The organism is Klebsiella sp. Q11, assembly GCF_964241505.1.
Classification (GTDB): Bacteria; Pseudomonadota; Gammaproteobacteria; order Enterobacterales; family Enterobacteriaceae; genus Klebsiella; species Klebsiella michiganensis.
The window spans coordinates 1-170,712 of record NZ_CAXSXW010000014.1 but is presented as its reverse complement, the minus strand read 5'-3'; the positions used below and the strand labels follow the sequence as shown (position 1 = coordinate 170,712).

The following is a 170,712-nucleotide window of genomic DNA, read 5'->3' as shown; positions in this document are numbered from 1 at the left end:
GGAGCGGGAAACGAGACTCGAACTCGCGACCCCGACCTTGGCAAGGTCGTGCTCTACCAACTGAGCTATTCCCGCATACTTCTGGCCATATTTCTATGGCGTCGTGATTTGCATTTCTGCTTCGTCACGGGAGGCGCATTATACGAGAATTCGATTTACCTGCAACCCCCCTGAGCGCAATTTTTTTCGTTTTTGGTTTAAGTGACCACTTTATCACCACACACCGGCCTGAATTGTCTAAATAACCAGCAAATGCGGCAAAATCACTTTTTCCGGGCCCGCTAAAGGCGCAAAATCGCTCAAGTTTATAGGCGGATATCGCCCGCTGACGGTCAACAACGATGACAACCAGGGAAATAAAATGAAAAAAGCGCTTACCGTCCTGCTGCTGGCCACGCTTGCCACAGGAACAGCATCGGCAACAACGCTACATTTTGGGACAACGACGGCCAATCCGCCGTATGAAACCGTCAATGGTAAAAATCAGCCCACGGGTTTTGATATCGACCTGGCCAACGCGCTGTGCAGGCAGATGCAGGTCGAATGCAAATTCACTCCCCAGGGGTTCGATACCCTCATCCCGGCGCTGCGCTTTAAGAAATTCGACGCCGTGATTGCCGGTATCGAAGTGATTCCGATGCGAGAAAAGCAGGTTGCGTTCAGCCATCCCTATCGTCAGGCGCTGTCCGGCGTAGTTGTCACCGCGAAAGACGCCGCCCACACCTTTGCCGATCTGAAGGATAAAAAAATCGGCGTCGTGAAAGGCACCCTTCATCAGCACTATCTGCGGGACAAACAAAAAGCCGTGCATGCGGTGCCTTACGACAGCGACGAAAGCGCCCTGAGCGCGCTGAAAGAAGGCGTGATTAGCGGCGTGATGGGCGATCAGGAGACGTTAACGAAATGGCTCCAGGATAACCCCGACTACGCCATGATGGACGAACGCGCCACGGATCCCGGCTACTACGGTAAGCAGTACGCCATTGCGGTACGTAAAGACGATCCGGAGCTGCTGAATAACATCAATGCCGCTCTGGATGTCGTAAAAGCCTCGCCGGAGTTCCAGGCCATGGAACAGAAGTGGTTTAAATAGTCGGGGGTATGACCGGGGCGTGTTGGCCCCGGCACGGGCGTTAAAGCTTAATAAAGTGTTCGCGATAGTAGGCCAGTTCCGCGACCGATTCGCGAATATCGTCCATCGCCTGATGGGTTCCTTGTTTCTTAAAGCCGTCGAGAATTTCCGGCTTCCAGCGACGAGCCAGCTCTTTCAGCGTGCTGACGTCCAGATAACGGTAGTGGAAATACGCTTCCAGCTCAGGCATATATTTAAACAAGAAGCGGCGATCCTGGCCGATGCTATTGCCGCAGATCGGCGACTTCCCCGCCGGTACCCACTTTTTGAGGAATTCGATAGTCGCCAGTTCGGCTTCACGATCGCCCTGAGTACTCGCCTTCACCCGCTCCACCAGCCCGCTGCCGGTATGGGTACGCACGTTCCACTCGTCCATCAGCGCCAGCTGCGCGTCTGACTGGTGCACCGCAATGGTCGGCCCTTCCGCCAGAATGTTCAGATTCGCGTCGGTCACCAGGGTGGCGATTTCGATGATGCGATCGCGCTCCGGATCCAGCCCCGTCATTTCAAGATCGATCCAAATCAGGTTGTTTTCATCTGCACTCATGTTATTTTCCACCCTTCTTACGTCACTATATTCATCTAAAATAGCGTGTATCATAGAGGTTTTGCCCGTACAGGGCGACCAGGAGCCAGTTCGATTGAGTAAAAATAAACTCTCCAAAGGCCAACAGCGCCGCGTGAAGGCCAACCACCAGCGCCGCCTGAAAACGACTTCGGAGAAGGCCGATTTTGATGACAACCTTTTCGGTGAGAAATCCGAAGGGACCGTCATTAGCCGCTTTGGCATGCATGCCGATGTCGAATCCGCCGACGGTAGCGTCCACCGTTGCAACATACGCCGCACTATCCGTTCGCTGGTCACCGGCGATCGCGTGGTCTGGCGGCCTGGCAAAAGCGAAGCTGACGGCGTCAACGTCAAGGGCATCGTCGAGGCCGTCCATGAACGGACCTCCGTACTGACGCGTCCGGATTTCTACGACGGCGTCAAACCCATCGCCGCCAATATCAATCAGATTGTCATTGTTTCCGCGATCTTGCCTGAGCTTTCTCCGAATATTATCGACCGCTACCTCGTGGCCTGCGAAACGCTGAACGTTGAGCCGCTGATCGTGCTCAATAAGATCGACCTGCTGGATCAGGCGAGCATGGACTTCGTCAACGAGCAAATGGACATCTATCGCCATATTGGTTACCGCGTACTGATGGTCTCCAGCCGCACGCAGGATGGCCTGAAGCCGCTTGAAGAGGCGCTCACCGATCGTATCAGTATCTTTGCCGGGCAGTCAGGGGTAGGCAAATCCAGCCTGCTGAACGCGCTGCTGGGCCTGCATGATGACCAAATCCTCACCAATGACGTTTCGGATGTCTCCGGACTGGGGCAGCACACCACCACGGCCGCGCGCCTGTACCACTTCCCGCACGGCGGCGATGTGATTGACTCGCCGGGCGTACGCGAGTTCGGCCTGTGGCATCTCGACGCGGAACAAATCACCCACGGCTTTGTCGAATTCCATGATTATTTAGGCCGCTGCAAATACCGCGACTGCAAACACGACAATGACCCGGGCTGCGCCATTCGCGAAGCGGTGGAGAAAGGCGAAATCGCCGAAAGCCGGTTTGAAAACTACCATCGCATTCTGGAAAGCATGGCGCAGGTACAGGTAAAAACGCGTAAAAGCTTTTCATCAACCGATGACTGACATTTAAGCTGAGCATCGTTAGAATCGTCCCCCTTTTTTCAGGCTCCGCTGCTCCGCGGGGCCAGGAACGACAAATAATGGCCTGGAGGCTACCTTGTTAAACGATCTTAAACTTTCACTGCAATACATTCTGCCTAAACTGTGGCTCACCCGCCTCGCAGGCTGGGGTGCACGCAAACGAGCAGGCTGGCTGACAAAACTGGTCATCGATCTGTTCGTGAAATATTACAAGGTCGATATGAAAGAGGCGCAAAAGCCTGACACCGCCAGCTACCGTACCTTTAACGACTTCTTCGTTCGCCCGCTGCGCGACGACGTCCGCCCGTTAAACACCGACCCGAACGTGCTGGTAATGCCCGCCGACGGCGTCATCAGCCAACTGGGCGCCATTGAAGACGACAAAATTTTGCAGGCTAAAGGCCATAACTACAGCCTGGAAGCGCTGCTGGCCGGTAACTACCAGATGGCTGACCTGTTCCGTAACGGCAGCTTCGTCACCACCTATCTTTCGCCGCGCGATTACCACCGCGTGCATATGCCGTGCAACGGTATTCTGCGCGAAATGATCTACGTGCCGGGGGATCTGTTTTCCGTAAACCATCTGACCGCTCAAAACGTGCCGAATCTTTTTGCCCGCAACGAGCGCGTCATCTGCCTGTTCGATACTGAGTTTGGCCCTATGGTGCAAATCCTCGTCGGCGCTACCATCGTCGGCAGCATCGAAACCGTGTGGTCCGGTACCGTCACGCCGCCGCGCGAAGGCATCATTAAGCGCTGGACCTGGCCTGCTGGCGATAGCGAAGGCTCCGTCGCCCTGCTGAAAGGCCAGGAGATGGGCCGCTTTAAGCTGGGCTCCACGGTGATTAACCTGTTTGCTCCGGGCCAGGTGAAGCTGGTTGAGCAGTTACAAAGCCTGTCGGTGACCAAAATAGGCCAGCCGCTGGCGATCGCGCCTGAAGCCGCGGCGCCGGTAGAGCCCGCGCCGCTGGCGGAAGAAGAAGTCCGCGCTGAACACGCAGCCAGCCCGCTGGTTGACGATAAACAAGACGAAGGTTAATTCCTGAAAAAAGGTTACGCCGTGCGCCTGATATACACTTTCCTGTTGGCCTGGTGCCTCAGTTTTGGGGCGTACGCAGCGACAGCCCCGGATGCTAAACAGATAGCCCAGGAGCTGGAACAGGCGAAGGCGGCAAAGCCCGCCCAGCCTGAAACCGTTGAAGTCCTGCAATCTGCCCTGAACGCCCTTGAGGAGCGAAATGCTTCCCTTGAACGCGCCCGTCAGTACCAGGACGTTATCGATAACTTCCCCAAACTGTCGCAAAACCTGCGCGCGCAGCTCAACAATCTCAGCGATGAGCCGCGCCAGGTCTCCACTACCCTCTCCTCCGATGCCCTGAACCAGGAGATTCTCCAGGTCAGCAGCCAGCTGCTGGAAGCCAGTCGTAAAGCTCAGCAGGAGCAGGATCGCGCCCGCGACATCGCCGACTCCCTCAACCAGCTGCCGCAGCAGCAGAGCGATGCCCGCCGCCAGCTGAATGAGGTTGAACGCCGGGTCGGCGCGCAAAGCAGCAATACCCCGCTGGCACAGGCGCAAAATCTTGGTCTGCAGGCGGAGTCCGCGCGGCTGAAAGCGCTGGTCGATGAGCTGGATCTGGCGCAGCTTTCCGCCAATAACCGCCAGGAACTTTCGCGGTTGCGCTCCGAGCTGGCGCAGAAAGAGAGCGAACAGCTCGACGCCTGGCTACAGGCGCTGAGAAATCAGCTCAATAACCAACGGCAGCGCGAGGCGGAAAAAGCGCTGGAAAGCACCGAACTGCTGGCGGAAAACAGCGAAAACCTGCCGCCGGATATCGTGGCGCAGTTTAAAGTTAACCGCGAGCTGTCGCAGGCGCTCAACCAGCAGGCGCAGCGGATGGATTTGATCGCCTCGCAGCAGCGCCAGGCGACCAATCAGACCCTCCAGGTGCGTCAGGCGTTAAACACCCTGCGCGAGCAGTCCCAGTGGCTGGGCTCTTCCAATCTGCTTGGTGAAGCCCTGCGCGCGCAGGTGGCTCGACTGCCGGAAATCCCGCGGCCGCAGCAGCTGGATACCGAAATGGCGCAGCTGCGCGTGCAGCGTTTACGCTATGAAGATCAGCTCGGCAAACAGCCGCAGCTAAGACAAATTCGTCAGGCCAACGGTGAACCGCTCACCGCGGAACAGAACCGTATTCTGCAGGCCCAGATGCGCACGCAGACCGAGCTGCTCAACTCCCTGCTGCGCGGCGGCGATACGCTTATGCTCGAACTGACCAAGCTGAAGGTCGCCAACGGTCAGCTAGAGGATGCGCTTAAAGAGATCAACGAAGCGACCCACCGCTATCTGTTCTGGACCTCGGACGTCAGCCCAATCGGCTTCTCATGGCCGCTGGAGATCGTTCAGGATCTCCGCCGCCTGATCTCGCTCGATACCATGAGCCAGCTCGGTAAGGCCAGCATGATGATGCTGACCAGCAAAGAGACCCTGCTGCCGCTCTTCGTCGCGCTCATTCTGGTGGGGTTCAGTATTAGCTCACGCCGCCATTTCACCAGCTTCCTTGAGCGCTCCAGCGCGCGCGTCGGTAAGGTTACGCAGGATCACTTCTGGCTCACCCTGCGCACGGTGTTCTGGTCCATACTGGTGGCCTCGCCGCTGCCGGTGCTGTGGATGACGCTGGGCTATGGCCTGCAGGCCGCCTGGCCTTTCCCGCTGGCCGTGGCGATTGGCGATAGCGTCACCGCCACGGTACCGCTGCTGTGGGTCGTGATGATTTGCGCCACGTTCGCCCGCCCTAACGGCCTGTTTATCGCCCACTTTGGCTGGCCGCGCAGCCGCGTCAGCAAAGCGATGCGCTACTACCTGATGAGCATCGGGCTGATCGTGCCGCTGATTATGGCGCTGATTACTTTCGATAACCTCAACGATCGCGAGTTCTCCGCCTCGCTGGGCCGCCTCTGCTTTATGCTGATTTGCGGCGCGCTGGCGATGGTGACCCTGAGCCTGAAACGCGCCGGCATTCCGCTGTATCTCGACAAAGAAGGCAGCGGCGACAATATGCTGAACCGGCTGCTGTGGAATATGCTGCTCGGCGCGCCGCTGATAGCGATGCTGGCGGCGGCGATCGGCTATCTCGCCACGTCGCAGGCGCTGCTCGCCAGGCTTGAAACCTCGGTCGCCATCTGGTTCCTGCTGCTGGTGGTTTATCACATCATACGCCGCTGGATGCTGATCCAGCGGCGCCGCCTGGCGTTCGATCGCGCGAAGCACCGTCGGGCGGAGATCCTCGCCCAGCGCGCCCGCGGCGAAGAGGAAGTCCAGCATACCAGCAGCCCGGAAGGTTCGATGGAAGCTGAGGTCAGCGAGGTCGATCTTGATGCCATCAGTACCCAGTCGTTGCGTCTGGTGCGCTCCCTGCTGATGCTGATCGCGCTGGTGTCGGTTATCGTGCTGTGGTCAGAAATCCACTCCGCGTTTGGCTTCCTGGAGAATATCTCGCTGTGGGACGTCACCTCCACGGTACAGGGCGTTGAGAGCCTGGAGCCGATTACCCTCGGCGCGGTGCTGATAGCCATCCTGGTGCTGATTATTACTACCCAGCTGGTGCGCAACCTACCCGCGCTGCTGGAGCTGGCCATCCTCCAGCATCTGGAACTGACGCCGGGCACCGGCTACGCCATCACCACCATCACTAAGTATCTGCTGATGCTGATCGGCGGTCTGGTCGGCTTCTCGATGATTGGGATTGAGTGGTCCAAGCTGCAGTGGCTTATTGCCGCGCTCGGTGTGGGTCTCGGTTTTGGCCTGCAGGAGATCTTCGCCAACTTTATCTCGGGCCTGATTATCCTGTTTGAGAAACCGATCCGCATTGGCGATACGGTCACCATTCGCGATCTCACCGGCAGCGTGACGCGAATTAATACCCGCGCCACCACCATCAGCGACTGGGACCGTAAAGAGATTATCGTACCGAACAAGGCGTTCATCACCGAACAGTTCATCAACTGGTCGCTGTCGGATTCCGTGACCCGCGTGGTGCTAACGGTGCCTGCTCCGGTAGATGCCGATACCGAAGAGGTGGCGCAGATCCTGTTAAATGCCGCGCACCGCTGTTCATTGGTTATCGATACCCCGGCGCCGGAAGCGTTCCTCGTTGATCTGCAGCAGGGGATCCAGATTTTCGAGCTGCGTATCTACGCCGCCGAAATGGGTCACCGGATGCCGCTGCGCCACGAGATGCACCAGCTGATTCTGGCCGGATTCCGCGAGCACGGTATCGATATGCCGTTCCCGCCGTTCCAGATGCGCCTGGAGAGCATCGATGGCAGAAAAAGCAGCAGGGCGCTGACCTCGGCAGGGAAAACCAGCCGCACGCCCGGCAGCCTGTAAGAACGGCCTTGCCTGAACGCAGGCAAGGCCAGCGTTTTAGCTCTCCTCGACCATCAGCTGCACCGCCGTACGCCGGCGGTAATTCTCATAGATCCCCAGCGCCAGCAGCGAAAAGAAAGCCGGTCCGCCGACCATCCACAGCGCGCTGCTCCAGTCACCCGCTTCCATCACCGGCTCAATCACGGTAAAGATATTGGCAAATGCCACCACCAGTACCACAACGGCGGTCGCCAGCAGCGTCGAGCCGCGGTGTTTAAAAATCACAAAGGGGCGATCGAGATCCTGCTTCGCCTTAAAAAAAGGAAATGCCAGCGTTAAAAACAGATACGGCAGCGTCATAGAGACATTCGCCATCAGCGTCAGTTTGTTATAAAACGCCGACGCGGTATCGCCCCCAAAGGAAACCAGCAGAATAAACACGCTCACCAGCAGGCACTGCCACCACATGGCGTTCGCCGGCATACCGTTAGCGTTAATTCGCGTCATTGCTGAAGGCCAGAGCGCTTTTGGCGTGCCCTGAATAATCGCCTTTAACGGCGAGTAGCTCAGGGTAAAGAAAGCGCCGGTATAAGCGAGGAACATGGCGAGTCCGGTGATTCTGGCAAACCATAATCCGCTCAGGGCGGCGACGGCGGGCGGCAGATGCATCGCATTAGCCAGGGTGGCGCCAAGGCGGGTCATCAGCACGTAGGTGATATTACCGAGGTTCGTGGAAGGGTTGCTCAATACCTGCTGCCAGTTGGCACTCACGCCCCACAGAACAATCGCCAGCGAATAGCCAACAGAAATGACGACCGCCGCGATAACAATACCTTTGGCAAAATTCTTTTCCGGCTGCTCGGTTTTATCCACCAGACCGCCAACCGCTTCGATTCCGCCGTAGGCAAAGATGGCAAAAACCACGAACGATAGCATCGCCAGACCGGACTGATAGCCTGGATTAGGCGAGGCCGTGAAATCCAATGGTTGGGCAAAATGGCCGCCGTTGAGCAGTAAAATCACCAGGTTCACCAGCAGCAGGACCAGGTTAAGGCCCATGACCGCGATCCCGCCGACGGCGGTAATTTTGGCGATTTTGTGCATGCCTTTTACCGCGACAAAGGTCACCAGCAGCATCCAGCACGCGGCAAGAATACCGACCGTTTGCGTGGAAGTCAGTCCGGCCAGCGCCCAGGATTGCGTTTTATCCGCGCCGAATAAGAATGTGGAAAACGGCACCCAAATTTTAGCCGCCGTGCTGACCATCCAGACCACATAGGATGAAAACCACATAAAGGCCCCCATAAACGCAAAGCGCGGGCCGACGCTATGATTCATCCATGAATAGATCCCGCCCTCCTCCTTACGATAGGCCGCCCCCATCTCCGCCATCATTAGCGCAAACGGGATAAAGAAAAACAGAGCGGAGAAGAGATAAAACGGCATCGCGCTGTAGCCCATCAGGTAGAACGCAGAGGGGCTGTTTGCAAAACCAAATACCGAGGTGAAGATCATTAATATCAGCCCAATCAGGCTCATCTTCTTTATTTGCTGGTGCATAAATCTATCCAAACGCGGTATCGCGGCAGAGGATGCCGGATAGCCAAAAAAAATGAGCGCGGATAGTAGCAAAAACCCAAACGGTTCTTGTGGGTATTAGGGCTAAAAGGCGGGCTTCCCTTCCATCATCGAAAGGGAAGCTGAGAGAGGATCAGGCGCGGTCGACGGTGAAAGAGAGAACCTCACCGATGCTTTCTGCCCCCAGGGCCAGCATCACGACGCGGTCAACGCCCAGCGCCACGCCGGAACAATCCGGCAGCCCGGCTTCGAGAGCGGCCAGCAGATGACGATCGATTGGCTGCTGCGGCAGGCCGCGAGCGGCGCGCTTGCGGTTATCCTGTTCAAAACGCTGCTGCTGTTCGCGCGCGTCGGTCAGCTCATGAAAACCGTTCGCCAGCTCAATGCCTTTGTAATAGACCTCAAAACGTTCCGCCACGCGGTGATCTTCGGTGCTGATTTGCGCCAGCGACGCCTGACTTGCCGGGAAGTGATAAATAAACGTCGGACGATCTTTACCGATGTGCGGCTCGACGCCCATGGTAAAAAGTAGCTGAAGCAGCGTATCCCGGTCCTCTTCCGTATCGGCAATATTGCTCAGATCCAGCTTCGCCGCCGCTTCGCGCAGCTGCGTTTTATCCGCCGACAGCGGATCGATTTCCAGATGACGCTGGAAGGCTTGCTGATAGGAGAGGCTTTCGGCTGGCTGGCAGTCGAGGACCTGCTGGAGCAGATCGTCCACTTCATTGATCAGCCGGTACATGTCATAGCACGGACGATACCACTCCAGCATGGTGAATTCCGGGTTATGGTGGCGCCCCATCTCTTCATTGCGGAAGCTACGGCACAGCTGAAAGACCGGGCCGCAGCCGGCCGCCAGCAGGCGCTTCATGTGATACTCCGGGCTGGTCATCAGGTACAGGTTCAGCCCCTGAGAATGACCAGGACCGACGAAACGCGTCTCAAACGGGACCATATGAATATCCGTCACCGTCGCCTGACTCATGCAGGGCGTCTCCACCTCCAGCACGCCGCGGTCGGTAAAGAAACGGCGAATTTCCGCCATGACCGCTGCACGTTTTAATAGATTTGGAATGGATGCGCTCGGCTGCCAGGTTGCCGTTTCGCTCATGGTACGTTCTCCGATTTGAAACAAGGGCACGAAGTCTACTCGTAACTGGCGGATGAAACAAATTTTGTGCGAATACGTAAACGCGTTACATACACTTAATTTATTGATAACCCAAAAACATAAAGCAATGAGATAAACAACCGCACAGAACGATAAAAAAATCGAACACGTCAATTTTCCCTCATAACCCTACGGCTATACTCCTTACCTATAAAGGAGCAGTGATACGTTTTCGCCAGCCCGGCGGCGAAATAAACAAAAACTGGAGGAATGTCGTGCAAACTTTTCAAGCCGATCTTGCCGTAATAGGCGCAGGCGGAGCAGGTCTTCGCGCCGCAATAGCCGCCGCGCAAGCTAATCCAAATGCAAAAATCGCTCTAATTTCAAAAGTCTATCCTATGCGCAGCCATACCGTTGCTGCTGAAGGGGGTTCCGCTGCCGTCGCGCAGGATCATGATAGCTTCGAGTACCATTTTCACGACACCGTTGCCGGCGGCGACTGGCTATGTGAGCAGGACGTCGTTGACTACTTCGTTCATCACTGCCCGACGGAAATGACCCAGCTCGAACAGTGGGGATGCCCGTGGAGCCGCCGCCCGGACGGCAGCGTCAACGTCCGGCGATTCGGCGGCATGAAGATCGAACGAACCTGGTTCGCTGCCGATAAAACCGGCTTTCATATGCTGCACACCCTGTTCCAGACCTCGCTTCAATTCCCGCAAATCCAACGCTTCGACGAACATTTTGTTCTGGATATTCTGGTCGATGATGGGCAGGCTCGCGGTCTGGTCGCGATGAATATGATGGAAGGTACGCTGGTGCAGATCCGCGCCAACGCGGTAGTTCTGGCTACCGGCGGCGCTGGACGCGTGTATCGCTACAATACCAACGGCGGTATCGTCACCGGCGACGGGATGGGTATGGCGCTCAGCCACGGCGTACCGCTGCGCGATATGGAGTTCGTGCAGTATCACCCCACCGGCCTGCCGGGCTCCGGTATTCTGATGACGGAAGGCTGCCGCGGCGAAGGCGGTATTCTGGTCAACAAGAACGGCTACCGCTACCTGCAGGATTACGGCATGGGTCCGGAAACCCCGCTGGGCGAACCGAAAAATAAATATATGGAGCTGGGTCCGCGCGATAAAGTCTCCCAGGCTTTCTGGCACGAATGGCGCAAGGGCAACACGATCCCTACGCCGCGAGGCGATGTGGTCTATCTCGATCTGCGCCATTTGGGTGAGAAAAAGCTGCTTGAACGTCTGCCGTTTATCTGTGAACTCTCGAAAGCCTACGTTGGCGTCGATCCGGTAAAAGAGCCGATTCCGGTGCGTCCAACCGCACACTACACCATGGGCGGGATCGAAACCGACCAGCAGTGTGAAACCCGTATCAAAGGGCTGTTTGCCGTTGGCGAGTGTTCTTCTGTGGGTCTGCACGGCGCCAACCGCCTTGGCTCCAACTCCCTGGCGGAGCTGGTGGTCTTTGGTCGTCTGGCCGGTGAGCAGGCCATGCAGCGCGCAACCGAAGCGGGCGAAGCCAATAGCGCCGCGCTGGACGCGCAGGTCGTCGATATCGAGAAGCGCCTGAAAGATCTGGTTAATCAGGAAGGTAACGAGAACTGGGCGAAGATTCGCGACGAAATGGGTCTGTCGATGGAAGAAGGCTGCGGCATCTACCGTACGCCGGAGCTCATGCAGAAAACGGTCGATAAGCTCGCCGAGCTGCAGGAGCGCTTCAAGCGCGTGCGGATCACCGACACGTCCAGCGTGTTCAATACCGACCTGCTGTACACCATCGAACTGGGTCATGGTCTGAACGTCGCCGAATGTATGGCGCATTCCGCCCTCGCGCGTAAAGAGTCCCGCGGCGCGCATCAGCGCCTGGATGAAGGCTGCACCGAGCGCGACGACGTCAACTTCCTCAAGCATACCCTCGCCTTCCGCGATGCCGATGGTCACACCAGTCTGGAGTACAGTGATGTGAAAATCACCACTCTGCCGCCGGCAAAACGCGTGTACGGTGCGGAAGCGGAAGCAGCCGAGAAGAAGGAGACGACGAATGGCTGAGATGAAAAACATGAAAGTCGAAGTGGTGCGCTACAACCCGGAAGTGGACATCGCACCGCACAGTGCTTTCTATGAAGTTCCCTATGATGAGCAAACCTCGCTGCTTGATGCGCTGGGCTATATCAAAGACAACCTCGCACCGGACCTCAGCTACCGCTGGTCCTGCCGCATGGCGATTTGCGGTTCCTGCGGCATGATGGTGAACAAGGTGCCAAAACTGGCCTGCAAAACCTTCCTGCGCGAATACACCAAAGGCATTAAAGTCGAGGCGCTGGCTAACTTCCCGATTGAGCGCGATCTGGTGGTCGATATGACCCACTTTATTGAAAGCCTGGAAGCGATTAAGCCGTACATCATTGGCAACCCGCGCACGCCCGATCAGGGGCCTAACACCCAGACCCCGGCGCAAATGGCCAAGTACCACCAGTTCTCCGGCTGCATTAACTGCGGCCTGTGCTACGCGGCCTGCCCGCAGTTTGGTCTTAATCCGGAGTTTATCGGCCCGGCGGCGATCACCCTCGCCCATCGCTATAACGAAGACAGCCGCGACCACGGTAAAAAGGAACGTATGGCGCAGCTTAACGGCCAGAATGGCGTCTGGACATGTACTTTCGTGGGCTACTGCTCCGAAGTCTGCCCGAAACACGTCGACCCGGCGGCCGCGATCCAGCAGGGCAAGGTAGAAAGCTCGAAAGACTTTCTTATCGCCACCCTGAAACCACGCTAAGGAGTGCAGTATGACGACTAAACGCAAACCCTACGTGCGGCCGATGCCGTCCACCTGGTGGAAAAAGCTGCCGTTTTATCGCTTCTATATGCTGCGTGAGGGAACAGCGGTACCCACGGTCTGGTTCAGCATCGTGCTGATTTACGGATTGTTCGCACTGAAGCACGGCGCGGAGAGCTGGGCCGGGTATATCGGTTTTCTGCAAAATCCGATTGTCGTGATCCTGAACCTGATCACGCTTGCAGCCGCGCTGCTGCATACTAAAACCTGGTTTGAGCTGGCACCGAAAGCTGCCAATATTATCCTTAAAGGCGAGAAAATGGGGCCAGAGCCGGTTATTAAGGGGCTTTGGATCGTCACTGCGGTCGTCACCGTGGTGATCCTGTTTGTCGCGCTGTTCTGGTAAGGAGGCTGGAATGATTAATTCCAAACCAAAACGTTCTGATGAACCGGTATTCTGGGGGCTGTTTGGCGCTGGCGGCATGTGGGGAGCGATTGTCGCCCCCGTCATCGTGCTGCTGGTGGGTATTATGCTGCCGCTCGGACTGGCGCCCGCGGACGCCTTCAGCTACGAACGCGTGCTGGCTTTCGCCCATAGCTTTATTGGCCGCGCATTCATTTTCCTGATGATTGTGCTGCCGCTATGGTGTGGACTTCACCGTATTCACCATGCGATGCATGATTTGAAAATTCACGTACCCAACGGTAAGTGGGTCTTCTACGGCCTTGCGGCGATTCTGACCGTCGTCACTCTGGTCGGCATATTGTTCATCTAAAGCGCTCGCCGGAGGCCGCTTTTACCTCCTCGGCTATAAGCCCGGTAGCATTATGTTACCGGGCTCGCTTCTCAAGAAAATTCTGCCGCATTTTTCCTGCCTGAATCTACACTTAGCTTAAAACTGGCAAGGAAAACATTATGCGTCTGCTACCCGTTATTGCGGTTGTTGCCGCTTCATTTCTGCTTGTAGCCTGCAGCGCGCCGACGCCACCTCCTGGCGTAACCGTGGTCAGTCCGTTCAACCCTCAACGCTATCTTGGCACCTGGTATGAGATTGCCCGCTTCGATCACCCTTTTGAGAGCGGTTTAGAAAAAGTTACCGCAACCTATAGCCTGCGCGACGATGGCGGGCTGGACGTGGTCAATAAGGGATACAACCCCGACCGGGGGATGTGGCAGAACACCGACGGCGTGGCTTACTTTACCGGGGAGCCCACGCGAGCCGCGCTGAAAGTGTCGTTTTTCGGCCCCTTCTATGGCGGCTATAACGTGATTGCGCTGGACAAGGATTATCGCTACGCGCTGGTTTGCGGACCTGATCGGGATTATCTCTGGCTACTGGCGCGCGCGCCGAAAATCCCGCCAGAAGTGAAGCAGCAGATGCTGGATATCGCTACCCGGCAGGGATTCGACGTTAGTAAACTGCTGTGGGTCAATCAGCAGTATTAATGCGCGCTCATTTTCAGGCCAATGATACCAATCACAATACACGCCAGGCTGGCAATGCGCATCGGGCTGGCGGATTCGCCTAGCAGGATAATCCCCGTCACGGCTGCGCCGACCGCGCCAATTCCGGTCCAAACGGCGTAAGCCGTCCCCACGGGTAGCGTTTTCATCGCCCATGACAGCAGCGCCATGCTGATGACCATGGCGGCAATCGTTATCACGCTTGGCACCAGGCGGCTAAACCCATGGGTATATTTCAGGCCGACAGCCCAGACGACTTCCAGCAGACCCGCGATAAACAGAATAAACCAGGACATATGGCTCCTTTGATGGGGCCGTCCCCAGATGTGAAACGCTTACAGGCCGTCCCGTAAGGTAGATGATATTCCACAGGAATTATACACGACGTGGCAAGGGTGAGGAAGAACGGTACGACCAACGGCCGTACCGCCATGGTCTATTGCTGAGCTTTGGTCGCGGCGCCCGAAATCGCGCTGCCGCCTTCTGAAATATCCTGACCTACACCGCGCGTGGTGTTACATGCGGTCAGTACAGAGGAAAGTGCCAAAACCGTAAAGAACGCTGCAATCGCTTTTTTTACCATAATGTCATCCTTATTAACCAGTTTTAGTTATCGTGCTCTATAAGCATAGACAAACTGGTCCAGGATGAGGGAAGCGAGACGATTTTTAAGAGAAAAAGAAGTGAAGAAAGTGAATCAGATAGAGCGTGAGTATATGAATAAGAATTGCCTGATGAAATAAGATTAGCTGACCGCGTGAGAAATAGCATGACCCAGGCTCTGGATATCCTCGCCCACGCCGCGAGCCGTATTGCACCCGGCAAGCAGAGAACCGCTCAGCAATAACAGTAGCAACAGTTTCAGTGTAGGGCTCATCTTCCTTGCCTGCGATGTCAACCTGTAGAGGCGCAGCATGGCGCTGCGCCAACTCTTTCGCCGCCTGAATTACTTCACGCGGGAGACGTATTCGCCAGAGCGAGTGTCGACTTTGATGACTTCGCCAATCTGTACGAACAGAGGAACTTTAACCACTGCGCCAGTGGACAGCGTTGCAGGCTTGCCGCCGGTACCCGCGGTATCGCCTTTCAGGCCTGGATCGGTTTCAACGATTTCCAGCTCAACAAAGTTTGGCGGGGTGACGGAAATAGGCTGACCGTTCCACAGGGTCACGATGCATTCAGCCTGATCCAGCAGCCACTTAGCGTTATCGCCAACGGCTTTAGCATCAGCGGCCAGCTGTTCAAAGGTAGAGTTGTTCATAAAGTGCCAGAACTCACCGTCGTTATACAGGTAAGTCAGGTTCATATCGACAACGTCCGCACCTTCAGCAGAATCGGTAGACTTGAAGGTTTTCTCAACGCGAGTACCGGTCAACAGGCGGCGCAGCTTAACGCGCGCGAAAGCCTGGCCTTTGCCGGGTTTAACGAATTCACTGGCTTCAACGGCATAAGGTTCGCCGTCCATCATGATTTTAAGACCGGCACGAAAATCGTTGCTATAGTAAGTCGCCATAAGGCCCTCTGAAATTTTGTTAATTGGTAGCTAAGCCACAAAATGGCGCATATTGTAACCCTAAATACCCCATCCAGAGAAGATTGGTTAACGCAACTTGCCGATGTTGTGACCAGTCCTGATGAACTGCTGCATCTTTTAAATGTAGACGCTGATGCGAATCTATTGGCAGGGCGTGATGCTAAACGCCTGTTCGCACTGCGTGTTCCGCGGGCTTTTATTGCCCGTATGGAGCCAGGTAATCCCAACGATCCTCTTCTACGTCAGGTACTTACCTCCCAGGAAGAGTTTATTAATGCCCCGGGATTCTCTACCGATCCGCTGGAAGAGCAGCATAGCGTTGTGCCCGGTCTGCTGCATAAATACAGCAACCGTGCGCTACTGCTGGTGAAAGGCGGCTGCGCGGTAAATTGTCGTTATTGCTTCCGTCGTCACTTCCCCTATGCTGAAAACCAGGGCAATAAGCGTAACTGGCAGCAGGCCCTGGAGTACATTTCGGCACATCCCCAGCTGGATGAGATCATTTTTTCCGGTGGCGATCCGCTTATGGCCAAGGATCATGAACTCGACTGGCTATTGACGCAGCTGGAATCTATTCCGCACATCAAGCGCCTGCGTATTCACAGCCGGCTGCCCATTGTGATTCCTGCGCGTATTACTGATACGCTGGTTGCACGTATTGCTGCATCATCGTTACAGGTACTGCTGGTGAACCACGTTAACCACGCCAACGAGATTGATGCGGCGTTTCGTGCGTCCATGAAAAAACTGCGTATGGCTGGCGTGACCTTATTGAATCAAAGCGTCCTGCTGCGCGGCGTAAATGATAACGCTAACACGCTTGCCGACCTGAGCAACGCGCTATTCGACGCCGGCGTCATGCCTTATTATCTGCACGTGTTAGACAAAGTGCAGGGAGCGGCGCATTTTATGGTCAGTGACGAAGAGGCCAGAGCGATCGTGCGCGAATTGCTGACGCTGGTGTCCGGCTATTTAGTACCAAAACTTGCGCGGGAAATCGGCGGGGAACCCAGCAAGACGCCCCTCGACTTGGGGTTAAAGCAGCAATAGTCAATCCGTCTGCCGGGCATGGCCAGGCAGACTGCCTATTTGCTATTACTCACTGGTATATAAATACTACTGCTTAATCATTTGCGTAAAACCAGTCGTTATCATTTCTGAAAGAAAGTAAAAGCAAATATAAAAGCAAGCTGTAAACCCATTCATTAAAGCTACAAGAAAAGAGAAAGAATGTTTGCTGCGGTCATAACCAATAGCAGGGGTAAAATCCACTTGGGTAATTTGAACTCTGTTGCTTTATTGTCATTGAAACTTTTTTGCGCATCTTCCTGAATGGCTAAATGATGAATCATATTGTTCTCAACCGGAGGCGAGGATGTGCTCGCGGTGATCTGCACATTTTCAGGGTTTTCTGGCTCTTTTTCGTCTGTTCGGAAGAATGACGCGATATTTGATCCTGCGGCGAGAACAAATCCCCGCTGTCTTACTGTGACAATAATATCTTGCGACAATCCTGCTTTCAGTAATGATTTTCTTAGTAAAGAAATGTTCTGATAGAACGTATTCTGCGAAACAACAATCCCTCTATTTTTCCACACTATATCCAGAAACTCCTCCCTGGATATAATCTTCCCGTTGCTTTCGAGTAAAAGTTGCAGGCAGCGGGCCGTAGGCACGTTGAGAGTCACGCTGTCCCCATTCTCTCCTACAGGCTGCAGCTCATTCATATTTACATTAAAAATAACTTCATTATTAATGATATATTCATTGAATATCATAATCCCAATCCTCTCTCACCACTCCATATGAAACAAAGATGAATTAAATTCAAATTCACCTTTAGCAAACACAACACATCCCTTTTAGCCTGCCAGATTAGATAATTTCAAGGATAAATTCCCGCTCCTCCCAGAGCAAAGATAATATTATCATGATATTTGAACCAAAGGGAAGACTGATTTACAACTATACGTTCCAGACATGTTCATTATTATCTACGAAATCTGCTTGTGAATTTGAAACATTCAATAAACAAGCTTTAAATTCAAGCAGAATTCACATGCATTTTATGTACCCTGCACTTAGATTTGTTACCGCTCCGGCACAATACGCGCTGTTTTGTACAATAGCGACAGCAGGAGAAAGATAACGATAGCGCTCAGGTATACATAGAGGAATGCTAGTTATTACATATCATACTAATTAACATCCTCGCCCGGCGCTATTCAGGACTTTAGTATCTATAAATGGATTAAATAAATGAAAAAAACAATTGTAGCTGTAATGGTCGCTGCTTCTGCGGTTTTGAGTGCCCAGGCTTTTGCGGCAGGGAACAGTTCCTCTCTGACTATTCTGGGTAACGTTACCGACACCGGCGAATCCTGTAACGTAACGCCTTCCGCGGTGATTTCAGGCGGTTCTTTAACGCTGGACGATGTAAAAGCATCCGTACTGGAGGCTCTGGCAGTCAACGCACCCTATATGTCTACCGCAAAAGATATTGAGTACAAAATTGAAGACTGCCAGAAAGGCGCTAAAGACTTCAGTGGCAATATCAACGTCACCGTAACAGGCGACTATATCAGCGGCCAGGATAACGTACTGACCAACACCGCGGCCAACCCGGCGACTAACGCTGCGGTTACCGTGGTTAATACCGATGGAACCCGCGTAAGCTTCACCGGTACTACGCCTAAGGTTATTGCATATACCGCAGGTACGCCTTCTTATCTGCGCTATAAAGCCGCATACGTTAAAACCGCAAATGGCGTTACCGATGGTGCAGTTAAGGGTGTAGCAACCTTTACTATTAGCTACTAATAAGCATGCCGGGGTTTACCTGAGGTAAACCCCATTCTTATATTCAGGGAATGAATTATGCTGAAGTCATTATTAAGGCTAACTACACTTTCTTTTATTACCATCAGCTTCGTAGCCCACAGCGGAGTCGTGGTGGATTCAACCCGTCATCTTTATAAAGAAGGCGCGCGAGAAATCAGCGCAAACATTGAAAATAAAGATGATACGCCTTATCTCATTAAATCCTGGGTAGAAGCACCTGAAGGAACGAAAGACAGCCTTTTTATGGTGACGCCTCCGCTTTTCCGTCTGGAGGGTAAACAAACGAATACGGTGCGTATTTTCCCTAATGCGTATATATCCAAAGCCCCGCAGGATCGTGAAACCGTTTACTTCTTTAACGTTATGTCTATCCCGCCAACCAGCGATAGTGAAGCCGATAAAAACAAGCTGCAGCTCGCCGTTCGCCACAGAATGCGCCTCATCTATCGCCCTCGCACCATTCAGGATATGAATATTACTACGGAGGCAAAAAATCTGCAGTGGCGTAAGTCCGGTAATAAAATAACGCTAAAAAACCCGACGCCGTTCTTCATTTATTTTAAATCAATAATAATAAACGGCAGGGATATTACCAGTACAGTTAATAATATTGATGCTTTTTCCAGCAAGGAATTCACGTTACCTGCAGGTGTTAATGGTTCAGAGATCGAGTGGAGAGTTTCTACCGATAATGGGGGTTCAGGTCCAGTTAACACCACATCGATTTAAATTTTTTTCATTGGCCAGGGTGAAAAGTATGTCTATTTCAATAAAAAAAATGGGCGGGGCGCTATCCGGAACCTACCACACATTTTTCGTTCTCGTTCCGGCGCTCGCTCTCGGTTTAAGCGCTAATGCCCTGGCACGGGATTTTTTTGATCCCGCTTTTATAAAGTCAGTAAATCAGGGCGATCCATCCTCAATACCGGACCTATCCCTTTACTCAACCCGGGATGCACAGGCGCCAGGGGTGTATCGCATTGACGTTATTTTAAATAACAGTCTGCAAGAAACGGCCGATATTCGCTTTATTGACAAAAAAGATCCGGCGACTGATGCCTTAAAACTCGCTCCATGCTTAAGCATTGCTAAATTAGCCAGCTATGGTTTACGTTCAGACGCATTTCCAACATTAAAAGAGGATGCTAACGGCTGTGCTGATACGAGCGTCATTCCGGATTTCACCACCGATTTTAACTTTAATACTCAACAGCTGCTGATATCCATACCGCAGGCAGCCCTGTCGACGATAGCTCAGGGATTTGTTTCTCCCGATGAGTTTGATGATGGTATTAACGCCTTGCTGACCAACTATCAGTTTAGTTCAGGCAAAGACTATGAAGCGGACAATGAGTATTACAATCTTAACCTACAATCCGGCCTGAACGTTGGGCCGTGGCGCCTGCGTAACCTCAGTACCTGGAATAAATCAGCAGGCACCAAGAGTGACTGGGATTCCGTCTATCTCTATGCGCAGCGAAGCATTGTGTCGTTGAAAAGCACCTTAGTCATGGGTGAGAGCACCTCTCTCTCCAGCATTTTTGACAGCGTGCCCTTCACGGGGATTCAGCTGGCAACCGATACGGACATGATTCCTGAAAGCCTGCGCGGCTTCGCGCCTGTTGTTCGTGGTATTGCCAAGACCAACGCTCGCATCGTCATTAAACAGAATGGCTATCAAATCTACCAGGCCTTTGTCGCTCCGGGCGCTTTCGAAATCACCGATCTCTACTCAACCGGCGGCAACGGTGACCTTTACGTCACCGTCGAGGAGTCCGACGGTTCCCGACAGAACTTCGTCGTGCCTTACGCCTCTCTGCCGTTAATGCTTAGAGAAGGCCAGATGGAGTATGAGATCACGAGCGGTAAATATCGCCCATATGACGGCAATATAGATGAAAAGCCGTTTACGCAGGCTACGATCGGCTACGGAGTCTTAAGCAACACCACTTTCTATACCGGTTTGCAGGCGGCATCCAACTATCAGGCGCTCGCTTTCGGGGCCGGGCAAAACCTTGGCGATATTGGCGCGGTTTCCGCAGACGTCACGACAGCCTGGTCTAGTAAGAAAGATGAAGATAAAACGTCCGGCCAATCCTGGCGTATCCGCTATGGTAAAAATATTCTTGAGACCGGCACCAATATTACCGTAGCCGGCTACCGCTATTCGACCTCCGGGTACAATACGCTAAGCGATGTGATGAACACCTATAGCAACAGATACGGCGGCTATACTCCACGCTCTTTGCGTAACAGAACCAATATTACCGTGAGCCAAAGCCTGGGAGCCGGGTTAGGTAGCCTTTCTGTATCCGGTATATTCGAGGATTACTGGGACAGCAAGCGCCACAATAACTCGCTGAACATTGGTTACAACGGCGGGTTCCGTCGCTTTAACTATTATGCTGGCTATAGCTATAGCCGCTACAGCTGGGGAAATAGTGGCGCCAGCCGTTATGTAGAGGATGACCATGTTGTTTCATTTAATATCTCCATACCTTTAAGCGAGTGGTTGCCTAATGCTTATGCGACCTACAACGTCACCAACAGCAGCCCGGGCTCGACCGATCAGTATGTTTCTCTGAGCGGGGTGGCGCTGGAAAATCATAACCTCGACTGGAACGTACAGCAGGGCTACAGCAATCGGGAGGATGCCAGCGGCGGCGTCTACGGCAACTATCGTGGTTCAACGGGTTCGGTTAACGCCGGCTACAGTTATGCCAAACATAGCCAGTTGATTAACTATGGTCTGAGCGGCGGCGTATTAATGCATGCCGACGGTATTACCTTAGGTCAGGAAATGTCTGAGACCGCCGTACTGGTTAAAGCGCCCGGGCTGAAAAATGTACGCCTGGAAAACGACGCGACTATCGAAACGGACTCCCGCGGCTACGCGATTATTCCGTACGTTACGCCATACCATCGGACCAACGTAACCTTAGATAGCACGACTCTGGGTAATAATATGGAATTGCCAAATACGACGCAAAAAGTGGTGCCTACCCGTGCGGCCGTGGTACGGGCGAACTTCGCGGGTAACATTGGCCGCCGCGCATTCCTTATCCTTAAGAGAGCATCAGGTGAAAACGTGCCGTATGGCGCAACGGTAACGTCAACCACCGATAAAAATGCCCAGGCCAGCATCGTGTCTGATGGCGGGATGGTCTACATGTCCGGTCTAAAAGATAACGGTGAAGTCTATGCCCAGTGGGGCTCAAAGACTGACCAGCGGTGTAAAGCGGCCTATAGTCTGGCTACGGAAATCGAAGGCATCGCGCAGACGACAGCGGTTTGCCACCAACAGGGAAAGTAATACTATGAAAAGCCTTTTTTTTATTATTAGTTTACTCAGCATAAGCTTACAGGCGGTGGCTACCTGCTCATATAGTAAAACGGGTGGCGGTGCGATTACCGTTAGTTTTAACGGCTCTGTCGTCGCGGATTCCACATTACCTGACGGTAGCATATTAGCGTCGGCAAGGCGTGGAAGTGTAAATCCCAAAACATTTTCCTCATGTGGCTCCAGCGATGTTTATGTCGTTAGAACCTCACCTGCCGTGAGCCCATCCAGCATTTCGAAAATTGATGGGAAAGTCGTTTATGAAACGGGGATTCCGGGTATTGGGTTTCAGATTTCCGATATCACTTTACCATCAGTTAACTATTTTTCTCCTGCAGAAATAGACCAGCCAGACGTAGCCAGCAATCGCTATTTTTCTAAGCCTTCTGGCCAGGTCATGGTCTGGTTAGTGAAAACCGGCCCCATAACGAAGCAAAAGGGAAATAAAACGGCGGTTTATTTTATGGCTGGACCGCCAAATCAGACCAGTACGGGCTCATCGAATACGGCTGAATTATTCAGAATCAATGTGGATTTGACCAATATTAGTTTTAAGGAAACGACCTGCGAAATCTCGCCGCGCAATGGGAGTATCGTAAAGCTATCAACCATTGATATTTCAGATTTAAATTCCGTAGCTGTCGGTAGTGCCGCAGGCAAGTCCAAAAATATCACCCTCGATATTAATTGCCCGGACTCAGAAATCAATAAAAAATATGTTTACTGGTTTAGCCCTATATCTGTAGCATCAACGAGCGTAAATGGACTATTACTAAATTCATTACCAGACGGCGCTCAAAACATAGGTATTATTCTTAAGAAAAATGGTTCTGCGATAAAATTTAACGATCTGAGTGCCTACCCCTTCGTCAGTACTAAGAGCCAGGATTTAACGCTCACTGCTGACTATTTTAAAATCGCTAAAAATGTCTCTGCAGGCATCACTGGGGAGATAAAAACAGATTTAGAGGTCATCCTGCAGGAGGAATAATTTCCCTGTAAGCAAGAGTATAAGCATATACCAGCAAGTTTTACATAGACTTAATGATGAATAAAAGCAAAAACGTTATACATCCACAATTATTCGAGTGGTGAGTGAGAGAATACCTGGCAGTTTACTGCATTAAGTGGCCAGGCTGAGCGCGCTCAGCCAACGCTCAGGCAGCCTGAAGTGTGGCGATTAAAATGCCTGTCGTTATCAATCCGTTCTCTCACACACAATCACACCATCAATATTAATTCACTAAAGCTGATACATGAACCGTTAAAAATTCACTAATCAATCATCAACACAGATATTGAAAAATAACAGGCACATATTAGAATCAGCCTCGAAATACCACCTTGCGCATTCGTGTATTTCGTTTTCTAAAAAATGTCAAAATAAATTTTGGCTTCTTGTTGTTTTCTTAAAGCACTCATACATTAAAGGAATACATAATGAAACAACTCACTGTATTTGAAATGGAAGAGATTTCTGGTGGCTACTCCTGGGATTTTTCATCGATTACTGGCGCCTTAACCAGTATTGTTTTTAATAGCGCTGAAGCTATCGGAGCATCCATTTTAGGCGCCACAGCTGGCGCACTTGCCGGTTCTGCTATGGGCGGCATCTTCGGCGGTAACGGTGGCGGCATTTTAGGTATCGGGTCAATTGGCCAGGCGGTGGGGATGATTTACGGTCTGTGTGTTGGCGGCGTTGGTGGCGCTATTGCTGGTGCCATGGTTGGCTGGGATATCACTCTCGATAAATGTATCGAGATGTTTGATGGATTTGTTGATGGTACGCTAGCCTACTGGTAAGAAAATTTTCAGACCATAACTTTATGAAGGCTCTAACGAGCCTTCTTTTATCTCACTTCTCTATCTCAAAGCTGATAACAATGTTAAAAAATATCTATCGCAAGGAAGCGATTGAGTACAAAAAAATTCACTGGAAAGGGAAAGCATTATTGTTAGCAGGTATTCCGGCATGGTTGGTTACCTTGTTAGCATCACTTTTTCTTATTGCTCTTGTATTATCTCTCATATTTTTTACCTTCACTCAGCGCATTGATGTGCGTGGCGAAGTCATTACGCTCCCCCACTCCGTGAACGTCTTCGCACCACAGCAAGGTTTTGTTGTTAATCAGCACGTAAAAGTGGGTGATATCGTTAATAAAGGCCAAACGCTTTATGAGCTTGACGTTTCGCGTAATACCATCAATGGGAATGTTAGCGCAGCCCAAATTGAAGTGATTAATGAAAAAATCGCCAATGCGGAAGATATTATAAGCAAACTGACGCGAAATAAAGCTGAAACATTAGCCGCCCTTGATAAACAGCTTAAAACCACCAGCGCGTCATTAGCAGAAACAAACCGCATGCTGGCGACGACTCAGGTAGGCTTAAACAAAATGCATACCAACTTATCCAGCTATGATAAATACCTCAAGGATGGTCTGATCACTAAAGACCAGTATAACTATCAGCATTCTTTATATTTTCAACAGCAAAGCGCCTATCAATCTCTGGTTACCCAAAAAATGCAGCTGGAATCTCAGCTCACGCAAACCAATAGCGATAAAATAACCAAGGCAGCAGACTTTGATAATCAGATTTCCAGCCAGCACAATCAAATTAATGATTACAAAAATCAGCTGGTAGAATCCAACGCGAACGGTAATCTCATTATTAAAGCAACAACCAATGGAAAGGTTGAGTCGCTGGCCGTGACCAAGGGGCAGATGGTTGAGAACGGCAGCAGCCTCGCACAGATCAAACCCACAGGGGATATTGAGTATTACCTCATTTTATGGTTACCCAATAATACTATCCCTTATGTGAAGCCAGGCGACACCATTAATATTCGCTATGATGCTTTCCCTGCGGATAAATTTGGGCAATTTCCAGGAAAGGTTATTTCTATCTCCTCGGTTCCAGCATCACGCCAGGAGATGGCTGAATATACCAACGTTAATAGCGGCACTAGCCAGCAGGAGCTTGCGCTCTATAAAGCCATTATAAAAATTAAAGACAAGACTTTTAACTACAACGGAAAAACGCTCACGCTCTCTAACGGCCTGAAGGCTCAGGCGGTAGTTTTTCTTGAAGAACGTCCGCTTTATATGTGGATGTTTACCCCTTTCTATAAGATGACGCAAAGCGTGAGTGGCCCGATCGATGCATAAAGAACTGTTTAAAACGATTACCGATAAGCTAAATTTTTCGCTCCGCCACAAAACGCCGGTGATATTACAGTCGGAGGCTGCCGAATGCGGTATCGCCTGTCTGGCGATGGTTTGCGGCTTTTACGGGCTCAATATCGACCTGTTCAACTTCCGCCATCGCTACGGCAGTCCTTCTCAGGGCGTTACGCTCATGTCGTTGAGCAAAACGGCGGAACATGCCGGGTTGAAAAGCCGCGCGCTATCCCTCGACCTGGATGAAATCAAGCAGCTAAAGCTGCCCTGCGTCATCCACTGGGGTTTGAATCATTACGTGGTGCTCACTAAAGTGCGTAAAAGCAGCTTTATTGTTCACGACCCGGCGCTGGGTAAACGGGTTATTGGCATCCAGGAAATGTCCAATAACTTTACCGGCGTTGCGCTGGAGCTATGGCCGGACCAAACCTTTCAGCAGGAAAAGGCGAAATCTCGTCTACGCCTGCTGGACCTGATGCGTAATATTGTTGGTCTGAAATCCGTTCTGCTCAAGATCTTTGCCTTTTCGGTAGTGGTTGAGGCTATCGGTCTGTTGTTACCCATCGGCACGCAGCTGGTAACCGACCACGTTATCATGGCGCACGATCAGAGCCTGCTTTCGGTTATCTGTATTGGTCTGGTCTTCTTCACGCTCTTCCGTACATTTATTAGTATGCTGCGGGCCTGGATTTCATTAACGTTAAATACGCTGACCAATATTCAGTGGAAGACAACGCTGTTCGATCATCTGGCGAGCCTGCCGTTATCCTTTTTTGAGAAGCGCCATCTGGGCGATATTCAGTCTCGTTTCTCCTCGCTGGATACTATTCGCTCAACCTTCACCAATAGCATTGTTACCGGCATTATCGATTCGATTATGACCGTTGGCCTGCTGATTATGCTAACGCTTTATGGCGGCTGGCTGGTTTGGGTCGTGGTGGGCTTTACTTTATGCTACGTCATCATGCGTTTTGCGACCTACAGCTTCTACCGCCGCGTTGCCGAAGAGCAGGTTATCAAGGGCGCTCGTTCCAGCTCGCACTTTATGGAGTCGCTCTATGGTATTTCAACCATTAAGGCGTTGAACTTAAAAGAACGCCGTTCGCAGCACTGGTTAAATATCAATATCGACGCCTGTAATGCCGGCATCAAACAGACTCGGTTCGATATGATGTTTGGCGGTATTAATACCTTTATTACTTCTATCGACCAGGTCGCGGTTCTCTGGCTGGGGGCAATTATGGTTATTGATAACAATATGACCCTTGGCATGTTTATGGCCTTTAATGCCTATCGCGGTCAGTTCTCGCAGCGCGCCTCAAGCTTGATCGATCTGATTATGCAGCTGCGTATGCTGTCGTTACATAATGAGCGTCTTTCAGAGATCGTCTTTAGCGAGCCGGAAAAAGAACTGCCTTCACGACGCGTTTTTGCAGAAAATACCGGCGTTAAATTGGAAGTGAAGAATCTCAGCTACCAGTACGATCCGTTCTCGCAGCCTATTTTTTCTAATTTAAATATTACCGTTGAACCGGGCGAATCCGTCGCGCTGGTCGGCCCTTCCGGCGTCGGTAAGACCACGCTACTGAAAGTCATGTGCGGCCTGCTGTCCCCAACCAGCGGCGATGTGATAGCGGATAACCTCGATATTCAGAAAATCGGCATTAACAACTTCCGTCATGGAACGGCCTGCGTTCTGCAGGAAGACAGACTCTTCTCGGGTTCACTGATCGATAATATCAGCGGCTTTGAAGATAACGCCGATATGGACTTTATCGTTGAATGCGCACGCAGATGTAATATCCATGATGAAATCATGAAAATGCCGATGGGGTACGAAACCATTGTCGGCGAGCTCGGTTTAGGCATCTCTGGCGGGCAAAAACAGCGGCTCTTAATCGCTCGCGCCCTCTATCGAAAACCCAGCATTCTGTTTATGGATGAAGCTACCAGTCATCTCGATCTTAAAAATGAGTCGGTGATTAACCAGTCTATCTCTGGGCTAAGCATTACCCGAATCATCGTCGCCCATCGGCCATCCACCATTGCCTCGGCCGATCGCATTATTGATTTATCACAGCTACGCACGCTGGCACCAGCATAATCCTCAGGAAAAGGAGATCCGAATGCAAGACACGTTTATTGGTTTTAATACCGCATCAATTAAATATGAAGACAAATTTTTAGCATTAATGCTCAAAGTAAAGCTGAGTAACCAACTTTGCCAGTCTTACTATCTTCAGGCCCAGACGCTTACCGACCTCCTGTTAGTTTTACAACACAGGATGGCCATCGTATTACAGCGCTTAAACGCTGAAGGTGAAAGTTATAAGAGTGAGCTGGTTGCTTTTAATGAGCAGCTCATAGAAAACACCCCGGTTATAGATATGCCGGAAGTCCAGCAGCCCAATTCGGAAAGGCGAGTCATATCGATTACGTTAAAACCAGGAGATACCTGGTCAACGCTCATTCTGGTGCTGCAAAACGAGCAAATTGCTACGCTGCGCATTGACGATATGCAGGTTGAAGCGCTGCTGGTTGGCATTCAGCAATCCCTTAAAAACGCCGGTGATAACGAACTGATTAAAAATTTAACGTCATCACTGGAAAGCCTGATGCTATATGCCCTGGATTTAACGAATAGCAAGAATGTTGATTATCAGCAGTACATCCAGGATGAATGGAAACTCAATTTGTTTTCCCATTATCTGGGCGTACTGTACTGCTGTGATACGGAGGCAGGACGAAAAATCATCTCCGGCGCGGTGATTAAAACCAACGCCGCCCATCCGTCAGAGCAGGAGAATAGCGTTGTGATGCGCTTAATTGAGAAGAGCCCAAAACTGAAAGAAGTGCACGCAAAGCATCAGCCCTGCCAGATTTTTAGCCAAATTATTCCTTCTCAGCCGGGAAGAATGCTGTCGCTGGAGGAGTGCCTGCGGCCTTTACATGCGTTCTACATGGCGACACAGGCGAAAATCAACGCGCGCTAAAAAATATGCCAGGTGCCTCTATTGGCTCAAGAGAGGCACCTGTTAAATCAATTCGGGCACTTATAAACCTGGCCGTTCATTTGGCTATCGGTCGGGACAAAGCTGGACAACAGATTCTGCGTCGGGCTGCTGACGCCGTAAATCACGTTGCCTCCCATTTCTGCCGCATGGTTACGCAGAGCGTTTGCCGCACCGCGCATAGAGCCGCCTTCATCACCATTCTGCCCGGACAGCCAGTTGCTCTGCGTACCGGTCGCAGTGCCCAACAGCTGGCATTCGGAACCCGGTTTATCCTCAACAAAGCGTACGTTCTGGCCACCAGAGGTCAATTCGTTGCTGGAGCTGCAACCTGCTAACAACAATGCTGCGCCGACAATCCCTGCTAAATATTTTACCTGCATGTTATTCCCCACGATCAATGAGCTGGACGCACTGGCCCGGATGTACAACCTTATACTAAAAAGACGACAAAAAGAAAAACCCCCGAGCATTTCTGCCCGAGGGTTCTTTATTTCTAAGGGGTATAGCGCACGATTACATCATGCCGCCCATACCGCCCATGCCACCCATACCGCCAGCAGCACCTAAATCAGGCGCGTCGCTTTTCGGCAGGTCAGTGACCATGCACTCGGTGGTGATCATCAGACCAGCAACGGATGCTGCGTACTGCAGAGCAGAACGCGTCACTTTGGTTGGGTCCAGGATACCGAAGTCGATCATGTTGCCATATTCTTCAGTTGCGGCGTTGTAACCGTAGTTACCTTCACCGGCTTTCACCTTGTTCGCAACAACAGACGGCTCTTCACCGGCGTTGGATACGATCTGACGCAGCGGAGCTTCCATTGCGCGCAGCGCAACTTTGATACCGACGTTCTGATCTTCGTTCTGAGCGGTCAGGCCAGCCAGTTTAGCGGCAACGCGAACCAGCGCTACGCCACCACCGGCAACCACGCCTTCTTCAACCGCAGCACGGGTCGCGTGCAGGGCATCGTCAACGCGTGCTTTCTTCTCTTTCATTTCAACTTCGGTCGCTGCGCCAACTTTGATTACCGCAACGCCGCCTGCCAGTTTCGCAACGCGCTCCTGCAGTTTTTCACGGTCGTAGTCAGAAGTCGCTTCTTCGATCTGCTTACGGATCTGAGTAACGCGGCCCTGAATCGCAGCTTCTTCACCCACGCCATCGATGATGGTGGTGGTGTCTTTGTTGATAACAACGCGTTTCGCCTGACCCAGGTCTTCCAGAGTCGCTTTTTCCAGCTCCATACCGATCTCTTCAGAGATAACGGTACCGCCGGTCAGGGTTGCGATGTCCTGCAGCATAGCTTTACGACGGTCGCCGAAGCCCGGAGCTTTAACCGCAGCCACTTTAACGATGCCGCGCATGGTGTTCACCACCAGGGTCGCCAGCGCTTCGCCTTCAACGTCTTCAGCGATGATAACCAGCGGTTTGCCAGCTTTCGCTACGGCTTCCAGAACCGGCAGCATTTCGCGGATGTTGGAGATTTTTTTGTCGGCCAGCAGGATGAACGGGCTTTCCAGCTCAACAGCACCGGTTTCCGGCTTGTTGATGAAGTACGGGGACAGGTAGCCGCGGTCAAACTGCATACCTTCAACCACGTCCAGTTCGTCTTCCAGACCGGTACCGTCCTCAACGGTGATCACGCCTTCTTTACCGACTTTGTCCATCGCTTCCGCGATCAGTTTACCTACGGTTTCGTCGGAGTTAGCGGAGATGGTACCTACCTGAGCAATGGCTTTAGAGTCAGAGCACGGTACGGACAGCGCTTTCAGTTCTTCAACGGCGGCAACGACAGCTTTGTCGATACCACGTTTCAGGTCCATCGGGTTCATACCCGCAGCAACGGCTTTCAGGCCTTCAGCGATGATCGCCTGAGCCAGTACGGTTGCGGTGGTGGTACCGTCGCCTGCAGCGTCGTTCGCTTTAGAGGCAACTTCTTTCACCATCTGCGCGCCCATGTTTTCAAACTTGTCTTCCAGCTCGATTTCACGCGCTACGGAAACGCCGTCTTTAGTGATGGTCGGCGCACCGAAGGATTTGTCCAGAACCACATTACGGCCTTTCGGGCCCAGGGTTACTTTAACTGCGTCTGCCAGTACGTTTACGCCGCGCAGCATTTTCACACGAGCGTCGTTACCGAATTTTACGTCTTTAGCTGCCATTTTATCTTTCCCTTAAATTCGTATGTTCAGTGTCGTTCGCGGATTACGCTTCAACAATTGCCAGAATGTCGCTTTCGGACATGATCAACACTTCTTCATTGTCGATCTTCTCGGACTTCACGCCATAGCCATCGTTGAAAATGACGATGTCACCAACTTTAACGTCCAGAGGCTGCACGGTTCCGTTTTCCAGGATGCGGCCCTTACCGACAGCGATGATTTCGCCACGAGTTGATTTTGCTGCCGCAGAACCGGTCAGAACGATGCCGCCAGCAGACTTCGTTTCAACTTCTTTACGTTTGACGATCACACGATCATGTAACGGACGAATACTCATTTTGATAGCTCTCCTTTGAGAAAGTCATTATCAGTTATGGATGACGCCGGTCCGCACACGGTTTTCCGGCTAGTGCCCTGAGAGATGGGGATGGGGTTTTACCGCTTCAAGGGGAAAAGTAAAAAAAAATTTGTCCTCGTGCTCGGACGCACATAAATTTGCCGTCCTCGCCCGACGTCATAAGCAAAAGCGATTGTGATACCATCCTTTTTTTGCCGGGCGCAAGGTTGAATCATGAGTGGTTTAAAACAGGAGTTAGGGCTGGCTCAAGGCGTGGGATTACTCTCCACGTCATTACTGGGAACCGGGGTCTTCGCCGTTCCGGCACTGGCCGCGCTGGTGGCCGGCGATAACAGCCTCTGGGCCTGGCCGGCGCTGATTTTACTGGTGTTTCCCATCGCTATCGTCTTTGCGACGCTGGGTCGCCACTTTCCCAGCGCCGGCGGCGTGGCGCATTTTGTGAATATGGCCTTTGGCCCGCGTCTGGCGCGCGTCACCGGCTGGCTCTTTTTATCGGTGATCCCGGTGGGATTACCCGCGGCCCTGCACATCGCCACCGGCTTTGGTCAGGCGCTTTTTGGCTGGCACGACAGCCAGCTGCTGCTGGCCGAGCTGGGAACGCTGGCGATTATCTGGTGGGTCGGTTCCCGCGGAGCCAGCTCCAGCGCCAATCTACAAACGCTGGTTGCCGTGCTGATTGTCGCCCTGATCGTCGCCATCTGGTGGCGCGGCGCGATCAATCCCGCGCAGATCCCCTTCCCGGCGCCCGCTGAAATCGATAGTTCGCAGCTTTTCTCCGCGCTTTCAGTGATGTTCTGGTGCTTTGTCGGGCTGGAGGCTTTTGCACACCTGGCCTCTGAGTTTAAGCAGCCGGAACGCGATTTCCCCCGCGCGCTGATGATTGGCTTATTACTGGCGGGTTCCGTCTACTGGGCCTGTACCGTGCTGGTCCTGCATTTTCATGCCTTTGGCGAGGAGATGGCCGCCGCCGCGTCGCTGCCCAATATCGTGGTGCGCCTGTTTGGCGTGCAGGCGCTGTGGATTGCGTGCGTTATCGGCTATCTCGCCTGCTTCGCCAGCCTCAATATCTATATTCAGAGTTTTGCTCGCCTGGTCTGGTCGCAGGCGCAGTACAAGCCCGAGAGCTATCTGGCCCGGCTGTCGCCGCGACAGATTCCGCGCAACGCGCTGAACGCGGTGCTCGGCTGCTGCGTCATTAGCGCGTTATGCATTTATGCGCTCAATATCAATCTTGATGCGCTGATCGTCTACGCCAACGGCATTTTTATTATGATCTATCTGCTGTGCATGCTGGCGGGATGCCGTTTGCTTGAGGGACGTTATCGCGCGTTAGCGGCGTTTGGCAGCCTGCTGTGCCTGCTGCTGCTGGCGATGGTGGGCTGGAAGAGCCTTTACGCGTTTATCATGCTGGCGGTACTGTGGCTGTTTTTACCGAAGCGCAGGCTGGCGGAGGGGTATTCCAGGCCGGAGTAACCGGCCCGGGCAATGCATGTTAGTCGCGGCGATCGTCTTTATGATCGAGACGGTCGCGTTCGTCGTCTTTACGCTGGTATTCGCCTTCAAAGGTATCGCCGCCGCCCGTTCCGGCGCTAAACCCGCCGCCAGGCATTCGGCTAAAGCGCAGATGCGGCATCAGTTTTAAGGTCAGATGCTTCTGTACCGGAGGTAACAGCAGCAGCAGCCCCAGGAAATCGGTAAAGAACCCCGGCAGAAGCAACAGCAAACCGGCGATAATCAGCGACACGCTTTTGATCATCTCTGCGGCCGGGCTCTCCCCCGCCGCCATCTTCTGCTGCATCAGCATGAGGTTTTTAAAGCCCTGGTTTTTCACCAGCGATATCCCCACCACCGAGCTGAAGATCACCAGAATCAGCGTCAGCAGAACGCCAAGCACATGAGCGACCTGGATAAAGATCGAGATTTCAATGTAAACGTATAAAAAAACGGCAATTAACGGAATCCAACGCACCGGCGTCTCCTTCATTAACAGACGCCAGCATCGGCGCCCGTAGTCATAGATGTGCTATTCGCATCAGCAAGATGTTGGGCCAAAACGTCACTTTTCAATCGTAAAAAAAGCTTATTTTTTTCAAAATTAGAAAACCGGTGACTCATTTCACAGATTAATAATTCTTATAAGATTCACTACATAATAAGTGATCAGGGCGGCTGATATTCGCTATCATCAGCATATGATCGTGGGCACCGGGCCGATTAAGGAAATAATCTGCGGCCAGAAAATGCGCTAGATCCCATTAATTCTGCGTATTTGGTGAATTCATAGGCAGCTTGAAAGAGAAGGTTCACATGTTAAACAACATTCGTATCGAAGAAGACCTGTTGGGTACAAGGGAAGTTCCAGCTGACGCTTACTACGGCGTCCATACTCTGAGAGCGATTGAAAACTTCTACATCAGCAACAACAAAATCAGCGATATCCCTGAATTTGTCCGCGGAATGGTGATGGTGAAGAAGGCCGCTGCGCAGGCTAACAAAGAGCTGCAAACTATCCCCAAAAGCGTCGCCAATGCCATTATCGCCGCCTGCGATGAGGTCCTGAATAACGGTAAATGCATGGACCAGTTCCCGGTCGATGTGTTCCAGGGCGGCGCGGGCACTTCCGTTAACATGAACACCAACGAAGTACTGGCGAACATCGGCCTTGAGCTGATGGGCCATCAGAAAGGCGAATATCAGTATCTCAACCCGAACGACCACGTTAACAAATGCCAGTCCACCAACGATGCCTACCCGACCGGTTTCCGCATCGCGGTCTACGCCTCCATCCTCAAACTGATCGATGCGATTAATCAGCTGGGCGAAGGCTTCCAGCAGAAGGCCGTGGAGTTCCAGGACATTCTGAAAATGGGCCGTACTCAGCTACAGGATGCGGTACCGATGACCCTCGGTCAGGAGTTCCACGCGTTTAATGTTCTGCTTAACGAAGAGACCAAATGCATTCTGCGCACCGCGGAACTGCTGCTGGAAGTGAACCTTGGCGCGACCGCTATCGGCACCCGTCTGAACACCCCGGATGGCTATCAGCAGCTGGCGGTACAAAAACTGGCGGAAGTCAGCAACCTGCCGGTTGTCCCCGCGGAAGATCTGATCGAAGCGACCTCCGACTGCGGCGCCTACGTGATGGTCCACAGCTCTCTGAAGCGTCTGGCGGTAAAACTGTCCAAAATCTGTAACGACCTGCGCCTGCTCTCTTCCGGCCCGCGCGCTGGCCTGAACGAAATCAACCTGCCTGAACTGCAGGCGGGCTCTTCCATCATGCCCGCCAAGGTTAATCCGGTGGTCCCGGAAGTGGTCAACCAGGTATGCTTCAAAGTAATCGGTAACGACACCACCGTCACCATGGCTTCCGAAGCGGGCCAGCTGCAGCTGAACGTGATGGAACCGGTGATTGGCCAGGCGATGTTTGAATCTATCCATATTCTGACCAACGCCTGCTACAACCTGCTGGAAAAATGCGTCAGCGGCATCACCGCCAACAAAGCGGTATGTGAAAGCTACGTCTACAACTCTATTGGCATCGTCACCTACCTCAACCCGTATATCGGCCACCACAATGGCGATATCGTCGGCAAAATCTGCGCTGAAACGGGCAAAAGCGTCCGGGATGTGGTGCTTGAACGCGGCCTGCTGACCGCGGCGGAGCTGGACGATATCTTCTCTGCGCAAAACCTGATGCATCCGGCCTATAAAGCGAAACGTTATACCGATGAAAGCGAACAGTAGGTTTTCCGATTAAACTAACCAAGGGCATGTCAGCAATGACATGCCCTTTTTGTTCTTATTGATTTACTAAATTACAACAACCCAATATCAACTTGTTAATAAAACAAGGAAGGCAAATATGTTTGGTGCAGAACTCGTTATTGTCCTGCTGGCGATTTATCTGGGAGCCAGGCTCGGGGGAATCGGCATCGGTTTCGCCGGTGGCCTGGGCGTCCTCGTCCTGACCCTCGTGTTTCAAATTAAACCTGGCGCGATCCCCTTCGACGTCATCGAAATCATTATGGCGGTTATCGCCGCTATCGCCGCCATGCAGGTCGCCGGAGGGATGGATTACCTGGTCAGCCTTGCCGAACGTATGCTCCGGCGTCATCCCAAATACATCACCTTTCTCGCGCCGCTGGTCACCTGGTTTATGACCGTGCTTGCCGGAACCGGGCATACGGCGTTCTCAACCTTACCGGTTATCACCGAAGTGGCAAAAGAGCAGGGCATCCGCCCCTCACGCCCGCTCTCCATTGCGGTGGTCGCTTCGCAGATTGCCATTACCGCCTCGCCGATTTCCGCAGCGGTGGTCTTCTTTGCCGGTATTCTCGAGCCCCTGGGCGTCAGCTACCTGACGCTACTGGCGATCTGTATTCCGGTTACCCTGATTGCCGTCATGCTTACCGCCATCGTCTGTAACTTCCTCGGCTGTGAGCTGAAAGACGACCCGATTTATCAGGAGCGGCTGGCAAAAGGGGAAGTCAAACTGCGCGGCAGCCAGGTTTTTGAACTGAAGCCGCACGCCAGACGCTCGGTATTACTGTTTCTGATCGGTATCGTCGCGGTGATGTTCTACGCCACCGCCATCAGCGATACCGTAGGGCTGATCCAGGATCCTGTCCTGCCGCGTAACGAAGCGATTGTGGTGTTTATGCTGACTATCGCGACGCTGATAAGCATCACCTGCAAAATCGACACCGGTGAAGTGCTCAACGCCAGCACCTTTAAATCCGGCATGAGCGCCTGCGTCTGCGTTCTCGGCGTCGCATGGCTGGGGGATACTTTCGTCAAAGCCCACATCAGCGATATCCAGACCGTGGCGGGCGACCTGCTGCACAACTACCCGTGGCTGCTGGCGGTGGTGCTGTTCTTCGCCGCGACCCTGCTATATTCCCAGGCCGCGACCACTAAGGCGCTGATGCCCGCCGCGCTGATGCTGGGCGTGAGCCCGCTTACCGCCATCGCCTCATTTGCCGCCGTCTCCGCCCTTTTCGTTCTGCCGACCTACCCCACCCTGCTGGCGGCGGTCGAAATGGATGACACCGGCTCCACCCGCATCGGTAAATATGTCTTTAACCACGCCTTCCTGATCCCCGGCGTCATCGCCATTACGCTATGCGTGATCCTCGGGTTTATTTTCGGCGGCATCATGCTGTAAATCTCTTCAAATTCGGGCCAGATCCTGGCCCGTTTCGTTAATCCTCCCTATCTTGCATGCTATAGTGCCTCTTTTCGCTGATACGAGGTTCACGATGACGATGCCTGATGCTGTTGTTGTACTCTGTACCGCGCCGGATGAAGCGACCGCCCAGGACCTGGCGGCCAAAGCGCTGGCGGAAAAACTCGCCGCCTGCGCCACTCTCCTGCCGGGAGCGACATCGCTCTACTACTGGGAAGGAAAACTGGAGCAGGAGTATGAAGTGCAAATGCTGCTGAAAACCGACCTTGCCCATCAGCAGGCGCTGCTGGACTGCCTGAAGTCCCATCACCCGTATCAAACCCCTGAACTTCTGGTTCTGCCCGTTATTCACGGAGACAACGATTACCTCTCATGGCTCAACGCATCATTACGCTGATCCTGCTGCTTTGCAGCACATCGGCCATTGCCGGCCTGTTCGACGCCCCTGGCCGCTCGAACTTTGTTCCTGCTGACCAGGCTTTTGCCTTCGATTTTCAGCAGAATCAACACGATCTTAATCTGACCTGGCAAATCAAGGATGGTTACTATCTTTACCGTAAACAGATAAAGCTGACGTCCGCCGATGCGGCGTTTACCGACCCCTCGCTGCCTGCAGGCGAATGGCATGAGGACGAGTTTTACGGTAAAAGCGAAATTTACCGCCAGCGCCTGACCGTGCCGGTCACTCTGACTCACGCCGCCGCCGGCGCGACTCTTACCGTGACTTATCAGGGATGCGCGGATGCCGGTTTCTGCTATCCGCCGGAAACCAAAATCGTGCCGCTCGGCAACGCGCTCGCGCGCTCCGGCAGCGATACCGCCGTCGGACAACCCGGGCTGACCCCGCCTCTGCCGCTGGAAACGCGCCCGGCGCTGCCGGTAGAGTCGCCGTCTGACCTTCCGCCCCCCGCTGTGGACAATAAAGATGCCGCTCTCCCCTTTAGCGCGCTGTGGGCGCTCTTGATTGGTATCGGCATCGCGTTTACCCCCTGCGTGCTGCCGATGTATCCGCTGATTTCCGGCATCGTGCTGGGCGGTCAAAAACGCCTCTCCACCGCCCGCGCGCTGCTGCTGGCCTTTATCTACGTCCAGGGTATGGCCCTGACCTACACCGCCCTGGGGCTGGTCGTTGCCGCTGCGGGCCTGCAGTTCCAGGCGGCGCTGCAGCACCCTTATGTGCTGATCGGCCTGTCGGTGCTGTTTATCCTGCTGGCGCTGTCGATGTTTGGTCTGTTTACGCTCCAGCTGCCTTCGTCGCTGCAAACGCGCCTGACGCTGATGAGCAATAAACGCCAGGGCGGTTCACCCGGCGGCGTATTCGCCATGGGGGCGATTGCCGGATTAATCTGCTCGCCCTGTACCACCGCGCCGCTGAGCGCCATTCTGCTCTATATCGCCCAGAGCGGTAATCTGTGGCTGGGCGGCGGTACCCTGTACCTCTACGCGCTCGGTATGGGGCTGCCGCTGATCCTGGTGACCGTATTCGGTAACCGTCTGCTGCCGAAAAGCGGCCCGTGGATGGCCCACGTCAAAACCGCCTTTGGCTTTGTGATCCTGGCGCTACCGGTATTTTTACTCGAGCGTGTCGTGGGCGAACCGTGGGGCCTGCGGCTTTGGTCGCTGCTTGGCGTCGCCTTTTTTAGCTGGGCGTTTATTACCTCGCTGGGCGGCACGCGCCCCTGGCTGCGTATTGTGCAAATAGCGATGCTCGGCGCCGCGCTGGTCAGCGCCCGTCCGCTGCAGGACTGGGCTTTCGATGCGCCGGTCGCGCAACGGCAGTCCCATCTCCAGTTTACCCGTATCCATAGCGTCGATGAGCTCAATCAGGCGCTGGCGCAGGCGAAAGGCAAACCGGTGATGCTCGACCTGTACGCCGACTGGTGCGTGGCCTGCAAAGAGTTCGAGAAATACACCTTTACCTCACCTGAGGTGCAACAGGCCCTGAAAGAGACCGTTCTGCTGCAGGTTGATGTCACCAAAAATAGCGCGCAGGACGCGGCGCTGCTGAAGCACCTCCAGGTGCTCGGCTTGCCCACCATTCTGTTTTTCAATGAACAGGGCGAGGAGCAGCCCGCGCAGCGCGTCACCGGCTTTATGGATGCCGCGGCATTCAGCGCCCATTTGCGCGATCGACAACCGTGAGCGACACTGTAGGAGGAATAATGGAGGAAAAGACCGTGCAACGTGAAGATGTCCTGGGTGAAGCCATCCAAATCCTCGAAATCGAGGGTATCGCTAACACCACGCTGGAAATGGTCGCCGAGCGCGTGGCTTACCCGCTCAATGACCTCAAACGTTTCTGGCCTGACCAGGAAGCGCTGCTGTACGACGCGCTTCGCTATCTCAGTCATCAGGTCGATGCCTGGCGCCGCCAGCTTTTACTGGACGAGTCGCTCAGCGCGGAGCAGAAGCTGCTGGCCCGCTACGCCGCGCTGACCACCTGCGTAAGCAACCATCGTTATCCCGGCTGCCTGTTTATTGCCGCCTGTACTTTTTATCCGGACCCTCAGCATCCGATCCATCAGCTGGCCGAGCAGCAAAAGCAGGCTTCGCTGGCCTATACCCATGAACTGCTTAGCCAGCTCGAAGTTGACGATCCGGCAATGGTCGCAAAGCAGATGGAGCTGATCGTTGAAGGCTGCCTGAGCCGACTGCTGATCAAGCGCAGCCAGACGGATGTCGATACCGCGCGTCGCCTGGCAGAAGACATATTGCGTTTTGCCCAGTGCCGTATGGGCGGCGCCCTGACCTGATTCCGATATCTTAACCAATTCATCGCGCATATAATCCCCTCCTCATCGATATGCTGACAGGGTTTGATATGCGCTCTCTTCTTTGGGTTGCCATCATGGGGCTGTGTTCAACACCGCTCCTGGCAGCTTCTCCGCAAGGCTTTTCTTTCGCGCACAAAGACTGGGAGCTCGCCTGCGACAACACCGGGACCTGCCGAGCCGCCGGCTATGGCGCCACCATGGGCGAAATCAGCGTTCTGCTGACCCGCAATGCGGGCGCGGCGCAGCACGTCATCGCTGTGGCGACTTTCGCGCAAACCGAACGCGATATCCCCCCTGACGCAACGGTAAATCTGTTCATTGACGATCGGGATAACGGTCCACTTGAGGCCGCCGACGAGAGCCACTTTCGCTTTGATGACACCCAAACGGCGGCCCTGATTCAGGCCCTGGAGCACAACGGCAAAATTGAGCTTGCCCTTAACGGCGAGCGTAAGACGCTCTCCGACGCGGGCAGCAGCGCCGTATTCCTGAAAATGGATGAGTTTCAGCAGCGCCTGGGCACTGCCGATGCGCTGTTACGCCAGGGCGACGCCGGTGATGACAATATTTTATCAGCCGCGCCCGCGCCGGAAATTATCGCCGCACCGGTCATCCACAATGCCGCCACCGTAGCGCTGACGGCAAAGCAGCGGCAGAAACTCCGTCCCCAGCTCGTTCCTCTGCTAAATAGCCATTGCGACGACTGGCAAAACGCAGATATCCCGGCATCTGAGCGCCAGATCACCGCAACGCCGTTGGATAAAAGCCACACGCTGATTCAGGCGCTGTGCTGGCGCGCTGCCTACAACGACGGCTATGCAACGTGGGTGGTTGACAAGGCGTTTATGACCCAGCCTCAGCTGGTCACCACCGACGCCTCCAGCTATGCCGACGGCGTGCTCACCTTTTTCAATAAAGGCCGCGGTATCGCCGACTGCATCAGCGGTGAAGAGCGCGTCTGGGATGGCAAAACGTTTGTCCAGAGCCTGAAATACACCACCGGCGATTGCCGGGAGATCGCCCCCGGCGGCGCGTGGATGCTGCCCACCTTTGTGAGCCAGGTTATCCCGAAGCAGCAGAAAGATGCCGATAACAACGCGCTGAAAGCGCTGTATAACGCCGTATTAAAGGAGCAGAAGGCCAATCCTGAACTGGATCTGAATAATATCGCCGAGCAGTTCCCCCTCAGTGGGAACGTCAGCCATTTTACGCTGACCTACGCGGACGACTCTCTGGTATCGACAACGAAGCCGTCCGCCGATATCAGCGATGATGAGTGGCAGGCGTTTCTCCAGTCCGATATCAGCGCCGACTCCGAAAACGGTAAAGTCAGCTTTACGCTGGTCGACCTCGACGGAGACGGTAAACGCGATTTAATTATCGACAGCTACGTTGGCGGCACCGGACTCTTTAGCTATACCGGGATACTAAAACGCAGCGACGACGCTTTTGCTGCGGTCAACAGCGATGATAGCGGCAATGGCGATGATTTTGACGCAGGCGTTCCGGGCGCGCTCTATTCCCTCAACGGCCGCGGCGCCAACCAGTGGAGTCACTGGGTGCGCATTAACGGCCAGGTTTACGCGCTCTGGTACAACGGCCAGTTTGGCGAAGACAATCTCTATCTGTTGCGCCCGTTTGGCCCCTCAGGCAGTACGCCGGCAGTGACAATCCGCTATCGCTACACCCTTAACGACATTCGCTCGCCGGAAAAAGACCAGCCTCTGACGCCCGCGCTGAATGAGCGGGAAAAGTCAGACCTGCTGAAGTCGCTGGAAGTGATGCAGAGCAACCTGCTCAAGGATAAGCCGCAGAGCGACAATGACGCGCCAATTTGCCCTATTCCTCCGGGCACATCATCCGACGACGCGGAAAACTACTACAGCGGGGTAGCGTCGAACTATATCTATGAAACCGTGGCATATATCCCGGTCTGGCTGAACGATAAATGTTTTATCGGCACCATCTTTAGCCACCACGGCGCCTATCGTCACGGCGTCGATGCGGAAATCACGATCAGCTCGCCGCGCGATGACGAAGACATTGTTGGCGACTACGCGATCTCCGGATTACGCCGCGCTATCTCGGTGACCAGCGGCTGGAAAATCCGTGAAGGCGACAACGGGATGATGTAATTTTCAGCAAAAAAGCGTCTTCAGGTGCAGAATTGCCGCAAACTTAAGCAACCGGTAGATAAATCGAGAAATTTGATTGACGCCGCGTACGGATTACGGTTTAATGCGCCCCGTTGCCCGGATAGCTCAGTCGGTAGAGCAGGGGATTGAAAATCCCCGTGTCCTTGGTTCGATTCCGAGTCCGGGCACCACTATTCAGAGAACCCAGCCTATGGCTGGGTTTTTGCTTTTCTGCGGCCGGACTCTCCATCGAACTGCGTTTGCCGAAGTTAGGCCCCTCACAACGTTAAATTCCGTAAGGCGTGTCGGCCCGCTTAGGGACGTACCAGACGATGTAGCAAAGCCGGAATTCCGCGATTACGGCAAATGAGGAGCAAACCTCGTTGGAGATTGTCGTCGTAGGGAACTGCCTGCGGTTCCACTCCCATAGATGCCAAACCAAAAGCAGCCCGATCGCGAGATAAGCGAACGTTGGTATCCGGGTGAGCTGAGTGCGTCGAACAATTAAACTTCATTAAAACTCTTTTTTGCGGAGCCCTTTCGAGCTCCGCGGACGCTGCTATTTCAACAGGGATTTAACTTTTCTGCCCACCCGACGAACCAGACTTCTGCCTCTGTTGGCGCCCTGAACATGAATGGCTTCATAAAGGGCATTAAAGCGGTCATGGGCCCAGCCATCTCTTTGCTGGGAAATAAGACCATCAATCTTATGATTTAAAAGCTGCAGTTCATTACTGACAGAGTGGCCGCCATTGATGCTACGCAGTCGGCTCACCTCGCTCTCAAGCTCATGAATTTTTTCGAGGTAAGCAGGAATCAACCCCATCGCATAATTATATTTCACATTTTCATCCATAAATGGACGGAAACTACGATAGTTATTTTTGCTCTTATTTCCGCTTAACAACATTCCGGAGTTTGCTACTCTGTACCAAAACAGCGGTTCAGGAACGAGCTGCAATTTATAGCCTTGTAAGGAGACTTTCGCAAAAAACTCCCAATCTTCATGGCCTAAACCATAATCTTCAGTAAAGCCACCGATATTGTCGAAAGCTTCTTTGCGAATAAGGGCATTAGCATCGCCAAAGCAGTTGCTAAAGCTGGCGATATTTAAATCCGGGCCTAACGGCAGCCAGCAGTGCGTCATTTTACGGAACGGAGAAGGGAACTCTTCACCAAAAATAAGATCGCTTGGGGTGGTTAACACATCGGCCCCGGAGTTTAATGCTGCCGTGACAAATGTCTCAACCTCAAAAGGTTTAGCGACATTATCATCGTCCATAAACATCAGATATTCACCGGAGGCGTGTCGCGCAGCCAAATTTCGCGCTGCGCCCAGGTAGTTATTAGAACTACGGATGATTTTCCAGCCTCGAGCGTTAAAATCGTTCTCGATAAGGTTCAAATAACGATGAGATTCTTCTTTTGTACTTCCATCATCAACTAAAATGACTTCAATATTTTGATACGTCTGCGTTTTAATTGAGGCAAGTGCCTGCTGGAGCAAATGGTGGCGATCGAAATGAGTGATACACACGCTAACTAACGGGCGATTCAATTCATCTATTTTTTTGAAGACGCTGTTATCTTTTCGCTCAATAGCGGCAAACCACGCTGCCTGGATATTTTCCTGTGACTCAACCAGCCCAGGCTTGATATTTATATTCTTTAAGCGATAGTGGATTTTACCGTACAAATCAACCGGCGTTGGGGTAAACAGAACCTCAGCATGATGCTCTTGCGGAATCAGTTCTGGAATTCCTCCGACGTTTGAGGCGAGGAAGTTAACGTTATTAACCAAGCACTCATAAACTGTATACGGAGAGTTTTCAACGAGCGATGGGATGATGACTAATACATTTTTTCTTTTTATATATTCATTAGCATTAGTACGATCGTAATCGCTGATGATATTGACTGCCAGACCCAGATTTTTGGTCTGGTTCATGATATAGGTAAAGGAATCAATTTTACCCAGCGTGACATTCTTCCCGAGGAAGGTCACGCCAGAGATCGTCTCTTTGTCTTCGTCAGAGAGCTTTCTTAATGCGCGCAGGAAGATATCGAGCCCTTTACGGGTTTCAAGTCGGCCGAAAAATACAAGCTCAACGCCTGAAGCAGGTGTTTCATTTGTTTTAACTGCAACATCACTTCTCGTCTCAAACCCTTGAAATGGCTCGCAATTTAAAATGACGTGGCGTTCTTCAGGAACATTCCAGTGTTTACTCAACATCCAGTCAATTAAATACTGAGAAGGACTAACGACTTCATCAGCCATCTCAACAACCATTTTCTCCATATAATAGAGTTCAAGATGATTCTGATCATATGGGAGCTGGTAATTACCTTCATCAGCCCATAATGTTGAGCTATGAGTATTGACAATGAATTTTGTATTTTCAAAATCAGTGCCATTCTTTTTACTTAATAAAGCGTAATACAGATCTGCCTGCCACTCACAAGAAATAATAGTGTCGTAGACATTATTTTCTTTCAGCCAGAGTAAAATTGAGTAACTTTTTCTTCTAAAATAAGGCGCATCAATATTAATCTCTTTTACCAGACCGGTACTTAGAAGATTAATACCAAAGGTGCTATAAATACGTGACCAATCGCTAAAAGTTGATGCAGAAGACTCCGAATAGTCACCACATGTATACAATACATCGACATCATAACCCTTTTTTGCCAAAGTAGTGGCAAGGGCAGTGAAAGCAGTACCAATGCCGCCGTTACGGACAGGCCCCTCTATGTCCGGCGTCATTATAAGAACTTTTTTCATTGTGATCTTTCCTTAGTAACCTAGACTTTTCTATAATAATGAGTGAGTTGAAGTAATATTAAGATAGCAATCAATAGCTTCTGTTAAACAGGATAAAAAATGACCAGTGCAGAGTTAAAATTTGATTTATTTCTAAAATCCTATCATCCATCTCATCGATTTGTCTATAAGGCAAACCCCGGTAACGCGGGTGATGGCGTGATTGCATCGGCAACGTACGACTTTTTCGAACGAAATGCGCTTACCTATGTTCCTTACAGGGCCGATGAGCGCTACAGCGCTGATACTGATATTTTAATTTTTGGTGGCGGAGGAAACCTCATAGAAGGACTGTACGCTGAGGGCCGCGATTTTATTCAAAGTAATATTCACAAATTTCACAAAACGATCATTATGCCTTCGACCATCAGAGGGTATAGCGATTTATTCACTAATAATATAGATAAGTTAGTTGTCTTTTGCCGAGAAAATACCACTTTCGATTATATAAAATCTCTCAGCTATGAGCCAAATAAGAACGTATTCATTGCTGATGACATGGCATTTTATCTCGATCTTAGCCAGTACCTGTCTCTTAAACCTGCCTATAAACAACAGGCAAACTGTTTCAGAACAGATTCAGAGTCTCTGACAGGAGAACATAAAGAAAACAATCATGATATTTCGCTCACGTGGAATGGCGACTATTGGGATAATGAATTTCTGGCACGAAACTCTACCCGCTGCATGATCAATTTTCTTGAAGAGTATAAAGTTGTAAATACCGATAGACTTCACGTGGCAATTTTAGCCTCCCTGCTGGGAAAAGAAGTCAATTTCTACCCTAACTCATACTACAAGAATGAAGCCGTTTATAATTACTCGCTGTTAAATCATTACCCAAAAACGTGCTTTATTACTACCAGCTAAAAAATGCAGCGTATATTAATACGCTGCAAAAAAATTCACATAACCTTTACAGCATTATCAATTATTGCCTGCCAGCCTTCACGCGAGTATTCATTTGCCCGGCTATAGTCGGCAAATCTATCGATTGCGCCAATAAAAAGATTATCAGTCACTTTCTTGATTTCACCTGGAGCTGAACTTTCCACGTTACTTTTCACGTAAAGTATTTTACTGTTACCGTGCTTCTTAAACTATTTTGCTAAAGCGAATACTATATCATCAAGATTATTGCCATTGCTTTTTACGACAAAAATTTTATTGTCATCAACAAGGCTTTTCTTAAATTTGCTTATCAGGTAATTAATCTTCTCTACTTCTTTTTTATAAATAAGATCATTTTCCTGTTCAGAATAACGCCAGGCCCAGCCATCATTTTTATTATCGCTATACATTTCAGTATGAAAACAAATATCATATTGTTGATCAAGCACCATATCCTGCCAGGATGGGGTCAGGTTTTCATAGACATACAAACCAGCAAAATCAGATTCTATTAGTTTTAGAAGAGCATGATAGTTTTTTATTAAAGTCCAACGAAACAAGCTGCCTTCATCATAACCTGACTCTCTGAGAAAGAAAGCAAACTCACAATTATCACCGAGACTTTCGAAACGCTGTAATTTATTCATCATTGTTTTCCAGAAGGGGAACCGAAGGATTATACAATAAGGTACCTCTGGCTAACACCAAAAATGTCGTCAGATGCCGTCCGCGCAGGGCAACATAACGCGGTGAAAACATGGCATATCAGCATGACGCCCCCTCGTGAGATTATCGCGCGTTCTGTCCCGATATGACGCATATAAACCATTGATAATATATTTTTTTCAGGCCGGGCCCGGATAAAGCCGCCCGGCGGAAACCCAGGCTCGGGAGCGAAGCGAGCCTCAGGCAAACATCTTTCTTCCCAGCTGGCGACCCGCCTCCAGATGCGCCTCCGCCGTTTTCAGGTCCGGCAACAGCAGCATCTGCGAACTGGCTACCGTCGCCCCGCAGTAATCAAAAATCCCGTGGACAATCTGCGCATTAAAAGCATCGGTAAACCCGTGCTTGTCATACGTTTGTTGACTCGCTGCGCCTAATGCCACCAGATGCACCCGCAGGCGGCCCAGCTTCTTCACAACATCGCCGTCGGCGGTCTCCTCATAGGCCCAGCCGTTTGAAAACACGCGGTCAACCCAGCCCTTTAACAGCCCAGGCATCGACCACCAGTAAACGGGAAAAACCAGCACCAGCGCGTCGGCGTTATCAATTCTGGCCTGCTCGGCCATCACGTCGGGCGGCGTGTCGCCGGTTTGCAGAAATGCGGCGATATCCGGCTCGGCAAATACCGGGTTAAAGCCTTCCTGCGTTAAATCCGCTATGTCAGCCGTATGCTGCGGGCCGGATTCGGCAATTCCTTGCGCAATCGCCGTCGCTACGCTGTGAGTCAGAGACGTCTTGAGAGGATGAGAAACCACGATTAATGCATGCATGACGGATACCCCAGTTGCGCTATAACGATATTGGACGTAGTCTTATATACCAACAGTAACCTACCATTAGTAAGTTACCTTTAGTATATTAATATGTCAACGGGAGAATGTTTCCATGTCTGAACCACTCGTACGTCAGCGTTTAACGCGAGAAGAGCGGCGCAAGCAGCTGATTGATGTCGCCTGGCATATTATTCGGCAAGAAGGGACCGATGCTCTGACGTTGGGTTATCTGGCGACGCAGGCGGGCGTGACTAAACCCGTGGTTTACGATCACTTTGACAGCCGTTCAGGGCTTTTCGCGACGCTTTATCGCGAATACGACCAACGCCAGACGGCGCGAATGGATGAGATACTGCGCAATACCGAACCGAATGCGGAGAAGCTGGCCTCGGCGATCGCCAACGCCTATATCGAGTGCGTGCTGCTTCAGGGGCGCGAGATGCCCAGCGTCATGGCCGCGCTGGCCGGGACGCCAGAGCTGGAGAAGATCAAACAAGAGTGCATCGCCACCTTTACCGGAAAATGTCGGGACTATTTTTCGCCGCTTTGCGAGAGTGAGAATCTCAGCGAGGCGGCCATTCTCGCCATGCTCGGCTCCGCCGACGGGCTATCGGCCGCGGTAGTGAACGGCGTCATCACGGAGCAGCAGGCTAAAGATGAACTCTGTCAGGTCATTATGTCGATGCTGCAGCGCTGCTGTCATCGCTAAATCGCGCCCGCCGTCCGGCGGACGCGTTGATTATCAGCCGCCCGCTTTCTTGATCGCCGCATCCAGCGAGGCTTTATCCGCCAGCCCCGGGAATACGGTGATCGTCGCTTCCGTGGCGCCGGTAGTCGGCATCACGATAACGCCCGGCGTCCCGCTCAGGCCAATTTCCTGCGCCAGCTGATTGGTGCTTTCCAGTACCGGCTCAACGTCCGCCGCTTTCTTCGCGTCGAAATTCACTTTCTTCGCCTGCTGCTGGATGTCGGCAGCCGTCAGCTTGCCTTCGTTATGTCCGGTGGAATAGATCCCGTTATGGTAGGTCAGATAAGCCTCAGCGCCCTTCTGCTGATAAATCTGCAGGCCGGTTTTGGCCGCTTCAAGCGAGGTTTCCCAACGGCTGCCAAAGATCGGCCACTCTTTAAAGGCAAAGCGGGTCTGCGGGTTCTCTTTAATCACCTGCTCCATTACCGGCGCCAGACGACTGCAGTAAACGCACTGATAATCAAAGAATTCAATGACCGTGACTTTGCCCTCTTTCGGGCCGTAGGTTGGCGTATTTTTATCCTGGGTCAGCGCGGCCGCATTCTTCAGTACCGCCTGGGTCGCGGCGCTGGCCTGCTGCTGTTGCTGAATTTGCTGTAGCTTCTGGCTGGCCTGCAGCAGCACTTCCGGATGCGCGACTAAGTAATCCGCGGCGATTTTGCCAATACGGGCCTCTTGTTCAGGCGTAAAAGTCGGCGCATCAGCAGCGGTCGCCATAAGCGGAAACAGGGTAGCGCCGATAAAGGCAAATGTGAGTAAATTCTTATGGCCGGGCATGTAGTTAGTCCTTGCGATAGGTGAACGGCAGATGTATTTCTACGAACAAAATATCATCCTTTGCCTGCGAATCATTGCCGGACCATGCAATGATTGGTAACGATATTTTTCAATCACTCGCTGCGCGCGCTCTCTCGGTAAGGTGGCCAGAGTGCCCTAACGAGAGTACGCTTCGCCCCTGCGTTTTTCCGTAGGTTCTCTTTTTTGGTTCGATGAGTTGGGTATGAATGCGTTTTTCAGTCAGTGGGACGTGGCGGTTATTCTGCTGCAAATTATTGCTATCGATCTGTTATTGGGTGGCGACAACGCGGTGGTGATCGCGATGGCCTGCCGTAAACTGCCGCCTCAGCAGCGTACCAAAGCGATTATCATCGGCACCGTCGGCGCAATAGCGGCGCGCGTGCTGCTGCTGGCCATCGCGATCTATTTACTCTCATTGCCGTGGCTTAAAGTGGTCGGCGCGCTGATGCTACTGTGGATTGGCATCAAGCTGGTGACCAATCAGGAAGAAGAGAATGATGTCAGCAGCTCCAGCAGCCTGTGGCGTACCGCGGTCACCATTACCGTTGCCGATGTCATTATGTCGCTGGATAACGTGCTGGCGGTGGCCGCCGCCGGAAAAGGCCATCTGCTGCTGGTCGCGCTGGGCGTATTGATCAGCATTCCGATTATCGTCCTCGGCAGCAAGCTGGTGCTGGCTATCCTCAACCGCTTCCCGTCCGTGGTGATGCTGGGCGGGGCGCTCATCGGCTGGATAGCCGGTTCCATGATGGTGACCGATGTGACCATCGTTCATCTGTTCCCCAACGCGCCCGCCGCGCTCCCCGTGATGGGCGGAGCCATTGGCGCCGCCCTTGTGCTGCTGGAAGGGTTGCGCAGAAACCGCCGGCGCTCCAGCGAATAGCTGGCGTTCACGCTTGGCCGCCGTCAATCCCGACGGCGTCAAGTTTGCGCCATTTTTCCCCCACATCCGCCCTCATTTGCCCTACGCTTAGTAAAGACACCTGATCCAGGGATCTGTAACCATAATATTGCGCATAAATGAGATAAAACCATGGAATTAAAGGATTATTATGCCATTTTAGGGGTTCAGCCAACGGACGATCTGAAAACCATTAAGACCGCCTATCGCCGTCTGGCACGTAAATACCACCCCGATGTCAGCAAAGAAAACGATGCCGAAGCCAAATTCAAAGATCTCGCCGAAGCCTGGGAAGTGCTTAAAGATGACCAGCGCCGCGCCGAATACGACCAGCTCTGGCAGCACCGTAACGATCCGCAGTTTGGCCGTCAGCAGCAGCATTCCCACGAGCAGAGCTATAGCCAGCAGGACTTCGACGACATCTTCTCCTCCATGTTTGGCCAGCAGGCGCACCATAGCCGCCGCCAGCACGGCGTCCGCGGTCATGACTTAGAGATAGAAGTCGCGGTATTCCTTGAGGAGACCCTGGCCGAGCAGACGCGCACCATCAGCTATAAGCTGCCGGTTTATAACGTCTTTGGCATGGTCGAAAGCGAAACGCCGAAAACCCTGAACGTGAAAATTCCCGCGGGCGTCGTCGACGGCCAGCGGATCCGCCTGAAAGGCCAGGGCACCCCTGGCGAAAATGGCGGCCCTAACGGCGACCTGTGGCTGGTGATTCATATCGCCCCGCATCCGCTGTTTGATATCGTCGGACACAACCTTGAAATCGTCCTGCCGCTGGCGCCGTGGGAAGCAGCGGTAGGCACCAGGGTCACTATCCCGACGCTGAAAGAGAGCATCCTGCTGACCATTCCGCCGGGCAGCCAGGCCGGTCAGCGGCTGCGGGTGAAGGGCAAAGGGCTGACCAGCAAAACCACCACCGGCGACCTGTATGCGGTGATCAAAATCGTCATGCCGCCAAAACCAGATGAGAAGAGCCGTGAGCTCTGGCAGCAGCTGGCGGATGCACAATCCAGCTTCGAGCCGCGTAAGACATGGGGGAAAGCCTGATGGCTAAGATAACAGTGACGTTCACGATTACCGAGTTTTGTCTCCACACCGGCCTTTCCGAAGAGGAGCTTAACGAGATTGTTGGCCTCGGCATGATCGAGCCGCGCCAGCCGCAGCGGGAAAACTGGCTGTTTGACGATAGCGCGGTGACCATCGTTCACCGCGCCGTACGCCTGCGCAAAGAGCTGGAGCTGGACTGGCCGGGCATTGCTGTGGCCTTAACGCTGCTGGACGAGAACGCGCGCCTGAGCCGCGAAAATCAAATTCTGCAGCAGCGGCTGGCGCGCTTTCTGACCCATAGCTAAGCCGTAGCCCGCTCTCTTCCTGTGGCACCGCCCGGTCCTTACCGGGCCTGGGCGGTCCGCGAATGACCTCAAGCCCGTAGCCGCTCAGGACATAAAAAATGCCGCCGGGGAAGCCCGCGGCGGCATGAATTACTGGCAAAACGATTTAGTCGTTGATGCGCGGATGCTGCTGCACCAGACGAGAACGTTTTTCCTGCAGGTCGGCGATTTCCTGATCGATATCTTCGATTTTATGTTCGATGTTATCGTAGTGCTCGCCGAGAATTTCTTTCGCTTCCTGAATATCCGAAGCCGCTGGCGTCGCCCCTTTCAGCGGACGATTGGCGGTCTCTTTCATCGACAGGCCGGTAATCAGACCAATCAACGCCACCACCATCAGATAGTAAGCCGGCATCATCAGGTTCTGCGTGCTTTCCACCAGCCACGCCGCCAGAGTCGGCGTCAGACCGGCAATCAGCACCGAGATGTTAAAGGCGCTGGCCAGGGCGCTAAAGCGGATGTGGGTCGGGAACATCGCCGGCAGCGACGAGGCCATCACCCCGATAAAGCAGTTCAGCACCACCGCCAGCAACAGCAGACCGGCGAAAATCAGGCCAAGGACGTTACTGTTAATCATGATAAAGGCCGGAATCGACAGCCCGAACAGCGCCACGCTACCAATCAGGATGAACGGACGACGGCCAAAACGGTCGCTGAGCATACCGATAACCGGCTGAACGAACAGCATCCCGACCATGATGGCGATGATGATCAGCACCCCGTGGTCTTCAGAATAGTGCAGGTTATGCGACAGGTAGCTCGGCATGTAGGTCAGCAACATGTAGTAGGTCACGTTGGTGGAAATCACCAGACCGATACAGGTTAGCAGGCTACGCCAGTGTTTGGTCGCAATCTCTTTGAAAGAGACTTTCGGCCCATCCTGCAGGCCCTCGCGGTCGCCCTGCTCCATTTTATCAACGTGCTGCTGGAACGCCGGCGTCTCTTCCAGCGCATGACGCAGATAAAGACCGATAATCCCTAACGGCAGCGCCAGGAAGAACGGAATACGCCAGCCCCAGTCGAGGAAGTTCTCTTCACCCACCACGCTGGAAATCAGCACGACTACGCCCGCGCCCATGACAAAACCGGCTATCGAACCGAAGTCCAGCCAGCTGCCCATAAAGCCGCGTTTACGGTCAGGCGAGTACTCTGCAACAAAGATAGAGGCACCGGTATATTCGCCGCCCACCGAGAAGCCCTGCGCCATTTTACACAGCAGCAGCAGGATCGGCGCCCAGATACCAATCGTGGCATACGACGGAATAAGGCCGATACAGAATGTACTTATCGACATGATAACGATGGTTATCGCCAGAATCTTTTGTCGACCGTATTTATCGCCCAGCATCCCGAAGAACAGGCCGCCTAATGGACGAATTAAGAAGGGAACCGAGAAAGTACCGAGCGCGGCAATCATCTGCACGCTGGGGTTGGCATCGGGGAAAAAGACCTTACCAAGCGCATATGCAACAAAACCATATACCCCAAAATCGAACCATTCCATCGCGTTACCCAGCGACGCTGCGGTAATCGCTTTCTTCAGTTTGCTATCATCAATGATGGTCACATCCCGAAGCGTGATGGGTTTTACTTTTTTCCTTTTAAGCATAATTATCCTCTTTTGCTCTCGCCTTGAGCGCACGAATCTCCGCCGAATGACAAGGTCATTCGCGTCATGCGTTGGGAGCGGCGAATTGCTGTGCTCCACATTTCAAGCGTAGCAGGTTTGCCTGCACTGTCTGCTGACAGTCCGTACAACCGAACCTGTTGACGCCTGCTCTGGCCATAATGAAATAAGCGGTACCGCTAATAAGTGTAGTGAATTTGCGTTCTCGCCTTTTTACCCTAACAGCGTTTAAATTTGGGATCAACTTCACAAAAATTTACCTACCCTTAAACAGAGTCATCCAAAAGCAATAAGTTCAATGAATATTGGAACTTAGCGATACATTTCCGGAAATATCCTGCGCTTTTTATGAAAATAAGCCCGCCAGGCCTCACGATATATATCCTCTTTCTCCGCTGCGATAAGTCATAAAAAAGGCCCGACAAAAGTGCGGGATTGCGCTATAATCAGCATTACTTTCGGCTATCAGCCGCCATTTAAAGGACCAACGTCCTGTTTTACCCAGTAATCGCGAGGAACGTCATGCAACTGCCACACTGCCCAAAATGCCATTCTGAATACACTTATGAAGACGGCGGCATGTTTATCTGCCCGGAATGCGCCCACGAATGGAACAATGCCGAGCCTGCGGACGATAACGACGCGCTGGTGGTCAAAGACGCCAACGGTAATTTACTCGCCGACGGCGACAGCGTCACCGTGGTAAAAGATCTGAAGGTTAAAGGCAGCTCTTCGATGCTAAAAATCGGCACTAAAGTGAAGAATATCCGCCTGGTTGAAGGCGATCATAATATTGACTGTAAAATAGATGGTTTTGGCCCGATGAAGCTAAAATCCGAATTTGTTAAAAAGAACTGATTTTATTCCCCCGACGCCCGTTGTCGGGGGGAAATATATTTTCCCGTGGCCTCCCGGAATCCCTCGCTGCCGCCTGGCTTAATTCTGCAATCCCCTTCTACGCTTAATGGAATATTCGTTACCTGAGGTAATGGTTATGCCCTTAAGTCCCTATATCGCTTTTAGCGGCAACTGCGCTGCCGCCATCGCTTTCTACCAGCAGGCGCTGGGCGCGGAGCTCATCCACAAAATCACCTGGGGTGAAATGCCGCAGAATACGCAGGACGCCGAAGATGGCTGCCCTTCCGGCCAGCATCTGGCTGCCGACGGTATCGCGCACGCCAGCCTGCGCATTGCCGATAGTATCCTGATGCTCAGCGACAGCCCCTCCAGCAACATGGAGCGCTACGCCGGATTTACCGTCGTGCTGGACTCGCAGGATGTTATTGAGGGTAAACGCTGGTTTGACGGCCTCGCCGACGGCGGGCAGATTGAGATGGCCTGGCAGGAAACCTTCTGGGCGCACGGCTTCGGTAAAGTTATCGACCGCTTTGGCGTCCCGTGGATGGTCAACGTGGTGAAAGAGCCTTAACGCTGGCCTTTTCCCCTCACCCTGTGCTCCCCCCGAAAGGGAGAGAGGGCGGAGTGAGGGCATCTGTGCATTCACTCCCCCTTACCCTGTCATTCCACCGGCATCAACTCTTCATCCCCCGGTCATCATGAGTTAACCGAAATGTAACAAAAAACCGTCAGGATCGGCCCACGCTCAGAGGGAAATACTTCCTTGTCCTTAGTGAGGCTCGATTGACATGTACTTATCCAGACATCCGACCAGTTATCCAACGCGATATCAGGAAATTGCCGCCAAACTGGAGCAAGAGCTTCGCCATCATTACCGCTGCGGCGACTATCTGCCCGCCGAGCAGCAGCTGGCGTCCCGCTTTGAGGTTAACCGCCACACCCTGCGCCGGGCCATCGATCAGCTCGTCGAACGCGGCTGGGTCCAGCGCCGTCAGGGCGTCGGCGTGCTGGTGCTGATGCGCCCGATAGATTATCCGCTCAACGCCCAGGCCCGCTTTAGCCAGAATCTTCTCGAACAGGGCAGCCACCCGACCAGCGAGAAGCTGCTGTCGGTGGTGCGTCCGGCCAGCAGCCACGTTGCCGAGGCGTTTGCTATCAGTGAAGGCGATAACGTCATTCACCTGCGCACCCTGCGCCGCGTGAACGGCGTCGCCCTGTGTCTGATCGACCACTACTTTACCGACCTGCAGCTGTGGCCGGTTCTACAAACCTTTACCCACGGCTCTCTCCATGACCTGCTGCGCGATCGGCTTGATATCGAACTGACCCGCGTGCGCACCAAAATCAGCGCCCGCCGCGCGCAGGCCAAAGAGAGCAATATTCTCGGCATTCCCAACATGGCGCCGCTGCTGTGCGTGCGCACCCTGAATCATCGCCAGGGCGAGCAGAGCGCGACGGAGTACTCCGTCAGCCTGACCCGCGCCGACATGATTGAATTCACCATGGAGCACTGAATGCACTTTGATACCGCAACCCGCCAGCGCTGGATGTCCGTGCTGGCCCACAGTGAACCACAAGAACTGGCGGCGCGGATGCAGACGCTGCAGCTCGCGCCGCAGTATGAGCTGATTCGCGCCCCGGAGACCGGGCTGGTGCAGCTGCAGGCGCGTATGGGCGGCATCGGCGACCGATTCTTCGCCGGAGACGCCACCTTAACCCGCGCCGCCATTCGCCTGGCCGACGGCACCCTCGGCTATAGCTGGATTCTGGGCCGCGACCGCACGCACGCTGAACGCTGCGCGGCCATTGATGCCCTGATGCAGTCACCACACCATTTTCACACCCTGATGGAAACCCTGATAACCCCGCTGGAAGAACAACGCAGCGCGCGCATTGAAGCCCGACGCGCCGAAGTCAACGCCAGCCGGGTCGACTTCTTTACTCTGGTTCGCGGAGATAACGCATGACATTACAACCCGCCTTTACCCTGGCTGTGCAGGATGCCCAGCACAGTTTCCGCCGCCTGCTGAAGGCGATGAGCGAGCCGGGAGTGATTGTCTCCCTGCAGCAGCTTCAGCACGGCTGGCAGCCGCTGAACGTCGCCTCCACCAGCCTGCTGCTGACGCTGGTGGATCACGACACGCCGGTCTGGCTCGCTCCCGCGCTGCATAACGATCTTGTCGGCCAGAATCTGCGCTTTCATACCGGCGCGCCGCTGGTTGAGCAGCCGCAGCAGGCGACCTTCGCCGTCGCCAGCGACAGCATCAGCGCCGAGCAGCTGAACGTGCTTTCCGCCGGTACCGTCGTCGCCCCGGAAACCGGCGTCACGCTGGTGGTTCAGCTTGCCAGCCTGAGCGGCGGCCGGATGCTGCGGCTGACCGGCGCGGGGATCGCCGAAGAGCGAATGATCGCCCCGCAGCTGCCGGAATGCATTATTGAAGAATTGACCGAGCGTCCGCATCCGTTCCCGCTGGGAATCGATCTGATCCTCACCTGCGGCGAACGCCTGCTGGCGATTCCGCGCACCACCCATGTCGAGGTCTGCTAATGTACGTAGCCGTCAAAGGCGGCGAGAAGGCGATCGTCGCCGCTCACGCCCTACAGGAACAGAAACGCCGAGGCGAGGGACGGCTTCCTGAAATCAGCGTTGATCAGATTAGCCAACAGCTTAATCTGGCGGTGGACCGGGTCATGACCGAAGGCGGCATCGCCGACCGGGAGCTGGCGGCGCTGGCGCTGAAGCAGGCCAGCGGCGACAGCGTCGAAGCGATTTTTCTGCTGCGCGCTTATCGCACCACCCTGCAAAGGCTGGCGGTCAGCGAGCCTGTCGACACCGCCGGTATGCGCCTTGAGCGCCGTATCTCGGCGGTCTATAAAGATATCCCCGGCGGCCAGATGCTCGGCCCGACCTACGATTACACCCACCGTCTGCTCGATTTTACCCTGCTGGCCAACGGCGAAACGCCGCCGCTGGCGACCGATAGCGCACCGCAGGAAGCGACGCCGCACGTCTTTAATCTGCTCGTCCAGCAGGGGCTGGCGAAGGCGGAGCGGGATACCGACGCGCAGCCCGACGATATCACCCGCCATCCGCCGGTTTATCCCTGTTCGCGCTCTTCGCGCCTGCAGCAGCTGGTGCGCGGCGACGAGGGCTACCTGCTGGCGCTGGCCTACTCCACCCAACGCGGCTACGGACGCAACCATCCGTTTGCCGGTGAAATTCGCAGCGGCTACGTCGCGGTGGAGATCGCACCCGAAGAGCTGGGCTTCACCGTCACTATCGGCGAACTGCTGATGACCGAATGCGAGATGGTCAACGGCTTTGTCGACCCTCAGGATGAACCGCCGCACTTTACCCGCGGCTACGGCCTGACGTTCGGCATGAGCGAGCGCAAAGCGATGGCGATGGCGCTGGTTGACCGCGCGCTCCAGGCGCCGGAGTACGGCGAAGAGGTGGCGGGCCCTGCCCAGGATGAAGAGTTTGTGCTGGCCCATGCCGATAACGTCGAGGCCGCCGGTTTCGTTTCACACCTTAAACTTCCCCACTATGTCGATTTCCAGGCCGAACTGGCGCTGCTTAAACGCCTGCAACGGGAGAATCAACGTGGCTAACGCACTGACCGGCTATAACTTTGCTTATCTCGACGAGCAAACCAAACGCATGATCCGCCGCGCCATCCTGAAAGCGGTGGCCATCCCCGGCTACCAGGTGCCCTTCGGCGGTCGCGAGATGCCGATGCCCTACGGCTGGGGAACCGGCGGTATCCAGCTTACCGCCAGCATCATCGGGGAAAATGACGTCCTGAAGGTGATCGATCAGGGCGCCGACGACACCACCAACGCGGTATCGATTCGTCAGTTTTTCAAACGCGTGACCGGCGTCGCGACCACCGAGCGCACCGAAGACGCCACGCTGATCCAGACCCGCCACCGGATCCCGGAAACGCCGCTGACTGACGATCAGATCCTGATCTTCCAGGTGCCGATCCCGGAGCCGCTGCGCTTTATCGAGCCGCGCGAAACCGAAACCCGCACCATGCACGCGCTGGAGGAGTACGGCGTGATGCAGGTGAAGCTGTACGAAGATATTGCCCGCTTCGGCCATATCGCCACCACCTACGCCTACCCGGTGAAGGTCAACGGCCGCTACGTGATGGATCCGTCGCCGATTCCAAAATTCGATAATCCGAAGATGCATATGATGCCTGCGCTACAGCTGTTCGGCGCCGGACGCGAAAAACGCATCTACGCGGTACCGCCGTATACCCCGGTTGAGAACCTCGATTTCGACGATCATCCGTTTACCGTTCAGGAGTGGGTTGAACCCTGCGCCATCTGCGGATCTCGCCATAGCTATCTTGATGAAGTGGTGCTCGATGACAGCGGCAAACGGATGTTTGTCTGCTCCGATACCGATTATTGCCGCCAACAGAGCGAGGAGCAGAAAAAATGAGTCATCCGTTACTGACGGTGAACAACCTGACCCACCTCTACGCGCCGGGCAAAGGCTTCAGCGACGTCTCGTTTGAGCTGTGGCCGGGGGAGGTGCTGGGTATCGTCGGCGAATCCGGCTCCGGAAAAACCACGCTGCTGAAAGCGATCTCCGCCCGCCTGGCCCCTCAGCAGGGAGAAGTGCTGTATCAACAGCGCTCGCTATATGCCATGAGCGAAGCGGATCGCCGCCGCCTGCTGCGCACCGAATGGGGCGTGGTGCATCAGCATCCGATGGACGGCCTGCGCCGCCAGGTCTCGGCCGGCGGCAATATCGGTGAACGCCTGATGGCCACCGGGTCCCGTCACTACGGCAATATTCGCGCCACCGCCGGACAGTGGCTGCAGGAGGTGGAGATCCCGCCTTCGCGCATTGACGACCTGCCCACCACCTTTTCCGGCGGGATGCAGCAGCGCCTGCAAATCGCCCGCAATCTGGTGACGCAGCCGAGGCTGGTGTTTATGGATGAGCCCACCGGCGGGCTGGACGTATCGGTGCAGGCGCGCCTGCTCGATCTGCTGCGCGGCCTGGTCGTCGAGCTGAACCTGGCGGTGGTGATTGTGACCCACGACCTCGGCGTCGCCCGCCTGCTGGCTAACCGTCTGCTGGTGATGAAGCAGGGCCAGGTAGTCGAAAGCGGCTTAACCGACCGGGTGCTCGACGATCCCCATCACCCCTATACCCAGCTGCTGGTGTCGTCGGTGTTGCAGAACTGAGTGAATGTCCACTCCCCGGTGGCGCTGCGCTTACCGGGGCTACGGATCCCGGGCCGTCTGCAAGCCGGTAGCCCGGACAGGCGCAACGCGCCGCCTCCGGGACTCCCCGGTCGCGCTTCGTGAGTTAATGCATCAGGTAGCCCGGATAAGGCGTTCACGCCGCGATCCGGGGAAATTCAGGCACGATGAGGCTAAAAATGAACGCCATCCGCGTTGAAAACATCCATAAAACCTTTGTTCTGCACCAGCAGCACGGCGTCCGTCTGCCGGTACTCGCCGACGCCTCGCTGACCGTGAATGCCGGTGAATGCGTGGTGCTGCACGGCCATTCCGGCAGCGGAAAATCGACCCTGCTGCGTTCGCTGTACGCCAACTATCTCCCCGATAGCGGCCACATTCATATTCGCCACGGCGATGAATGGGTGGACCTGGTCACCGCCACGCCGCGTAAAGTGCTGGAAGTGCGCAAAACCACCATTGGCTGGGTCAGCCAGTTTCTGCGGGTGATCCCGCGCATTTCCGCCCTCGACGTGGTGATGCAGCCGCTGCTCGAACTGGGCATCCCGCGCGAAGAGAGCGCCGCGAAAGCCGCCCGCCTGCTAACGCGGCTGAACGTACCCGAACGCCTGTGGCACCTCGCCCCCTCGACCTTTTCCGGCGGCGAACAGCAGCGGGTTAACATCGCCCGCGGCTTCGCGGTCGACTACCCGATTTTGCTTCTCGACGAACCCACCGCCTCGCTGGACGGCAAAAATAGCGCCGCGGTGGTGGAACTGATCCATGAAGCCAAAGCCCGCGGCGCGGCGATCGTCGGTATTTTTCACGACGAGGCCACGCGCAACCAGGTCGCCGACCGTCTGCACCCGATGGGAATTTCAGCATGATTATCAATAACGTAAAGCTGGTCCTCGAAGACGAGGTGATTAACGGCTCGCTGGAAGTGCAGGACGGCAGAATTTCGGCCTTTGCCGAAAGCCAGAGCCGACTGGCGGAGACCATTGATGGAGAGGGCGGCTGGCTGCTGCCGGGGCTTATCGAGCTGCATACCGACAACCTGGACAAGTTTTTCACCCCGCGACCGAAAGTGGACTGGCCCGCCCACTCGGCGATGAGCAGCCACGACGCGCTGATGGTCGCCAGCGGCATCACCACCGTTCTGGATGCCGTGGCTATTGGCGATGTGCGCGACGGCGGCGATCGCCTGGAAAATCTCGAAAAAATGATCAACGCCGTGGAAGAGACGCAGAAGCGCGGCCTCAACCGCGCTGAACATCGGCTGCATCTGCGCTGCGAACTGCCGCATCATACCACCCTGCCGCTGTTTGAGAAGCTGGTTGGCCGCGAGCCGGTGAGCATGGTCTCCCTGATGGATCACTCCCCTGGCCAGCGCCAGTATGCCGACCGCAGCAAATACCGCGACTACTATCAGGGCAAATATCACCTGACCAACGAAGAGATGGACAAATTCGAAGAGGAGCAGATGGCGCTGGCGGCGGCCTGGTCTCAGCCTAACCGGCAGCGCATCGCCGCCATCTGTCGCGAACGGAATATCGCGCTGGCCAGCCACGATGACGCCACCTGCGAACATGTGCTCGAATCGCGCCAGCTTGGCAGCGTCATCGCCGAATTTCCTACCACGATCGCCGCAGCACAGGCGTCGCGCCAGCACGGGATGAACGTTCTGATGGGCGCGCCGAATATCGTACGCGGCGGCTCGCACTCGGGGAACGTCGCCGCCCACCATCTGGCGGCCAGCGGCCTGCTGGACATTCTCTCCTCCGACTATTATCCCGCCAGCCTGCTGGATGCCGCTTTTCGCATCGCCGACGACGAGGGCAACGCCTTTACCCTCGCGCAGGCCATTCGTCTGGTGAGCAAAAACCCGGCCCAGGCGCTGGGGCTGCACGACCGCGGGGCGATTGCCGAAGATAAGCGGGCGGACCTGGTGCTGGCGCGCCGTCACGGCGAGCATATCCATATTGATCACGTCTGGCGGCAAGGCAAGAGGGTCTTCTGATGACAGGGAAACTGATTTGGCTGGTCGGCCCCTCCGGCTCCGGCAAAGACAGTCTGCTGGCGGCGCTGCGCCAGCGGGAGCATCCGCAGCTGCTGGTGGCGCACCGCTACATTACCCGTCCGCACAACGCGGGCTGTGAAAACCATATCGCCCTCAGCGAACATGAGTTTTTTACCCGCGCCGAACAGCATCTGTTTGCTCTTAGCTGGTATGCTAACAACAATTACTATGGCATTGGCATCGAGATTGACCTGTGGCTGCACGCCGGGTTCGACGTGGTCGCTAACGGTTCACGCGCCCATCTGCCGCAGGCGCAGGCGCGCTATGCCGACGCGCTGCTGCCCATCTGTCTGCAGGTTTCTCCGGCGGTGCTGCGACAGCGCCTGGAGCAGCGCGGACGGGAGAACGAGACGGAAATCGCCCAGCGCCTGGCGCGCGCGGCGCGCTATACGCCGAACGAGTGTCTGACGCTGAATAACGATGGCCGACTTAGCCAGTCGGTGGATGCCCTGGTTTCGCTGATTCGTATTCACGGCAACCGGCGCGAACAGCAGACTGCCTGAACGCGAGGAGAAGAGATGAGCCTGACTATCCGCTTAACCGGCACCGGCGGCGCGCAGCTGGTACCGGTTTTCGGCTGCGACTGCCCCGCCTGCCGCCGCGCCCGCGTCGACGAAGCGCATCGTCGCCGTCCCTGTAGCGCGGTTGTCAAATTCAACAACGCGGTGACCCTGCTCGATGCCGGGCTACCGGATCTGATGACGCAGTGGCCCGCCGGCAGCTTTCAGCAGTTTCTGCTCACCCATTATCATATGGATCACGTTCAAGGCCTGTTCCCGCTGCGCTGGGGCGTGGGCGAACCTATTGCGGTATACGGCCCCCCGGATGAACAGGGCTGCGATGATCTGTTTAAGCATCCGGGCCTGCTGGATTTCAGCCATACCGTCGAACCCTTTGTAAGATTTGAACTTCAGGGATTGCGCGTTACGCCGCTGCCGCTGAACCACTCAAGGCTCACGTTTGGCTATCTGCTGGAGTCGGCACACAGCCGGGTCGCCTGGCTATCCGATACCGCCGCGCTGCCGGAGAAAACGCTGAAGTTCCTGCTGAATAACCAGCCGCAGCTTATCATTATCGACTGTAGCCACGAGCCGCGCCCGCAGCCGCCGCGCAACCACTGCGACCTGAACACCGTGCGGGCCATTAACCAGGTCATCGGCTGCCCGCGGGTGATCCTCACCCATATCAGCCACCGCTTCGATGCGTGGATGATGGAGAATGCTCTACCGGCGGGATTTGAAGCGGGATTTGACGGCATGGAGATAGCGCTGGATTAAGCGGGCGCGGCGAAAGCCGCGGGTCGTGCCGTATCAATAATCATCATCCAGCCTGCGCTGGTCGCTTTCCAGCTGACGGCGGTCCCGATCAAGCTGGCGCTGGCGCTCGTCAAGTTCGCGTCGGCGATCCTCAAGCTGCCGCCGCCGATCGTCATACTGCCGCTGGCGATCGGCGCTCTGCTGGCGGCTGTCCTGATAGCGCCCATCATCATAGTCATCATCGTCAGACCGGCTATCGCCCGGATGATAAGCATCATTAATGGCCTGCTGAATATTGCCGATCGCGTCGTCAATCATATCGGCGTGCGCCAGCTGGCCGGCGAGGGACAAGGTGCAGATAAGCAAAGCGGTAGAGTAACGTTTCATAAAGCCAGTCTCATCGGGGGGCTGGCTCTACGTTAATCAAGGGCTATCGCCGGGAGTAGCGGAGGAATCTCAAATCCGCTGCTGTTCAATCGCGCCGATGGCGTCCACTCGCCCCTGATGTCGCCCGCCCTCAAATTCGGCAGCCAGCCAGGCATCGACGATCATTTTCGCCAGTTCAAGGCCTATCACCCGCGCGCCAAAGGCCAGAATATTGGTGTCGTTATGCTGTCGTGAAAGCTGCGCCGAGTAGGGCTCGCTGCACACCACCGCACGAATACCCGGGTGCTTATTGGCGGCGATAGAGATGCCGACGCCGGTGCCGCAGATCAGGATCCCGCCGTCGACCTCGCCGGCGGCAACGGCCTGAGCGACGGCGCTGGCATAGCGCGGATAGTCGGTACGTTCCGTGGACCATGCGCCTTTATCTACGACGTCAATGCCGCGCTGGCGCAGATGCGCAAGAATATCGTCTTTCAGGATTATCCCGACGTGATCGCAGCCAAATGCAATCCTTTTCATACTTAGCCTCGCCTGTTGTTAACTTTACAAGGATGACTGGCGTTGTGATTTAAACGCCTAAAAATGCCCCAGGAAACGCTGAAAACAGCATCATCAGGCTCCTTTCTACACGGAAAAATTTTACAAATCAAGACGAAAGCGATATTTAACCTGATTTTCACCTTGCAAAAAAAGAAGTGAAATAAAACAATAATACACTGATTTATAATGAATTTTTAAGAAATTAAGATAAAATCAACATTAACAAAACTTCACGATAAACATAACTTTATAAAAAATATAATTTTGTGAAGTTGGTGGTATCTTTTTTGTTTCGCCTGTGGTGATATAGTGTCGTCTTCATTTTATGGACAATGAGAAAGCGATGAGTCAGACAGAATCCAGTTCGCTCCCTAACGGCATCGGCCTTGCCCCCTGGCTTCGCATGAAGCAGGAAGGGATGACCGAAAACGAGAGCCGTATCGTCGAATGGTTGCTTACCCCCGGCAATCTCAGCGATGCGCCGGCAATCAAGGACGTCGCGGAAGCGCTGTCGGTATCAGAAGCCATGATCGTTAAGGTTTCTAAGCTGCTGGGGTTTAGCGGTTTTCGTAACCTGCGCAGCGCGCTGGAGGCCTACTTTTCGCAGTCTGAACAGGTGTTACCGACCGAACTCTCCTTTGATGATGCGCCGCAGGATGTGGTGAATAAGGTATTCAACATCACCCTGCGCACCATTATGGAAGGCCAGTCGATCGTGAACGTTGACGAAATTCACCGCGCGGCGCGCTTTTTTGCCCAGGCCAACCAGCGCGACCTGTACGGCGCGGGCGGCTCCAACGCCATCTGCGCCGACGTGCAGCATAAGTTTTTACGCATCGGCGTGCGCTGCCAGGCCTACCCGGACGCGCATATCATGATGATGTCCGCCTCGCTGCTGAAGGAAGGCGATGTCGTGCTGGTGGTCTCGCACTCCGGGCGCACCAGCGATATCAAATCAGCGGTGGAGCTGGCGAAAAAGAACGGGGCGAAAATTATCTGTATCACCCATAGCTATCATTCGCCGATTGCCAAGTTAGCTGATTTTATTATTTGTTCGCCAGCACCAGAGACGCCTTTATTAGGGCGTAACGCCTCAGCGCGTATATTACAACTCACATTATTAGATGCGTTTTTTGTTTCCGTTGCACAGCTCAACATTGAGCAAGCGAATTTAAATATGCAAAAAACTGGCGCGATTGTTAATTTCTTTTCACCCGGCGCGCTTAAATAAAAAACCGATCCCACACTGGTGGGATCAATATAACTGTATCCTACACTGAGAATACTGCCATGAATAAATATCTGAAACTTTTCAGCGGCACGCTCATGGGCGTAATGTTATCCACCAGCGCCTTTGCCGCCGCCGATTATGCTGTGGTATTAAAAACCTTATCCAATCCATTTTGGGTGGATATGAAAAAGGGTATTGAGGACGAAGCCAAAACGCTGGGCGTAAGCGTCGATATTTTTGCCTCGCCTTCCGAAGGGGATTTTCAGTCGCAGCTGCAGCTGTTTGAAGACCTGAGCAACAAAAACTACAAAGGTATCGCCTTTGCGCCGCTCTCCTCGGTAAACCTGGTCATGCCGGTAGCCAAAGCGTGGAAAAAGGGCATCTTTCTGGTCAACCTCGATGAAAAAATCGATATGGATAACCTGAAGAAAGCCGGCGGCAACGTCGAGGCTTTCGTCACCACCGATAACGTGGCGGTGGGGGCAAAAGGCGCGGAATTTATCATCGACAAACTGGGCGCGGAAGGCGGCGAAGTCGCTATTATCGAAGGCAAAGCCGGTAACGCCTCCGGCGAAGCTCGCCGCAGCGGCGCCACCGACGCATTCAAAAAAGCGAGCCAGATCAAGCTGGTGGCCAGCCAGCCTGCCGACTGGGACCGCATCAAAGCGCTGGACGTCGCCACGAACGTGCTGCAGCGTAACCCGAACGTTAAAGCGATTTACTGCGCCAACGACACCATGGCAATGGGCGTCGCCCAGGCCGTCGCGAACGCCGGCAAAACCGGCAAGGTGCTGGTGGTGGGTACCGACGGTATTCCGGAAGCGCGCAAAATGGTCGAAGCCGGGCAAATGACCGCCACTATCGCGCAGAACCCAGCGGATATTGGCGCTACGGGTCTTAAGCTGATGGTCGACGCCGAGAAGAGCGGCAAAGTCATCCCGCTGGATAAAGCCCCGCAGTTTACGCTGGTGGATTCCATTCTGGTGACGAAATAGGTCTGTGCATCCCCTCTTTCTTTGGGAGAGGGGAAATCACGCAGCGGTAATAAAGGAAATTTTCTATGCTCACGCCATATATTTCAATGGCGGGGATCGGCAAATCCTTTGGCCCGGTTCACGCATTAAAATCGGTTGATTTAACTATTTACCCCCATGAAATACATGCGTTACTAGGGGAAAACGGTGCCGGTAAATCAACGCTGATGAAAGTATTGTCGGGAATACATGAACCGACCAAAGGCACCATTACGATTAATAACGTTAACTACCACAAGCTTGACCATAAATTAGCGGCCCAGCTCGGCATTGGTATTATTTACCAGGAGCTCAGCGTCATTGATGAATTAACGGTGCTGGAGAATTTATATATTGGCCGCCATCTGACGAAAAAAGTCTGCGGCGTCAACGTTATCGACTGGAAGGAAATGCGCGTACGGGCGGCGATGATGCTGCTGCGCGTCGGGCTGAAGATCGATTTAGACGAAAAGGTGGCGAATCTCTCCATCAGCCACAAGCAGATGCTGGAGATCGCCAAGACGCTGATGCTCGACGCTAAAGTGCTGATCATGGATGAACCGACCTCCTCGCTGACCAATAAAGAGGTGGACTATCTGTTCCTGATCATGAACCAGCTGCGTAAAGAGGGCGCCGCCATTGTTTATATCTCGCACAAGCTGGCGGAAATACGCCGCATCTGCGACCGCTACACGGTGATGAAAGACGGCAGCAGCGTCTGCAGCGGGAAGGTCAGCGAAGTGAATAACGACGACATCGTACGCCTGATGGTCGGCCGCGAGCTGCAAAACCGCTTCAACGCCATGAAAGAGAGCACCGGCAACATCGCCCGCGAGACGGTGTTCGAAGTGAAAAACGTCACCAGCCATGACAAGAAAAAGGTACGCGATATCTCATTTAGCGTGAATCGCGGCGAAATTCTCGGTTTTGCCGGGCTGGTCGGCTCCGGGCGCACCGAGCTGATGGACTGCCTGTTTGGAGTCGATAAGCGTAGCAGCGGTGAAATATACCTCAACGGCAACGCGATCTCGCCCCGCTCGCCGCTCGACGCCTTAAAGAAAGGCATGGGGTATATCACCGAAAGCCGCCGGGAAAACGGCTTTTTCCCCAATTTTTCCATCGCCCAGAATATGGCGGTCAGCCAGAGCCTGAAGCGCGGCGGCTACAAAGGGGCCATGGGGCTGTTCCGCGAAGGCGACGAACGCAGAACGGCGGAGGAGCAGCGCAAGCTGCTGGCGCTGAAGTGCCATTCGGTCGATCAAAACATCACCGAGCTCTCCGGCGGCAACCAGCAGAAGGTGCTGATTTCCAAATGGCTATGCTGCAACCCCGAAGTGATCATTTTTGACGAGCCGACGCGCGGTATCGACGTGGGCGCAAAAGCCGAAATTTATAAAGTGATGCGCCAGCTGGCCGATGACGGAAAAGTCATCCTGATGGTGTCGTCCGAACTACCTGAAATTATCGCCGTCTGCGACCGCATTGCCGTGTTCTGCGAAGGGCGACTGACGCAAATCCTGACCAATCGCGACGACATGAGCGAAGAGGAGATTATGGCATGGGCACTACCACAAGAGTGAAAGGCGAGATGGGCGAGAAAAAACCGTTTAACTTCGCGCTGTTCTGGGATAAATACGGCACCTTTTTTATTCTCGCCATCATCGTCGCCATCTTCGGCACCCTGTCGTCAGAGTACTTCCTGACGACCAACAATATTACGCAGATCTTCGTCCAGAGCTCGGTCACCGTCCTGATCGGCATGGGCGAGTTCTTCGCGATCCTCGTCGCCGGGATCGACCTGTCGGTCGGGGCGATCCTCGCGCTCTCCGGGATGGTCACCGCGAAGCTGATGCTGGCGGGCGTCGACCCGTTCCTCGCGGCGCTGATTGGCGGCGTGCTGGTCGGCGGCGCGCTGGGGGCCATCAACGGCTGCCTGGTCAACTGGACCGGCCTGCATCCGTTCATTATTACCCTCGGCACCAACGCCATCTTCCGCGGTATTACGCTGGTGATCTCTGATGCCAATTCGGTGTACGGATTTTCGTTTGATTTCGTTAACTTTTTCGCCGCCACGCCGCTGGGCATTCCGGTTCCGGTGATCTTCTCGCTGATTGTGGCGGTGATCCTGTGGTTCCTGACCACCCGTATGCGCGTGGGCCGCAACATCTACGCGCTGGGCGGTAACAAGCACTCCGCTTTCTACTCCGGCATCGACGTCAAGTTCCATATGCTGCTGGTTTTCATCATTTCCGGCGTTTGCGCCGGGCTGGCGGGCGTGGTCTCCACCGCCCGCCTCGGGGCGGCGGAACCGCTGGCCGGCATGGGCTTTGAAACCTACGCCATCGCCAGCGCCATCATTGGCGGCACCAGCTTCTTCGGCGGTAAAGGACGCATCTTCTCGGTGGTCATCGGCGGCCTGATTATCGGCACTATCAACAACGGACTGAACATCCTGCAAGTACAAACCTACTACCAGCTGGTGGTAATGGGCGGATTAATCATCGCGGCTGTCGCCCTCGACCGTCTTATCAGTAAGTAAGGAATTTATCATGAAAATTGCTCCCTCTTTAATGTGTATGGATCTGCTGAAATTCAAAGAACAGATCGAGTTTATCGACCAGCACGCAGACTATTTTCACATCGACATTATGGACGGTCATTTTGTACCAAACCTGACCCTGTCGCCTTTTTTCGTCAGCCAGGTCAAAAAGCTGGCCAGCAAACCGCTGGACTGCCATCTGATGGTCACCCGCCCGCAGGACTACATTAGCCAGCTGGCGCAGGCGGGGGCGGATTTTATCACCCTGCATCCGGAAACGATTAACGGCCAGGCCTTCCGCCTGATCGAAGAGATCCGTCGCCACGGCATGAAGGTCGGACTGATCCTTAACCCGGAAACCCCGGTTGAGACCATGAAGTACTACATCCATAAAGCCGACAAAATCACGGTGATGACCGTCGATCCGGGCTTCGCCGGGCAGCCGTTTATCCCGGAGATGCTGGAAAAAATCGCCGAACTGAAAGCCTGGCGCGAGCGAGAGGGGCTGAGCTACGAGATCGAAATCGACGGCTCCTGCAATAAAGCCACCTATCAAAAACTGATGGCGGCGGGCGCGGACGTCTTTATCGTCGGCACATCAGGCCTCTTCAATCACGCCGATAAGATAGAAGACGCGTGGCAGATCATGGCAGAGCAGATCCTGACGGCAAAACGCGAGGTACTGCCTCATGCAAAAACAGCGTAACGTCGTCGCGGGGGTGGATATGGGCGCGACCCATATCCGGCTTTGCCTGCAAACGGCGCAGGGCGAAGCGCTGCACTGCGAAAAGCGGCGCACCGCCGACGTGATTAGCGCCGACGGCCTGGTCAACGGTATTAAAAACCTGCTGCTGCAGCAGCTGACCCAGCACGACGCCCACTGCAGCGGGCTGGTGATGGGGTTTCCGGCGCTGGTGGCAAAAGACAAACGGACGATTATCTCAACGCCCAATCTGCCGCTGGCCGCCGACGACCTGTATAACCTGGCCGAGCGGCTGGAAGCGGCGCTGGGCTGCCCGGTGGAGTTTTCCCGCGATGTGAATCTGCAGCTCTCTTTTGATGTGCAGCAGAACGGCCTGCAGGAGCAGGAGGTGCTGGCGGCCTATCTTGGCACCGGTATGGGCTTCGCGGTCTGGCTGAACGGCGGGCCGTGGACCGGCGCCCACGGCGTGGCGGGCGAGCTGGGGCATATTCCGCAGGGCGATGACGCCCTCACCTGCGCCTGCGGCAACCCCGCCTGTCTGGAAACCGTCTGCTCCGGGATTGCGCTAAAGCGCTGGTATGAACAGCAGCCGCGCGCCTATGAACTGGGCGAGCTGTTCGTTCACGCCGCGCGGGAGCCGTTTGTGCAGCAGCTGCTAAACCACGCCGCCCGCGCCATCGCCACCAGCATCAACCTGTTCGACCCCGATGCGGTGATCCTCGGCGGCGGCGTGATGGATATGCCCGCCTTCCCGCGTGACGCCGTCATCGCCAGGGTCAAAACCTACGTCCGCCGTCCGCTGCCGTATCAGGCCGTACGCTTTATCGCCGCCTCCTCTTCCGCGTTTAACGGCGCTCAGGGCGCGGCGGCGCTGGCGAGAAGCCGGTTTTTAAGCTAGCCGAGGTAACGCCAATAGCCTGGACCTGCCTCTTCCCACATCCCCGGCGGCGGTGCTGCGCGCCTGGCCGGGCTACCCGACCGCGTCACAGGCGCCGCGTCGACACGTCAAAACTGACGATAGCCTGTTTTTCGTCAGCATTTCGCCCAAAAAAACGACGTATCATCAGTCAATACCCACAGTGAAAACATGGCATAGAAGATGCATAGTGACGGCGCGATAGCGCGTATGCGCCAATTGATTAACTGGAGCAAGACCGATGAAAAAAGTCGTCACGGTTTGCCCGTATTGCGCATCAGGTTGCAAAATCAACCTGGTGGTCGATAACGGCAAAATCGTTCGGGCGGAGGCGGCACAGGGGAAAACCAACCAGGGAACCCTGTGTCTGAAAGGCTATTATGGCTGGGACTTCATTAACGATACCCAGATCCTTACCCCGCGCCTGAAAACCCCGATGATCCGTCGCCAGCGCGGCGGCAAACTGGAATCCGTCTCCTGGGATGAGGCGCTCGATTACGTCGCCACTCGCCTCAGCGCCATTAAAGAGAAGTATGGCCCGGACGCGATTCAGACTACCGGTTCGTCCCGCGGGACGGGTAACGAAACCAACTATGTGATGCAAAAATTCGCGCGCGCCGTTATTGGTACCAATAACGTCGACTGCTGCGCTCGCGTCTGACACGGCCCATCGGTTGCAGGTCTGCACCAATCGGTCGGTAACGGCGCTATGAGTAATGCCATCACCGAGATCGACAACACCGATCTCGTGTTTATCTTCGGGTATAACCCGGCAGATTCACACCCTATTGTGGCGAATCACGTGATTAACGCCAAACGCAATGGGGCGAAAATCATCGTCTGCGATCCGCGTAAAATCGAAACCGCGCGCATCGCCGATATGCACATTGCGCTGAAGAACGGCTCGAATATCGCGCTGCTCAACGCTATCGGGCACGTGATCATCGAAGAGGATCTCTACGATAAATCCTTCGTCGCCAGCCGTTCCGAAGGCTTCGAAGAGTATCGCAAAATCGTCGAAGGCTATACGCCGGAGTCGGTGGAAGAGATTACCGGCGTGAGTGCCCAGGAGATCCGCGCCTGCGCCCGCATGTACGCCAGCGCGAAATCCGCCGCCATCCTGTGGGGCATGGGCGTCACCCAGTTCTACCAGGGCGTGGAGACCGTACGTTCGCTGACCAGCCTGGCGATCCTCACCGGCAACCTCGGCAAGCCGAGCGTCGGCGTCAACCCGGTGCGCGGCCAGAACAACGTTCAGGGCGCCTGCGACATGGGCGCGCTGCCGGATACCTATCCGGGCTATCAGTACGTTAAATTCCCGGAAAACCGCGAGAAGTTCGCCAGAGCCTGGGGCGTCGACAGCCTGCCGGCGCACACCGGCTACCGCATCAGCGAGCTGCCGCACCGCGCGGCGCATGGCGAAGTGCGGGCGGCATACATCATGGGGGAAGATCCGCTCCAGACCGACGCCGAGCTGTCCGCCGTGCGTAAGGCTTTCGACGATCTGGAACTGGTTATCGTCCAGGATATTTTCATGACCAAAACCGCCTCAGCGGCCGACGTTATCCTGCCCTCCACCTCGTGGGGCGAGCACGAAGGCGTTTATACCGCAGCGGACCGCGGCTTCCAGCGCTTCTTTAAAGCGGTAGAGCCGAAGTGGGACCTGAAAACCGACTGGCAGATCATCAGCGAAATCGCCACCCGGATGGGCTACAAGATGCACTACAACAACACTCAGGAAATCTGGGACGAGTTGCGTCATCTGTGCCCGGATTTCTACGGCGCCACCTACGAGAAAATGGGCGAGCTGGGCTACGTCATGTGGCCGTGCCGCGATGAGTCCGACGCCGACCAGGGGACCTCTTATCTGTTTAAAGAGAAGTTCGATACCCCAAACGGTCTGGCGCAGTTCTTCACCTGCGACTGGGTCGCGCCGATTGACAAACTCACCGACGAATACCCGATGGTGCTGTCGACGGTGCGCGAAGTCGGCCACTACTCGTGCCGTTCGATGACCGGCAACTGTGCGGCGCTGGCCGCGCTGGCGGATGAACCGGGCTATGCGCAGATCAATACCGCCGATGCCGAACGTCTGGGCATTGAGGATGAGGCGCTGGTGTGGGTGAACTCGCGTAAGGGCCGTATTATCACCCGCGCGCAGGTCAGCGATCGTCCAAATAAAGGGGCGGTCTATATGACCTACCAGTGGTGGATTGGCGCCTGTAACGAGCTGGTTTCCGAGAACCTGAGCCCGATAACCAAAACGCCGGAGTATAAGTACTGCGCCGTCAACGTTGAGCCGATTGCCGACCAGCGGGCCGCCGAGCAGTACGTGATTGACGAGTACAATAAGCTGAAAACCCGCCTGCGCGAAAGCGCGATGGGCTAATCAGGCCGCCTCCCCGGAGGCGGTGCTTCGCACCTGTCCGGGCTACATAATCCGTAGCCCGGGCAAGGCGCGTCAGCGCCGCCCCCGGGGAAACAGACGGCACGATTATTCGGATAAACCATGAGTATCCCCCACTCGTTCCCGTCGTTTTCTTCTCCTTCACCTGCCTTTATACTGCTCGCTATGTCCTCTACCGATAATAAAAAATGAAATACCTCTATTTACTGCTGGTGATGGCAAGCGTCGCCGCAGGCGCCATGGAACCCGGCAGCCAGTACAAACCGCTGGCCGAAGCGGGCGACCCGCGCGCGCAGTACTACCTGGCCGACACTTACGTCAGCTTCGGCGATTTTCCGCAGGCTGAATACTGGGCGCAGAAAGCGGCAGACAAGGGCGACGGCGATGCGCTGGCGCTGCTGGCTCAGCTCAAAATCCGCAATCCGCAGCAGGCCGACTACCGCCAGGCGAAAGCGCTGGCGGAAAAATCGGTGCAGACCGGCAGCAGGGCGGGAGAAATTGCCCTCGCCCGGGTGCTGGTGAACCAGCAGGCCGGTACGCCGAACTATCCGCACGCCATCTCCCTGTTACAGCATGCCGCCCAGGATCCGGAAAGCGATTCAGCCGTCGACGCCCAGATGCTGCTGGGGCTTATCTACGCCAGCGGCGTTCATCCCCCGGAAGATGACGTAAAGGCGACGCAGTATTTTAAAGAGAGCTCTGCCCTCTCCCGCACCGGCTACGCTGAATACTGGGCCGGGATGCTTTTCCAGCAGGGAGAAAAAGGCTTTATCGAACCCAACAAGCAGAAAGCGCTACACTGGCTCAACGTCAGCTGTCAGGAGGGGTTTGATACCGGCTGTGAAGAGTTCGACAGGATCAGTAAAAGATAAGAAAAAGCCCGGTGCGATGTCACCGGGCTTTCTGTTTTATTGCGCCGTTTTATCAAATTTTCCCAGCACTTCACGCTCGTACGCCAGCGCTTTTTTGCGGTCAAACTTGTGTTCCCATTTGGCGATAACCAGCACCGCCAGCGCGTTGCCCACCACGTTCAGCGCGGTACGCGCCATATCGAGGATACGGTCAACGCCGGCGATAAACGCCAGACCTTCCAGCGGAATGCCCACGCTGCCCAGCGTCGCCAGCAGCACCACGAAGGAGACGCCCGGTACGCCGGCAATCCCTTTCGACGTCACCATCAGCGTCAGCACAAGGGTAATTTCCTGCCAGATGGAGAGGTCGATACCGTACAGCTGGGCAATAAAGATCGCCGCAATGCTCTGATACAGCGTTGAGCCATCGAGGTTAAAGGAGTAGCCGGTCGGCACCACGAAGCTGGTGATTGACGCCGGCGCGCCATAGGCTTCCATCTTCTCAATAATCCGCGGCAGCACGCTCTCGGAGCTGGCGGTAGAGTAGGCCAGAATCAGCTCATCCTTCAGAATGCGGATCAGGGTCCAGATGCTCAGCCCGCACACCCGCGCCACGATGCCTAATACCACCAGCGCGAAGAACAGAATGGCGAAATAAACCAGAATCACCAGCTTAGCCAGCGGCCACAGCGAGGCGAAGCCGAAGGTCGCCACGGTCACCGAAATCAGCGCGAACACGCCCACCGGCGCATAGCGCATGACCATGTGCGTCACTTTGAACATGGTTTCAGAAATAGAGCGGAACACCGTCACCAGCGGTTCGCGGTGGGTGGCGGGCAGCGAGGAGAGGCCCAGACCAAACAGCACCGAGAAGAAGATGATCGGCAGCATGTCGCCTTTCGCCATCGAGGCCACAATATTAGTCGGGACCAGCGAGAGGATCGTGCCCATCAGGCCATGCGCGTGGCTCTGCACTTCCGCCGTGGTGTTTTGATATTTCGAAATATCCACCGCCGCCAGCTGCGACATATCGATTCCGCTCCCCGGCTGGAAGACGTTAGCCAGGGTAATCCCCAGCACGATCGCCACCGTGGTGATCACTTCAAAATAGATAATGGTCTTCGCGCCGATACGGCCCAGCTGCTTCGCATCGCCCACGCCCGCAATACCGACCACCAGGGTCGAGATGACGATCGGTACGACGATCATTTTAATCAGATGGATAAAGATATCGCCCGCCGGGGTCAGCAGGTTTGAGATTAACCAGTCACGGCTTTCGGCATGGTAATGCAGGTAACTGCCCAGAAGTATGCCCAGCACCAGAGCCAGCAAAATTTGCCAGGCCAGGCTGACTTTTGTTTTTTTCTTCACTACAGACTTCCTCGATGAAAAGCGCCATTCCGGGAGGTAATGGCACCCACTGAAAGGGGTATGAATTGTGTTGCGTTGCTTTATAGGGTTATTTAACGCGCAATATCAGTATCATTTGCACGGCATGCTGCGCAAGTCTTTAAGAACAGCGGTTTACTCTGGTTTTATGCATAAACCCGCTAATATCCCCACCTTATGTTGCATAAGTATTTGTTATAAAAAATATTTAATATATTCATTTTCTATAAATCCACCTCAGAAATTATTTCACATCAAAGTTTCATTTGATTGCTTTTCATTCAATTTAATTATTGCGTGATCTGCCCCCCAAATAGCAAACAAAGCCGCCAAAGCCCCTGCTATTAACGTTTATTTGACATATATTTAACAACCTACAGGAGAAAAAAAGCCATGAGCCAAATACATAAACACTCTATTCCCGCTAATATTGCGGAACGTTGCCTGATTAACCCGGAACAGTACCAGGCGCAGTATCAGCAGTCCGTCACCGAACCTGACGCCTTCTGGGGCGAGCAGGGCAAAATCCTTGACTGGATAAAACCCTATACGCGCGTGAAAAATACCTCGTTCGCGCCGGGCAATATTTCCATTAAGTGGTATGAAGACGGTACGCTGAACCTCGCCGCTAACTGCCTCGATCGCCATCTGGCGGAGCGCGGCGACCAGACGGCCATCATCTGGGAAGGCGACGATGCCAGCCAGAGCAAAAACATCACTTATCGCGAGCTCCATCGCGATGTCTGCCGCTTTGCCAACGTCCTGCTCGATCTGGGCATTAAAAAGGGCGATGTCGTGGCTATCTATATGCCGATGGTGCCGGAAGCGGCGGTGGCCATGCTGGCCTGCGCGCGCATCGGCGCTATCCATTCGGTCATTTTCGGCGGCTTCTCGCCGGAGGCGGTCGCCGGCCGTATCATCGATTCCAACTCTCGCCTGGTGATCACCTCGGATGAAGGGCTGCGCGCCGGCCGCGCGATCCCGCTGAAGAAGAACGTCGACGACGCGCTAAAAAATCCGAACGTGAAGAGCATCGAAAACGTGGTGGTGTTCAAACGTACCGGCGGCAAAATCGACTGGCAGGAAGGCCGCGACCTGTGGTGGAGCGATCTGATCGAGAAAGCCAGCGCGGAACACCAGCCCGAAGAGATGAACGCCGAAGATCCGCTGTTTATCCTTTATACCTCCGGTTCGACCGGTAAGCCAAAAGGCGTGCTGCACACCACCGGCGGCTACCTGGTCTATGCGGCGTCAACCTTTAAATACGTGTTCGACTATCATCCGGGCGACATCTACTGGTGCACCGCCGACGTCGGTTGGGTCACCGGCCATAGCTACCTGCTCTACGGCCCGCTGGCCTGCGGCGCGACGACGCTGATGTTCGAAGGCGTACCGAACTGGCCGACCCCGGCGCGTATGTGCCAGGTGGTCGATAAGCATCAGGTCAACATTCTTTATACCGCCCCTACGGCGATCCGCGCGCTGATGGCGGAGGGCGATAAGGCCATCGAAGGCACCGACCGCTCTTCCCTGCGCATTCTCGGCTCCGTCGGCGAACCGATTAACCCGGAAGCCTGGGAGTGGTACTGGAAGAAGATCGGCAACGAGAAGTGCCCGGTGATGGACACCTGGTGGCAGACCGAAACCGGCGGCTTTATGATCACCCCGCTGCCCGGCGCCATCGAGCTGAAGGCCGGTTCCGCCACGCGTCCCTTCTTCGGCGTCCAGCCGGTGCTGGTGGATAACGAAGGCGCGCCGCTGGAAGGCGCGACCGAGGGGAACCTGGCGATCGCCGACTCCTGGCCGGGCCAGGCGCGCACGCTGTTTGGCGACCACGAACGCTTCGAACAGACCTACTTCTCCACCTTTAAAAATATGTACTTCAGCGGCGACGGCGCGCGCCGTGACGAAGATGGCTACTACTGGATCACCGGCCGCGTCGATGACGTGCTGAACGTTTCCGGCCACCGTCTGGGTACCGCCGAAATTGAATCGGCGCTGGTGTCGCATCCGAAAATCGCCGAAGCGGCGGTGGTCGGCATTCCGCATAACATCAAAGGCCAGGCCATCTACGCCTACGTGACCCTCAACCATGGCGAAGAGCCGACCCCGGAGCTGTACGCCGAGGTACGCAACTGGGTACGTAAAGAGATTGGCCCGCTGGCGACGCCGGACGTGCTGCACTGGACCGATTCGTTACCGAAAACCCGTTCGGGCAAAATCATGCGCCGCATTCTGCGCAAAATTGCCGCGGGCGATACCAGTAACCTCGGCGATACCTCAACGCTTGCCGATCCTGGCGTGGTGGAAAAACTGCTCGAAGAGAAGCAGGCCATCGCTATGCCATCGTAAACCAACGATCCCCTACACCCTCTCCCCACCAGGGGAGAGGATATAATTACGACTCCCCAAGGATTTCAGGTAGCAGGAAAGCGGTAAACAGGCTGATTCCCGACAGTTAACTGCCGGGCGGATGAGTGTTGCCGACGACCGGCGCGTGAATGACGAAAGGGAACCTCTGGAGACGCTACGATGAACGAACAGATTTGTCAGCGGATAGAAAATAGTGCGCATTTTAAGGAGCTTGTTGCAGCCCGGCAAAGGTTTGCCGCCATCCTGTCACTGATTATGCTGGTGATTTATGTGGGCTTTATTCTGCTTATCGCCTTCGCCCCCGGCTGGCTGGGCACGCCGCTGCATGCGGGAACCAGCGTCACCCGGGGTATTCCGATTGGTATCGGCGTGATCGTTATCTCTTTCGTCTTAACCGGAATATACGTCTGGCGGGCAAATGGTGAATTTGATCGGCTGACGAAAAGCATTCTCAGCGAGGTTAAAGCATCATGAAGAAAGTCCTGACGGCGCTCGCCGCCACGCTCCCGTTGACCGTCAATGCCGCGGATGCCCTCACCGGCGCGGTACAGCGCCAGCCGACCAACTGGCAGGCGATTATCATGTTCCTGATTTTCGTCGCCCTGACGCTCTATATCACCTGGTGGGCCTCAAAACGCGTACGTTCGCGCAGCGATTACTACACCGCGGGCGGCAATATCACCGGTTTCCAGAACGGGCTGGCGATTGCCGGCGATTTTATGTCGGCGGCCTCGTTCCTCGGCATTTCCGCGCTGGTTTACACCTCCGGCTACGATGGGCTGATCTACTCGCTCGGTTTCCTCGTCGGCTGGCCGATTATTCTGTTTCTTATCGCCGAACGCCTGCGTAACCTCGGGCGCTACACGTTTGCCGACGTAGCGTCCTATCGTCTTAAGCAGGGGCCGATCCGCACCCTCTCCGCCTGCGGTTCGCTGGTGGTGGTGGCGCTCTATTTGATAGCCCAGATGGTCGGCGCGGGTAAGCTTATCCAGCTGCTGTTCGGCCTCAACTACCACATTGCGGTGGTGCTGGTCGGCGTGCTGATGGTGCTTTACGTCCTCTTTGGCGGCATGCTCGCCACCACATGGGTGCAGATTATCAAAGCGGTCCTGCTGCTGTTCGGCGCCAGCTTTATGGCCTTTATGGTGATGAAGCACGTCGGCTTCAGCTTCAATAATCTGTTCACCGAAGCGATGGCGGTCCACCCGAAAGGCTCGGCGATTATGAGCCCCGGCGGACTGGTGAAAGACCCGATATCGGCGCTATCGCTCGGCCTCGGACTGATGTTCGGCACCGCGGGTCTGCCGCATATTCTGATGCGCTTCTTCACCGTGAGCGACGCCAAAGAAGCGCGTAAGAGCGTATTCTACGCCACCGGCTTTATGGGCTACTTCTATATTCTGACCTTTATCATCGGCTTCGGCGCCATCATGCTGGTGGGGGCGAATCCGGCGTTCAAAGACGCGGCCGGTCAGCTTATCGGCGGTAACAATATGGCGGCGGTGCATCTGGCGGACGCGGTCGGCGGTAACCTGTTCCTCGGCTTTATCTCCGCCGTGGCCTTCGCCACTATTCTGGCGGTGGTCGCTGGCTTGACGCTGGCTGGCGCGTCGGCGGTCTCTCACGACCTGTATGCGAACGTGTTCCGTAAAGGGGCGACCGAGCGTCAGGAGCTGAAGGTGTCGAAGATTACCGTGCTGATCCTTGGCGTGGTGGCGATTCTGCTGGGCATCCTGTTCGAGAATCAGAACATCGCCTTTATGGTCGGTCTGGCGTTCTCCATCGCCGCCAGCTGTAACTTCCCGATTATCCTGCTGTCGATGTACTGGTCGAAGCTGACCACCCGCGGGGCGATGATTGGCGGCTGGCTGGGTCTGCTGACCGCGGTGATTCTGATGATCCTCGGCCCGACCATCTGGGTGCAGATCCTCGGTCACGAAAAGGCGATTTTCCCGTATGAATATCCGGCGCTGTTCTCAATCGCCGTGGCCTTTATCGGTATCTGGTTCTTCTCCGCCACCGATAGCTCAGCGGAAGGCGCGCGCGAGCGCGAGCTGTTCCGCGCCCAGTTTATCCGTTCGCAGACCGGTATCGGCATCGAGAAAGGCCAGGCGCATTAATGACTGCCCGTTCCCCGGCCATCTGGCCGGGGTATTGTTGATGCATTAGTTGTAGATAAAAGTCAGCGTTCCGCTCGCATTGGCTTCACCCGGAGTCACTTCGGATCCGTATTTGTAATAGTTCGCAGTAAACGTCAACGAATTCGTTGCCGCCGCCCCGCCTGGATTATCAGGTTCGGTGAATATCGAATAGCTAGCCTCCGCTTCAGGATTTGTTATCGTGGTTCTTTTCGAATCGGCAAATACCTGGTAAGTAGCGTTATTCACGGCTAGTGGTATGCCATCAATACTCAGTTGCACCCCAACGCCGGTCGCTACGTTTTCACCAGGTGTTAACGCAATTACGGAATGATCGGGATTATCACCTTCCGCTTCTGCCGCCGTAACGCGTATCGCCACGTTGGTACCTGGCTCACAGGTTAGGGTAAACGTTTGCTGAACTGAACCGACTTTGTTAGAAAAACTAAACTCACTTGTTTTAACTGAACCCATTTGGAAATTAAGTGCGGCCGTGCTGGCGGTACATCCCATGGGAACGAGCTGAATATTAGTTGTTCCACTGATATGCAACTGAGAAATAACCAATTCGCCGTTACTGTCTTTAATTGCAACGGTTGATACCGGATCGGTAAAGCTTAGAGAACGATTAGTGTCAATGTTACCCCCTGTAGCAACAAGCTGTAGCTGATATACGGGAGAATAATTCGTGCTGGTATTGAAAGCAACAAAACCCGGTATTCCGAGAGGAAAATCAGCATCACCTATATGATGTTCACTGTTATCGACCTTAAATGACGTTGATTCACCATCATATTCCCCCGTAGTATTTAACCATACTTTAACTCTGATACCAATGCCCGGCACCGAGGTTGCATAAATGTTATTACCGATAAGCGTAGTCGCTATTCCAGATGACCAGGTAAAACGGGCATGTAAATCACCTGCACAGTTGAGAACATTGGTTTTTTGGTGATATATTTTCCCGGAGTCATAAATAACGGTTCCAGAAGTGTAGCTTCCAGCGCTAAGCAATATTTTGGCTGGTAAATTACTGATGGACACGTCACCATAATTTAAGCCGTAGAGACAGGCCCACACATAGCCCGGAGAAATCAAAAAGAGAACAAGTAAAAAATATTTCTTCATATATACTCCGAAAAAACGCATCATTTATATGACACATTGAAAACAACCGTCCAGACGATAGTTCTCGCCGTTATTCGTCCATTTGGCGTAGCCATCCTGGCGATCATGTTAAAAATATATTCAGAATCCTCGGTGAAAAAATAAATATAGCTGTCGTTTAACACCAGGATGTACTGGGCCACCGCACTCAGCAGTTGTAGTCTAAATTATCTAATCCGGCGTATTACTCTTTTTTCCCCCGGCCAGCTGGTCGGGGAATATTTTATTGGTAGGTAAAGGTTATCGTTCCGCTCGCATTCGCGGTGCCTGGCGTCACGTTAGATCCGGTTTTGTAATAGTTCGCGGTAAACGTCAGGACGTTCGATGCCGCCGCCCCGCCGGGATTATCAGGATCGGTGAATATTGTATAGCTGGCCTCCGAGCCGGGGTTGGTCACAGTCGTTCTTTTCGATTCTGAAAATACCCTGTAGATTGCATTATTCACGATTAATGGTGTGTTATAAAGATTCAGCTGTACTCCAACGCCGGTCGCTACGTTTTCGCCGGACGTTAACGCAATAACGGTATGATCGGAATTATCACCTTCCGCTTCTGGCGCCGTAACGCGCATCGCCACGAATGTTCCCGGCTCACAGGTTAGGGTCAGCGTTTGCTGAGCTGAGCCAGCTTTGTTAGAAAGATTAAACTCACTTGTTTTCACTGAGCCCATTTGGAAATTCAGCGCGGTCGAATCAACCGAACACCCCATCGGGGTCAGCTGGATTTTTGTCGAGCCCGTCACGTGCAGCTGGGAAATAGCCATCGTTCCGTCAAGATCCAGAATAGAAACCGTGGAAATCGGATCGGCCAGCGTCAGCGTGCTGTTACTGGCAATAGCTCCCCCCGTTGCCACAAGCTGGACCTGGTACGTTGGCGCATAATATGTGCTCGCCTTGTCATCAAAAAGTCCATTAGGTTTTCCCAGATACAAGTCTGCATCACCGATATGGTGAACGCTGTAGTCAGCATTAAAATCATTGTTATCACCACCATATTCACCCGTGATATTGAGCCAGAATTTGACGCGAATACCGATACCCTGCACGGAGGTCGAGTAGATGTTATCCCCCACTAAGGTGCCCGCATTCCCCGAGCTCCATCCGAACAGTGCATATAACCAACCCCGACAATCCGTAATGGAGGTGGTTGGATGCGTTATCTGTCCTGAATCATAAAGGATGGTTCCCGCCGAGTAGCTACCGGCATTAACCAGTACCTGCGCGGGTAAATTAGTCAAAGCGATATCGCCCGAGTTTGCACCCGTTTGGCATGCCCAACTGTAAGTCGGTAATAAACAGGCCAGCAGTAATAAAATAAACGTCTTCATAGTTCTTCCCTGGCGAAAATAGATCATTTATAGGCAACGTTGAACGTGACCGTATAGGAGACACTGCCCACCGTCGCCCGACCATTCGGCGTATACATTCTGGCGATCATATTAAAAACATGTTCAGAAGCCTCATCGAAAAGATAGGTATAGCTGTCGTTTGGCCCCAGGCTTTTCCGATCCCCCGCGCTTAAAAGCTGTAGCCCCACGTCCTTGGCACCGTAAATTTGCTCATTCTCATAAATACTGGGATAGGTACTGTTAAATGAATTACCGCTAAATGTTAGCGTCACGGAAACCGTACCCGTTGAGCAATTATCAAAGGCAATGGAAACAGCCTTATCATCGCTGCTTGCGCCCGGTTGACCGGTAAGGCTTTGGTAAGAAACGATTCCCAGATTGATAGCGCTGGAAGGTTTAACCGAAACCTCGCATACGGGCTCTTCAATCTTACCGGTGACATTGAAATTAACCGTACTATTGGCGTCATAAGCCCAGGCTGGCTTTATGAATATCGATGCAAGTCCAATACCGATAAGCAATAAGCCATGTGACTTCGTTAATATCCCGCCATTATTTACCCTCATCGTTTTCATCCTCAACTTATGCATTAAGGTAATTGCAAAATTATTTATCATCGGCAATCCGCTGCATAAAAAACGATATCATCAACCGATTTATTGGCTGATAAATCATAATTAACATTGCATTGGCTATTTTGGCTATCGCCCCACTTCACAAATAGCCGGCCTTTTGCAGGTAGCCCGGTCAGATAGGCCTGTCCGGAATCACCCACGATAGCGCTGCGTTTTTCTTGATGTTGCCGGCTTTCATCATCTAATGTAATAACGGCGCCAAAAGGGATTTCTTTATTATTAAAACGCAGAGTCATCATCGCCTTATAGCCAATCCAGGTATCGTATTTAACTTTTACAATCGCATTACGCGTCGGGACCACCGTTTTGGCAATATTATCGATTTCAGCTCCCGAGACCTGCTGTTCATCAAGAGAGAGATTATTTTCATGGTAGGGTCGTACAAAAGGTACCACAGCGTATCCGGCAGAATCGGTCATCACGTTAGTCTGCCCGCGCACCGCAATATTGCTGACGCCAGGCGCTTCAACCAGCGCAACGCTTTCGCCCAGATAGCGTGACAGCGTTATTCCACTGGAATGGGCGAGCATGCCACCGCGTAGCGAGTAATTATAATGGGCGCTATAGCTGTCATACCCGTATCCCGCGGTGACTTCACCTTTTGAACCCTGATAGTTGAGATTGACGTTGCCGGAAGTCCTTTTAGCGCTGGCATTGTAACCCTCCTGCATATTCCAGTTCAGAGAACGGTCCGCAAAAGCCGAACCGCTTAAACCCAGGCTATGGGTCGTGTCGCCCATCCGGCTGCTGTTCATATTGTAGCTGGCCGAGATATCCGCACCAAAAGGCACGCTCACCGTGAGTGAAATAAGGTTATCGCTGGTCTGAGAACTATCGCTATTCTGGCCTGAACTCTGGACATTTCGGCTATAGGAGTAGTTAACGAAATAGGAAATGCGGCCAAAGGTATTGCTGTAGCTCACGCCCAGCGACTCCATGCGTGAATTATCCCAATAAGATTCACTGACCAATGAGAGGGAGAGTGAACCATACCCTGAGAGAGACTGAGAGGCCGAAGCGTCAAAACGATCTTTAGTCCGCCCCGTTGAGGAACAGCACCCGCTATGCGCATTCGACCTATCAATAAAATTTTGCAGAGAATAATAGCCATGGGTTGAATAACGATACCCGGCAACGGAGAAGTTGGTTCCCGTCTGCGGAATATCTTTACTAAAGCGCACGCGATAAGATTGCCCTTCGCTGGATGACGTGCGATCCGACGTTGGCGTCTCTTTTATATCCGCCCGGGACTGGGATGCATCAAAGGAGAGCGCGCCGATCGTGCCAAGGTTGAGTCCGGCGCCCAGCAGAAAATTACTGTATTTGTTCTCCAGCTGCTGAAAACCGCTATACAGCGTGACGTTGCTCGATGCCCCCCAGGCAATGTTAGATTGCAGGAAATTATATTCTTTGCCACCGGAACTCCCCGATCGCGTTTTACCGCTGCTCAGGGCGTAATCTATCTGGCCCTCGCGCTGCAAAATCGCCAGCGAAGCAAAAGGCACCACAAAGCTCTGTTCACTGCCATCGGACTCTTTCACCGTCACATTCAGATCGCCCGCGCTCCCGGTTGGGTAAAGATCGTTTATCTCAAACGCGCCAGGGGGGACCGTTGTTTTATAAATGCTGTAGCCGTTCTGATAAACCGTCACGTCGGCGGTGGTGCGGGCGATGCCTTTAATGACCGGCGCAAAGCCGTTCAAGCTATCCGGCAGCATCTCTTTATCTGAGTTCAGCTGTAGCCCGGTGAAGCTAACACTGTCGAACACGCTTGATGACGTATAGGTCTGGCCCAGGATCATCTGGCCTTTCAGGGCATGGATATCACGTGAAATATAGCTGTAGACCGAGTCCCACTGGTTGCCGTCATCATTATGGTTGAGGGTACTGTAGTTCCGTAAACGCCACGGTCCGACGTTCAAACCCGGCTGCAGGCTCACAAACTGGCTGGACGTCGCTTCGCCGCCGTGCCGCGGATCGGTCTTTTGCCCGGAGAGACTATAGTTGAGCAGCCCTGCGTTAATGCCCTGTTGCCATCGGCTTTCAGGGACATATCCCCGCGGATGATGCATCATCGCGACCTGAGGCACGTTAAAATCAACGCGCTGTTGCGAAAGTAATACCGAGGTTCCCCAACCGGGGATTGCGGACAGTCTGGCACAGCGGGAACCCGCAACCGTGAGCTCGGGGTAATTTTCCGTTTTGACTGACCACGCTTTCAGCTGCGCGACGCTGATGCAGGGTGATGAAGCGTCACGATCTTCATTCTGTTGCGTGAAGCTGACTAATTCAGAAGCAATAAATTCATTGTTGATATAAACATCAAGGTTGTATTCACCCGGTGGGACAGTTTCCTGGGAAATATAGCTCAGGTCGACAGAGGTTGCTCCGGTTTCATTAACCTCCAGCAGATGAGGATTGAAATACTCACCGGCGATAGCGGGTAACGGAATGGGAGCAAAGCAGGAAATAATGGCAACGTAGCCACTCTTTAACAGGAATGTAAAATTCTGCCCAACGTTATTGAATGATGGCGGTGTATTTTGGTCCTGACATTCCATAATCATTGATCACGCTCCATGTGATTTTCTTTTTCCCTGGTGAAGATGCGTTCGCTACCGGTATTTTTATTGTTGAAAAAGGCGCAACAAACCATGCTTCAGGAACTGACTTACCATTAACCGCAATATCAGAAAAGTTCATATATAATGGCGAGGGGTTTTTAACTTTAATATCTCTGCCCTCAGCAGACCACTGCAGTTTTTCGGCAAACTTTTCCGGTATGGCATTTTTTAATGCCGCTGGTCGAAAAATAAGTTTAATCCGCGAGTTAATGGCAAACTGCACCATGTTTTTGTCCGGCGCGCTATCCATAGCGGGAATACCTTTAATATTCAGCCAAAACATCGATTCTCGCTCTTCGGGCAGCGGTTTACCTGAGCGGAGGATTCGGACAAACCCTTGTTCGCCGGCCTTCAGGCGAAACAGCGGCGGGGTTGTGATAAAAGAATCTTTTGCTGGTGATGCCTCATCCACAATCGCGATCCAGGACTGTACGATATTTGTCACGTTATCCTTGTTTTGCACAGAGACCGTCGCCGCCTTTTGAGTACCGTCGAATATCACTCGCGTGCCCCCGACCACCACGCTTGCCTGTGCGGCAGATATGCAGGAAAAAAAACAGATAAAGTAAGCTAATTTTTTCATGATAGAGTCCATGAAGGGAAAGCGGAACGCTTTCCCTTTTGTCGGTTTATATGACGCTAAATTAATAGTAGGTAACGTTGTAAGTTACGGTTGTCTGCACCGCGCCTTTGGTGGGAGCGTTCGCGCCAGATTTCGCCAGTTTGACGGTAAAAGGAATGGTTGCGGTGCCGGAGGTAATATCGACGTCCGCACCTTCCGTATTGTTCTTAAGCAGGGCACCCTTGTTGTCAAAAATCGCCACCGCAACGCCGGTAGCGGGTGAGTCTGTCGCCTGGTTCCTGAAGTAATCGCTATTCGTCGTGTCCGCTTCGCCACCAAACGTCACTCTGGCCACATTGGTACCGCCGTCTGTGGTCTTAGGGCATCCGGTTAACGTGAAAGAAAAACTCTTCGCCGCACCGTAGTTATTGGTATCCAGATCGGCTACCGACGAGGTCCCCATCTCAATTGACGAAACGCCATTATCGATAGTGGCTGTACAGGTAGTGTCTGAGACCTTACCCTTAAAAGTAATGGTATTTGCGGCCTGAGACAGATTAACCAGAGCGCAGCCGGCAGATAAGGCTAATATTTTGGCAAGAGTTTTGGTACTGAAGTTCATTGGTATTCCCCTTTTTATTAAGATTAACAATCAATCCATCAATTGTTTTATGGCGTCTATTAGAGAATGAAGCCAGACATCAGCTAAAACTATAAGCCGATAATGTGCATGGGGAGTGAGTAACCTGCATTTAATATTACTAACCTATAAATACAAGAGCTTTAGTTCCACATGAATCCATTCAATAATAAAAGCTCACGTCAATAAGGTATCTAAAATCGAGACTATTCTCAATAACCATATGTGAATCATCTCAAATGAATAATAACTTTGAACCAATCAATACAAAATATATATTATAAATAACCAAATAAAATCATAGCGTTAAACATTAAACTTATTCATAAAAAATATCATTTCACATATTCACATTCTTCATTAATATCAAAAAAACCTCAAATTGAAACATTTAATTACAATTTAAGAGGGGGACAAATAAGGATAAAACCTATGATATCATCGGATTATCTTACAAATACGAATATTTAATTAACCGTTCATCTCGATAAGATGAAATGACTATTCATATGAGTATAAATAGTCGTGAGATATGGAAAAGTACCTTAGCGAGTATGCGTTGATTAATTAAAAAGGGGTTCAGAACATGGCCCATCTCACCAGCGGCGCGGCCAGCACCATCACCACTCCGGATAGCATCATCACCAGGCTGGCGACCACGCCCTCCTGAGGGCCAAGCTCGTAGGATCGCGCGGTACCGGCGCCGTGCGATGCGGCACCCAATCCGGCCCCTTTCGCCATGCCTTCGCGAATAGAAAGACGCAGAAACAGTACATCCCCTACCGCCATCCCGAATACCCCGGTGACCACGACAAACAGAGCGACTAAATCTGGCTGGCCGCCCAGCGGTTTGGCTGCCGCCAGCGCAAAGGGGGTGGTAACGGAGCGTACCGCCAGGCTGCGCTGGATCTCATCAGGCAAGGTAAATAATCGCGCCAGCCACACCGAACTGGTCACCGCGACAACCGACGCGGTAGTGACACCAGCCGTCAGCGACATCCAGTGGCGCTTAATAATCGCCAGGTTGTCGTATACCGGCACGGCAAAGGCGATCGTCGCCGGGCCCAGCAGCCACAGCAGCCAGTGGGTCTCCCCCATATAGCGTTGATAAGAGATATGGCCGAATACCAGCATCATGACCAACAGGATCGGGGTGAAAACCAGCGGCATCAGCGGCAGTTTATGGAAGCGGCGATAAAGCCGCTTGTTGGCAAAATAGAGTCCCAGCGTGACAAGAAGGCACAGGAGGCTCAGCTGAAAATCACTCATGTTTCATCCTGCTGACTTCATAGCGATACACTTTATCAACCACCCATGCCGTGGCGCTCAACACCATCGTAGTGCTCAAGCCAATCACCAGAAAGATACGCCAGCCATCGACCATCAGCAGCTGCGCGTAGTTGACGACCGCCACCACCGCCGGTACGAAAAACAGCAGCATCTCCGCCAGCAGCCAGCGGGCTCCGGCGCGTACCCAGTTTAAAGGAATGACCCGGCAGACGATCAGCGCCAGCATCATCAGCATGCCGACCAGATTCGCCGGAAGGGGCAGGTGCAACCAGTTAACTAAATATTCAGCGCAGACGAACAGTCCGGCGTAGATCAGGACCTGAACCGGTACCTGAAGGCGTTGCATAACGAAGGGCGTCACGCGAGCTGGCGCAAAGGCCATGAGCGGTATTCCTGAAAAAGAAGACAGGCGTGCAGTATAGAGAGCCGCCCGGCGCGGCAGAAATGAATTAAAATCATCACAGGTATAGTCTCAGGGAATAATTATGGATATCCGAACGCTGCGTTATTTTGTCGAAGTGGTTCGCCAGCAAAGCTTTACCCGCGCGGCGGAGAAACTGTTCGTCACGCAGCCCACCATCAGCAAGATGCTTAAAAACCTTGAAGATGAGCTGAACTGCACGCTGCTGATCCGCGACGGTCGCCGGCTGCTGCTGACTGATACCGGACGCGTGGTTTTCGAGCGCGGGCAGGCCATCCTTGGCGAATTTCACCAGCTGGAGTCGGAGCTGAGCGATATTAATCATCTGCACAAAGGCGTACTGCGTCTCGGGATCCCGCCGATGGTCGGCATGCTGATGGCCGAGCCGATTAGCCGCTTTCGCCAGCGCTATGCGGGTATCGAGTTGAAAATCTCCGAGTTTGGCGGATTGACCGTGCAGCAGGCGGTCAGCAACGGCGAACTGGATTTAGCCATGACGGCGCTGCCAGTTGATGAGGCCAGCGGTCTGACGACGCTATCTCTGTTCAGCCATCCGCTCTGCGTACTAACGCCGAGAGCGGCACAATGGGAGGGCCTCAGCTCATTGTCGCCGCAGGCGCTCGCCGCGCATCCGCTGGTGATTTACAACGAGGATTTCGCCCTCAGCCAGCAGCTGATGCGGCTGTTTGCTCAGCATGACGTTAAGCCGCGCATCGCCGTGCGCAGCGGGCAGTGGGATTTTCTGGCCGCCATGGTCCAGGCGGGGATTGGCATCGCAATTTTGCCGGAGCCGATTTGCCAGCGCCTCGACCCGCAGAGCTTTTGCTGGATGCCGTTGCAGAGCGATCTGCGCTGGGAGCTGGGGATGATTTGGCGGGAAGGCGTTTATCTGTCGCACAGCGCGCGAGCGTGGCTGGAGTGCAGTAAGGCGTTCTGGCTGAAGTAAGTCCCCGGGTCGCGGCGTCAACGCCTGACCCGGGGAACAGGTACGGCGTTACCGATCTTCGATAAGCAGCGCTTCCAGCAGATCGAGGTCGTGCAGCAGCTTCTGCAGCGTCTCGTTGCTGATCTGCCGGGTGGCGCGCAGATGGTACAGCTCACCGCGTTCGGAACGCAGCGCCGCCAGGCGGAACCGGCGTTCGAGGCTCTCCTCCAGCATCGACGTTTCAACATCGTTGCGGCCATCGACGCGACGACGCAGGTTACCAATCACCCGCGAGCTGACCTCGGTCAGCAACTGATTATCAATATTCTCTTTGGTATCCGCAGCCAGACGCTCTTCCATTTTCTGAATCGCGACAATCGCCACATCCGCCGTAGCGGCCCGCGCCAGACGCTCCTCTTTGCGCTGCTGGACATGGTCGGTCGACTCGATATGGCGCAGCAGAATCGGTAGCACAATCACGCCGACGAACAGTGAGAACAGAATCACCCCGGCGGCGAGGAACACCAGCTCATAGCGCGCCGGGAAGACGTTGCCGTCCGGTAGCAGCAGAGGAATCGACAGTACACCGGCAAGGGTAATCGCCCCGCGAACGCCGGCGACGGAGGAGATCAGCAGCTCGCGCGTGGTCCAGGAGCCGAACTCCATCGGTTTCTTTTTCAGGAAACGCTGGCTCAGTTTGCGCATCGTCCACAGCCAGCCAAAACGCACCAGCATCAGGGCGGCATAAATCAGGATGATATCGGTAAACAGCATCCAGGTTTCGACGTTGGGATCCGCTTCTGCGGCCACCAGCGAGCTGGAAAGAATGTCCGGCAGCTGCAGGCCCAACAGCAGGAAGACCATGCCGTTAAACACGAACTCCAGCATCGCCCAGGTGCTGTTGGCGCGCAGGCGCATCGCCAGCGGCGCGCTGCGCATCACCCCGGAACGCGTAATGGTCATCCCCGCGGCGACCGCCGCCAGGATCCCGGAAAAGCCGATATGCTCCGCGATCAGATAAGAGGCGAACGGCAGCAGGAACAGCAGCACAATTTGCGTTGCCGGTTCATCGCCGCCCCAGCGGCTGAGGAAACGCATCGAGCGCCCGTACAGCCAGCTGACCACAAAGCCCGCGAGAATACCGCCGACCGCCACCTTGAAGAACTCCACCGTCGCGCCGCCGACGGTAAAGACCATGGTGCCCATCGCCACCGCAACGGCGAACTTCAGGGAGACCAGACCGGAGGCATCGTTCATCAGCGCTTCGCCCTGCAAAATGCCCATTATTTTTTTCGGAATGCGCCCTTCGCCGACAATTCCCGACAGCGCCACGGCATCCGTTGGCGACAGAACCGCCGCCAGAGCAAAAGCCGGAATCAGCGGAATACCCGGCACGATCCAGTAGATGAGGTAGCCAATACCGACCACCGTCACCACCACCAGCGCCAGCGCCAGGCCGAAAATTTCTCGTCCATGCTCAATGAACTCACGGGTTGGCGTCTTCCAGCCATCGGCAAAAAGCAGCGGCGGAATGAACAGAACCAGAAAGAGTTCGGGGTCGAATTCAACGTGCAATCCGAAGGTAGGCCAGGCCAACAGCGCGCCGATGGCAATTTGGATTAAGGGGAGTGGGACCTGAAAGGGCAGTACGCGTGTAACCACCCCGGAGAGAGAGACCACGAGGGTCATGATGAGTATGGTAAAGAATATTTCCATGTGTTCCCTGTTTGCTGCGTGTCTTTTTTTTACATCTGAGGCGTCATGTCTCGGCATAATACGCTACTCAGATTAACGCAAAAGGAAACAGGATGTGGCTTAAAAATTAAACGGGCGGCCAAAGCCGCCCGTTGTTAGCAGGAAAAGTTAAATCGCCCAACCGCCGGCGTAGAAGATAACCAGCGCCGCGGCGATGATCACCGTACCCAGGTTTAGCTTACGCCATTCGCCGGACACCAGACGGCCGATCACCAGCGACGCAAAGCCGATCATGATGCCGGTCACGATGTTGCAGGTCAGCACGATAAAGACCGCTGTAATCAGGCCCGCCATCGCGTCGACGAAATCGTTGAAATCGATTTTCGCCACGTTGCTCAGCATCAGCAGGCCGACGTACATCAGCGCCGGCGCGGTGGCATAAGCCGGCACCAGATACGAGAGCGGAGAGAGGAACAGGATCAGCAGGAACAGCACGCCGACGGTCACTGCCGTCAGACCGGTTTTGCCGCCCGCCGCCGTACCGGCAGCGGATTCGATATACACCGCCGCCGGCGCCGCCCCGACCAGGCCGGAGAAGACGCTGCTCAGGGAGTCGGTGGTCAGCGCTTTGCCGCCGTTAATAATCTGCCCGTCTTTATCCAGCAGGTTCGCCTGGCCGGCCACCGCGCGGATGGTTCCGGTGGCGTCAAACACCGCGGTCATCACCAGCGCAAGCACGCTTGGCAGCACCACCGGGTTCAGCGCGCCCACGATATCCAGGCTACCGATCAGCGAGTTGCCTTTATCGTCGCTCAGCGACGGCATGGCGAAGATACCGGAGAAGTGAACGTTAGGATCGAAGATCAGGCCGATAATTGAGATGCCGATAATCGTCAGCAGGATACCGCCCGGCACTTTCAGTTTTTCGAGGCCGATAATCACCGCCAGCCCGACCAGCGACATAATCACCGGGAAGCTATCAAAATTACCCAGCGCCACCGGCAGACCATCCAGCGGATTTTTGATAACCAGGCCCACGCCGTTGGCGGCAATCAGCAGCAGGAACAGACCGATACCAATCCCCGTACCGTGCGCCACGCCCTGCGGCAGGTTACGCAGGATCCAGCTACGAATGCCGGTCGCGGAGATCACGGTGAACAGGACACCCATCAGGAACACCGCGCCCAGCGCGACCGGAATGCTGATCTGTTGACCCAGTACCAGGCTAAAGGCGGTAAACGCGGTCAGCGAGATGGCGCAGCCAATCGCCAGCGGCAGGTTCGCCCACAGCCCCATCACCAGCGAGCCGACGCCGGCAACCAGACAGGTGGAAACAAATACCGCAGCCGGTGGAAAACCCGCTTTGCCGAGCATACCCGGCACCACGATGACGGAGTAAACCATCGCCAGGAAGGTGGTAAGACCGGCAACGATTTCCTGACGCACGGTGCTGCCGCGAGCAGAAATTTTAAACCAGGCGTCCAATGAACCGCCGGTACGCGCTGAAGGCGTAGACATAGAAAACTTCCCCTGAGAATTTTTATCGTTCGTCCGAATGCGTGGTGGACCATCCACTGCCAGCTAAACGCGATCTCCTTGTGCTACATCGCAGCGCCAGGGGCCGCGAAAAAGCAAACGTTTAACTCCGCGCATACAGTACGGTGTGAAGAATGACTTTGCTCCCCTCTGCCAGCAGAGGAAATGATGAGCAAAATAAAAAGGCAAACGATTATCCAGCCTTTAGACGGGCCTTTTCAACTGAAGTTTGTCGTATTTCGCTAAATTTCGCTTATGACGTTCAGGAAATAACCAGCCGATGCGCAAACGTTATCGTCCATGCGCAATCCGGTAACATTTTTGTATTGCGCTGATAGCAATTTTCCCCGGTCATCGGCTTTAGTAATAGTTTATTCGCCGGGTAAGGTGAACGGCCCCCCGCGCTCAACCGCTTTTTGCCAGGCCGGGCGCTGCTCCACGCGCTGAACCCACTGCGTCAGATGGGGTAAATTCTCCACGCCGCCGCGCGCCAGCAGCGCCATCGCGGGAAAGCTCATCTGAATATCGGCCATACTCAGCTCAGCGCCGGCAAACCAGCGCTGGCGGGAAAGGTGCGCTTCAATAAAGCGGGCATGGGTGTCCACCTGGCGGTTAAGCCAGGCCTTCTGTACCCCCTTGCCCAACGCATTACCCAGCGTGCGCATACCAAACGGCACCGGCGGTTTGCCCAGGCTGGCAAACACCAGCTTCATCAGCAGCAGGGGCATCAGCGACCCCTCGGCGTAGTGCAGCCAAAAGCGATATTGCAGCTTATCTTCCACCGACTCAGGTTTTAAGCGCCGGGCGCTATCATAGGTTTCCTGTAAATATTCCAGAATGGCGCCGGACTCCGCCAGAATGTGGCCGTTATCCTCAACCACCGGCGATTTACCCAGCGGATGAACGCTTTTTAATTCCGCCGGTGCGAGCATATCCTTGCCACGCTGATAAGAGACAACCTGATAAGGCAGCTGCAGCTCTTCCAGCGCCCATAACACGCGCTGCGATCGTGACTGATTGAGATGATGTACCGTTAACATGGGCCTCTCCCGCTGTTTGTTCAAATTAACTATAGGAACAGGCGGCGGATGCCGGGAATTTTTCGGCAAACTGAAGAGGCAAATTCAGAGAAAAGAGCCACACTTAAATTGTCGGCGCAAACCGGAACCTCCATCAAAGATTGCGCAATACTGAGGTGAGCCGACGTCGGGGGAAACCCTCCTGCGTACCAGCGGGATAGTGCGAAAGACCAAGACCGGAAAACAACTAAAGCGCCCTGTTGTGGCGCTTTAGTTTTTTAGTCATCCTCCAGCAATCGCGCGCCGGTCCCCTCTTCACCCAGCTTATCGCCCGGATTGCGTAACGGGCAGTCGCGACGCGACAGACAGCCGCAGCCGATACAGCCATCGAGCTGATCGCGCAGCGCGGTCAGGGTATGAATGCGCCGGTCCAGCTCCTCCCGCCACTGGGACGACAGCATCTTCCACTCTTTGGCGCTGAGGTTATGCCCTTCCGGCAGTACGCCGAACGCGTCGCCGATGGTCGCCAGCGGAATACCAATGCGTTGCGCAATCTTAATGATCGCCACCGCGCGCAGGACGTCGCGCCGGTAGCGCCGCTGATTGCCCGCGTTGCGCTGGCTGTGGATCAGCCCTTTACTTTCATAAAAGTGCAGCGCGGAGACGGCCACGCCGGTTCGTTTTGCCACTTCGCCGGGCGTCAGCAGCATTTTGATGCGGGGTGATTTCTTTTCCATAAAGCGCTTTACCTCAAGTTAACTTGAGGAATTATACTCGCCCGCAGACAAAACGACGAATCGAGAATTGAGAGAGGCCGCTTTATGTCCCATCAGGATATTATCCAAACGCTTATTGAATGGATTGATGAACATATCGATCAACCACTTAACATTGATATAGTCGCCAGAAAATCGGGATACTCGAAATGGTATCTGCAGCGGATGTTCCGCGCCGTGATGCATCAAACGCTGGGCGATTACATTCGCCAGCGCCGCCTGCTGCTCGCCGCGGAAGCGCTAAGAACCACCCAGCGCCCTATTTTTGATATCGCGATGGATCTCGGCTACGTGTCGCAGCAAACCTTCTCGCGGGTGTTCCGTCGCGAATTTGACCGAACGCCGACCGCCTATCGCCATCAAATTTCTGCCTGATAGTGCGGCTGATAGGGGCTGAGGCAGGTGCGCTCATTCGCCAGCCACAGCATGAACTCCTGCGGTGGCATCGCTTTCGCAAAGTGCCACCCCTGACAGTACTGCACGCCGCGTTGCTGGAGCCAGGCTACCTGCTCTGCCGTTTCGACGCCTTCAGCCACGATTTTTAAATGCAGGCTGTTTGCCATCTGGATAATATGCTCGGCAATCAGGTGGCTGGTGGTATTGCTCGTCAGCATGTCGACAAAAGATTTATCAATCTTCAGAACGTCGACGTTGAGCGCATGAAGATTGTGCAGGTTGGAGTAGCCGGTGCCGAAATCATCGATGGCGATTTCATATCCCGCATCGCGGAACGCCTGGATCACCGGCGTCGTTTTCGCCACGTCGATAAACCCGCGTTCGGTCACTTCGATTTTGATTTGTTCCGCCTTGACCGCGTAGCGCTGGATCTTCTCGTTGATGTGCTCAATCAAGCGTGCGGAATGGAAATCGGAAGCGGAGAGGTTAATCGCCACGTACAGATGCGGCTGCCGCGCCAGAAACTCGCCCAGGTCGGAAAATACCTCATCGATGACATAGTCGGTGACCTGGGCGATCATCCCTTCATTTTCCGCCATCGGAATGAACTCCGCCGGACTCATCACCGGCCCATCAAAGCCTGGCCAGCGCAATAATGCTTCGGTACCGACGCAGCGGTTATTTTTAATATCGATAACCGGTTGATAGTGAAGGCACAGCTGACGACGGTTTAACGCGCGCTGCAGCATCTTCCGCGGAGAGTGGTACTGCTGACGGGTGCGCGACCACACCAGCAGGAGCAATACGCTGCAAATCAGCCCCAGCGGTAGCGTCAGGGTCACCTGATTATAAAAATTCTGATAATAGCTGACGCGCGAAGTGGACATAATGACGGCTATCGGGCGAACGGTGGAATGGGCGATGGTATAAACGCGGCCATCCTGGTGAAATAAAGACGCTTCAGCGCGAATCAGGCGATGCAGCTCATCGGGGTCGGCATTCTTGCTGACGGAAAAAAACTGGTGGGTTTTGGTATCAAAAACGCCCCAGGCGAGGTCGCGGTCGCTGGTGATCAACGCGCTGTATGAGAGCGGATTAACCACCACCACATAGTTGCCGCGCTGCATATAGTTCATCGCATAGCCAGGGTAGAAAGGGGTCTCGCGGTAGTAGTAAATCGCGACATCCGGCTTTTTGGTATAGGTTGCGGCCGGAATTTGCCACCCCGTCTGGCGGCGAACCGAAGTGGAGCAGAAGAAATGGGTGCCGTTGGCGTAGATTAAATCGTCGATATAGAGCAGGCCGCGAACAATACCGAGCAAATATTGCTGATGCTGTGGTGAACATATCGCTCCCTGATACAAGCGGGCTTTATCGCGCGCTTCGTCGGCTTCACGAATCACCATCTCCGTTTTTTGCAGCGCCAGTCGAGAAAACAGCCTCAGCTGATCGGCGGTTTCCGCTTTGGCGCGAATTTGCGCAAACCACAACGCCAGCAGCACCGGCAGCAGAATGACCAGCACGATGCCAAATATTCTCAACGCCTTATGCGGCGCGCTATGATTCATTTCCGCTTTTTATCCATGCGATACGCCTTAATCAAGGTGAACAGCCCCGATAACTCTGCTTACTGTGATATGAACGGAGCATCTCAGCAACCCACGCTTTGACGTAAAAACCTCATGACGATGAATTATGAATAATACTGGCTTATAGGACCACTGGAGAAACATTCTCAACATAATGAGATTAGCCCCACTATGTCATTCGGTTTATCCGTATAATTAGCCAGAATAAGTAATAAAATCCGCAGAACATAAACCTTATTAAAAAACCAAAACCGCCGATAATCCCTTATAATCAGCCTTCACATTGCAAGAAAGCCCCGCGCCCTCCTTATTAACCCTGCTATTTACATGGCTAATAAGCGCAAGAAAACACCATTTTTGGCTGGTGAATAAAAGAACAAGTGTGATATAGTTCACATTAGCTGATGAAACAAAAACGTTGTTTCATTACGATCTTGTTTGCCTGAAGATAGCCAGAGCGCCGTTCCATCGTCAGTCTCATCCGGTTGTCAAAGGCTCCCAAATTTCGTTGAGGATAGGTTGATGGCTTCCATTACTACCAGTGTCGTGCTTTTGCGCTGGCCACTCGTGAGCGCAGTGCTGATGTTTCTGGCCAGCTCGTTGAACATTCAGCTACGTAAAAGCGATTATGCCGGTTTAGCGGTGATTTGTAGCTGTATGGGCCTGGCCGCAGCCTGCTGGTTCGCCACCGGTCTGTTAGGCATTACGCTGCTGGACGTGGCGAAAATCTGGGGCAATATCAAGGACGTGATGATTGAAGTCATGAGCCAGACTCCGCCAGAATGGCCGATGATGATGACCTGATGTCGGCCCACCTTATCCGGGCGCCGATGTCGCTGACCGGACCACCAGACGGCGGTGAACCGGTTGCCCGGACAGGTGCACAGCACCGCCACCCGCGATTTCCCCCTCTGCGACAGCCTAACCCCATCACCGATATACACCGCAGCGATGACACCATTATGGTCTGGTTATAACGCTTCCGCTGGCCGACGGACGACTGCCCAATAGCCCGCGTGGAAAGTTGTTCGGGCAGCGTTTTATTGCGCAGTGCGCCTGGTAAGAACAGGCGTTTGCCGTCGTGGCGGTAGATTGATACGGACAAGAAGGCCGCTCCCGCAGTTTCTCCCACTGGGCTTCATCGTATCGCGTGATGTTATAAACCTTTACCGCATGATATTGCTCGTTAATTAACACGCTGGACGAGTAGAGCTTCATCGACTCTCCCGGCAGTAATAAAATGTCGGCTTCATACCAAAGAATAAACTTTAAAAACCGCAGGCTGGAAATCGAAGAAAAAGCCACGCCGGAATACGGGCAGACAAGCGTATTATGAATAGTCCATTTCATTTTTTATCCTTGCTGGCATTGCTGATAAATGACTCTATATAGTGATAGCATCCATGATAGCTAACCGCAAGGTTATCGATTAATAATGTGATATCAGACAATACTCAATACCACCCGTACTCAATAAGGCTTACCTTAAATATAGCATTCTAATAATGAATGGTTAACCATAATAGCCAGAAGCGCGCCCCGCAGGAATATACATAAATAAGAATATACTGACAATTAATTACAGGCTACCCACAGCGGTAGCCTGCGGTACTATTTTTAGCATTTACCACAAAGAACCGAGCTCTCCTTCAAATAATAAGCAGCAGGATTACCAGGTTTTACCAATATTAAACTGGAACTGCTCGGCTTTATCACCATCGTATTTTTTAAAGGGTTCGGCCCAGGAGAACACCAGCGGGCCCAGTGGCGACATCCACTGCACCGCAATCCCGGCAGACATCCGGATATGTGACGGATCGCCATAGTCCGGGATCCCGGCCGCCAGCGTCTGGCCGGTATTTTGCCAGGAGGTGCTCCATACCGTACCGGCGTCGAGGAATAGCGACGTTCGCAGGCTGTCGGCATATTTGTCATTCACAAACGGCGTCGGCACAATAAACTCGCTGTTCAGCACCGCCATCGCGTTACCGCCAACCGCATCGGATGATGAGTCCAGCGGACAGGTGCTGTAGCTGCTTTCAGAACCATTACAACGATAATAAGCCGCTTTTGGGCCAATCGTATTCGACGAAAAACCGCGAACCGACGACGATCCGCCGGCATAAAAGTTATCGTAAAACGGCACCGATTTGCCGTTCAGCCCATCGGCATAGCCCGCGCGCAGGTGCTCCATCCATACCCAGCTTTTGCTCTCGGCCAGCGGCATATATTGGGTGGTATCGAAAGTCACTTTGTAATAGCTGTTATCCGAACCGGGTACGGTAACCTTGGCGGTCAGGCTGCTTTTATTCCCAGCCCGCGGGAAGAAACCGCGATCGAGGTTGTTATAGCTCCAGCCAACGCTGGCAAAATAGTCATTGGCGCTATAGGTCGCACCGCTGTCGCCGTCTTTGGTGACGACGTCAGGATAGATGCCCCGTGAGTTAAGATAGCTCCAGGTGGTGAGCTCCGGCTCCATATTGGTCAGGCGGTTATGGACATAGTCCAGGCCAAGGTTGAGGGCGTTATTCTCGCTAATCGGGAATCCCAGCGTACTGCCAACGCCGTAGCTTTGCTGGTTGTAGCTCCCGGAATCGGCATCCGAGGCGTCGTAGCTGTTGTAGAAAATTTTGCCGCCGAGGCTGACGCCATCCACGGTGAAGTAAGGGTTCGTCGCTCCCAGCTCAATATAGGACTGGTAGCTGTTGCGCGTGCCGTTGAAGCTGACGCTATTGCCGGTCCCCAGCCAGTTATCCTGAGTGACGCCGAGCTGGTAGCTCACGCCGCTGTCGGTACCAAAGCCCAGACCAACGTTAAAGGAGCCGGTATTGCGCTCCTTCACCTTATAGACCACGTCCACCTGATCCTGGCTACCGCTTACCGGAACGATCTGCTTGTCGACGGTTTCAAAAAATCCGGTACGATCCAGCCGCGTTTTTCCCTGCTCGACCTTCTCATCATTCAGCCACGCGCCTTCCATCTGGCGCATTTCGCGACGCAGCACCGCATCGCGGGAAGTATCGTTACCCTCAAAGCGAATCTGACGAACCGAATAACGGCGTCCGGCATTGACGTTAATATGCAAAACGACGCTTTTTTTCGTCTCATCAATATCCGGCGCGGTATTAACCTGCGGCCAGGCATAGCCGTATTTTCCCAGCAGCGTCTTAATGCTGTTCTCAGCCGCCGTGATTTCCGCGCCGCTGTACCATTTCCCCGCTAAAGGCTTCACCAGCGCTTCAATTTCCTGGTTATGCTGCGCCATGTCGCCGGTCACGACCGTACTGGCCACGTTATAACGATCGCCTTCGGTAAGATTGATCGTGATATACAGCGATTTTTTATCCGGGGTAATACTGACCTGACTGGAGTTAATGGTAAAACGCGCGTAGCCGCGATCGAGATAATAACTACGGATGGTCTCAAGATCCGCCGCCATCTTTTGCTTTTGGTATTTCTTATCGCCAATCACGTTCCACCACGGAACGCTGTCGCGAAGCTGCAGCTGGTCCAGCAATGTTTCTGCGCTAAAGGCCTGGTTGCCAATAATATTAATTTGCGCAATTTTTGCCGATACCCCCTCCTGAAAGACAAAGGTTAAATCAACGCGATTACGCGGTAGCGGCGTGACGACAGCATGGACCTGAGCGCTATATTTCCCGACGCTGTAAGAGAAATCCTGGAGCCCCTTTTCTATTTCCGTGAGCGCATTGCGATCCAGCGCGCTGCCTTCTTCAATACCGCTGGCGGCCAGATTCTCCTTGAGGGCATCATCCTTAACGGATTTATTCCCGGAAAAGCTGATTTTAGCGATGGTTGGCCGCTCTGTGACCTGCACCACCAGCGTGCTGCCATCGCGCAGGATCTGCACGTTCTCAAAGTTGCCGCTGGCGTACAGGGCGCGGACCGAATCACTGATATCCTCGTTAGAAACCTCTTCTCCCGTATGAACAGGCATGCTCAGTAGCGCAGCGCCAACGGTAACGCGCTGTAGCCCTTCGAAACGAATGTCATCTACCGTATAGGCGGTTGATGCGTAAAGCGTTAAAGGGGAAATCAATAGACCGGCGATGAGACTCGTTTTTTTTAGCATGGAGGTGTCGTCTAAAAGATATTTGGCAATAGCAGATACCTGCTGGGAATAATGCAGTTCATTGCGCCAGACAAATTCTGACGCCGTTTTAAATAACCTGAACGAGGCGCAGAATTGCACGCAATTATGACGAGAAAATGGAGAAAAAGTGGATATATGAGAATGGTGAAAAAATTATTTTTTAATGGAACTTTCCTTCTCCCACCCAGTCAGATAAGCATTTCCTGACAACATTAAAATTCAACATCTTTTGTTTTTTAATTAAAAAAACAAAAAGCCCCCTTTCTCATTGGTTGACAGGGGGAAAAAGATCTTGTTAGGAATGATGCTCTCTGGGATAAACCAGGAACAGCCACAAACTAACCTATAACCCCGTAGATAAAATGAAGAGATAGTGAATAAATTATGCAGCCAGATTGCCATTATAATGAAATGAGTAGATATCATGCCACGAAATGAAATTCAGCGTTCAGTGCTTAGCGAGCTGGTGCAATGGATAAAAAACAATCTTGAAAAGAGGCTAACCATGCGGGCGCTGAGCCTCTTTTCCGGCTATTCTGAATGGCATCTTTTTCGCCTGTTTCGTCACTATTTTAATATGTCGCCAATGGCCTATATTCGCCAACAGCGGATGCAATTAGCCCTTGATTTATTAAAGGTTAAACCGGCTTTTCGCATCGTTGATATTTGTATTATGGCGGGCTATGAAGATATCAGCGCCTTTAACCGTACCTTTAAAAGATACTATGCGATTACGCCTGGCCAGTTTCGCAAAATCCTGTGTATCTCCGGATAGGGGATCCCCCTCCTCCGCATTGCTGCGGTTGGGAATGGAAGGGGGAAGAGGAACACAACGTTAGAATGGAAATGGCAGGATGCCACCGTTAATCGTTTCCGGGATCAAGCAGACCCGATCAACAGGAAACAGTGTAAACTGCTAAGTTGAGTTAATTGTGTAGAAGCCGTGGAGATTTTGTCATCATTTATATCTCCGGCCTTTTTCCCGGACATAAAAAATAAAAAGCCGGAATAGTTCACTATCCCGGCGGGTGTTTGAGTAGATAATCAGAAGTGCGTATTCACGCTGACATAAAACGTCCGACCCGATTCATTATAGGTCTCCGCGCCCGCGCCATACAGATAGGCGCCGGTCGTCGAATTCCCCGTCGTCTGCGCGTTACCGGCGCGGTAGTGGCGAATATCGAACAGGTTATCAACGCCGCTGGTTAGGCTCAGGTTTTTATTCACATCCCAGGTCGCGCTGAGCCCGACGATGCTGTAAGGACTCACTTCATTCAGCTCGCTGCCGGATACCGCCTCGCCCTTATAGTTGAAGCGCTTAGGTTTTTGCCGGCCATACCAGGTGAAAGTACTCTGCAGCGAAAGATCGTCGCGTACCTGCCAGCTGACGGTCGAATTAAGGGTGAACTGCGGGATCACCGACAGGCGATCGCCGGTGGTCTTGTTCTTACTCTGCAGCATCCACGTCAGGTTGTTGCTCCAGTTGACCGTTTCGCTTACCGGCAGGTTTAATGAGCCTTCCAGCCCTTCAACCAGCGCCTTCGGTACGTTTTCCCATTGATAAATATTGGTCGTGCCGTTGCTGGCCGTTCCCACCGCCGAGTAGCCCGATTCAATCTTGTTATGATAGTCGTTACGGAACCAGGTCAGCCCCGCCTGATAGCCGTTGTGCTTATACTCAAGGCCAATCTCTTTATTAACGCTGGTTTCCGCCTTCAGATCGCTATTCCCCATCAGGTAACAGGCTGAACTGCTGGCATAGCAGCCCTGGCCGTTGCTGTAGAGAATATAGTTCGGGTTGAGCTGATAAAGGTTTGGCGCTTTATAGGCGCGGGCGATGCCCAGCTTCAGCGTCCAGTCATCCGACAGCCCCTGCGAGAGGTTCAGCGATGGGCTCCAGTTATTGCCAACGATGCTGTGATGGTCGAAGCGCAGAGCTGGTGTCAGCATGGTGCTCTCGGTCAGCGCGATATTATCTTCGGTAAACAGCGAGAAAATCTCGGCGCTGGAATAGGGGCTACGCCCGGTTGCCGACATACCGTCAATGGAGCCATAAGAGAGCGACTGGGTGGTCGATACGCCATCTTTCATCCGCTGCTGGTTCCACTCGGTACCCAGCGTCAGATTCTGCTCGAATCCCAGGGTAAACGGAATATTCACCTCGCTGTGCAGCAGCACATCCGACAGGTCGATATCGGAGAATTCGCTGCTGGAGAAGATCCCCTCCGTTCCCCCCGCCAGACCCTCGTTCATACGCGAGTTACGGGTGTGCTCATACTGCGCGTAAGTATTGCTGGTCACGCCGTTATCCCAGCCGCCGGTCCACGTGACGCCATAAGTCTGACGATAGAGGCGGTTGGTCTCTTTACCGTACATACTTTTCACCAGCGTGCTGGTATTGGTATTCTGGGTATCGCCTGCATACAGGTTGCCCTGGCGGCTGTAGCCGGTTTCAAACTCCAGCGCCTGCATCGGCGCAAATTCCCAGCGCAGCTTACCGTGGATATCTTTATTCACTACGCCTTCGCGTCCAGCCGGATACGATCCCGCATAGCTACCGGTTCGCGCCGCTTCGTGACCGGAATTAATATCCTGGGCATCGGCCTGCGTTTTGCTCAGATTTCCCCATAAATTAAAGCTGACCTCATCCGATAGCGGGCCATTGAGGCTGAAGTTTGTCCGCTTCGTCGCGCCCTCTTTACGGTGCTGGGGGGCGTTCATATAGGTATTCCAGGATCCATGCCATTCGCTGGTGGCCGGTTTGGTGACGATATTTACCACCCCGCCCATCGCGCCATTACCGTAGCGGGCCGCCGCAGGGCCGCGAATCACGTCGATATGGTCGATCATTTCCGCCGGTACCCAGCTGGTATCCCCGCGCGTATCGCGGTCGCCGCGCCAGCCATAGCGCACGGAATTACGGCTGGTCACCGGTTTACCATCCACCAGAATCAGCGTGTTCTCCGGCCCCATGCCGCGAATATCGACCTGGCGGTTATTACCGCGCTGGCCGCTGGTGGAGTTGCCGGTGAGGTTGACGCCGGGCTGGGTACGAATCAGCTCGGAGACATCGCGCGCGGGCGGATGTTTACGGATCTCCTCAGCGGTGATGGTCGATACGCCGGGCGCTTGCAGCGTCTGCGCCGCCGCGGTGACCACCATGGTTTCGTCATCATTTGCCGTAGCCGTTTCTGATTTCTTCGTATCGTCTGGCGTGTTGCTGTCAGCGGCCTGCGCCGGCAGCATCCCGCCCCAGATGGCCATCGGGATCAGCACGGCCAGCGAGTAGTGTGAATCGTATTTCATGGAATATGCCCTGTTTTTCTTTTTAGCCGTCGGGGCACGCCCTCTTCATCCGCCAGATAAACACCGGTCATGTCTTCCATGCCTGGCGTAACATCTCTTTTTTTGGCGTAGTCAGGCCCTCCCGTTTAAATAGGGATAGCAATAAATAATGAGCGACCAAAATAGATTTATTACTCTGGCAAAAATGAAGAAATAAACGCACCGCGCTATTCTTTGATAGCATTCGCCGAACAGCAGTAATAGGAGTATTGTGCCACACAACGTTATTAGAAATGAGATTTATTATCAAGTGGATAATTATGCATCACAGCAATAATTTTAAATAACCCAATAAAAACAAAAAGATGAAATAATTACTTGCGCTTATTCCTAATTTGCACTTTAAATAATTAAAATATATCCACACTAAAAAAACACAATCTAAGCATATTCTCTCCACAATTACCGATATCCATTTCTTTATTATTCCACTATAAATACTGAGCCTGTTAATTAATAAAATAGTTGATTAACCGACCGACATTCTCGATCGCCGGGCATGCTAACGCCCAGAAATTGACTAAAATAAGAAAATCCCCCTGCGGAGCACCGCGCCATGAATACGTCGTCGTTCTATCGATACCTTGTCGGCGGACTTGCATGCCTTGCCGCCCTGCTATGCTTCACATCCGTTTACGCCGCCACAGAGAATAAACTGTCAGAGCCCGAGGAGCGCGAGGCCCTTGAAGTCAACGTTGACGATATGCTGCAGCCATGGAAGGGAGATTTACCGGGTATGCTCGACCGGCGAACCATTCGCGTATTAACCACCTTCAGCAAAACCTTTTTCTTTATTAACAAAGGGACGCAGCGCGGCGCCACTCACGATATTTTTATGGAGTTTGAGCGAAGCCTCAATCAAAGCCTGACGAAGGAGAAAAAGCTCAAACATCGTCATCTTAAGGTCCGTATCATCTTTGTTCCGGTTGCCCGCGACCAGCTCATCAGCGCGCTTAACGCCGGTAAGGGGGATATTATCGCCGCTAACCTGACGATTACCCCCGCTCGCCAGCAGGAGATGACCTTTACCGCGCCAATCTACTCTCACGTTCAGGAGCTGCTTCTTTCCGGCCCCGGCTCGCCCAAAGTGGAAAATCTGCAGCAGCTTTCCGGTAAAACGGTCTTTGTGCGTACCTCATCGAGCTATTACGAGAGCCTGGTCGCGCTCAACGCGCGCTTTGCCCAGCAATCGCTGCCCCCCATCACCATCGAACCGGCGCCCGAAGCGCTGGAGGATGAAGATCTGATAGAGATGCTTAACGCGGGCCTGATTCCATTGACCGTCGTTGACCGCCACAAGGCTCTGTTCTGGAAACAGGTTTTCCCCAACGTTCAGGTTCATCAGAACATCATTCTGCGCAACGAAGGCAATATCGGCTGGGCGGTACGCAACAATAGCCCGCAGCTGCTGGCCTTGCTTAATGAATTCATCAACAAGAATCGTCAGGGCAGCAAGTTGGGTAATACGATTCTGCTGCGCTACCTGAAGGATGCCAGGTACGTTAAAAACGCGGCGGCGCAAAAAGAGCGGCGTAAATTTCTGACCATGGTGGAGATCTTCCGCAAATATGGCGATCGCTACGATGTTGACTGGCTGCTGATGGCCGCGCAGGGCTATCAGGAGTCGCGGCTAAATCAGTCGGTGCGTAGCCACGTCGGCGCAATTGGCGTTATGCAGGTGATGCCGAGCACCGGCAAGGAGCTGAAGGTCGGCGATATTAAGCAGCTCGACCCTAATATTCATGCCGGGGTGAAATATATGCGCTGGATGATAGACCGCTACTATGGCGATGAACCGATGACCCAGCTTGATAAGGCGCTGTTCTCATTCGCTTCTTATAACGCGGGCCCCGCGCGCATCGCCCGGCTGCGGGCGGATACCAAAAAGCGCGGTTTTGATCCGAACGTCTGGTTTGGCAACGTGGAGTATCTGGCCGCCGAGAAGATCGGCTCCGAGACCGTAAGCTATGTCAGCAATATCTATAAGTATTACATCGCTTACCGGCTGATCGTGGATGAAATGGCGCGTAAGCAGCAGGCGACGACGGCCGCCAAAAATCAGGTCGTGCCGACAGTGGGGATGCCAGCCGCACCTGCCGCACCTGCCACACCTGCCACACCTGCCACGCAGTGAAATAGCGCAGATGGCCTGGGTGACAAAATAGAAAAAGCCCCGAACAGGGGCTTTTTCAGAGATGACTTTACGACGCTAACGCTTCGTTAGAACGGAATATCGTCATCAAAGTCCATCGGCGGCTCATTGGAAGGGGCTGCCGGCGCCTGCTGCTGCGGACGAGACTGCGCGCCGCCGCTGAACTGGTTTCCGCCCTGCGGCTGCTGAGGCTGGCCCCAACCGCCCTGCTGCTGACCACCGCCTGCCGGGGCGCCCGCGCCCTGCTGACGACCGCCGAGCATTTGCATCGTGCCGCCAACGTTAACGACAACCTCGGTAGTGTATTTTTCCTGACCGGATTGGTCAGTCCATTTACGGGTACGCAGCTGGCCTTCAATATAGACCTGAGAACCTTTACGCAGATACTCGCCGGCCACTTCCGCCAGTTTGCCGAACAGCACAACACGGTGCCATTCGGTCTGCTCTTTCATCTCACCGGTCGCTTTATCACGCCAGGATTCGGAAGTAGCCAGCGTAATGTTGGCAACTGCGCCACCACTCGGCATGTAGCGTACTTCCGGGTCCTGGCCCAGATTACCGACGAGAATCACCTTGTTTACGCCTCTGCTGGCCATGTTTGTGTCTCCTGAATGCGTTTCTTAATAGTGTAAACGCGCGAGTGTACCATTTCCAGGTGCTATGTTGATAGCTGGGAAGTAGGTTCCAGATAACTCTCGCGGTGCGACATTTTTACACATCCCACCGGAAAATGCATTCCAATACTGTATATTCAAACAGGTTAAATTGTGTCATAATTAGCCGTTTCTGCCGTTTGTCCTTCTAACAAACCAGGCAATCCGCGTATCTACCGGGAAAGGTGAATGGATAAGATCGAAGTTCGGGGCGCCCGCACCCACAATCTCAAAAATATCAACCTCGTCATCCCGCGCGACAAACTCATTGTCGTCACCGGGCTTTCGGGTTCAGGCAAATCCTCACTGGCTTTCGACACGTTGTATGCCGAAGGGCAGCGTCGCTACGTTGAGTCGCTCTCCGCCTACGCGCGGCAGTTCCTGTCGCTGATGGAGAAGCCCGACGTCGACCATATTGAAGGGCTGTCGCCGGCGATTTCCATTGAACAGAAATCAACGTCCCACAACCCCCGTTCAACGGTAGGCACCATTACCGAAATTCACGACTACCTGCGTCTGCTGTACGCGCGCGTCGGCGAGCCGCGCTGCCCGGATCACGACGTTCCGCTGGCGGCGCAAACCGTGAGCCAGATGGTCGATAACGTGCTCTCCCAGCCAGAAGGCCAGCGCCTGATGCTGCTGGCGCCGATCATTAAAGAGCGCAAAGGCGAGCATAACAAAACGCTGGAAAATCTCGCCGGGCAGGGCTACATCCGCGCGAGGATCGACGGCGAGGTCTGCGATCTCTCCGATCCGCCGAAGCTGGAGCTGCAGAAGAAACATACCATTGAAGTGGTGATTGACCGCTTTAAGGTGCGCGACGATCTCAGCACGCGCCTGGCCGAGTCTTTTGAAACCGCGCTGGAGCTGTCGGGCGGCACCGCCATCGTCGCCAATATGGACGATCCGAAAGCCGAAGAGCTGCTGTTTTCCGCCAACTTCGCCTGCCCGATTTGCGGCTACAGCATGCGCGAACTGGAACCGCGCCTGTTCTCCTTCAACAACCCGGCTGGCGCTTGCCCGACCTGTGATGGTCTCGGCGTCCAGCAGTATTTCGATCCGGAACGCGTCATTCAGAACCCAGAGCTGTCGCTGGCTGGCGGGGCGATTCGCGGCTGGGATCGGCGCAATTTTTACTACTTCCAGATGCTGAAGTCGCTGGCGGAACATTATGAATTCGATGTGGAAGCGCCCTGGGGCACGCTGAATAGCAGCGTACAAAAAGTGGTTCTGTACGGCTCAGGCAAAGAGAATATTGAATTCAAATATATGAACGATCGCGGCGATACCTCGGTGCGCCGCCATCCGTTCGAAGGCGTGCTGCACAACATGGAGCGCCGTTATAAAGAAACGGAATCCAGCGCAGTACGTGAAGAGTTAGCGAAATTCATCAGCAACCGTCCCTGCACCAGCTGTGAAGGGACCCGCCTGAAGCGCGAAGCGCGGCACGTGTTTGTGGAGAATACCCCGCTGCCGACCATCTCGGATATGAGCATCGGCCACGCGATGGACTTCTTCAACAACCTGAAGCTCTCCGGCCAGCGTGCGCAAATTGCTGAAAAAGTACTGAAAGAGATTGGCGATCGCCTGAAATTCCTCGTCAACGTCGGTCTGAACTACCTGACGCTCTCCCGTTCGGCGGAAACCCTCTCCGGCGGCGAAGCGCAGCGTATCCGCCTCGCCAGCCAGATCGGCGCAGGCCTGGTCGGCGTCATGTACGTACTGGATGAGCCCTCTATCGGCCTGCACCAGCGCGATAACGAACGCCTGCTGGGCACGCTGATCCACCTGCGAAACCTCGGCAACACCGTGATTGTCGTTGAGCACGATGAAGACGCCATTCGCGCCGCCGACCACGTTATCGATATCGGTCCGGGGGCTGGGGTACACGGCGGTCAGGTCGTGGCTGAAGGCAAGCTGGAAGATATTATGGCGGTGCCGGAATCGCTGACCGGCCAGTTCATGAGCGGCAAGCGTAAAATCGAAGTGCCGAAACAGCGCGTACCCGCCAATCCGGAGAAAGTGCTGAAGCTGTCCGGCGCGCGCGGCAACAACCTGAAAGACGTAACGCTGACGCTGCCGGTGGGTCTCTTCACCTGTATCACCGGCGTTTCCGGGTCGGGTAAATCCACGCTGATCAACGACACGCTGTTCCCGATTGCCCAGCGTCAGCTCAACGGCGCCACCATCGCGGAACCGGCACCTTACCGCGACGTGCAGGGGCTGGAACATTTCGACAAAGTGATCGATATCGACCAGAGCCCCATCGGCCGTACGCCGCGTTCTAACCCCGCAACCTACACCGGCGTCTTTACGCCGGTCCGTGAACTGTTTGCCGGCGTACCTGAATCACGTTCGCGTGGCTACACGCCCGGCCGCTTCAGTTTTAACGTGCGCGGCGGCCGCTGTGAAGCCTGCCAGGGCGATGGCGTGATCAAAGTCGAGATGCACTTCCTGCCGGATATCTACGTACCGTGCGACCAGTGCAAAGGCAAACGCTATAACCGCGAAACGCTGGAGATTAAGTACAAAGGCAAAACGATTCATGAAGTGCTGGATATGACCATTGAAGAAGCGCGTGAGTTCTTCGATGCGGTTCCGGCGCTGGCGCGTAAGCTGCAAACGCTGATGGACGTCGGTCTGACCTATATTCGCCTTGGTCAGTCGGCTACCACGCTCTCCGGCGGCGAGGCCCAGCGCGTCAAGCTGGCGCGCGAGCTGTCCAAACGCGGTACCGGGCAAACGCTGTATATCCTTGATGAACCGACCACCGGTCTGCACTTTGCCGATATTCAGCAGCTGCTGGAGGTTCTGCACCAGCTGCGCGACCAGGGGAATACCATCGTGGTGATTGAGCACAACCTGGATGTCATCAAGACGGCTGACTGGATCGTTGACCTTGGGCCGGAAGGCGGAAGCGGCGGCGGAGAGATCCTCGTTTCCGGTACGCCGGAAACGGTCGCCGAGTGCGAGGCCTCCTATACGGCTCGCTTCCTCAAGCCCATGCTGAAATAATCTCATCTGCCTCTTCCCGTCCCGGGAAGAGGCCTCATTTCCTCTCATTTTCTCCCGCTGATATTTTGTGATTTGCGGCCGGACGGCATCTGTTATCAGATAGCACCACCGCCAAAAATTGCAGGATGCATCATGTACTTAAAACACGGACTTTATCGATTTTCGCTCGTCGCGGCGTTATTCGCGCTGACCGCCTGCAGCTGGATAGACGGCTACAGCAGCGCGGCTCATCAGCAGCTGCTGATGCTGGAACAGCTTCATCTGCAGTTCATCAGCGACGCGGCGGCAGCGCCACTCGACCAACGCTTGCTCAGTTACGAGGATCGCCAGATTCGCCCGCTATTCAGCCTGGCGTTAAGCGATAGCGATGCGCTACGGCAGAGTAATCTTCACGTGCTGGAGAAAAATTATCAGCGGCTGTACCGGCGCGTCGTCCCCCAGGAGAGAGCGCTGACGCCTTTCGAGGCCGGAATTCTGGCGCAACAGACGGAAAAACTTTACCAGCAGGCCATCAACGGCGAACAACAGCGTTCAGGGAGATAAGCATGTCCACCATAGAAGAGTTAAGCGCCCAGCTGGCCGGCGCCGGCGTGAATACGGCAGAGTGGTTGCAGCTTATGCACGCGATTGTAAATGATGAAGACAGCGACATTCGCGACGCCGGGATGCTCACGCTTCAGGCGTTACAGGAGAAAGCTCGCGGCTGGTTAAGTCAGGACGACCTCATTCTGCTCCTGCAAGGGCAGCGCGATATTGCCAGCATTCGCGCCAACAACGAACAGATCGCCATGCAGGCGCATCTGCAGTCCACGCTGCTTCGTCTGTTTGATGTGACCCTGCTGGCGCTGCTGGGCAGAATTTAGCGCTATGGCAACAGCTTACGCTTAGCCTCGGAAAGCGAATCAAGCGCCTGCTGGTAGGAAGCATCCACCAGATAATAAATTTGCGAATCAGGCAGGGAGCCGTCAAGAAACACCGTACTCCAGTGGGCTTTATTGAGATGTTTGCTGGGGCGAACATCGCGATGCTGCTGCCTCAACAGTTCCGCAAGCTCAGGGCTGGTCTTTAACGATACCGCTGGCCGGTTGTCCTCAACCTCTTTTACCATCGCAAACAGGACGTCCGCCGCTTTGATCTGCGTCGCTTTCCAGTCGCTATGTACGCTTTGTTCGGCGCCCGGCTTTGCCATGCAGTACTGCAATAAATCCGAAATTGTCATTTTTATTCCCCCATCAGCGTCGCGATGATATGGCGCGATCCGCCATGAATACGATGCTCCCCGAGCCAGATCCCCTGCCAGGTCCCCAGCCTGACGCTGCCATCCCGTACGGGCAGCATCAGCGATACGCCCAGCATCGACGACTTAATGTGCGAGGGCATGTCATCAGGACCTTCATAATCGTGTTCATACGGTGCGTTCTCCGGTACGGCGTGCAGAAAATGCTGCTCCATATCGAAGCGAACGGTCGGATCGCAGTTTTCGTTTAGCGTCAGGGAAGCAGATGTATGCTGGAGCAGCAAATGCAGCAGGCCAGTTTTCACCCGCGATATTTCGCGGATTTGCCCGAGAATTTCATCAGTGACCAGATGGAAGCCCCGTACTTTCGGGCCTAACGTCAGGGTTTGCTGATGCCACATAAACCACTCCTTTTACTAATGAACCTTCCTAAGTGTGCAGCAATAAGCGAAAAGGTAAAACCTTTGGCACGCTATTTTGCACAAAAAAACGGCAGCGTGCCGGCTGCCGTTTTAGCGATTGATGATTAAGCCGGCGGGCAGCTTAATATTCTGAATTCACAATGACCTCTTCACCCTGAGCGCCCGCCATCGGCAGCGGCTTATAGGAAGAGTTTGAGGCCCGCAAGATACGGATCCCACGAGCACCCACCTCGCGGGCAGCGGAGATATCGTTATCCGAATCGCCGTAGAAAACTTTGATGCCTTTCTCCTGCAGCCACTGCGTTTTGGTGTTCTGGCCAGGTTTATCGCCGGCAAAAATAACCGGGTTCATATTCGCCGCCGGGATGAGAAAATCATCCTGCAGGGTTTTTGATACCGTTTCGGTTTTGGTCTGGCTACGGCCGGTAACGAAATAGATGCTATCGCCGCGCTTTACGTGCATCGCAATCAGCTGGCGCGCCACCTCTTTCGGCATGCTGAATTCATCCCAGCCGTTGTTCATTTTTTCCCAGAACTCCGGATTTTTCAGGTAATCATCGCTGCCGGGGGAATAGGTTTTCTGCCCGCGCCAGAAGCCCGGGCTGGAGAACAGGACGGTATCATCAATATCAAAACCGACGGCCATCGGCTGGCGTCCCAGCAGGCTATTTTCAATCTGGGCGACGGAAACCCAATGGATCGGCGCCTGTTCGGCGAGTTTCGCCATATTGGTGCCCGTCCACAGCGGCTGCGGTGTGGAGGCGCGAGCAACGACGGAGCTATTTAGCGTGAACAGTAAGCAGACGGCCCCAAAGGCCAGGGTGATCTTGCGCATATTTTTCCCTAAATAATCGAATCGTTATAATTTTCAATAATGTGTACGCTTATTAATGCACCCAGACCTTACCCCCCGCGAAGGCGGATAGGAAGGTTTTTCTGCTCTGATGTCATATAAAAAGAGAATGATCACACTTCGGAAAGCGAATTGCCCGCGTCATGATTTGGCGCGGGCAAAAGGTCAGGAAGAACTTATATTACCGCAGCAAACGCCTGCGCTACGCGGCGCACGTTTCCTGCATTCAGCCCCGCGACGCACATGCGGCCGCTGGCAATCAGGTAGACGCCAAACTCATCGCGCAGGCGGTCAACCTGGGCCGCGCTGAAACCGGTATAGCTAAACATGCCGCGCTGCTTGAGCAGATAGTCAAAATCACCGCCCGGAACCGTCTCTTTCAGCACATCAACCAGCTCCTGACGCATGGCCAGAATACGGGTGCGCATCCCTTCCACTTCCGCCAGCCATGAGGCTTTCAGCGCGCTGTCGCCCAACACCGCCGCAACCACCTGCGCGCCAAAGTTCGGCGGGCTGGAGTAGTTGCGACGTACGGTCGCTTTTAATTGCCCCAGTACGCGCCCCGCGGTTTCAGTATCTTCACAGACGATCGACAGCCCGCCAACGCGCTCACCGTACAGGGAGAAGATTTTCGAGAACGAGTTGCTGACCAGCATAGGCATCCCGGCGTTCGCTATAGCGCGGATAGCGTAGGCATCCTCTTCCATGCCGGCGCCAAAGCCCTGATAGGCGATGTCGAGGAAAGGAATCAAATTACGCGCTTTCAGCACCTCAACCACTTGATCCCACTGAGCGTTGGTAAGATCGGCTCCCGTTGGGTTATGGCAGCAGGGATGCAGCAGCACGATATCGCGTTCCGGTAGCGTATTGAGTTTTTCAAGGAAAGCCGCGAAACGCACGCCATTGGTTTTATCATCAAACCAAGGGTAAGTACTTACTTCGAATCCAGCCCCTTCAAATATAGCGATGTGGTTTTCCCACGTCGGGTCGCTGACCCATACGCGCGAGCCCGGGAAGTAGCGTTTCAGGAAGTCAGCGCCGACTTTCAGGGCTCCGGAGCCGCCCAGCGTCTGAATAGAGGCCACGCGATGCTGCGCCAGTACCGAATGATCGCCCCCGAACAGCAGCGACGCAATCGCGTGGCGATAGGTGTTCAGCCCTTCCATCGGTAAATAGATTGAGGCGCCGTGCGGCTGGGCGTTAAGACGTGCTTCCGCTTCGGCAACCGCCTTCAGCTGCGGAATGATGCCGTCTTCGTTGTAATAAAGACCGATGCTGAGATTTACTTTGTCACTACGCGGATCGTCTTTAAAACGCTCCATCAGGGAGAGAATGGGGTCGCCAGCGTAGGCGTCAACTTTCTGAAACACGCGATGTTTCTCCAGGTTTACATGGGCTCGTTATAACACAATAAACTGGATGTGAAAGAAGGTCGAGGGGATGTTGGCGGATAAAACAGAACGGGCTGGATTTGACGCAACAACGTGAACGCCCATCCCGGATGGCGGCTTAAACCGCCTTATCCGGGCTACCGGCCCGTAGCCGGTAGCGGCCCCGTAGCCCCGGTAAGGCGTCAGCCGCCACCGGGGGAAAGCGCGCTGGCTGACATTAATCCACGTACTTCATGGATACCCGTGAAGTCAGGCGCGTAATAAGTTCGTAAGCACTTACTTTTGTAATTTCGGCAATCCGCTCGACGGGGAGGCCTTCGCCCCACAGCACGACCGCGTCGCCAGCGTGGTCCTGTGCTTCAGGCCCGAGATCGACGCAAATCATATCCATCGCTACGCGTCCGACAATCGGCACTTCACGGCCGTTAACCAGTACCGGCGTGCCTGACGGCGCGGCGCGCGGATAGCCGTCACCGTAGCCCATCGCCACAACGCCTAAACGCGTATCACGCTCGCTGACCCAGGTTCCGCCGTAGCCCACCGGCTCGCCGGCTTTATGCTCGCGGACCGCGATCAGGCTGGAGGTCAGAGACATCACCGGCTGGCAGCCAAAATCCGCGCCGGTGGATCCACCGTCGAGCGGCGATACGCCGTAGAGAATAATCCCCGGACGCGCCCAGTCGAAGTGCGACTGCGGCCATAGCAATATACCGCCGGATGCGGCGATTGAGCGCAGCCCCGGTTTCCCTTCCGTGAAGGTGGTAAAGATATCCAGCTGACGTTCGGTCGCGCCGCACTCAGGCTCATCCGCACGGGCAAAATGGCTCACGATATTGACCGGCTGGCGGACGTTTTTACACTGGCTCAGGCGCTGATAAAAGGCTTCGGCCTGTTCGGGCAGAACGCCTAATCGATGCATCCCGGTGTCCAGCTTCATCCATACGGTTACCGGCTCGGGTAAATCCGCTTCCTCCAGCGCAGCCAGCTGCTCCGGGCTGTGTACCGCCGTGTGCAGGCGCTGGGCGGAGATCACCGGCAGGTCGGCGGCCTCAAAGAATCCCTCCAGCAGCAAGATCGGCTGGGGGATACCGCCCGCGCGCAGGCGCAGGGCTTCTTCAAGACGGGCGACGCCAAAAGCATCGGCGTCCGGGAGCGTTCGCGCGGTCTCAAGAAGACCGTGTCCGTAGGCGTTCGCTTTCACCACCGCAACCAGTTTGCTGGCGGGCGCCAGTTCACGCAGACGTTGCAGGTTGTGTCGCAGAGCGCGGCGGTTAATGACTACAGTTGCCGCTTGCATTTGAATTCCTTAATAAAAGAATCTCCTAAATCCTTCGTGTTGCAGGAAGGCGACAAGCCTGAGAATCCCCGGGAGCTTAGTAAACTAAGTGACCGGGGTGAACAGGCGTAGTCAACGCATCTGCGGCATGAAGGATGACGGAGATTTATTCGTCGTCGTATTGTGGCCCAGCATAATTATCAAAACGCGACCACTGACCGTTAAACGTCAGGCGCACCGTCCCGATAGGGCCGTTACGCTGTTTACCAATAATAATTTCAGCGATACCTTTTAAATCACTGTTTTCGTGATAAACCTCATCACGGTAGATAAACATGATTAAGTCGGCGTCCTGCTCGATGGAGCCGGACTCACGCAGGTCGGAGTTGACCGGGCGCTTATCCGCGCGCTGTTCCAGCGAGCGGTTAAGCTGCGACAGCGCCACCACCGGCACCTGTAGCTCCTTCGCCAGCGCCTTGAGCGAGCGGGAAATTTCGGCGATTTCCAGCGTACGGTTATCGGAGAGCGACGGCACGCGCATCAGCTGCAGGTAGTCGATCATAATAAGACCGATGCCGCCGTGCTCGCGGGCGATACGCCGCGCGCGGGAGCGCACTTCGGTTGGCGTCAGGCCGGAGGAGTCATCAATATAGATGTTACGTTTTTCCAGCAGAATTCCCATGGTGCCGGAAATGCGCGCCCAGTCTTCATCATCCAGCTGGCCGGTACGAATGCGGGTCTGGTCAACGCGCGACAGCGAGGCCAGAGAACGCATCATAATCTGCTCCGAGGGCATCTCGAGACTGAAGATGAGTACCGGCTTATCCTGCAGCATCGCCGCGTTTTCCACGAGGTTCATCGCAAAAGTCGTCTTACCCATTGACGGACGCGCGGCGACGATAATCAGGTCCGACGGCTGAAGACCGGCGGTTTTTTTATTGAGATCGTCATAGCCGGTATTCACCCCGGTGACGCCGTCATGCGGCTGCTGGAAGAGCTGTTCAATACGCGCCACGGTAGCGTCGAGCACGTCGGCGATATTCTTCGGCCCCTCGTCTTTATTTGCGCGGCTTTCGGCAATTTTAAACACCCGGGATTCGGCGAGGTCGAGCAGATCTTCGCTGGTGCGGCCCTGGGGATCGAAACCGGCCTCGGCGATTTCATTCGCCACGGAGATCATTTCGCGTACCACCGCACGTTCGCGGACGATATCGGCATAAGCGCTGATGTTCGCCGCACTTGGCGTATTTTTCGATAATTCCGCCAGGTAGGCGAAGCCGCCGACGCTGTCCAGCTGCCCCTGACGCTCCAGCGATTCGGCGAGCGTAATCAGGTCAATCGGGCTGCCCGATTCCTGCAGGCGCGCCATTTCGGTGAAAATATGGCGATGCGGACGGGTATAAAAATCTTCCGAAACAACCCGCTCGGCAACATCGTCCCAGCGTTCGTTATCCAGCATTAAACCGCCCAACACCGACTGTTCCGCTTCAATCGAGTGCGGCGGGACCTTCAACCCATCGAGCTGATAATCACGCTCGCGGGGTTCAGTCTGTGGTTTGTTGAAGGGTTTATTTCCTGCCATAGTGAATGGAGTTACCGAGATAGTGAATGGGTCGAAAGATTACCACATTTCTGGAGGAAGCATGGCAACACGAATTGAATTTCACCAGCACGGAGGGCCTGATGTTCTGCAAGCGCTGGAGTTCACGCCGAAAGATCCCGCAGAGCACGAAATTCAGGTAGAGAATAAGGCCATCGGCATCAACTACATTGATACCTATATCCGCAGCGGCCTCTACCCGCCCCCGTCATTGCCGAGCGGTCTGGGTACCGAAGCCGCTGGCGTAGTAAGCAAAGTCGGCAGCGGCGTGAAACATATCAAAGCCGGCGATCGGGTGGTCTACGCGCAATCGGCGCTGGGAGCCTATAGCACCGTCCACAACGTGCCCGCGGATAAGGCCGCCATTTTGCCGGACGCGATCTCTTTCGAGCAGGCGGCGGCCTCATTCCTGAAAGGGCTCACGGTCTATTACCTGCTGCGGAAAACCTACGAGATCAAAGCGGGCGAGCCGTTCTTATTTCATGCGGCGGCCGGCGGCGTCGGGCTCATCGCCTGTCAGTGGGCCAAAGCGCTGGGCGCGAAGCTGATCGGTACCGTCGGCAGCGCGCAAAAAGCTGAACGCGCCAAACAGGCCGGCGCCTGGCAGATCATTAACTATCGCGAAGAGAATATCGTCGAGCGCCTGAAAGAGATCACCGACGGTAAGAAAGTCCACGTGGTTTATGATTCCGTCGGGAAAGATACCTGGGAAGCCTCCCTTGACTGCCTGCAGCGTCGGGGGCTGATGGTGAGCTTCGGCAACTCCTCCGGCCCGGTGACCGGCGTCAATCTCGGGATCCTCAATCAAAAAGGTTCGCTGTACGTCACCCGCCCTTCTCTGCAGGGCTATATCACCACGCGTGAAGAGCTGACGGAAGCCAGCAACGAGCTGTTTTCGCTGATCGCCAGCGGCGTGATAAAAGTGGATGTCGCGGAGAGCCAAAAATATGCGTTAACCGACGCCAGACGCGCACATGAGGTGCTGGAAAGCCGGGCGACGCAGGGTTCAAGTTTGCTCTTGCCGTAATGGCCGGAGCACTAAAGTTTAGGGCTTCCACATGGGAAGCCCTTACTTTTTTTGTTCGGCTGTATGTAGGGTACAGCACGATGAATTCGTTAACCCGCTAATAGTGACAGATTTAATAAGCAAAGCCTACGCTGTTTTATGCAAAAATCTTCAGGTTGTGACATACCGCTCAATACCTTAGTAGCGCCAGCGGTTATTAGCGCGATAACGGTTGTCGGTTGGTGATTTTATCGCCCGAATCACCCAAACCACAACAACGGCCAGCAGCAGCCACGGCAGCAGTTTAATCATTAACGCAAACAGACCGCCGACAAACATCAGCGCGGTCGCGACGACAATCGCGGCAATAATACCCAGCAGTGAAATGCCGGTGACCAATAACATGACAAAAAAGCCAATAACGAATAAGAGTTCCAGCATCGTCTTTCCCCTAAAGAAATGTAATCTACCTTACCGGATATTACAAAAATCGTGCCAAATATAACCCATTGAATAATAACAAAAACGCCCGGCACGATACGTGCAGGGCGTGGTGAATTTGACCAGTTTTTAGTGAAAAACTAACGCTTGTCGGCAACCAGTTTCAGCGCCTGTTCCAGCACGTTGATGTCCGCCCCGGCTTTATGCGCATTTTCGCTCAGATAGCGACGCCACTGGCGCGCCCCGGGGATCCCCTGAAACAGCCCGAGCATATGGCGCGTTACGTGCCCCAGATAAGTACCGTTGCTAAGCTCGCGTTCGATATAGGGATACATCGCCCGGACCACGGAAACCGGGTCAGCATCGACGCCTTCCACGCCGAAAATTTCCCGATCCACCGACGCCAGAATGCCTGGATTCTGATAGGCCTCACGGCCCACCATCACGCCGTCCATATGCGCAAGATGTTGTTTTGCTTCTTCCAGCGACTTAATGCCGCCGTTAATCGCCATCGTCAGATGCGGAAAATCACGCTTCAGCTGGTAAACGCGCGGATAGTCAAGCGGCGGGATCTCGCGGTTCTCTTTAGGGCTCAGCCCCGAAAGCCACGCTTTGCGCGCGTGGATAATAAACATCTCGCACTCGCCTTTCCCGGATACCGTTTCGATAAAATCACACAGAAACCCGTAGCTGTCCTGGTCGTCAATGCCGATACGGGTTTTCACCGTGACCGGGATCGACACGACGTCGCGCATGGCTTTAATACAGTCTGCCACCAGCTGCGCGTTCCCCATCAGGCAGGCGCCGAACATACCGTTCTGCACGCGATCGGACGGGCAGCCAACGTTCAGGTTAATTTCATCGTAGCCGCGCGCCTGCGCCAGCTTCGCGCAGTGTGCCAGCGCAGCCGGATCGCTGCCGCCGAGCTGCAGGGCGACCGGATGCTCTTCTTCGCTGTAGGCCAGATAGTCGCCCTTGCCGTGAATAATCGCACCGGTGGTCACCATTTCGGTGTACAGCAGCGTGTGGCGCGACAGCTGACGCAGAAAATAACGGCAGTGTCTGTCGGTCCAGTCGAGCATCGGCGCGATGGAAAAACGGTGAGCGGCGAAAGCAGTAGGCGTTGAATCTGACATCATGGCGAATAAATAAGCATCCGGGTAAAAAGGGGCGCTACTATAGCACAAAGATAAACCACTGACGCATAGCGTCAGCGCTCACCTTTTTTATCCCGCAATAAACGCTATATTTTCCGTGGCTTCCCGTCGTGAGGGCCAAAAAACTGCGGCGGATGGTCAACCCAGCGATCCTGTCGCGTGGCGGCATAGCCGGGGTTAAGCGGGTAGTAGATGCGATTAAATTTCTTATTTGCCTCGCCAACGACTAACAGGCGAACCTCCTGCTCGGTGTTATTGAGGAAGGTGTGGCAAATGCCGGTTCCGGCAGGAAAGCCGACGCTATCCCCCGGCTCCAGCTTCCAGAGATAGCCGTTAATCCACACTTCCGGATAGCCTTCCAGCACGTAGATAAACTCTTCTTCGTCGCTCTCCGCATGCGGATAAGAGGTTCGGCGTCCGGGCGGTAGACGCTCATGGTGGATCCCCAGGCGATTCAGCCGCAGGCCCCGCGCCAGCGGCGCGCCGATGGAGAAAAGCTCAGTACTGTCGGGATAGGTGGAATCATCCACGCCTTCCAGTTCACGCCAGTGTCGAATGCAGTCAGGTCGTTTCATCGTTTTCTCCCGAAAATGAGATGCATCAGGTATAGCATAAGGTGGCAAGGTTGAGCGACCCCAGGAGCGCAGCTGGGACGAATTGGCGCAGCCAGCGCGCAGGTAACGTGAAGTGTGACGGGTATAGCCCGCCGGGTCTCGGCGTTTTACCGGTATCGTGATAAAGTAACAGTTTCAGATTCACGCAACCAGAGGACGCTCATGGATAAGACCACTTCGCAACAAATGTTAGCGCATGCTGAAAAGCTGTGCGCGCAGCGTGGCGTGCGCCTGACCCCGCAGCGCCTTGAAGTATTGCGTTTGATGAGCCTGCAGCAAGGGGCAATCAGCGCCTACGACCTGCTCGATCTCCTTCGTGAAAAAGAGCCTCAGGCGAAACCGCCGACGGTGTACCGGGCGCTGGAGTTTTTACTCGAGCAAGGGTTCGTGCATAAGGTGGAGTCCACCAATAGCTACGTGCTGTGTCACCTTTTCGATCAGCCGACCCACAGCTCGGCGATGTTTATCTGCGACCGCTGCGGCGGCGTCAAAGAAGAGTGTGCGGAAGGCGTCGAAGATATTATGCATACGCTGGCGGCAAGAATGGGATTCGCCCTGCGCCACAACGTCATTGAGGCTCACGGCCTGTGCGCCGCCTGCGTCGAGGTTGAATCCTGCAGTACGCCGGGCCACTGCCACCACGACCATACCATCCAGATCAAAAAGAAAGCCCGCTGAGGCGTTAGCCGCAGCGGGAATCAAGGGTGTATACCCGTCATACTTCAAGTTGCATGTGCGTTGGCTTTCCTCGCTCACCCCAGTCACTTACTGGAGTAAGCTCCTGGGGATTCTCTGCGTTGCCGCCTTCCTGCAACTCGAATTATTTAGGGTATAAATCGTTAGAGCAGGCAATAGTAAGGGGTTAAAACACGGCGTTTTCGCTACCAGCGATAGTCGTTTTTGGTTTCCCAGTCGGTCACTTCTTTCTCTGCCTGGTCTTTGGCGTAACCGTAGCGTTCCTGAATTCTGCCCACCAGCTGGTCGCGTTTGCCTTCAATGACGGTCATGTCATCGTCGGTCAGCTTGCCCCATTTTTCTTTCGCTTTACCTTTGAACTGTTTCCAGTTACCGCCGATTTCGTCTTTATTCATCATGCATTCCTCATCGTTCGGTTATCGTTCGGTGAATGAACAGCCCGCTGTGTGCCGGACATGACTTAACTATAGATGAGTATTCTGAGTAAGATTTATTATTCGGAATCTTTAACCATCAGATGCACCAAATGCATTACGAAAACCAGGTTCCGCGCTGCCAGTGGCGCCGCCAGATAACCGCCAGAGAAACGCCGCGCAGAGCGAGAAAGACCGTCAGCGCCAGCCACAGTCCGTGGTTGCCGAGCGTCGGTACCGTCAGCAGCGTCAGGGCAAACCCCGCCGCCGCTACCGCCATGCTGTTGCGCATCTCCGCCCCCCGCGTCGCGCCGATAAACATGCCGTCCAGCAGGTAGCACCAGACGCCAATGACCGGCAGGATCATCTGCCAGACCAGATAGCGGTCGGCCAGCTGCTGCAGCGAAGGCAGCGAGGTCAGCAAAGCGATAATCTGCTCACCGGCAAGACCGTAAATCAGCGCAAACGCCAGCGCTACCATCCCTGACTGGCGGCAGGCCGCGTGCCAGACGGCAAGCAGCTGGCTGTCGTCGCGCGCGCCGTAGGCCTGCCCGGAGTGCGCCTCAACGGCGTAGGCAAAACCGTCCAGCGCATAGGCGGTAAAGGTCAGCATCGTCATGAGGACCGCATTGACCGCGACGATATCAGCGCCAAGGCGGGCGCCAAATACCGTCACCGCCCCGAAGCAGAGCTGTAGAAGCAGCGAGCGCAGCATGATGTCGCGATTCAGCGCCAGCAGGCGGCGTATATCGCCGCGCCAGGCGTTTTTCAGCATCGACAGGGAAACGCCGCGCAGCGCCAGCACGCGTCTCGCCATCAGCAGGCCAATAAAGAAAGTGACGTATTCTGCGGTGACCGTCGCCAGCGCCGCCCCCTGCACGTTCATATGCAGGCCCATCACCAGCCATAAATCGAGCACGATGTTGAGGACGTTGCCGACCACCAGCAGGATCACCGGCGCTCTGGCGTACTGCACGCCCAGCAGCCAGCCCAGCAGGACCAGATTCGCCAGCGATGCCGGCGCGCTTAGCCAGCGGAGCTCCAGGAAGCGTCTGGCCTGTTCGAGCACGGCTTCGCTACCGCCGACGATATGCAGCGCCAGGTCGATTAACGGCATCCGCAAGAGCACAATCGCCGCCCCGGCGGCCAGCGCCAGGCCCAGAGGCTGTACCAGCGCACGCGCCAGCCGCTGCGGATCTTTTGCACCAAACGCCTGCGCCGTCAGTCCGGTGGTACTCATTCGCAGGAACAACAGCAGCATAAAGAGGAAGCTGGTCGCCGTTGCGCCAACCGCCACGCCCCCCAGATAAACCGGGCTGTCGAGATGGCCAATAACGGCGGTATCCACCAGCCCCAGCAGCGGAACGGTGATATTGGAGAAGATCATGGGCAGCGCTAAGCGCCACAGGGCTTTGTCGGCGGCGTTAAAAAGCATGGAGAAAGAGCCCAAATGAGGAAAAACGGCGCAGCATCATGCATCAGGTGATGATGCCGCGAGGTGAAGAGATTACTGCCAGTTGCCGTTGCGGATAACGCCGACGGCCAGGCCTTCAATAGTGAAGCTTTGCTCGCGAAGGTCCACCACGATCGGCGAAAATTCGCTGTTTTCCGGCAGCAGTTCAACGACGTTACCCTGCTTTTTCAGTCGCTTCACGGTAACTTCTTCGTCGATGCGCGCCACAACCACCTGGCCATTGCGCACATCCTGCGTTTTATGGACGGCCAGCAGGTCGCCATCAAGAATACCGATGTCTTTCATCGACATCCCGCTAACGCGCAGCAGAAAATCGGCATTCGGCTTAAACATAGCCGGATCGACCTGATAGTGACCTTCGATATGCTGCTGAGCCAGCAGCGGCTCACCCGCCGCGACGCGGCCAATAAGCGGCAGACCCGTTTCTTCTTCCGTCAGCAGACGAATACCGCGTGAGGCGCCGGAAACGATCTCGATTGCGCCTTTACGCGCCAGCGCTTTCAGGTGTTCTTCCGCCGCGTTTGGGGAACGGAACCCCAAGCGCTGAGCAATCTCCGCACGCGTCGGCGGCATGCCCGTCTGGCTGATATGATCCCGAATGAGATCAAACACCTCTTGCTGCCTGGTCGTTAACGCTTTCATTCCGCCCCCTGGGTGTATATACAGTTATGCTGTGAGTATATACAGCTAACGGTGATTTTGGAACCACATTTCACACAAAAATCAGGAGTTTCTTTCCGTTTTGCGAGCCGCTACGCCAGGCGTTAGCGGTAGTTTGCCCATAAAAGCGTTCCCCACGCGATCAGCGCGATGATAATCGCCAGCAATACCGCCGCCGATCCCATGTCTTTCGCTCGCCCCGACAGCTCGTGATGTTCAGGGCCAATACGGTCAACAACCGCCTCAATCGCGCTATTGATAATTTCAACTATCATCACTAGCAGGACCGAGCTAATCAACAGCACCCGGGTGATGGCATCGACGTCTAACCAGCAGGCGATCGCCACGGCAACAACGGCCGCGATGCCTTCCTGACGAAAGGCGGCCTCGTTGACCCACGCCGCCCGGAATCCTTTCCAGGAATACCCTGCCGCTTTAATAATTCGGGTTAACCCAGTGGTATTATTGGCCATCAAACAAACCTTTTTATGTAAATGACGTCAATGAGTGTACGCGTTTGCCGCGTTACAACGGAAATTTTGCGCACTTTCTGTTATTCTTGCGGCGCATTTGCATGATTAACCAGAGGCTTCACATCGTCTATGTCTGGCTGGCAACGAATTTACTATAAATTACTGAATTTACCATTAAGGGCGCTGGTAAAAAGCAAGTCGATTCCGGCACAACCTGCTCAGGAATTAGGCCTGGATACCTCGCGTCCCATTATGTATGTCCTGCCCTACAATTCGAAGGCGGACCTGCTGACGCTGCGCGCGCAATGTCTGGAACATGAGTTACCGGACCCGCTGGAGCCGCTCGAGATCGACGGCGGCCTGCTTCCGCGCTACGTATTTATCCACGGCGGACCGCGCGTGTTTACCTATTACACGCCGAAAGAAGAGTCTATCAAGCTCTTTCACGACTATCTGGATTTGCACCGCAACCATCCCGATCTTGACGTGCAGATGGTGCCGGTTTCGGTGATGTTCGGTCGCGCGCCGGGGCGTGAAAAAGGCGAGGTGAACCCGCCGCTGCGCATGCTCAACGGCATTCAGAAATTCTTCGCCGTTCTGTGGCTGGGCCGCGACAGCTTTGTCCGTTTCTCGCCTTCGGTCTCGCTGCGTAAGATGGCGGACGAACACGGTACCGATAAAACCATCGCCCAGAAGCTGGCCCGCGTGGCGCGCATGCACTTCGCCCGTCAGCGTCTGGCGGCGGTCGGCCCGCGCCTGCCCGCGCGCCAGGATCTGTTTAATAAACTGCTGGCGTCGAAAGCCATTGCCCGTGCGGTAGAAGACGAAGCCCGCAGCAAGAAAATTTCTCATGAAAAGGCGCAGCAAAACGCTATCGCCCTGATGGAAGAGATCGCCGCGAACTTCTCCTATGAGATGATTCGCCTGACCGATCGCGTGCTGGGCTTTACCTGGAACCGGCTGTATCAGGGCATTAACGTGCATAACGCCGAGCGCGTGCGCCAGCTGGCGCATGAAGGCCACGAGATCGTTTATGTCCCGTGCCACCGCAGCCATATGGACTATCTGCTGCTCTCTTACGTCATTTATCATCAGGGCCTGGTGCCGCCGCATATCGCCGCCGGTATCAACCTGAACTTCTGGCCCGCCGGTCCGATCTTCCGTCGCGGCGGCGCGTTCTTTATTCGCCGCACGTTCAAGGGCAATAAGCTTTACTCAACCGTATTCCGCGAATATCTCGGCGAGCTGTTCAGCCGCGGCTATTCGGTGGAGTATTTCGTTGAAGGCGGGCGTTCGCGTACCGGACGCCTGCTGGATCCGAAAACCGGCACCCTGTCGATGACCATTCAGGCGATGCTGCGCGGCGGTAATCGCCCCATCACCCTGGTGCCGATTTACATCGGCTACGAGCACGTGATGGAGGTCGGTACCTACGCCAAAGAGCTACGCGGTGCGACGAAAGAGAAAGAGAGCCTGCCGCAGATGCTGCGCGGCTTGAGCAAGCTGCGAAATCTCGGCCAGGGCTACGTTAACTTCGGCGAACCCCTGCCGCTGATGGCCTATCTGAACCAGCATGTGCCGGACTGGCGCGAGTCTATCGACCCTATCGAAGCGGTTCGCCCTTCCTGGCTGACCCCGACGGTGAATAATATCGCCTCGGATCTGATGGTGCGCATCAATAATGCCGGCGCGGCTAACGCCATGAACCTGTGCTGTACCGCGCTGCTGGCATCGCGTCAGCGTTCACTGACCCGCGAGCAGCTCACCGAGCAGCTGGAGTGCTATCTCGCCCTGCTGCGCAATGTGCCATATTCAGCGGATGCGACCACGCCTGCGGCTTCGGCCAGCGAGCTGATTGACCACGCGCTGCAGATGAACAAGTTCGAAGTCGAGAAAGATACCATTGGCGATATCATCATTCTGCCGCGCGAGCAGGCCGTGCTGATGACCTACTACCGCAACAACATCGCCCATATGCTGGTGATGCCGTCGCTGTTAGCCGCCATCGTCACTCAGCATCGTCGTATTACCCGCGCCGAAATCCTGCGTCACGTCGAGATGTTCTATCCGTTCCTGAAGGCCGAGCTGTTCCTGCGCTGGGAAAAAGCGGAGCTGGCGGGCGTCGTCGATGCGCTGATCGCTGAAATGCAGCGTCAGGGACTCATCGCCCTGAACGACGATGAGGTGAGCGTCAATCCGTCTCATGCCCGTTCTCTGCAGCTGCTGGCCGCAGGCGCGCGCGAAACGCTGCAGCGCTACGCCATTACCTTCTGGCTGCTGAGCGCTAACCCGTCAATCAACCGCAGTTCGCTGGAGAAAGAGAGCCGCACCGTGGCGCAGCGCCTGTCCGTTCTGCACGGCATCAACGCGCCGGAGTTCTTCGATAAGGCGGTGTTCAGTACGCTGGTGCTGACCCTGCGTGACGAAGGCTATATCAGCGATACCGGGGACGCCGAGCCGGAAGAGACGTTGAAGATCTACCGCATGCTGGCGGATCTGATTACTTCGGATGTGCGATTAACGATTGAAAGCGTTACCCAGGATGAAGCGTAACGCTTAAAGAGATGTCCCGGCCTGCGCCGGGCTACCGGACCCTGCGGTTTGTAGCCCGGCTAAGGCGTTTACGCCGCAAGCCGGGAAGAACTACTGCATATATCCCATCGCCAGGCCGAGAAACAGCACCAGCCCCACGTAGTTATTGTTCATAAACGCCTTAAAGCAGGCATCGCGTTCGCGTTTAAATATCAGCTTCTGCTGCCAGGCAAACAGCGCCGCGGCGATAAACAACGACCAGTAATACTCCCAGCCCAGCCCGCTCAGCCAGCCTACCGCGGCCATCAGACCCAGTACCGCCACCTGTAAAATACCGATGATTAAGCGATCGTTGTCGCCAAAGAGAATCGCCGTCGATTTGATACCGATTTTGACGTCATCATCACGATCGACCATCGCATACTGGGTATCGTAGGCCACCGCCCACAGGATATTGGCGAGGAACATCAGCCAGCAGCTCAGCGGCAGCGATTCGCTGACCGCCGAAAAGGCCATCGGGATCGACCAGCCGAACGCCGCGCCCAGCACGACCTGAGGCAGGTGGGTATAGCGCTTCATAAACGGATATACCCATGCCAGCGCCAGCGCCGCTACCGACAGCAGAATGGTCATGGTGTTCAGGGTCAACACCAGCAGAAACGAAAGCAGCACCAGCACGACAAACAGCGTCCGCGCCTCCTTTTCGCTAACGTCGCCGCTCGGCAACGGGCGGCGGGCCGTCCGTTTGACGTGGCCGTCAAACTTGCGATCGGCATAGTCGTTGACCACGCAGCCTGCGGCGCGCATCAGCCAGACGCCGGCGACAAAAACGGCGAGGATCCATAGCGGCGGTATCCCCGGCGTCGCCACCCACAGCGCCCACAGCGTCGGCCACAGCAGCAGCAGCGCGCCAATCGGTTTGTCAGTACGCATCAGGCGGTGAAACGCCAGCAGCTTGTTCTGCGTCAGACTCCACTCCATTTCATTTTCCTCTTAATACAACGGCGATGCAGGCAAAAACAGTTCCGTCAGCAGCAGCGGTTTGCCGCTCAACCGGAGGCGGGAACGACGCCCCCACAGCTCTGCATGACGACCAATTTCAATAAAATCACGGGTTAGCGTCGATGACGTGAAGAGATAGCGGCCCAACGGCGTTTGCCCCAGCTGTTGCAGCGCCAGTTCGGGGCCGCTCAGCGTTGATTCGGGCACTATCGTGCGCCCGGCCAGCCAGGGTTCACCGTTGGCGCAAAGAATGATTTCCCGCAGCCAGTAGCGGGGTTCGCTCGGTAACAGGGGCGCCTCACCGGCCAGCGCGTCGCGTCCAACAAAACCTTCGTTAACCATGATGACGCTGACTTTCTTCCCCTGCTGCTCAAAGCGTTTGGTCATTGAGTCTTCCAGCAATAGCCAGTCGCGCAAATGCGCATCCAGCGGGGGCATAGCGGCAAAATAATGCAGCGCACGCAGTTGCGTAAGCGCAGGATGTGGCATGCCTGAATCTCCGGTACATAACGTAAAGGTATTGTATCGCAGAATGGGGCATCGGGGGCGGGCAAACGTCAATATACGATCATCCGCGCAACAGCCGTGCAACAGAGGCTGCGGCGCGCTAAAAAAAAGTGCGCCCTGACGGACGCACCTAAAGGCTGTGCCTAAACATCAGCATTGCGGGGAGACGGTCACCCCTTGCCTTTTACACTGCTGATAAAGGTGGAACGAGCAGATTTCGAGCCAAGACGTTCAGCTTCGTTCATCAATTTCAGGGCCTTATCGATATCGCCTTTCGCAACCGCCTGCTTAATGCCGTTGTTGAAATAGGTTTCGGTGTCATCAAGCATCGGTTCGCTTTTCGCCGCCGGAGCCGGGGCCGGCGCGACAACCGGCGCGGCGGTATTGCCGACGGTCACCGGGCCATTGCCGGAAGAGCCAAACAGCGGACCAACCAGCACGCTGGAACCGCTATTGGTTTTGACTTTTAGCTTCAGCACGCCATCGGTGGTGTGGCGGGCAATCGGGTCTGGAATATCCGGCACGGCATTGCCCGCGCCTTTAGCGTAAGCTTTCGCCGGATCCAGCAGAGTCGTGGTTTGTTGTAAATCTTTTTCCGTCGTAAAGACCAGCACGTAAAGCTTCTGCTGCCCCAGCGCCGGGGTCAGGCGCATGACGCCTTCAAGCCGATCCGCGGTCATTACGCCGGGCTGCTGATAGGTAAAATAGCTGCTGGGGAAGAACGCGGATGGCGTCATATTCTGATCGAGAATCAGCACGTTCGGCGCAAAAATCTGTTTTTGCTTATTCACTTCGCTCGTGAGCGTCAGGGTCAGTTCGCCAATATTCGCCGGAACGCTCCAGGCCGCAACCGGGCCGGAGATACCGGCAACATCCAGGCGCTGGCCGCCCGTGAGTAAATCAACGGTCTGCGTTTTAGATTGATCGACTGGCGTCCAGACGAGCTGCTGCAGGGCAGCACCGGGGATGGCGGGCGCTGCGCTGGTGTTTTGCGGGACAAAGTTGACGTCGGCAAGGCTCATTCCCGGCGCGCATGCCAACATTCCTGCGGATAAACACAGGGCGACGAGAGTTTTCTTCATTTTCATTGTTCTCACCTCGGATAGCGTAGGTTTAGCGGTGGCCAGGCAATAGCGCGCTAATCCTGAAGAATCAGGAGGGGCAGAGCCCCTCCGTGTCACTACATGATTACGGCGGTGTTACCACCAAACTTCCATCTGCGCACCGAAGGTCACTTCGCTATCGTTACCGCGGCTGGAGGTGTAAACCCCGTTACCGCTGCCGTCTTTAGTCTGCAGACCGGAGGTGTTGCTGTAGCCCCAGTTCTCATCCCATTTTGCGTAGGTCGCGAAAATACGGATTGCCGGGCGAGACCAGACGCTGTTACCCGCCTGCCATTGCTGGGCCAGGGTAATTTTGTACTGGTTGTTGTTTTCGCTGGTGCGCTGGGATTTCACGTTGTCGTAACCGACTTCCAGCTGGGTGCTCATGATCGGCGTCCATTTGTACATCGGACGAACACCGACGGTGTACCAGGTAGAACCGTTGTTGCTGTCCAGATCCACGTCCTGGTACATCGCAACGTACATCAGGCCCCAGTCATCGTTGAAGTCCATAGCGCCGTGATCCAGAACGCGGATCATGCTGCCGTTGTTATCGATGCTGGTTCCCTGGGAGTGACCGCTGTTCCAGGAGGTCATCGAGTCGGTCGCATACTGAACAACAAACTTGTTGAAGCCGCCCCAGATAGACTGAGTATGTTCACCGGTGAACATCCAGCCGTCTTTTGATGCGCCATCAACCAGACGGTAATCGTCCTGCGGGTTAGCGCGGCCATAATCCACACCTAACTCCAGTACGCCGCCCGGGTTGATTTCCATACCGGCCAGACGCACGTCAAAGACGTCGTTTGCGGTTTTAGCAGCAAATTTCTTGGTGTCATCGCTGGAGAAAGTGTAAGAACCGCCGCTTTCTGAGTTACGCGTGGCTGCCAGAGAGAGTTTACCGAAGCCAAGGTCAACGTTTTCCAGACCCGCACCCGGGCCGGAGATATCCCAGTAGTAGAAGTCGATCATGTGAACGTCATGACGCTGGTAGAAGCGCTTACCGGCCCACAGGGTAGAACCCGGCAACCAGTCAATCAGGTTTTTACCCTGGATGTTAGCTTCACGAAACGCCGGAGAGGTACTTTCCCAGTCATCTTCCTGATTTACGGAATAAGCGACGTTAGTATCGAAATAAAAACTCTTATCACCTTCTTTCCACAACTCCTGGCCCAGCTTCAGTTCCGCATAGGTTTCACATTCGTTGCCAAGACGGTATTTGCTTTGAGCGCCCGTGGCTTTGAAGCACTGTTGCTCACCGCCGCTGCCGGTCCAGCCGATACCAGAACGAGCGTAGCCGTGGAAATCAACGGCCAGCGCCTGAGCAGACATAACGCCTGCCGCAACGGCGACCGCCAGTGGAAGTTTGCGCAGAGTAATCATCATTCTATCTCCTGAGATCATTGCTTTTCTTTGAACACTTCACCCTTCGGGCTGCCTCTTTGTTGGCTGCGCTCATTCACCCTGGTCACGTACTTTTGTACGCTCCCAGGGATGAATGAGGGACATCCATGTCCCTCACCGAAGGCTGCCTTCGGCTGTTCAAATTCGTTCCTGACGAATTTGTCATTCCCTTGCCGCCTCGATGCAGCGCGAATGGTTTTGTGTTTTTTTTTAGTTAGAAGCCTTACACGCCCGGCTCTTTATGCAGCCGACGACAAGCGGTGCCATCCTCACGGAATAAATGGCAGCGCTCCGGCGGCAAACCGATGGCGAATGTGGCTCCCTCTTCTACCAGCACCACGTCGTTCTGGCGGTAAACCAGGTTCTGACGGATGGATGGGATCTGAATATGAATTTGCGTTTCGTGGCCGAGCTGTTCGACCACCTGAACTTCACCTTCGAGGGTGACGTCGGCGATATCGCTGGGCAGCAGATGTTCCGGGCGAATCCCTAAGGACATGTTGGCGCCGACCTGAACGCGGGCGCTGTCCACCGGCAGCCAGACCTGCTGACGGTTTGGCAGCTCCACCTGCACCTGCTCAATGGCGGTAGCGGTGACTTTCACCGGCAGGAAGTTCATCTTCGGCGAGCCAATAAAGCCCGCGACGAAACGATCCGCCGGGTAGTGATAGAGTTCGAGAGGCTTCCCGACCTGCGCGACGCGACCGGCGTCCAGCACCACAATCTTGTCGGCCAGGGTCATCGCTTCGACCTGGTCGTGGGTCACGTAAATCATCGTGCGGCCAAGACGCTTATGCAGACGGGAAATCTCAATGCGCATCTGCACGCGCAGCGCGGCATCGAGGTTAGAGAGTGGTTCATCCAGCAGGAACACGCGCGGTTCAGCCACCAGGGTACGGCCAATCGCCACGCGCTGACGCTGACCGCCGGAAAGCGCTTTCGGTTTGCGCTCCAGCAGATGGGCCAGCTGAAGAACCTCCGCCACCTGAGTCACGCGCTGGTTAATCAGCTCTTTTTTGGCGCCGGCCAGCTTCAGGCCAAAAGACATGTTTTCCGCGACGGAAAGGTGGGGGTAAAGCGCATAAGACTGAAACACCATCCCGATACCGCGCTCGGCGGGCGGGACATCATTCATTCGGGTATCGCCAATCAGCAGATCGCCGCTGGTCACCGTTTCCAGCCCGGCAATCATACGCAGCAGGGTGGATTTGCCGCAGCCTGATGGCCCAACAAACACGACGAACTCCCCATCCTGGATCTCGAGATTGATATCTTTCGATACCACTACGTCACCCCAGGCTTTCGTTACATTTCGCAGCTGTACGCTCGCCATGCCCTTCTCCCTTCGTTACAACCTGTCACTTAACGACACATTCAAGATGGGCTGACTATGCGGCATTCATAAATAGGGTAAATCCTCCACCCCCCGGCTTTTTTATGGGGGAGGAGGCGGGAGGATGAGAGATTGCTTCTCGCCGCCGGGGGGGACGGACGGACGTCGATTTCGTGATGTAGCCTGCAAAATTGGCCGCCTTTTTATGTGCTCCAGGACTCATAACCGGCATTTCTGCAATGGAGATCACACTATCGGGGGATGGGGCGTAGACATGGGGAGGATGGAAAGAGGTTGTTAAAAAAGGAAACTCATCACCGTTAAGCCACTCAAGTGTATCCACGAGCACATCACCAAATAGGACGGGTATATGAAAATCAAAACTGGCGCTCGCATCCTCGCGCTGTCTGCATTGACCACGATGATGTTTTCCGCCTCTGCCCTCGCAAAAATCGAAGAAGGTAAGCTGGTTATCTGGATTAACGGCGACAAAGGCTACAACGGCCTCGCTGAAGTGGGTAAAAAGTTTGAAAAAGACACCGGCATTAAAGTCTCCGTAGAGCATCCGGATAAGCTGGAAGAGAAATTCCCGCAGGTTGCCGCGACCGGCGACGGCCCTGACATCATCTTCTGGGCTCACGACCGTTTTGGCGGCTACGCGCAGTCCGGCCTGCTGGCGGAAATCACCCCGGATAAAGCGTTCCAGGACAAACTCTATCCGTTCACCTGGGATGCGGTTCGCTATAACGGCAAGCTGATTGCCTACCCGGTTGCCGTTGAAGCGCTGTCGCTGATCTATAACAAAGACCTGGTGCCAAACCCGCCGAAAACCTGGGAAGAGATCCCGGCGCTGGATAAAGAACTGAAGGCGAAAGGTAAGAGCGCGCTGATGTTCAACCTGCAAGAACCGTACTTCACCTGGCCGCTGATCGCCGCCGACGGCGGTTATGCGTTCAAGTTTGAAAACGGCAAGTACGACGTGAAAGACGTAGGCGTGGATAGCGCTGGCGCGAAAGCGGGCCTGACCTTCCTGGTCGACCTTATCAAGAACAAGCATATGAACGCCGACACCGACTACTCCATCGCGGAAGCGGCATTCAACAAAGGCGAAACCGCGATGACCATCAACGGTCCGTGGGCGTGGTCTAACATCGATAAGAGCAAGGTTAACTACGGCGTTACCCTGCTGCCGACCTTCAAAGGCAACCCTTCTAAACCGTTCGTTGGCGTACTGAGCGCCGGTATTAACGCCGCCAGCCCGAACAAAGAACTGGCGAAAGAGTTCCTCGAAAACTACCTGATGACCGATCAGGGTCTGGATGAAGTGAACAAGGACAAACCGCTGGGCGCGGTCGCGCTGAAATCCTTCCAGGAAAAACTGGAAAAAGATCCGCGTATCGCCGCCACCATGGCTAACGCCCAGAAAGGTGAAATCATGCCGAATATTCCGCAGATGTCCGCCTTCTGGTATGCCGTTCGTACCGCAGTGATCAACGCCGCTAGCGGTCGCCAGACCGTCGATGCGGCGCTGAAAGACGCACAGGCTCGTATCACCAAGTAATACGGTTTCCCTTATTTCTTAGGGAATAAGGTTTGTTGAATACGTTGTTACGCGAAATCATTCGCGCTACATCGAGGCGGCAAGGATGCAAATCCCCAGGCGCTTACATCAGTAAGTGACTGGGGTACGCATCTGCAGCCAACAAAGAGGTAGCGCGAAGGATAAAGTGTAAAGAGGATGATCCCCATGGATGTCGTGAAAAAGAAGCACTGGTGGCAAAGCCCGCAGCTCACATGGTCTGTGATCGGCTTGCTGTGCCTGCTGGTGGGTTACCTTGTTGTTTTGATGTACGCCCAGGGGGAGTACCTGTTTGCCATCATGACGCTGATTTTGAGCTCGGTTGGCCTGTATATTTTTTCCAATCGCAAGGCCTACGCCTGGCGCTATGTTTATCCGGGTCTCGCCGGGATGGGGCTGTTCGTCCTGTTCCCGCTGATCTGCACTATCGCTATCGCTTTTACCAACTACAGCAGCACTAACCAGCTGACCTTCGAACGCGCCCAACAGGTGCTGATGGACCGCTCCTTCCAGGCAGGGAAATCCTACAACTTCGCGCTTTATCCGGCGGGAGATGAGTGGAAGCTGGCGCTGACCGACGGCGAAAGCGGCAAAAACTATCTCTCCGACGCCTTTAAATTCGGCGGCGAACAGAAGCTGGCCTTAAAAGAGGCTGACGCCCTGCCGGAAGGCGAGCGCGCCACGCTGCGCGTGATTACGCAAAACCGTACCGCCCTGAACCAGCTGACCGCCGTGTTGCCGGATGAAAGCAAAGTCATTATGAGCTCCCTGCGTCAGTTCTCCGGTACTCAGCCGCTGTACGCGCTGGCCAGTGACGGCACGCTGACCAACAACCAGAGCGGCGTGAAATACCGTCCGAACGCCGAGGTCGGTTTCTATCAGGCGATCAACGCCGACGGTAGCTGGGGCAGCGAAAAGCTCAGCCCGGGCTACACCGTGACCATCGGCTGGGATAACTTCACTCGCGTGTTCCAGGATGAAGGCATCCAGAAACCGTTCTTCGCGATTTTCGTCTGGACGGTGGTGTTCTCCGTTCTGACCGTGATTCTCACCGTTGCGGTCGGCATGGTGCTCGCCTGTCTCGTCCAGTGGGAAGCCCTGAAAGGTAAAGCGATTTACCGCGTACTGCTGATTCTGCCTTACGCCGTACCGTCGTTTATCTCGATTCTGATTTTCAAAGGGTTGTTCAACCAGAGCTTTGGTGAGATCAACATGATGCTCAGCGCGCTGTTCGGCATCAAGCCGGCCTGGTTTAGCGACCCGACCACCGCGCGTACCATGATTATCATCGTCAACACCTGGCTGGGCTATCCGTACATGATGATCCTGTGCATGGGCCTGCTGAAAGCGATTCCTGACGATTTATATGAAGCCTCGGCAATGGATGGCGCTACGCCGTTCCAGAACTTCTTCAAAATTACGCTGCCGCTGCTGATCAAGCCGCTGACGCCGCTGATGATCGCCAGCTTCGCCTTTAACTTTAACAACTTCGTGCTGATTCAGCTGTTGACCAACGGCGGGCCGGACCGGCTCGGCACCACCACGCCGGCGGGCTACACCGACCTGCTGGTGAGCTATACCTACCGTATCGCCTTTGAAGGCGGCGGCGGTCAGGACTTCGGCCTCGCGGCGGCTATCGCCACTCTGATCTTCCTGCTGGTAGGCGCCCTGGCGATTGTTAACCTGAAAGCCACACGTATGAAGTTTGATTAAGGGAGATAACGATTATGGCTATGGTTCAACCCAAATCTCAGAAGCTGCGCCTGTTCACGACGCACCTCCTGCTGCTGATTTTTATCGCGGCGATTATGTTCCCGCTGCTGATGGTCATCGCTATCTCGCTGCGCGAAGGGAACTTCGCCACCGGTAGCCTGATCCCCGAAAGTATCTCCTGGGAGCACTGGCGGCTGGCGCTCGGCTTCAGCGTCGAACACGCTGACGGTCGCGTCACGCCGCCCCCCTTCCCGGTGCTGCTGTGGCTGTGGAACTCCATCAAGGTGGCAGGCATTACCGCCATTGGCATCGTCGCGCTCTCTACCACCTGCGCTTACGCTTTTGCCCGCATGCGCTTCCCGGGTAAAGCAACGTTGCTGAAAGGGATGCTGATTTTCCAGATGTTCCCCGCGGTGCTGTCGCTTGTCGCGCTGTATGCCCTGTTTGACCGTCTCGGCCAGTACGTGCCGTTCGTTGGACTGAATACCCACGGCGGCGTCATCTTCGCCTATATGGGCGGTATCGCGCTGCACGTCTGGACAATCAAAGGTTACTTCGAAACCATCGACGGCTCGCTGGAAGAAGCGGCGGCGCTGGACGGCGCGACCCCATGGCAGGCTTTCCGCCTGGTGCTGCTCCCGCTGTCGGTACCGATTCTGGCGGTGGTGTTTATTCTGTCGTTCATCGCGGCGATTACCGAAGTGCCGGTGGCCTCCCTGCTGCTGCGCGATGTGAACAGCTATACCCTTGCGGTCGGAATGCAACAGTATCTCAACCCGCAGAACTATCTGTGGGGCGACTTTGCCGCCGCGGCGGTGCTTTCCGCCATTCCGATTACCGTGGTGTTCCTGCTGGCCCAGCGCTGGTTGGTTAACGGCCTGACGGCTGGCGGAGTGAAAGGTTAATTTTTTTGTAACACCTGCCCCAAATTTCAGAGGAGGGATGACGGTTTTGCGGTAATGCGCGACCCCAACCGGGTATTACCGCCGTCGCCCTCAGCTGAAAAAGTAAGGCAAATGCCACTGCTATCCTCAACTGGACCCTACATAAATTCTATTTGTGACTGTTGGTCAGCGGCCCTGGAGGCCGCTTTTTTTTATTCGCGCTTCAGACGGTTGGAGTTACACAGCCAGAGCGTTATCACCAGAATCAGGATCGCCGCGGAGTAAATCAGCACCGCCATAGGCGACTCATGATCGATAATGATCAGGCGGACGATTGCGGTGATGCCGATATAGACAAAGTAGCGCAGCGGGAAGTGAAATCCCGACTCAAAGTACTTCACTATCAGCGCGATAAACTCGAAATAGAGGAAGTAGACCACCAGCCCTTCCACCAGCTTGTACTTGCTGACAGGCTCCGGGGTGAACAGGACGTGCGCCAGATGCAGCGTCTCCTTTCCCAGAAATACGATCAGAATGACCCCCAGGCACAGCAGGCCAAGATTCAAAACGGTTTGCATTGCGGTTGCAATAAAACTCACCAACGGACGATAAACCGGCGGCATAGGTACACCTCATCATCATGATTTCCTGTGACCTGTATAACGCAAAAATGTGATCCAGATCTACATTTGTGAGTCCCTTCTTTCCACTGCTTGCCTTTCTCATCTCCGATGAAATACGTAAAAAGAGAAATTTTTACTTTCGGCAACGCTGTGAGGTAGTTAACTAAATCCCTTTTTATGTTCAAAAAACAGAATATAAATACCCGTCAAATCAGTTAATTAACCATAATAAGATCACAATTTTACAATATTGTAATAAGCGAATATTTTTCTCTTTCAGGCATAAATTACGCCCGCATTAGAGTAAGTTTTTCCTTAGAAATTGACTTAGCATACTCGCAGATTAATAAACCCTCGTTAGCGGAACGATATAAAACATGACTACTGAACACTCATCCCTGTTTATAAACTGGCTAAAAAAAGAAGTGGCTCCGGCATTAGGCTGTACGGAACCCGTTGCTATTTCTTTTACCGCCGCTTACGCTGCGAAACATTTAGATACGGCTTGTCAAAACATTAGCGGCTTTATTTCTGCGAACCTGTACAAGAATGCGATGGGCGTAACTATTCCGGGCACTTCCGTCAGCGGGGTGGCGCTCGCAGCCGCAATTGGCGCATTTGGTGGCGATGCGGATAAAGGTTTAAAAACGCTGGAGGGAATTACCGAACGGCATGTTGAATTAGCCCAGATGTTAATTGCCGATGGCCAGGTCAATATTAGCGTGAAAGATACTCCTGACTTTATTCATCTGGATCTGACGCTAACGGGTGGCGAAAAGAGCTGCCGCGTGGTGGTCAAGGGCACGCATACCAATATCGTTGAGCTGTATATTAATGGCGAAGCGCAGGTGCTGGCTGACAAACAGAGTACGGTAACGCAGCAGGAAACATTAGCAACCTTCTCGCTTGCGGAAGCCTTTAATTTTATTAACGAGGTCGAATTCGCCGACATCGCATTTATTCTCGAAGCCGCCCGGCTCAATTCGGCGCTGGCGGAGGAAGGTAAAAGCAAAAAATACGGCTTGAACATCAACGGCACCTTCTCTGATGCGGTAAAAAATGGCCTGCTCAGCAACGACCTGCTGAGTAAAGTCATCATCAATACCGTCGCCGCATCCGACGCACGAATGGGCGGAGCCCCCGTCGTCGCGATGTCTAACTTTGGTTCCGGTAACCAGGGTATCGCCGCCACCATGCCGGTAGTGACGGTCGCGGAGCATCTTAACGCCGATGAAGAGACCCTCGCGCGGGCGCTGGCGCTCTCCCACCTGACCGCCATATCGATCCACTCCCGCTATACGCGTCTCTCCGCGCTATGCGCGGCGTCCACGGCAGCGATGGGCGCCGCGGCTGGCATGGCGTGGTTATTTACCCGTGACCTGCAAACAATTAATACCGCTATTATTAATATGATCAGCGATATTACCGGCATGATTTGTGATGGCGCCTCTAATAGCTGCGCAATGAAAGTGTCGTCCGTGGTTTCCAGCGCCTTTAAGGCCGTACTGATGGCGATGCAAAATAGCTGCGCAGGCTCTAATGACGGCATTGTTTGCGCTGACGTTGAGCAGACTATTAATAATCTCTGCCGTCTGGTAATTAAGCCTATGGCCTATACCGATAAAGAAATCATCAACATTATGGTAGCAAAGTAATCATTAATTAGCGTTTTAATGTACCTTACACAAATAATTAATCTCCTGAATACAACAGGTATTGTTTATGAACAAAAAAGTGATTCTACGGGGTATGAGCGCCATACTTCCCCTGTGCATCGGCGACTTTCCGTTTTCATTTATTGTCGGCGCGCTAAGCGTTAGCGCCGGGATGAGTATCTGGCAAAGTACGGCATGGTCGACGATTGTCATCGCCGGTTCGGCACAAATGCTGGCGTTAAATATGCTAAAAACCGGAGCGAGCCTTGGGGTGATTATATTCACCACGCTGATTATTAATCTTCGCCATATGCTTTATAGCGCCTCTATTTCCAGTACGGTACGCGAAGCCTCCTTCTTTAAAAAATGCTTTATGGCGTATGCCCTGACCGATGAAGTGTACGCCACGACGGTGAAAGAGATGGAGGAGAATAAAAAAGATAAATATCTTTTCTATTTTTCAGCAATGCTGACGTTTTGGTTCGCCTGGGTGCTAGCCGATTTCCTTGGCGCTCTGGTTGGCGCCTCTTTTCCGCACATTGAAAAATATGGTCTGGACTTCGCGATGGTCGCCGCATTTATCGCCATCGTGGTCCCACAAATCAAAAGCCAGGCCTGCACCGTCGCCGCCGTTGTTGCTGCCGTATCCGGGGTACTTTTGGTCGTACTGCCCTACTCGTTAGGTATCGTCGTCGCGTCCGTACTGGGCGTAATGGCGGGCCTGAGCGTCGATCTCGCCGAAGAGCGTAAACAGGCGCAGGCCGCTGACAAACTCTCTCTCGAAGGAGCGCTGGAAAATGAGTAATAGCTTTTTTATCGCCCTGACGCTGGGCATGGCCGCCGTGACCTTTCTTATTCGCTTCTCGTTCATTGGCCTCGCCGGGAAGATTCAGATGTCGAGCCGGGTCAGCAAAACGCTGCGTTTTGTGCCGGTGACCGTGCTGCCGGCCATCATCACGATTCAGATCCTGAGCGTGAACTCCAGCATGGAGTTCGATTTGAAAAACCCGAAGGTGATCGCCGCGATTATTTGCACGCTCGCCAGCTTCCGCCTGGGCCTGGTCTGGGTCGTCGTCAGCGGCGTCGGTTCACTGGTTTTGCTCAACTATTTCATGTAATCACCTATCAGAAGGAATCAACAGAATGATAATTACCACCGCCGCTGCGCCTGCCGCCATTGGCCCGTATGTTCAGGGAGTAAATCTGGGTACCATGACGATGACCTCAGGGCAGCTCCCGGTCAATCCGCAGGACGGCACCATGTCTGACGACATCGCTCAGCAGACGCGACAGTCGCTGGACAACGTTAAGGCTATCGTTGAAGCGGCGGGTTTGCAGGTGAAAAACATCGTTAAGACGATGGTCTTCGTCAAGGATCTGAATGACTTCGCCACCATCAACGCGGTGTATGAAGCGTTCTTCACCGAACACAACGCGGCCTTTCCGGCCCGTTCCTGCGTCGAAGTCGCCAGACTGCCTAAAGATGCGGGCATTGAGATCGAAGCCATCGCCGTCGCCTGATCCCCGGCCGGAGGCCATCCTCCGGCCACTTCTTATCCCCCCCCACTTTTGAGGTTTACCCGCAGCGAACTTTACGGGCAAAATATCGCCACTTCTTTGCGAGGAACGCAGAATGCTAAAGATTCGTCTTGCACGTCCGGAAGATGCGGCTTTACTCAACCAGATGGCCAATGCCAGCTATCGCCACCACTTTGCCCACCTCTGGCACAACGCCGATGAAATGGAGCACTACCTGCAGCAAGAGTATTCCATGGCCGCGCTGGCGCACAGCCTGGCCGATCCGCAGTGCTGCTGGTTGATTGCTGAGGCAGAGGAGCCAATTGGCTTTGCTAAATATGCCTGCCGCCAGGACATCAACCCCGAAGGCCCAACGGGTACGCTATTGCATAAACTCTATCTATTACCTGACGCCACCGGGCATCGCTACGGCGAGCAGATTTTTCGCGCCGTCGAGAAGCGAGCGAAAGAGGCCGGTGAAAGCTGGCTATGGCTGGAAGTGCTCGCCGCGAATACCGGTGCCCGCCGTTTTTATGAACGTCAGGGGATGCAGCACGTGAAGGATGTGGCATTTCATTCTGCAACCCAGGAAAGCACACTCCATATTCTGGCTAAACCAATCTGAGAGGCAGCATGCATACCCTTCGTGAAACCGCCATTCGCAACGTCGCCAGCGGCGAAAACGTGGTGATTTACCAGCCCGCCAACCTCTACGACTGCACGCTTGGCGATAACGTCTTCGTCGGGCCGTTTGTAGAGATTCAGGGCCATACCCGCATCGGCAACGACAGCAAAATTCAGTCCCACACCTTTATCTGCGAGTACGTGACCATCGGCGAGCGCTGTTTTATCGGCCACGGCGTGATGTTCGCCAACGATATGTTCCGCGAGGGAAAACCCAACGCCGACCGCGAGAGCTGGGGAAGAATTGTGATTGGCAACGATGTGTCTATCGGCAGCGGCGCAACCATTCTGGCGGTCAGCATCTGCGATGGGGTCGTGATTGGCGCGGGCAGCGTGGTGACCAAATCCATTACGGAGAAAGGCGTGTGGGCCGGGAACCCGGCAAAGCTGCTGCGGCGGCTATAACAAAAATGCCGGCCACATGGGCCGGCATTGCGAACGTTTTAGCGATTATGCGCGCCAGGATTTATAGCGGTTAATCAGGCCGTTAGTGGAGCTATCGTGGCTGCTCACTTCGGAACCATCTTTCAGCTCCGGCAGAATGCGGTTAGCCAGCTGTTTGCCCAGCTCAACGCCCCACTGGTCGAAGGTGAAGATGTTCATAATCACGCCCTGGGTGAAGATTTTGTGCTCATACAGGGCAATCAGCGCGCCCAGGCTGAACGGCGTAATTTCACGCAGCAGGATGGAGTTGGTGGGGCGGTTGCCTTCAAACACTTTGAACGGCACCACGTGTTCCAGGGTCGCCGGATCTTTACCCTGATCGCGATATTCCTGCTCAACCACTTCGCGGGATTTACCAAACGCCAGCGCTTCGGTCTGCGCAAAGAAGTTGGACAGCAGCTTCGGATGGTGATCGGACAGCGGGTTATGCGTAATCGCCGGCGCGATAAAGTCGCAAGGCACCATTTTGGTCCCCTGGTGAATCAGCTGGTAGAACGCGTGCTGACCGTTGGTCCCCGGCTCGCCCCAGATGATTGGGCCAGTCTGGTAATCCACGGCGTTGCCGTTACGGTCAACGTATTTACCGTTGGATTCCATGTTGCCCTGCTGGAAGTAGGCGGCAAAACGGTGCATATACTGGTCGTACGGCAGAATCGCTTCGGTTTCAGCGCCGAAGAAGTTGTTGTACCAGATACCGATCAGCGCCAGCAGCACCGGCAGGTTTTTCTCAGCCGGCGTGGTGGAGAAGTGTTTGTCCATCGCGTGCGCGCCGGAGAGCAGCTCAACAAAGTTGTCGAAGCCCACGGACAGGATGATGGACAGGCCGATGGCTGACCACAGAGAGTAACGGCCGCCAACCCAGTCCCAGAACTCAAACATATTGGCGGTATCAATACCGAACTCGCCAACCGCTTTACCGTTGGTCGAGAGCGCGGCGAAGTGTTTCGCGACGTGCTTCTCATCGCCAGCGGTCGCCAGGAACCAGTCGCGCGCGCTGTGAGCGTTGGTCATGGTTTCCTGAGTAGTAAAGGTTTTCGACGCGACCAGGAACAGGGTAGTTTCCGGGTTCACCGTTTTCAGCACTTCGGCAATGTGGGTACCATCGACGTTAGAAACAAAATGCATATTCAGGTGATTTTTGTACGGGCGCAGCGCTTCGGTCACCATGAACGGGCCGAGGTCGGAGCCGCCGATACCGATGTTGACGACGTCGGTAATCGCTTTACCGGTGTAGCCTTTCCAGCTGCCGGAGATAATGGCTTCGGAGAAGGTTTTCATCTTCTCAAGCACGGCGTTCACTTCCGGCATCACGTCTTTGCCATCAACCAGAATCGGAGTATTGCTGCGGTTACGCAGCGCAACGTGCAGCACCGCGCGGTCTTCCGTGCGGTTAATCTTCTCGCCGGAGAACATGGATTTAATGGCGTCGGCCAGGAAGGTCTCTTTGGCCAGGTCCTGCAGTTTTGCCAGCGTCTCTTCGGTGATGCGGTTTTTGGAAAAATCCACCAGCATCAGATCGTCGAACGTGGCGGAGAATTTAGAGAAACGATCGCTATCCTTCGCGAACAGATCCGCGATGGTAACGTCTTTCATTTCATCAAAGTGTTTCTGTAATGCCTGCCAGGCAGAGGTCTGCGTTGGGTTGATGTTTTTCATTAGCAATACTCTTCTGATTTGAGAATTGTGACTGCGGTCGATTGTAGCGCCGGTGACGAAAAATTGTGATGATTTTTGTGTTATGCCGATGATACGCGTCAGGATTAGAGCCAATTTGGCGCAAATCGCCCCTCATAGTATAGACATCATAAGGCTTTTTTCTGTCAGCGACTCGCGCATGAAAAATCCGCATAACCCTGACGTTGACATACTTCGCCTGAAGCCTTTATATAACGGCAGTACCTACATATACGTAGGTAGGTATGGATCGCGCATTTCACGCTACAGCGAAAGGGTATTGCAGGGGGGTATAATGTCCCGCGTCCCCCTGGCAAAGTGAAAGACGTCGGTAATTGCCAGAAGAGGTGCGTTGCCCAGGTAACCGTATTGGAGGAGCCAGTCCGGGGAAAATACGTGAGGGGGAGCAACGCCGAGGTGAATAAGCGTCTGGTTACGCTCATCACCGGCCACAGGGGCTGAATCCCCTGGGTTGTCACCAGAAACGTTCGCAGTCGGGCGTTTCATACTCGCCGTCTGATGCACAGCATCGGCAAGCGGGTCTACAAGGTGGAGCACTTCTGGGTGACATCGTAGTTTGTTTATCGCTCTGCGCCCACCCTGTTTTTCGCTCTTCCCTTGTGCCATGGCTGAATAATTTGGCCTGGCTTATTAAGACATTTTATTGCAATCCGGTTGCGTCCAGCCCCGCCAGGATTGGTTTTCTGGAATCGTTTTAATAAGTCAGGCCCCCTGACACGAGGTTGTTATGACAGACTTAGTTGTAGCCAAGTTCGGCGGCACCAGCGTTGCCGATTTTGATGCCATGAACCGCAGCGTGGACGTCGCGCTGCTGGACGCCAATACCCGCGTGGTGGTGCTTTCCGCCTCAGCGGGGGTGACCAACCTGCTGGTCGCCTTAGCGGAAGGGCTGGAACCCGGCGAACGTTTCGCGAAGCTCGATGCCATGCGTCAAATCCAGTTCAATATTCTGGAGCGTCTGCGCTATCCCAACGTTATTCGCGATGAAATTGAGCGCCTGCTGGAAAACATCACCACCCTGGCGGAAGCCGCCTCCCTGGCCAGTTCAACCGCGTTAACCGACGAACTGGTCAGCCACGGCGAACTGATGTCTACTCTGCTGTTTGTCGAGATCCTGCGCGAGCGCGGCATCGCCGCCCAGTGGTTCGACGTGCGCAAAATTATGCGCACCAACGACCGCTTTGGCCGCGCGGAACCGGATATTGCCGCCTTATCCGAATTAACCCAGCAGCTGCTGGCCCCGCGTCTTGCGGAAGGCGTGGTGATCACCCAGGGCTTTATTGGCAGCGAAGCCAAAGGCCGCACCACCACCCTGGGCCGCGGCGGCAGCGACTATACCGCCGCGCTACTCGGCGAAGCGCTAAACGCCACCCGCGTCGACATCTGGACCGATGTTCCGGGTATCTATACCACCGACCCGCGCGTCGCCCCGGCGGCCAAACGCATTGACGTTATCGCTTTTGAAGAAGCGGCGGAAATGGCGACCTTTGGCGCGAAGGTCCTGCATCCGGCTACCCTGCTCCCCGCCGTGCGCAGCGATATTCCGGTATTCGTCGGCTCCAGCAAAGAGCCGAAAGCCGGCGGCACGCTGGTGTGCAAAAACACCGAAAACCCGCCGCTGTTCCGCGCGCTGGCGCTGCGCCGCAAGCAGACGCTGCTAACCCTGCACAGCCTGAATATGCTGCACTCACGCGGTTTTCTGGCCGAGGTATTCAGTATTCTGGCCCGCCACAGTATCTCCGTCGATCTGATCACCACGTCGGAAGTGAGCGTGGCGCTGACCATGGATACCACCGGTTCGACGTCGGCTGGCGATACCCTGCTCACCCAGGGACTGTTGACCGAACTTTCCTCTCTGTGCCGCGTTGAGGTCGAGCAGGATCTGGCGCTGGTCGCCATCATTGGTAATGAACTGTCGAAGGCGTGCGGCGTCGGTAAAGAGGTGTTTGGCGTACTGGACCCGTTTAATATTCGTATGATTTGCTACGGCGCATCCAGCCATAACCTGTGTTTCCTGGTCCCGGGTGCGGATGCCGAAAAAGTGGTGCAGAAGCTGCATCATAATCTGTTCGAGTAATAGCGAATAAAATGGCCCGCCATTTCTGCCGGGCCATTTTTAGTTTCCCATCACCGTGGTGATCAGCAATCTGTCCAACTCCCTGACATCACCGCTCCGGCTCTCCGGCAGCGCTGGCGGGATTGCGCCCCTGAGCAGCTCGGACTGAATAAACGCATGCAGCAGCGGTCGACGCGGGCCGTTTTCCGCCTCTCCCGCACGCTGTTTACGCTCCAGCAGCTCGTCTATTTCCGCACGTAGACCCGTTTCCAGCTCGCTTCCCGCCAGCAGTTCATCAAAGCGCATCGGCGGCACGCCTTTTCCCGCCTCAACCCAGCGGACGGCCAGCAGCGGGCGCAATACGTAAAAGTACTTTTTCAGCCGCACCCGTTCGCCTTGCAGATAGCCGCGAAAATTTTTCCTGGCCATCGAGTAGTAATGCCAGCGGGCGCGAACCGGAGAAAACCAATGCGGGATGAGTTTTTTAAGCGCCTGAACCGTCGCATCATCCTGCCGATACACCACCGGTGAATCCAGCCATTCGATCAGCGTCGGGTTCGCCCCTTTCAACAGACCCAGCGCTTTGCGCCACTCCCAGCCGCAGACGTCCAGCTCATCGTCGATGGGCAGCTCGATAACATCGCGCTGCGCGTCCACCCGCAGATACCACTCCAGCGAATGAACGTAGAGAAACCGCACATCATAATCGCTGTCCGGCGAAGCAAAGCCCCAGCCCCGGCTGCCGGACTCGCAGGCGTAGAGCACCCTGACGCCGTAGCGCCGCTCCACGTCGTTTAACTGCCGCTGCACCTTATGGCGCATGGCGGCGTTCACACCGTGATACGTCATTTTCATTATCCTTTTAGATTCACCAGGCCATGCAGCACCTGGTCGAGACCGCCAAAGACCGAGATTTTATCGATACGCTCCGCCACTCTTTCCAGCGTTTCCAGCTCTTTTAAACGCAACGCCACCGGATTGTTTTCCATCACCTTCGCGGTGTTGAGCAACGAGCGCGTCGCCGCGGTCTCTTCACGCCGGCGGATCACGTTCGCCTGCGCCGATTTCTCCGCCTCCACCAGCTGCGACAAAATGGCTTTCATGTCGCCGGGCAGCACAATATCCTTCACGCCCAGCGACGCGACGTCGATACCAAATGCCGCCATGCGCTCGGTGACCTGCGCGCTCACGACCTCATCAATGATTTTCTTATCTTCCAGCAGCTCATCCAGCGTTCGCGTTCCGACGGCTTCACGCAGCGCAAACTGCAGCTCGCGATACAGATGGTCCAGCGGCTTCGTCAGCTGTCCAAACGCCTGCAGTACATCGCTGTAGCGCCAGTTCGCCGCCAGATTTAAACGCAGGTTCACTTTATCTTTGGTCAGAATCTCCTGGCCGCCAACCTCCAGCACCTGCAGGCGGGTATCGACCACTTCCGCTTCCACCAGATGATTGACCTTCCAGTACGCGCTCAGGCCAGGCTGCAGCAGCGATTGTGTCTCGCCGTCGATTTTCAGCACCCCGACGTGCCACGCCGGCACCGATACGGTGAGGATCGCTTCGCGGCCTTTTACCGCCCCGTGACGTCGCGGCTGCAGCACCGCATTCATAATGTCAGCCGGAACCGCAACCTGCCGGGTATCGATACGTAGCAGCTGAATTTCATCACCGGCGGACCAGTACAGTCGGCGCGTCGAAGGCGGTAAAATTTCCTGCAGCACACCGTTGGCATACAGCGCCCCGGCCTCGACATCCGTCAAATCCGCCGCCAGGCAGTAGCGTTCAATCCATTCCGGCTGAAAGCGTCGTAAATACTCCGCCAGCGCCTCCGGCACTTCGCTGCCGTCCCGGTTAACGATCAGCACTTCGGGGACGTTGAACCACGGCAGGCGATGCTCGCCCGCTTCCAGAACCTGATAGTAGTCACCCTGACGGGATAAAAGGCCAAGCTGGCCTTTACGTATCGTGATTTTCTTCGTCATTTTTTGTTCCTTAGCAAAATCAGGCGCGGGTGCAGGGGCGAAGCCGCAGGGGAACTCCCTTTTGCCTGCGGCACGGCGCCTTTACCGGCGGCCTGCTGTGGGGCGTGCTGACTGCGCATCACCCCGCGTTATTTCTATGATTAACGACCAGTTTTCATTGGAGATGAAATCGGGAATCGAACCCATTGGTGGTCATCGGCTGACGGAACGCGCCCGAAAAACGGCCTGTACCGTTCCTGGCGTGCCGGCGAGGTTTAACCCCCTGCGTTTTCAGCGTCGTGACGGAAGGGATATTGCCAGTTGCGTGCCAACAATAAAAAATGCGAGAGTTATTTTTCAATCAATTGATTAATAACGCTTTTGTTTTTAATTCAAACGGTAACGCTTGCCGCCGGCAGCAGGTTTTTTTATCTTTAAATATCGAAACTTATCTTTTGGGATAAACATGAAAAAGCGGCGAGTGGTCATTGGCGTCCTCGGAACGGTGCTGGACAAACGCGGCAAGCGGGCGAATCGCTTTAAAAAATGGCGGCCTACCGTTGGGCTATGCCAGCAGGCCGATTTTCCTGTCGACAGGCTGGAGCTTCTCCACCAGCCGCGTGATGAAAATATGGCGCAAAAGCTGATTGACGATGTCGCCCAGCTTTCGCCGCATACCGAAGTGCGCCCGCATACGATTGAGATAAACGATCCGTGGGATTTTGAAGAGGTCTACGCGGCGTTTCTCGACTTCGCCAACCGCTATCGCTTTGATACCGAAAACGAAGAGTATCTGGTGCACATCACCACCGGGACCCACGTGGCGCAGATCTGCTGGTTCCTGCTGACCGAAGCGCGCTATCTCCCCGCCAGCCTGCTGCAGACCAGCCCTGCGCCGAAAGGCGCAGCGGATGACGCCGTCGCCGCCGGTATTTACTCGGTGATCGATCTGGACTTAAGCCGCTACGCCGCGCTCACCAGCCGCTTTCAGCGCGAGCAGCAGCAGTCCGTCTCCTTCCTGAAGGCGGGTATCGAGACGCGTAATGCGACGTTCAACGCGCTTATCGATCGTATTGAGCGCGTGGCGATCCGATCGACCGATCCGATCCTGCTGACCGGCCCAACGGGCGCCGGGAAGTCCGTCCTCGCCAAACGTATTTTTCAGCTTCGTCAGTCGCGCCATCGGGTGGCGGGAAAATTCATGGCGGTAAACTGCGCCACGCTGCGCGGTGATAACGCCATGTCCACGCTGTTTGGACATGTCAAAGGCGCGTTTACCGGCGCGGTTACGCCTCGCGCCGGGCTATTACGCGAAGCCGACGGCGGCGTGCTGTTTCTCGATGAAATCGCCGAGCTGGGGCTTGATGAGCAGGCTATGCTGCTGAAGGCCATCGAAGAAAAAACCTTTTTCCCGTTTGGCTCGGATAAAGAGGTGCACAGCGACTTCCAGCTAATCGCCGGCACGCATCGCGATATGCAGCAGTGGGTGGCGGAGGGGCGCTTTCGCGAAGATCTTTATGCGCGCATCAATATGTGGCGCTTTGCCCTCCCCGGCCTGGCGCAGCGGCGGGAAGATATTGCGCCGAACGTGGAGTATGAATTACGGCGACTGGCCAACGAGCGGCAGACGCAGATCCGCTTCGATAAAGAGGCCCGCGAACGCTATCTGGCCTTTGCCTGCTCGCCGCAGGCGCAATGGCGCGGCAATTTCCGCGAGCTAGGCTCCTCCGTGGCGCGTATGGCGACCCTGGCCGAGCAGGGGCGCATTACGCTGGCCGTTGCGGAAGAGGAGATAATGCTGCTGAAAGAGAGCTGGCAGCTCACGACATCTTCTCCTGATATTGCGCTGGAAATCGATCTGTTCGATCGCCGCCAGCTGGAAACGGTGCTGGAGGTCTGCCAACGCAGCGCTTCGCTCTCCGAAGCCGGACGCGAGCTGTTCGCCGTCTCCCGGCAAAAAAAGGCCAACCCTAACGATGCCGACCGCTTGCGCAAATATTTAGCGCGCTTCGGACTCAGCTGGGAGCTTATCCGCAGCGGAACATGAGCATAATTTGTTTGAATAATATGTCTTAGCACGATAAACAATAGCGATGGCCGGGCTCGATCCCGGCCGGTCTATAACAAGCAAACACAACTTACGTGCAAGGAAAACAACATGCTCGCCACGCTTACGCGGCTGTTCCCATTATGGGCGCTGCTGCTCTCGGTTATCGCCTATTACACGCCATCCACTTTTACCCCCGTTGGCCCGTGGGTCCCGACGCTGCTGATGCTGATTATGTTCGGCATGGGCGTGCATCTGAAAGTCGACGATTTTAAGCGCGTGCTTTCTCGCCCCGCGCCGGTCGCCGCAGGCATTTTTCTCCACTACCTGGTGATGCCGCTCGCCGCCTGGCTGCTGGCGCTGATTTTTCACATGCCGCCCGAGCTCTCCGCCGGGATGGTGCTGGTCGGCAGCGTCGCCAGCGGTACGGCATCCAACGTGATGATCTTTCTGGCAAAAGGCGACGTCGCGCTCTCAGTCACCATCTCATCGGTTTCCACGCTGGTTGGCGTGGTCGCCACCCCGCTGCTGACGCGTCTGTACGTGGATGCGCATATTCAGGTGGACGTGATGGGGATGCTGCTCAGCATTCTGCAAATCGTGGTGATCCCGATTGCGCTGGGGCTGGTAGTGCACCATCTGCTGCCGAAAGTGGTGAAGGCGGTGGAGCCGTTCCTGCCGGCCTTTTCGATGGTCTGCATTCTGGCGATTATCTGCGCCGTGGTGGCCGGTTCCGCATCGCATATCGCTTCCGTAGGCTTTGTGGTGATTATCGCCGTCATCCTGCATAACACCATCGGCCTGCTCGGCGGCTACTGGGGCGGACGGCTGTTTGGCTTTGACGAATCCACCTGCCGCACGCTGGCGATCGAGGTGGGAATGCAGAACTCCGGACTTGCCGCCGCGCTGGGGAAAATCTACTTTGGCCCGCTGGCCGCGCTGCCCGGGGCGCTGTTCTCGGTCTGGCACAACCTGTCCGGCTCGCTGCTGGCCGGTTACTGGTCAGGGAAGCCGATTGCGGATGAATCGCGTCAAACGGAAAAAGAGAGCTAACAACCCGTAATTTTCCCGGCTTGCGCTGCGCTTAGCCGGGCTACGGTCCGTGCAGCTTGCGGGTTTTGTAGCCCGGACAGGTGCGCAGCGCCGCCTCCGGGATTTTCTGCGAGGCACAACAATTTACCGTGAGACGTCAGCCCCAATACCGTACACTGAAACCACAGGCTAATTGAGGGCACCACTATGGCACTCCCCCGCATCACGCAAAAAGAGATGACCGAGCGCGAACAGCGCGAACTGAAAACCCTGCTCGACCGCGCGCGCATCGCCCATGGCCGTCCGCTGACCAACGCGGAAACCAATAGCGTGAAAAAAGAGTACATCGATAAACTGATGGCCCTGCGCGAGGCCGAGGCTAAGAAAGCCCGCCAGCTGAAGAAAAAGCAGGCTTATAAACCGGACGCAGAGGCCTCGTTTTCCTGGTCGGCAAATACCCCGACGCGCGGCAGACGTTAACGCCCTTTCTTCTTGCGCCCCGGCGCGGTAAAGCGTTTGCCGTTCGACGCCGGGCGGGAGGACTTGTCGCTGGTTTTTTCAATCGCCACGACGGGACGCTTGATGCCGGCCGTTTTCGGCTTCGCTTTTGCCTTCGGTTTCGCTTCTGAGGACGAGTTTTCAATCAGTTTGAAAAGATCGATCAGCTCATCGTCGGTCAGATCGCGCCACTCTCCCAGCGGGATCCCCGTCAGGCTGACGTTCATGATCCGCGTCCGCTCAAGCTTCGTCACTTCATAGCCAAAGTGTTCGCACATCCGGCGGATCTGGCGATTCAGCCCCTGCACCAGGGTAATGCGGAACACAAACGGCGCTTCTTTTTTCACTTTGCACTTCTTCGTCACCGTGCCGAGAATCGGTACGCCCGCCCCCATGCCGCGGATAAACTCATCGGTCACCGGCTTATCAACGGTGACCAGATACTCTTTTTCGTGATCGTTACCGGCACGCAGGATTTTATTCACCAGATCGCCATGGTTGGTCAGAAAGATCAGCCCCTGGGAGTCTTTATCCAGACGTCCGATGGGGAAAACGCGTTTGCTGTGGTTTACGAAATCAACGATGTTGTCGCGTTCGCCGTCTTCGGTGGTGCTGACGATGCCAACCGGTTTATTCAGCGCAATCAGGACCAGATCGTCCGCTTCGCGCGGCTCAATCAACCGGCCATTGACCTTTACCACGTCGCCCGCTTTAACCTGGTCGCCGATGGTGGCGCGCTTGCCGTTGATAAAAACGTTGCCTTGTTCGATAAAGCGATCGGCTTCACGACGCGAGCAAATTCCGCTTTCGCTGATGTATTTATTGAGTCGGGTTGATGAGTCGGGCAGCATAAAATCTCCTGTAAAAGCGAAATATACCCTACCTTGCGGGCGATAAAAAAGAATCGCGCTCTCGTCGCCTGCCGCTAAATGTGATCTGCCCCGCCTTTCAACACAAAAGTGTGCCCATGAAAGCCCGGCAACTTTGCCCGGCGAAACAAAGCAGAATCAGGCTCTTATCACGTCCGGCACAAAGGTGCCATAAACCACCGGTAAGCAACGCAAATGTGCAACAGAAACGGTCGGAACATCATCATGAAATAGAGGAAAATTTCTTTGAAGCGGGTCGCTGATGGGGTTATATCAGATCATGACAGCAACTCTCCCATTTGCACAAATGTGCAGGAGCCGACAGTGACGATGGAAAACAGCGACGATATTCGTCTGATCGTGAAAATCGCCCAGCTCTACTATGAGCAGGATATGACCCAGGCGCAGATTGCCCGCGAGCTGGGGATATACCGCACCACTATCAGCCGTCTGCTGAAGCGCGGCCGCGAGCAGGGCATCGTCACTATCGCCATCAACTACGACTACAACGAAAATCTGTGGCTTGAGCAGCAGCTAAAACAAAAATTCGGTCTCAAAGAGGCGGTGGTGGCGGCCTGCGACTCACTGCTGGAGGAGGATCAGCTCAATCTTATCGGCCTGCATGGCGCGCAATTGGTCGACAGGCTGCTGGAGCCGGGCGATATCGTCGGCTTCTCCTGGGGTCGGGCGGTGCGCGCGCTGGTGGAGAATCTGCCGCAGGCCAGCCAGTCCCGTCAGGTTATCTGCGTGCCGATTATCGGCGGCCCCTCCGGAAAACTGGAAAGTCGCTACCACGTGAATACGCTGACCTACGGCGCAGCGGCGAAGCTGAAAGCGGAATCTCATCTCGCTGATTTCCCGGCACTGCTGGATAACACATTAATTCGCAACGGTATTATGCAGTCCCGGCATTTTAAAACGATTGCCTCCTACTGGGATAACCTGGACGTCGCGCTGGTGGGCATTGGTTCTCCGGCGATCCGCGACGGCGCCAACTGGCATGCATTTTACGGCAGTGAAGAGAGCGACGATCTCAACGCTCGCCAGGTCGCCGGCGATATCTGTTCGCGTTTTTACAACATTGATGGCGCGCTGGTCGAAACCGCCATGAGCGAAAAAACGCTCTCTATCGAAATGGCGAAACTCAGGCAGGCGCGCTACTCGGTGGGTATCGCCATGGGCGAGGAGAAATACGCCGGGATTCTTGGCGCCTTAAACGGTCATTACATTAATTGTCTGGTGACGAATCGAGAAACCGCTGAGTCATTACTGAAGTAAATGTCAAGAATATGATTTCACGCAGCGCTGCTGCGGGGGATCCCTTTATCTAAAGAAACAGGAGTCGATAATGAATACATGGTTAAATTTAAAAGACAAAATAATTATCGTGACCGGCGGCGCATCAGGAATCGGCCTGGCGATTGTCGATGAGTTATTAGCCCAGGGCGCAAACGTGCAGATGATCGATATTCACGGCGGCGACAAACATCAGAATCGCGTTAATTATAATTTCTGCCCAACCGATATTTCCAGTGCCAGCGAAGTGAATAAAACCGTCGAGAGTATTATTCAGCGCTTTGGCCGCATTGATGGTTTAGTCAATAACGCCGGCGTCAACTTCCCGCGTTTATTAGTCGATGAGAAAGCGCCGTCCGGTCGCTATGAATTAAATGAAGCGGCATTCGAAAAAATGGTCAATATCAACCAGAAAGGCGTGTTCCTGATGTCGCAGGCGGTGGCGCGCCAGATGGTTAAACAGCGCAGCGGCGTGATTGTTAACGTCTCGTCGGAAAGCGGTCTCGAAGGCTCTGAAGGCCAGAGCTGCTACGCCGCGACCAAAGCCGCGCTGAACAGCTTTACCCGCTCCTGGTCGAAAGAGCTGGGCAAGCACGGTATTCGCGTCGTAGGCGTCGCGCCGGGCATTCTGGAAAAAACCGGGCTGCGTACGCCGGAATATGAAGAAGCGCTGGCCTGGACCCGCAATATCACCGTCGAACAGCTGCGCGAAGGCTATAGCAAAAATGCGATTCCTGTTGGTCGCTCCGGCCGTCTCAGCGAAGTTGCTGATTTTGTTTGCTATCTGCTCTCAGAGCGCGCCAGCTACATTACCGGAGTAACCACTAACATTGCGGGCGGCAAAACGCGCGGCTAAGGGGGAAACATGGTTAACGTCATCTTCTGCGCTCACGGTCAGCTGGCCTGCGCCATGCTCGACTCGGTGCGCATGGTTTACGGCGATGTCCACGTCAGCGCCGTGGCGTTTGTACCGGGGGAAAACGCGGGCGATATCGCCGATAAGCTTGAAAAGTTGGTAAGTACTCACAAAGTGGAGGAGTGGCTCATCGCCGTCGATCTACAGTGCGGCAGCCCGTGGAACGCCGCCGCCGGCCTGGCGATGCGCAACCCGCAGCTTCGGGTCATCAGCGGCCTGTCGCTACCGCTGGCTCTGGAGCTGGTCGATAACCAGCAAACGATGAATGCAGAAGCACTGTGCCAACATCTTGAGACCATCGCCAGCCAGTGCTGCGTCACCTGGCGGCAGCCGGAAACCATTGAGGAGGATTTCTGATGAACATTACGCTCGCACGCATTGATGACCGCCTGATTCACGGCCAGGTCACCACCGTTTGGTCAAAAGTGGCCAACGCCCAGCGCATCATTATCTGTAATGACGACGTGTATAACGACGACGTTCGCCGCACGCTGCTTCGCCAGGCCGCGCCGCCGGGCATGAAGGTCAATGTGGTGAATATCGAGAAAGCCGTCGCCGTTTATCACAACCCGCAATATCAGGACGAAACGGTTTTTTATTTATTCACTAATCCGCAGGACGTATTAACCATGGTGCAGCAGGGCGTCAAAATAGCCACGCTGAATATTGGCGGCATGGCCTGGCGACCGGGTAAAAAACAGTTAACCAAAGCGGTGTCATTAGACGCAGCGGATATTAATGCCTTTCAGCAGTTAGATAAGCTGGGCGTTAAGCTTGATTTACGCGTCGTGGCTTCGGATCCGTCGGTTAATATTCTCGATAAAATAGCAGAGCAGTCCGTTACAGAATAATAAAACGCGCCTTTTATTACACACTGTCATTCTGGATGCATCGCGGCGGCAAATGAGCGAGTCACCAGCAGCATAGCTAACTATGTGACTGGGGCGAGAGAATGCAGTCAACAAAGAGGCAGCCTGAAGAACATTGTGTAAATGCCGTAAAAGGCAGGGATTTCTATACCCTCAAGGTGACAAATTATGGAAATAAGTACCCTACAAATAATCGCCATATTTATTTTTTCCTGTATTGCCGGGATGGGCAGCGTGCTGGATGAATTCCAGACGCACCGGCCATTAATCGCCTGTACCGTGATTGGCTTAATTCTCGGCGATCTAAAAACCGGTATTATGCTCGGCGGGACGCTGGAGCTGATCGCGCTCGGCTGGATGAACGTCGGCGCGGCGCAGTCTCCGGATTCGGCGTTAGCCAGCATTATCTCCGCCATCCTGGTGATCGTGGGCCAGCAAAGCATCGCTACCGGAATAGCGATTGCGCTGCCGGTCGCTGCCGCAGGTCAGGTGCTCACCGTGTTCGCCCGCACCATTACCGTGGTGTTCCAGCACGCGGCGGATAAGGCCGCGGAAGAGGCGCGCTTCAGAACAATCGATCTGCTGCACGTGTCTGCGCTGGGCGTTCAGGCGCTGCGCGTCGCCATTCCCGCACTCATCGTTTCTCTGTTTGTCAGCGCGGATATGGTCAGCAATATGCTCAACGCCATTCCGGAATTCGTCACCCGCGGTCTGCAAATCGCCGGCGGTTTTATCGTGGTGGTCGGCTACGCCATGGTGCTGCGCATGATGGGCGTGAAGTATCTGATGCCCTTCTTCTTCCTCGGCTTCCTCGCGGGCGGCTATCTCGACTTTAGCCTGCTGGCCTTCGGCGGCGTCGGGGTCATCATCGCGCTGATTTATATCCAGCTTAATCCGCAGTGGCGTAAACCCGAACCGCAGGCCGCCGCCACCTCTTCCACTGCCCTTGACCAGCTTGACGACTGATGGAGCCCAACATGGAACAGAGAAAAATTACCCAAGGCGACCTGGTGAGCATGTTTCTGCGCTCCAACCTGCAGCAGGCGTCATTCAACTTCGAACGTATTCACGGGCTTGGCTTCTGCTACGACATGATCCCGGCCATCAAGCGCCTCTACCCGCTGAAGGAGGATCAGGTCGCCGCGCTGAAGCGCCATCTGGTGTTCTTCAACACCACTCCGGCAGTCTGCGGGCCGGTGATTGGCGTCACCGCCGCGATGGAGGAAGCCCGGGCCAACGGCGCCGCTATCGACGATGGCGCCATCAACGGGATCAAAGTTGGCCTGATGGGGCCGCTGGCAGGCGTGGGCGACCCGCTGGTATGGGGCACGCTGCGGCCGATTACCGCCGCCCTCGGCGCCTCGCTGGCGCTCTCCGGCAATATTCTTGGACCGCTGCTGTTCTTCTTTATTTTCAACGCGGTACGTCTGGCGATGAAGTGGTACGGGCTGCAGCTTGGCTTCCGTAAAGGGGTCAATATCGTCAGCGATATGGGCGGCAACCTGCTGCAAAAACTGACCGAAGGCGCCTCCATTCTTGGCCTGTTTGTGATGGGCGTGCTGGTGACCAAGTGGACCACCATCAACGTCCCGCTGGTGGTCTCGCAAACCCCGGGCGCCGACGGCTCGACCGTCACCATGACCGTACAGGACATCCTCGATCAGCTCTGCCCCGGCCTGCTGGCTCTGGGCCTGACGCTGCTGATGGTGCGCCTGCTCAATAAGAAAGTGAACCCGGTATGGCTGATTTTCGCCCTCTTCGGTTTGGGGATTATCGGTAACGCGCTGGGCTTCCTGTCCTGATTTTTCCGCCCCGGCGATGCCGGGGCTACTTCAACAAGTTAAACCCAAAAGATTTCGCAGCCGTCATGCGAAAGATGAAGGGGATGAGGTGGTAAACATGCAAACAACAACAGCCCTGCGGCTCTACGGCAAACGCGATCTGCGCCTGGAAACCTTTGAACTTCCGGCGATGCAGGATGATGAAATTCTCGCCAGGGTGGTCACCGACAGCCTGTGCCTCTCCTCGTGGAAAGAGGCGAACCAGGGCGAGGACCACAAAAAGGTGCCGGACGATGTGGCGACGAACCCAATCATTATCGGCCATGAGTTCTGCGGGGAGATTATCGCCGTCGGCAAAAAGTGGCAGCACAAGTTTCACGCCGGCCAGCGCTATGTGATTCAGGCCAACCTGCAGCTGCCGGATCGCCCGGACTGCCCCGGTTATTCTTTTCCATGGATCGGCGGCGAGGCCACCCACGTGGTGATCCCCAACGAGGTGATGGAACAGGATTGTTTGCTTTCCTGGGAAGGCGATACCTGGTTTGAAGGCTCGCTGGTGGAGCCGCTTTCCTGCGTGATTGGCGCCTTCAACGCCAACTATCATCTGCAGGAAGGCAGCTATAACCATGTGATGGGCATTCGCCCGCAGGGCCGCACGCTGATCCTCGGCGGCACCGGCCCGATGGGGCTACTGGCCATCGACTACGCGCTGCATGGCCCGATCAACCCGGCGCTGCTGGTGGTCACCGATACCAATAAGCCAAAGCTCAGCTATGCGCGCCAGCACTATCCCTCCGAGCCGCAAACGCTGATCCACTATCTGGATGGGCGCGACGCCAGCCGCGAAACGCTGATGGCGCTCTCCGGCGGCCACGGCTTTGACGATATCTTCGTCTTCGTCCCTAACGAACAGCTCATCACCCTGGCATCCTCGCTGCTGGCCCCGGACGGCTGCCTGAACTTTTTTGCCGGCCCGCAGGATAAGCAGTTCAGCGCACCGATCAATTTTTACGATGTGCATTACGCCTTCACCCACTACGTGGGCACCTCCGGCGGCAATACCGACGATATGCGCGCCGCCGTAGCGCTGATGCAGGAGAAAAAGGTGCAGACCGCGAAGGTGGTGACTCATATTCTGGGGCTGAACGCGGCGGGCGCGACCACCCTGGATTTACCGGCGGTAGGCGGCGGTAAGAAGCTGGTTTATACCGGAAAAAACATTCCGCTTACGCCGCTGGGAAACATTAGCGACCCGCAGCTGGCGGCGATTATGGAACGTCACCACGGTATCTGGTCAAAAGAGGCGGAAGAGTATCTTCTGGCCCACGCGGAGGATATTGCTCATGATTGATCGCGATACGCTGTTGTGCATGTCGCTGGCCGGTCGCCCGGGTAACTTCGGCACCCGCTTTCATAACTACCTGTATGAAAAGCTGGGGCTGAACTATATCTATAAAGCGTTTACGACCCAGGATATAGCCGCGGCGGTAAACGGCGTGCGCGCATTAGGCATTCGCGGCTGCGCGGTCTCTATGCCGTTTAAAGAGAGCTGCATAGCGTATCTTGACGCGCTTGCCCCTTCGGCAAAGGCGATTGATTCGGTCAACACCATCGTCAACGACGACGGCAGGCTGACCGGGCTGAATACCGACTATATCGCGGTGAAAAGCCTGATTGACAGCTATCAGCTCGATTCCTCAGCCAAAGTGATGATCCAGGGCAGCGGCGGAATGGGCAAAGCGGTCATCGCCGCCTTCCGCGATGCCGGTTTCCGCGATGTGATTATCGCCGCCCGCCATCGCGAGCGCGGCCTGGCGCTGGCAAAGCAGTACGGTTTTCAGTGGCAGCCCAGGCCGGAGGGAATCGCGGCGGATATTCTGGTTAACGTCACGCCGCTCGGCATGGCGGGCGGCGCGGAAAGCGAAACTCTGGCCTTTAGCCCGACGATGGTGGAACGGGCCGACGTGATATTTGACGTGGTCGCTCTGCCGCCGGAAACCCCGCTCATCAAGCTGGCGCAGAGGCTGGACAAGCGCGTTATCAGCGGCGCGGAGGTGATTGCCCTGCAGGCGGTGGAGCAGTTTGCGCTCTACACCGGCGTGCGTCCGGACGCGGCGCTGGTCGCTGAAGCCGCGGCCTTTGCCAGAGGATAAGGGCAAAACGGAGAGCGCCAGGGAGGGCGCTCTAATAACCGTTGATCAGAAAGTCGATTGCATCGCGCAGCGCAGCCCTGTCCGCCGTCAAATCAGCAACCCGCTTGCCCAGTTCTTTCTGCGGTAAACCCGCCATCATATGCGTCATCACAATATAAGTTTGACCGGCAATCGTAATCACGGGACAAATTTTGGTCGGAGGCTGGGTATCAGGTAGTTGGTTTTGTTCTATCACAGGGGCAACCAGGATATGCTTCAGGACATTCGCGACCGGATGCTGCAGGTTGATTAAATAAGGGAAAACCTTTTTACCGCTTCCCGTATTCTCATAAGCGCAATATTGTTCCATCAGAACGGCCTTTGAAAATCACTAAACGAACCGTTTTCTTCTACCCATTGGTTAATCGTATCGATCGATTTCTTATTGTCTCGTAACCACTCTTCACGTTTGTGCTCACGAAATTTCTCAAGTAAAGCTTCCGTTAAAACCGCCGAAATGTTGATTTTAAGTTTACGCGCCTCTTCCAGGATTTCAGGCGAAAGCGAGACATTGACTGATTTTTTAACGTTCGACGTAGTGCGCATGATAGCCCCCATGGTAATGCGCATGACATGCCTCAGATTAGCGTAATAAACGAGCATTTTCTATTCTTTGCCTGTGAATCATCAACGTAAAACTAAGCGGTTCCCGCTAACCTGTCACGCCCGGTAGAGTCAGTCTGCGAGGCACTTTCCAGATTAATTCAGAGAGTCGCTGCGCCAATAATCACCGTTCCGCTTTGCTCAGCGCGTCCCAGCGTGAGCCACGTCAGCAAGCGGTAAGATATCCTGTGATAACATCTCTGCCCGAATAATCATCTGGTCAAATGGAGAAATAATGGAACTGCTGCTATTGAGTAACTCAACGCTGCCGGGCAAAGCCTGGCTGGAACATGCGCTGCCGACCATTGCCGGGCAGCTAAATGGCCGCCGTTCTGCGGTATTCATCCCTTTTGCCGGGGTGACGCAAACCTGGGATGATTACACCGCGAAAACCGCCGCCGTCTTCAGCCCAATGGGCGTTACGGTTACCGGTATTCACAGCGTCGCGGACCCGGTGTCGGCGATTGAGAATGCGGAGATAGTTATCGTCGGCGGCGGCAATACCTTTCAGCTGCTGAAAGAGTGCCGCGAACGCGGCCTGCTGGCGCCGATGGTGGATGTGGTGAAGCGCGGGGCGCTGTATATCGGCTGGAGCGCGGGCGCTAACCTGGCCTGCCCGACGATTCGCACCACTAACGATATGCCGATTGTCGACCCTAACGGTTTTGCTGCGCTGGGGCTGTTCCCGCTGCAAATTAACCCGCATTTCACCAACGCGCTGCCGGAAGGCCATAAAGGCGAGACCCGCGAACAGCGGATCCGCGAGCTGCTGGTGGTTGCGCCAGAGCTGACGATTATCGGCCTGCCGGAAGGCAACTGGATACAGGTGACGCAGGGCCACGCTACCCTTGGCGGCCCGAATCCAACGCTGGTATTCAGAGCCGGAGAAGACGCGGTGACCCTCAACGCCGGTCATCGTTTCTAAACCCCGTGCGCACGTTTCCCGGAGGCGGCGCTGCGCGCCTGTCCGGGCTACCATCCCGCAGACGGTGAAGAACTCGTAGCCCGGGCAAGGCGCTCTGCGCCGTCCCCGGGAGCAAAGCGCAGAGTGGCATAATTACCCGGAGGCGATGCTGCGCGCCTGTCCGGGCTACCATCCCGCAGACGGTGGAGAACTCGTAGCCCGGGCAAGGCGCTCTGCGCCGCCCCCGGGAGCAAAGCGCAGAGTGGCATAATTACCCGGAGGCGATGCTGCGCATCTGTCCGGGCTACCATCCCGCAGACGGTGGAGATCTCGTAGCCCGGGCAAGGCGCTCTGCGCCGTCCCCGGGAGCAAAGCGCAGAGTGGCATAATTCCCCGGAGGCGATGCTGCGCATCTGTCCGGGCTACCATCCCGCAGACCGCGGTATACCTGTAGCCCGGCTAAGCGCAGCGCGAGCCGGGGATGTCAGGCGGCACATCAGCGCTTAATAATCATCGCGCTCATCGTCCTCATCCGGCTGCTCCATCACGCTATAGGCCACCGAGCAGAACAGTGAATTCAGACGCTTCATATCGCCCAGCAGCGCCAGGTGCAGCGTACTGGTCTCAATACTCTGCACGTTTTGCTGATGCAGGCGGTCAACGTGGGCATGCGAGTAGCGACGGTTCATGATACGAAAACGATGCTTGCTGCGGCGCAGGCGGCGGGCGCTCGGCACGTCGCCGGAGAAGAAGACCGACATCGCCAGCTGCAGATTGCTGAGCAGCTGCTCGTAGAGGGCATCCAGCTCTTTTAATCCCTCCATGGAGAACGCGCGCCGCGCGGCCAGCGATTTATCGGCGATCTCGCTGCCCATTCTTTCGACGATATCCGAAGCCTGCTCGAGGTTAAGCGCCATTTCGATAATTTCCGCCCAGCGGCGGGACTCCTCATCCGCCAGCTCCTCTTTCGGCATCCGCGCCAGATAGAGCTTAATGGCGGTGTAAAGTACGTTGATATCGTCCGCCATCCGCCGCAGCTCTTTCTCCTCACGCGGCTCGCCGTGCATCACTTTATGCAGGCTTTCCAGCATCTGCTCCATGGCATCGCCAATACGCAGGGTTTCGCGGGCGGCATTGGCCAGCGCCAGGGCGGGCGTATCCAGCGCCGAAGTATCAAGATGCTTCGGCTTCAGCCGCGCGTCCAGCTCGGGCTCATCGCGAATCAGACGCTTACAGAGGTTAGCCATGGGGCCGGCAAACGGCACCATGGCGATACAGCGGATCAGGTTGTAGAAGACGTGGAAATAGATAACCAGTTCGGATTTTTGCAGCGGAAGCTCATCCATGACGTTTGCCAACAGATGCACAAACGGCAGGATAATCAGGCTACCCACCAGCTTAAACAGCAGGCTGCCGAGCGCCACGCGGCGCGCGGCGGCATTGGCGCCGCTGTTGTTTAGCATGGCCAGCAGCCCGGATCCGAGGTTGGCGCCGATCACCAGGCACAGCGCCACCGGAAACGAAATCACGCCGGTGGCGGTTAACGTTGCGGTCAGCAGCACCGCTGCCAGGCTTGAATAGCTGATGATGGCAAACACCGCGCCGATCAGCGCATCCAGCATAATATCGCCGGTCAACGAGGCAAAAATCACCTGCACGCCGTTAGCCTGGGTGATGGGATGCACCGCCTGAACGATCAGCTCCAGCGCCAGCAGAATCAAGCCCAGACCAATCCCCACGCGCCCGAGCTGGCCCGCGCGCGTTTGCTTGCGCCCAAGGAAGAAAATCACGCCGATAAAAATCAGCAGCGGCGAAAGCCAGGACAGATCGAAGGTCAGCACCCTCGCCATCAGCGCGGTACCGACGTCAGCGCCCAGCACCATCACCAGCGCAGGGGCCAGCGCCACCAGATCCTGAGCGACAAAAGAGGTGACCAGCATGGTGGTGGCGTTGCTGCTCTGCACCAGCGCGGTAACGCCGATCCCCGCGCAGAAGGCGAGCGGTTTTTTCTCCACGCTGCTGCTGAGCACGCTTCGCAGACGAGCGCCGTAGACGCGCATCACGCCGGTACGGACGATATGGGTGCCCCACACCAGTAGGGCGACGGCGGACAACAGGTGTAGCAGAGTTAACACGGAATCAGCTTCTCCTTATATTTATTCGTTCCCGAAACTCATAAACCGTTACAGGCCGGATAGCGCTTCGCTTATCCGACGGCAACGATCGCAAGCTTCCTTCAGTATAAGGGTTTACGCACAATAAAGAGACAGGGCGCTCATTGAGCGCCCTGTTAGTTGTAAGGAAAGATAACGGTTTGGTGGATCAGTCGGCATCGTAACCGAGGTTCGGCGCCAGCCAGCGCTCCACTTCCGCCACACTCATCCCCTTACGCAACGCATAGTCTTCCACCTGGTCGCGCTGAATTTGCGCTACCGCGAAGTATTTGCTGTCCGGATGGCTGAAGTACCAGCCGGAAACCGACGCGCCGGGCCACATGGCAAAAGATTCCGTCAGCTTCATGCCGGTGCGTTTTTCCACCTCCAGCAGTTCCCAGATCGTCGCCTTTTCGGTGTGCTCCGGGCAGGCCGGATAGCCCGGCGCCGGGCGAATTCCCTGGTAGTTCTCGCGGATCAGCTCCTCGTTGCTGAGGTTTTCGTTCGCCGCATAGCCCCAGTAAACCTTACGCACCCGCTCATGCAGATATTCGGCAAAGGCTTCCGCCAGGCGGTCGGCAATCGCCTTCACCATAATCTTGTTGTAGTCATCGTGCTGCGCTTCGTAGGCGTCGGCCAGCGCGTCTTCCTCAAGGCCGCCGGTCACCGCAAAGGCGCCGATATAGTCCGCCTTCCCCGACAGCTTCGGCGCGACAAAATCCGCCAGGCAGTAGTTGGCAAAGCCGACTTTCTCCGTCTGCTGGCGCAGATGATGCCCCACCGTCAGCACGTGAGTCCGGGTTTCATCGCGATAAATTTCAACATCGTCGCCGACGCGGTTAGCCGGGAACAGCCCCACCACGCCGCGCGGATTCAGGGCCTTCCCGGCGCTGAGCTTATCCAGCAGTTCGTTGGCGTCTTTGAACAGGCGCTGCGCCTCTTCGCCGACCACTTCATCTTCCAGAATGCGCGGATACTTACCGGCCAGCGACCAGGTCATAAAGAACGGCGTCCAGTCGATATAGTTACGCAGGGTTTCGATACTGGCCTCAACCTCATGCACGCCCAGACGATGGGCCACCGGCGGGGTGTAGCTTGCCCAGTCAAAGGCCAGGTCGTTATCGCGCGCGGCCTCCAGCGTGACCGGCGGGGTGCGCGGCTTTTTACGCCCGTGCTGAATACGTACCGTTTCGTACTCTTTGCGGGTACGGGCGACAAAATCATCGCGCTGGCTATCGGACAGCAGCGCGGCGACCACGCCAACGGTGCGCGAGGCGTTCTGCACGTAGACCGTCGGCCCGCTGTAGTTCTGCTCGATTTTCACCGCCGTATGCGCTTTCGAGGTGGTTGCGCCGCCAATCAGCAGCGGAATAGTAAAGCCCTGACGCTCCATCTCCTTCGCCACGTTGACCATCTCATCCAGCGACGGCGTAATCAGCCCGGAGAGGCCAATCAGGTCGGCGTTAACCTCGCGGGCGGTTTTCAGGATTTTATCCGCAGGCACCATCACGCCAAGGTCGACGATTTCGTAGTTGTTACACTGCAGCACCACGCCGACAATATTCTTGCCGATGTCGTGAACGTCACCCTTCACGGTGGCGATGACCATCTTGCCGTTGCTGGAACCTTTCTCTTTGCTGGCCTCAATATAGGGTTCGAGGTAGGCCACCGCCTGCTTCATCACGCGGGCGGATTTCACCACCTGCGGCAGGAACATTTTCCCTTCACCGAACAGGTCGCCGACCACGTTCATGCCGTCCATCAGCGGCCCTTCGATAACCTCAATCGGACGCGCGGCCTGCTGGCGGGCTTCTTCGGTATCGAGCTCGATAAATTCGGTAATGCCTTTAACCAGCGAGTATTCGAGGCGCTTTTTGACGTCCCAGCTGCGCCATTCCGCCTGCTGAGCGTTGGCGGTATCGTCGGTTTTGCTGCCGCGATACTTTTCCGCCAGATCGAGCAGGCGTTCGGTGCCGTCATCGCGGCGGTTCAGAATCACATCTTCAACCGCATCGCGCAGCTCGGCGGGAAGGTCGTCGTAAATCGCCAGCTGGCCGGCGTTAACGATGCCCATGTCCATGCCGTTGCGGATGGCGTAGTAGAGGAATACCGCGTGAATCGCCTCGCGCACCGGGTCATTGCCGCGGAACGAGAACGACACGTTAGAGACGCCGCCGGAGATCAGCGCGTGCGGCAGTTCGCGTTTGATATCTTCGCAGGCGCCGATAAAGTCCTGGGCATAGTTGTTGTGCTCTTCAATCCCGGTCGCCACGGCGAAAATATTCGGGTCAAAGATGATGTCTTCCGGCGGGAAGCCCACCTCTTCGGTGAGAATTTTGTACGCCCGGCGGCAAATTTCAATTTTCCGCTCGCGGGTATCGGCCTGGCCCACTTCATCAAAGGCCATCACCACGACGGCGGCGCCGTAGCGGCGCACCTTTTTCGCATGCTGGATAAACGGCTCAACGCCCTCTTTCATCGAGATGGAGTTAACGATGCCTTTACCCTGAATACACTTCAGACCCTTTTCGATGACCTCCCATTTGGAGGAGTCGATCATAATCGGCACGCGGGCGATATCCGGCTCACCGGCGATCAGGTTGAGGAAACGCGTCATCGCCGCTTCGGCGTCGAGCATCCCCTCATCCATATTGATATCGATAATCTGCGCGCCGCTTTCCACCTGCTGGCGTGCCACATCCAGCGCTTCGTTATATTTTTCTTCTTTAATCAGGCGTTTGAATTTTGCCGAGCCGGTAACGTTGGTGCGTTCGCCGACGTTCACAAACAGGCTGTCATCGCCGATATTCAGCGGCTCAAGGCCGGAAAGACGACAGGCGACGGGGATTTCCGGCAGCTGGCGCGGCGGCAGGCCGGCGACCGCGCGGCTCATGGCGGCGATATGTTCCGGCGTGGTACCGCAGCAGCCGCCGACAATATTCAGGAATCCGGCTTCAGCCCATTCGCGAATTTGCGCCGCCATCGTGTCGGCGTCGAGGTCGTATTCGCCAAAGGCGTTCGGCAGACCGGCGTTCGGGTGGGCGGTAACGTAGCATTCGGCGATACGCGACAGCTCCTGCACGTACTGGCGCAGCTCATCCGGCCCCAGGGCGCAGTTGAGGCCAAACGTCAGCGCATCGGCGTGGCGCAGCGAGTTATAAAAGGCTTCGGTGGTCTGGCCGGACAGCGTGCGCCCGGAGGCGTCGGTGATGGTGCCGGAGATCATAATCGGCAGATCGACTCCCAGCGCTTCAAACTCCTCTTTAACCGCAAAGATCGCCGCTTTGGCGTTGAGGGTATCGAACACCGTCTCAATCAGAATCAGATCCGCCCCGCCTTCCACCAGCGCTTTGGTGGATTCACGATAGGCTTCCACCAGCCCGTCAAAGGTGATGTTGCGGAAGGCCGGGTCGTTGACGTCGGGAGAAATGGACGCCGTGCGGTTAGTCGGGCCGAGGACCCCTGCGACGTAGCGCGGTTTTTCCGGCGTGCGTGCGGTCCAGGCATCGGCGCTGGCGCGGGCCAGTTTCGCCGCCACAAAGTTGATTTCCGCCGACAGGGATTCCATCTGGTAATCCGCCATCGCGATGGTCGTCGAGTTAAAGGTGTTGGTTTCAATGATATCCGCCCCGGCCGCAAAATAGGCATCGTGGATAGCGGTTATCACATCCGGCTTGCTGAGAACCAGCAGGTCGTTGTTGCCCTTCAGGTCGCAGGGCCAGTCGGCAAAGCGCTCGCCGCGAAAGTCCTGCTCACTCAGATGGTAGCTCTGGATCATGGTGCCCATGCCCCCATCCAGAACCAAAATACGTGCTTTTAACTGCTGATGCAGTTGCTCAACTTTGCTGCTCACACTCGCTCCCGACAACGCTCAACCAGACCGAAAAAACTCAACAGACCATACTGGCACAAACCGAAGGGGTGGAAAAGAGAACAGCGGGCAAGATGAGACATGTTCAGCTTCACTCATCCGATCAGTCGGGTAGTGATTGCATTATCGCCAAATAAAACGAAAATAATTTCCACGATACAGAAAAAAGGAGTCCGCGATGGCGACCCCCGCTCCCGCAAAACGCGGCAGAAAACCTGCCTCCCCCGCCGCCGCTCCGGCCGGCGGGCAAGTTCAGTCCCTGACCCGCGGACTGAAGCTGCTCGAATGGATTGCTGAATCCCACGGCAGCGTGGCGCTGACCGAACTGGCCCAGCAGGCCGGCCTGCCTAACTCCACGACTCACCGCCTGCTGACGACCATGCAGCAGCTGGGTTTTGTTCGTCAGGTCGGTGAGCTGGGCCACTGGTCGGTGGGCGCCCATGCTTTCGTCGTCGGCAGCAGCTTCCTGCAAAGCCGTAATCTGTTGGCGATCGTCCATCCGATTTTGCGTCAGCTGATGGAAGATTCCGGTGAAACGGTTAACCTCGCGGTGCTTGACCAGAGCGATCATCAGGCGATTATTATCGATCAGGTGCAGTGTACGCAGCTGATGCGTATGTCGGCACCGATTGGCGGTAAGCTGCCGATGCACGCTTCCGGCGCCGGAAAGGCGTTTCTGTCGCAGCTAAGCGAAGAGCAGGTTACCGGCCTGCTGCACCGTCAAGGTCTGCACGCTTATACCCATGCCACCCTGGTATCGCCGGTACATCTGAAAGAGGACCTGGCCCAGACGCGTAAGCGCGGCTACTCGTTTGATGACGAAGAACACGCGCTGGGCCTGCGCTGCGTGGCATCGTGCATTTATGATGAACATCGTGAGCCGTTCGCCGCCATCTCCATTTCCGGGCCCATTTCCCGTATTACTGATGACCGCGTGACCGAGTTCGGCGCGATGGTGATTAAGGCGGCGAAAGAAGTGACGCTGGCCTACGGCGGAGTGCGCTAAATGAGCGATCTGAAATCCTACTGGCAGGATAAATACCCTTCTGCTTTCTGCTGGTCTTTCGGCGATTCACCGGCGCTGGCCGACGAGCTGGCTGCCCTGGTTATCGCCGGGAAGAAGCGCGGCACCTGCGGTTCGCTTGCCAGCTATCAGCAGGAGCAGCCGCCCGTGACGCCGGGGGCGTATCACATTGTGCTGGACGGCAAAGGGAAAGCCGTCTGCGTGATACGCACCCTGTCCCTCAGGCTCATTCGTTTTAACGAAATGAGCCCTGAGCTCGCCGCGCTGGAGGGCGAAGGTGATTTGAGCCTCGCTTACTGGCAATCGGCGCATCAGGCATTCTTTGAACGCGAAGGTACCTGGGCGCCGGATATGGAGCTGGTGTACGAAGAATTTGCCGTTATCGAAGCAGCCTGAAGCAGGCCATCGGCTATCCCGCCTGCTTCAGGTCGCCGTAGCGCACGCTAAAACGCTGACGGCGGCGATAGGCGTAGACGTCTTCCACGTGGCCGTTGCGGATACGCGTTTGCAGCTCCCGCCAGTAGTCGGCGCGCAGCAGGTCGGCGTGCATCTCTTCAAATAGCGGTCCGATGCGCGGGTCAGCGCACAGCCAGTGGCGAAACTCTTCCGGAAAAACATCGCCAGGCGAGACGCTATACCAGGGCTCGCTGGCAAGCTCATCCTCCGGGTAGCGCGCCGGCGGGATCTCGCGGAAATTCACCTCCGTCATATAGCAAATTTCATCGTAATCGTAGAACACCACCCGGCCGTGACGCGTGACGCCAAAGTTTTTAAATAGCATATCGCCGGGGAAAATGTTGGCGGCGGCCAGCTGACGAATGGCGTTGCCGTACTCCTCTACCGCATCGCGCAGCGCCGGACCGTCCACCTGCTCCAGCCAGATATTCAGCGGCACCATCCGCCGCTCGATATAAAGATGGCTGATCGCAATCCGATCGCCGAGATCGGTAATTTTCGCTCCGGCTTCGGTTTGTAACAGGGCCATAAGTTCGGGCGCAATTTGCCGTTTCTCCAGGACGAAGTTCTCAAACTCCTGGGTATCGGCCATCCTTCCCACGCGGTCGTGCTCTTTGACCAGCTGATAGCAGGCGCGCACGTGGGCGGCGGTCATCTCTTTCTGCGGCGCAAAGCGGTCCTTGATGACTTTAAATACCCGATCAAATCCCGGCAAAGTAAACACCAGCATCACCATGCCGCGAATCCCCGGCGCTTCAATAAATTGCTCATCGCTGCGGGAAATATAGTGCAGGTATTCCCGATAGCTCTCGGTTTTCGCATGCTTCTGGCAGCCAATCGCCATGTACAGTTCAGCGGTGGTTTTCCCCGGGAGAATCTCGCGCAGCCACTCGACCAGCGCGCCGGGCAGCGGCGCGTAAACCATAAAATAGGAGCGGGCGAAGCCAAAAACGATGCTGGCTTCGGCATGCGTCGTCAGACAGGCGTCGACAAACAATTCGCCTTCATCGGTGCGATGGATTGGCAGAAGAAAAGGCAGCGTCGCCATCGGCGTAACCAGTTTGCCTACCAGCCAGGCCGCCTTATTGCGGTAAAACAGTTCATTCGCCACCTGCAGGTGCGACCGGGAAAGCAGCTCGCTGCCGAGCGCCTCCTGCAGGCAAGCGGTGATATAACCGATATCGCGCGCGCTGTTTTGCCACGGCAGACGGAGAGGAAGATCGGATAACACTTTGCGTAATAGCGTGTCCCAGCCGCGCTCGGGGAAGAAATCTTTGGCCAGCGGGCGCGGGATGGCGCGTAAGCGCCGCTCTGGCTGAGAGCTGAAAATAAAAAGCCGCTCGGGAGTCAGCGAGCGGTGGTCAAACAACCGGCAATAAACGGAATTGAAAAAGCTCTCCGCAATTTCGAAACGAGGGTAATCCGGCAGCAGGTGGGTATAGTGTTCTTTTACCCGCAGCAAAAAATCGGTATCGGTATTTTTACCATCGGTAATGCAGCGCAGCTGCTCGACGACCAGGCCGACATGGTGATCGTAGAGATGAATACGCTGCTTCATCGCCTGCTGGACGGCATGCCAGTCAGCCTGTTCAAAGCGCTGCTGGGCGCCGGAAGTCACTTCAAGAAAACGACCGTACTGGGCGTCAAAACCCTGCAAAATAGTTTGAGCAATCAATAATTCCAGGCCACGCGTCATCTCTTCCCCCTCACCCATCCCTCTCCCCCGGAGAGAGGGAGAGGGGGAAATTATCAGAACTGATCTTCTTCTGTAGAGCCGGTTAACGCCGTGACTGATGAGGCTCCGCCCTGGATAATGGTGGTGACCTTATCGAAGTAGCCGGTGCCGACCTCCTGCTGATGAGAGACAAAGGTGTAGCCATCTTTAGCCGCCGCGAACTCCGGCTGCTGGACCTTCTCAACGTAGTGCTTCATCCCCTCGCCCTGGGCGTAGGCGTGGGCCAGGTCGAACATGTTGAACCACATGCTGTGAATACCGGCCAGGGTGATGAACTGATACTTGTAGCCCATATCCGACAGCTGCTGCTGGAAGCTGGCAATGGTTTTATCATCCAGCTTTTTCTGCCAGTTAAACGACGGCGAGCAGTTGTAGGCCAGCAGTTTGCCCGGATATTTCGCGTGGATCGCGTCGGCAAAGCGCTTCGCCAGCTCAAGGTCCGGGGTAGAGGTTTCACACCACACCAGGTCGGCATAGGGCGCGTAGGCCAGCCCGCGGCTGATGGCCTGTTCGATACCGGCATGGGTACGGAAGAAACCTTCGCTGGTACGGTCGCCGGTAATGAACTGGCGATCGTAAGGATCGCAGTCTGAGGTAATTAAATCCGCCGCATCGGCGTCAGTGCGAGCGATCACCAGCGTCGGCACGCCCATGACGTCCGCCGCCAGACGCGCGGCGACCAGTTTCTGAATCGCCTCTTGCGTGGGGACCAGCACTTTGCCGCCCATATGGCCGCATTTTTTCACCGATGCCAGCTGGTCTTCGAAGTGTACGGCCGCTGCACCGGCCTCAATCATCGATTTCATCAGCTCAAACGCATTAAGCACGCCGCCAAACCCCGCTTCCGCGTCGGCGACGATCGGCAGGAAATAATCGGTATAACGCGGATCGTTCGGCTCAATACCCGCAGACCACTGGATCTGATCCGCGCGGCGGAAGCTGTTGTTGATCCGATCGACCACGGCCGGTACCGAGTTCGCCGGATAGAGCGATTGATCCGGATACATGCTGGAGGCCAGGTTGGCGTCCGCTGCGACCTGCCAGCCGGAAAGATAAATCGCTTCAATGCCCGCTTTCGCCTGCTGCAGCGCCTGGCCGCCGGTCAGCGCGCCCAGGCTGTTGACGTAGCCTTTTTTCGCTTCCCCGTGCAGCAGTCGCCACATCTTTGCCGCGCCCAGCTGCGCCAGAGTACATTCCGGGTTGACCGAGCCGCGCAGCTTCACCACATCTTCGGCGCTGTATGGGCGAGTAATGCCTTCCCAGCGCGGATTCGTCCACTCTTTGTTTAATTCTTCGATTTGTTGGGTACGGGTTTTCATGTGCAGATGCTCCATATTGTTGTGTGGTGAATTAGGCCAGAAGGCGGTAGCCCGGCAGGGTTAAGAAATCGATCAGCTCGTCGGAGGTGGTGATCTGTTCCATCAGGCGAGCGGCTTCATCAAAACGCCCGCTGCTGTAGCGGTGCTCGCCCAGTTCGTCCTGAATCACCCGCATCTCTTCAGCCAGCCACTGGCGGAATAGCGCTTTGGTAACCGGTGTGCCGTTACTGAGGGTTTTCTCATGGTGGATCCATTGCCAGATAGAGGTACGGGAGATTTCCGCCGTCGCCGCATCTTCCATCAGGCCATAAATCGGTACGCAGCCGTTGCCGGAAATCCACGCCTCGATGTACTGCACCGCCACGCGAATGTTGGCGCGCATGCCCTCTTCGGTTCGTTCGCCCTCGCAGGGGGCCAGCAGCTGTTCAGCGGTAATCGGCGCATCGTCTTCGCGGGTAACGGACAGCTGATTTTTGTTCTCGCCCAGTACGCCGTTAAAGACGGCCATCGCGGTGTCAGCCAGCCCGGGATGCGCGATCCAGGTACCGTCATGGCCGTTATTCGCCTCCAGCGATTTGTCCGCTTTTACCTTGTTCAGCACCTGGTTGTTTCGCTCGGCATCTTTGCTCGGAATAAAGGCCGCCATGCCGCCCATCGCAAACGCGCCGCGCCTGTGGCAGGTCTTAATCAACAATCGCGAGTAGGCGCTGAGGAAAGGCTTGTCCATCGTCACCACCTGACGGTCCGGCAGAACGCGATCCGGATGATTCTTCAGCGTTTTGATATAGCTGAAGATGTAGTCCCAGCGCCCGCAGTTCAGACCCACAATATGGTCGCGCAGGGCGTGTAAAATTTCGTCCATCTGGAATACGGCGGGCAGCGTTTCGATCAGCAGCGTGGCTTTGATGGTGCCGCGCGGCAGCTCAAAACGGTCTTCCGTAAAGCTAAATACTTCACTCCACCACGCGGCTTCCTGCCAGGCCTGAGTCTTCGGCAGATAGAAATAGGGGCCGCTGCCTTTTTCCAGTAACGCTTTGTAGTTGTGGAAGAAATAGAGGGCGAAGTCGAACAGACTGCCGGGAATCGCTTCCCTGCGCCACGTCACGTGTTTTTCCGGCAGATGCAGACCGCGCACGCGGCAGATCAGCAGCGCCGGGTTCGGCTTGAGCTGATAAATCTTGCCGGCTTCATTGGTGTAGCTGATGGTGCCGTTAACCGCATCGCGCAGGTTAATTTGCCCATCAATGACTTTGCTCCATTCGGGCGCCAGTGAGTCTTCGAAATCCGCCATAAAGACTTTTACATTCGCATTGAGCGCATTGATGACCATCTTGCGCTCTACCGGACCGGTAATTTCTACCCGCCGATCCTGCAAATCGTCCGGAATGCCGCGGATCGTCCAATCACCGTTACGAATGGAAGCTGTTTCCGAAATAAAATCTGGAAGCTTGCCGTTATCAATTGCCTGCTGCTGCTGGATACGCGCGGCCAGGAGTTTATTGCGCTCAGGCGTAAAGCGGCGCACCAGCTCGGTCAGAAATTCTACGGCCTCAGGCGTTAAGATTTGCTTCTCCTGGTCGCCATATGGCTGGCTAAAAGCCAGTTCGTCAGTGATTGTCGCCTGCTGCGTCATGTGCTGCTCCTCTTGGTTAATCCAGTTGGCGCGAACGTAAGATCGTTGTGTAGTTTTCGTTCAGCACAATTAAGACTACGCATTTATTTTTCAAAATCAAAAACAATTTCCATTTTTAATTTAATTATCGTTTAACCTATTGATAACAATATAAATAAAGTTTAATTACAATATGAGCTGCGTTTCGGAAATAAAAAAGGCACCCGAAGGTGCCAGAGGCAAAATGCTGAAACGCTTTAGGATCGCGTTGTGTAGAAGATTAATCCAGAGTCGGATTCATATGGCGTAGATCGTATGGCGTGATCTGGTAGACGTAATAATTCAGCCAGTTGATAAACAGCAAATTGCCATGGCTTCGCCAGGTGGCGCGCGGTTTGTTCTGCGGATCGTTCTGCGGGAAATAATTATGTGGAACCTGCGGATCGAGACCCGCTTCCACATCGCGGAAGAACTCGCTGGCCAGGGTGTTCGCGTCATATTCCGGGTGACCGGTCACGAAGGCGATGCGCTTATCTTTGCTGGCGAACAGGTAGGCGTCGCCCTCTTCCGTTTCCGCCAGGATCTCGAGGTCGGTGTAGTCGCGTATCAGCGCCGCCGGGAAATCGGCATAGCGCGAGTGCGGGGCCAGAAAGCTATCGTCAAAGCCGCGGGTTAACAAGGCATGAGGTTGCAGGATATGGTGTTCGTAGACCCCGGAAATCTTCTCAGAGCGGGTCTGTTTAGGGATACCGTAGAGGATATTGAGGGCTGCCTGTACCGCCCAACAGACAAACAGCGTTGAGGTAACATGATCTTTAGCCCATTCCAGCACCTGTTTTATCTGCGGCCAGTAGGCAACGTCATTAAATTCAACCAAACCTAAAGGTGCACCGGTAACAATCAGGCCATCAAAGTTCTGATCGCAAATATCTTCAAAGTTGCAGTAGAAGTTGTTCAGGTGTTCCGCCGGAGTATTACGTGATTCGCGGGCATCGATGCGCAACAGCTGGATATCAAGCTGCAGAGGAGAGTTGGAAAGCAGTCGCAAAAACTGATTCTCAGTCTCGATTTTCTTCGGCATCAGATTAAGGATGAGCACCTTCAGCGGGCGGATTTCCTGAGTCGTCGCGCGAGTTGTCGTCATCACAAAGACGTTTTCATTACGCAAGAAATTGACGGCCGGTAGCTCGTCCTGCACCCGAATTGGCATAACTTTATTACCTCATAGCATACGTATAAACGTTTAGACATCCAGACAGCTGAAGATACCCAGGAATAAGGTGAATGTCGAGCCTGCAAGTGCAGGGTGAGAAAATTTCACGGAGACATTTGAGTTAGAATATAAGAACAAATAAAAGGAGCAAATATGGTTATTAGTATCCGCCGTTCACGGCATGATGAAGGGAAAAAACTGATTGCGATCTGGCGTCGGTCGGTCGATGCAACGCACGATTTTTTATCAAAAGAGTATAGAGCGGAACTGGAAGATCTGGTGAGCGCGTTTTTACCCGAAGCGCCGCTGTGGGTCGCGGTGACGGAGAAAGACGAGCCGGTCGCCTTTATGCTGCTTACGGGGGAACATATGGATGCGCTATTCGTTGACCCTACGGTCCGCGGCTGCGGCGTGGGTAAGCTGTTGATTGAACACGCGCTGACGTTAGCGCCCAAACTGACGACCAACGTTAATGAGCAGAATGAACAAGCGGTCGGATTTTATAAGAAGATGGGCTTTAAGGTGACAGGCCGTTCTGAGACGGACGATCTTGGAAAACCCTATCCGTTATTGAATTTGGTACATGAGTAATGAAGTAAGACCGGATAAGGGTAACCGCTGTCCGGTCGGTTCAGACGACAAAAACGCAAAAAGCCCATCCGTCAGGATGGGCTCTTCACTTGTTTGATGCCTGGCAGTTCCCTACTCTCACATGGGGAGACCCCACACTACCATCGGCGCTACGGCGTTTCACTTCTGA

At 54.9% G+C, this 170,712-nt stretch carries 160 protein-coding genes, 2 tRNA genes and 1 riboswitch; of the genes, 92 read left to right on the top strand and 70 right to left on the bottom strand.

The window, feature by feature from the left end:
- Nucleotides 1-2 precede the first annotated feature (2 nt).
- Nucleotides 3-75 (bottom strand) — tRNA-Gly (locus ACESQ2_RS21605).
- Between the two features lie 286 nt (nucleotides 76-361).
- Between ACESQ2_RS21605 and ACESQ2_RS21600 the strand changes: the two genes are divergently transcribed.
- Nucleotides 362-1,093, top strand: coding sequence for an arginine ABC transporter substrate-binding protein (locus tag ACESQ2_RS21600; RefSeq protein WP_025107636.1), 732 nt, complete (start codon nucleotides 362-364; stop codon nucleotides 1,091-1,093).
- Nucleotides 1,094-1,133: 40 nt separating this feature from the next.
- Here the strand turns inward: ACESQ2_RS21600 and orn are convergent, their stop codons facing one another.
- Complete coding sequence (orn, locus tag ACESQ2_RS21595) at nucleotides 1,134-1,679, bottom strand: oligoribonuclease (RefSeq protein WP_004097954.1); 546 nt, start codon at nucleotides 1,677-1,679, stop codon at nucleotides 1,134-1,136.
- Nucleotides 1,680-1,773: 94 nt separating this feature from the next.
- On the opposite strand from orn, the gene rsgA reads away from it, so the two are divergent.
- The 3 genes from rsgA (at nucleotide 1,774) to mscM (ending at nucleotide 7,240) form a co-directional block, all read left to right on the top strand.
- Nucleotides 1,774-2,835: a small ribosomal subunit biogenesis GTPase RsgA gene (gene rsgA, locus ACESQ2_RS21590; protein WP_004097952.1), complete on the top strand. Its 1,062-nt coding sequence runs from the start codon at nucleotides 1,774-1,776 to the stop codon at nucleotides 2,833-2,835.
- Nucleotides 2,836-2,929: 94 nt separating this feature from the next.
- Complete coding sequence (gene asd / locus ACESQ2_RS21585; RefSeq protein WP_025107637.1) at nucleotides 2,930-3,892, top strand: archaetidylserine decarboxylase; 963 nt, start codon at nucleotides 2,930-2,932, stop codon at nucleotides 3,890-3,892.
- Between the two features lie 21 nt (nucleotides 3,893-3,913).
- Nucleotides 3,914-7,240 (top strand): miniconductance mechanosensitive channel MscM, encoded by a 3,327-nt coding sequence (gene mscM, locus ACESQ2_RS21580; protein WP_046876849.1) that lies wholly within the window; start codon nucleotides 3,914-3,916, stop codon nucleotides 7,238-7,240.
- Nucleotides 7,241-7,276: 36 nt separating this feature from the next.
- Here mscM and yjeM read toward each other — a convergent pair whose 3' ends face one another.
- Nucleotides 7,277-8,779 (bottom strand): glutamate/gamma-aminobutyrate family transporter YjeM, encoded by a 1,503-nt coding sequence (gene yjeM, locus ACESQ2_RS21575; protein ID WP_224260354.1) that lies wholly within the window; start codon nucleotides 8,777-8,779, stop codon nucleotides 7,277-7,279.
- A 151-nt stretch (nucleotides 8,780-8,930) separates the two neighbouring features.
- Nucleotides 8,931-9,908 carry an elongation factor P--(R)-beta-lysine ligase gene (epmA, locus tag ACESQ2_RS21570; protein ID WP_004097943.1) on the bottom strand — a complete coding sequence of 326 codons (978 nt, stop codon included), beginning with the start codon at nucleotides 9,906-9,908 and terminating at the stop codon, nucleotides 8,931-8,933.
- A gap of 275 nt (nucleotides 9,909-10,183) precedes the next feature.
- On the opposite strand from epmA, the gene frdA reads away from it, so the two are divergent.
- The 5 genes from frdA (at nucleotide 10,184) to ACESQ2_RS21545 (ending at nucleotide 14,148) form a co-directional block, all read left to right on the top strand.
- Entirely contained in the window at nucleotides 10,184-11,974 is a 1,791-nt protein-coding gene (gene frdA, locus ACESQ2_RS21565) for a fumarate reductase (quinol) flavoprotein subunit (RefSeq protein WP_025107641.1), read from the top strand.
- The gene (locus tag ACESQ2_RS21560; RefSeq protein WP_004097940.1) at nucleotides 11,967-12,701 is read left to right on the top strand and encodes a succinate dehydrogenase/fumarate reductase iron-sulfur subunit; all 735 of its coding nucleotides are present in this window, start codon (nucleotides 11,967-11,969) and stop codon (nucleotides 12,699-12,701) included. Before frdA ends, ACESQ2_RS21560 begins: the two co-directional genes overlap by 8 nt.
- A 10-nt stretch (nucleotides 12,702-12,711) precedes the next feature.
- Nucleotides 12,712-13,107, top strand: coding sequence for a fumarate reductase subunit FrdC (gene frdC, locus ACESQ2_RS21555; RefSeq protein ID WP_004117355.1), 396 nt, complete (start codon nucleotides 12,712-12,714; stop codon nucleotides 13,105-13,107).
- Nucleotides 13,108-13,117: 10 nt separating this feature from the next.
- Nucleotides 13,118-13,477, top strand: a complete 360-nt coding sequence (gene frdD / locus ACESQ2_RS21550) for a fumarate reductase subunit FrdD (RefSeq protein WP_049071907.1) — start codon at nucleotides 13,118-13,120, stop codon at nucleotides 13,475-13,477.
- 140 nt (nucleotides 13,478-13,617) lie between these two features.
- Nucleotides 13,618-14,148 carry a lipocalin family protein gene (locus ACESQ2_RS21545; RefSeq protein ID WP_345911684.1) on the top strand — a complete coding sequence of 177 codons (531 nt, stop codon included), beginning with the start codon at nucleotides 13,618-13,620 and terminating at the stop codon, nucleotides 14,146-14,148.
- Here ACESQ2_RS21545 and sugE read toward each other — a convergent pair.
- The 4 genes from sugE to efp form a co-directional block, all read right to left on the bottom strand.
- Nucleotides 14,145-14,462, bottom strand: coding sequence for a quaternary ammonium compound efflux SMR transporter SugE (sugE, locus tag ACESQ2_RS21540; protein WP_014227609.1), 318 nt, complete (start codon nucleotides 14,460-14,462; stop codon nucleotides 14,145-14,147). The two genes, ACESQ2_RS21545 and sugE, sit on opposite strands and share 4 nt — an antisense overlap.
- 140 nt (nucleotides 14,463-14,602) lie before the next feature.
- Entirely contained in the window at nucleotides 14,603-14,749 is a 147-nt protein-coding gene (gene ecnB, locus ACESQ2_RS21535) for a lipoprotein toxin entericidin B (protein WP_004097935.1), read from the bottom strand.
- A gap of 162 nt (nucleotides 14,750-14,911) precedes the next feature.
- Entirely contained in the window at nucleotides 14,912-15,043 is a 132-nt protein-coding gene (locus ACESQ2_RS21530) for an entericidin A/B family lipoprotein (protein WP_025107643.1), read from the bottom strand.
- Nucleotides 15,044-15,112: 69 nt separating this feature from the next.
- On the bottom strand, nucleotides 15,113-15,679 hold the full coding sequence (gene efp, locus ACESQ2_RS21525; RefSeq protein ID WP_004097931.1) for an elongation factor P: 567 nt from the start codon (nucleotides 15,677-15,679) through the stop codon (nucleotides 15,113-15,115).
- 42 nt (nucleotides 15,680-15,721) lie between these two features.
- Here efp and epmB point away from each other — a divergent pair, with 42 nt between their 5' ends.
- Nucleotides 15,722-16,750, top strand: coding sequence for an EF-P beta-lysylation protein EpmB (gene epmB, locus ACESQ2_RS21520; RefSeq protein WP_032695144.1), 1,029 nt, complete (start codon nucleotides 15,722-15,724; stop codon nucleotides 16,748-16,750).
- A 161-nt stretch (nucleotides 16,751-16,911) separates the two neighbouring features.
- On the opposite strand, the gene ACESQ2_RS21515 is transcribed toward epmB, so the two are convergent.
- A complete protein-coding gene (locus tag ACESQ2_RS21515) occupies nucleotides 16,912-17,478 on the bottom strand; it encodes a winged helix-turn-helix domain-containing protein (RefSeq protein ID WP_046876847.1) in 567 nt (188 codons plus the stop codon).
- A 481-nt stretch (nucleotides 17,479-17,959) separates the two neighbouring features.
- On the opposite strand from ACESQ2_RS21515, the gene ACESQ2_RS21510 reads away from it, so the two are divergent.
- From ACESQ2_RS21510 to yjeJ, 8 genes are all read left to right on the top strand, one after another.
- Nucleotides 17,960-18,520, top strand: coding sequence for a fimbrial protein (locus tag ACESQ2_RS21510; RefSeq protein ID WP_046876846.1), 561 nt, complete (start codon nucleotides 17,960-17,962; stop codon nucleotides 18,518-18,520).
- A gap of 57 nt (nucleotides 18,521-18,577) precedes the next feature.
- Nucleotides 18,578-19,270 carry a molecular chaperone gene (locus tag ACESQ2_RS21505; protein WP_049071897.1) on the top strand — a complete coding sequence of 231 codons (693 nt, stop codon included), beginning with the start codon at nucleotides 18,578-18,580 and terminating at the stop codon, nucleotides 19,268-19,270.
- Nucleotides 19,271-19,298: 28 nt separating this feature from the next.
- The gene (locus tag ACESQ2_RS21500) at nucleotides 19,299-21,854 is read left to right on the top strand and encodes a fimbria/pilus outer membrane usher protein (protein ID WP_077259586.1); all 2,556 of its coding nucleotides are present in this window, start codon (nucleotides 19,299-19,301) and stop codon (nucleotides 21,852-21,854) included.
- A 4-nt stretch (nucleotides 21,855-21,858) separates the two neighbouring features.
- Nucleotides 21,859-22,872: a fimbrial protein gene (locus ACESQ2_RS21495; RefSeq protein WP_046876844.1), complete on the top strand. Its 1,014-nt coding sequence runs from the start codon at nucleotides 21,859-21,861 to the stop codon at nucleotides 22,870-22,872.
- A 449-nt stretch (nucleotides 22,873-23,321) separates the two neighbouring features.
- On the top strand, nucleotides 23,322-23,684 hold the full coding sequence (locus tag ACESQ2_RS21490) for a hypothetical protein (protein ID WP_004097919.1): 363 nt from the start codon (nucleotides 23,322-23,324) through the stop codon (nucleotides 23,682-23,684).
- Between the two features lie 80 nt (nucleotides 23,685-23,764).
- Entirely contained in the window at nucleotides 23,765-25,051 is a 1,287-nt protein-coding gene (locus ACESQ2_RS21485) for an HlyD family secretion protein (protein WP_046876843.1), read from the top strand.
- The gene (locus ACESQ2_RS21480; RefSeq protein ID WP_046876842.1) at nucleotides 25,044-27,167 is read left to right on the top strand and encodes a peptidase domain-containing ABC transporter; all 2,124 of its coding nucleotides are present in this window, start codon (nucleotides 25,044-25,046) and stop codon (nucleotides 27,165-27,167) included. The genes ACESQ2_RS21485 and ACESQ2_RS21480 overlap by 8 nt, the downstream gene beginning before the upstream one ends.
- Nucleotides 27,168-27,189: 22 nt before the next feature.
- Nucleotides 27,190-28,056 (top strand): YjeJ family protein, encoded by an 867-nt coding sequence (gene yjeJ, locus ACESQ2_RS21475; RefSeq protein WP_046876841.1) that lies wholly within the window; start codon nucleotides 27,190-27,192, stop codon nucleotides 28,054-28,056.
- 47 nt (nucleotides 28,057-28,103) lie between these two features.
- Here yjeJ and ACESQ2_RS21470 read toward each other — a convergent pair whose 3' ends face one another.
- The 3 genes from ACESQ2_RS21470 to ACESQ2_RS21460 all read right to left on the bottom strand — a co-directional run bounded on the left by ACESQ2_RS21470 (nucleotide 28,104) and on the right by ACESQ2_RS21460 (nucleotide 30,574).
- The gene (locus ACESQ2_RS21470; RefSeq protein WP_004097909.1) at nucleotides 28,104-28,457 is read right to left on the bottom strand and encodes a DUF4156 domain-containing protein; all 354 of its coding nucleotides are present in this window, start codon (nucleotides 28,455-28,457) and stop codon (nucleotides 28,104-28,106) included.
- Between the two features lie 133 nt (nucleotides 28,458-28,590).
- On the bottom strand, nucleotides 28,591-30,237 hold the full coding sequence (groL, locus tag ACESQ2_RS21465) for a chaperonin GroEL (protein ID WP_046876840.1): 1,647 nt from the start codon (nucleotides 30,235-30,237) through the stop codon (nucleotides 28,591-28,593).
- 43 nt (nucleotides 30,238-30,280) lie between these two features.
- Complete coding sequence (locus ACESQ2_RS21460) at nucleotides 30,281-30,574, bottom strand: co-chaperone GroES (protein ID WP_003855929.1); 294 nt, start codon at nucleotides 30,572-30,574, stop codon at nucleotides 30,281-30,283.
- Between the two features lie 234 nt (nucleotides 30,575-30,808).
- Between ACESQ2_RS21460 and yjeH the strand changes: the two genes are divergently transcribed.
- Nucleotides 30,809-32,068: an L-methionine/branched-chain amino acid transporter gene (gene yjeH / locus ACESQ2_RS21455; protein ID WP_014227596.1), complete on the top strand. Its 1,260-nt coding sequence runs from the start codon at nucleotides 30,809-30,811 to the stop codon at nucleotides 32,066-32,068.
- A 19-nt stretch (nucleotides 32,069-32,087) separates the two neighbouring features.
- Here yjeH and ACESQ2_RS21450 read toward each other — a convergent pair whose 3' ends face one another.
- Nucleotides 32,088-32,564 carry an FxsA family protein gene (locus ACESQ2_RS21450; RefSeq protein WP_004097899.1) on the bottom strand — a complete coding sequence of 159 codons (477 nt, stop codon included), beginning with the start codon at nucleotides 32,562-32,564 and terminating at the stop codon, nucleotides 32,088-32,090.
- Nucleotides 32,565-32,902: 338 nt separating this feature from the next.
- On the opposite strand from ACESQ2_RS21450, the gene aspA reads away from it, so the two are divergent.
- From aspA to ACESQ2_RS21415, 7 genes are all read left to right on the top strand, one after another.
- Nucleotides 32,903-34,339, top strand: a complete 1,437-nt coding sequence (aspA, locus tag ACESQ2_RS21445) for an aspartate ammonia-lyase (protein WP_004097898.1) — start codon at nucleotides 32,903-32,905, stop codon at nucleotides 34,337-34,339.
- 118 nt (nucleotides 34,340-34,457) lie between these two features.
- Nucleotides 34,458-35,759: an anaerobic C4-dicarboxylate transporter gene (locus tag ACESQ2_RS21440; RefSeq protein WP_014227594.1), complete on the top strand. Its 1,302-nt coding sequence runs from the start codon at nucleotides 34,458-34,460 to the stop codon at nucleotides 35,757-35,759.
- A 94-nt stretch (nucleotides 35,760-35,853) separates the two neighbouring features.
- The gene (gene cutA / locus ACESQ2_RS21435; RefSeq protein ID WP_004097896.1) at nucleotides 35,854-36,177 is read left to right on the top strand and encodes a divalent cation tolerance protein CutA; all 324 of its coding nucleotides are present in this window, start codon (nucleotides 35,854-35,856) and stop codon (nucleotides 36,175-36,177) included.
- Complete coding sequence (locus ACESQ2_RS21430; RefSeq protein ID WP_049071888.1) at nucleotides 36,153-37,922, top strand: protein-disulfide reductase DsbD; 1,770 nt, start codon at nucleotides 36,153-36,155, stop codon at nucleotides 37,920-37,922. Before cutA ends, ACESQ2_RS21430 begins: the two co-directional genes overlap by 25 nt.
- Nucleotides 37,923-37,942: 20 nt before the next feature.
- A complete protein-coding gene (locus tag ACESQ2_RS21425; RefSeq protein ID WP_004097892.1) occupies nucleotides 37,943-38,533 on the top strand; it encodes a transcriptional regulator in 591 nt (196 codons plus the stop codon).
- 68 nt (nucleotides 38,534-38,601) lie between these two features.
- The gene (locus ACESQ2_RS21420) at nucleotides 38,602-40,689 is read left to right on the top strand and encodes a DUF1176 domain-containing protein (RefSeq protein ID WP_373171236.1); all 2,088 of its coding nucleotides are present in this window, start codon (nucleotides 38,602-38,604) and stop codon (nucleotides 40,687-40,689) included.
- 115 nt (nucleotides 40,690-40,804) lie between these two features.
- A tRNA-Phe gene (locus ACESQ2_RS21415) sits at nucleotides 40,805-40,880 on the top strand.
- Between the two features lie 368 nt (nucleotides 40,881-41,248).
- Here the strand turns inward: ACESQ2_RS21415 and ACESQ2_RS21410 are convergent.
- Nucleotides 41,249-43,471, bottom strand: a complete 2,223-nt coding sequence (locus tag ACESQ2_RS21410) for a glycosyltransferase (protein ID WP_049069774.1) — start codon at nucleotides 43,469-43,471, stop codon at nucleotides 41,249-41,251.
- A gap of 99 nt (nucleotides 43,472-43,570) precedes the next feature.
- Between ACESQ2_RS21410 and ACESQ2_RS21405 the strand changes: the two genes are divergently transcribed.
- Nucleotides 43,571-44,380 carry a polysaccharide pyruvyl transferase family protein gene (locus ACESQ2_RS21405; RefSeq protein WP_004097886.1) on the top strand — a complete coding sequence of 270 codons (810 nt, stop codon included), beginning with the start codon at nucleotides 43,571-43,573 and terminating at the stop codon, nucleotides 44,378-44,380.
- 35 nt (nucleotides 44,381-44,415) lie between these two features.
- Here the strand turns inward: ACESQ2_RS21405 and ACESQ2_RS21400 are convergent, their stop codons facing one another.
- From ACESQ2_RS21400 to ACESQ2_RS21390, 3 genes are all read right to left on the bottom strand, one after another.
- Nucleotides 44,416-44,565, bottom strand: coding sequence for a hypothetical protein (locus ACESQ2_RS21400; protein ID WP_373171233.1), 150 nt, complete (start codon nucleotides 44,563-44,565; stop codon nucleotides 44,416-44,418).
- Nucleotides 44,566-44,610: 45 nt separating this feature from the next.
- Nucleotides 44,611-45,051 carry a hypothetical protein gene (locus ACESQ2_RS21395; protein ID WP_373171231.1) on the bottom strand — a complete coding sequence of 147 codons (441 nt, stop codon included), beginning with the start codon at nucleotides 45,049-45,051 and terminating at the stop codon, nucleotides 44,611-44,613.
- Nucleotides 45,052-45,306: 255 nt separating this feature from the next.
- On the bottom strand, nucleotides 45,307-45,894 hold the full coding sequence (locus ACESQ2_RS21390) for an NAD(P)H-dependent oxidoreductase (RefSeq protein WP_032747547.1): 588 nt from the start codon (nucleotides 45,892-45,894) through the stop codon (nucleotides 45,307-45,309).
- Nucleotides 45,895-46,009: 115 nt separating this feature from the next.
- Here ACESQ2_RS21390 and ACESQ2_RS21385 point away from each other — a divergent pair, with 115 nt between their 5' ends.
- Complete coding sequence (locus tag ACESQ2_RS21385; RefSeq protein WP_046876835.1) at nucleotides 46,010-46,606, top strand: TetR/AcrR family transcriptional regulator; 597 nt, start codon at nucleotides 46,010-46,012, stop codon at nucleotides 46,604-46,606.
- A 33-nt stretch (nucleotides 46,607-46,639) separates the two neighbouring features.
- Here the strand turns inward: ACESQ2_RS21385 and ACESQ2_RS21380 are convergent, their stop codons facing one another.
- Nucleotides 46,640-47,422, bottom strand: a complete 783-nt coding sequence (locus ACESQ2_RS21380; RefSeq protein ID WP_014837164.1) for a DsbA family protein — start codon at nucleotides 47,420-47,422, stop codon at nucleotides 46,640-46,642.
- 223 nt (nucleotides 47,423-47,645) lie between these two features.
- Between ACESQ2_RS21380 and ACESQ2_RS21375 the strand changes: the two genes are divergently transcribed.
- The 3 genes from ACESQ2_RS21375 to cbpM all read left to right on the top strand — a co-directional run bounded on the left by ACESQ2_RS21375 (nucleotide 47,646) and on the right by cbpM (nucleotide 49,702).
- Nucleotides 47,646-48,326 carry a TerC family protein gene (locus ACESQ2_RS21375; protein WP_004097877.1) on the top strand — a complete coding sequence of 227 codons (681 nt, stop codon included), beginning with the start codon at nucleotides 47,646-47,648 and terminating at the stop codon, nucleotides 48,324-48,326.
- A gap of 150 nt (nucleotides 48,327-48,476) precedes the next feature.
- On the top strand, nucleotides 48,477-49,397 hold the full coding sequence (gene cbpA, locus ACESQ2_RS21370) for a curved DNA-binding protein (RefSeq protein WP_373171230.1): 921 nt from the start codon (nucleotides 48,477-48,479) through the stop codon (nucleotides 49,395-49,397).
- Nucleotides 49,397-49,702: a chaperone modulator CbpM gene (gene cbpM / locus ACESQ2_RS21365; RefSeq protein ID WP_004097873.1), complete on the top strand. Its 306-nt coding sequence runs from the start codon at nucleotides 49,397-49,399 to the stop codon at nucleotides 49,700-49,702. Before cbpA ends, cbpM begins: the two co-directional genes overlap by 1 nt.
- 145 nt (nucleotides 49,703-49,847) lie before the next feature.
- On the opposite strand, the gene proP is transcribed toward cbpM, so the two are convergent.
- Complete coding sequence (gene proP / locus ACESQ2_RS21360) at nucleotides 49,848-51,350, bottom strand: glycine betaine/L-proline transporter ProP (protein WP_025107668.1); 1,503 nt, start codon at nucleotides 51,348-51,350, stop codon at nucleotides 49,848-49,850.
- A gap of 540 nt (nucleotides 51,351-51,890) precedes the next feature.
- On the opposite strand from proP, the gene ACESQ2_RS21355 reads away from it, so the two are divergent.
- The 12 genes from ACESQ2_RS21355 (at nucleotide 51,891) to phnP (ending at nucleotide 60,788) form a co-directional block, all read left to right on the top strand.
- Nucleotides 51,891-52,226 carry a zinc ribbon domain-containing protein YjdM gene (locus ACESQ2_RS21355; RefSeq protein ID WP_004097870.1) on the top strand — a complete coding sequence of 112 codons (336 nt, stop codon included), beginning with the start codon at nucleotides 51,891-51,893 and terminating at the stop codon, nucleotides 52,224-52,226.
- Between the two features lie 136 nt (nucleotides 52,227-52,362).
- A complete protein-coding gene (gene yjdN, locus ACESQ2_RS21350) occupies nucleotides 52,363-52,797 on the top strand; it encodes a VOC family metalloprotein YjdN (RefSeq protein ID WP_004097869.1) in 435 nt (144 codons plus the stop codon).
- Nucleotides 52,798-53,014: 217 nt separating this feature from the next.
- Nucleotides 53,015-53,740 carry a phosphonate metabolism transcriptional regulator PhnF gene (gene phnF, locus ACESQ2_RS21345; RefSeq protein ID WP_032695092.1) on the top strand — a complete coding sequence of 242 codons (726 nt, stop codon included), beginning with the start codon at nucleotides 53,015-53,017 and terminating at the stop codon, nucleotides 53,738-53,740.
- The gene (phnG, locus tag ACESQ2_RS21340; RefSeq protein ID WP_373171225.1) at nucleotides 53,741-54,193 is read left to right on the top strand and encodes a phosphonate C-P lyase system protein PhnG; all 453 of its coding nucleotides are present in this window, start codon (nucleotides 53,741-53,743) and stop codon (nucleotides 54,191-54,193) included. It abuts the gene before it with no gap.
- Nucleotides 54,190-54,774, top strand: coding sequence for a phosphonate C-P lyase system protein PhnH (phnH, locus tag ACESQ2_RS21335; protein ID WP_004097865.1), 585 nt, complete (start codon nucleotides 54,190-54,192; stop codon nucleotides 54,772-54,774). Before phnG ends, phnH begins: the two co-directional genes overlap by 4 nt.
- The gene (locus ACESQ2_RS21330; protein ID WP_014227583.1) at nucleotides 54,774-55,838 is read left to right on the top strand and encodes a carbon-phosphorus lyase complex subunit PhnI; all 1,065 of its coding nucleotides are present in this window, start codon (nucleotides 54,774-54,776) and stop codon (nucleotides 55,836-55,838) included. Before phnH ends, ACESQ2_RS21330 begins: the two co-directional genes overlap by 1 nt.
- Complete coding sequence (locus ACESQ2_RS21325; protein ID WP_373171222.1) at nucleotides 55,831-56,679, top strand: alpha-D-ribose 1-methylphosphonate 5-phosphate C-P-lyase PhnJ; 849 nt, start codon at nucleotides 55,831-55,833, stop codon at nucleotides 56,677-56,679. The genes ACESQ2_RS21330 and ACESQ2_RS21325 overlap by 8 nt, the downstream gene beginning before the upstream one ends.
- Entirely contained in the window at nucleotides 56,676-57,434 is a 759-nt protein-coding gene (gene phnK, locus ACESQ2_RS21320; RefSeq protein ID WP_049069779.1) for a phosphonate C-P lyase system protein PhnK, read from the top strand. Before ACESQ2_RS21325 ends, phnK begins: the two co-directional genes overlap by 4 nt.
- Nucleotides 57,435-57,631: 197 nt before the next feature.
- A complete protein-coding gene (phnL, locus tag ACESQ2_RS21315) occupies nucleotides 57,632-58,318 on the top strand; it encodes a phosphonate C-P lyase system protein PhnL (protein ID WP_004097859.1) in 687 nt (228 codons plus the stop codon).
- Nucleotides 58,315-59,451, top strand: a complete 1,137-nt coding sequence (gene phnM, locus ACESQ2_RS21310) for an alpha-D-ribose 1-methylphosphonate 5-triphosphate diphosphatase (RefSeq protein WP_046876833.1) — start codon at nucleotides 58,315-58,317, stop codon at nucleotides 59,449-59,451. The genes phnL and phnM overlap by 4 nt, the downstream gene beginning before the upstream one ends.
- Nucleotides 59,451-60,014: a ribose 1,5-bisphosphokinase gene (gene phnN, locus ACESQ2_RS21305; RefSeq protein WP_014227579.1), complete on the top strand. Its 564-nt coding sequence runs from the start codon at nucleotides 59,451-59,453 to the stop codon at nucleotides 60,012-60,014. Before phnM ends, phnN begins: the two co-directional genes overlap by 1 nt.
- A 15-nt stretch (nucleotides 60,015-60,029) precedes the next feature.
- Nucleotides 60,030-60,788 (top strand): phosphonate metabolism protein PhnP, encoded by a 759-nt coding sequence (gene phnP / locus ACESQ2_RS21300; RefSeq protein ID WP_014227578.1) that lies wholly within the window; start codon nucleotides 60,030-60,032, stop codon nucleotides 60,786-60,788.
- A gap of 33 nt (nucleotides 60,789-60,821) precedes the next feature.
- Here phnP and yjdP read toward each other — a convergent pair whose 3' ends face one another.
- Nucleotides 60,822-61,154: a DDRRRQL repeat protein YjdP gene (gene yjdP / locus ACESQ2_RS21295; RefSeq protein ID WP_014837157.1), complete on the bottom strand. Its 333-nt coding sequence runs from the start codon at nucleotides 61,152-61,154 to the stop codon at nucleotides 60,822-60,824.
- 69 nt (nucleotides 61,155-61,223) lie between these two features.
- On the bottom strand, nucleotides 61,224-61,673 hold the full coding sequence (gene rpiB, locus ACESQ2_RS21290; RefSeq protein ID WP_004097854.1) for a bifunctional allose-6-phosphate isomerase/ribose-5-phosphate isomerase RpiB: 450 nt from the start codon (nucleotides 61,671-61,673) through the stop codon (nucleotides 61,224-61,226).
- 364 nt (nucleotides 61,674-62,037) lie between these two features.
- On the opposite strand from rpiB, the gene alsR reads away from it, so the two are divergent.
- From alsR to ACESQ2_RS21250, 8 genes are all read left to right on the top strand, one after another.
- Nucleotides 62,038-62,925, top strand: coding sequence for a D-allose utilization transcriptional regulator AlsR (alsR, locus tag ACESQ2_RS21285; RefSeq protein WP_004097852.1), 888 nt, complete (start codon nucleotides 62,038-62,040; stop codon nucleotides 62,923-62,925).
- A gap of 59 nt (nucleotides 62,926-62,984) precedes the next feature.
- A complete protein-coding gene (gene alsB / locus ACESQ2_RS21280; RefSeq protein WP_014837154.1) occupies nucleotides 62,985-63,920 on the top strand; it encodes a D-allose transporter substrate-binding protein in 936 nt (311 codons plus the stop codon).
- A 65-nt stretch (nucleotides 63,921-63,985) separates the two neighbouring features.
- Nucleotides 63,986-65,518 carry a D-allose ABC transporter ATP-binding protein AlsA gene (alsA, locus tag ACESQ2_RS21275; RefSeq protein ID WP_224260623.1) on the top strand — a complete coding sequence of 511 codons (1,533 nt, stop codon included), beginning with the start codon at nucleotides 63,986-63,988 and terminating at the stop codon, nucleotides 65,516-65,518.
- Nucleotides 65,497-66,477: a D-allose ABC transporter permease gene (alsC, locus tag ACESQ2_RS21270; protein WP_014837152.1), complete on the top strand. Its 981-nt coding sequence runs from the start codon at nucleotides 65,497-65,499 to the stop codon at nucleotides 66,475-66,477. The genes alsA and alsC overlap by 22 nt, the downstream gene beginning before the upstream one ends.
- Before the next feature lie 10 nt (nucleotides 66,478-66,487).
- Nucleotides 66,488-67,183 (top strand): D-allulose 6-phosphate 3-epimerase, encoded by a 696-nt coding sequence (gene alsE, locus ACESQ2_RS21265; RefSeq protein ID WP_032695089.1) that lies wholly within the window; start codon nucleotides 66,488-66,490, stop codon nucleotides 67,181-67,183.
- Nucleotides 67,167-68,078: an allose kinase gene (gene alsK / locus ACESQ2_RS21260; RefSeq protein WP_345911693.1), complete on the top strand. Its 912-nt coding sequence runs from the start codon at nucleotides 67,167-67,169 to the stop codon at nucleotides 68,076-68,078. Before alsE ends, alsK begins: the two co-directional genes overlap by 17 nt.
- A gap of 259 nt (nucleotides 68,079-68,337) precedes the next feature.
- The gene (gene fdhF / locus ACESQ2_RS21255) at nucleotides 68,338-70,485 is read left to right on the top strand and encodes a formate dehydrogenase subunit alpha (protein ID WP_077598952.1); all 2,148 of its coding nucleotides are present in this window, start codon (nucleotides 68,338-68,340) and stop codon (nucleotides 70,483-70,485) included.
- Nucleotides 70,486-70,691: 206 nt separating this feature from the next.
- Nucleotides 70,692-71,375 carry a tetratricopeptide repeat protein gene (locus tag ACESQ2_RS21250; protein ID WP_046876829.1) on the top strand — a complete coding sequence of 228 codons (684 nt, stop codon included), beginning with the start codon at nucleotides 70,692-70,694 and terminating at the stop codon, nucleotides 71,373-71,375.
- Between the two features lie 36 nt (nucleotides 71,376-71,411).
- Here the strand turns inward: ACESQ2_RS21250 and gltP are convergent, their stop codons facing one another.
- Nucleotides 71,412-72,725, bottom strand: coding sequence for a glutamate/aspartate:proton symporter GltP (gltP, locus tag ACESQ2_RS21245; RefSeq protein ID WP_004109428.1), 1,314 nt, complete (start codon nucleotides 72,723-72,725; stop codon nucleotides 71,412-71,414).
- A gap of 411 nt (nucleotides 72,726-73,136) precedes the next feature.
- Here gltP and acs point away from each other — a divergent pair, with 411 nt between their 5' ends.
- From acs to actP, 3 genes are all read left to right on the top strand, one after another.
- Nucleotides 73,137-75,095, top strand: a complete 1,959-nt coding sequence (gene acs, locus ACESQ2_RS21240; protein WP_047724829.1) for an acetate--CoA ligase — start codon at nucleotides 73,137-73,139, stop codon at nucleotides 75,093-75,095.
- A gap of 180 nt (nucleotides 75,096-75,275) precedes the next feature.
- Nucleotides 75,276-75,590, top strand: a complete 315-nt coding sequence (locus tag ACESQ2_RS21235; RefSeq protein ID WP_046876827.1) for a DUF485 domain-containing protein — start codon at nucleotides 75,276-75,278, stop codon at nucleotides 75,588-75,590.
- Nucleotides 75,587-77,236: a cation/acetate symporter ActP gene (actP, locus tag ACESQ2_RS21230; RefSeq protein WP_025107684.1), complete on the top strand. Its 1,650-nt coding sequence runs from the start codon at nucleotides 75,587-75,589 to the stop codon at nucleotides 77,234-77,236. The genes ACESQ2_RS21235 and actP overlap by 4 nt, the downstream gene beginning before the upstream one ends.
- A gap of 45 nt (nucleotides 77,237-77,281) precedes the next feature.
- On the opposite strand, the gene ACESQ2_RS21225 is transcribed toward actP, so the two are convergent.
- The 8 genes from ACESQ2_RS21225 to ACESQ2_RS21190 all read right to left on the bottom strand — a co-directional run bounded on the left by ACESQ2_RS21225 (nucleotide 77,282) and on the right by ACESQ2_RS21190 (nucleotide 85,902).
- A complete protein-coding gene (locus tag ACESQ2_RS21225) occupies nucleotides 77,282-78,382 on the bottom strand; it encodes a type 1 fimbrial protein (protein ID WP_046876867.1) in 1,101 nt (366 codons plus the stop codon).
- 262 nt (nucleotides 78,383-78,644) lie between these two features.
- Complete coding sequence (locus tag ACESQ2_RS21220) at nucleotides 78,645-79,748, bottom strand: type 1 fimbrial protein (protein WP_046876825.1); 1,104 nt, start codon at nucleotides 79,746-79,748, stop codon at nucleotides 78,645-78,647.
- Between the two features lie 23 nt (nucleotides 79,749-79,771).
- Complete coding sequence (locus ACESQ2_RS21215; RefSeq protein ID WP_046876824.1) at nucleotides 79,772-80,386, bottom strand: fimbrial protein; 615 nt, start codon at nucleotides 80,384-80,386, stop codon at nucleotides 79,772-79,774.
- A complete protein-coding gene (locus tag ACESQ2_RS21210) occupies nucleotides 80,383-82,971 on the bottom strand; it encodes a fimbria/pilus outer membrane usher protein (RefSeq protein ID WP_046876823.1) in 2,589 nt (862 codons plus the stop codon). The genes ACESQ2_RS21215 and ACESQ2_RS21210 overlap by 4 nt, the downstream gene beginning before the upstream one ends.
- Nucleotides 82,925-83,611, bottom strand: a complete 687-nt coding sequence (locus ACESQ2_RS21205) for a fimbrial assembly chaperone (protein WP_373171213.1) — start codon at nucleotides 83,609-83,611, stop codon at nucleotides 82,925-82,927. Before ACESQ2_RS21205 ends, ACESQ2_RS21210 begins: the two co-directional genes overlap by 47 nt.
- A gap of 61 nt (nucleotides 83,612-83,672) precedes the next feature.
- A complete protein-coding gene (locus ACESQ2_RS21200; RefSeq protein WP_224260618.1) occupies nucleotides 83,673-84,212 on the bottom strand; it encodes a fimbrial protein in 540 nt (179 codons plus the stop codon).
- A gap of 597 nt (nucleotides 84,213-84,809) precedes the next feature.
- Complete coding sequence (locus ACESQ2_RS21195) at nucleotides 84,810-85,499, bottom strand: LrgB family protein (RefSeq protein WP_046876820.1); 690 nt, start codon at nucleotides 85,497-85,499, stop codon at nucleotides 84,810-84,812.
- Entirely contained in the window at nucleotides 85,492-85,902 is a 411-nt protein-coding gene (locus tag ACESQ2_RS21190) for a CidA/LrgA family protein (protein ID WP_046876819.1), read from the bottom strand. The genes ACESQ2_RS21195 and ACESQ2_RS21190 overlap by 8 nt, the downstream gene beginning before the upstream one ends.
- 103 nt (nucleotides 85,903-86,005) lie before the next feature.
- On the opposite strand from ACESQ2_RS21190, the gene ACESQ2_RS21185 reads away from it, so the two are divergent.
- Nucleotides 86,006-86,887, top strand: a complete 882-nt coding sequence (locus ACESQ2_RS21185) for a LysR family transcriptional regulator (protein WP_046876818.1) — start codon at nucleotides 86,006-86,008, stop codon at nucleotides 86,885-86,887.
- Nucleotides 86,888-86,935: 48 nt separating this feature from the next.
- Here ACESQ2_RS21185 and ACESQ2_RS21180 read toward each other — a convergent pair whose 3' ends face one another.
- The 4 genes from ACESQ2_RS21180 to soxR all read right to left on the bottom strand — a co-directional run bounded on the left by ACESQ2_RS21180 (nucleotide 86,936) and on the right by soxR (nucleotide 91,853).
- Nucleotides 86,936-88,582 (bottom strand): Na+/H+ antiporter, encoded by a 1,647-nt coding sequence (locus tag ACESQ2_RS21180; RefSeq protein WP_046876817.1) that lies wholly within the window; start codon nucleotides 88,580-88,582, stop codon nucleotides 86,936-86,938.
- A gap of 147 nt (nucleotides 88,583-88,729) precedes the next feature.
- Nucleotides 88,730-90,079, bottom strand: coding sequence for an NCS2 family permease (locus ACESQ2_RS21175; RefSeq protein WP_014227555.1), 1,350 nt, complete (start codon nucleotides 90,077-90,079; stop codon nucleotides 88,730-88,732).
- Nucleotides 90,080-90,468: 389 nt separating this feature from the next.
- Nucleotides 90,469-91,137 carry a glutathione S-transferase family protein gene (locus tag ACESQ2_RS21170; RefSeq protein WP_014227554.1) on the bottom strand — a complete coding sequence of 223 codons (669 nt, stop codon included), beginning with the start codon at nucleotides 91,135-91,137 and terminating at the stop codon, nucleotides 90,469-90,471.
- Between the two features lie 257 nt (nucleotides 91,138-91,394).
- On the bottom strand, nucleotides 91,395-91,853 hold the full coding sequence (gene soxR / locus ACESQ2_RS21165) for a redox-sensitive transcriptional activator SoxR (protein WP_004097815.1): 459 nt from the start codon (nucleotides 91,851-91,853) through the stop codon (nucleotides 91,395-91,397).
- Nucleotides 91,854-91,937: 84 nt separating this feature from the next.
- Here soxR and soxS point away from each other — a divergent pair, with 84 nt between their 5' ends.
- Nucleotides 91,938-92,267, top strand: coding sequence for a superoxide response transcriptional regulator SoxS (gene soxS / locus ACESQ2_RS21160; RefSeq protein WP_004097813.1), 330 nt, complete (start codon nucleotides 91,938-91,940; stop codon nucleotides 92,265-92,267).
- Here the strand turns inward: soxS and ACESQ2_RS21155 are convergent.
- Nucleotides 92,252-93,856 carry an EAL domain-containing protein gene (locus ACESQ2_RS21155; RefSeq protein ID WP_025107694.1) on the bottom strand — a complete coding sequence of 535 codons (1,605 nt, stop codon included), beginning with the start codon at nucleotides 93,854-93,856 and terminating at the stop codon, nucleotides 92,252-92,254. The genes soxS and ACESQ2_RS21155 overlap by 16 nt on opposite strands.
- A 543-nt stretch (nucleotides 93,857-94,399) precedes the next feature.
- On the opposite strand from ACESQ2_RS21155, the gene ACESQ2_RS21150 reads away from it, so the two are divergent.
- The gene (locus ACESQ2_RS21150) at nucleotides 94,400-94,681 is read left to right on the top strand and encodes a YjcB family protein (protein ID WP_004097808.1); all 282 of its coding nucleotides are present in this window, start codon (nucleotides 94,400-94,402) and stop codon (nucleotides 94,679-94,681) included.
- 156 nt (nucleotides 94,682-94,837) lie between these two features.
- Here ACESQ2_RS21150 and iraM read toward each other — a convergent pair whose 3' ends face one another.
- Together iraM and bamA are read right to left on the bottom strand one after the other, a co-directional pair.
- The gene (iraM, locus tag ACESQ2_RS21145) at nucleotides 94,838-95,227 is read right to left on the bottom strand and encodes an anti-adapter protein IraM (RefSeq protein ID WP_004097807.1); all 390 of its coding nucleotides are present in this window, start codon (nucleotides 95,225-95,227) and stop codon (nucleotides 94,838-94,840) included.
- Between the two features lie 319 nt (nucleotides 95,228-95,546).
- The gene (gene bamA / locus ACESQ2_RS21140; RefSeq protein WP_373171207.1) at nucleotides 95,547-97,970 is read right to left on the bottom strand and encodes an outer membrane protein assembly factor BamA; all 2,424 of its coding nucleotides are present in this window, start codon (nucleotides 97,968-97,970) and stop codon (nucleotides 95,547-95,549) included.
- A gap of 445 nt (nucleotides 97,971-98,415) precedes the next feature.
- On the opposite strand from bamA, the gene ACESQ2_RS21135 reads away from it, so the two are divergent.
- Nucleotides 98,416-98,766, top strand: coding sequence for a helix-turn-helix transcriptional regulator (locus ACESQ2_RS21135; RefSeq protein ID WP_014227551.1), 351 nt, complete (start codon nucleotides 98,416-98,418; stop codon nucleotides 98,764-98,766).
- A gap of 269 nt (nucleotides 98,767-99,035) precedes the next feature.
- Here the strand turns inward: ACESQ2_RS21135 and ACESQ2_RS21130 are convergent, their stop codons facing one another.
- Nucleotides 99,036-101,297 (bottom strand): TonB-dependent siderophore receptor, encoded by a 2,262-nt coding sequence (locus tag ACESQ2_RS21130; RefSeq protein WP_014837139.1) that lies wholly within the window; start codon nucleotides 101,295-101,297, stop codon nucleotides 99,036-99,038.
- Nucleotides 101,298-101,892: 595 nt separating this feature from the next.
- Here ACESQ2_RS21130 and ACESQ2_RS21125 point away from each other — a divergent pair.
- Nucleotides 101,893-103,470, top strand: coding sequence for a transglycosylase SLT domain-containing protein (locus tag ACESQ2_RS21125; protein WP_373171206.1), 1,578 nt, complete (start codon nucleotides 101,893-101,895; stop codon nucleotides 103,468-103,470).
- A gap of 86 nt (nucleotides 103,471-103,556) precedes the next feature.
- On the opposite strand, the gene ssb1 is transcribed toward ACESQ2_RS21125, so the two are convergent.
- A complete protein-coding gene (ssb1, locus tag ACESQ2_RS21120; protein ID WP_004097799.1) occupies nucleotides 103,557-104,084 on the bottom strand; it encodes a single-stranded DNA-binding protein SSB1 in 528 nt (175 codons plus the stop codon).
- 246 nt (nucleotides 104,085-104,330) lie between these two features.
- On the opposite strand from ssb1, the gene uvrA reads away from it, so the two are divergent.
- The 3 genes from uvrA (at nucleotide 104,331) to ACESQ2_RS21105 (ending at nucleotide 108,019) form a co-directional block, all read left to right on the top strand.
- Nucleotides 104,331-107,156 (top strand): excinuclease ABC subunit UvrA, encoded by a 2,826-nt coding sequence (gene uvrA, locus ACESQ2_RS21115; protein WP_004097797.1) that lies wholly within the window; start codon nucleotides 104,331-104,333, stop codon nucleotides 107,154-107,156.
- Between the two features lie 132 nt (nucleotides 107,157-107,288).
- A complete protein-coding gene (locus tag ACESQ2_RS21110) occupies nucleotides 107,289-107,699 on the top strand; it encodes a hypothetical protein (protein ID WP_049083112.1) in 411 nt (136 codons plus the stop codon).
- Nucleotides 107,700-107,701: 2 nt separating this feature from the next.
- Entirely contained in the window at nucleotides 107,702-108,019 is a 318-nt protein-coding gene (locus tag ACESQ2_RS21105; RefSeq protein WP_004097794.1) for a hypothetical protein, read from the top strand.
- A 2-nt stretch (nucleotides 108,020-108,021) separates the two neighbouring features.
- Here ACESQ2_RS21105 and ACESQ2_RS21100 read toward each other — a convergent pair whose 3' ends face one another.
- The gene (locus ACESQ2_RS21100) at nucleotides 108,022-108,375 is read right to left on the bottom strand and encodes an MmcQ/YjbR family DNA-binding protein (protein WP_004097793.1); all 354 of its coding nucleotides are present in this window, start codon (nucleotides 108,373-108,375) and stop codon (nucleotides 108,022-108,024) included.
- Between the two features lie 2 nt (nucleotides 108,376-108,377).
- Complete coding sequence (locus ACESQ2_RS21095) at nucleotides 108,378-108,794, bottom strand: secondary thiamine-phosphate synthase enzyme YjbQ (protein ID WP_048262067.1); 417 nt, start codon at nucleotides 108,792-108,794, stop codon at nucleotides 108,378-108,380.
- On the opposite strand from ACESQ2_RS21095, the gene ACESQ2_RS21090 reads away from it, so the two are divergent.
- Nucleotides 108,786-108,923, top strand: a complete 138-nt coding sequence (locus ACESQ2_RS21090; RefSeq protein ID WP_157214916.1) for a hypothetical protein — start codon at nucleotides 108,786-108,788, stop codon at nucleotides 108,921-108,923. The genes ACESQ2_RS21095 and ACESQ2_RS21090 overlap by 9 nt on opposite strands.
- A 13-nt stretch (nucleotides 108,924-108,936) precedes the next feature.
- Here the strand turns inward: ACESQ2_RS21090 and aphA are convergent, their stop codons facing one another.
- From aphA to dnaB, 4 genes are all read right to left on the bottom strand, one after another.
- Nucleotides 108,937-109,650 (bottom strand): acid phosphatase AphA, encoded by a 714-nt coding sequence (aphA, locus tag ACESQ2_RS21085; protein ID WP_004097791.1) that lies wholly within the window; start codon nucleotides 109,648-109,650, stop codon nucleotides 108,937-108,939.
- Between the two features lie 194 nt (nucleotides 109,651-109,844).
- Nucleotides 109,845-111,038 (bottom strand): aromatic amino acid transaminase, encoded by a 1,194-nt coding sequence (tyrB, locus tag ACESQ2_RS21080; protein WP_032747494.1) that lies wholly within the window; start codon nucleotides 111,036-111,038, stop codon nucleotides 109,845-109,847.
- Between the two features lie 238 nt (nucleotides 111,039-111,276).
- A complete protein-coding gene (gene alr, locus ACESQ2_RS21075; RefSeq protein ID WP_224260613.1) occupies nucleotides 111,277-112,356 on the bottom strand; it encodes an alanine racemase in 1,080 nt (359 codons plus the stop codon).
- A gap of 145 nt (nucleotides 112,357-112,501) precedes the next feature.
- Nucleotides 112,502-113,917 (bottom strand): replicative DNA helicase, encoded by a 1,416-nt coding sequence (gene dnaB / locus ACESQ2_RS21070; RefSeq protein ID WP_004097788.1) that lies wholly within the window; start codon nucleotides 113,915-113,917, stop codon nucleotides 112,502-112,504.
- Between the two features lie 61 nt (nucleotides 113,918-113,978).
- On the opposite strand from dnaB, the gene ACESQ2_RS21065 reads away from it, so the two are divergent.
- A complete protein-coding gene (locus ACESQ2_RS21065; RefSeq protein WP_014227544.1) occupies nucleotides 113,979-114,962 on the top strand; it encodes a quinone oxidoreductase in 984 nt (327 codons plus the stop codon).
- 177 nt (nucleotides 114,963-115,139) lie between these two features.
- Here ACESQ2_RS21065 and pspG read toward each other — a convergent pair whose 3' ends face one another.
- From pspG to ACESQ2_RS21050, 3 genes are all read right to left on the bottom strand, one after another.
- The gene (gene pspG, locus ACESQ2_RS21060; protein WP_014227543.1) at nucleotides 115,140-115,382 is read right to left on the bottom strand and encodes an envelope stress response protein PspG; all 243 of its coding nucleotides are present in this window, start codon (nucleotides 115,380-115,382) and stop codon (nucleotides 115,140-115,142) included.
- A 140-nt stretch (nucleotides 115,383-115,522) separates the two neighbouring features.
- Nucleotides 115,523-116,518 carry a tRNA dihydrouridine(20/20a) synthase DusA gene (gene dusA / locus ACESQ2_RS21055; protein WP_032750020.1) on the bottom strand — a complete coding sequence of 332 codons (996 nt, stop codon included), beginning with the start codon at nucleotides 116,516-116,518 and terminating at the stop codon, nucleotides 115,523-115,525.
- 107 nt (nucleotides 116,519-116,625) lie between these two features.
- Complete coding sequence (locus ACESQ2_RS21050; RefSeq protein ID WP_014227541.1) at nucleotides 116,626-117,114, bottom strand: cupin domain-containing protein; 489 nt, start codon at nucleotides 117,112-117,114, stop codon at nucleotides 116,626-116,628.
- 201 nt (nucleotides 117,115-117,315) lie between these two features.
- Here ACESQ2_RS21050 and zur point away from each other — a divergent pair, with 201 nt between their 5' ends.
- Nucleotides 117,316-117,831 carry a zinc uptake transcriptional repressor Zur gene (zur, locus tag ACESQ2_RS21045; protein ID WP_004097781.1) on the top strand — a complete coding sequence of 172 codons (516 nt, stop codon included), beginning with the start codon at nucleotides 117,316-117,318 and terminating at the stop codon, nucleotides 117,829-117,831.
- A gap of 203 nt (nucleotides 117,832-118,034) precedes the next feature.
- Here zur and ACESQ2_RS21040 read toward each other — a convergent pair whose 3' ends face one another.
- From ACESQ2_RS21040 to ACESQ2_RS21025, 4 genes are all read right to left on the bottom strand, one after another.
- Nucleotides 118,035-118,244, bottom strand: coding sequence for a CsbD family protein (locus ACESQ2_RS21040; protein ID WP_004137568.1), 210 nt, complete (start codon nucleotides 118,242-118,244; stop codon nucleotides 118,035-118,037).
- 136 nt (nucleotides 118,245-118,380) lie between these two features.
- A complete protein-coding gene (gene dinF, locus ACESQ2_RS21035) occupies nucleotides 118,381-119,697 on the bottom strand; it encodes an MATE family efflux transporter DinF (protein WP_148849502.1) in 1,317 nt (438 codons plus the stop codon).
- 72 nt (nucleotides 119,698-119,769) lie between these two features.
- Nucleotides 119,770-120,378, bottom strand: coding sequence for a transcriptional repressor LexA (gene lexA, locus ACESQ2_RS21030; RefSeq protein WP_004097774.1), 609 nt, complete (start codon nucleotides 120,376-120,378; stop codon nucleotides 119,770-119,772).
- Between the two features lie 122 nt (nucleotides 120,379-120,500).
- Nucleotides 120,501-120,869 (bottom strand): diacylglycerol kinase, encoded by a 369-nt coding sequence (locus tag ACESQ2_RS21025; protein WP_014227539.1) that lies wholly within the window; start codon nucleotides 120,867-120,869, stop codon nucleotides 120,501-120,503.
- 129 nt (nucleotides 120,870-120,998) lie between these two features.
- Between ACESQ2_RS21025 and plsB the strand changes: the two genes are divergently transcribed.
- Nucleotides 120,999-123,422 (top strand): glycerol-3-phosphate 1-O-acyltransferase PlsB, encoded by a 2,424-nt coding sequence (gene plsB, locus ACESQ2_RS21020; protein ID WP_004097770.1) that lies wholly within the window; start codon nucleotides 120,999-121,001, stop codon nucleotides 123,420-123,422.
- A 90-nt stretch (nucleotides 123,423-123,512) separates the two neighbouring features.
- Here plsB and ubiA read toward each other — a convergent pair whose 3' ends face one another.
- The 5 genes from ubiA to malK all read right to left on the bottom strand — a co-directional run bounded on the left by ubiA (nucleotide 123,513) and on the right by malK (nucleotide 128,750).
- On the bottom strand, nucleotides 123,513-124,382 hold the full coding sequence (gene ubiA / locus ACESQ2_RS21015) for a 4-hydroxybenzoate octaprenyltransferase (protein ID WP_004097768.1): 870 nt from the start codon (nucleotides 124,380-124,382) through the stop codon (nucleotides 123,513-123,515).
- Nucleotides 124,383-124,394: 12 nt separating this feature from the next.
- Nucleotides 124,395-124,892: a chorismate lyase gene (gene ubiC, locus ACESQ2_RS21010; RefSeq protein WP_014227537.1), complete on the bottom strand. Its 498-nt coding sequence runs from the start codon at nucleotides 124,890-124,892 to the stop codon at nucleotides 124,395-124,397.
- Between the two features lie 188 nt (nucleotides 124,893-125,080).
- Complete coding sequence (gene malM / locus ACESQ2_RS21005; RefSeq protein WP_014837132.1) at nucleotides 125,081-125,998, bottom strand: maltose operon protein MalM; 918 nt, start codon at nucleotides 125,996-125,998, stop codon at nucleotides 125,081-125,083.
- Between the two features lie 111 nt (nucleotides 125,999-126,109).
- Nucleotides 126,110-127,399: a maltoporin gene (locus ACESQ2_RS21000; protein ID WP_014227535.1), complete on the bottom strand. Its 1,290-nt coding sequence runs from the start codon at nucleotides 127,397-127,399 to the stop codon at nucleotides 126,110-126,112.
- A 241-nt stretch (nucleotides 127,400-127,640) separates the two neighbouring features.
- Nucleotides 127,641-128,750: a maltose/maltodextrin ABC transporter ATP-binding protein MalK gene (gene malK / locus ACESQ2_RS20995; protein ID WP_004097762.1), complete on the bottom strand. Its 1,110-nt coding sequence runs from the start codon at nucleotides 128,748-128,750 to the stop codon at nucleotides 127,641-127,643.
- A 370-nt stretch (nucleotides 128,751-129,120) separates the two neighbouring features.
- On the opposite strand from malK, the gene malE reads away from it, so the two are divergent.
- The 3 genes from malE to malG all read left to right on the top strand — a co-directional run bounded on the left by malE (nucleotide 129,121) and on the right by malG (nucleotide 132,947).
- The gene (gene malE, locus ACESQ2_RS20990; RefSeq protein ID WP_014227534.1) at nucleotides 129,121-130,311 is read left to right on the top strand and encodes a maltose/maltodextrin ABC transporter substrate-binding protein MalE; all 1,191 of its coding nucleotides are present in this window, start codon (nucleotides 129,121-129,123) and stop codon (nucleotides 130,309-130,311) included.
- Between the two features lie 186 nt (nucleotides 130,312-130,497).
- Nucleotides 130,498-132,042, top strand: coding sequence for a maltose ABC transporter permease MalF (malF, locus tag ACESQ2_RS20985; protein WP_014227533.1), 1,545 nt, complete (start codon nucleotides 130,498-130,500; stop codon nucleotides 132,040-132,042).
- 14 nt (nucleotides 132,043-132,056) lie between these two features.
- Nucleotides 132,057-132,947, top strand: coding sequence for a maltose ABC transporter permease MalG (gene malG, locus ACESQ2_RS20980; protein WP_004097756.1), 891 nt, complete (start codon nucleotides 132,057-132,059; stop codon nucleotides 132,945-132,947).
- 191 nt (nucleotides 132,948-133,138) lie between these two features.
- On the opposite strand, the gene psiE is transcribed toward malG, so the two are convergent.
- Nucleotides 133,139-133,549 (bottom strand): phosphate-starvation-inducible protein PsiE, encoded by a 411-nt coding sequence (gene psiE, locus ACESQ2_RS20975; RefSeq protein ID WP_004097754.1) that lies wholly within the window; start codon nucleotides 133,547-133,549, stop codon nucleotides 133,139-133,141.
- Between the two features lie 377 nt (nucleotides 133,550-133,926).
- Here psiE and ACESQ2_RS20970 point away from each other — a divergent pair, with 377 nt between their 5' ends.
- The 6 genes from ACESQ2_RS20970 to ACESQ2_RS20945 all read left to right on the top strand — a co-directional run bounded on the left by ACESQ2_RS20970 (nucleotide 133,927) and on the right by ACESQ2_RS20945 (nucleotide 137,811).
- Nucleotides 133,927-135,204: a serine dehydratase subunit alpha family protein gene (locus ACESQ2_RS20970; protein WP_025107706.1), complete on the top strand. Its 1,278-nt coding sequence runs from the start codon at nucleotides 133,927-133,929 to the stop codon at nucleotides 135,202-135,204.
- A 67-nt stretch (nucleotides 135,205-135,271) separates the two neighbouring features.
- On the top strand, nucleotides 135,272-136,009 hold the full coding sequence (locus tag ACESQ2_RS20965; RefSeq protein ID WP_373171200.1) for an AzlC family ABC transporter permease: 738 nt from the start codon (nucleotides 135,272-135,274) through the stop codon (nucleotides 136,007-136,009).
- Entirely contained in the window at nucleotides 136,002-136,322 is a 321-nt protein-coding gene (locus ACESQ2_RS20960; protein ID WP_004097748.1) for an AzlD domain-containing protein, read from the top strand. Before ACESQ2_RS20965 ends, ACESQ2_RS20960 begins: the two co-directional genes overlap by 8 nt.
- A 25-nt stretch (nucleotides 136,323-136,347) precedes the next feature.
- Nucleotides 136,348-136,725: a Rid family detoxifying hydrolase gene (locus ACESQ2_RS20955; RefSeq protein ID WP_004097745.1), complete on the top strand. Its 378-nt coding sequence runs from the start codon at nucleotides 136,348-136,350 to the stop codon at nucleotides 136,723-136,725.
- A gap of 112 nt (nucleotides 136,726-136,837) precedes the next feature.
- On the top strand, nucleotides 136,838-137,347 hold the full coding sequence (locus tag ACESQ2_RS20950) for an N-acetyltransferase family protein (RefSeq protein ID WP_373171198.1): 510 nt from the start codon (nucleotides 136,838-136,840) through the stop codon (nucleotides 137,345-137,347).
- A gap of 8 nt (nucleotides 137,348-137,355) precedes the next feature.
- A complete protein-coding gene (locus ACESQ2_RS20945; protein WP_004097740.1) occupies nucleotides 137,356-137,811 on the top strand; it encodes an acyltransferase in 456 nt (151 codons plus the stop codon).
- A gap of 45 nt (nucleotides 137,812-137,856) precedes the next feature.
- Here the strand turns inward: ACESQ2_RS20945 and pgi are convergent, their stop codons facing one another.
- A complete protein-coding gene (gene pgi, locus ACESQ2_RS20940) occupies nucleotides 137,857-139,506 on the bottom strand; it encodes a glucose-6-phosphate isomerase (protein ID WP_004097737.1) in 1,650 nt (549 codons plus the stop codon).
- A 352-nt stretch (nucleotides 139,507-139,858) separates the two neighbouring features.
- Nucleotides 139,859-140,092, top strand: a riboswitch (Lysine riboswitch).
- A 180-nt stretch (nucleotides 140,093-140,272) separates the two neighbouring features.
- Between pgi and lysC the strand changes: the two genes are divergently transcribed.
- Nucleotides 140,273-141,622 (top strand): lysine-sensitive aspartokinase 3, encoded by a 1,350-nt coding sequence (lysC, locus tag ACESQ2_RS20935; RefSeq protein WP_004097732.1) that lies wholly within the window; start codon nucleotides 140,273-140,275, stop codon nucleotides 141,620-141,622.
- Between the two features lie 39 nt (nucleotides 141,623-141,661).
- Here lysC and ACESQ2_RS20930 read toward each other — a convergent pair whose 3' ends face one another.
- Nucleotides 141,662-142,450, bottom strand: coding sequence for a nucleotidyltransferase domain-containing protein (locus tag ACESQ2_RS20930; protein WP_046877747.1), 789 nt, complete (start codon nucleotides 142,448-142,450; stop codon nucleotides 141,662-141,664).
- A gap of 5 nt (nucleotides 142,451-142,455) precedes the next feature.
- Complete coding sequence (locus ACESQ2_RS20925) at nucleotides 142,456-143,583, bottom strand: slipin family protein (RefSeq protein WP_014227527.1); 1,128 nt, start codon at nucleotides 143,581-143,583, stop codon at nucleotides 142,456-142,458.
- 136 nt (nucleotides 143,584-143,719) lie between these two features.
- Here ACESQ2_RS20925 and ACESQ2_RS20920 point away from each other — a divergent pair, with 136 nt between their 5' ends.
- From ACESQ2_RS20920 to ACESQ2_RS20905, 4 genes are all read left to right on the top strand, one after another.
- Complete coding sequence (locus ACESQ2_RS20920) at nucleotides 143,720-143,935, top strand: hypothetical protein (RefSeq protein ID WP_071846154.1); 216 nt, start codon at nucleotides 143,720-143,722, stop codon at nucleotides 143,933-143,935.
- 93 nt (nucleotides 143,936-144,028) lie between these two features.
- The gene (gene rtcR / locus ACESQ2_RS20915) at nucleotides 144,029-145,609 is read left to right on the top strand and encodes an RNA repair transcriptional activator RtcR (protein ID WP_049071105.1); all 1,581 of its coding nucleotides are present in this window, start codon (nucleotides 144,029-144,031) and stop codon (nucleotides 145,607-145,609) included.
- 111 nt (nucleotides 145,610-145,720) lie between these two features.
- Nucleotides 145,721-146,662, top strand: coding sequence for a ketopantoate/pantoate/pantothenate transporter PanS (gene panS, locus ACESQ2_RS20910; RefSeq protein ID WP_185219705.1), 942 nt, complete (start codon nucleotides 145,721-145,723; stop codon nucleotides 146,660-146,662).
- A 186-nt stretch (nucleotides 146,663-146,848) separates the two neighbouring features.
- Nucleotides 146,849-147,121, top strand: a complete 273-nt coding sequence (locus ACESQ2_RS20905) for a DUF3811 domain-containing protein (protein WP_009653910.1) — start codon at nucleotides 146,849-146,851, stop codon at nucleotides 147,119-147,121.
- Here the strand turns inward: ACESQ2_RS20905 and rluF are convergent.
- The gene (gene rluF / locus ACESQ2_RS20900) at nucleotides 147,118-147,990 is read right to left on the bottom strand and encodes a 23S rRNA pseudouridine(2604) synthase RluF (RefSeq protein WP_014227524.1); all 873 of its coding nucleotides are present in this window, start codon (nucleotides 147,988-147,990) and stop codon (nucleotides 147,118-147,120) included. The two genes, ACESQ2_RS20905 and rluF, sit on opposite strands and share 4 nt — an antisense overlap.
- Before the next feature lie 348 nt (nucleotides 147,991-148,338).
- Between rluF and ACESQ2_RS20895 the strand changes: the two genes are divergently transcribed.
- From ACESQ2_RS20895 to ACESQ2_RS20860, 8 genes are all read left to right on the top strand, one after another.
- Nucleotides 148,339-149,286 carry a sugar-binding transcriptional regulator gene (locus ACESQ2_RS20895; protein ID WP_046877739.1) on the top strand — a complete coding sequence of 316 codons (948 nt, stop codon included), beginning with the start codon at nucleotides 148,339-148,341 and terminating at the stop codon, nucleotides 149,284-149,286.
- 70 nt (nucleotides 149,287-149,356) lie between these two features.
- Nucleotides 149,357-150,160, top strand: coding sequence for an SDR family oxidoreductase (locus ACESQ2_RS20890; RefSeq protein WP_049071056.1), 804 nt, complete (start codon nucleotides 149,357-149,359; stop codon nucleotides 150,158-150,160).
- A gap of 9 nt (nucleotides 150,161-150,169) precedes the next feature.
- Entirely contained in the window at nucleotides 150,170-150,577 is a 408-nt protein-coding gene (locus ACESQ2_RS20885) for a mannose/fructose/sorbose PTS transporter subunit IIA (protein ID WP_373171194.1), read from the top strand.
- A complete protein-coding gene (locus ACESQ2_RS20880) occupies nucleotides 150,577-151,071 on the top strand; it encodes a mannose/fructose/sorbose PTS transporter subunit IIB (protein ID WP_032747479.1) in 495 nt (164 codons plus the stop codon). Before ACESQ2_RS20885 ends, ACESQ2_RS20880 begins: the two co-directional genes overlap by 1 nt.
- A gap of 186 nt (nucleotides 151,072-151,257) precedes the next feature.
- The gene (locus tag ACESQ2_RS20875) at nucleotides 151,258-152,055 is read left to right on the top strand and encodes a PTS mannose/fructose/sorbose transporter subunit IIC (protein ID WP_025107713.1); all 798 of its coding nucleotides are present in this window, start codon (nucleotides 151,258-151,260) and stop codon (nucleotides 152,053-152,055) included.
- 11 nt (nucleotides 152,056-152,066) lie between these two features.
- On the top strand, nucleotides 152,067-152,891 hold the full coding sequence (locus ACESQ2_RS20870; RefSeq protein WP_004097717.1) for a PTS system mannose/fructose/sorbose family transporter subunit IID: 825 nt from the start codon (nucleotides 152,067-152,069) through the stop codon (nucleotides 152,889-152,891).
- Between the two features lie 97 nt (nucleotides 152,892-152,988).
- Nucleotides 152,989-154,221, top strand: coding sequence for an L-sorbose 1-phosphate reductase (gene sorE / locus ACESQ2_RS20865; protein ID WP_025107714.1), 1,233 nt, complete (start codon nucleotides 152,989-152,991; stop codon nucleotides 154,219-154,221).
- Entirely contained in the window at nucleotides 154,214-155,023 is an 810-nt protein-coding gene (locus ACESQ2_RS20860) for a shikimate 5-dehydrogenase (protein ID WP_049071052.1), read from the top strand. Before sorE ends, ACESQ2_RS20860 begins: the two co-directional genes overlap by 8 nt.
- A 31-nt stretch (nucleotides 155,024-155,054) precedes the next feature.
- Here the strand turns inward: ACESQ2_RS20860 and ACESQ2_RS20855 are convergent, their stop codons facing one another.
- Nucleotides 155,055-155,372 carry a CcdB family protein gene (locus ACESQ2_RS20855; protein ID WP_014837118.1) on the bottom strand — a complete coding sequence of 106 codons (318 nt, stop codon included), beginning with the start codon at nucleotides 155,370-155,372 and terminating at the stop codon, nucleotides 155,055-155,057.
- Nucleotides 155,372-155,665, bottom strand: coding sequence for a type II toxin-antitoxin system CcdA family antitoxin (locus ACESQ2_RS20850; protein ID WP_004138471.1), 294 nt, complete (start codon nucleotides 155,663-155,665; stop codon nucleotides 155,372-155,374). The genes ACESQ2_RS20855 and ACESQ2_RS20850 overlap by 1 nt, the downstream gene beginning before the upstream one ends.
- A gap of 235 nt (nucleotides 155,666-155,900) precedes the next feature.
- Between ACESQ2_RS20850 and pepE the strand changes: the two genes are divergently transcribed.
- On the top strand, nucleotides 155,901-156,590 hold the full coding sequence (gene pepE / locus ACESQ2_RS20845; RefSeq protein WP_014227515.1) for a dipeptidase PepE: 690 nt from the start codon (nucleotides 155,901-155,903) through the stop codon (nucleotides 156,588-156,590).
- 482 nt (nucleotides 156,591-157,072) lie between these two features.
- Here pepE and ACESQ2_RS20840 read toward each other — a convergent pair whose 3' ends face one another.
- Both ACESQ2_RS20840 and metH read right to left on the bottom strand, forming a co-directional pair.
- Complete coding sequence (locus ACESQ2_RS20840) at nucleotides 157,073-158,704, bottom strand: Na/Pi cotransporter family protein (RefSeq protein WP_009651734.1); 1,632 nt, start codon at nucleotides 158,702-158,704, stop codon at nucleotides 157,073-157,075.
- 187 nt (nucleotides 158,705-158,891) lie between these two features.
- Nucleotides 158,892-162,575 carry a methionine synthase gene (metH, locus tag ACESQ2_RS20835; RefSeq protein WP_373171192.1) on the bottom strand — a complete coding sequence of 1,228 codons (3,684 nt, stop codon included), beginning with the start codon at nucleotides 162,573-162,575 and terminating at the stop codon, nucleotides 158,892-158,894.
- A 196-nt stretch (nucleotides 162,576-162,771) separates the two neighbouring features.
- Between metH and iclR the strand changes: the two genes are divergently transcribed.
- The gene (gene iclR, locus ACESQ2_RS20830; protein WP_004097706.1) at nucleotides 162,772-163,599 is read left to right on the top strand and encodes a glyoxylate bypass operon transcriptional repressor IclR; all 828 of its coding nucleotides are present in this window, start codon (nucleotides 162,772-162,774) and stop codon (nucleotides 163,597-163,599) included.
- 9 nt (nucleotides 163,600-163,608) lie between these two features.
- Nucleotides 163,609-164,013 (top strand): ASCH domain-containing protein, encoded by a 405-nt coding sequence (locus ACESQ2_RS20825; protein WP_102075981.1) that lies wholly within the window; start codon nucleotides 163,609-163,611, stop codon nucleotides 164,011-164,013.
- Nucleotides 164,014-164,026: 13 nt separating this feature from the next.
- Here ACESQ2_RS20825 and aceK read toward each other — a convergent pair whose 3' ends face one another.
- The 4 genes from aceK to metA all read right to left on the bottom strand — a co-directional run bounded on the left by aceK (nucleotide 164,027) and on the right by metA (nucleotide 169,949).
- Nucleotides 164,027-165,769, bottom strand: a complete 1,743-nt coding sequence (gene aceK, locus ACESQ2_RS20820) for a bifunctional isocitrate dehydrogenase kinase/phosphatase (protein ID WP_032695065.1) — start codon at nucleotides 165,767-165,769, stop codon at nucleotides 164,027-164,029.
- Between the two features lie 53 nt (nucleotides 165,770-165,822).
- A complete protein-coding gene (aceA, locus tag ACESQ2_RS20815; RefSeq protein ID WP_004097699.1) occupies nucleotides 165,823-167,127 on the bottom strand; it encodes an isocitrate lyase in 1,305 nt (434 codons plus the stop codon).
- Between the two features lie 31 nt (nucleotides 167,128-167,158).
- On the bottom strand, nucleotides 167,159-168,760 hold the full coding sequence (aceB, locus tag ACESQ2_RS20810) for a malate synthase A (RefSeq protein WP_004097698.1): 1,602 nt from the start codon (nucleotides 168,758-168,760) through the stop codon (nucleotides 167,159-167,161).
- 259 nt (nucleotides 168,761-169,019) lie between these two features.
- Entirely contained in the window at nucleotides 169,020-169,949 is a 930-nt protein-coding gene (gene metA, locus ACESQ2_RS20805; RefSeq protein ID WP_004109666.1) for a homoserine O-succinyltransferase, read from the bottom strand.
- Nucleotides 169,950-170,105: 156 nt separating this feature from the next.
- Here metA and ACESQ2_RS20800 point away from each other — a divergent pair, with 156 nt between their 5' ends.
- Complete coding sequence (locus ACESQ2_RS20800; protein WP_009651731.1) at nucleotides 170,106-170,543, top strand: acetyltransferase; 438 nt, start codon at nucleotides 170,106-170,108, stop codon at nucleotides 170,541-170,543.
- Nucleotides 170,544-170,712: the final 169 nt, after the last annotated feature.

Coding starts and splice junctions, on each gene's coding strand:
- lysC (WP_004097732.1), top strand. CDS start 140,273: ATGACAGACTTAGTTGTAGCCAAGTTCGGCGGCACCAGCGTTGCCGAT.
- rtcR (WP_049071105.1), top strand. CDS start 144,029: ATGAAAAAGCGGCGAGTGGTCATTGGCGTCCTCGGAACGGTGCTGGAC.
- ACESQ2_RS21500 (WP_077259586.1), top strand. CDS start 19,299: ATGTCTATTTCAATAAAAAAAATGGGCGGGGCGCTATCCGGAACCTAC.
- ACESQ2_RS21170 (WP_014227554.1), bottom strand. CDS start 91,137: ATGTTAACGGTACATCATCTCAATCAGTCACGATCGCAGCGCGTGTTA.
- phnH (WP_004097865.1), top strand. CDS start 54,190: ATGACATTACAACCCGCCTTTACCCTGGCTGTGCAGGATGCCCAGCAC.
- ACESQ2_RS21420 (WP_373171236.1), top strand. CDS start 38,602: ATGCGCTCTCTTCTTTGGGTTGCCATCATGGGGCTGTGTTCAACACCG.
- epmA (WP_004097943.1), bottom strand. CDS start 9,908: ATGAGCGAAACGGCAACCTGGCAGCCGAGCGCATCCATTCCAAATCTA.
- phnK (WP_049069779.1), top strand. CDS start 56,676: ATGAGTCATCCGTTACTGACGGTGAACAACCTGACCCACCTCTACGCG.
- ACESQ2_RS21155 (WP_025107694.1), bottom strand. CDS start 93,856: ATGAATCATAGCGCGCCGCATAAGGCGTTGAGAATATTTGGCATCGTG.
- ACESQ2_RS20905 (WP_009653910.1), top strand. CDS start 146,849: ATGGCACTCCCCCGCATCACGCAAAAAGAGATGACCGAGCGCGAACAG.
- ssb1 (WP_004097799.1), bottom strand. CDS start 104,084: ATGGCCAGCAGAGGCGTAAACAAGGTGATTCTCGTCGGTAATCTGGGC.
- ACESQ2_RS21505 (WP_049071897.1), top strand. CDS start 18,578: ATGCTGAAGTCATTATTAAGGCTAACTACACTTTCTTTTATTACCATC.
- ACESQ2_RS21410 (WP_049069774.1), bottom strand. CDS start 43,471: ATGAAAAAAGTTCTTATAATGACGCCGGACATAGAGGGGCCTGTCCGT.
- malM (WP_014837132.1), bottom strand. CDS start 125,998: ATGAAAATGAAGAAAACTCTCGTCGCCCTGTGTTTATCCGCAGGAATG.
- ACESQ2_RS21390 (WP_032747547.1), bottom strand. CDS start 45,894: ATGCATGCATTAATCGTGGTTTCTCATCCTCTCAAGACGTCTCTGACT.
- ACESQ2_RS21250 (WP_046876829.1), top strand. CDS start 70,692: ATGAAATACCTCTATTTACTGCTGGTGATGGCAAGCGTCGCCGCAGGC.
- alsR (WP_004097852.1), top strand. CDS start 62,038: ATGAGTCAGACAGAATCCAGTTCGCTCCCTAACGGCATCGGCCTTGCC.
- phnF (WP_032695092.1), top strand. CDS start 53,015: ATGTACTTATCCAGACATCCGACCAGTTATCCAACGCGATATCAGGAA.
- pspG (WP_014227543.1), bottom strand. CDS start 115,382: ATGCTGGAACTCTTATTCGTTATTGGCTTTTTTGTCATGTTATTGGTC.
- alsA (WP_224260623.1), top strand. CDS start 63,986: ATGCTCACGCCATATATTTCAATGGCGGGGATCGGCAAATCCTTTGGC.
- ACESQ2_RS21495 (WP_046876844.1), top strand. CDS start 21,859: ATGAAAAGCCTTTTTTTTATTATTAGTTTACTCAGCATAAGCTTACAG.
- metA (WP_004109666.1), bottom strand. CDS start 169,949: ATGCCAATTCGGGTGCAGGACGAGCTACCGGCCGTCAATTTCTTGCGT.
- zur (WP_004097781.1), top strand. CDS start 117,316: ATGGATAAGACCACTTCGCAACAAATGTTAGCGCATGCTGAAAAGCTG.
- ecnB (WP_004097935.1), bottom strand. CDS start 14,749: ATGGTAAAAAAAGCGATTGCAGCGTTCTTTACGGTTTTGGCACTTTCC.
- ACESQ2_RS21560 (WP_004097940.1), top strand. CDS start 11,967: ATGGCTGAGATGAAAAACATGAAAGTCGAAGTGGTGCGCTACAACCCG.
- ACESQ2_RS21355 (WP_004097870.1), top strand. CDS start 51,891: ATGCAACTGCCACACTGCCCAAAATGCCATTCTGAATACACTTATGAA.
- ACESQ2_RS21205 (WP_373171213.1), bottom strand. CDS start 83,611: ATGAAAAAATTAGCTTACTTTATCTGTTTTTTTTCCTGCATATCTGCC.
- ACESQ2_RS21175 (WP_014227555.1), bottom strand. CDS start 90,079: ATGTCTACGCCTTCAGCGCGTACCGGCGGTTCATTGGACGCCTGGTTT.
- sorE (WP_025107714.1), top strand. CDS start 152,989: ATGCAAACAACAACAGCCCTGCGGCTCTACGGCAAACGCGATCTGCGC.
- dnaB (WP_004097788.1), bottom strand. CDS start 113,917: ATGGCAGGAAATAAACCCTTCAACAAACCACAGACTGAACCCCGCGAG.
- ACESQ2_RS20850 (WP_004138471.1), bottom strand. CDS start 155,665: ATGCTCGTTTATTACGCTAATCTGAGGCATGTCATGCGCATTACCATG.
- ACESQ2_RS21210 (WP_046876823.1), bottom strand. CDS start 82,971: ATGATTATGGAATGTCAGGACCAAAATACACCGCCATCATTCAATAAC.
- ACESQ2_RS21185 (WP_046876818.1), top strand. CDS start 86,006: ATGGATATCCGAACGCTGCGTTATTTTGTCGAAGTGGTTCGCCAGCAA.
- cbpA (WP_373171230.1), top strand. CDS start 48,477: ATGGAATTAAAGGATTATTATGCCATTTTAGGGGTTCAGCCAACGGAC.
- efp (WP_004097931.1), bottom strand. CDS start 15,679: ATGGCGACTTACTATAGCAACGATTTTCGTGCCGGTCTTAAAATCATG.
- alr (WP_224260613.1), bottom strand. CDS start 112,356: ATGCAAGCGGCAACTGTAGTCATTAACCGCCGCGCTCTGCGACACAAC.
- ACESQ2_RS20970 (WP_025107706.1), top strand. CDS start 133,927: ATGACTACTGAACACTCATCCCTGTTTATAAACTGGCTAAAAAAAGAA.
- ACESQ2_RS21490 (WP_004097919.1), top strand. CDS start 23,322: ATGAAACAACTCACTGTATTTGAAATGGAAGAGATTTCTGGTGGCTAC.
- ACESQ2_RS21125 (WP_373171206.1), top strand. CDS start 101,893: ATGAATACGTCGTCGTTCTATCGATACCTTGTCGGCGGACTTGCATGC.
- ubiC (WP_014227537.1), bottom strand. CDS start 124,892: ATGCCACATCCTGCGCTTACGCAACTGCGTGCGCTGCATTATTTTGCC.
- ACESQ2_RS21485 (WP_046876843.1), top strand. CDS start 23,765: ATGTTAAAAAATATCTATCGCAAGGAAGCGATTGAGTACAAAAAAATT.
- ACESQ2_RS21090 (WP_157214916.1), top strand. CDS start 108,786: ATGCCACATAAACCACTCCTTTTACTAATGAACCTTCCTAAGTGTGCA.
- aceB (WP_004097698.1), bottom strand. CDS start 168,760: ATGACGCAGCAGGCGACAATCACTGACGAACTGGCTTTTAGCCAGCCA.
- iclR (WP_004097706.1), top strand. CDS start 162,772: ATGGCGACCCCCGCTCCCGCAAAACGCGGCAGAAAACCTGCCTCCCCC.
- yjeJ (WP_046876841.1), top strand. CDS start 27,190: ATGCAAGACACGTTTATTGGTTTTAATACCGCATCAATTAAATATGAA.
- ACESQ2_RS20890 (WP_049071056.1), top strand. CDS start 149,357: ATGAATACATGGTTAAATTTAAAAGACAAAATAATTATCGTGACCGGC.
- ACESQ2_RS21480 (WP_046876842.1), top strand. CDS start 25,044: ATGCATAAAGAACTGTTTAAAACGATTACCGATAAGCTAAATTTTTCG.
- dusA (WP_032750020.1), bottom strand. CDS start 116,518: ATGTCAGATTCAACGCCTACTGCTTTCGCCGCTCACCGTTTTTCCATC.
- alsE (WP_032695089.1), top strand. CDS start 66,488: ATGAAAATTGCTCCCTCTTTAATGTGTATGGATCTGCTGAAATTCAAA.
- orn (WP_004097954.1), bottom strand. CDS start 1,679: ATGAGTGCAGATGAAAACAACCTGATTTGGATCGATCTTGAAATGACG.
- ACESQ2_RS21530 (WP_025107643.1), bottom strand. CDS start 15,043: ATGAGCCCTACACTGAAACTGTTGCTACTGTTATTGCTGAGCGGTTCT.
- ACESQ2_RS21425 (WP_004097892.1), top strand. CDS start 37,943: ATGGAGGAAAAGACCGTGCAACGTGAAGATGTCCTGGGTGAAGCCATC.
- phnG (WP_373171225.1), top strand. CDS start 53,741: ATGCACTTTGATACCGCAACCCGCCAGCGCTGGATGTCCGTGCTGGCC.
- ACESQ2_RS21025 (WP_014227539.1), bottom strand. CDS start 120,869: ATGGCCAATAATACCACTGGGTTAACCCGAATTATTAAAGCGGCAGGG.
- aceK (WP_032695065.1), bottom strand. CDS start 165,769: ATGACGCGTGGCCTGGAATTATTGATTGCTCAAACTATTTTGCAGGGT.
- ACESQ2_RS20960 (WP_004097748.1), top strand. CDS start 136,002: ATGAGTAATAGCTTTTTTATCGCCCTGACGCTGGGCATGGCCGCCGTG.
- soxR (WP_004097815.1), bottom strand. CDS start 91,853: ATGGAAAAGAAATCACCCCGCATCAAAATGCTGCTGACGCCCGGCGAA.
- ACESQ2_RS20800 (WP_009651731.1), top strand. CDS start 170,106: ATGGTTATTAGTATCCGCCGTTCACGGCATGATGAAGGGAAAAAACTG.
- ACESQ2_RS21460 (WP_003855929.1), bottom strand. CDS start 30,574: ATGAGTATTCGTCCGTTACATGATCGTGTGATCGTCAAACGTAAAGAA.
- ACESQ2_RS21100 (WP_004097793.1), bottom strand. CDS start 108,375: ATGACAATTTCGGATTTATTGCAGTACTGCATGGCAAAGCCGGGCGCC.
- ACESQ2_RS21440 (WP_014227594.1), top strand. CDS start 34,458: ATGTTTGGTGCAGAACTCGTTATTGTCCTGCTGGCGATTTATCTGGGA.
- psiE (WP_004097754.1), bottom strand. CDS start 133,549: ATGCCGCCGGTTTATCGTCCGTTGGTGAGTTTTATTGCAACCGCAATG.
- ACESQ2_RS21150 (WP_004097808.1), top strand. CDS start 94,400: ATGGCTTCCATTACTACCAGTGTCGTGCTTTTGCGCTGGCCACTCGTG.
- ACESQ2_RS21470 (WP_004097909.1), bottom strand. CDS start 28,457: ATGCAGGTAAAATATTTAGCAGGGATTGTCGGCGCAGCATTGTTGTTA.
- ACESQ2_RS21190 (WP_046876819.1), bottom strand. CDS start 85,902: ATGGCCTTTGCGCCAGCTCGCGTGACGCCCTTCGTTATGCAACGCCTT.
- ACESQ2_RS20855 (WP_014837118.1), bottom strand. CDS start 155,372: ATGGAACAATATTGCGCTTATGAGAATACGGGAAGCGGTAAAAAGGTT.
- malE (WP_014227534.1), top strand. CDS start 129,121: ATGAAAATCAAAACTGGCGCTCGCATCCTCGCGCTGTCTGCATTGACC.
- ACESQ2_RS21545 (WP_345911684.1), top strand. CDS start 13,618: ATGCGTCTGCTACCCGTTATTGCGGTTGTTGCCGCTTCATTTCTGCTT.
- ACESQ2_RS20925 (WP_014227527.1), bottom strand. CDS start 143,583: ATGACGAAGAAAATCACGATACGTAAAGGCCAGCTTGGCCTTTTATCC.
- yjdN (WP_004097869.1), top strand. CDS start 52,363: ATGCCCTTAAGTCCCTATATCGCTTTTAGCGGCAACTGCGCTGCCGCC.
- rluF (WP_014227524.1), bottom strand. CDS start 147,990: ATGCTGCCCGACTCATCAACCCGACTCAATAAATACATCAGCGAAAGC.
- aspA (WP_004097898.1), top strand. CDS start 32,903: ATGTTAAACAACATTCGTATCGAAGAAGACCTGTTGGGTACAAGGGAA.
- yjeM (WP_224260354.1), bottom strand. CDS start 8,779: ATGCACCAGCAAATAAAGAAGATGAGCCTGATTGGGCTGATATTAATG.
- panS (WP_185219705.1), top strand. CDS start 145,721: ATGCTCGCCACGCTTACGCGGCTGTTCCCATTATGGGCGCTGCTGCTC.
- malK (WP_004097762.1), bottom strand. CDS start 128,750: ATGGCGAGCGTACAGCTGCGAAATGTAACGAAAGCCTGGGGTGACGTA.
- ACESQ2_RS20875 (WP_025107713.1), top strand. CDS start 151,258: ATGGAAATAAGTACCCTACAAATAATCGCCATATTTATTTTTTCCTGT.
- ACESQ2_RS21130 (WP_014837139.1), bottom strand. CDS start 101,297: ATGAAATACGATTCACACTACTCGCTGGCCGTGCTGATCCCGATGGCC.
- ACESQ2_RS21135 (WP_014227551.1), top strand. CDS start 98,416: ATGCCACGAAATGAAATTCAGCGTTCAGTGCTTAGCGAGCTGGTGCAA.
- ACESQ2_RS20930 (WP_046877747.1), bottom strand. CDS start 142,450: ATGACGTATCACGGTGTGAACGCCGCCATGCGCCATAAGGTGCAGCGG.
- ACESQ2_RS21105 (WP_004097794.1), top strand. CDS start 107,702: ATGTCCACCATAGAAGAGTTAAGCGCCCAGCTGGCCGGCGCCGGCGTG.
- rpiB (WP_004097854.1), bottom strand. CDS start 61,673: ATGAAAAGGATTGCATTTGGCTGCGATCACGTCGGGATAATCCTGAAA.
- acs (WP_047724829.1), top strand. CDS start 73,137: ATGAGCCAAATACATAAACACTCTATTCCCGCTAATATTGCGGAACGT.
- plsB (WP_004097770.1), top strand. CDS start 120,999: ATGTCTGGCTGGCAACGAATTTACTATAAATTACTGAATTTACCATTA.
- sugE (WP_014227609.1), bottom strand. CDS start 14,462: ATGTCCTGGTTTATTCTGTTTATCGCGGGTCTGCTGGAAGTCGTCTGG.
- alsK (WP_345911693.1), top strand. CDS start 67,167: ATGCAAAAACAGCGTAACGTCGTCGCGGGGGTGGATATGGGCGCGACC.
- ACESQ2_RS21220 (WP_046876825.1), bottom strand. CDS start 79,748: ATGAAGACGTTTATTTTATTACTGCTGGCCTGTTTATTACCGACTTAC.
- malF (WP_014227533.1), top strand. CDS start 130,498: ATGGATGTCGTGAAAAAGAAGCACTGGTGGCAAAGCCCGCAGCTCACA.
- ACESQ2_RS20895 (WP_046877739.1), top strand. CDS start 148,339: ATGGAAAACAGCGACGATATTCGTCTGATCGTGAAAATCGCCCAGCTC.
- ACESQ2_RS21180 (WP_046876817.1), bottom strand. CDS start 88,582: ATGGAAATATTCTTTACCATACTCATCATGACCCTCGTGGTCTCTCTC.
- groL (WP_046876840.1), bottom strand. CDS start 30,237: ATGGCAGCTAAAGACGTAAAATTCGGTAACGACGCTCGTGTGAAAATG.
- ACESQ2_RS21110 (WP_049083112.1), top strand. CDS start 107,289: ATGTACTTAAAACACGGACTTTATCGATTTTCGCTCGTCGCGGCGTTA.
- alsC (WP_014837152.1), top strand. CDS start 65,497: ATGGGCACTACCACAAGAGTGAAAGGCGAGATGGGCGAGAAAAAACCG.
- ACESQ2_RS20955 (WP_004097745.1), top strand. CDS start 136,348: ATGATAATTACCACCGCCGCTGCGCCTGCCGCCATTGGCCCGTATGTT.
- ACESQ2_RS21600 (WP_025107636.1), top strand. CDS start 362: ATGAAAAAAGCGCTTACCGTCCTGCTGCTGGCCACGCTTGCCACAGGA.
- ACESQ2_RS21095 (WP_048262067.1), bottom strand. CDS start 108,794: ATGTGGCATCAGCAAACCCTGACGTTAGGCCCGAAAGTACGGGGCTTC.
- ACESQ2_RS20860 (WP_049071052.1), top strand. CDS start 154,214: ATGATTGATCGCGATACGCTGTTGTGCATGTCGCTGGCCGGTCGCCCG.
- phnN (WP_014227579.1), top strand. CDS start 59,451: ATGACAGGGAAACTGATTTGGCTGGTCGGCCCCTCCGGCTCCGGCAAA.
- soxS (WP_004097813.1), top strand. CDS start 91,938: ATGTCCCATCAGGATATTATCCAAACGCTTATTGAATGGATTGATGAA.
- phnM (WP_046876833.1), top strand. CDS start 58,315: ATGATTATCAATAACGTAAAGCTGGTCCTCGAAGACGAGGTGATTAAC.
- alsB (WP_014837154.1), top strand. CDS start 62,985: ATGAATAAATATCTGAAACTTTTCAGCGGCACGCTCATGGGCGTAATG.
- actP (WP_025107684.1), top strand. CDS start 75,587: ATGAAGAAAGTCCTGACGGCGCTCGCCGCCACGCTCCCGTTGACCGTC.
- ACESQ2_RS21215 (WP_046876824.1), bottom strand. CDS start 80,386: ATGATAAATAATTTTGCAATTACCTTAATGCATAAGTTGAGGATGAAA.
- ACESQ2_RS21195 (WP_046876820.1), bottom strand. CDS start 85,499: ATGAGTGATTTTCAGCTGAGCCTCCTGTGCCTTCTTGTCACGCTGGGA.
- ACESQ2_RS21510 (WP_046876846.1), top strand. CDS start 17,960: ATGAAAAAAACAATTGTAGCTGTAATGGTCGCTGCTTCTGCGGTTTTG.
- ACESQ2_RS21375 (WP_004097877.1), top strand. CDS start 47,646: ATGAATGCGTTTTTCAGTCAGTGGGACGTGGCGGTTATTCTGCTGCAA.
- ACESQ2_RS20920 (WP_071846154.1), top strand. CDS start 143,720: ATGATTAACGACCAGTTTTCATTGGAGATGAAATCGGGAATCGAACCC.
- ACESQ2_RS21225 (WP_046876867.1), bottom strand. CDS start 78,382: ATGAAGAAATATTTTTTACTTGTTCTCTTTTTGATTTCTCCGGGCTAT.
- ACESQ2_RS20870 (WP_004097717.1), top strand. CDS start 152,067: ATGGAACAGAGAAAAATTACCCAAGGCGACCTGGTGAGCATGTTTCTG.
- ACESQ2_RS20945 (WP_004097740.1), top strand. CDS start 137,356: ATGCATACCCTTCGTGAAACCGCCATTCGCAACGTCGCCAGCGGCGAA.
- yjdP (WP_014837157.1), bottom strand. CDS start 61,154: ATGAAACGTTACTCTACCGCTTTGCTTATCTGCACCTTGTCCCTCGCC.
- ACESQ2_RS20885 (WP_373171194.1), top strand. CDS start 150,170: ATGGTTAACGTCATCTTCTGCGCTCACGGTCAGCTGGCCTGCGCCATG.
- epmB (WP_032695144.1), top strand. CDS start 15,722: ATGGCGCATATTGTAACCCTAAATACCCCATCCAGAGAAGATTGGTTA.
- uvrA (WP_004097797.1), top strand. CDS start 104,331: ATGGATAAGATCGAAGTTCGGGGCGCCCGCACCCACAATCTCAAAAAT.
- ACESQ2_RS20965 (WP_373171200.1), top strand. CDS start 135,272: ATGAACAAAAAAGTGATTCTACGGGGTATGAGCGCCATACTTCCCCTG.
- proP (WP_025107668.1), bottom strand. CDS start 51,350: ATGCTTAAAAGGAAAAAAGTAAAACCCATCACGCTTCGGGATGTGACC.
- ACESQ2_RS21200 (WP_224260618.1), bottom strand. CDS start 84,212: ATGAACTTCAGTACCAAAACTCTTGCCAAAATATTAGCCTTATCTGCC.
- phnP (WP_014227578.1), top strand. CDS start 60,030: ATGAGCCTGACTATCCGCTTAACCGGCACCGGCGGCGCGCAGCTGGTA.
- aphA (WP_004097791.1), bottom strand. CDS start 109,650: ATGCGCAAGATCACCCTGGCCTTTGGGGCCGTCTGCTTACTGTTCACG.
- cutA (WP_004097896.1), top strand. CDS start 35,854: ATGACGATGCCTGATGCTGTTGTTGTACTCTGTACCGCGCCGGATGAA.
- dinF (WP_148849502.1), bottom strand. CDS start 119,697: ATGCTTTTTAACGCCGCCGACAAAGCCCTGTGGCGCTTAGCGCTGCCC.
- ACESQ2_RS21430 (WP_049071888.1), top strand. CDS start 36,153: ATGGCTCAACGCATCATTACGCTGATCCTGCTGCTTTGCAGCACATCG.
- ACESQ2_RS21380 (WP_014837164.1), bottom strand. CDS start 47,422: ATGCCCGGCCATAAGAATTTACTCACATTTGCCTTTATCGGCGCTACC.
- ACESQ2_RS21330 (WP_014227583.1), top strand. CDS start 54,774: ATGTACGTAGCCGTCAAAGGCGGCGAGAAGGCGATCGTCGCCGCTCAC.
- ACESQ2_RS21235 (WP_046876827.1), top strand. CDS start 75,276: ATGAACGAACAGATTTGTCAGCGGATAGAAAATAGTGCGCATTTTAAG.
- ACESQ2_RS21050 (WP_014227541.1), bottom strand. CDS start 117,114: ATGAAACGACCTGACTGCATTCGACACTGGCGTGAACTGGAAGGCGTG.
- ACESQ2_RS21395 (WP_373171231.1), bottom strand. CDS start 45,051: ATGATGAATAAATTACAGCGTTTCGAAAGTCTCGGTGATAATTGTGAG.
- ubiA (WP_004097768.1), bottom strand. CDS start 124,382: ATGGAGTGGAGTCTGACGCAGAACAAGCTGCTGGCGTTTCACCGCCTG.
- iraM (WP_004097807.1), bottom strand. CDS start 95,227: ATGAAATGGACTATTCATAATACGCTTGTCTGCCCGTATTCCGGCGTG.
- ACESQ2_RS21040 (WP_004137568.1), bottom strand. CDS start 118,244: ATGAATAAAGACGAAATCGGCGGTAACTGGAAACAGTTCAAAGGTAAA.
- cbpM (WP_004097873.1), top strand. CDS start 49,397: ATGGCTAAGATAACAGTGACGTTCACGATTACCGAGTTTTGTCTCCAC.
- aceA (WP_004097699.1), bottom strand. CDS start 167,127: ATGAAAACCCGTACCCAACAAATCGAAGAATTAAACAAAGAGTGGACG.
- yjeH (WP_014227596.1), top strand. CDS start 30,809: ATGAGTGGTTTAAAACAGGAGTTAGGGCTGGCTCAAGGCGTGGGATTA.
- frdD (WP_049071907.1), top strand. CDS start 13,118: ATGATTAATTCCAAACCAAAACGTTCTGATGAACCGGTATTCTGGGGG.
- ACESQ2_RS20950 (WP_373171198.1), top strand. CDS start 136,838: ATGCTAAAGATTCGTCTTGCACGTCCGGAAGATGCGGCTTTACTCAAC.
- pepE (WP_014227515.1), top strand. CDS start 155,901: ATGGAACTGCTGCTATTGAGTAACTCAACGCTGCCGGGCAAAGCCTGG.
- lexA (WP_004097774.1), bottom strand. CDS start 120,378: ATGAAAGCGTTAACGACCAGGCAGCAAGAGGTGTTTGATCTCATTCGG.
- pgi (WP_004097737.1), bottom strand. CDS start 139,506: ATGAAAAACATCAACCCAACGCAGACCTCTGCCTGGCAGGCATTACAG.
- ACESQ2_RS21065 (WP_014227544.1), top strand. CDS start 113,979: ATGGCAACACGAATTGAATTTCACCAGCACGGAGGGCCTGATGTTCTG.
- ACESQ2_RS21385 (WP_046876835.1), top strand. CDS start 46,010: ATGTCTGAACCACTCGTACGTCAGCGTTTAACGCGAGAAGAGCGGCGC.
- ACESQ2_RS21405 (WP_004097886.1), top strand. CDS start 43,571: ATGACCAGTGCAGAGTTAAAATTTGATTTATTTCTAAAATCCTATCAT.
- phnL (WP_004097859.1), top strand. CDS start 57,632: ATGAACGCCATCCGCGTTGAAAACATCCATAAAACCTTTGTTCTGCAC.
- malG (WP_004097756.1), top strand. CDS start 132,057: ATGGCTATGGTTCAACCCAAATCTCAGAAGCTGCGCCTGTTCACGACG.
- bamA (WP_373171207.1), bottom strand. CDS start 97,970: ATGCTAAAAAAAACGAGTCTCATCGCCGGTCTATTGATTTCCCCTTTA.
- ACESQ2_RS21515 (WP_046876847.1), bottom strand. CDS start 17,478: ATGATATTCAATGAATATATCATTAATAATGAAGTTATTTTTAATGTA.
- ACESQ2_RS20880 (WP_032747479.1), top strand. CDS start 150,577: ATGAACATTACGCTCGCACGCATTGATGACCGCCTGATTCACGGCCAG.
- frdC (WP_004117355.1), top strand. CDS start 12,712: ATGACGACTAAACGCAAACCCTACGTGCGGCCGATGCCGTCCACCTGG.
- ACESQ2_RS21000 (WP_014227535.1), bottom strand. CDS start 127,399: ATGATGATTACTCTGCGCAAACTTCCACTGGCGGTCGCCGTTGCGGCA.